At 62.0% G+C, this 223,747-nt stretch carries 212 protein-coding genes, 7 tRNA genes and 2 pseudogenes (1 of these 221 cut by a window edge); 113 read left to right on the forward strand and 108 right to left on the reverse strand.

The annotated features are described in order from the left end of the window. Window positions 1-100: 100 nt before the first annotated feature. From FNU79_RS04010 to FNU79_RS04025, 4 genes are all read right to left on the reverse strand, one after another. Complete coding sequence (locus tag FNU79_RS04010) at window positions 101-1,597, reverse strand: YifB family Mg chelatase-like AAA ATPase (protein ID WP_143719631.1); 1,497 nt, start codon at window positions 1,595-1,597, stop codon at window positions 101-103. A 597-nt stretch (window positions 1,598-2,194) separates the two neighbouring features. Next, window positions 2,195-2,821 (reverse strand): Crp/Fnr family transcriptional regulator, encoded by a 627-nt coding sequence (locus tag FNU79_RS04015; RefSeq protein ID WP_143719632.1) that lies wholly within the window; start codon window positions 2,819-2,821, stop codon window positions 2,195-2,197. A gap of 270 nt (window positions 2,822-3,091) precedes the next feature. Continuing rightward, on the reverse strand, window positions 3,092-3,982 hold the full coding sequence (locus tag FNU79_RS04020) for a histone deacetylase family protein (RefSeq protein ID WP_143719633.1): 891 nt from the start codon (window positions 3,980-3,982) through the stop codon (window positions 3,092-3,094). A gap of 230 nt (window positions 3,983-4,212) precedes the next feature. Beyond that, a complete protein-coding gene (locus FNU79_RS04025) occupies window positions 4,213-4,881 on the reverse strand; it encodes a PspA/IM30 family protein (RefSeq protein ID WP_143719634.1) in 669 nt (222 codons plus the stop codon). A 101-nt stretch (window positions 4,882-4,982) separates the two neighbouring features. On the opposite strand from FNU79_RS04025, the gene FNU79_RS04030 reads away from it, so the two are divergent. The 3 genes from FNU79_RS04030 to FNU79_RS04040 all read left to right on the forward strand — a co-directional run bounded on the left by FNU79_RS04030 (window position 4,983) and on the right by FNU79_RS04040 (window position 7,120). After that, the gene (locus tag FNU79_RS04030) at window positions 4,983-5,468 is read left to right on the forward strand and encodes an EVE domain-containing protein (RefSeq protein WP_143719635.1); all 486 of its coding nucleotides are present in this window, start codon (window positions 4,983-4,985) and stop codon (window positions 5,466-5,468) included. A 271-nt stretch (window positions 5,469-5,739) separates the two neighbouring features. Then, window positions 5,740-6,483, forward strand: coding sequence for an FAD-dependent thymidylate synthase (gene thyX, locus FNU79_RS04035; protein WP_143719636.1), 744 nt, complete (start codon window positions 5,740-5,742; stop codon window positions 6,481-6,483). 22 nt (window positions 6,484-6,505) lie between these two features. After that, window positions 6,506-7,120, forward strand: a complete 615-nt coding sequence (locus FNU79_RS04040) for an HD domain-containing protein (RefSeq protein ID WP_225429872.1) — start codon at window positions 6,506-6,508, stop codon at window positions 7,118-7,120. Here the strand turns inward: FNU79_RS04040 and FNU79_RS04045 are convergent. Further along, window positions 7,114-7,602 (reverse strand): hypothetical protein, encoded by a 489-nt coding sequence (locus FNU79_RS04045; protein ID WP_143719637.1) that lies wholly within the window; start codon window positions 7,600-7,602, stop codon window positions 7,114-7,116. The two genes, FNU79_RS04040 and FNU79_RS04045, sit on opposite strands and share 7 nt — an antisense overlap. Further along, entirely contained in the window at window positions 7,599-8,186 is a 588-nt protein-coding gene (locus FNU79_RS04050; protein ID WP_143719638.1) for a TetR/AcrR family transcriptional regulator, read from the reverse strand. The genes FNU79_RS04045 and FNU79_RS04050 overlap by 4 nt, the downstream gene beginning before the upstream one ends. 101 nt (window positions 8,187-8,287) lie before the next feature. On the opposite strand from FNU79_RS04050, the gene FNU79_RS04055 reads away from it, so the two are divergent. From FNU79_RS04055 to FNU79_RS04065, 3 genes are all read left to right on the forward strand, one after another. Further along, window positions 8,288-9,001, forward strand: coding sequence for an MBL fold metallo-hydrolase (locus tag FNU79_RS04055; protein WP_225429873.1), 714 nt, complete (start codon window positions 8,288-8,290; stop codon window positions 8,999-9,001). A 92-nt stretch (window positions 9,002-9,093) separates the two neighbouring features. Continuing rightward, the gene (locus FNU79_RS04060; protein ID WP_143719639.1) at window positions 9,094-9,363 is read left to right on the forward strand and encodes a DUF2568 domain-containing protein; all 270 of its coding nucleotides are present in this window, start codon (window positions 9,094-9,096) and stop codon (window positions 9,361-9,363) included. A gap of 82 nt (window positions 9,364-9,445) precedes the next feature. Then, the gene (locus tag FNU79_RS04065; RefSeq protein ID WP_143719640.1) at window positions 9,446-10,585 is read left to right on the forward strand and encodes an acyl-CoA dehydrogenase family protein; all 1,140 of its coding nucleotides are present in this window, start codon (window positions 9,446-9,448) and stop codon (window positions 10,583-10,585) included. Window positions 10,586-10,741: 156 nt separating this feature from the next. Here the strand turns inward: FNU79_RS04065 and FNU79_RS04070 are convergent, their stop codons facing one another. Beyond that, on the reverse strand, window positions 10,742-11,287 hold the full coding sequence (locus FNU79_RS04070; RefSeq protein ID WP_225429874.1) for a hypothetical protein: 546 nt from the start codon (window positions 11,285-11,287) through the stop codon (window positions 10,742-10,744). Window positions 11,288-11,389: 102 nt separating this feature from the next. Between FNU79_RS04070 and FNU79_RS04075 the strand changes: the two genes are divergently transcribed. From FNU79_RS04075 to FNU79_RS04085, 3 genes are all read left to right on the forward strand, one after another. Continuing rightward, complete coding sequence (locus tag FNU79_RS04075; RefSeq protein ID WP_185974599.1) at window positions 11,390-12,301, forward strand: GNAT family N-acetyltransferase; 912 nt, start codon at window positions 11,390-11,392, stop codon at window positions 12,299-12,301. Between the two features lie 115 nt (window positions 12,302-12,416). Further along, window positions 12,417-13,682 (forward strand): DUF4384 domain-containing protein, encoded by a 1,266-nt coding sequence (locus FNU79_RS04080; RefSeq protein WP_143719642.1) that lies wholly within the window; start codon window positions 12,417-12,419, stop codon window positions 13,680-13,682. Window positions 13,683-14,012: 330 nt separating this feature from the next. Continuing rightward, a complete protein-coding gene (locus FNU79_RS04085; protein ID WP_143719643.1) occupies window positions 14,013-15,119 on the forward strand; it encodes a glycosyltransferase in 1,107 nt (368 codons plus the stop codon). Window positions 15,120-15,191: 72 nt separating this feature from the next. Here FNU79_RS04085 and FNU79_RS04090 read toward each other — a convergent pair whose 3' ends face one another. Further along, window positions 15,192-15,773: a DUF2726 domain-containing protein gene (locus tag FNU79_RS04090; protein WP_143719644.1), complete on the reverse strand. Its 582-nt coding sequence runs from the start codon at window positions 15,771-15,773 to the stop codon at window positions 15,192-15,194. A 157-nt stretch (window positions 15,774-15,930) separates the two neighbouring features. Continuing rightward, window positions 15,931-16,007: transfer RNA gene (locus FNU79_RS04095), tRNA-Arg, on the reverse strand. Window positions 16,008-16,169: 162 nt separating this feature from the next. Here FNU79_RS04095 and FNU79_RS04100 point away from each other — a divergent pair. Beyond that, the gene (locus tag FNU79_RS04100) at window positions 16,170-17,303 is read left to right on the forward strand and encodes a type IV pilus twitching motility protein PilT (protein WP_143719645.1); all 1,134 of its coding nucleotides are present in this window, start codon (window positions 16,170-16,172) and stop codon (window positions 17,301-17,303) included. Between the two features lie 89 nt (window positions 17,304-17,392). Here FNU79_RS04100 and FNU79_RS04105 read toward each other — a convergent pair. After that, a tRNA-Gly gene (locus FNU79_RS04105) sits at window positions 17,393-17,466 on the reverse strand. Window positions 17,467-17,562: 96 nt separating this feature from the next. Beyond that, window positions 17,563-17,639 (reverse strand) — tRNA-Pro (locus tag FNU79_RS04110). Between the two features lie 135 nt (window positions 17,640-17,774). On the opposite strand from FNU79_RS04110, the gene FNU79_RS04115 reads away from it, so the two are divergent. From FNU79_RS04115 to FNU79_RS04125, 3 genes are read left to right on the forward strand one after another with little or no spacing between them, the layout of a single operon-like run. After that, the gene (locus FNU79_RS04115; RefSeq protein ID WP_143719646.1) at window positions 17,775-18,017 is read left to right on the forward strand and encodes a hypothetical protein; all 243 of its coding nucleotides are present in this window, start codon (window positions 17,775-17,777) and stop codon (window positions 18,015-18,017) included. Next, window positions 18,014-19,051 carry a S66 family peptidase gene (locus FNU79_RS04120; protein WP_143719647.1) on the forward strand — a complete coding sequence of 346 codons (1,038 nt, stop codon included), beginning with the start codon at window positions 18,014-18,016 and terminating at the stop codon, window positions 19,049-19,051. Before FNU79_RS04115 ends, FNU79_RS04120 begins: the two co-directional genes overlap by 4 nt. Window positions 19,052-19,100: 49 nt before the next feature. Beyond that, window positions 19,101-20,453 (forward strand): SAM-dependent methyltransferase, encoded by a 1,353-nt coding sequence (locus FNU79_RS04125; RefSeq protein ID WP_143719648.1) that lies wholly within the window; start codon window positions 19,101-19,103, stop codon window positions 20,451-20,453. 51 nt (window positions 20,454-20,504) lie between these two features. Here FNU79_RS04125 and FNU79_RS04130 read toward each other — a convergent pair whose 3' ends face one another. The 3 genes from FNU79_RS04130 to glcF form a co-directional block, all read right to left on the reverse strand. Beyond that, window positions 20,505-21,161 carry a DUF5639 domain-containing protein gene (locus tag FNU79_RS04130; RefSeq protein WP_143719649.1) on the reverse strand — a complete coding sequence of 219 codons (657 nt, stop codon included), beginning with the start codon at window positions 21,159-21,161 and terminating at the stop codon, window positions 20,505-20,507. A 71-nt stretch (window positions 21,162-21,232) separates the two neighbouring features. Next, on the reverse strand, window positions 21,233-22,666 hold the full coding sequence (locus FNU79_RS04135; protein WP_225429875.1) for an FAD-binding oxidoreductase: 1,434 nt from the start codon (window positions 22,664-22,666) through the stop codon (window positions 21,233-21,235). A gap of 10 nt (window positions 22,667-22,676) precedes the next feature. Next, the gene (gene glcF / locus FNU79_RS04140) at window positions 22,677-23,954 is read right to left on the reverse strand and encodes a glycolate oxidase subunit GlcF (RefSeq protein WP_143719650.1); all 1,278 of its coding nucleotides are present in this window, start codon (window positions 23,952-23,954) and stop codon (window positions 22,677-22,679) included. A gap of 107 nt (window positions 23,955-24,061) precedes the next feature. Between glcF and FNU79_RS04145 the strand changes: the two genes are divergently transcribed. After that, entirely contained in the window at window positions 24,062-24,535 is a 474-nt protein-coding gene (locus tag FNU79_RS04145) for a hypothetical protein (protein ID WP_143719651.1), read from the forward strand. A gap of 19 nt (window positions 24,536-24,554) precedes the next feature. On the opposite strand, the gene FNU79_RS04150 is transcribed toward FNU79_RS04145, so the two are convergent. The 3 genes from FNU79_RS04150 to FNU79_RS19030 form a co-directional block, all read right to left on the reverse strand. Then, window positions 24,555-25,049, reverse strand: coding sequence for a GNAT family N-acetyltransferase (locus FNU79_RS04150; protein WP_143719652.1), 495 nt, complete (start codon window positions 25,047-25,049; stop codon window positions 24,555-24,557). Window positions 25,050-25,079: 30 nt separating this feature from the next. Continuing rightward, window positions 25,080-26,855, reverse strand: a complete 1,776-nt coding sequence (locus FNU79_RS04155) for an ABC transporter ATP-binding protein (RefSeq protein ID WP_143719653.1) — start codon at window positions 26,853-26,855, stop codon at window positions 25,080-25,082. A gap of 265 nt (window positions 26,856-27,120) precedes the next feature. Next, window positions 27,121-27,258 carry a hypothetical protein gene (locus tag FNU79_RS19030; protein ID WP_185974600.1) on the reverse strand — a complete coding sequence of 46 codons (138 nt, stop codon included), beginning with the start codon at window positions 27,256-27,258 and terminating at the stop codon, window positions 27,121-27,123. A gap of 135 nt (window positions 27,259-27,393) precedes the next feature. Here FNU79_RS19030 and FNU79_RS04160 point away from each other — a divergent pair, with 135 nt between their 5' ends. Next, window positions 27,394-28,314, forward strand: coding sequence for an acyltransferase (locus FNU79_RS04160; RefSeq protein WP_185974601.1), 921 nt, complete (start codon window positions 27,394-27,396; stop codon window positions 28,312-28,314). Here the strand turns inward: FNU79_RS04160 and FNU79_RS04165 are convergent. From FNU79_RS04165 to FNU79_RS04195, 7 genes are all read right to left on the reverse strand, one after another. Next, window positions 28,311-29,456, reverse strand: coding sequence for an MFS transporter (locus tag FNU79_RS04165; RefSeq protein WP_143719654.1), 1,146 nt, complete (start codon window positions 29,454-29,456; stop codon window positions 28,311-28,313). The genes FNU79_RS04160 and FNU79_RS04165 overlap by 4 nt on opposite strands. Window positions 29,457-29,524: 68 nt before the next feature. Beyond that, complete coding sequence (locus FNU79_RS04170) at window positions 29,525-30,424, reverse strand: metallophosphoesterase (protein ID WP_143719655.1); 900 nt, start codon at window positions 30,422-30,424, stop codon at window positions 29,525-29,527. Between the two features lie 60 nt (window positions 30,425-30,484). Beyond that, the gene (locus tag FNU79_RS04175; protein ID WP_143719656.1) at window positions 30,485-30,781 is read right to left on the reverse strand and encodes a hypothetical protein; all 297 of its coding nucleotides are present in this window, start codon (window positions 30,779-30,781) and stop codon (window positions 30,485-30,487) included. Further along, complete coding sequence (locus FNU79_RS04180; RefSeq protein ID WP_143719657.1) at window positions 30,778-31,527, reverse strand: sulfite exporter TauE/SafE family protein; 750 nt, start codon at window positions 31,525-31,527, stop codon at window positions 30,778-30,780. The genes FNU79_RS04175 and FNU79_RS04180 overlap by 4 nt, the downstream gene beginning before the upstream one ends. A 28-nt stretch (window positions 31,528-31,555) precedes the next feature. After that, complete coding sequence (locus FNU79_RS04185; RefSeq protein WP_225429876.1) at window positions 31,556-32,812, reverse strand: S41 family peptidase; 1,257 nt, start codon at window positions 32,810-32,812, stop codon at window positions 31,556-31,558. Between the two features lie 126 nt (window positions 32,813-32,938). Continuing rightward, window positions 32,939-34,327, reverse strand: coding sequence for a class I SAM-dependent methyltransferase (locus FNU79_RS04190; protein WP_143719658.1), 1,389 nt, complete (start codon window positions 34,325-34,327; stop codon window positions 32,939-32,941). Between the two features lie 54 nt (window positions 34,328-34,381). Further along, complete coding sequence (locus FNU79_RS04195) at window positions 34,382-35,134, reverse strand: fumarylacetoacetate hydrolase family protein (RefSeq protein ID WP_143719659.1); 753 nt, start codon at window positions 35,132-35,134, stop codon at window positions 34,382-34,384. Window positions 35,135-35,236: 102 nt separating this feature from the next. Between FNU79_RS04195 and FNU79_RS04200 the strand changes: the two genes are divergently transcribed. The 3 genes from FNU79_RS04200 to prmC all read left to right on the forward strand — a co-directional run bounded on the left by FNU79_RS04200 (window position 35,237) and on the right by prmC (window position 37,371). Beyond that, the gene (locus FNU79_RS04200) at window positions 35,237-35,758 is read left to right on the forward strand and encodes a DUF427 domain-containing protein (protein WP_143719660.1); all 522 of its coding nucleotides are present in this window, start codon (window positions 35,237-35,239) and stop codon (window positions 35,756-35,758) included. Window positions 35,759-35,853: 95 nt separating this feature from the next. After that, a complete protein-coding gene (locus tag FNU79_RS04205; protein ID WP_124872046.1) occupies window positions 35,854-36,432 on the forward strand; it encodes a Jag family protein in 579 nt (192 codons plus the stop codon). A gap of 57 nt (window positions 36,433-36,489) precedes the next feature. Then, complete coding sequence (gene prmC / locus FNU79_RS04210) at window positions 36,490-37,371, forward strand: peptide chain release factor N(5)-glutamine methyltransferase (protein WP_404825765.1); 882 nt, start codon at window positions 36,490-36,492, stop codon at window positions 37,369-37,371. On the opposite strand, the gene FNU79_RS04215 is transcribed toward prmC, so the two are convergent. Then, window positions 37,368-37,721 (reverse strand): MGMT family protein, encoded by a 354-nt coding sequence (locus tag FNU79_RS04215; RefSeq protein WP_143719661.1) that lies wholly within the window; start codon window positions 37,719-37,721, stop codon window positions 37,368-37,370. The genes prmC and FNU79_RS04215 overlap by 4 nt on opposite strands. A 30-nt stretch (window positions 37,722-37,751) precedes the next feature. Between FNU79_RS04215 and FNU79_RS04220 the strand changes: the two genes are divergently transcribed. From FNU79_RS04220 to FNU79_RS04230, 3 genes are all read left to right on the forward strand, one after another. Beyond that, a complete protein-coding gene (locus tag FNU79_RS04220) occupies window positions 37,752-38,549 on the forward strand; it encodes a hypothetical protein (protein WP_143719662.1) in 798 nt (265 codons plus the stop codon). Window positions 38,550-38,606: 57 nt separating this feature from the next. Next, window positions 38,607-39,140 carry a hypothetical protein gene (locus FNU79_RS04225; protein ID WP_143719663.1) on the forward strand — a complete coding sequence of 178 codons (534 nt, stop codon included), beginning with the start codon at window positions 38,607-38,609 and terminating at the stop codon, window positions 39,138-39,140. A gap of 172 nt (window positions 39,141-39,312) precedes the next feature. Then, window positions 39,313-39,945, forward strand: coding sequence for a TetR family transcriptional regulator (locus FNU79_RS04230; protein WP_143719664.1), 633 nt, complete (start codon window positions 39,313-39,315; stop codon window positions 39,943-39,945). 133 nt (window positions 39,946-40,078) lie between these two features. Here the strand turns inward: FNU79_RS04230 and FNU79_RS04235 are convergent, their stop codons facing one another. From FNU79_RS04235 to FNU79_RS04245, 3 genes are read right to left on the reverse strand one after another with little or no spacing between them, the layout of a single operon-like run. After that, on the reverse strand, window positions 40,079-40,336 hold the full coding sequence (locus FNU79_RS04235; RefSeq protein WP_143719665.1) for a DUF2171 domain-containing protein: 258 nt from the start codon (window positions 40,334-40,336) through the stop codon (window positions 40,079-40,081). Window positions 40,337-40,382: 46 nt separating this feature from the next. Then, window positions 40,383-41,189 (reverse strand): nucleotidyltransferase domain-containing protein, encoded by an 807-nt coding sequence (locus FNU79_RS04240; RefSeq protein WP_143719666.1) that lies wholly within the window; start codon window positions 41,187-41,189, stop codon window positions 40,383-40,385. Beyond that, complete coding sequence (locus FNU79_RS04245; protein WP_143719667.1) at window positions 41,182-41,655, reverse strand: NADAR family protein; 474 nt, start codon at window positions 41,653-41,655, stop codon at window positions 41,182-41,184. Before FNU79_RS04245 ends, FNU79_RS04240 begins: the two co-directional genes overlap by 8 nt. Window positions 41,656-41,766: 111 nt before the next feature. On the opposite strand from FNU79_RS04245, the gene proS reads away from it, so the two are divergent. The 3 genes from proS to FNU79_RS04260 all read left to right on the forward strand — a co-directional run bounded on the left by proS (window position 41,767) and on the right by FNU79_RS04260 (window position 45,727). Then, on the forward strand, window positions 41,767-43,278 hold the full coding sequence (proS, locus tag FNU79_RS04250; protein ID WP_143719668.1) for a proline--tRNA ligase: 1,512 nt from the start codon (window positions 41,767-41,769) through the stop codon (window positions 43,276-43,278). 172 nt (window positions 43,279-43,450) lie between these two features. Continuing rightward, window positions 43,451-44,134, forward strand: coding sequence for a DUF1345 domain-containing protein (locus FNU79_RS04255; protein ID WP_143719669.1), 684 nt, complete (start codon window positions 43,451-43,453; stop codon window positions 44,132-44,134). A gap of 78 nt (window positions 44,135-44,212) precedes the next feature. Next, the gene (locus FNU79_RS04260) at window positions 44,213-45,727 is read left to right on the forward strand and encodes a 2-phosphoglycerate kinase (protein WP_143719670.1); all 1,515 of its coding nucleotides are present in this window, start codon (window positions 44,213-44,215) and stop codon (window positions 45,725-45,727) included. A 24-nt stretch (window positions 45,728-45,751) separates the two neighbouring features. Here FNU79_RS04260 and FNU79_RS04265 read toward each other — a convergent pair whose 3' ends face one another. The 3 genes from FNU79_RS04265 to FNU79_RS04275 all read right to left on the reverse strand — a co-directional run bounded on the left by FNU79_RS04265 (window position 45,752) and on the right by FNU79_RS04275 (window position 49,332). After that, window positions 45,752-46,411 carry a potassium channel family protein gene (locus FNU79_RS04265; RefSeq protein WP_143719671.1) on the reverse strand — a complete coding sequence of 220 codons (660 nt, stop codon included), beginning with the start codon at window positions 46,409-46,411 and terminating at the stop codon, window positions 45,752-45,754. A gap of 91 nt (window positions 46,412-46,502) precedes the next feature. After that, window positions 46,503-47,894 (reverse strand): TrkH family potassium uptake protein, encoded by a 1,392-nt coding sequence (locus tag FNU79_RS04270; protein ID WP_143719672.1) that lies wholly within the window; start codon window positions 47,892-47,894, stop codon window positions 46,503-46,505. Window positions 47,895-47,940: 46 nt separating this feature from the next. After that, window positions 47,941-49,332, reverse strand: a complete 1,392-nt coding sequence (locus FNU79_RS04275) for a TrkH family potassium uptake protein (RefSeq protein WP_143719673.1) — start codon at window positions 49,330-49,332, stop codon at window positions 47,941-47,943. 130 nt (window positions 49,333-49,462) lie between these two features. Between FNU79_RS04275 and FNU79_RS04280 the strand changes: the two genes are divergently transcribed. Further along, window positions 49,463-50,758: a methyltransferase domain-containing protein gene (locus FNU79_RS04280; RefSeq protein ID WP_225429878.1), complete on the forward strand. Its 1,296-nt coding sequence runs from the start codon at window positions 49,463-49,465 to the stop codon at window positions 50,756-50,758. Window positions 50,759-51,232: 474 nt separating this feature from the next. Here FNU79_RS04280 and FNU79_RS04285 read toward each other — a convergent pair whose 3' ends face one another. Further along, a complete protein-coding gene (locus FNU79_RS04285; RefSeq protein ID WP_143719674.1) occupies window positions 51,233-51,562 on the reverse strand; it encodes an HNH endonuclease in 330 nt (109 codons plus the stop codon). A gap of 48 nt (window positions 51,563-51,610) precedes the next feature. Between FNU79_RS04285 and xpt the strand changes: the two genes are divergently transcribed. From xpt to FNU79_RS04300, 3 genes are all read left to right on the forward strand, one after another. Beyond that, window positions 51,611-52,192, forward strand: a complete 582-nt coding sequence (xpt, locus tag FNU79_RS04290; protein WP_143719675.1) for a xanthine phosphoribosyltransferase — start codon at window positions 51,611-51,613, stop codon at window positions 52,190-52,192. Between the two features lie 63 nt (window positions 52,193-52,255). After that, entirely contained in the window at window positions 52,256-52,756 is a 501-nt protein-coding gene (locus tag FNU79_RS04295) for a general stress protein (RefSeq protein ID WP_143719676.1), read from the forward strand. A gap of 134 nt (window positions 52,757-52,890) precedes the next feature. After that, window positions 52,891-54,450 (forward strand): acyl-CoA carboxylase subunit beta, encoded by a 1,560-nt coding sequence (locus tag FNU79_RS04300; protein WP_143719677.1) that lies wholly within the window; start codon window positions 52,891-52,893, stop codon window positions 54,448-54,450. Window positions 54,451-54,521: 71 nt separating this feature from the next. Here FNU79_RS04300 and FNU79_RS04305 read toward each other — a convergent pair whose 3' ends face one another. Then, window positions 54,522-54,998 (reverse strand): NUDIX hydrolase, encoded by a 477-nt coding sequence (locus FNU79_RS04305; RefSeq protein WP_143719678.1) that lies wholly within the window; start codon window positions 54,996-54,998, stop codon window positions 54,522-54,524. An 80-nt stretch (window positions 54,999-55,078) separates the two neighbouring features. Here FNU79_RS04305 and cysK point away from each other — a divergent pair, with 80 nt between their 5' ends. Further along, window positions 55,079-56,041 (forward strand): cysteine synthase A, encoded by a 963-nt coding sequence (cysK, locus tag FNU79_RS04310; protein WP_143719679.1) that lies wholly within the window; start codon window positions 55,079-55,081, stop codon window positions 56,039-56,041. A 199-nt stretch (window positions 56,042-56,240) separates the two neighbouring features. Here the strand turns inward: cysK and cysS are convergent, their stop codons facing one another. After that, entirely contained in the window at window positions 56,241-57,734 is a 1,494-nt protein-coding gene (gene cysS / locus FNU79_RS04315) for a cysteine--tRNA ligase (protein WP_225429879.1), read from the reverse strand. A 417-nt stretch (window positions 57,735-58,151) separates the two neighbouring features. Between cysS and FNU79_RS04320 the strand changes: the two genes are divergently transcribed. Then, a complete protein-coding gene (locus FNU79_RS04320) occupies window positions 58,152-58,766 on the forward strand; it encodes an HAD family hydrolase (protein ID WP_225429880.1) in 615 nt (204 codons plus the stop codon). 90 nt (window positions 58,767-58,856) lie between these two features. Here the strand turns inward: FNU79_RS04320 and ftsA are convergent, their stop codons facing one another. From ftsA to murD, 7 genes are all read right to left on the reverse strand, one after another. After that, entirely contained in the window at window positions 58,857-60,233 is a 1,377-nt protein-coding gene (ftsA, locus tag FNU79_RS04325) for a cell division protein FtsA (RefSeq protein WP_143719680.1), read from the reverse strand. After that, on the reverse strand, window positions 60,230-61,069 hold the full coding sequence (locus FNU79_RS04330; protein ID WP_225429881.1) for a cell division protein FtsQ/DivIB: 840 nt from the start codon (window positions 61,067-61,069) through the stop codon (window positions 60,230-60,232). Before FNU79_RS04330 ends, ftsA begins: the two co-directional genes overlap by 4 nt. Further along, window positions 61,060-61,932 (reverse strand): UDP-N-acetylmuramate dehydrogenase, encoded by an 873-nt coding sequence (locus FNU79_RS04335; protein WP_143719681.1) that lies wholly within the window; start codon window positions 61,930-61,932, stop codon window positions 61,060-61,062. The genes FNU79_RS04330 and FNU79_RS04335 overlap by 10 nt, the downstream gene beginning before the upstream one ends. Continuing rightward, window positions 61,929-63,290, reverse strand: coding sequence for a UDP-N-acetylmuramate--L-alanine ligase (gene murC, locus FNU79_RS04340; RefSeq protein WP_143719904.1), 1,362 nt, complete (start codon window positions 63,288-63,290; stop codon window positions 61,929-61,931). Before murC ends, FNU79_RS04335 begins: the two co-directional genes overlap by 4 nt. Before the next feature lie 113 nt (window positions 63,291-63,403). Next, window positions 63,404-64,498: an undecaprenyldiphospho-muramoylpentapeptide beta-N-acetylglucosaminyltransferase gene (gene murG / locus FNU79_RS04345; RefSeq protein ID WP_143719682.1), complete on the reverse strand. Its 1,095-nt coding sequence runs from the start codon at window positions 64,496-64,498 to the stop codon at window positions 63,404-63,406. Window positions 64,499-64,638: 140 nt separating this feature from the next. Next, complete coding sequence (locus FNU79_RS04350; protein WP_143719683.1) at window positions 64,639-65,757, reverse strand: FtsW/RodA/SpoVE family cell cycle protein; 1,119 nt, start codon at window positions 65,755-65,757, stop codon at window positions 64,639-64,641. A gap of 2 nt (window positions 65,758-65,759) precedes the next feature. Beyond that, a complete protein-coding gene (gene murD / locus FNU79_RS04355; protein ID WP_143719684.1) occupies window positions 65,760-67,133 on the reverse strand; it encodes a UDP-N-acetylmuramoyl-L-alanine--D-glutamate ligase in 1,374 nt (457 codons plus the stop codon). 136 nt (window positions 67,134-67,269) lie between these two features. On the opposite strand from murD, the gene FNU79_RS04360 reads away from it, so the two are divergent. Next, on the forward strand, window positions 67,270-68,112 hold the full coding sequence (locus tag FNU79_RS04360) for a PhzF family phenazine biosynthesis protein (protein WP_143719685.1): 843 nt from the start codon (window positions 67,270-67,272) through the stop codon (window positions 68,110-68,112). Here the strand turns inward: FNU79_RS04360 and FNU79_RS04365 are convergent. Further along, complete coding sequence (locus FNU79_RS04365) at window positions 68,109-68,978, reverse strand: alpha/beta hydrolase (RefSeq protein WP_143719686.1); 870 nt, start codon at window positions 68,976-68,978, stop codon at window positions 68,109-68,111. The genes FNU79_RS04360 and FNU79_RS04365 overlap by 4 nt on opposite strands. 138 nt (window positions 68,979-69,116) lie before the next feature. Beyond that, complete coding sequence (locus FNU79_RS04370; protein WP_143719687.1) at window positions 69,117-70,325, reverse strand: coiled-coil domain-containing protein; 1,209 nt, start codon at window positions 70,323-70,325, stop codon at window positions 69,117-69,119. A 338-nt stretch (window positions 70,326-70,663) separates the two neighbouring features. On the opposite strand from FNU79_RS04370, the gene FNU79_RS04375 reads away from it, so the two are divergent. Continuing rightward, entirely contained in the window at window positions 70,664-71,104 is a 441-nt protein-coding gene (locus FNU79_RS04375) for an OsmC family protein (RefSeq protein ID WP_143719688.1), read from the forward strand. 181 nt (window positions 71,105-71,285) lie between these two features. Then, complete coding sequence (treS, locus tag FNU79_RS04380) at window positions 71,286-72,950, forward strand: maltose alpha-D-glucosyltransferase (protein ID WP_143719905.1); 1,665 nt, start codon at window positions 71,286-71,288, stop codon at window positions 72,948-72,950. A gap of 75 nt (window positions 72,951-73,025) precedes the next feature. On the opposite strand, the gene FNU79_RS04385 is transcribed toward treS, so the two are convergent. Next, entirely contained in the window at window positions 73,026-73,595 is a 570-nt protein-coding gene (locus tag FNU79_RS04385) for a hypothetical protein (RefSeq protein ID WP_143719689.1), read from the reverse strand. 134 nt (window positions 73,596-73,729) lie between these two features. Between FNU79_RS04385 and FNU79_RS04390 the strand changes: the two genes are divergently transcribed. From FNU79_RS04390 to ppgK, 4 genes are all read left to right on the forward strand, one after another. Next, window positions 73,730-74,353: a MazG family protein gene (locus tag FNU79_RS04390; protein ID WP_143719690.1), complete on the forward strand. Its 624-nt coding sequence runs from the start codon at window positions 73,730-73,732 to the stop codon at window positions 74,351-74,353. After that, complete coding sequence (locus FNU79_RS04395) at window positions 74,350-74,913, forward strand: NUDIX hydrolase (protein WP_225429882.1); 564 nt, start codon at window positions 74,350-74,352, stop codon at window positions 74,911-74,913. The genes FNU79_RS04390 and FNU79_RS04395 overlap by 4 nt, the downstream gene beginning before the upstream one ends. Before the next feature lie 282 nt (window positions 74,914-75,195). Continuing rightward, on the forward strand, window positions 75,196-77,433 hold the full coding sequence (locus tag FNU79_RS04400; RefSeq protein ID WP_143719692.1) for an ATP-dependent Clp protease ATP-binding subunit: 2,238 nt from the start codon (window positions 75,196-75,198) through the stop codon (window positions 77,431-77,433). A 113-nt stretch (window positions 77,434-77,546) separates the two neighbouring features. Beyond that, on the forward strand, window positions 77,547-78,296 hold the full coding sequence (ppgK, locus tag FNU79_RS04405) for a polyphosphate--glucose phosphotransferase (protein WP_143719693.1): 750 nt from the start codon (window positions 77,547-77,549) through the stop codon (window positions 78,294-78,296). 71 nt (window positions 78,297-78,367) lie between these two features. Here the strand turns inward: ppgK and FNU79_RS19760 are convergent. Further along, window positions 78,368-78,634 (reverse strand): annotated as a pseudogene (locus FNU79_RS19760) (DUF7014 domain-containing protein); the annotation flags it as partial. Window positions 78,635-78,809: 175 nt separating this feature from the next. Between FNU79_RS19760 and FNU79_RS04410 the strand changes: the two are divergent. Continuing rightward, window positions 78,810-79,574, forward strand: a complete 765-nt coding sequence (locus tag FNU79_RS04410) for an MHYT domain-containing protein (RefSeq protein WP_124872147.1) — start codon at window positions 78,810-78,812, stop codon at window positions 79,572-79,574. A 469-nt stretch (window positions 79,575-80,043) separates the two neighbouring features. Further along, on the forward strand, window positions 80,044-80,280 hold the full coding sequence (locus tag FNU79_RS04415; RefSeq protein ID WP_143719694.1) for a hypothetical protein: 237 nt from the start codon (window positions 80,044-80,046) through the stop codon (window positions 80,278-80,280). Between the two features lie 74 nt (window positions 80,281-80,354). Here FNU79_RS04415 and FNU79_RS04420 read toward each other — a convergent pair. Then, a tRNA-Lys gene (locus FNU79_RS04420) sits at window positions 80,355-80,430 on the reverse strand. 53 nt (window positions 80,431-80,483) lie between these two features. Further along, window positions 80,484-81,035, reverse strand: coding sequence for a 5-formyltetrahydrofolate cyclo-ligase (locus FNU79_RS04425; protein ID WP_143719695.1), 552 nt, complete (start codon window positions 81,033-81,035; stop codon window positions 80,484-80,486). A 54-nt stretch (window positions 81,036-81,089) separates the two neighbouring features. On the opposite strand from FNU79_RS04425, the gene FNU79_RS04430 reads away from it, so the two are divergent. Further along, on the forward strand, window positions 81,090-81,314 hold the full coding sequence (locus tag FNU79_RS04430) for a hypothetical protein (RefSeq protein WP_143719696.1): 225 nt from the start codon (window positions 81,090-81,092) through the stop codon (window positions 81,312-81,314). Then, window positions 81,311-82,042 (forward strand): YetF domain-containing protein, encoded by a 732-nt coding sequence (locus FNU79_RS04435; RefSeq protein WP_143719697.1) that lies wholly within the window; start codon window positions 81,311-81,313, stop codon window positions 82,040-82,042. Before FNU79_RS04430 ends, FNU79_RS04435 begins: the two co-directional genes overlap by 4 nt. A 15-nt stretch (window positions 82,043-82,057) precedes the next feature. On the opposite strand, the gene FNU79_RS04440 is transcribed toward FNU79_RS04435, so the two are convergent. After that, complete coding sequence (locus FNU79_RS04440) at window positions 82,058-83,278, reverse strand: S1C family serine protease (protein WP_143719698.1); 1,221 nt, start codon at window positions 83,276-83,278, stop codon at window positions 82,058-82,060. Window positions 83,279-83,406: 128 nt separating this feature from the next. On the opposite strand from FNU79_RS04440, the gene FNU79_RS04445 reads away from it, so the two are divergent. Beyond that, complete coding sequence (locus FNU79_RS04445; RefSeq protein WP_143719699.1) at window positions 83,407-83,898, forward strand: gamma-glutamylcyclotransferase family protein; 492 nt, start codon at window positions 83,407-83,409, stop codon at window positions 83,896-83,898. Between the two features lie 130 nt (window positions 83,899-84,028). On the opposite strand, the gene FNU79_RS04450 is transcribed toward FNU79_RS04445, so the two are convergent. The 9 genes from FNU79_RS04450 to FNU79_RS04490 form a co-directional block, all read right to left on the reverse strand. Then, window positions 84,029-84,223 (reverse strand): hypothetical protein, encoded by a 195-nt coding sequence (locus tag FNU79_RS04450; RefSeq protein WP_143719700.1) that lies wholly within the window; start codon window positions 84,221-84,223, stop codon window positions 84,029-84,031. A gap of 17 nt (window positions 84,224-84,240) precedes the next feature. Next, on the reverse strand, window positions 84,241-85,158 hold the full coding sequence (locus FNU79_RS04455; protein WP_143719701.1) for an SPFH domain-containing protein: 918 nt from the start codon (window positions 85,156-85,158) through the stop codon (window positions 84,241-84,243). Between the two features lie 160 nt (window positions 85,159-85,318). Continuing rightward, complete coding sequence (locus FNU79_RS04460) at window positions 85,319-85,735, reverse strand: CBS domain-containing protein (protein ID WP_143719702.1); 417 nt, start codon at window positions 85,733-85,735, stop codon at window positions 85,319-85,321. Window positions 85,736-85,819: 84 nt separating this feature from the next. Continuing rightward, window positions 85,820-87,217, reverse strand: a complete 1,398-nt coding sequence (locus FNU79_RS04465; RefSeq protein ID WP_143719703.1) for an MDR family MFS transporter — start codon at window positions 87,215-87,217, stop codon at window positions 85,820-85,822. 164 nt (window positions 87,218-87,381) lie between these two features. Then, the gene (locus FNU79_RS04470) at window positions 87,382-87,732 is read right to left on the reverse strand and encodes a ComEA family DNA-binding protein (protein ID WP_143719704.1); all 351 of its coding nucleotides are present in this window, start codon (window positions 87,730-87,732) and stop codon (window positions 87,382-87,384) included. A 69-nt stretch (window positions 87,733-87,801) separates the two neighbouring features. Further along, window positions 87,802-91,206 carry a glycosyltransferase gene (locus FNU79_RS04475; RefSeq protein ID WP_143719705.1) on the reverse strand — a complete coding sequence of 1,135 codons (3,405 nt, stop codon included), beginning with the start codon at window positions 91,204-91,206 and terminating at the stop codon, window positions 87,802-87,804. Between the two features lie 22 nt (window positions 91,207-91,228). Then, on the reverse strand, window positions 91,229-92,626 hold the full coding sequence (locus tag FNU79_RS04480; protein ID WP_143719706.1) for a sensor histidine kinase: 1,398 nt from the start codon (window positions 92,624-92,626) through the stop codon (window positions 91,229-91,231). 46 nt (window positions 92,627-92,672) lie between these two features. Next, window positions 92,673-93,341, reverse strand: coding sequence for a response regulator transcription factor (locus tag FNU79_RS04485; protein WP_143719707.1), 669 nt, complete (start codon window positions 93,339-93,341; stop codon window positions 92,673-92,675). A gap of 89 nt (window positions 93,342-93,430) precedes the next feature. Then, window positions 93,431-94,351 (reverse strand): DUF4032 domain-containing protein, encoded by a 921-nt coding sequence (locus FNU79_RS04490; protein ID WP_143719708.1) that lies wholly within the window; start codon window positions 94,349-94,351, stop codon window positions 93,431-93,433. A gap of 170 nt (window positions 94,352-94,521) precedes the next feature. Between FNU79_RS04490 and FNU79_RS04495 the strand changes: the two genes are divergently transcribed. Further along, entirely contained in the window at window positions 94,522-96,366 is a 1,845-nt protein-coding gene (locus FNU79_RS04495; protein ID WP_143719709.1) for an arginine--tRNA ligase, read from the forward strand. A gap of 26 nt (window positions 96,367-96,392) precedes the next feature. Here the strand turns inward: FNU79_RS04495 and FNU79_RS04500 are convergent, their stop codons facing one another. The 3 genes from FNU79_RS04500 to FNU79_RS04510 form a co-directional block, all read right to left on the reverse strand. Further along, on the reverse strand, window positions 96,393-97,235 hold the full coding sequence (locus tag FNU79_RS04500) for an alpha/beta hydrolase (protein WP_124872203.1): 843 nt from the start codon (window positions 97,233-97,235) through the stop codon (window positions 96,393-96,395). 70 nt (window positions 97,236-97,305) lie between these two features. After that, complete coding sequence (locus FNU79_RS04505; protein ID WP_143719710.1) at window positions 97,306-98,412, reverse strand: acyltransferase; 1,107 nt, start codon at window positions 98,410-98,412, stop codon at window positions 97,306-97,308. A 211-nt stretch (window positions 98,413-98,623) separates the two neighbouring features. Next, window positions 98,624-99,520, reverse strand: a complete 897-nt coding sequence (locus FNU79_RS04510; protein WP_143719711.1) for a transglutaminase-like domain-containing protein — start codon at window positions 99,518-99,520, stop codon at window positions 98,624-98,626. A gap of 169 nt (window positions 99,521-99,689) precedes the next feature. Here FNU79_RS04510 and FNU79_RS04515 point away from each other — a divergent pair, with 169 nt between their 5' ends. From FNU79_RS04515 to FNU79_RS04525, 3 genes are all read left to right on the forward strand, one after another. Next, complete coding sequence (locus tag FNU79_RS04515) at window positions 99,690-101,729, forward strand: thioredoxin domain-containing protein (protein ID WP_143719712.1); 2,040 nt, start codon at window positions 99,690-99,692, stop codon at window positions 101,727-101,729. A 110-nt stretch (window positions 101,730-101,839) separates the two neighbouring features. Then, a complete protein-coding gene (locus tag FNU79_RS04520) occupies window positions 101,840-102,391 on the forward strand; it encodes a hypothetical protein (RefSeq protein WP_143719713.1) in 552 nt (183 codons plus the stop codon). Window positions 102,392-102,410: 19 nt separating this feature from the next. Then, window positions 102,411-102,686, forward strand: a complete 276-nt coding sequence (locus FNU79_RS04525) for a hypothetical protein (RefSeq protein ID WP_143719714.1) — start codon at window positions 102,411-102,413, stop codon at window positions 102,684-102,686. 80 nt (window positions 102,687-102,766) lie between these two features. Here FNU79_RS04525 and FNU79_RS04530 read toward each other — a convergent pair whose 3' ends face one another. From FNU79_RS04530 to FNU79_RS04545, 4 genes are read right to left on the reverse strand one after another with little or no spacing between them, the layout of a single operon-like run. Beyond that, complete coding sequence (locus FNU79_RS04530; protein ID WP_143719715.1) at window positions 102,767-103,096, reverse strand: non-heme iron oxygenase ferredoxin subunit; 330 nt, start codon at window positions 103,094-103,096, stop codon at window positions 102,767-102,769. A gap of 9 nt (window positions 103,097-103,105) precedes the next feature. Then, complete coding sequence (locus FNU79_RS04535; RefSeq protein WP_143719716.1) at window positions 103,106-104,101, reverse strand: TIGR01777 family oxidoreductase; 996 nt, start codon at window positions 104,099-104,101, stop codon at window positions 103,106-103,108. Further along, window positions 104,098-104,943, reverse strand: a complete 846-nt coding sequence (locus tag FNU79_RS04540) for a hypothetical protein (RefSeq protein WP_143719717.1) — start codon at window positions 104,941-104,943, stop codon at window positions 104,098-104,100. The genes FNU79_RS04535 and FNU79_RS04540 overlap by 4 nt, the downstream gene beginning before the upstream one ends. Beyond that, the gene (locus FNU79_RS04545; protein WP_143719718.1) at window positions 104,940-105,959 is read right to left on the reverse strand and encodes a Gfo/Idh/MocA family protein; all 1,020 of its coding nucleotides are present in this window, start codon (window positions 105,957-105,959) and stop codon (window positions 104,940-104,942) included. Before FNU79_RS04545 ends, FNU79_RS04540 begins: the two co-directional genes overlap by 4 nt. Before the next feature lie 109 nt (window positions 105,960-106,068). Here FNU79_RS04545 and FNU79_RS04550 point away from each other — a divergent pair, with 109 nt between their 5' ends. Then, window positions 106,069-107,661 carry a GMC family oxidoreductase gene (locus FNU79_RS04550; protein WP_143719719.1) on the forward strand — a complete coding sequence of 531 codons (1,593 nt, stop codon included), beginning with the start codon at window positions 106,069-106,071 and terminating at the stop codon, window positions 107,659-107,661. A 17-nt stretch (window positions 107,662-107,678) separates the two neighbouring features. On the opposite strand, the gene FNU79_RS04555 is transcribed toward FNU79_RS04550, so the two are convergent. Both FNU79_RS04555 and FNU79_RS19725 read right to left on the reverse strand, forming a co-directional pair. After that, window positions 107,679-108,776 carry a S1C family serine protease gene (locus FNU79_RS04555; protein ID WP_143719720.1) on the reverse strand — a complete coding sequence of 366 codons (1,098 nt, stop codon included), beginning with the start codon at window positions 108,774-108,776 and terminating at the stop codon, window positions 107,679-107,681. Further along, entirely contained in the window at window positions 108,773-109,171 is a 399-nt protein-coding gene (locus FNU79_RS19725; protein ID WP_143719721.1) for an FmdB family zinc ribbon protein, read from the reverse strand. The genes FNU79_RS04555 and FNU79_RS19725 overlap by 4 nt, the downstream gene beginning before the upstream one ends. A gap of 509 nt (window positions 109,172-109,680) precedes the next feature. Here FNU79_RS19725 and glmS point away from each other — a divergent pair. The 4 genes from glmS (at window position 109,681) to rpoC (ending at window position 121,189) form a co-directional block, all read left to right on the forward strand. Further along, window positions 109,681-111,522, forward strand: coding sequence for a glutamine--fructose-6-phosphate transaminase (isomerizing) (gene glmS, locus FNU79_RS04565; RefSeq protein WP_143719722.1), 1,842 nt, complete (start codon window positions 109,681-109,683; stop codon window positions 111,520-111,522). 124 nt (window positions 111,523-111,646) lie between these two features. Continuing rightward, window positions 111,647-112,651, forward strand: coding sequence for a transaldolase (tal, locus tag FNU79_RS04570; RefSeq protein WP_143719723.1), 1,005 nt, complete (start codon window positions 111,647-111,649; stop codon window positions 112,649-112,651). A gap of 302 nt (window positions 112,652-112,953) precedes the next feature. Continuing rightward, entirely contained in the window at window positions 112,954-116,397 is a 3,444-nt protein-coding gene (gene rpoB / locus FNU79_RS04575; RefSeq protein ID WP_124872243.1) for a DNA-directed RNA polymerase subunit beta, read from the forward strand. 157 nt (window positions 116,398-116,554) lie between these two features. Continuing rightward, window positions 116,555-121,189, forward strand: coding sequence for a DNA-directed RNA polymerase subunit beta' (gene rpoC / locus FNU79_RS04580; protein ID WP_143719724.1), 4,635 nt, complete (start codon window positions 116,555-116,557; stop codon window positions 121,187-121,189). 98 nt (window positions 121,190-121,287) lie between these two features. Here the strand turns inward: rpoC and FNU79_RS04585 are convergent, their stop codons facing one another. After that, entirely contained in the window at window positions 121,288-121,818 is a 531-nt protein-coding gene (locus FNU79_RS04585) for a DUF2721 domain-containing protein (protein ID WP_143719725.1), read from the reverse strand. 27 nt (window positions 121,819-121,845) lie between these two features. Further along, entirely contained in the window at window positions 121,846-122,991 is a 1,146-nt protein-coding gene (locus tag FNU79_RS04590) for an acyl-CoA dehydrogenase family protein (RefSeq protein ID WP_143719726.1), read from the reverse strand. A 324-nt stretch (window positions 122,992-123,315) separates the two neighbouring features. On the opposite strand from FNU79_RS04590, the gene FNU79_RS04595 reads away from it, so the two are divergent. The 7 genes from FNU79_RS04595 (at window position 123,316) to FNU79_RS04625 (ending at window position 130,805) form a co-directional block, all read left to right on the forward strand. Further along, window positions 123,316-123,795: a hypothetical protein gene (locus tag FNU79_RS04595; RefSeq protein WP_143719727.1), complete on the forward strand. Its 480-nt coding sequence runs from the start codon at window positions 123,316-123,318 to the stop codon at window positions 123,793-123,795. After that, window positions 123,792-125,429, forward strand: coding sequence for a long-chain-fatty-acid--CoA ligase (locus tag FNU79_RS04600; protein WP_143719728.1), 1,638 nt, complete (start codon window positions 123,792-123,794; stop codon window positions 125,427-125,429). Before FNU79_RS04595 ends, FNU79_RS04600 begins: the two co-directional genes overlap by 4 nt. Window positions 125,430-125,513: 84 nt before the next feature. Continuing rightward, complete coding sequence (locus tag FNU79_RS04605) at window positions 125,514-126,413, forward strand: AEC family transporter (RefSeq protein WP_143719729.1); 900 nt, start codon at window positions 125,514-125,516, stop codon at window positions 126,411-126,413. A gap of 119 nt (window positions 126,414-126,532) precedes the next feature. After that, the gene (locus FNU79_RS04610) at window positions 126,533-127,813 is read left to right on the forward strand and encodes an MFS transporter (RefSeq protein ID WP_143719906.1); all 1,281 of its coding nucleotides are present in this window, start codon (window positions 126,533-126,535) and stop codon (window positions 127,811-127,813) included. Between the two features lie 272 nt (window positions 127,814-128,085). After that, on the forward strand, window positions 128,086-128,889 hold the full coding sequence (locus tag FNU79_RS04615) for a hypothetical protein (protein ID WP_143719730.1): 804 nt from the start codon (window positions 128,086-128,088) through the stop codon (window positions 128,887-128,889). Between the two features lie 66 nt (window positions 128,890-128,955). Further along, a complete protein-coding gene (locus FNU79_RS04620; RefSeq protein ID WP_143719731.1) occupies window positions 128,956-129,996 on the forward strand; it encodes an aldo/keto reductase in 1,041 nt (346 codons plus the stop codon). A gap of 62 nt (window positions 129,997-130,058) precedes the next feature. Next, entirely contained in the window at window positions 130,059-130,805 is a 747-nt protein-coding gene (locus FNU79_RS04625; protein WP_185974613.1) for a chlorite dismutase family protein, read from the forward strand. 56 nt (window positions 130,806-130,861) lie between these two features. On the opposite strand, the gene FNU79_RS04630 is transcribed toward FNU79_RS04625, so the two are convergent. After that, entirely contained in the window at window positions 130,862-132,256 is a 1,395-nt protein-coding gene (locus FNU79_RS04630) for an RNB domain-containing ribonuclease (RefSeq protein ID WP_143719733.1), read from the reverse strand. A gap of 216 nt (window positions 132,257-132,472) precedes the next feature. Here FNU79_RS04630 and FNU79_RS04635 point away from each other — a divergent pair, with 216 nt between their 5' ends. The 3 genes from FNU79_RS04635 to FNU79_RS04645 all read left to right on the forward strand — a co-directional run bounded on the left by FNU79_RS04635 (window position 132,473) and on the right by FNU79_RS04645 (window position 134,629). Continuing rightward, window positions 132,473-133,579, forward strand: a complete 1,107-nt coding sequence (locus FNU79_RS04635; RefSeq protein ID WP_143719734.1) for a hypothetical protein — start codon at window positions 132,473-132,475, stop codon at window positions 133,577-133,579. Next, a complete protein-coding gene (locus FNU79_RS04640; protein WP_143719735.1) occupies window positions 133,572-134,195 on the forward strand; it encodes a hypothetical protein in 624 nt (207 codons plus the stop codon). Before FNU79_RS04635 ends, FNU79_RS04640 begins: the two co-directional genes overlap by 8 nt. Window positions 134,196-134,269: 74 nt before the next feature. Further along, window positions 134,270-134,629: a DUF2089 domain-containing protein gene (locus tag FNU79_RS04645; RefSeq protein ID WP_124872278.1), complete on the forward strand. Its 360-nt coding sequence runs from the start codon at window positions 134,270-134,272 to the stop codon at window positions 134,627-134,629. 38 nt (window positions 134,630-134,667) lie between these two features. Here FNU79_RS04645 and FNU79_RS04650 read toward each other — a convergent pair whose 3' ends face one another. From FNU79_RS04650 to FNU79_RS04660, 3 genes are all read right to left on the reverse strand, one after another. Next, window positions 134,668-134,883: a hypothetical protein gene (locus FNU79_RS04650; protein WP_124872281.1), complete on the reverse strand. Its 216-nt coding sequence runs from the start codon at window positions 134,881-134,883 to the stop codon at window positions 134,668-134,670. A gap of 144 nt (window positions 134,884-135,027) precedes the next feature. After that, window positions 135,028-136,143 carry a Gfo/Idh/MocA family protein gene (locus FNU79_RS04655; RefSeq protein ID WP_143719736.1) on the reverse strand — a complete coding sequence of 372 codons (1,116 nt, stop codon included), beginning with the start codon at window positions 136,141-136,143 and terminating at the stop codon, window positions 135,028-135,030. Between the two features lie 80 nt (window positions 136,144-136,223). Continuing rightward, complete coding sequence (locus FNU79_RS04660) at window positions 136,224-136,445, reverse strand: hypothetical protein (RefSeq protein ID WP_124872287.1); 222 nt, start codon at window positions 136,443-136,445, stop codon at window positions 136,224-136,226. Window positions 136,446-136,580: 135 nt separating this feature from the next. On the opposite strand from FNU79_RS04660, the gene FNU79_RS04665 reads away from it, so the two are divergent. The 4 genes from FNU79_RS04665 (at window position 136,581) to FNU79_RS04680 (ending at window position 139,824) form a co-directional block, all read left to right on the forward strand. Beyond that, window positions 136,581-137,153, forward strand: coding sequence for a type 1 glutamine amidotransferase domain-containing protein (locus FNU79_RS04665; protein WP_143719737.1), 573 nt, complete (start codon window positions 136,581-136,583; stop codon window positions 137,151-137,153). Window positions 137,154-137,222: 69 nt separating this feature from the next. Continuing rightward, entirely contained in the window at window positions 137,223-137,567 is a 345-nt protein-coding gene (locus FNU79_RS04670; protein ID WP_143719738.1) for a cupin domain-containing protein, read from the forward strand. Window positions 137,568-137,621: 54 nt separating this feature from the next. Then, window positions 137,622-138,590 carry an oxidoreductase gene (locus FNU79_RS04675; RefSeq protein ID WP_143719739.1) on the forward strand — a complete coding sequence of 323 codons (969 nt, stop codon included), beginning with the start codon at window positions 137,622-137,624 and terminating at the stop codon, window positions 138,588-138,590. Window positions 138,591-138,924: 334 nt separating this feature from the next. Further along, window positions 138,925-139,824: a GNAT family N-acetyltransferase gene (locus FNU79_RS04680; RefSeq protein ID WP_143719740.1), complete on the forward strand. Its 900-nt coding sequence runs from the start codon at window positions 138,925-138,927 to the stop codon at window positions 139,822-139,824. On the opposite strand, the gene FNU79_RS04685 is transcribed toward FNU79_RS04680, so the two are convergent. The 6 genes from FNU79_RS04685 to FNU79_RS04710 form a co-directional block, all read right to left on the reverse strand. Then, entirely contained in the window at window positions 139,763-140,293 is a 531-nt protein-coding gene (locus FNU79_RS04685; protein ID WP_185974602.1) for a hypothetical protein, read from the reverse strand. The genes FNU79_RS04680 and FNU79_RS04685 overlap by 62 nt on opposite strands. A 25-nt stretch (window positions 140,294-140,318) precedes the next feature. Next, window positions 140,319-141,488, reverse strand: coding sequence for a DUF1501 domain-containing protein (locus FNU79_RS04690; protein WP_143719741.1), 1,170 nt, complete (start codon window positions 141,486-141,488; stop codon window positions 140,319-140,321). 99 nt (window positions 141,489-141,587) lie between these two features. Next, window positions 141,588-142,862 carry a DUF1800 domain-containing protein gene (locus FNU79_RS04695; RefSeq protein ID WP_143719742.1) on the reverse strand — a complete coding sequence of 425 codons (1,275 nt, stop codon included), beginning with the start codon at window positions 142,860-142,862 and terminating at the stop codon, window positions 141,588-141,590. 88 nt (window positions 142,863-142,950) lie between these two features. Continuing rightward, window positions 142,951-143,736: a transcriptional regulator gene (locus tag FNU79_RS04700; protein WP_143719743.1), complete on the reverse strand. Its 786-nt coding sequence runs from the start codon at window positions 143,734-143,736 to the stop codon at window positions 142,951-142,953. Next, window positions 143,733-144,098 carry a hypothetical protein gene (locus tag FNU79_RS04705; RefSeq protein WP_143719744.1) on the reverse strand — a complete coding sequence of 122 codons (366 nt, stop codon included), beginning with the start codon at window positions 144,096-144,098 and terminating at the stop codon, window positions 143,733-143,735. The genes FNU79_RS04700 and FNU79_RS04705 overlap by 4 nt, the downstream gene beginning before the upstream one ends. Next, entirely contained in the window at window positions 144,095-144,673 is a 579-nt protein-coding gene (locus FNU79_RS04710; protein WP_143719745.1) for an RNA polymerase sigma factor, read from the reverse strand. The genes FNU79_RS04705 and FNU79_RS04710 overlap by 4 nt, the downstream gene beginning before the upstream one ends. Before the next feature lie 91 nt (window positions 144,674-144,764). On the opposite strand from FNU79_RS04710, the gene FNU79_RS04715 reads away from it, so the two are divergent. From FNU79_RS04715 to FNU79_RS04725, 3 genes are all read left to right on the forward strand, one after another. Further along, window positions 144,765-145,571: an APH(3') family aminoglycoside O-phosphotransferase gene (locus FNU79_RS04715; protein ID WP_143719746.1), complete on the forward strand. Its 807-nt coding sequence runs from the start codon at window positions 144,765-144,767 to the stop codon at window positions 145,569-145,571. Between the two features lie 374 nt (window positions 145,572-145,945). Then, window positions 145,946-146,143: a hypothetical protein gene (locus FNU79_RS04720; protein WP_124872316.1), complete on the forward strand. Its 198-nt coding sequence runs from the start codon at window positions 145,946-145,948 to the stop codon at window positions 146,141-146,143. Window positions 146,144-146,324: 181 nt separating this feature from the next. Further along, the gene (locus tag FNU79_RS04725) at window positions 146,325-148,823 is read left to right on the forward strand and encodes a S8 family serine peptidase (protein ID WP_225429897.1); all 2,499 of its coding nucleotides are present in this window, start codon (window positions 146,325-146,327) and stop codon (window positions 148,821-148,823) included. A 75-nt stretch (window positions 148,824-148,898) separates the two neighbouring features. Here FNU79_RS04725 and FNU79_RS04730 read toward each other — a convergent pair whose 3' ends face one another. The 3 genes from FNU79_RS04730 to FNU79_RS04740 form a co-directional block, all read right to left on the reverse strand. Further along, window positions 148,899-150,509 carry a sensor histidine kinase gene (locus FNU79_RS04730; protein WP_143719748.1) on the reverse strand — a complete coding sequence of 537 codons (1,611 nt, stop codon included), beginning with the start codon at window positions 150,507-150,509 and terminating at the stop codon, window positions 148,899-148,901. Window positions 150,510-150,609: 100 nt separating this feature from the next. Next, complete coding sequence (locus FNU79_RS04735) at window positions 150,610-151,287, reverse strand: response regulator transcription factor (protein ID WP_109827840.1); 678 nt, start codon at window positions 151,285-151,287, stop codon at window positions 150,610-150,612. A 184-nt stretch (window positions 151,288-151,471) separates the two neighbouring features. Then, window positions 151,472-152,650 (reverse strand): glutamate ligase domain-containing protein, encoded by a 1,179-nt coding sequence (locus FNU79_RS04740; protein ID WP_143719749.1) that lies wholly within the window; start codon window positions 152,648-152,650, stop codon window positions 151,472-151,474. A 39-nt stretch (window positions 152,651-152,689) separates the two neighbouring features. Between FNU79_RS04740 and purE the strand changes: the two genes are divergently transcribed. Both purE and purK read left to right on the forward strand, forming a co-directional pair. Continuing rightward, window positions 152,690-153,238, forward strand: coding sequence for a 5-(carboxyamino)imidazole ribonucleotide mutase (gene purE, locus FNU79_RS04745; RefSeq protein ID WP_143719750.1), 549 nt, complete (start codon window positions 152,690-152,692; stop codon window positions 153,236-153,238). Beyond that, complete coding sequence (purK, locus tag FNU79_RS04750) at window positions 153,235-154,359, forward strand: 5-(carboxyamino)imidazole ribonucleotide synthase (RefSeq protein WP_143719751.1); 1,125 nt, start codon at window positions 153,235-153,237, stop codon at window positions 154,357-154,359. The genes purE and purK overlap by 4 nt, the downstream gene beginning before the upstream one ends. Before the next feature lie 78 nt (window positions 154,360-154,437). Here the strand turns inward: purK and tig are convergent, their stop codons facing one another. The 3 genes from tig to FNU79_RS04765 all read right to left on the reverse strand — a co-directional run bounded on the left by tig (window position 154,438) and on the right by FNU79_RS04765 (window position 156,279). Next, window positions 154,438-155,853 (reverse strand): trigger factor, encoded by a 1,416-nt coding sequence (tig, locus tag FNU79_RS04755; protein WP_143719752.1) that lies wholly within the window; start codon window positions 155,851-155,853, stop codon window positions 154,438-154,440. 136 nt (window positions 155,854-155,989) lie between these two features. Further along, window positions 155,990-156,074: transfer RNA gene (locus FNU79_RS04760), tRNA-Leu, on the reverse strand. A 128-nt stretch (window positions 156,075-156,202) separates the two neighbouring features. Beyond that, window positions 156,203-156,279 (reverse strand) — tRNA-His (locus FNU79_RS04765). Window positions 156,280-156,422: 143 nt separating this feature from the next. Here FNU79_RS04765 and FNU79_RS04770 point away from each other — a divergent pair. The 3 genes from FNU79_RS04770 to FNU79_RS04780 all read left to right on the forward strand — a co-directional run bounded on the left by FNU79_RS04770 (window position 156,423) and on the right by FNU79_RS04780 (window position 159,027). Continuing rightward, the gene (locus tag FNU79_RS04770) at window positions 156,423-156,920 is read left to right on the forward strand and encodes a hypothetical protein (RefSeq protein WP_143719753.1); all 498 of its coding nucleotides are present in this window, start codon (window positions 156,423-156,425) and stop codon (window positions 156,918-156,920) included. A 66-nt stretch (window positions 156,921-156,986) separates the two neighbouring features. Continuing rightward, window positions 156,987-158,267 (forward strand): M24 family metallopeptidase, encoded by a 1,281-nt coding sequence (locus FNU79_RS04775; protein ID WP_143719754.1) that lies wholly within the window; start codon window positions 156,987-156,989, stop codon window positions 158,265-158,267. Between the two features lie 331 nt (window positions 158,268-158,598). Further along, window positions 158,599-159,027 carry a hypothetical protein gene (locus FNU79_RS04780; RefSeq protein WP_143719755.1) on the forward strand — a complete coding sequence of 143 codons (429 nt, stop codon included), beginning with the start codon at window positions 158,599-158,601 and terminating at the stop codon, window positions 159,025-159,027. 24 nt (window positions 159,028-159,051) lie between these two features. Here the strand turns inward: FNU79_RS04780 and FNU79_RS04785 are convergent, their stop codons facing one another. From FNU79_RS04785 to dnaK, 3 genes are all read right to left on the reverse strand, one after another. Next, the gene (locus tag FNU79_RS04785; RefSeq protein ID WP_143719756.1) at window positions 159,052-159,984 is read right to left on the reverse strand and encodes a DnaJ C-terminal domain-containing protein; all 933 of its coding nucleotides are present in this window, start codon (window positions 159,982-159,984) and stop codon (window positions 159,052-159,054) included. 79 nt (window positions 159,985-160,063) lie between these two features. Beyond that, the gene (locus FNU79_RS04790; protein ID WP_143719757.1) at window positions 160,064-160,714 is read right to left on the reverse strand and encodes a nucleotide exchange factor GrpE; all 651 of its coding nucleotides are present in this window, start codon (window positions 160,712-160,714) and stop codon (window positions 160,064-160,066) included. 103 nt (window positions 160,715-160,817) lie between these two features. Further along, window positions 160,818-162,728, reverse strand: coding sequence for a molecular chaperone DnaK (gene dnaK, locus FNU79_RS04795; protein WP_143719758.1), 1,911 nt, complete (start codon window positions 162,726-162,728; stop codon window positions 160,818-160,820). A 247-nt stretch (window positions 162,729-162,975) separates the two neighbouring features. Between dnaK and ftsH the strand changes: the two genes are divergently transcribed. The 3 genes from ftsH to FNU79_RS04810 all read left to right on the forward strand — a co-directional run bounded on the left by ftsH (window position 162,976) and on the right by FNU79_RS04810 (window position 166,718). Further along, a complete protein-coding gene (ftsH, locus tag FNU79_RS04800) occupies window positions 162,976-164,838 on the forward strand; it encodes an ATP-dependent zinc metalloprotease FtsH (protein WP_143719759.1) in 1,863 nt (620 codons plus the stop codon). A 105-nt stretch (window positions 164,839-164,943) separates the two neighbouring features. After that, complete coding sequence (locus FNU79_RS04805) at window positions 164,944-165,558, forward strand: hypothetical protein (RefSeq protein WP_143719760.1); 615 nt, start codon at window positions 164,944-164,946, stop codon at window positions 165,556-165,558. Continuing rightward, window positions 165,555-166,718, forward strand: coding sequence for an MFS transporter (locus tag FNU79_RS04810; RefSeq protein ID WP_225429883.1), 1,164 nt, complete (start codon window positions 165,555-165,557; stop codon window positions 166,716-166,718). Before FNU79_RS04805 ends, FNU79_RS04810 begins: the two co-directional genes overlap by 4 nt. Window positions 166,719-166,780: 62 nt before the next feature. Here the strand turns inward: FNU79_RS04810 and lpdA are convergent, their stop codons facing one another. Further along, the gene (gene lpdA, locus FNU79_RS04815; RefSeq protein ID WP_143719761.1) at window positions 166,781-168,184 is read right to left on the reverse strand and encodes a dihydrolipoyl dehydrogenase; all 1,404 of its coding nucleotides are present in this window, start codon (window positions 168,182-168,184) and stop codon (window positions 166,781-166,783) included. 192 nt (window positions 168,185-168,376) lie between these two features. Between lpdA and FNU79_RS04820 the strand changes: the two genes are divergently transcribed. From FNU79_RS04820 to FNU79_RS04860, 9 genes are all read left to right on the forward strand, one after another. Continuing rightward, window positions 168,377-169,591 (forward strand): MFS transporter, encoded by a 1,215-nt coding sequence (locus FNU79_RS04820; RefSeq protein WP_143719762.1) that lies wholly within the window; start codon window positions 168,377-168,379, stop codon window positions 169,589-169,591. 28 nt (window positions 169,592-169,619) lie between these two features. Then, window positions 169,620-170,528, forward strand: coding sequence for a drug/metabolite exporter YedA (gene yedA / locus FNU79_RS04825; protein WP_143719763.1), 909 nt, complete (start codon window positions 169,620-169,622; stop codon window positions 170,526-170,528). A gap of 182 nt (window positions 170,529-170,710) precedes the next feature. Next, window positions 170,711-170,857, forward strand: a complete 147-nt coding sequence (rpmH, locus tag FNU79_RS04830) for a 50S ribosomal protein L34 (RefSeq protein WP_124872364.1) — start codon at window positions 170,711-170,713, stop codon at window positions 170,855-170,857. 28 nt (window positions 170,858-170,885) lie between these two features. Then, window positions 170,886-171,341 carry a ribonuclease P protein component gene (gene rnpA, locus FNU79_RS04835; RefSeq protein WP_404825768.1) on the forward strand — a complete coding sequence of 152 codons (456 nt, stop codon included), beginning with the start codon at window positions 170,886-170,888 and terminating at the stop codon, window positions 171,339-171,341. Next, the gene (gene yidD / locus FNU79_RS04840; protein WP_143719764.1) at window positions 171,338-171,673 is read left to right on the forward strand and encodes a membrane protein insertion efficiency factor YidD; all 336 of its coding nucleotides are present in this window, start codon (window positions 171,338-171,340) and stop codon (window positions 171,671-171,673) included. The genes rnpA and yidD overlap by 4 nt, the downstream gene beginning before the upstream one ends. Before the next feature lie 12 nt (window positions 171,674-171,685). Beyond that, window positions 171,686-173,497, forward strand: coding sequence for a membrane protein insertase YidC (yidC, locus tag FNU79_RS04845; protein ID WP_225429884.1), 1,812 nt, complete (start codon window positions 171,686-171,688; stop codon window positions 173,495-173,497). A 132-nt stretch (window positions 173,498-173,629) separates the two neighbouring features. Beyond that, a complete protein-coding gene (locus tag FNU79_RS04850) occupies window positions 173,630-174,331 on the forward strand; it encodes a S4 domain-containing protein (protein WP_143719765.1) in 702 nt (233 codons plus the stop codon). Then, window positions 174,328-174,753 carry a GNAT family N-acetyltransferase gene (locus FNU79_RS04855; RefSeq protein WP_143719766.1) on the forward strand — a complete coding sequence of 142 codons (426 nt, stop codon included), beginning with the start codon at window positions 174,328-174,330 and terminating at the stop codon, window positions 174,751-174,753. The genes FNU79_RS04850 and FNU79_RS04855 overlap by 4 nt, the downstream gene beginning before the upstream one ends. Before the next feature lie 26 nt (window positions 174,754-174,779). Further along, on the forward strand, window positions 174,780-175,571 hold the full coding sequence (locus tag FNU79_RS04860; protein ID WP_143719767.1) for a GNAT family N-acetyltransferase: 792 nt from the start codon (window positions 174,780-174,782) through the stop codon (window positions 175,569-175,571). Window positions 175,572-175,583: 12 nt separating this feature from the next. Here FNU79_RS04860 and FNU79_RS04865 read toward each other — a convergent pair whose 3' ends face one another. The 3 genes from FNU79_RS04865 to rbfA are packed head-to-tail and all read right to left on the reverse strand — an operon-like array spanning window position 175,584 to window position 176,889. Next, window positions 175,584-176,147 carry an endonuclease dU gene (locus tag FNU79_RS04865; RefSeq protein WP_143719768.1) on the reverse strand — a complete coding sequence of 188 codons (564 nt, stop codon included), beginning with the start codon at window positions 176,145-176,147 and terminating at the stop codon, window positions 175,584-175,586. 4 nt (window positions 176,148-176,151) lie between these two features. Then, window positions 176,152-176,550, reverse strand: a complete 399-nt coding sequence (locus tag FNU79_RS04870; protein ID WP_143719769.1) for an acyl-CoA thioesterase — start codon at window positions 176,548-176,550, stop codon at window positions 176,152-176,154. 54 nt (window positions 176,551-176,604) lie between these two features. Beyond that, window positions 176,605-176,889 carry a 30S ribosome-binding factor RbfA gene (rbfA, locus tag FNU79_RS04875; protein WP_143719770.1) on the reverse strand — a complete coding sequence of 95 codons (285 nt, stop codon included), beginning with the start codon at window positions 176,887-176,889 and terminating at the stop codon, window positions 176,605-176,607. A gap of 645 nt (window positions 176,890-177,534) precedes the next feature. On the opposite strand from rbfA, the gene FNU79_RS04880 reads away from it, so the two are divergent. The 4 genes from FNU79_RS04880 to FNU79_RS04895 all read left to right on the forward strand — a co-directional run bounded on the left by FNU79_RS04880 (window position 177,535) and on the right by FNU79_RS04895 (window position 181,544). After that, window positions 177,535-178,560: a LacI family DNA-binding transcriptional regulator gene (locus tag FNU79_RS04880; RefSeq protein WP_225429885.1), complete on the forward strand. Its 1,026-nt coding sequence runs from the start codon at window positions 177,535-177,537 to the stop codon at window positions 178,558-178,560. 65 nt (window positions 178,561-178,625) lie between these two features. Then, window positions 178,626-179,621: a sugar ABC transporter substrate-binding protein gene (locus FNU79_RS04885; protein WP_143719771.1), complete on the forward strand. Its 996-nt coding sequence runs from the start codon at window positions 178,626-178,628 to the stop codon at window positions 179,619-179,621. Between the two features lie 140 nt (window positions 179,622-179,761). Next, window positions 179,762-180,742 (forward strand): ABC transporter permease, encoded by a 981-nt coding sequence (locus FNU79_RS04890; protein ID WP_143719772.1) that lies wholly within the window; start codon window positions 179,762-179,764, stop codon window positions 180,740-180,742. Window position 180,743: 1 nt separating this feature from the next. Further along, entirely contained in the window at window positions 180,744-181,544 is an 801-nt protein-coding gene (locus FNU79_RS04895; protein WP_143719773.1) for an ATP-binding cassette domain-containing protein, read from the forward strand. A 12-nt stretch (window positions 181,545-181,556) separates the two neighbouring features. On the opposite strand, the gene FNU79_RS04900 is transcribed toward FNU79_RS04895, so the two are convergent. Both FNU79_RS04900 and FNU79_RS04905 read right to left on the reverse strand, forming a co-directional pair. Beyond that, window positions 181,557-181,940 carry a DoxX family protein gene (locus tag FNU79_RS04900; protein ID WP_143719911.1) on the reverse strand — a complete coding sequence of 128 codons (384 nt, stop codon included), beginning with the start codon at window positions 181,938-181,940 and terminating at the stop codon, window positions 181,557-181,559. A 95-nt stretch (window positions 181,941-182,035) separates the two neighbouring features. Then, window positions 182,036-183,850 (reverse strand): 30S ribosomal protein S1, encoded by a 1,815-nt coding sequence (locus FNU79_RS04905; protein ID WP_143719912.1) that lies wholly within the window; start codon window positions 183,848-183,850, stop codon window positions 182,036-182,038. Window positions 183,851-184,181: 331 nt separating this feature from the next. On the opposite strand from FNU79_RS04905, the gene FNU79_RS04910 reads away from it, so the two are divergent. The 13 genes and pseudogenes from FNU79_RS04910 (at window position 184,182) to secA (ending at window position 197,941) form a co-directional block, all read left to right on the forward strand. Further along, window positions 184,182-184,255: transfer RNA gene (locus FNU79_RS04910), tRNA-Gln, on the forward strand. Between the two features lie 220 nt (window positions 184,256-184,475). Next, on the forward strand, window positions 184,476-185,450 hold the full coding sequence (trxB, locus tag FNU79_RS04915) for a thioredoxin-disulfide reductase (protein ID WP_143719774.1): 975 nt from the start codon (window positions 184,476-184,478) through the stop codon (window positions 185,448-185,450). Window positions 185,451-185,474: 24 nt separating this feature from the next. After that, window positions 185,475-186,221, forward strand: a complete 747-nt coding sequence (locus FNU79_RS04920) for an RluA family pseudouridine synthase (RefSeq protein WP_143719775.1) — start codon at window positions 185,475-185,477, stop codon at window positions 186,219-186,221. A gap of 61 nt (window positions 186,222-186,282) precedes the next feature. Beyond that, window positions 186,283-187,449: a MalY/PatB family protein gene (locus tag FNU79_RS04925; protein WP_143719776.1), complete on the forward strand. Its 1,167-nt coding sequence runs from the start codon at window positions 186,283-186,285 to the stop codon at window positions 187,447-187,449. Beyond that, window positions 187,446-188,501 (forward strand): annotated as a pseudogene (locus tag FNU79_RS04930) (aldo/keto reductase). Before FNU79_RS04925 ends, FNU79_RS04930 begins: the two are co-directional and overlap by 4 nt. 52 nt (window positions 188,502-188,553) lie before the next feature. Then, the gene (locus tag FNU79_RS04935; RefSeq protein WP_143719777.1) at window positions 188,554-189,402 is read left to right on the forward strand and encodes a DNA-formamidopyrimidine glycosylase; all 849 of its coding nucleotides are present in this window, start codon (window positions 188,554-188,556) and stop codon (window positions 189,400-189,402) included. Between the two features lie 9 nt (window positions 189,403-189,411). Continuing rightward, on the forward strand, window positions 189,412-190,074 hold the full coding sequence (pdxH, locus tag FNU79_RS04940) for a pyridoxamine 5'-phosphate oxidase (RefSeq protein WP_143719778.1): 663 nt from the start codon (window positions 189,412-189,414) through the stop codon (window positions 190,072-190,074). Window positions 190,075-190,178: 104 nt separating this feature from the next. Then, window positions 190,179-190,727, forward strand: a complete 549-nt coding sequence (locus FNU79_RS04945; protein ID WP_143719779.1) for an NfeD family protein — start codon at window positions 190,179-190,181, stop codon at window positions 190,725-190,727. A 113-nt stretch (window positions 190,728-190,840) separates the two neighbouring features. Beyond that, a complete protein-coding gene (locus FNU79_RS04950; RefSeq protein WP_143719780.1) occupies window positions 190,841-192,133 on the forward strand; it encodes a flotillin family protein in 1,293 nt (430 codons plus the stop codon). A 102-nt stretch (window positions 192,134-192,235) separates the two neighbouring features. Continuing rightward, window positions 192,236-192,682: an organic hydroperoxide resistance protein gene (locus tag FNU79_RS04955; protein WP_225429888.1), complete on the forward strand. Its 447-nt coding sequence runs from the start codon at window positions 192,236-192,238 to the stop codon at window positions 192,680-192,682. 258 nt (window positions 192,683-192,940) lie between these two features. Continuing rightward, entirely contained in the window at window positions 192,941-194,080 is a 1,140-nt protein-coding gene (locus FNU79_RS04960; protein WP_143719781.1) for an NAD(P)/FAD-dependent oxidoreductase, read from the forward strand. 106 nt (window positions 194,081-194,186) lie between these two features. Next, a complete protein-coding gene (gene tsaD / locus FNU79_RS04965; RefSeq protein ID WP_225429889.1) occupies window positions 194,187-195,215 on the forward strand; it encodes a tRNA (adenosine(37)-N6)-threonylcarbamoyltransferase complex transferase subunit TsaD in 1,029 nt (342 codons plus the stop codon). A 122-nt stretch (window positions 195,216-195,337) separates the two neighbouring features. After that, window positions 195,338-197,941 (forward strand): preprotein translocase subunit SecA, encoded by a 2,604-nt coding sequence (gene secA, locus FNU79_RS04970; protein ID WP_143719782.1) that lies wholly within the window; start codon window positions 195,338-195,340, stop codon window positions 197,939-197,941. A 67-nt stretch (window positions 197,942-198,008) separates the two neighbouring features. Here the strand turns inward: secA and FNU79_RS04975 are convergent, their stop codons facing one another. Both FNU79_RS04975 and FNU79_RS04980 read right to left on the reverse strand, forming a co-directional pair. Continuing rightward, entirely contained in the window at window positions 198,009-198,599 is a 591-nt protein-coding gene (locus FNU79_RS04975) for a GNAT family N-acetyltransferase (protein WP_143719783.1), read from the reverse strand. Window positions 198,600-198,603: 4 nt separating this feature from the next. Continuing rightward, the gene (locus FNU79_RS04980; protein WP_143719784.1) at window positions 198,604-199,182 is read right to left on the reverse strand and encodes a P-loop NTPase family protein; all 579 of its coding nucleotides are present in this window, start codon (window positions 199,180-199,182) and stop codon (window positions 198,604-198,606) included. 95 nt (window positions 199,183-199,277) lie between these two features. On the opposite strand from FNU79_RS04980, the gene FNU79_RS04985 reads away from it, so the two are divergent. Further along, on the forward strand, window positions 199,278-200,573 hold the full coding sequence (locus tag FNU79_RS04985) for an MFS transporter (RefSeq protein WP_143719785.1): 1,296 nt from the start codon (window positions 199,278-199,280) through the stop codon (window positions 200,571-200,573). Window positions 200,574-200,680: 107 nt separating this feature from the next. Then, window positions 200,681-201,187, forward strand: a complete 507-nt coding sequence (locus FNU79_RS04990; protein WP_143719786.1) for a pyridoxamine 5'-phosphate oxidase family protein — start codon at window positions 200,681-200,683, stop codon at window positions 201,185-201,187. Window positions 201,188-201,307: 120 nt separating this feature from the next. On the opposite strand, the gene FNU79_RS04995 is transcribed toward FNU79_RS04990, so the two are convergent. Beyond that, on the reverse strand, window positions 201,308-201,568 hold the full coding sequence (locus FNU79_RS04995) for a glutaredoxin family protein (RefSeq protein ID WP_143719787.1): 261 nt from the start codon (window positions 201,566-201,568) through the stop codon (window positions 201,308-201,310). A gap of 167 nt (window positions 201,569-201,735) precedes the next feature. Then, entirely contained in the window at window positions 201,736-202,407 is a 672-nt protein-coding gene (gene infC, locus FNU79_RS05000; RefSeq protein ID WP_143719788.1) for a translation initiation factor IF-3, read from the reverse strand. 360 nt (window positions 202,408-202,767) lie between these two features. Here infC and FNU79_RS05005 point away from each other — a divergent pair, with 360 nt between their 5' ends. Beyond that, complete coding sequence (locus FNU79_RS05005; protein WP_143719789.1) at window positions 202,768-205,443, forward strand: amylo-alpha-1,6-glucosidase; 2,676 nt, start codon at window positions 202,768-202,770, stop codon at window positions 205,441-205,443. Between the two features lie 83 nt (window positions 205,444-205,526). Beyond that, the gene (locus FNU79_RS05010) at window positions 205,527-206,201 is read left to right on the forward strand and encodes an NUDIX hydrolase (protein WP_143719790.1); all 675 of its coding nucleotides are present in this window, start codon (window positions 205,527-205,529) and stop codon (window positions 206,199-206,201) included. Between the two features lie 27 nt (window positions 206,202-206,228). On the opposite strand, the gene FNU79_RS05015 is transcribed toward FNU79_RS05010, so the two are convergent. From FNU79_RS05015 to FNU79_RS05045, 7 genes are all read right to left on the reverse strand, one after another. Then, entirely contained in the window at window positions 206,229-206,657 is a 429-nt protein-coding gene (locus tag FNU79_RS05015; RefSeq protein WP_143719791.1) for a CoA-binding protein, read from the reverse strand. A 24-nt stretch (window positions 206,658-206,681) separates the two neighbouring features. Next, window positions 206,682-208,016, reverse strand: coding sequence for a glutamate-1-semialdehyde 2,1-aminomutase (gene hemL, locus FNU79_RS05020; RefSeq protein WP_143719792.1), 1,335 nt, complete (start codon window positions 208,014-208,016; stop codon window positions 206,682-206,684). Between the two features lie 120 nt (window positions 208,017-208,136). Then, window positions 208,137-210,506, reverse strand: coding sequence for a DNA polymerase III subunit gamma/tau (gene dnaX, locus FNU79_RS05025; protein WP_143719793.1), 2,370 nt, complete (start codon window positions 210,504-210,506; stop codon window positions 208,137-208,139). 58 nt (window positions 210,507-210,564) lie between these two features. After that, the gene (locus FNU79_RS05030; RefSeq protein ID WP_143719794.1) at window positions 210,565-210,975 is read right to left on the reverse strand and encodes a hypothetical protein; all 411 of its coding nucleotides are present in this window, start codon (window positions 210,973-210,975) and stop codon (window positions 210,565-210,567) included. Window positions 210,976-211,078: 103 nt separating this feature from the next. Then, window positions 211,079-212,089 carry a tRNA (guanine(46)-N(7))-methyltransferase TrmB gene (gene trmB / locus FNU79_RS05035; protein WP_143719795.1) on the reverse strand — a complete coding sequence of 337 codons (1,011 nt, stop codon included), beginning with the start codon at window positions 212,087-212,089 and terminating at the stop codon, window positions 211,079-211,081. Then, entirely contained in the window at window positions 212,086-212,826 is a 741-nt protein-coding gene (locus FNU79_RS05040) for an FAD-dependent oxidoreductase (RefSeq protein WP_143719796.1), read from the reverse strand. The genes trmB and FNU79_RS05040 overlap by 4 nt, the downstream gene beginning before the upstream one ends. Before the next feature lie 38 nt (window positions 212,827-212,864). Then, window positions 212,865-213,809, reverse strand: coding sequence for a peptidoglycan-binding domain-containing protein (locus FNU79_RS05045; RefSeq protein ID WP_143719797.1), 945 nt, complete (start codon window positions 213,807-213,809; stop codon window positions 212,865-212,867). A 121-nt stretch (window positions 213,810-213,930) separates the two neighbouring features. On the opposite strand from FNU79_RS05045, the gene FNU79_RS05050 reads away from it, so the two are divergent. Then, a complete protein-coding gene (locus FNU79_RS05050) occupies window positions 213,931-214,368 on the forward strand; it encodes an acyl-CoA thioesterase (protein ID WP_143719798.1) in 438 nt (145 codons plus the stop codon). Here FNU79_RS05050 and FNU79_RS05055 read toward each other — a convergent pair. Beyond that, window positions 214,365-215,213: a sulfurtransferase gene (locus FNU79_RS05055; protein WP_143719799.1), complete on the reverse strand. Its 849-nt coding sequence runs from the start codon at window positions 215,211-215,213 to the stop codon at window positions 214,365-214,367. The genes FNU79_RS05050 and FNU79_RS05055 overlap by 4 nt on opposite strands. Before the next feature lie 187 nt (window positions 215,214-215,400). On the opposite strand from FNU79_RS05055, the gene rpsP reads away from it, so the two are divergent. From rpsP to trmD, 4 genes are all read left to right on the forward strand, one after another. After that, entirely contained in the window at window positions 215,401-215,646 is a 246-nt protein-coding gene (rpsP, locus tag FNU79_RS05060) for a 30S ribosomal protein S16 (protein ID WP_124872470.1), read from the forward strand. Between the two features lie 116 nt (window positions 215,647-215,762). After that, the gene (locus tag FNU79_RS05065; protein ID WP_185974603.1) at window positions 215,763-216,008 is read left to right on the forward strand and encodes a KH domain-containing protein; all 246 of its coding nucleotides are present in this window, start codon (window positions 215,763-215,765) and stop codon (window positions 216,006-216,008) included. After that, window positions 216,005-216,586 (forward strand): ribosome maturation factor RimM, encoded by a 582-nt coding sequence (gene rimM, locus FNU79_RS05070; RefSeq protein ID WP_143719801.1) that lies wholly within the window; start codon window positions 216,005-216,007, stop codon window positions 216,584-216,586. Before FNU79_RS05065 ends, rimM begins: the two co-directional genes overlap by 4 nt. Beyond that, window positions 216,579-217,403: a tRNA (guanosine(37)-N1)-methyltransferase TrmD gene (gene trmD / locus FNU79_RS05075; protein WP_143719802.1), complete on the forward strand. Its 825-nt coding sequence runs from the start codon at window positions 216,579-216,581 to the stop codon at window positions 217,401-217,403. The genes rimM and trmD overlap by 8 nt, the downstream gene beginning before the upstream one ends. 4 nt (window positions 217,404-217,407) lie before the next feature. On the opposite strand, the gene FNU79_RS05080 is transcribed toward trmD, so the two are convergent. Both FNU79_RS05080 and fumC read right to left on the reverse strand, forming a co-directional pair. Further along, the gene (locus FNU79_RS05080) at window positions 217,408-217,737 is read right to left on the reverse strand and encodes a hypothetical protein (protein WP_143719803.1); all 330 of its coding nucleotides are present in this window, start codon (window positions 217,735-217,737) and stop codon (window positions 217,408-217,410) included. A 137-nt stretch (window positions 217,738-217,874) separates the two neighbouring features. Beyond that, complete coding sequence (fumC, locus tag FNU79_RS05085) at window positions 217,875-219,278, reverse strand: class II fumarate hydratase (protein ID WP_143719804.1); 1,404 nt, start codon at window positions 219,276-219,278, stop codon at window positions 217,875-217,877. Window positions 219,279-219,417: 139 nt separating this feature from the next. Here fumC and FNU79_RS05090 point away from each other — a divergent pair, with 139 nt between their 5' ends. Beyond that, entirely contained in the window at window positions 219,418-219,882 is a 465-nt protein-coding gene (locus FNU79_RS05090; protein ID WP_185974604.1) for a hypothetical protein, read from the forward strand. Window positions 219,883-220,202: 320 nt separating this feature from the next. Further along, complete coding sequence (locus tag FNU79_RS05095) at window positions 220,203-223,166, forward strand: CheR family methyltransferase (protein ID WP_143719806.1); 2,964 nt, start codon at window positions 220,203-220,205, stop codon at window positions 223,164-223,166. Between the two features lie 31 nt (window positions 223,167-223,197). Here the strand turns inward: FNU79_RS05095 and FNU79_RS05100 are convergent, their stop codons facing one another. After that, on the reverse strand, window positions 223,198-223,747 hold the 3' end of the coding sequence (locus FNU79_RS05100; protein WP_143719807.1) for a sensor histidine kinase. Its footprint extends 866 nt past the window's final position; 550 of the gene's 1,416 nt are visible here — the last part of the coding sequence; its start codon lies off the right edge, out of view — the gene reads right to left on this strand; it ends in the stop codon at window positions 223,198-223,200.

A 223,747-nucleotide genomic window follows, 5' to 3' on the forward strand; every position in this document is an offset into this window, starting at 1 on the left:
AGGACCCCCGTGAACCACTTCGGAAGGAGTGTCATGCCCAAGTTTGACAGGGGGAGCAGCTTGCTGCTCCCCCTGTCAATGGCCAAAGTCGAGCTAAGTTCTAAAGTTCTCTGGGCCGCAGGGCCACCGCTTCGGCCAGGTGGACTTCGCGGATGTCCAAGCTGCCTGCCAAGTCTGCCACCGTGCGGGCGAGGCGCAGCACACGGTCATGGCCGCGCCCGGTCAGGCCGAGTTGCCGCGCCGCTGAAGCCATAAAAGCGGCTGGCCCGGCAGCGAGCGAGGCGTGTTGCCGTAGTGCTTGGCCGATCAGCAAGCTGTTGCGCTCGCCCTGCCGGGAGAGCATCACATCGCGGGCAGCTTGAATGCGGCTGCGAACGGGAGCGCTGCTTTCCGGCGTACCGGCGCGGGTCAGTTCGTCAACCGTCAGCCTCGGCACACTGACGCGCAAATCCATGCGGTCAAGCAGCGGGCCGGAGAGCCGGGCAGCGTAGCGGTTGCGGGTCAGCGGCGTGCAGGTGCAGGCTTTTTCGGGGTCGCCAAAATGCCCGCAGGGACAAGGATTCATCGCCGCGATAAGTTGGAACTTGGCAGGATAGCGCAAGCTGGCCCGCGCCCGGCTAATCGTCACTTCACCGTCTTCGAGCGGCTGGCGCAAAGTTTCGAGCGCTCTACGCGAAAATTCCGGAAATTCGTCCAAAAACAGCACGCCCCTGTGCGCCAAGCTGACCTCGCCAGGCTTTGGAATGCTGCCGCCGCCGATCAGCCCCGCGTCCGAGACCGTGTGGTGCGGGCTGCGGTAGGGCGGAACCTGCATCAGGCCGCTGCGCTGGGTGGTCAGGCCCGCCGCCGAGTGAATGCGGGTCACTTCCAGCGCTTCGCTGCGGGTCAGCGCCGGAAGCAGCCCCGGAGCGCGGCGGGCCAGCATCGTTTTGCCGCTGCCGGGTGAGCCAACCAGCAGAAGATTGTGGCCGCCGGCCAGCGCAATCTCAAGTGCTCTGCGGGCTTGGCCCTGACCTTTGAGATCGGCCAAATCCAAAGGGGGCGGGCCGCTCTCGTCAGGTGCTTGGGGGGTAGCTGCCGCCAGCGGCACTTGGCCCGACAAGTGTTGCAAAGCTTCACGCAGCGTGCGGGCCGGAAAGACCTGCACCTCTTCAATCAGGGCTGCTTCGCCGGCATTGTGCTTACCAATCAGCACGCTGTCACCCAATTGAGCGGCCAACAGCGCCAAGTTGACAGCCCCGCCGATGCTGCGCACGCTGCCGTCAAGCGCCAGTTCCCCGGCCAGCAGCACGCCGCTGAGCGCTGCGGCAGGCAGTAACTCTTGGGCGGCCAGCAAGCCCAGCGCAATCGGCAAGTCGTACATCGGGCCTTCTTTTCGCAAATCGGCGGGCGCGAGGTTGACAGTGATGCGGGCGGCTGGAAACGGCAACTGGCTGTTGCGAATCGCTGCCCGAACCCGCTCACGCGCTTCACTGACCGCTTGATCTGGCAGGCCCACGATGGTAAAAGCAGGCAAGCCGGGCGACACGTCCACCTCTACCGTGACCAGCACAGCGTCCACACCAATCAGGGCGGCGCTGCGGACAGTGGCTAACACCGGGTCACGCCCCTGCGCCAAGCAGAGCGTAGAGATCAATCAGGCAAACAGAGCGGTGACAGGTGAACACGGTGCTGACCTTAACGCCGCTCATCTGACGAAAATCTTTACTCCTTCTTGCACTTCTTGCGGAGTGGGAGACAATACCCCGTAACCCCCCATCAGTACATTTGATTTGTGCAAAATTCTGCACCAACTCCTGTCTCGGAGGTGAAATTTTGAACAAAAATATTGGACTACATGAACTTTCCGACGAGCAGATGGCAGAGGTGGAAGGCGGTACATTCGGTTTGGATTTTTTCTTCTTTTGGTTGAACCCCCGTCCCACCCACTGCGCCCCCAAGCCGCCCACCTGCACGCCCCAACCGCCGGTTTGCCCTCCCCAGCCCCCTGTTTGCCCGCCGCCCCCGTTTGTACGCCCAAGCCTCCTTGCGGCGGCGTCATCAACTGAAGACAACTCTCAATACTTGAACTGCAAATTAAATACTCCAAAAAAAGGCCAAATTCTAAACTGGCCTTTTTTTGGAGCTTGTGTTTTATCTGAACACTCAATTTTGAGGTGAGATCGGCGACTTATTCGGGCTCAGAGGAAGTCGATTAAAAGAGGCCCGATTCTGCCCTGAGGCCAGCTTCGTTGCTCAGGGTCAGGCAGCGGTAAGCCGGCGTCAGTAAGCCGTCGTCGCGCATTTCGCCGATCAATTTGCTGACCGATTCGCGGGTGGCTCCGGTGCCCTCGGCGATCAGCTCGTGGGTGGCCCGCACATAGCGCTTGCCATCGGCGTGAGCGCCGCCCAAGCTGCTGCTCGCCAAATTGAGCAAGTAGCGGGCAATTCGCTCGCGCAACTCGCCGTCTTGGATGTGCACGCCGTCGGTCATCACCCGTTGGAGCTGATCGCTGAGGCTGCGGGTGACTTCCCACAGCTCCGGGGCCGAGAGGTGCTCAAGGTGAAGCGGGGTGAGAACCGCGTCCGTCAGGGCGATGATCTGGTGACTGCGGGGCAGACCGTGCAGCGCTTCCTCGCCGAAAATATCGCCGGGGCGGATATGGCGCACCGTCAGGTTGCGGCCCTGCGAAGTCAGGCGCACGGCCCGGAGCAGACCGTTTTCCAAGCGGTAAAGGCTGGGTGCGGCGTCTCCGGCGTAGTAAAGGGTATCGCCCCGGTGAAGTGGGCGGCCTTGTGCTGGAGTGGTCGGAAGGGTTGGCTGTGCTGTGTGAAGGTTCATAAAGCTCCTGTCTGCGTGGATAAGCGAGATGCGGCGGGAAGAGAAGGGAGCGCCGAGGGCTGTCCAAGCAGACGAGCCGCGAAAGCAAGTGAACTGAACTGAGGCTGACTGTACAAGGTTTGTATAAGGTTCAAAGGTGAGCGGCTCACACTCTGAAGAAGAGATGGAGACTGGCGAGTGTAAAGAGTTTTATGCTGGCGACCTAACTTTGGATGTGGACCGACTACGGGTGCAAATTTTAAAAGTGGGCTTGCTCTTCAATGACCAGCGTTAGAACACTTCTAAACCGTCCAGCACGACGCTAGCGTGGGCTTCGATGGTCAGGGCGTGGTCGGCGTTGTAGCCGCCCGCCAGCATGGTCACTACAGGTACGCCCGCCCGTTTGGCCCATTCTAAAATCAAGCGGTTGCGCTCCCGCACGCCGCTGAGACTCAGGGCAAAGCGCCCGAAGCGGTCATGGGCCAGCACGTCTACGCCCGCCAGGTACAGCAGTAGATCAGGCCGGTACGCTTCTAGAGCCGGAAGGACTTGCGCTCTGAGCACGCTCATATACTCGCTGTCGGTGACGCCGTCGCCCAGCCCGATGTCGAGGTCGCTGACTTCTTTGCGGAACGGGTAATTGCGCTCGCCATGCACGCTGAGGGTAAACGCGCCGGCTACGCCGCTCAGCAGCGCCGCCGTGCCGTTGCCCTGATGCACGTCCAGGTCAATAGTCATCACCCGCCGCGCCCAGCCTTGTTGCAGCGCTAGGCGAGTCAGGATGGCGGTGTCGTTGATCAGGCAAAAGCCGCCCGCACTGCTCTCGAAAGCGTGGTGGGTGCCGCCAGCAAGGTTTGCGCCCCAGCCGACTTGCAGAGCGTCGTGCAGGGCCGCCACTGAGCCGCCCGCCGCTCTGCGTGCCCGCTCCACCACGCCCACGCTCCACGGCAAACCGAACTCGCGGGTTTCTTTGGCGCTGACTTCACCGCGCCGCCAGCGCCTGAGCCACAGCGGATCATGCACCAATCCGGCGGTGGCCCACGACAAATTGGGCGTGTCCAGCACGGGCAGGAGGCCGCTGAGCCGCTCGGCCACGCCCCGGTACTTGTAATAGGGAAAGCGGTGGCCTTCCGGCAAAGGAAAGTCGTAAGCGGCGGGCGTATAAGCCCGAAAAGGCGTCATGTCGGGTAGTCTGCCGCGCTGTTGGCCGGCTGGTGGTGTGAGGGCTGACAGAGAGGCCAGTCTCACCAGGAAGGCAAGGCCTGTATAAGGTCTGATGAATGTCGGCTCAACCTGAGTTCAGCCAAAGACAATTCTTTTTGGCGAATGGGTGAAGACGCTTTAATAAAACGAAAAAGCCAGCGCTGAGAAATGCGCTGGCTTTCATCGAGCTTCTCAGCTCGGAGTCTCGTTTACTGCCCGCCCTTCACCTTGAGCTTGAGGGCTTCAAACTCGTCGTCCAAGGCCTTGCCACGCCCCATATTGGCGAGCTGGGCGTCGACGTCGCCTTCTTCGCGCAGTTGGTGCATGGCGTTGGCTTTGTCTTCCTGCGCGGCGACTTTGCGCTCCATATCCTCAAAAGCGCTCATGGCCCCGCCAGACTTGTCAAAACCTGAAGCTTTTTCCAGCGTTTCTGAAGCTTTGGCGGTTTGGTGACGCGCCAGCAGAAGCTGCTGCTTGCTTTCCATCTCGTCGATTTTGGCTTCCAGCGCCCGCAACTGGGTTTTGAGCTGATCGACGTTGTTGGTGCTGATTTTGAGCTGGTCGTCAAACCCTGCGGCCAGATCGGCGTGGTTTTGCTTGCGGCGCAGCGCTTCGCGGGCCAGGTCTTCGCTGCCGCCGCGCATGGCTTCCTCGGCTTTCATGCCGTATTCCTCAGAAAGCTTGCGGTTGGTGTTGGCCTCGCGCTCCAGCTTGGCTTGCTGGGCCATTGATCCGGCGACTTCGGTGCGGGCCTGGTTGTAGGCGTCGCGCATATCGCGCAGGGTTTGCTCGATGATTTTGCTGGGGTCTTCGGCCTTGGAAATCAGGTCGTTGACATTGGCGCGGAGCAAACGGGACAGTCGGTCAAGAATAGACATGGGTGGGGCCTCCTGATCTCACTTTACGAAGTGGGGCTGAGAAGAGTTGCACGGTTGAGCGTAGCCTCAAGGAAAACTAAAGGCGGGTTACACTGCTGGGCGTGAAGTATTGGCTGCTCAAAAGTGAACCGGACGTGTTTGGCTACCCCGACCTTCTGCGGGTCAGCGCCGAGCCGTGGAACGGCGTCCGCAACTACTTGGCCCGCAACTTTTTACGCCAGATGCAGGTGGGCGATTTGTGCTTGTTTTACCACTCGCAGGCCAAGCCCACCGGCATAGCAGGGCTGGCGAAAGTGGTTCGGGCCGCCTACCCCGACGACCTGCAATTTGAAATCGGCAGCGCTTACCATGACGCCAAGAGCACGCCGGACAATCCGCGCTGGAGCATGGTGGACGTGGCGGCATTTGCCGAACTGCCCCGCTTTCTGAGTTTGGACGATTTGCGGGCCATTCCAGAACTCCATCAAATGCGCCTGCTGCAAAAAGGCAACCGCTTATCGGTGATGCCCGTTTCCGACGATGAGTTTCGGGTGATCGTGGAAGCAGGTGGGCTGGCTTTTGAGACTTTGGAAGCAGAGTTGCGCTAAGCGGATTGCAGAGACCACCGAAGTCGGGTGAAGTCGGAGAATGCACTGACCTGAGCTTGTAACGCTTCTGTAAGCCCCCTCAGCACACACTGAACCATGTTTATTGCCTTGACCGTCGCGGCTGCCGTTTTGGGAATCAGCTTGGCCCGCCGCTCCGAAACGCCCCGCCAAGTTCGCCCCGTTGCGGTGCCTGTACCGGTGCGACGCCGCTAGGCCGGAGTTGAACTCAGCAGGGTCAAGTTCTTCCAAAATTCCAGCTAAGCTAGGGGGCGTGAATGACACCGCCCCCACTGCTGTTGCCCCAGCTCTCGCTCCGAGTACCGACCAAGCCCCACCCGTGCTGTACCCGCTGTCCGACGGGATCGGCTCGGTGGCGCTGATTCAGCACTCAGGCGACGACAAAATGATTGTGAATGCGGCCCGTGTTTCCTTCGGTGGAGACAATGCCGCGCCGTTGACAGGACGCGACGAGAAACTGATTTCTTATTTACTCAAGCATAAGCACGGCAGCCCGTTTGAACACAACTTGATCACTTTTAAGGTCATTTGCCCAATTTTTGTTGACCGTCAGCTCGTGCGTCACCGTGTAGGAGTCTCAAAAAATGAAATTTCGGGCCGTTATGTAGAGTTACAGGAGCGCGATTACACGCCCACGCAGTTTCGTAGACAAGCGCCCAGCAACCGCCAAGCCAGCGTAGAAGACGACGGCACTTTAGATCAGGCCGCCGCCCATGAAGCTTGGGCCACTGCTTCTCAGACGGCTTTCAAGGCGTATCACCAACTCCTAGAACTCGGCGTCACACGCGAGCAGGCGCGGGGCGTGCTGCCGCTCTCTCTCTATACCGAGTCGTATTACACCTTTAACGTGCGCTCCCTGCTGCATTTTTTGGAGTTGCGCGACCACGAGGGCGCACAGTCTGAAACGCGCTTGTTTGCGCGGGCGATAGGTCAACTGGCCGAGCCGCTCTTTCCGGTGACGTTCAGGGCGTGGCGGGCGCTGCACCACGAGCAATGAGGCTCACAGCAATGAGAGAACCGTGATTCAAGCTCAGGCGCTTGAGCGAATCGGTCATCAAGTGGAGTTTTTGTTGGCTTGTGACCAGCTCAAGTCGGTGGCCCGCACGACACTGCTGCACTGTGCCAGCCGCGCCGAGAACAGCGCCGAGCATTCCTGGCATCTGGCGCTGATGGCATTGACGCTGGCCGAATACGCGCCGCCGAAAACCGATATAGGGCACGCCGTGAAACTCTTGATCGTGCATGATTTGGTGGAAGTCTTTGCTGGAGACACCCACTTTGATCAGTCTGAAGCCGAGCACGAGCAACAAAGGTACAGAGAACAGGCAGCGGCCCACCAGTTGTTTGGTCTGCTGCCCGAAGATCAGCGGCAGCTTTTCCATCAACTCTGGCAAGAATTTGAAGCGCGAGTCACGCCCGCCGCCCGTTTTGCCAAAGCGCTGGACGCCTTGCAACCTGTTTTGCTGACTTGGGGAGCGGGCGCTCAAGGCTCGGCAGCACACCCTGAGCTGACGCTTGAGCGTGTGCTGCACCTCAAACGCGCCGCCCTGAGTGAATTTCCGGCACTGTTGGCTTTAGTGGAGCGTACCCTCGCGCAGGCCGTCATTGAAGGCATTTTGCCCACAGATCACTGACCCAACCTGCCCTGCCCCAAAAGTCCCCGCAAATACCGCTGCGTGGCGTCCAGCACCGGCTTACTTTTCAGGCAAGCCACCAGCGCCCGCGTGGCGGCGTGTTCGGAGCCGTGCAGTGCGCCCAGGAGTTCCTCACTTATTTTGGGATGCAGCCGCCCGCGCACAAACAGCGCCGTTTCAATCAAATCGTCCACCGGCAAATTGCGGTGAAGTTCGCCGTCAAATGTTACGGTCTGCACTACCGCCCGGCCCCGCAAGTCGCTGGTGAGGTGGGCGCTAAGCGGCTTGTCCATCCGCCAGGTGATCTGCTCGATGGTGGGCAGCATAGCCTGCACCAAATTGAGTGCCAGCGAGCGGCCATACAGCGTGATCCGGTCTTGGCGTTTCAGCGGCGCGTAAAGCTGCTGCGCCAGCCGCCGGGAGAGCAGATCGCCCTCGTCCATCAGCAGGGCGCGGTCAGTTTCGGAGAGGGGAGAGGTCATAGCGTTTCCCTTGAAACATCGCCCTGTGTGGCGGCGCGTTCCATTTCGTCGAGCAAAGCACTAAGCCCCACTTCAAAGCCGCCTTTGGGCCCGCTGAGACCAAACAAGCCGCTGCGCGACATCACCACGAAGCCGTGCAAAAAGGCCCACAGCGCCACGGTGCGGGCGGTGTCGTCTGTGTGGCCGCTCAGCGCACTTACCAAGTTCAGCACGGTATTCCACAAATCTTTGCCGGGGCCGGGTTGCCCCACGCTCGGCGGGCGCGGCGAGAGCAGCAAGCGGTAGCGGTGCGGGTACGTCTCGGCATATCGCATATAGGCTTCACAGGTCAAGAGCAGCGCCCCACGCGGCGTTGTCCCGGTGCTGGCCTGCTCAATGGCGTGGGTGAGTTCGCGGGAAGCGCAGTCCTCTAGGGCCTGCAAAAGGGCGGCGCGGTCTGGGAAGTGGCGGTACAAGCTGCTGGCCTGTACGCCCAGCGCGGCGGCCAGCGGGCGCATGTTCAGCGCGTCTTGCCCGCCTGCGTCCAGCAAGATCTGGGCCTCGCGCAGAATAAGTTCGGGAGTGAGTTTTGGTGGGTAGGGCATACTGGGCAGTATAGCGAACAGTGTAAGTCTTGACAGTGATCAGCCGAAAGCGTACGCTGTTCACCACAAAGGCGAACGGTGTTCTTTTTCGTCTGGGGATAATGATGATGTCATTAACTCAGCACGGCGCAAATCTTTTTCGGCTGGCCCGGTTCGGCCTGATCAACAGCTATCTGGTGCGCGAAGAGGACGGCCTGACTTTAATTGATGCCAATTTGCCGGGCAGCGCTCCTACCATTCTTAAGGCGGCTCGGCAAATTGGCCTGCCGATTCTCTGCATCACGCTGACCCACGCACACGGCGATCACATCGGCAGTTTGGACGCCCTCCGCGCCGCTTTGCCCAATGCTGAGGTCAGCATCAGTGCCCGCGACGCCCGTTTGCTGGCCGGAGACCTCAGCGTGGACGCGGGCGAGGGGCCGAGCAAGCTCAAAGGCGACTTACGGGGTGCCAAGACCCGCCCAGACCGTTTGCTGCGGGGCGGCGACAAGGTGGGGTCGCTCAGGGCCGTTTCGGCAGCGGGTCACACGCCCGGTCAACTGGCTTTTCTGGACGGGCGCGACGGCACGCTCATCGCTGGAGACGCTTTTCAGATGGCGGGCGGCTTGGGGGTGGCTGGACAGCTGCGCTGGCTGTTTCCCTTTCCAGCGCTGGCCACGTGGGACACCCAGCTTGCCGCCGAATCCGCCGCCCGCCTGACCGACTTGGCTCCGTCGCGGCTGGCGGTGGGGCACGGCTCAGTGCTGGAAAACCCAGTGGCCGCCATGCAAAAAGCAGTGGAGGAGGCCGGGCGCAGGGGGCCGAAAACGGCCTGATGCGTTTCGCGGTGCAGGCGCTCAGTTTTGCTTGCGAGTTGGCAGCGCTGTGGTTCTTGGCCCAGTGGTTTCTAGCACAGTGAGGCTGGCGACTGGACGCGGCGCTGTGGCTGCGCGTCTTGGCTGCTGGCTTGGCAGCCTTGCTGGCGGCGGGGGCTTGGGCCATTTGGGCCGCGCCCCGCTTGGCGCTCCGCTTGCCCGATCCGGCGAGGCTGGGGTTTGAAGTGCTGTTTTACGGGGTGAGTTGCGGGGCACTGTTGGTTCGAGGGCAGAACTTGACAGCCATGGTCTTGGCTGGTGTGGTGGCCTTGCAGTGGACGGCCTCGTTCGCGCTGCATTTGCGTGGCCGCCGAGCCCGCTGAGGCTGCAAGTTTGATAGACTTGAACTCAGTCCAAACTCAGTTTTCATAAACTTTCCCCACTGATTTCAAGGAGTACCCACCCATGATCGACTTTTCGCTGACCGACGAACAAAAGCAGCTTCAGCAACTCGCCCGCGATTTTACCCGCCGCGAAATTACTCCGATTGCCTCCGAGTACGACCAAAAAGAAGAACTGCCCTGGCAAGTCGTGGAAAAGGCTTTTGAAGTGGGCCTCTTAAACCTCAGCATTCCCGAACATGCGGGCGGCCTGGAGCTGGGCATGCTCGACGAATCGATTATCGGCGAGGAAATCGCTTACGGCTGCATGGGCATTTACACCGTGCTGATGGCTTCAGATCTGGGTATCACGCCGATTGTGGTGGGCGGCACCGAAGAGCAGCAAAAGCGCTTTTTGACGCCGCTGACCGAGAAACCCAGCCTCGCCGCCTTCGCTCTGTCGGAACCTAATAACGGCTCGGACGCGGCCGCCATGAGCACCACTGCCGTGCTGGACGGCGACGAGTGGGTCATCAACGGCACCAAGATGTGGATTTCCAACGGCGGTATCGCCGAAATTACGGTGGTGTTCGCCACCACAGACAAAGCGGGCGGCCACCGCGCCACCGTCGCGCTGGTGGTGCCCAAAGGCGCGGCCGGCTTTTCGTCCAACAAAATCAAGCACAAAATGGGCCAGCGGGCCAGCCTGACCGCTGAACTGGTGTTTGAAAACGTGCGCGTGCCCAAAGAAAACCAGCTCGGTGGCCTCGGTGACGGCTTCAAAATTGCTATGAAAACGCTCGACAAAACCCGCGTGCCAGTCGCGGCGGGCTCGGTGGGCGTGGCGCGGCGGGCGCTCGACGAAAGTATTAAGTACGCCAAAGAGCGCGAGGCTTTTGGCAAGCCGATCACCACTTATCAGGCCATTCAGTTCAAGCTGGCGGAAATGGCGATGGGCATCGAAACGGGCCGCTTGATGACCTGGAAAGCCGCTTGGCTGGTGGATCAAGGAAAACCGCACGCCACGGAAGCCGCCATTGCCAAAGCCTACTGCTCAGAAATGGCCTTCGACGCCGCCAACGAAGCGATTCAAGTTCACGGCGGTTACGGCTACGTTGGCGAGTACCCAGTCGAAAAACTGCTGCGCGACGTGAAACTCAACACGATTTACGAAGGAACCAATGAGATTCAGCGGGTCATCATCGCTCGGAATTTACTGAAGTAACAGAAAGCCAGTGAATGAGGGATTCTCTTTCATTCACTGGCTTTTTATACCGGGTTTAGTAGAGGTTTGGATTCAATCCAGCCGAAAGCCCCAATGAATAAAAAAGCTGCCTTCTGAGCGGCTCCTTTATTTTACACTGCTTCGAACGTTAAACGTTTACGGTGTGGCGATGCCCTGTGAAACCTTGATGCCGTTGACAAAAGTTCGCACCGCGATATCGTTGGCGCTGTAATCTTTCATCGAAGAATCCACATTCAAAATCAGCATTCGGCCATTGGCGCTCGTCACCAGCATTTCGCGGCGCAGATCGCCATTTTTGCCGGCTAAAGTATACACGAACTGCGCCCAGGGAATGCCCTGAATGGTCAGCAACTTGGGCGAGAGGGTCTTGAGGCCCGCCACCTGCGCCTTGATCACGGCGGGAAATTGGCTGACCAAGCCGCTGACTTCGTTGGGGTTAAGGCTGGTTTGCCGCCACTCAAAGCCCATCGTCACTTTTTTGTCGTTGGTCAAAAAGACGGCTTCGGGGCGGCTCTGGGCCGGGTAAATTTTTTGAATGGCGGCGGGAGTCAGCGTCAGCAGGGTATCGCTGGTTTCCACGCTGAGCGGCAAATTGGGGAGCTTGGCGGTGGCGGCTTGGGCCAAACTGGTGGCCAGTAAACCGAAGAACACGGTTGCCGCTCCTTGATAAAGACGCTTCATGACTTTCAGAGTAACGGCTGGCCCACTTCTGACGATGTGTCAAGCATGAGGAATGCTGAACCTTTAATCAGAAACCAAACAGTTTGCAGTAAGTTACGGAAGATGAAGCCTGATCCGCGCCGTGTCACTCTTCAAGATTTGCCCGCTTTGATGCCGTTATACGCCGCGCTGCTGAGCCGCCCGCTCACTTTGGAGCGTTTAGAACTGCGCTTCCAGCGGCTTGAGGCCTGCCCTGAGGTCTCCGCGCAGTGGTTGGTGGAGGAGGAGGGAGCAACGCTGGCTCTCTGCGACTGGGAAGCCAACGACTATGGCACGCCGGATTCGCTGCGGCTGAATGTGTGGGTTGAACCTAAAGCACAAGGGCGCGGCTTCGGCACAGCGCTCCTCAAGCTCGCTGAGCAAACGGGCAAACTCCTGAGCGCCAATATTGCCGACGATGATTCGCCGAGTCTGGCCTGGGCCGAGAAGCGCGGCTTTGTGTTTCACGCCCACCGCTTTGAGAGTAAGCTCGACCCCCAAGAGTTTGACCCCGCTCAGTACGCCCAGCCGCTGCCGGAAGGCGTCACGCTGGGTGACATGTCAGGTGCCAGCGCCGCCGAATGGGATGAGCTGACGGTCCTCTTGATTGAAACTTTTGCCCAAACGCCGGACGCCCAGAGCTTGCCGAAATGGAGCGTGGAAACGGCCCGCAAAGCTGTGCAGCTCAGTCCCCAGATGCGCCCCGAGTGGCTGATCTGCGCCTGGCGGGATGGGCAGCTTGTCGGCTTCACGGCGGCGCTGGACATGCCGGGCATGGTCTACAACCAGATGACCAGCGTGGCCGACACCGCCAAAGGGTTGAGCCTAGCCTACTTGATGAAAGCCGAACTGCTGCGGCGACTGAAAGCGGCGGGCGTCAGTGATGTCCGCACCCACAACCACGCTGCCAACCTTGCCATGCTGCGGGTCAATGAAAAGCTGGGCTATGTTCGCCAGCATGGGCGCTGGGAAGTAAGACGGTCGGGTTCAAGCTGACGCGCTCTTAACCTCTTCCTGGTTTTCCTGCCCGCTTCAGTTTTAAGTCAGGCAGCGGGCCAACAGTAAGCAGCATCTGAGTTGGTTTGAATCTGAAGCTGCTCTGGAGGTTTCCATGTTTACTAAAAAAGCCGTTCTACTGGCCCTGACTGCCGCCCTGCTCGCTTCGCCCGCCCTGGCCAGCGGCGCTACGCTCAGCCCGCAGAGCATCATCGTCAACCCGGCCCAGCCTGCGCTCGATGTGCGGGTGTGGGTCAACAAAGACCCGCAGGGGCAGGGGATTGCCAACTACCGCATCGGCGAGCAGATCAGGGTCGGCGTGCAAGTCACCCAAGACGCTTACGTGTACCTGTTTGATGTCAACAGTGTCGGCGAGATCAGTTTATTTGTGCCCAACGGCTACGACGGCACTCAGGGCAACTTCGTGCGGGCCGGACAGCGGATGGTTTTTCCCGGCAGCGGAGCGCAGTACACCTTGACGGTGGGCGGCCCACGCGGCCAAGACCGGGTGCTGGCGTTGGCCAGCCGAGTGCCGCTCGATCTGAGCGACATCGCCACCTTTGCCGGATCGCAGGGCTTTGCGGCGGTAACGGTGCAGGGCGAAGCCAAGCTCGGTGAAGTGCTGTCGGGCGTGGTCAGCAACCTGGACGCCCAAGACTGGGTCACGGCGGTGACGTGGTACGGTGCCGGGCTGCCCGGCCAAGGCAATCCGCAGGTCACCGGCCCGATTGTGGTGATCGTGCCGCCTACCCAGCCCGCTCCTGTTCAGCCGCTTCCTGTTCAGCCTGCTCCGGTGAGTCCGACACCCGTTGCCGCCATACAACCCGGCGAGCGGCCCGACCACAGCTTCGATTCGGCCATCCGTGAGGCCTTTGACCGCACCACCGGAGCGCAGGCCCTCGGCAGCGCCGAAACCTACGTGACGCGCTGGGGCACCGGCGTTTGGCAAAAGTTCACGGGTGCGGCGGCTTACGGCAAAGCGGTGATCTTGCACGCTGACGGCAGCAACCGCGCTTTCGCCGTTCACGGGCGCATTTTGGAGCGCTATCTGGCCCTCAGCCAAGCTGAAAACGGCGGCACCAAGCCCCCGACTCGCCTCGGCTGGGCGGCGGGCGACGAAAAGATCATTCCGCGCAACCTCTACAGCACCACCGGCCTCTACGGATTCTTCCAAACCGGAGCCCTCTACTCCTCCGAGAAGTACGGCACTTACTGGCTGGTCGGCGATTTGCTCAAAAAGTATCAGGGCCTGGGTGGTTCGGGCAGCTTCCTCGGCTTTCCCACCCGCGACCAGTTTTTGATGAATGGCGGCTGGGCGGGCGACTTTGAGGGTGGCAGCATTCGCTATCAGAATGGGGTGTATAAGGTCTACCGCAAATAGAGAGCCGCGCCGCTGAGGAGTGAAGGGTGTCTTCGCGGCGCTTCTGCCGACTCCTTCCACATTCTCTACGGCTGGGCCTCCGTTTACGTTTAGGTGTCGCCGCGTCGAGTATTTGCCCGACTGGTGGAGCGGGAAGGGGAAGGTTGCACCGAAGCTTTCACGGAGGTGCTGGGGGCGTGGCAGGCTCAAGCAGGTCAGGCTCGGAGTGAGTCACGGCCAACACATCATAGGTATATTAAGTGTGATGTGTAGAACAATTCTAGCTTGGATGATGCCATTTGTCTTTCTTCTTGACCTTGCCCTTGACCCATCACTCTAGACTGCTCGGCGATGGCCCGCCTGTCCGCTCACCTGTTTAAACGCCTGTATCTGGGCGCGGCTTTTGGATTCTTCGCCGTCAAAGGTGCGGTGCTGCTGACCAACGCCCTGACTTTTCCAAGGCTGAGCGCGAGGCCGACCCCCACCCGGCGGCCCCGCGTTTCGCTGCTGATTCCGGCCCGCAACGAGGCCTATAACTTGCCGCGCAGCTTGCCGGGAATGCTGGCGCAGGGCGCAGACGAAGTGATCGTACTCGACGACGCCAGCAGTGACGGCACCGCGCAGGTGGCCCGCAAACTGGGCGCGAAGGTGATTTGCGGCCAACCTCTGCCGCCGGATTGGTACGGCAAACCGTGGGCCTGTCAGCAGCTTGGCGAAGCGGCCAGCGGAGATATTCTGATTTTTACCGACGCCGACGTGGCTTGGAAGGCGGGCGCACTCGGCGCAGTGCTGCACGAGCTGGAGAGCAAGCAGGCCGACCTGCTGAGCGTGCTGCCCCGCCCCGAGCGCCTGACGCTGGGCGCTCGTGTTTTGACGCCGCTGGTGGACGCGGTGATGCTGTGCTACCTGCCCTACCCGATGACCCAGTGGCCGCAGCCGAGCCTTAGCAGCGGCAACGGCCAACTGATGGCCTTTCGCCGCGCCACCTATGAGCGCATTGGCGGCTACAGCGGCGTCCGCACCCAGATTCTGGAAGACACCCAACTGGCCCGCCGCCTCAAAGCGCAGGGCGGGCGGCTGGGCTTGGCCCTCGGTGCGGAGTGCATCGGCGTGACCATGTACGGCAGTTATCCGGCCTCGGTGGAGGGGTTCGGTAAAAATACCCTGGCGATCCATTTGCACTCGCGCCCGCTGCTGATCTTGTCGGGCCTGTGGCATTTGGCGGTCTACGCTCTACCCTGGGTATTGCCCGCTTCGGTGTTGCCTGCGGTGCGCTGGCTGCGGCTGCTGGGCCTCCTCGAGCGCAGCTTGGTCAACGGAGTGACGGGCCGCACCCGCCCGCTGGATTTGGCGGAGGGGTTGCTCGCACCGGTTACGCCGCTGCTGGCGCTTCCGGCTTACCGCCGCGCCCTCGGCAAGCGGGTGACTTGGAAGGGCAGGACGTACGTGCAGAAGTAAGCGGAGCAGGCCCGCCTCGACTTGCTGAATCTTGGCGTCGACGAATAAAATTGACTGACGAGGCAACGGCATTCATGTAAGCGCAGACTTAAGCAGCTTGCTCAACTCGGCGGGGCGGTAGAGTCGGCGGGCGTCGAGCCGCAAAAGCGGCAACCGCGCACTGGCGAACAAGGTGTCCTTGACGGCGTCGCGGTACTGCTGCTGGTCGTTTTCGTGCGACGCGCCGTCGAGCTCGATGCCCAGCACCGGCCTGTACTGAGCGCGGGCCACGATCAAAAAGTCAACGTGCTTGTCTCGCAGGCGGCCCAGCACGGCTTGGCGCTCGCCGCCGCTGGCTTTGATCATCATCAGGTCGTTGAGGCGCACATTGGGAAAAGCGATGTAGGGGCCGCCTTGCAAGGCTTCCAGCAAGGTTTCGTAAAACTGGCCTTCGCTGCGGCTGAAAAAATACTGCTTGGCCTGAACGGGGAAGCTGGCTGGGATTTGACTCCCCTCGGCTGTGGTTCCTCCGGCTGTGGTTCTCACTGCGGCAACTTTGCCGGAGGGCGCTGACCGGAGACGTTTGCGCGGCTGAGGCTTGCGGGCCGCTTTGCGCCGGAACCAGGCAACAAACCAGATCACGGCTGCCAACAGCAGCAAGGCAAGAAATTCCATGCTGGCTAGGCTATGTGGGGATGAGTCACACAATCAAGTACGGCAAGTACAGCTCGGTCAGCACGCCGGCCCCAGTTGAGCAACTTGACTGCTCCAAGCGTCAGCCGAAAACGCAAAAGCCCACTTTTTACGGTGGGCTTTTGCATTGCCGTGCTGGTGGTGCACCCTGCTGGATTCGAACCAGCGACCGACCGCTTAGAAGGCGGTTGCTCTATCCATCTGAGCTAAGGGTGCATATTTGGGGTGCTGAAAACTCGAAAGTTCCCACGTTCCCGACCGAAGAACTGTAGCACCTCTGCGCCACGTTTTGAAGTCTGGATGCTTTGCGCCCTCGTCCGCTCCTCAAGCTCGCCCGCCGTCAGAGTTGCGTGAGGCGTGTTTCTTTACGCTCTCAGGATGGAAGCGCTTTCTCAAGACGTGTTGCACGAACTTCTCACCCTCATCGTCAAAGCCGGAGCCAGCGATGTTCACTTTCGGGCGGGCAGCCCAGCCAGCGGGCGCGTCTGCGGAGAGCTGCGCCGCTTCGGGGCCGAGCGCCTGAGCGCCGAACAAATGGAGCAGTTTACCCGCCTGATGCTGCCCCGCGCCGATCAATGGAGCGAATTCACTGTGCGGCGCGACGCTGACTTTGCTTACAGCGTGCCGGGCCTGGCCCGCTTTAGGGTCAACGCTTATTATCAGCGCGGCTCCATCGGCATGATTATGCGGGTTATCGAAGACAAACCGATTCCTACCTTCGAGCAGCTCGGCCTGCCGCAAACCACCTTCGAGTCGCTGGTGGCCCACGAGCGCGGCCTGATTTTGGTGACTGGCCCCACCGGAAGCGGCAAAACCACCACCCTGGCCTCGATGATCGATCACATCAACGCCCACGAGCCAGTCAACATCTTGACGCTCGAAGATCCGATTGAGATCTTGCACCCGGATAAGCGGGCCAGCGTTTCTCAGCGCGAACTCGGCAGCGACACCCTCTCGTTCGCGGCGGGCCTGCGGGCCTCGATGCGCCAAGACCCCGACGTGATCTTGATCGGTGAAATGCGCGACAAGGAGACGGTCGAAGCGGCCCTCTCGGCAGCGCAAACCGGCCATCTGGTGTTCAGCACCCTGCACACCATGGACGCCATGCGGACGGTGACGCGCATCATCGATTTTTTTGCGCCGCACGAGCGCCACCAGATTCGGCAGGGCCTGTCCGAGAGCTTGGTGGGCGTGGTCAGCCAGCGCTTGCTGACCAAAGTCGGCGGCGGGCGGGTGCTGGGATTAGAAGTGATGCTCGGCACGTCCACCATCCGTGAGTGCCTCAAGCAGGAAGACAAATTCGAGGAAATTAAGCAGGCCGTCGAGGAAGGCTCGCTGCACGGGATGCAGACCTTCGATCAGCATCTGGTGGAACTGGTGCGCTTGGGCCAGCTCAGCCGCGAGGACGCCTTGCAAGCCGCCACCCGCCCCCACGAAGTCAAGATCAAATTGATGCAGATCAGTTATGCTTCGGCGCAGGCTACGCGGCCCATCGAAGTGGCGGCGAGTTAAGACCGCCTCCGAGTCAGTACAGCGCCAGCACTTGATCAGCAAAAAGCCCCCAAAGCGGGGGCCATTTTTTTGCTGCGAAGCTTTGTTCGTGGAGCGAGATCACGGATTCGAACCGAGGCCAGAAGCTTGGAAGGCTGCTGTGCTACCACTACACCAATCTCGCTTAAACCCTGCCATCTAAGCACCAGCTATTTAAGCACTCAGGGCCAAGTCCCTAACCCAGCAGAATTGACCCTGTAAGCGCCCATGCGCGTGACATTGGTCGAGGCGACAGGATTCGAACCTGCGACCCCTTGGTCCCAAACCAAGTGCGCTACCAGCCTGCGCTACGCCTCGTCACCACGCGCAGAAAGGAGTATAGCAGAGTTCGCGCCAATCACAAGCCTGCTCGTTGGTGCCCGTCTATTCGGCTTAGTGGGTGTTAGGCCGCTTGGCTCTCGCTGCACGTCGGCGCGGCGCGTAAGCTCAGGCATGTTGCTCATTCCTGTTTTTTTGCCTCCGGCCCCGCTGCATCCCCTGACCCGCGCCGTGCTGGACGATCTCGGCTCAGCGCATCTCGGAACCGTTGCCGCCGCCGTCCAAGCCTTGCAGGATGCGGGCAGGCCGCAGCAACTCCTGAGGGCGGGGCTGCTGCACCCTTCCGAGCGGGTGCGGGCGCGGTGCCAAGCGCTGCTCCAAAATGCGGGTTGGCAAGACGCGGGTTGGAGTCAATGACACCCCAGTTTATTCGCCCCGCCGCACTCAAATCTGGCGACAAAGTGGCAGCTCTCAGCTTATCCAGTGGCTTTGTAACCGAGGTGATGCACCGCTATGAAGCCGGCAAGCGCCAAATAGAAAGCGCGTTTGGCTGGCAAATCGTGCCCGCACCCAACGCTCTTCGCGGCGAAGAATATCTATACCGCAATCCGCAGGCCCGCGCCGACGATCTGCACTGGGCGCTGGAAAACCCTGAAATTGCTGGACTGCTGAGCGTCATTGGCGGTGACGACAGTGTGCGGCTGCTGCCGTATCTGAATTTGGAGCTGATTTGCGCTCATCCCAAAGTGTTTATGGGCTTTTCGGATGCCAGCATCATCCTGATGCAGTTTCTGCGGGCCGGTGTTCACGCTTTTTACGGCCCCGCCCTGCTCACTGACTTGGCCGAAAATGGCGGTATCCACCCCGACGTGGCGCGGGGTGTGAGCCAAGCGGCGATAGCAGCTGTGCCGTTTACCGTCCAGCCCAACTCGACTTGGACGGAGCAGCGCCAAGCGTGGCTGCCGGAGTTGCAAGAAACCCCGCGCCAATTTGCGTCCTCTGAGGGCTGGACGTGGTTGCAAGGCGAGCGGCCCGCCGAGGGCCACTTGATCGGCGGCTGTTTGGAAGTGCTGGATATGCTGAACGGCACGTCTGGTTGGCCGGAGCCGGAGCTGTGGTACGGAGCAATTCTGGCTTTTGAAACCAGCGAAGACGTGCCGCCGCCTGCTCAGGTCGGCTACTGGCTGCGGAATTTTGCCGTGCAGGGCATCTTGCAAAATGCCGCTGGCTTGGTGTGGGCGCGGCCTAGAGGCTACACGCCCCAGATGGTGCAAGACCTTTACGGCTGGATCAAAAAGGTGCTGTGGGAAGCGGGGCGAGAAGACTTGCCGGTGTTGGCGAACGTGGAGTTCGGCCACACCAGCCCGCAACTTACTTTGCCACTGGGAGCGCGGGCAAAGCTCGACCCGGTGGCGGGAACGTTCAGCGTGTTGGAGAGCGCAGTGAGTTAGGCCGGTGGTCAAACCTCCGTTCCCCACCCCCAGCCGTTATCATGCCCGCATGTCTAAACGTCGTACCGCAGCCCTCACCGCCGCAGCGCTCACCGCTGCTGCCGTAGTTGCCGCCCGCCGCCGCCCCGCCGCCACCGCTGGGCAAGTCCGCGACGCCGCGCTGAATTTGCTTGGGGCCGGTCTGCCCACGCGCCGCCGCTTTTCCATCACGCTGTGGGACGGCACCACTTTGCCCGCCACCGCAGGAGAAGACGCCAAACTCATCCTCAACAGCCCCAAGACGCTGGGCCGAATGCTGCGGCTGCCCCTCGATGTGGCGCTGGGCGAAGCCTACATTCGGGGCGACTTTGACATCGAGGGCGATTTCTCGGCGGTGGTGGAACTGGCCGACACCTTCGACGCCGCGCCGGGCTGGGCCGCCGTGCCCGCCATGCTGCGCGACTACGAAACGCTGCGCCGGGGAGCCGGAGCGCCGCCGCCCGCGCCCAAAGCCAGCCTGGAAGGCGAAACTCACAGCCGTGAGCGCGACAAGGCCGCCATTGCCCACCACTACGACGTGTCCAACGACTTTTACAAACTGTGGCTGGACTCGCGGATGGTCTATTCGTGCGGCTATTTTCCCAATGGTGACGAAACGCTGGACGAAGGCCAGGCTGCCAAACTGGAACTGATCTGCCGCAAGCTGAGGCTCAAACCTGGCGAAAAGCTGCTGGACATCGGCTGCGGTTGGGGCGGATTAGCCATCTACGCCGCGCAACACTACGGCGTCTCGGTCACGGGCGTCACGCTGTCCGAGGCGCAGTTGCAGGAAGGCCAGGCGCGGGTCACGGCTGCCGGGCTGGATCACCTGGTGAGCCTGGAGCTGCGCGATTACCGCGACGTGCAGGGGCCGTTCGATAAGATCAGCAGCATCGGCATGGCCGAGCACGTGGGCCGCAAAAATATGGCTGAATATTTTGCCACCGCCATGCGTGTGCTGCGCCCCGGTGGGCTGATGCTCAACCATGCCATCTCGTCGGGGCTGGGGCAGGCCAAGGTGTCGAACTTGCTGCAATCCGGCAATTTTGCCCGCCGCTACGTGTTCCCAGACGGTGAACTGCTGCCGATCTGGGAAACCCAGAAGTTTGCCGAGGAAGCGCTGTTTGAAGTGCGCGACGTGGAAAACCTGCGCGACCACTACGCTCAGACCACCCGGCATTGGGCCAAAAATCTGGAGGCCCACGAAGCCGAAGCGCTGGCCCATCTGGGTGAGGAGCGCTACCGCCTGTGGCGCATTTACCTGAACGCCTGCGTGTATTACTTCAGCGCCGGACACCTCTCCATTTTCCAAACCCTGCTGGCCAAGCCGGACGCCGGACGGCGGGTGGAACTGCCGAGAAGCCGGGCGGATTTGTACCAGTAAAGTGACGTGCAAAGAGAGCGACCTTTTCAGCTGCCTTTCCACACGCCGTTTTTACAGCGCTGCCGCCACCTTCTGAAAGAGGGGCGGCACGTCCGGCTGCGCTAGGCCGCTCAGCCAGCCGAAACGCAAGTCGCGCACCGGGCCGCCATCGCCCGGACTCATCCCAGCAGCAAACAGGGAGCGCAGATCGAGCGGGGCGCTGACCTCTTCGCCGCCGAACTCGGCCAGTACGGCGGCCACCTCCCGGGCGTGGCCGAAGTGCATCAGGTGGGTGCGGCCTTCCACTTCCCAGATAAAGCGGGCGCGGCCAGGGGAGAGGTTGGCCATCGCCCCTGGCCGGCTGACATGGCGTGCGGCCAAACCGGGCCGAAGCCGCAAGGTGACTTCTTGAGCAACGCCCAGCAGCCCGAACGAGCCGACAAACAACCGCGTGAGGTCGTAGCCTTGCACGTTCTTGACGACTTGTCCGCCCGCTTTGATGGTGCGTCCGCTGGGAGCCTGAAAAGTGACACCCAAAATTTCGCCCGCAAAAAAAAAGTTCTGAGCGAACCCGCCACGAATGAGCAGGCCGTTTAAGCCGCCGGGCAGTTCCACTGGCGGAAAGGGCGGATACAGGCCAGCCGGAAGCGATTCATAAATCTCCAGCAGATCGGTGTCTCCACTGGCAACTAAAGTTTGGTCGGCGGCGCTGAGTTTGAGAATGGGCATAGGGTGGGCCTCCGTATGGGTGGCTATGGGGAACAGAGGAGATGTTGAGTGTCAGGAGACTTGCTGCACACTCAGGGCAGTATCTTCCCCGGATTCAGCATTCCCTCAGGGTCGAGCGCCCGCTTCACGTCCCACAAGGCTTCCAGCGTCACCGCGTCCACCGCGTCGCGCATAAAATCGCGTTTCATGGCGCCGATGCCGTGTTCGCCGCTCAGCACGCCGCCGTGCCGGATGGCGACCTGCGCCACCTGATAGGCCAGCTCATGCACTTTCTCGCTGCTCTCGGTGCGCGGATCGAACAAGATGTTGGGGTGCAGATTGCCGTCGCCGATGTGCCCGAACTGCACCAGACGAAAGCCCGACGCTTCGCCCAATGCCCGGATTTCGCGCACCACCTCGGCCAGCACGCTTCGCGGCACCACGATGTCCTCGTTCATGCGCTGTGGACGGATGCGGCCCAATGCTGGGCTGATGCTGCGTCTGGCCCGCCAGAGTGCGGCGCTCTCGGTGTCGTCGGCGGCGCGGCGCACGGTTCCGCCATGATCCTGGCAGGCGGCTTCTACCAGCGCCAGTTCCTCTTCCACCGTTGCCAGGTCGTCGCCGTCGGTGTCGACCAGCAGCACCGCCTCGGCTTCACGGGGCAAGCCGATTTGCAGGTAGTCTTCCACGGCGTTGGTGCAAGCCCGGTCCATAAATTCCAGCTTGGCCGGAACTGCGCCCGCTGCAATCGCCTGCGACACCGCTTCGGCAGCCTGCCCGACCTCGGCAAAGTGGCTCATCAGGGTGCGGGTGAATCTGGGCGGCGGGGTCAGACGCAGAGTGGCCTCGGTGATCAGGCCCAGCGTGCCCTCCGAGCCGATCAGCAGGCCCGCCAGATCAAAAGCGTCGCGCCTGAGTTCGTGCACGCCGCCGTCCACGTCCACAAATTCCAGCGCCCTCACATAATCGCCGCTGACGCCGTACTTGAAGCACATCGGCCCGCCCGCGTTTTCGCCGAGGTTACCGCCGATGGTGCTGGTGCGGAAACTGGCCGGATCTGGCGGATAAATCAGGCCGTGGGGTCTGGCCTGCTCGCTGACCGCCAGAGTAATCACGCCCGCCTGCGCCCTGGCCTCACGCTGCTGGGGGTAAATGGTGAGTTTGGTCATGCGGGTAAATGAAATGACCAGCGACTCTTGCAGCGGCGCGGCTCCGCCGGAGAGGCCGCTGGCCGCGCCACGCCCGACGATCGGCACGCCAGCGGCTTTGGCGGCCCGTACCGCTGCCACCACGTCGGCGGTGGTTTCTGGCAGCACCACGCATAGGGGCGTCTCGCCGACCAAAATGGCGTCGTAGCGGTAGTTGAGGCGCTCAGCGTAAGCGCTCAGCACTTTTTGTGGCCCCAGCAAGCGGGTCAGCTCTAAGGCCAGCGGACTGCTCGGCGCTTCGGTGGAACGCGGTTTGCTGACGGGCGAGTTGGCCGTCAGAGCTAATTTTTCCGGTTTCCGTCTGTTAAACAGACTCACACTGTCCCCTTCACAGCAGCCCCTGATAGGCCATGTCCAAAATCTCGATGGTGTGGTGAATCGGCACCCCGCTGCCTTGCCGTCTGAGGTGACTTTGAATCTGGGTGTGGCAGCCGATATTGCCGCTGGCGACCATGTCCGGCTGCGTTGACAGCACATTTCTGGCCTTGCGCTCACCGAGCTGGGTGGCGAGTTCGGGCTGCTCTAAGTTGTAGGTGCCCGCTGAGCCGCAACACAGATCACCCTCCGGCACTTCCAACAAGCTCACGTTGGGGATCAGTTTCAGCAAGGCGCGGGGTTCGGCGCGGATACCCTGCGCGTGGGCGAGGTGGCAAGCGTCGTGGTAAGCGATCTTGATCGGCTTGGAAGCGGGTATGAACGGCTCCAGCCCGCCGTCCTCGCTTAACCTTGCCAGAAAAGTGCTGATGTCCATGACCTTGGCTGCCAGCTTTTTGGCCGCCGCCTCGTCGGGGAGGCCGTGCAGCACCTCGGGGTATTCGCGCAGGCCCGCCCCGCAGCCCGCCGCGTTGCTGAGAATGGCGTCGTACTCATCGGGGTTGAAGGCCGCGATGTTGTTGCGGGCGAGTTTCAAAGCCTCGTTCCTTGCGCCGGTATGCAGCGCCGCCGCTCCGCAGCAGCCCTGACCTTCCGGAATGATCACTTCCGCGCCGTTGCGGGCCAGCACTCGCAGCGTGGCGGCGTTGAAGTTGGGCGCGAGGGCCTGCTGAGCGCAGCCGACGAGAAAGGCGACTCTGGCCCGTTTCGTTCCCTGCGCTGGCGTGAACTTCGGCAAATCCAGCATGGCCGGAACATGTTCGGGCAACAGATCGAGCGGCGATTTGAGTGCATCGGGCAGCAGCAGCGCGAACGGCTTGGCGTACTGGCCGATTCTGGCGGCCACGCTGAACAACTTTGGAGCCGGAAGCGCCTTCAAAATGGCCACGCGCTTGGCTTTGTCAAAAGCGCTTCTGTAGCGCTGTGGTTCGCTCCAGCCGCGAAAACTGGTGATCAGTTCGCCGTAGGGCACTCCACTGGGGCAAGCCGTGACGCAGCCCATACAGCCGAGGCAGCGGTCGAGGTGCGGTGCAGCGTCAAACAGCGGCAGCCCGCCTTCCAGCACTTCTTTCATCAAAAAGATGCGCCCGCGTGGACTGTCCATCTCGTCGCCCAGCAGCGCGTAGGTGGGGCAAGCGGGCAGGCAAAAGCCGCAGTGGACGCAGGCCTCGATGGCGTGGGCCATGATTTCGCCCTGCGGCCCGATCTGGCTGACGGGAATGTCATGGTTCATGGCGTGGCCCTCATGCCTCTGAGGATGGCACACGGCGGGCGGGCAAACAGTGCGGCGGGCAAGACAAGTTGGCGGGGTGGGGGTTGGATTTTGAGTAATTTGGTTTTATGAAGAAACTTCTCTTGATAGGTGCTTTTCTCCTGACACCTCTCATTGTTTCCGGTTGCCCAAACTGTATTGATTCCGGGATGTGCCCCTTCGTCATAAATGGCCCTACTCAACCCAGTGGGCCTTATAAAGCCGTGACTCTGGCGCGTGGGTCAACAACTCAGATAGACCTTGCGCTGGATACTACGGGTGTTCCCACTTCAGCAACTTTTGAGTTATTCGCAAAACAGGCGGAGGCAAAAGCCCAGAGTGACGCCAATATCCTTTTTGTGGCAGACAGTGGAAATGTCGTAATCCGGCGCACTACATCTACATTTACGGGATCAACAGCGAGCGTCAGTGTTATTGTTGGCGCAAATGCTTCGCTCACAACGAATCAGCTTATAAGTGGATCATTTGGTATTAGAAGAATAGGGTCTGCTGGTATCGGCGGCAATGTGTTGCTTTCAATCAAAGTAGTTCCAAGTCTTTAAGTCAATTCTGATTTGTAATCTATTTCTTCCCCTTCAACACCTTCACCAGTCCCAGCGTGGCCTCGCTATATCCCGCCCGTTCATACAACTTGCGGGCGCGGGCGTTGGTGGCAAACACGTGCAGTTGGATGTGTTTCAAGCCCTGCGCTCTGGCCCAGTTCTCGGCCTCGCTCAGCAAAATCTGGCCTAGGCCCAGCCCCTCGGCCCACTCCGCGAGCGCCAAGTCAGCCAAGTAAGCAAACGGTTTGCCGAACAGCGGGCGCTCGGTGTCTAAGCGCAAAAATCCAGCGCGGCGGGGGGACTTGTTTTCTTCCTCCACCCAGGCGATCAGCAGAGCGCTGTCGGTTTGCGGCGCAGCCAGGGCGGACAGCAGATTCTGAGTCGCGCCTGCCAGCACCGCGCCTTCGTCTTGGCCTAAGGGCAGGCCGAACGATATGAAACGCGGCAAGAGGGACTGCAAAAACCCCACATCCTCACGGGTGGCGGGCCGCAAAATTAGGGCGCTGTCGGTCATGCGGGCATGATAGCGGGTCTTCTGGAAGGTCTAGAGCCGCAGTCCTGTTGCCTGCAAGCGGGCGTAGACGCCGCCTTGAGCCATCAATTCGGCGTGGGTACCCTGTTCGGTCAGGCCGTCCTCGGTCAGCACGAGGATTCGTCCGGCATTCCGTACAGTGGACAGGCGGTGCGCGATGACCAGTGTGGTGCGCCGCTGAGCCAGACGCTCCAGCGATTCCTGCACCAGCGCTTCGGATTCGTTGTCTAAGGCGCTGGTGGCCTCGTCGAAGATCAGCACGGGCGGGTCTTTGAGGAACACCCGCGCGATGCTCAGGCGCTGCTTTTGCCCACCGGACAGTTTCACGCCGCGCTGACCGATGTCGGTGTGGTAGCCATTTGGCAGCGCCGCAATGAAATCGTGCGCCCCGGCTTGCCGCGCGGCTTCCCGGATCTCGGCTTCGCAGGCATTGGGGCGTCCATAGCGGATATTGTCCAGCACGTTTCCGGCGAACAGGTACACGTCCTGCTGGACCACACCGATCTGCCGCCGCAGGAACTCCAATTTCAGATCAGTGATCGGTGTGCCGTCCAGCAAAATCTGCCCTTCGCTGACCTCGTAAAAGCGCGGAATCAGGGCGCAGAGGGTACTCTTGCCCACCCCGGACGCGCCTACCAGCGCCACGAACTCACCCGCCTGAATACTCAGGTTGATGCCCTGTAGCGCGGGCGGCTGGTCAGGGCCGTAGCGAAAGGTGACGTGCTGGAAGGTGATCTCGCCGCGCACGTCCCTGATTTCTAGTGCTTGCGGCGCGTCCCGAATGCTGGGGCTAACCGCCATCAATTCCAGAAAACGCTCAAAGCCCGTGACCCCTTCCTGAAGCAGCCGGGCGATGTTGACCAGCCGCGAGACGGGCTCCAGCAGCAGGCCCACGCACAGCAGATACGTCACCAGTTCATCCAGCCGCAGCGCCCCGCGCACGCTGGCGAGGCCGCCGAAAGACAGCACGGCAATCAGCATCAGTTGCGAGAAGGCGGTCATGCCCTGATAGAAATACGCTTCGGCGCGGTATTCGGCTCGGCGGCTGTCCACGAAGCGGGCGTTCTCGGCGTCAAAACGGCGCTGTTCGGTGGCCTCTCCGGTAAAGGACTGCACCACGCGGATGCCTGCCAAGGTGTCTTCGGCCTGCGCATTCACGTCGGCAATCCGCGCCCGGCTCCGCATCATGGCGGCGTTCATGCGAATGTTGAAGAAGACCGCGTAGGCCGCCATGAGTGGCAAGAAGGCGAACAGCAGCAGCGTCAGGTTGAGATTGATGCTCGCGAGAATGACGAATACGCCCACAAATTTCAGCAGCGCAATTAGCAGGTCTTCTGGAAAGTGGTGTGCCAGTTCGCCGATGTTGTACAAGTCGTTGGTGAGGCGGCTCATCAGTTGCCCGGTACGCTGCGAGTCGTAAAAACCGAAGGGCAGCGACTGTAGATGCTGGAACAAATCACGCCGCATGTCGCCTTCCATGCGCGTGCCCATGACGTGCCCCTGGTAATCCACGAAAGTATTACAGATCAGATGGAGCGCCACCAGCCCCAGCATAAAGACGCCCACGCGGGTCAGGTCGGCCAGCGCCTGCGGGCCAGTTTCACCCAGCCCAGCCTCTCCCAGTACGGTGCGGGTCACGTACCCAGCGCACAGCGGAAAGATCAGGGCGATACCCGCCACCACGAAGGCACACAGCAAATCCAGAATCAGGATGCGGCGGTAAGGGCGGTAATACGAGGCAAAGGTTTTCAGCCGGGCCAGTAGCGGTAGCGTGACGGGCGGAATCATCGGCACGCCCAGCGAGAGAAGGAGACGGTGAATAGACCAGGAAATACGGCTACAACATGGGTGAACTTCCACCCGTGTAGCAGTGAGAATTGAGGGATAGGCATGAAGTGTAACGTCCTCCGAGGAAAGTGGCGATTTGGTTCGGGGCGGGCGTTACGTGGCTTCTCATGGTGAGTCTCCTAAAGCTTGGTCTTACGCTCAGCATAGCCATGAGGCGGGGTGCGGGCATGGGCCAATAGGCTTAGAGTATGGTTTGAAAGGCAAGTTATGGAGTGACAAAACTGCTCCACGCTCGGGCCGGGGCAGCGGCCTGCGAGCGTTCGGTTTCATCATCTGAAACGTTGGACAAGGTGCAGCGCAGTTGCTCAAAACGCTGGAGATGTTCAACGTTGCTGATCGTCACACTGTCAAGGCTGTGAGTAGTTACGCGCGTCCATAAATGATGTTTCGCCTTCACTCCATCCTCTCCCCAACCAGTTGACCAAAATTGTAAACAAACCAGATTCCTCCTCGGTTCGGCGCTGCTAGACTCGCCGGTATGACCTGGCTCAAACCGCTCCTCACCCCCGCAGGCGCTGAGAGCGCTTACACGGCTTTCTTCGCTGACTTGGAAGCCAAACTCAGTGACCCGGCCACCTCGCGCCCGGAATTGGTGCGCGAACTGCTGGCCGAGCTGATGTATGGCCGCTCCTACGCCGCCCTAGAAGCCGACGCGCCGATGGCCGCTCTCAATCTCGATTCGCGCAACGTCACTTTTGAATCTGAGTACTACATGGCCACCGACGACGCCAAATTTCAGCGGGTCAAGCCGCTGCTGTGGCTGTGGAAAAGCGTTGACCTGACGCCGTTGGGCCACAATCCTCTGTTCGGCATTCCGCTGCGGCGCATTCTGGCAGGCTACATTTTCAAATCCGTCGGGCGCGACTTCAAGTGCTGGCAGAATGTGGAATTCTCGGTGGGCTACAACATGGAAGTCGGTGACGATGTGGTCATTCACCGCAACGTGCTGCTCGACGACATCGGCGGCATCGAGCTGCATGACGGCGCGTCGGTCAGCGATTACGTCAACATCTACAGCCACACCCACTCGGTGCTCGACGGCCCCGACGTGACCCTGCGCAAAACGGTGATCGGGCGCGGCGCACGGCTGACCTACCACTCCACCATTTTGGCCGGAAGCGTGGTCAGCGACGACGCCATACTGGCGACCCACGCCCTGCTGCGCGGCGACATCGAGCCGCACGGCATTGCGATGGGGCTGCCCGCCAAAACCACCCGCCTCAAAATTCGGGAAGCGGGGCCAGTGGAGGGCATCGATTCGCGCACCTTCGCGCCTGAGCCCGCCCGCAAAGCCAACCCTCAGTTTCCAGAGCCGACGCCCAACCAAACCAAGCGGGTAGAAGAAGCAGAGGAAGTGCTGTTGTCGCCAAGAATGGGTTTTGTGGCGGGCAAACGCTAAGCGCTCAAGCGGCGGCTGAGGCCCACCACTAGGGACAGCGCCGCCAAAGTGATGCCCAGCAAGGTCAGCGGAATGGCGACGGGGCCAAAAGCGTCGCGCAGCGTGCCGATTAGCGGTGAGAACAGCACCGGGCCGAGGAACGATCCGGCAAACACGAAGGTCGGCGCGGCTCCGCCCGGCATCACGCGGGTGAGCCACACCAAGCCCGTCGTGAAGACCGGAGCCAGAAACAGGCCGGTGAGGGTGTAAGCCAGCGCCGCGAACGCCGGAACGCTGGCCAGCGCCAAGCTGAGCGCGGCCAGACTCAGCGCGGCGATCATCAGCGGCGCGGGGGCCAGCCGCAGGGCCAGCGGCGCGGAAATCAGCCGCCCCAGCGTGAAGCTGACCCAGAAGAGAGCCGAAAGCTGAGCGGCCTGCGCGGTGCTGAGCGGCAAGGTGGCTTTCAGGTGGGTGACTTCCCAGGCCCCCACTCCGCTTTCCACCGCCACGTACAGCAAGAACAGCACCACGAAGCCGCCCAGCAGCCAGCGGGACTGTTGAGTCGCGGGCGCAGCCGTGAGCGCGGCGGGCGTTATCAGGGTGCGGGAAGGTGTCAGCAGGAGCGGCACCAGCAAGGCGGCGGCAAACGCGGCGCAGCACAGCAGCGGCACGCGGAAATTGCCCCCCGCTAGGCCCACTGCCAGCGGAGCCAGCACCGCGCCTACGCCGAAGCTGGCGCTCAGCAAGTTCAGTACGGCCGCGCTGCGCCCCCCGTAACTGGTGGAAATCCAGACGTTCATGGTCAAATCCAGCATCCCGAAGCCAAACCCCAGCGCCAAAACCGCTGCCAGCGCCAGCACGAAGCTCGGCGCGAAAGCCAGCGCCACGCTGCTGAACGCCAGAACCAGCACGGCGATCAGTGAGCGGCGCTGAGGCGAGAGCCGCCCTGAAATCACTCCCGTGAGCACCACCCCTAAAAATGCGCCCGCCGAGTTGAAGCTGAGCAGCAGGGCCGCGCCGGTTGCCCGCAACTCGAACTGCTCGCTGAGTCGCGGCAGCGCTGGGCCGAGCACCGGGTAAATCAGGCCCAGCAGCAAAAAGGCGCTGAGGCCGAGCAGGGCCAGACTTTTTGGAGGAGTGGAGGCGAGGGCAGCCGATGACATGCAATCAGTTTAGGGGGTTGTCCGGACAGAGTTCACTTCACCAGTTGCGGCCCAACCAAACCTGCGGCTTAGGGCAGCAACAAGCGGTAGGCAAAGACGGCAGGGTCTTCAGGATCAACCGTGACTTTGATGGCCGCCACTCGCTGATCGCCCGGCACTTCCAATCGCCAGAAATTTGGAGCGCTGCTGTCGTCGTAGGTGTTGAACGGCTGATCCAAGCGGGTCACGTGCGAGTCGCCGTGTACGAACAATACCGGCTTGCCAAACGCTTTGGCTTGCTCACGCAGGGCGTTGACGGTGTCGATGAGGCCGCTGGTCGGTGAGAGCGGGGCCGGGTCCCACAAATCCGCTTGGGCAAATACCACGACGGCCTTGGCGTCGCTGCTCTTGGCCTGCGCGAACGCCTGAAGCAGCCAGGCCAGATTGGCGGCGTTGCGCGGAAAATATTCGGCGGCCATTTCCGGCGTGCGCTCCAAGCCGTTGTTGCTGCCAATCACATGAAGCGTAGTGAACACCACGCCGCCCTTAGTCCAGCGCGAATTTTCAGGGTAATTCGGCTGCGTCGTGAGCGGCATGGGCGTTTTGCCAAGACTTTGTTTGCCATCAAAAAAGTTGCTGCGAAGAAAAGCAAGGCGCTCGAGTGGGTTAAATTTACCCGCTTTCTCGCGGTGACAATCCGTCCACTCATTGTCGCCGGGAGTGTAAATCAGCGGCTGCTCAAAGGTGTTGAATTGCGTGCGGACCTTGAGCAATTCGGCATCGGCACAAGACGTGCTGCCGCTTTTGATATCGCCGACATGTACGGTAAAACTGGGAGCCGTGCGGTTGACCGTGGCAATCAAGCGGTCAAAAGCGGCGTAGTTTTCAGGCTTACCGCCGTAAGGCATATCGCCGAGCGCCACGAAGCTAAATGGAGCGGCAAAAGCGGAGGATAAGCCGAGGGCTAAAGTGGTCAGCAGGGTTTTCATACGCGCTCATCTGAACGCTTCTTTGTCAGCTGGGCATCAATTCGGGATGGGCAGCCACCATCAAATCCACTTGCGTGCCACCAGAACCAAGCCCACGCCCAACAGGGCCAGCAGCGCTGCCACACTCAGGCGGCGGTCTGTTCGCCAGTTGCTGACTGCCACGAACAGCGCCGCGATCACCGGCACCAGCATCAGCCAGTAGACCGCCCAGCGAGCGAAAGCGGGCCAGATCACGCCCACGATCAGCAGCGCCAGGCCCACGCCGAAGCCCAGCGGAAACAGCCAAACCGGCAGGCCCGCCGTTTCGAGTTTTTGAGGGTCGGCCTTCGATTTTTCGCTGATTGTCTTATCGCTCATAACCAATACTTCCATAGCATTTGCAGGGCGGTGAAAATCAGCAGTGCGCTGAACAGCACCTTGAGGTTTTGGGCGCTGATGCGGGTCGCCAAGTTGGTTCCGGCCCGCGCTCCTATCAAGATGCCTGCCGCCACTGCCGCCGCCAAGTGAAAGTCGAGCAGGCCGCCCGCGCTGTAAATCAGGGCGTTGGCCACAGCGGTCAGGCCCATGATGAAGGTGCTGGTGGCAATCGCCTCGCGGATGGGAATGCCCGCCAGCAAGTTCATCACCGGAACCTGCACCGTGCCGCCGCCGATGCCGAGCAGGCCGCTCATGATACCCGCAAAGCCCATCGCGGGCGGCACCAACTTGCTCGGCTCGCGCTCCTGCTCGATCCGCTTGAGGCCGCGCAAGAGGTTGTAGGCGCTGTAGAGCAGCAAGAAGGCGAAGACGGTGGCGACCGCTTTGGCCGGGAGAACCAGGCCCAGGTAACTGCCCAACGTGCCGCCGATGATGGTGTAAGGCGAAAGGAGGTAGCCGGTGCGGGCGCGAATCATGCCCTTTTGGAGGTAGCCTGCCGTGCCCGCCACGCCTACCGCCAGCACCCCGATTTGGCTGATCGCCACCGCCTGCGTGATGCTGATGGCGTGCCCGAACAGCGGCAAAACAAATTGCAGCGCCGGAACCACCACCACCCCGCCGCCCAGCCCCAGGATCGCGCCCAGCACGCCTGCCAAGAGGCCGATGGCAACAACGGCCAGAATCAAGCGCGGCTCCTAGCTACAGGTGTGCGGCTCATTTGGTGTCCGCTGCGGCTGCGGCCGCCGTTTCGTCGCTCAGCACCCTCAGGGCGGCGTCTAAGGTGGTGTCGTCGCCACTTTCGGTCAGCGCTCTTAAGTCGGTGGGGGCGCTGATGTCCGGCGTGATGTGATCCGGCAGCGGCTGGCCGTCTTCGTCGTAGGCCCGCAGCATGGTCAAGCTGAAAATGCCTTGATCCGGCAGCGGATAGAAATTCACGCCGCTGTTGCCCACCCCCTTGGTGGAGCTGCCGACGGCCTTGACGCCGCTCTTCTGAGCAAAAAAGGTAAAGACCTCAGCGCACGAGGCGGTGTTCTCGCCGATCAAAATGGCGGCTGGCCCGTTCCAAACGTGGCTCTGGTGATCGATCCGGGCGCTCAGGGCTGGAGCCTGCTCACCACCTAAGCCGCCGTAACTCCAGCCGCCGCCACGGAAACGGGCTTGGTAGACCACCGGCTTAAAAATACTGGCCGCAGCCACGCACTGATCGAGCCGCCCCCCACCGTTGTAGCGCAGGTCAATAACCAGTTCTCTGGCTCCAGCCTGCTGCGCTTCCTTGATTTTGGCCAAAAAGAGTGGAGCGCTGTCACCCGACAAGAAGGTAGGAAAATTGATGAGCGCCACGCCCGCTTTCGGAAAGCTCAGGCTCGGCTCGTCGCGGGCCTTCATCATTTTCGGTGTCACGCTGAGCAGCTTGAGAACCGACTTGGGGCGCTGCACGCTCAGCGTCATGGGGGTGCTGGCCCGCTCCAAGCGCACGAAAGCCAGCGAGTCCACCGGCTTGTCTTTGCCCGCCGCCGCGCCGTTGACCGACTGAATCAGGTCATAGAGGTTGACGCCGGCTTCTTCTGCCGGACTGCCCGGCTGCACGCCCACCACCAGCAAGCCTTCCGGCTGCTTGATGACCCGCAGGCCGGTGCGCGGCACGCTCATATCGTTTTGGACTTCGAGGAGGCGCTGAGCGCTTTCGGCGTCGCGGACGCTGGTGTGGTCGTCGTGAAACGTATCGAACATGTCTTTGAGCACGGCCCGGCCCGTGTCGAAGCTGCACGCCTCACCCTCAGGAGCGCAGCGCGTTTGCAGCTCGGCGGCGTATTTGTCGGTCAGGGCGCTGCGGTCAGTCTCTGACCAGCCGTAATACTCTTTTTGAAACAGCTCGCTGACCCGCCCAAACAAATCGCTGGCGGGGCTGGCCTGAGCGCTGGAAAGCAGGGCGAGGCCCAGCGTCAAGAAGGTGTTCTTCAATTTAGACACGGCCTAGCCTAGCGCGGCCCTGCGCCGCCGAAGTGTGAATGGAGGGGTATTGACAAAGGCGGCGCTCAGGCCGTTATGAAATAACCGCATGAAGCCTTTACGCCAACCTCTACGCCAACCGGAAAATTACTCCACCCGCAAATAAATAGCTTTGAGGTACTCGGCCTCAGTGAATGTGGCGTGGTGGTCGGGTGCGTGGCGGGTGGTGCGGAGTTCTTTCCAGTTGCGGCCACTACGCCGCGCCGAGGTGCGAACCGCTTCAAAAAATTCCTCGGCGCTGACGTGCGACGAACACGACGCGGCCATCAGCACGCCGCCGGGCCGCAGCCGCTCAAGGGCTTGGCGGCTCAGACGGCCGTAGGCGTGAACGGCTCCCTCTCGCTCGGTTTCGCGGCGGGCCAGCGAGGGCGGGTCGAGCACGATCAAATCGAACGGTTCACGGGTAAACGGCTCGCTGGTCTCGGCATCGGCCGGCAGAGTTTTGCCCAGCCAAGCGAACACGTCGGCCTGCACGGTGCGGTGAAAGCAGCGGGACACTCCCGGCATGCTGTAATTGAGAGCAAAGTTGCGCCGACTGCTCTCCAAGGCGTGCTTGCTGATGTCCACGCAGACCGCTTCGGCAGCGCCTGCCCGCGCCGAGGCCAGCGAAAAGCCGCCGGAAAACGAAAAGGCGTTGAGTACCCGCCGCCCGTCGCCCTGCTGCACCAGTTTTTCCACCATGCTGCCCACGATCCGGCGGTTCTCGCGCTGATCCAAGAAAAAGCCGGTCTTCTGGCCGCGCAGCACGTCGGCTTCGAAGTTCAGGCCGTATTCTTGAAAGATGATTGGCCCGCTGAGATCCTCGCCCAGCAGCACTTGGCCGTCCGAGAAGCCCTGCTCGGCAGCCAGCTTCTGGGTATTGCGGCTCAGGCGCAGCACCACCCGTAAGCTTGAGGACTCGGCCCCGGCCTGCGGCGGCACGTCTGCATTGGGTGCCGAATCGGGAGCCGAGTTGGAAAAGCCGTTGCCGAAGCGCCCCGAGAGCAGTTCCAGCAGCAGGCCGAGGTGCGGCAGCCAAGATGAGGTGTAGAGCTTGAGCACCAGCGTGCTGGCGTAGCGGTCGAGCACCAAGCCCGGCCAGCCGTCGCTCTCACCGTTGATCAGGCGGTAGCCGTCGGTATCGGGGCCGAACAGGGCGGCGCGGCGCTGCACCGACAGCTCCAGATGGCGCTTCCACCAAGCGGTGTCGAGGTTCAGCGGCGAACCGGCGTGCAGCACCCGCAGCCGCAGCGGAGAGTGAGGGTCGTACAGCCCCACCGCCAGAAAGCGGTCTTGCCTGTCGTAAATCACTGCCAACTCGCCGCTCTCGCCCTCGCGGTTTTGCTCGCGCACGCTGCTTTCGTACACCCACGGATGCCCGCGCCGGATGTGGCCCTCGGCGGCGGGCGTCAGGCGCAGGCGCAGGCGGGAGCGCTTGGGGCTGGCTGCCCCGCTGCCTGCGGCGTTGGGTTGGGTGGGCTGCTCTTCGTTCCTCATCTTTTCCTCTGCCATCTCGACTTCAAACCCTTCGACATTCAACCCATCCCAACTTCAAACAATTTGGGTACTCAGCATGTCCAGACCGTCGATCTCCACTTCCACCCGGTCGCCGCGCTCCAGCGGCCCCACGCCGGAAGGGGTGCCGGTCAGCACCACGTCGCCGCGCTCCAAGGTCACGTAGCGGGTCACGTAAGTCAGAATCTGCACCACATCAAAAATCATGAAACTGGTGCGGCTGTCCTGCTTGGTTTCTCCATTGATGCGCGTGCAAATCCGCACGTCCGTCGGGTCGAATTGGGTTTCCAAGCTCGGCCCCAGCGGGCAAAAACGGTCGGCGGCCTTGGCCCGGAACCACTGGAGATCGGTTTTTTGTTTGTCGCGGGCTGTCAGGTCAATGGCGCAGGTGTAACCCAAGATGGCGGCGGGCACTTCGACGGGCGTCAGGTTTTTGGCGGTCTGGCTGATGACCAGCGCCAGTTCGCCTTCAAAGTGAAAGTTTTCCGACCACTCCGGATAGGCCACGCTGCCGCCGTCTTCGGCTAGCGTGTTGGCAGCTTTGAGAAACAGACCCGGTTCACGCGGCAACTCGCCCGTGTCGTTGCCGAGTTCCTTGATGTGGTCAATGTAGTTGCGCCCCACGCAGACGATCTTGCTGGGTTCAGCGGGAGCCAGGAGGGTGACACTCCGGCGGCTGACACTCTCGCCCGTTTCCTCGCCGCCCATGCTGCGCGTTACCCGGATGTTTTCACCGTCTAGGCGGCCCCAGCGCACGCCCTGATTGTCTCTAAACCGAATCAGCTTCATGTGAGGAGTCTAGCGCGGGGCCGGACGGGGGAGAGCGGGCAGCCGTTTGCCGCGTGAACTTTGTTACCAAAGCCCAGCCGCCCAGCAGGCCACAATGCCTTTATGAAACGCCCTGCCCCCGATCCCGTCCACTCCGGCCAAGAATCGGTGTGGGCTTACCCGCGCCCGCCAAGACTGGAACGCACCTCCAAGCACCTGCAAATCTGGCTGGGCGGCGAGTTGATCGCCGATACCGCCCAGAGTACGCATCCGGCTTTTCGGGTGCTGGAAACTTCGCACCCGCCCGGTTACTACCTGCCGCCCGACGCCTTCAAAGCGGGCGTGCTGAGCTTGGCCCGGGGCCGTAGCGCCTGCGAGTGGAAGGGCGAGGCGACGTACTGGACCCTGCGTGGCGGGCAGGGCGCTCAGCAAAAAGTCGCCGAGCAAGCCGCCTGGAGCTACGAGCAGCCGACGCTGGCCTTCCGCGAGATGGCCGGGTATCTGGCCGTTTATCCGGGCAAAATGGATCAGTGCCGGGTGGAGGGTGAAGTGGTCACGCCGCAGCCGGGTCAGTTTTACGGCGGCTGGATTACGGCGGATATCAAGGGGCCGTTTAAGGGCGAGGCCGGAACGATGGGCTGGTAAGCGGTTGACCAGCAGTTCGGGGCTGTCACGGCGTCAATGGGCTTTGGCATCCTTTTGACAGAGCCTTGTCAGCTTCTCAGGGTAAACTTAAGGGTATGGACAACACAAACCTCGACGATTACCTTGCCAATTTGGGCATCAGTGAGGGCGACGAAGCCCCCAACGTGGTCGAGGCCGCTTTGGGAAGCGCTGCGCCGCCGATGGAAAGCCAAGACGCCTTCAGCGTGTTCGAGCAGTTTATGCACGGCGTGATCGAACACCTCGGCCAAGACTTGACCCTGACGGTGCGCGACACTGGCGAAGCGCTGGAAGCCGACATCGGCGGCGAGCGGGCCGGCAAGCTGGCGGGCCGTGACGGGCGCACGCTGGGCGCAATCGAAGTGCTGGCTTACGCGGTGCTGGCTAAGCACGCCGGACGCAGCGACGTGCGGGTGCGGGTCGACGCGGGCGGTTTCAAGCGCCGTCAGGCCGACAACCTCGGCAAGCTGGCTGAGCGGCTGGCGGTGCAGGTGGCCAAGAGCGGCGAAGTCCACGCCTTGCAGCCGATGTCGCCCGCCGAGCGCCGGGTCATTCACGTGGCGCTCAAAGACCACTCGCTGGTCACGACCGAATCGGTGGGCGAAGGTGCGGGCCGCCACCTGGTGATCAAGCCGCGCACCGAAATGACCGAGTGAGCTTCATTTCGCCTTTGCCCTGCCCGTCGCTTCCCGGCTGTGAGCTGAGTGGCTGAGGTGAGCACAGACGCCTCGCCGCCAGACCCCGCCGAGCCTCAGGCGGATACGCTGGGAACGGCGCTGCGCGGCACCGTCCGGCGGCTGCGGCAAGCGGGCGTGCCCTCACCCGAAGCCGACGCCCGCGAGCTGGTGCAGCGGGCCACTGGGCTGAGCCGCCTCGAACTGCTGATGGGCAGCGAACAGCCGCTCAAGGCGCGGGAGCTTTGGCAGCTCGAACACCTGACCCAGCGCCGCGAGGCCCGTGAGCCGCTGCAACACCTGCTCGGTGAAGTGGAGTGGGGCGACTTGCGCCTGCGCGTCTCAACCGCCGCCCTGATTCCCCGCCCCGAAACTGAAGTGCTGCTGGTGTTGGCCCTCGCGCAAATCAGCGCTAAGCCCTCGCCGCGTGTGCTGGACGTGGGTACCGGCACCGGAGCGCTGGCCCTCGGCATCAAGCGGGCGCGGGTTGACGCCGAGGTGACGGCCAGCGATATCAGCGGTGAGGCGCTGGAACTGGCCCGCCAAAACGCCGACCTCAACGGTCTGACCGTGACGTTTGTGCAGGCCGACTTGCTCGCTGGCCTCAGCGGCCCGTATGACTTGCTGCTCAGCAACCCGCCGTATCTGCCCGACGCCGACCAAGCGTTAGCCCAGCCCGAAGTCCAGCACGACCCCGTTTTGGCTCTCTACAGCGGCCCCGACGGCCTAACTCTGGCCCGGCGCTTGGTTGCCGCTGCGCCGCGTGTCCTGGCTTCCGGTGGGGTAATGCTGCTGGAACTCGATCCACGCAATGTGGAAGTGTTGGCCGCAGAGCTGAGTGCTGCGGGCTGGTCTGTGCAAGTTCACCCCGATTGGGTGGGGCGGCAGCGCTTTTTGCTGGCCTGGCTGCTGCCGCGTTAAAACAGCCGCTCTTGCGTCGGCGCGTCGCTTTCGGGCCACCATTGGTACTTGCCCAGATCGCATTTGCCCGCCGTACTGAACTCAATTCCCTCAGCTTTCAGCAGGCCGCGCTGAATATCTCCAAAGCCCAGTTTGTCGGTGCTGACTGCGCCCTGCGCGTTGATGACGCGTTGCCAAGGCAAATCGTGTTTTTCGAGCAGCCCGTTCATCAGGTAGCCGACTTGCCGCGCCGCGCCCACCTGCCCCGCCAGCAGGGCGAGTTGGCCGTAGGTCATCACTCGGCCCGCTGGAATCTGCGCCACCAGAGCCAGGACGCGGGTTTTGAAGGCAGCGGAAGCAGGCGCGGTCATAGAAGCCCAGTCTAGCGGGTAAGCTGGCTTATGACCTGCGGCCCCCAAACGCTTGACCAACTGGACACGAAAATCAGGGCGGCGCTGCGGGCCGATTCCCGAATCTCGCACGCGCTGGCGTACGGCAGCCGGACTCAGCGGGTCAGTGGAGCGCGGCTGGATGATGGCTGCAGCGACCTCGAGTATTACGCTTACTTGTACAAGGGTCAGTTGTTTGACGCCCGAGCTTTTCTGGAACAGGTGACGCCGCTGCTTCTCTACGTGATCAATGACTTCGCTGCGCCCAATGCCGTGACGCCCGAACTGCACCGAATTGAGTTTCACTTGGCGCAGACGTCGCAGCTCAGCGACATCCAGGACTGGCCCCGCCTTGAGCCGGATCTTGAAGCCATGTCGGTGAAAGACTCGGACGGCCAGCTCGCCCAAATTCTGCGCGGGTGGGCGTCCGGCCCGGCGTGGACGCCCGACGCGCCGCAGCAGGTCTATGACCAGACGCTTAACTGGCTGGTGTTCGCCTCGGCGGTGTGGGTCAGGGGCGAGGCGCTGCGGGCTGCCGAGTTGCTGACCTGGGTACGCGCTGGGCTGCTGCGCTTGGCGCGGTTCGTGGAGGGAGCGCCCCACTTTCCCGCCGCCACCCGCTTCGCCGAAAAAACCCTGGGCGAGTGGTCGCCGTACATCTGGAAGGTGCAGGGTGAAGTGGGTCAGGCGCTGAACTTGGCCGCAACACTGTGCCGCCGGCTGGCCGCCGAACTCGGTCTGGACGCCCGCGAACCGCTGCTGGACGCTTTGGTGCGGCGCGTGGCCGCCGTGAAGCAGACCCACGTCTGAATTTCCCCTCAAGCTCCGGCTTATCCGGCAGCGCACGCCGCCAAGTAGGGTAAGAAAATGGATACCACTGCCCAGCACCGCCTCCGCGCCCACCTCGTTTCCGGCAGCATCGAGCGCACCGAAGCCCAGCCGGTGCCCTACAGCGTGGACGTGGCTGCCGCGCCCAATCCCGACATCAGCACGCCCGAACTCGGGCCGGTCATGCAGCTGCGGGTGGTGCAGTGGCCCGAAGACCCCGAGCGCGAACGCGAAGTGATGAAGAGTTTCGTGCCCAACGCTTCTGCCCTGCGGCAAGCCGTGATTGGGGCACAGGGCGGTCAGGTTTACGACTTTTTGTATCCAGAGGAAGCGCCCAACTGGGGCATCCGGATTGAAGGAGCGGACGGAGCTGTGATGCTGCGCCGCCTCGACCCCAGCAGCCGGATCGCTGCCGACGACGCCTTCGCGCTGGAAGCCGCTGACGTGCCGGCACTGCTCATTCATCTGCAAACGGCCCGGCGCGAGCTGCGCGAGGCCCGCAGCGAGTTTTTCAGTGACGGCGACTCCGAGACCAGCGACGGGCAGCCCACCGGCGAGAGCAACTTGAGGTAGTGGTCTGGGGCCTCAAATGGGTGCCGGATAAAGGAACGCTCACCGCTCTGGAGCGCCGGATCACTTTTGGATGAAGCGAGTTTTAATCAATAGGTTTACCGCTGCGGCGCTCTCCCATTCGGCGTGAAACCTTTCACAGAACTGCTCTACGACTTGACATAAGGTCAGTTCGATGGTCAGTCAATCCTCCCGCCCAGCCCGCGCCCGCAGCCCCGAAGAAAAACTCGTTCGCAGAGGCGATATTCTCCGCGCCGCCGAACGCCTCTGGACCACGACGCCTTACGCCGATCTGAGCATGAACGAAGTGGCCCGCGAAGTGCGGCTCGCCAAAGGAACGCTCTACCTTTATTTTTCCACCAAAGAAGACTTGTTCTTGGCGCTGCTCGCCGAGCATTACCAAGCCTGGTTTAGCGATCTCAATGCCCTGCTCGACGAGCGCCAGCCCAAGCAGCCGGATGAAGTCGCCGACGTGATCGCCCAGAGCTTGAGCAGCCACGAAGCGCTGCGCCGCCTTCAGCTTTTGCTCGGCAGCGTGCTCGAGCGCAGCGAACAGGCGATTGCCTTCCACCAAAAAGTGGTGGCATTAATGCAGGAGACCGCCCCAAGGCTGCCTTATCCCCACGACCTGGCGATGCGCGTTTTGGTTCACACCGAAGCGCTGTCGGTCGGCTGGCAACATCTGGTCGAAGAAATTCCGGCGCGGCGCAACTTGATGCTCAACCCCGATCTCAAGCCTCTGATGGTCAATTTCGAAGAGGAACTGAAGGTGTCGCTCAGGGCGCTGCTGAATTATTTGCAACCTTAACCGCTGGCCGCGTCAGGCATGAAAATAGTTTCAGCAAGTGATCTTAACGGCGGATTGGTTTTACAACACGAAAGGGGCTGCTGATTAAGTTCAGCGGCCCCTTTCGTGTTGTCTAGCTTTTGTTTTACTCGGTCTACATTTTCAAGTCGGCTTTGGCTTTTTCCAAGTACACGGCCACTTGATCGGCGCTCTTGACGTCGCTGAGGTTGATGTAGTGGTGCTGGCCGTCACTGCTGTCGGTGCGGGTCAACTTGATGCGGTCGCCGTCGAGGTGATCCACCGTGCCGACGTGCTCACCGTTGGCGTCCTTGACTTGCAAGTGCTCGGTGATGGAGTCGCGCAGTTCTTGGTCTAGGGCGTTGTCCACTTGGCTCATGTCGTTGTTGGTCATAGCAGCAGGCTACGCCCACAGCCCCTGCTTTTTCATGTGGGTAATGTCAAGGCCACCTTGAGACAGGACAATTCGTTTCCTGGATGAGCTGCTGGAGGGCGCTTGGGTCGAGCGGCGAGAGGGCCGCGCCGATTCGCTCGGCAAAGTGGAGCGGCGCACCTGCTACGCCCGCTGCCAAGGTCACCGCGCCCTTCTCGTTGGTGATCCACGTCTCGCTCCGCGCACAAAGCGTCTGGGCCAGTGCCATCACCGCTTGATAAGCGCAGCCCTGAGCGTAGTGGGTGTCGCCGCGCCCCAGCCCTTTAACCGCGCCGTAAAGCCAGAAATCCGGTTGCCAGTCGTAATGGGCGATCAGGGCGGCCTTGAGCGCCGGAGGATAACCGCCCAGTTCGTCTTTGAGGGCGGCAAGGCGGCTGGCCGGATCAAACAGAAGCTGGCCCACCGCCAATTCCGCCGCGTAATGGTGGCTGTGGATGCCGTGTGGGTGGCCGGGCTGGGCGTGCAGCTTGATGTAGTCTGCCAGCGCGTCTGCCACACTTCGCCTCAGTCGGCCCAGTTCGCGGTAAATGAAATCTACCCGCACGCCGCCCACCGTCAGCCACGCGCCGCCGTCTACCCAAGGCCCCCAGCCGCCAATCGGAGTGGCCTCGGCGGTTCCGGCGTCGTCGAGTTCGCGGCACAGGGCATTGAGCGCTGCCAAGTCAAAGGGCTGTTCCTTGCGGTAATACAGCCCCAAATCCCAGTCCGAATCCGGTGGAGTGTTGCCGCGTGCCCGTGAGCCGCCGAGCGTCACGGCCTCCACGCCGGAAAGCTGACCGAGGCGGGCAGCGAGGGTGTGGGCCAGGTCAAGCATTGGTTTGAAATTCCTTTCGCACGGCCATCAAAGCCTTGCCGAGCAGATTCTGGCCCCACTCGGCGCGGTGAAACTCAGCCTCGGCTTCGGCAAAACCGATGCCCCAAATCCGGTCAGTGGGTGAGGCTTCCACCAATTCGGCGTCACCTGTTGCCATCAGTTCCGCCAAAAGTTTTTGATTCTGTCCAAACTTGAGCCGCAGCATCTCCAAGGCAATCGCAGAGCGCTCCCTCTCCCAAGCGGCGTTGTCGTAAGGCGTCACTTGCCTGCCCAGCGCTTTGCATTCGGCGGGTGTGTGGGCGGCCAGAATGAGTGCGGGGCGTGTTTGGTCGCCAAACAGAGCCGCTTTGCGGGCCATCAGGTATTGCTCGGCCCAGCGGTACACCACGCCGCCACTCTCAAACCTACTCGGATGGAAGTTGGAAAAGGCGTGGGCGGTTTTGTAGAAATAAACAGTCGGCGGCATCCGTTAAGTCTGGTGCTTGGGCAGATGAAGTACGTCTGCCACTTGGCTTAGAGCGCTCCCTGAGTGCTTTGGCGCGTTCGCTGGCGGCCCGAGCTTGCTACCATGCAGCTTATGACGCAGGAGAAGACCCAAACCCAGCCCAAACAAGCTCAGTCCAACTCCGACAAAAAAGCCCAGCAATACGGTGTGACGCCCCAGAGCGTGGATTTCAACGATTGGTACAACGAAGTCGTCAAAAAAGCGGACCTGGCTGACAACAGCCCGGTGGCGGGCGCGATGGTGATGAAGCCGTATGGCAGCGCCCTGTGGGAGCGGATCGTCAGGTGGCTGGACGACGAATTCAAAGCCCGCGACCACGAATCTTTGGTGTTCCCCACGCTGATTCCGATGAGCTTCATCATGAAGGAAGCCGATCACGTGGAGGGATTTGCGCCAGAGCTGTTCACCGTCAACAAAATCGGCACTGAAGTGCTGGCCGAGCCTTATGTGCTGCGTCCCACGTCCGAAACCATCATCGGGCACATGTGGAGCGGCTGGCTCAACTCTTACCGCGACCTCCCGTTTCTGCATTACCAGTGGGGCAGCGTCTTCCGCGCCGAGCTGCGCACCAAAGCCTTCCTGCGAACCAGCGAGTTTTACTGGCACGAAGGCCACACCGCCCACGCCAGCGCCGAGGAAGCCCAAGCTGAAGTGCGGATGATTCTGGACTTGTACCACCAATTTTGCCGCGACATTCTGGCCTTGCCGGTGGTGCGCGGCGAGAAAACCGCTTCCGAGCGCTTCGCGGGAGCCACCTCCACGTACAGCATCGAGGGCATGATGCGCGACGGCAAAGCCCTGCAAGCCGGAACCAGCCACTACCTCGGCCAGAAGTTCAGCAAGGCCTTCGGCGTCAAATTCCAGACCCGCGACCAAAAAGAAGAATTTGCCTACACGACCTCGTGGGCGATTTCCAGCCGGATTATCGGGGCGCTGATCATGACCCACGGCGACGATAAAGGGCTGATGATGCCGCCCAACATCGCGCCGACCCAGGTGATCATTATTCCGGTGGGCCGCAAAGACAACTTTGATGAAATGGTGGCCGAGGGCGAGAAACTGGCTGCCGAGCTTCGCGCTCAGGGCGTGCGCGTCAAGGTGGACAAGCGCGACGGCGTGACCAACGGCTTTAAGTACAACGAATGGGAACTCAAGGGCATTCCGGTGCGCATCGAACTCGGTCCCCGCGACCTTGAGCAGGGCGTGGTGGTCGTCAAAGACCGCACCAGCGACGAAAAAGAAACGCTAAGCCGCGCTGAGGCGGTCAGCGGCATCACGTCCCGTCTGGACGCTATTCAAGCTTTCTTGCTCAAGCGGGCCACCGATTTCATGCTGGACAACACCGTGACGGTGGACAGTTACGACGAGTTCAAAGCCGCCATCGAAGCAGGAAAATGGGTGCGGGCCTTCCACTCTGGCGACCCTGAGAGCGAGCGTCAGATTAAGGAAGACACCAAAGCCACCGCCCGCAACATCCCTTTAGACGACGCCGAGTTCTTCGCGGAAAGGGAAGAGGGCGTCTGCGTGCATACTGGCAAGCCCGCCGCTTACGGCAAGCGAGTGATCTTCGGGCGGCAGTACTAGGAGACAAGAATAAACAGAAGGGAGTGGGCGGCGTTGCTGGCGTCCAGCTCCCTTTCTTGATATTCAGACGGCCATCATCCGGGATTCTTTAGCCTCACTTTGGAAAACCCCGCTCAAGGTTTTGAAAACGAAGCCTTCACTTGCCTTCTACCTGAGCCCCTAAGCTGGGAGAATGTCTGCCGCCTCTATGCCTCCCGTCCGCGTCAATGCTCCTATGCGGCTTCTCTTGTCGTTTGGCCTCGGGGTGGCGGCTTGGGCGCTGTGCGCTTTCATGCCGTATCCGGCCACCTGGAAAAATATTCCCTGGGAGCTGCGGGCCTTGGTGGGCTGGCTGGTGTCTGCTGGCACTTACCTGATCTCCTCTTGGCGGCTGATTTACTCGGTCAACGGCGACTGGATTCGGCAGGTGGCCCAGCAAGAAGACAACGGCAGGCGGGCCTCCGGACTCATCGCGGTGGCCACTTCCATCATCAGTTTGGCAGGCGTGATGTTCGCGCTGTCCAAAGCGGGCAGCCTCAAAAACCAGCCACTGCAAGCCGAGCTGCTGATCGGTGCGGGGTTGCTGAGCGTGGCGCTGTCGTGGCTGGTCATTCAAACGGTGTATCTGTTCCGCTACGCTCACCTCTATTACGAAACGCCCGAAGGCGGCGTGCAGTTTCCCGGCACGCCTGAACCCGATTACCTCGATTTTGCTTACCTGTCGTTTACCATCGGCATGACGTATCAGGTGTCCGACACCGACCTCGATCAGCGCCCGATGCGGCGGCTGCTGACCGGCCACTCGCTGATTTCTTACGTCTACGGCGTGGTGATTATCGCTCTGGCCATCAGCGCGGTCAGCAGCGTGCTGTCTTAATGCTTTGCTCCTTTATTGTCAGGGGAATGTCAGCTCCGGGCCAGCTTTTTCAAGTATTTACGTTCATAAGCCGCTAGAATGCCTTCAGTGACAAGGGAACTTCAGATTGGCAGCCCGGGGCGGCAGTGGCCGTTTAGTCGCGGTTTGGTGGCCGAATCGCTGCTGAACGCGGGCGCGACGCCGGACGAAGCCGCAGCGGTGGCGCGGCGGGTCGAAGCCGAGCTGCGGGCCAGTCGGCGCGGCGCTGTTTCGGCAGCCCAGCTCAAAGCCTTGATGGTGGAAGTGACCCGCGACGTGGGCGGCAGAGTGATGGCGGCGGCGGTTGAGCAGCAGACCGCCGCTTACGAAGACCTGATGGTCATTGCCAAAAAAGGTGAGTTGCCTTTTTCGCGTGGGGTGCTGGCCCGCAGCTTAGAAGACACTGGCCTACTGGGCAGCGAAGCCTACGCGGTGGCCAGCCGCATCGACATCCAGTTGCGCCAGAAGGGCGTCAAAGCGCTGAGCGTGGCCGAGATCGATGACCTGACCGAGCGCACTTTGCAGGACATGTACGGCGAGCAGCTCAAACTGACCTACCGTTTCTTGCGCCAAAACCGGGGCAAATTGGGCGTGATGGGCAGCAGCGGCGACGCGCCTGAGCCGTTCTCGAAGGGGATTCTCAGTCAGTCGCTGCTGGCCGCTGGCGTGCCGCCCGACTCGGCCCGCAAGGTCGCCCGCGTCACCCAGCGCCAACTGCGCGGCGCGGAAGACCGCCTGGTCGAGCGGCGGATCATTCGGGAGCGGGTCGAGCAACTCCTGGAAGCCGAGGTGGGGCCGGATGTGGCGGCCCGTTACCGCTTGCTGCAAGTCATTCGCCACCCGCCGCGCCCGCTGGTGATTTTGCTCGGCGGCGTCAGCGGCACCGGCAAGAGTTATCTGGCCGCCGAAATCGCTTACCGGCTGGGCATCGCCCGCGTCATCAGCACCGACAGCATCCGCGAGGTGATGCGCTCGATGGTTTCGCCCGCGCTGCTGCCGACCCTGCACGCTTCTACCTTCACGGCTTGGCAAGCGCTGAGCGATCCCAACGAGGTCACGCCGGAGCATCCCAGCACCGAAGTGCTGCTGCTGGGCTTCCGCGAGCAAGTTCAGCAGGTCAGCGTGGGGCTCGACGCAGTGGTGCGCCGCAGCATCGAGGAAGGCATGAGCGTGGTGATGGAAGGCGTGCATCTGGTGCCGGGGTACTTGAGTGCGCGTCACGGAGCCATCGTCATCCCGATGCTGATTACCCTGCCCGACCAAAGCGAACACCGCCGCCACTTCGAGTCGCGTGACAAGCAGACCACCCAGAGCCGCCCGCTGCACCGCTACATGCGTTACTTTGAAGAAATCCGGGCCATGCAGGACGACCTCGAGCAGTTGGCGCGGCGGCTGGACGTGCCGATTCTGGACAGCTTGTCACTCGACGAATCTGCTGATCAAGCTGTGGACGTGGTGATGCGCCGGATCCTGACCGAGCTGACGCCCGAAGAGCGGGTCAGGCTCTTGGGCAACGAGGAGTTGAGCTTGGAGCAAACCGACTTGACCAAAGTGGGCGAGGAAATGCAGCGGTAGAGGGCTTTTCCTCACTTCCCAATCTCAGCTTCCTAAAAACCGCCGCAGCTCGTCAATCGAATGGCTGGTGCCGATCAGCACCACCTTGTCGTGCGGGCGCAGCTCCTCCTCGGCGCGGGGGGTAATTTCGATGCGCCCGCTGCGGTTGATGGCAATCACCTGCACTCCGAACCTGTTGCTGAGATTGAGGTCTTTGAGGGTGCCGCGCAGCCGCTCGTTGGCCTCGATGTCCACGATGGCGTAGTCGCCGCCCAGATCGAGGGTATCCACGATGTTGGGCGTGGCGATCTGGCGGGCCAGCCGCACGCCCATGTCGTGTTCGGGCCGAATGACGAGGTCAGCGCCGACCCGCTCCAGCACCCGCCGCGCCATTTCGTCGATGGCTTTGCAGACCACGTACTTGGCCCCGAGGCTCTTGGCGTTCATGGTGGCCAAGATATTGGCCTGCACGTCGGTGCCGATGCCCACGATGACCACATCAAAATCCGCCACGCCAATTGAGCGCAGCGCCCGTTCCTCGGTGGCGTCCAAAATGGCGGCGTGCGTCACCAAATTCAGCACCCGCTCGACGTTTTCTTCCTTCTGGTCCACAGCGACGACTTCGTGGCCCATCTCGTAGAGGGTGGTGGCCACCGCCGTGCCGAAGCGGCCCAGACCGATGACGAGGCATTGTTTGGCTTTCATAGCGCGGCGAGGTGGGCGGGAAGGGGTGAGTGGCGGAACGTGGAAGGCGTGAACATTGTGCTCAGTTTAAGCCACCCGGCGTGAACAAAGCTCAGCCGATCAGAATGTCGCGCTCCGGCGGATACTTGACCGGCTCGCTCTTGACGCGGTTGCCGAAAGCCACGGCAAAGGTCAGCGGCCCGATGCGGCCCAGATACATCAGCGCCGACACGATCATTTCCTGATTGGAGTTGAGCAGGGTGGTGGTGTTCATGCTCAGGCCCGCTGTGCCGAAAGCACTGACAGTTTCAAAAAACAGGCGCTCGAACGACAAGTTGTTGTCGTTGTTGGCAATCAGCAGCAGCAAGAATCCGGTATTGACCAGGCCCAAACTCAGCAGCCCCACCGTCATGGCCCGCACGATGGTGGCGCGGTCGACCCGCCGCCCGAACACTGCCAGGTCGCTGCGCCCGCGCACCAAACTGATGGCGGCCATCATCATCACGAAAAAGGTGCTGGTCTTGATGCCGCCGCCAGTTGACCCCGGATTGGCTCCAATAAACATCAAGATGATGGTGATAAACAGACTCGGCTGGCTGATGCCGCTGTAATCCACCGTGTTGAAACCGGCAGTGCGCGGCGTGACACCCTGAAAAAAGCTGACCAGCAGTTTCTCGCCCAGCGGCAGCGGCCCCAGCGTGCGCGGATTGTTCCAGTCGAACAACAAAAAGCTCAGCATCCCGACGGCCAGCAGCGCCGCCATCACGCTCAGCACGATTTTGCTGTGCACCAAAATGCGCTCGCGGCGGGGGCTACGCCAGTGGCCGAGAATATTGATCTGCACGATAAAGCCCATCCCGCCCAGAATAATCAGCCCGCCGATCACGAAATTGATGAGCGGATCGCCGGCAAAGCCCATCAGGTTGTCGGGATAGAGGCTGAATCCGGCGTTGTTGTAAGCGCTGACCGCGTGAAACAGCGAGTAGTACAGCCCCTTGCCCCAGCCTTCTTTGGGCACGAAGCGCAGGGCCAGCAGCAGCGTCCCGAGCGCTTCGGCGCTGAGGGTAAAGATAAAAATCTGGCGAATGAGGCGCACCACTCCGCCTGTGTCGAAGGCCGAGACCTGCTGGGCCAGCCGGACGCGCTCGGAGAAATTGATGCGCCGCCCCAGCAAAAAAGCGAACAGGGTACCGAAGGTGATGATGCCCAGCCCGCCGATTTGGATCAGTGCCAGCATCACCAACTGGCCGAACAAGTTGAAGGTGCTGCCCACATCGACCACTGCCAAACCGGTGACGCACAGCGCACTGGTGGCCATAAAAAACGACTGCACCAAGCTCAGGCTGTGGCCGCTCTGGTGGGTCAGCGGCGAATACAGCAGCAGCGCTCCCACCACGATGGTCACGGCAAAGGTGAGCGCGATCAGTTGCGGCGGGGTGAATTTGCTGAAGCTGAAGAAGTTGAGGCGCAGTCGGCTGGATGGGCTAAACGGTGAGCGTCGCATGGCTAGGAGAGCGATTCTACACCCCGGGCCACCCCGGTTGGCCGGGTCAGCCGATTGGAATATCGCGCTCGGCGGGGTACTTGATGGCGGTGTTGCCGCGCAGATTGAAGGCCACCGCAAAGGTCAGCGGCCCGATGCGGCCCAGGTACATCAGCGCCGTGAGCAGCAGCAGCCCGGCGGTGTTGATCTGATGGGTCACGTCAAGGCTCAGGCCGACGGTGGCCGCCGCCGAGATCGCCTCGAACAGCAGCAGCTCAAAACTCAGGTGCCCGTTGGTGGCCATCAGCACGAACAGGGCGCTGAGCAGCAGTCCCGCATAGAGGGTGGTAACGGTTCCGGCCCGCACCACAATGTCGGGTTCGATGCGCCGCCCGAAGACCACCAGCTCACCGCGCCCGCGCACCATGTTCCAGGCCGAGCCGACCAGCACCGCCAGCGTGGTGGTTTTGATGCCGCCGCCAGTCGAGCCGGGACTCGCCCCGATCAGCATCAAGATCATGACGACCAGAATGCTGGCCGGCTGCATTGAGGCGATATGCAGCGTCGAAAAACCGGCGGAGCGCGGGGTAGCGCTCTGAAATAAGCTGGCCAACAGTTTGCCGCTCAGGGGCAGTGGCCCTAGGGTTTTGGGATTGTGCCACTCGGTCAGCGCGATCAGCAGCGTGCCCAGCACCAGCAGCAGGCCGGTGATGGTCAGGGTCAGCTTGGTGTAGGTCAGCAGGCGGTTCTGGCGGGGCCGGTGTATGTTCGACAACACGTTGAGCTGCACCAGAAAGCCCAGCCCGCCCAGCACGATCAGCGCCGTGACCGTCAGGCTGATGAGCGGATCGGCGACGTAGCGGCTAAAATCGCCCAGCACGAATCCGGCGCTGTTGTAAGCGCTGACCGCGTGAAAGAAAGCCGAATACAGCCCCGGCCAGGTGCCCTGCTCCGGCCCGAAGCGGGTCCACAGCAGCAGCGTGCCGATCAGCTCGGCCACCAGGGTGTAGGTAAAGATCGCCCGGATCAGCGGCAGCACTCCGCCGACGTCCAGCGCCTGCACCTGCTGGGCCAGCTGCATCCGTTCGGAGAAATTGATGCGCCGCCCGCGCAGAAAAGCGAACAGCGTGCCGAAAGTGATGATCCCCACGCCGCCCACCTGAATCAGCAGCAGCAAAATGATTTGCCCGAAGATGCTGAAGGTCTCTGCGGTATCGGCCACCACCAATCCGGTGACGCAGATGGCGCTGGTGGCGGTAAACAGCCGCTGAATGAGGCTCAGGCTCTGCCCGACCTGGTAAACCCCCGGCAAGCTCAGCAGCAAGGTGCCCAGTAAAATGCCCCCCGCGTAGGTCAGGGCGATCAGCTGCGCTGGGCTCAACTGGCCGCGCCGCCGGTTGGGCTGCTGAGAGCGGGCACGCAGCCAGTTGGGCCGCGTCAATGTGGTCTTCCAAGACATTAATGGGGAGTCTAATACGGACCCGGCTCAAAAGCTCTCCGTACGCTCCTGACCGTTCTGATGGTGCCGGGGTGAGCGGCAGCCCACCTGATGCCCGCACGGCTCCTCCGAGCCGCTATACTGCTGAGTCATGCCGCGCCCAGCTTCCAGCCACTCCAAAACCCGCTCTGATTCCCGTTCGAGAGACGCCCGCCCGCCGAGGAAAAAGGCCCGCCGCCCAACTGGCCCCACCGGCCCCGCCGCCGAGTACGAAATCGAAGCGCTGGACGGCCTGGAGGCGGTGGCCAGGGAAGAGCTGGGAGCGGTGCCGGGAGCGCGGGATATCAGAGAAGGCCGCTTTTGGTTTCCCGGCGACCCGACCCGCCTGACCCGCCTCAAGGCCAGCGTGGCGGTCTACCGCGTCAAAACTTTTGATGTGCCGCGCCCCAAAGCGCTCCTCGGCCACCAGCAACTCGGTGATCTGGCGGCGTTTTTGCGCCCGGTGATCGAGTACGGGAAGCACCAGAGCTTTCGCCTGAGTGCGGCGGGCCGCGAGTCGAGCACCATGCGCCGCTTGGCCGAGGAACTCGAGATTTCGCTGGGCATTCCGCACCACCCCGAAGAGGGCGAGCTGCTGATTCGCCTGCGCCCCACTGAGAATCCCAATAAAATCCCCGAAGAAAAGCCGCCGGAACCCCGCTTTGCCGAGCCTGAACCTCAGCAGGACAGTCGGGGCCGGGCCGGGCGGGGGCGTGATAACCGGCCTTCCAACCGCTTCCAGCGGGCCGAGGTTTGGCGCGAAGAAGAGGAAGTTGACGAGAATATGGAGCCGGAAGCCCCGCCGGAACCCCGCTTCGAAGAAGGCTGGGACGTGCTGGCCCGCCTGACCCCGCGTCCGCTGTCGGCCCGTGCCTGGCGGGTGTGCAACATGGCCGGCGGGCTGAACGCCACCATCGCCTACGCGGTGTTTAAGCTGGCGGGCGTGCGCGAACAAGACCGGGTGTTCAACCCAATGAGCGGCAGCGGCACTCTGCTGATCGAGCGTGACCTGATGGGGCCGAGTACGGCGCTCGTGGGCGTGGACATCAACCCCGACGCCGTACGCTGTGCCCAGCAAAATATTGAGGCGGCGGGCCGAACCATTGAGGTCGCACGGGTGGACGCGCTTGAGACGGGCCTGCCACCGCGCAGTTTCGATCTGATCGTGGCCGATCTGCCGTGGGGCGACGCCATCACCGTGCGGGGCGGCAACGAAGCGCTGTATCTGGCCTTCCTTAAGGAAATGCACCGCCTCTGTTCGCGCCAGGGCCGGATGGTGGTGCTGACCCACGAACTCAAGCTGTTTGAGCGCCTCATGGCTGAGCAAGATCGCTGGCACGTCCACGAGCTGTTTCAGGTTTACAGCGGCGGGCATCATCCGAAAGCGTATTTGCTGAGCCGGAAGTAAGGTGTAGGTGACGATATTAGACAATCTTTTTGAAGATTTGAGTATAGATCAAAGATACCGCTGCCCTCCCGCTTCTTCTGCGGAAGTTGAGTCTCTACACATGACGTATAGTCTTGTACCTGAAGAATACCTTGATATTTTAGGTTTTTCTAATGGAATATTGTTGCATAGCAAGAAAAACAATCTGGTCTTCGAGTTTTTTGGTATAGAATACATCTTTCATTTTAGTAAGAATTACAGTCCATATATCACAAAGGAATTTTAAGAAGTGATGTTCTTGGGTGACGAATGTGGGGGCCATTTTCTATGCTATATGGAGCGCGATAAAAGGCGCGGAATTTATTCAGTGTCTCATAGCAACACATTTTATAATGATGCAGTTTATCTCTGTGGAAGCCTGACAGACCTTCTATGTCGAGGTGAGGGATGGGATTATTTGAGGGGGCTGTCTGAATCGTAACCAATTCGCGCCCCTTACTTCACCTTCACTGACTTGCTCATCGGCTGCTTTTTGACCCAGGCCACGAATTTCTGTACGCCTTCGTGTTCCTGGAGGGTTTCCAGCGTGCCGTAAAACCCGGCCAATTCCGAGTTAGAAAAAGTGGTGTGGACATAGTTGTGGCAAGCGGCGCAAAAGCCGACGCTGGGCAAGTCCTGAATCTTGATGCCTTTGCGCCGTCCCTGCGAGATGGGCATCAGGTGGTGCTGGGTCAGCACGGGCGTTTCGCGTCCGCAAAGAGCGCAGGTCAGCGCTTCGGCGGGGGCTTGTTCTTCGGGCCAGGTGGAAGGAGTGCGGCGAGCCATACCGATTAGCCTAGCGCCTCAGAAGGCTTTGCCCCTAAACTGCTCTTTGTGCAAACCCTCGTCTCGGCCATTCAACAGCACGGCGTCATCCTTCCCGGCGGCATTCTCAAAGTAGACAGCTTGGTCAACCACCAACTCTTGCCGGAACTCACCCGCGAAATGGGCGTGCGCTTTGCCGATTACTTCCGGCACTTGAAGCCCAACAAAGTGCTTACTATCGAAGTCAGCGGCATTGCTCCGGCGCTGATCACGGCCATTGAACTCGGCGTGCCGATGGTCTACGCCCGCAAGAAAAAGCCGATCACCATGAAAGAGCCGTCGTTTACCGCGCAGTCGGTCAGCCGCACCAAGGGCGGGGTGGTGAATTTGTTCGTGTCCAGCGAGTTTTTGGGGCCAGATGACCGCGTGATCGTGATCGACGACTTTTTGGCCTCGGGCGGGACGCTACGGGCGCTGGCCAGCATGATTGACTCCAGCGGCGCGGAGCTCCTCGGCCTCGGCTGTGTCATCGAAAAGGACTTTGAGCATGGCCGCGAACACTTGGCGGATTTGGGCGTGCCGATTCATACGCTGGCCAATATCTTGGAACTCAGCGAGGCGGGGGGCGTGGTGGTCGTTGAAGGCCGCTGACCTTTGATTTGCCGTTTCTTGGGAGAGCTGCGCCGCGCTGGTCGGCTGCGGTAAGCTCAAGCCATGACCATGCGCCCAAATCCGCTGCTCGGCGATCCAACCAAGAGCCGAGTCGTGATTGCCACCTATCCCGATTACTTGCAGGCGCAGCGGGCGGTGGATTACTTGTCGGACCAAAAGTTTGCCGTGGAGCGCACCGCCATTGTGGGTGAAGGGCTCAAGCTCGTGGAGCAGGTCACGGGCCGCCTCGATTGGACGCGGGCGCTGAGCCTCGGGATGGGGCAGGGCGCGACGACGGGCATTTTTATCGGCTTGGTCTTTGCCTTCTTGGGCTTCGGTGGCGAACGGAGCTTCCTGACGCTGCTGATTGACGGCCTGCTGATTGGCGTGATGATCGGCGCGGTGTGGGGGCTGCTCAGCTACGCCCTCAGCGGCGGGCGGCGCGACTTTACCAGCGTCGGTGGAATGCGGGCCGATCACTACAGCGTCATGGCCGACGGCGAAGTGGCTGAGCAGGCGCGTGAGCTGTTGTCGGGGATGCCGCACGAATCGCGTGGGTCTTGAAGGTCGTCTGGCTCGGAGAAAAAGAAGAGGAGAAGAGAGAGGCTTTGGCATTGACCCGTTTTAGGCGCTCAGCTTAAGCAAAAGCTAGGCTGCCCACGCTCCACAAACCGCAAGTGGCCCTCTAAACTAGCTGCATGTCCCACAGCCTAGAACTTCAAGAACTGATCGCCGAAATGGAGCAGCGCCGCGCCGTGGTAGAAGCAGGCGGCGGCGCAGCCAAGCAGCAAAAACAGCGCGACGCCGGTAAGCTGACGGCCCGTGAGCGGATAGATACTCTCCTAGACGCAGGGAGTTTTTTGGAGCTGTCCACCTTTACCGAACACGGCGGCGGCGCTCTGATGCGCGGCGTGGAAGCCCCCGGTGAAGGCGTGATTACCGGCAGCGGCAGCATCGGCGGGCGGCAGGTGTTTGTGTTTTCGCAGGACTTCACGGTGTTGGGCGGCTCTCTGGGCAAGCGCAATGCCCAAAAAGTCGCCAAGATCATGGACTTGGCCGCCAAAACGGGTTGCCCCATCATCGGCCTCAACGACTCGGCGGGTGCGCGGATTCAGGAAGGCGTGGACAGCCTCAGCGGCTACGGCGAAATCTTTTACCGCAACGCCACCTACTCCGGCGTGGTGCCGCAGATCAGCGCCATCTTGGGGCCGTGTGCGGGCGGGGCCGTCTACTCGCCTGCCCTCACTGACTTCATTTTGATGAGCCGGGGCAGCAGCTTTATGTTCATCACCGGCCCCGAAGTCATCAAAAGCGTAACCCGCGAGGAAGTCACCTTCGATCAACTCGGCGGCGCTGACGTTCACAACCGCAAATCCGGCGTGGCCCACCTCGAATTTGACGGCGACGAAGCGGTGCTAGACGGCATTCGCAACCTTCTCCAATACTTGCCGCAAAATGCCCGCCAGAAGCCGCCGAGCCGCCCCACCAGCGATGCGTCTACCCGCCAGACCACTGAGCTGCTCGACATCGTGACGCCCGACCAGCGCCGCCCCTACGCCATGCATGAGGTGATTCACAGCCTCGTGGACGGAGGCGAGTTCTTTGAAATTCAGCCGCTGTGGGCCAAGAACATCCTCTGCGGCTTCGCGCATCTCGGCGGCGAGGTGGTGGGCATTGTCGCCAACAATCCCAAGGTGATGGCCGGAACGCTCAACATCGACGCTTCCGACAAAGCCGCCCGATTCATTCGCACCTGCGACTGCTACAACATTCCAATTTTGACTTTGGTGGACGTGACCGGCTTCCTCCCCGGCGTGGCGCAGGAGCACGCCGGAATCATCCGGCACGGCGCGAAGATGCTCTACGCCTACGCCGAAGCCAGCGTCCCCAAAATCACCCTGATCACCCGCAAGAGTTACGGTGGGGCGTACCTGGCCATGAACAGCCGCGACATGGGCGCGGACGTGGTCTACGCCTGGCCCACCGCCGCCGTCGCCGTGATGGGCGCGGAGGGAGCAGCCAATATCGTCTACCGCCGCGAAATTCAAAATGCCGAGAACCCTGAAGCGGTGCGGGCCGAAAAAATCGCCGAATACAAAGAAGCCTTCGACAACCCTTACGTGGCCGCCGCCAAAGGCTACATCGACGAGATCATTCCGATGGAAGACACCCGCCGCAGACTCATAGCCACCTTCAAGATGCTGGAAGGCAAGGAGGAGCAGCGGCCTTACCGGAAGCATGGGAACGAGCCTTTGTAAGCCGCCTACACCGTAACGGCAAGCGTGTTCAACTTACGCGGCCACTTGCTGAGACTGCCTAAGCCCCTGCTCTATATCGGGTAATACGTCCGCGACTCGCCCTTCAAAAAGTCGCGGGTGGGAATCCAGATCAGCGGGTTGCGCTCCTCGACTTCCGGCGGCGGGCCAAACTTGACGAGACTCAGCACCTGATCGAACGGAACCCACTGCGTACCGACCACTTCGGGGTCAGTCGGAGCGAGTTCGCCGGTAAAGTTTGCCGTGAAGCGGCCGAAGGTGGCGTAACACTCGTTGCGGGTGCCGTTCAGCATCTCACCTTCCAGCAAGCTGACAAACTGCAAATCGGTGACGCTCAGGCCGGTTTCAAAGCGGACTTGGCGCACGGCGGCGGCGGCCAGACTTTCGCCGAGGTGGGCTTTGCCGCCCGGCAAGCCGTAAAAGATGCTGCCGTCGTCCATGCGCTCGGCGACCAAGAGCAGGTGGTGGTCGTTGACCAGATAAACGTGGGCCGCACGCTTGATCGGCAGCGTGCGTGACAGATGACTCATAGCGCTTAGTTTAGCGGCTTGAGGAGGCGAGAGGGCCGCATGACCCTGTCTGCTTGCTCCGCGCCGAGTAAACTGGCGGCATGGTGGACGCACTGATTGGAAACACGCCCCTCGTCAAGCTGCAAAGCGTAACCGAAAGTGGAATGGCCGAGATTTTTGTCAAACTCGAAGGTCAGAATCCCGGCGGCAGCATCAAAGACCGCACCGCGCTGGGCATGGTGGAAGACGCTGAGCGACGCGGCCTGCTCAAACCCGGCGGGCTGATCGTGGAGCCGACCAGCGGCAACACCGGCATCGGGCTGGCACAGGTGGCGGCGGCGCGGGGCTACAAACTGCTGCTGTGTATGCCCGCCTCCATGAGCGAGGAGCGCAAGCGCACGCTGGCCGCCTACGGAGCCGAGTTGGTGCTGACTGATCCTAAGCGGCGAATGCTGGCCGCCATCGAGGAAGCCGAGAAGATCGTGGCCGAGCGGGGCGGCTGGATGCCCAATCAGTTCGCCAACCCCGCCAATCCGGCTACCCACGAAGCCACCACTGGCCCCGAACTGTGGCAGCAGATGGACGGCCGCATCGACGCTTTTATCTACGGCTCCGGCACTGGCGGTACCATTACCGGAGTGGGGCGCTACCTCAAGAAGATGAATCCCGATGTCAAAATTTACGCGGTCGAACCGGCCCGCAGCAACGTCTTGTCAGGCGGTGAGCGCGGCGATCACGGCTTTCAGGGTATGGGGCCGGGCTTTATTCCTGAAAACTTAGACCGAACGCTGATCGACGAAGTGATTCAGGTTTGGGAGGAAGACGCCTACCCACTGGCCCGCCGCTTGGCCCGCGATGAGGGCCTGTTCGTAGGGATGTCCAGCGGCGGCATCGTCTGGGCGGCGCTGGAGTTGGCCCGCCGCTTGGGGGCTGGCAAGCGCATCGGCACCATTGCCTGCGACTCGGGGGCGCGTTACCTCACCACCCCCCTGTTTGACGGTGAGCGCGACACGCCGAGCAATTATTTGCCGTATTCGAGGGAAAGGATGGAGAAGCCCGCTTAACCAGAGGATAAAATTTCTCTCAAAAAGCCAGCCAGACACACTAGGGGGTAGCGTGTCTGGCTTCTTCGGAGGGAAGATGAGCGCTTAAGCTGTCGGGGGGGACAACGCTCAAGGGTTATGCTACTCGGCCGATCTGTCCGACTTCTGACAAGCGCTTGAGAAAGCTCTCAGTTCTATTTGGGTTCGGTACAGACGGCGCTCAGCGTTTCCAGCGCTGGCCGTCCTTGGTGTCTTCTACCGTCACGCCGACGTCGGCCAGCTTGCCGCGCAGCGCGTCGCTTTGCTCATACTGCTTGCTGAGGCGGTAATGCTGGCGGGCGTCGAGCACCACGTCCATCAGCGTGCTGACCAGTGCCGTGTCGTCTTGGCCTGCCGAGTTGGCCACGCCCGAGTCGAACAATCCTAGCACCTGCCCGCCGAGTTCGTCGTAAGCAGCTTTGGCCTGCTCCAAGGCTTCCCGGCCGACTTCGCCTGCTAGCGCCGCGTTCACGTCGCTGGTCAGGTTAAACAGGGCCGCCACCGCTCTGGGCGTGTTGAAATCGTCGCTCATGGCTTCTTCAAAGGCCTGAACGTGCTGGGTCACTTTGGCAGACAGGGCGTCGGGGCGCTCCGTCGCACTCACCAGGCGGCGCTCGACTTCGGCGCGGGCGTCGTGGAGTCGGCGGTAGCCGTTCTGGGCGCTGACAAAAGCGTCCTCGCTCATCTCCGTGACGCTGCGGTAATGGCTGCCCACCAGCAGGAAGCGCACCACCGGCGGATCAATCCGCTCAAACAGCTCTTTGAGGGTGGTGAAGTTGCCTTTACTCTTGCTCATCTTCTCGCCGCCGATGGTCAGCATGTTGTTGTGCATCCAGTAGCGGGCAAAACCGTGACCTGCCGCCTCGGCTTGGGCAATTTCGGCTTCGTGGTGCGGAAACTCCAGATCGAGGCCGCCGCCGTGAATATCGAAATTCTCGCCCAGATACTTGAGGCTCATGGCCGAGCATTCGATGTGCCAACCGGGAAATCCTGCGCCCCACGGCGAATTCCAGCGCATGATGTGGCCATGCTCGGCTTTTTTCCAGAGGGCAAAATCGCGGGCGTCGCGCTTCTCGCCGCGCACCGTTTCGCGGGTTCCTTCTTCTTGGTCGTCGAGTTTGCGGCCCGAGAGCTTGCCGTAACTCGGCCAACTGCGAACGTCAAAGTAAACACTGCCGCCCGCTTCGTAAGCGTGGCCTCTGGCGATCAGTTCCTGAATCAGCTCGATCTGCTCGGTGATGTGGCCGGTGGCGCGGGGCTGAATACTGGGCCGCTGCACGCTGAGGCGGGCCATATCGTCCATGAAGCTCCAGTAATACTTCTCGGCCACTTCCATCGGCTCAAGTTTTTCCAGCGCGGCGCGGCGGGCAATTTTGTCTTCGCCCTCGTCGGCGTCATTCAGCAGGTGACCCACGTCGGTGATGTTGCTGACATAGCGCACGGCGTTGCCCCGGTGAGTGAGGTAGCGCCGGATCACGTCGAAGGCCACTTCTTTTTTGGCGTGGCCGAGGTGGGCGTCGCTGTAGACGGTCGGGCCGCACAGATACATCCCGATTTTGCCGGGCGTGCCCGCAACGAACTTGACTTTCTGGCGCTGCATCGAGTCGTGCAGCACGATATCGGGCCAGTGGAGATCCGGGAAGAGGGAACCAAAATTGGGAGCGGAGTCGGTCATACAGTCTCCAAGACAAACGGGTGAGAAGAAGTCAAGGCACAAAAAAAGCCGCGTTCCAGAGCAAGGATCGGCGGCAGCGCGGCGTAATCGGCGGCTACCGTGGACACCCACAACACGAATTGAGTAGAAAAGCGGCGCTGAGCATAAAAAAACTATAGCACCTCTCCAGTTCACCCCATTGAGCACGGGTCACGGGGCTTAGCAGTGGCGGGCCGGAGTTCTCTGCTCAAATTCTGTTGTGGCCCGCTCGGCTTTGCTGCTGTTTTTGCCGCTGGTGGCGGGAGAGCTGAGCCGAGGTAACGCTGATAAAGTTGGTGTCTGGCTGTACAGTAGTTTGGTTATAGGCCTCACGGCGTCGTGGCTGACGCTGCTGATTTGCAGAAGCGCTGAGGGTAAGCAAGCACGCTGGAGGAATATATGGACAAAATGCAGGGACCTCAAGTTTTGTTTTGGGATATCGGCGGCGTGCTGCTGACCAACGGCTGGGACAGAGATCAGCGGGCGGGCGTGGTGGCCCGTTTTGGCTTGGACGCGGCCGAGTTTGGAGAGCGCCACAAGTTGGTGGTTTCCGAACTCGAACTCGGAAGGTTGAGCCTCGACGAATACCTCGACCAAACGGTGTTTTATCAGCCGCGTGATTTTAGCAAAGAAAGTTTCCGCGCCGCCATGTACGGGCAAAGTCAGCCTAACTTGCCTACACTGGCGCTGGCCCGCCGCTTGGGTCAGGGGCGGCGGATGTACTCGCTCAACAACGAAGGAGATAACCTCAACGCCCACCGGATTGACACGTTCGGGCTGCGCGAATTTTTATTGGGTTTTTTTACTTCCTGCTACCTCGGCGTGATGAAACCCAACCCCGCCATTTACCGCCTCGGCATGCAGCTCGCCCATATTTCCGCTGATCAGGCCGTCATGATCGACGACCGCATTCAGAATGTGGAAGCCGCCCGCCGCACCGGAATGCGGGCGATTCAGTACGTTTCGGCGGCCCAGCTTGAAGAAGAGTTGGCGGCAATGGGGATAGAAAGCTAAAAAAAGGAACGTTAGACATGCTTTATCACGGTCTAACGCTCCTTTTTATTTTTGGGCTAGTTCCCCAGCTCCTGCTTTGATGCTCAGCCCTTACATCCAGTCTTTGAAGAAATTCTTCATGCGGTCGCCAATGCTCGGGCCGGTTTTGACTTTCGGCTCTTTGGGTTCTTTTTTGACTTCAGCCTTTTCGGCCTTGGCGTCGGCTTTGGGTTCCGGCTTGGTGACGATCACGCTCGGCTCAGGCCCAGTGATGGTCGGCGGCTTGGCGCTCGGCGCGGGCTTGGCTTCGGTCTTTTCGAGCTGGTCGAGCGAGAGTTCGGCGTGCTCGTGGGTCACGCCGTAAAGCACCAAGCCCACGGCCGTGGCGTGCAGCGGGCCGCTGACGATATCGGTCAGGCCGCTGACGCCCCGGGGCTTGCCGATGCGTACCGGCAGCCGGAAGCGTTCGCGGGCCAACTCGGAGACGCCGCGCATCAAAGCGCCGCCGCCGGTGAGCACCACGCTGCCCGCCACCAACTCAACCGGACCCATGCCCTTGTCTATTTCGTCGCGGATGAGGTCATAAATTTCGCTGACACGCGGCTTGATAATGCGGGCCAGATCAAAAGCGCTGATGGCGTGGGTCACGCCCGCCGCCGTGGTGATTTCCAGCGTCAGCTCTTGGTCGGCCAGTTCGGGAAGGGCCGCGCCGTACTTGCGCTTGACATTCTCGGCTTCTTCCACTGGGATCTTGAGAATTTGCATCAAATCGGCGGTGACGTGATCGCCCCCAATCGGGATGCTGGCGCTGTGGGCGAGATTGCCGCGCCTAAATACCCCCACGTCGGTGGTGCCGCCGCCCATGTCGATGACCAGCACGGTCTGGTCGCGCTCGCCCGAGTCGAGAACCGCCAGCCCGGAGGCCAGCGACTGCAACACGAAGCCCTCGGTGATCAGGCCCGCTTCCTGCACGCAGCGGCGAACGTTGGCCAGCGGCCCCGCCGAACCCGAGACCAGATGCACATCGACTTCGAGGCGCACGCCGTGCATTCCCACCGCGCTCTTAATGCCTTCTTGCCCGTCCACGACGTATTCCTGCGGAATGGCGTGGATGACTTCCAAATTGGGATCGAGCGGCACGGCGCGGGCGTTTTCGATGGCGCGTTCCACGTCGGCGGCGGTGATTTCTTGGTTGCGGCGAATGGCGGCCAGACCGTGACTGGTGGTGGCCTTGATGTGGTGGCCCGACACGCTGACATACGCGTGGCTGACCCGCACACCGCTGACCCGCTCGGCGGCGGCGATGGACTGCTTGATGGCGTGGGTGGTGCGCTCCAAATTCACGACTGCGCCGCGCTTGATGCCCTCGCTGGGCACGGTGCCCTCGCCGATAATGTCGACGGTGCCGTGCGGGCCGAGCTCGCCGATGACTGTTGTGATTTTGGTGGTGCCGATGTCCAGCCCCACGATAAACGGGTTATTTTTCATCTCTGGACGCTCACTCCCCACGGATAAAGATTGATGCGGCCCACAGGGGCCTGCGTTTCGATGGCCTGACCATACTTGAGCAGCAGCTTGATGTCGCCGCTCCAGATGGTGCCTTTGCCGGTTTGCACCGTGATGCCAGTAGGTGTATACGTCACTGACTCAACATTGTAACGCGAGAATGCTCGCACTGCGAACAGGGCGTCTTGGGTGCGGTCTGGCCCCCACCCCGAGATGACCGGGCCAGTGGCCACGGCTCCGGGCAAGGGCGTACCGTCGGCGGCGATCACGCTGACCTGCCCGCTGCGGTCACGGACTTGCGCCACGGGCGTGCGCTCGGCAACACTGATTTCGACCCGGTCTGGAAAGATGCGGGTAAGCTGCGCCGAAGCCACCCAGGGCTCGTCTCTCAGGCCAGTGGCCCGCCACAAGCCGTAGTACAGCCAGCCGAACGGCTTCTCGCCGCTGAGTCCGGCAAGCTGCTTGACCTGCGCCGCTGACAAATGACTGTTGCCGGTGATCTGCACCGCTTTGATCGGTAGCCCGTACCACAAGCCCACCGCCGCCCCGCCGATCAGCACAGCGGCCAGCACAGCGCTGATGAGCCGTCCAAAGCGCTGCCAGAAGCTGCGCCGGGGCAGTGGCGTGGGGCTTTGCTCCTCGGAGGTGATGGCCTCAGAGGGCAGCGGTTCAGCAGAGGCGAGCGGGGCAGACGCCTTGCGGGCGGCGTCGAACGGCGGGATATCAACGGCGCTGCTGCGCAGAGCAGGCCGCGCCGCTGAGGAGTTGCCGCTGCGCTCGCTGGCCCCGACCCGGATCGTCACCGTTTTTAGGGCCACAACTCGTACTCCAGTTCAAGCGGCACGCCGACCCGCTGTCGAATGAGCTCGAGCAGGGCGTGGACATCTGAGGCCGCCGCGCCGCCCAGATTGACGATGAAGTTGGCGTGGTCGGGCGAGATCATGGCCCCGCCGATTTGGGTACCTTTGAGTCCGGCGTCGTCGATCAGTTTGCCCGCGCCCACGCCGCCGGGGTTCTTGAAAGCGCAGCCGGGGGTTTTCATTTTGGGCTGACCTTTGCGGGAGGTATCGGCATTCTGCATTTTCGCGCTCACCGCTTCGGGGGTGCTGCGCGTGAGTTGCAGGCGCACCCGGGTGACGATGTGGTTGCGGGGAATGGCGCTGTCGCGGTAGCCCCAAGGCAGTTCATCCGGCGAGAGTTGGCTTACCCCTTCTGGGGTGGCGATTTCTAAGGCGAACAAGCCGTCGAACATCTCGCCGAAGCGGGTTCCGGCGTTCATCCAGACCGCGCCGCCGACTTGAGCGGGCACGCCCACCGTGCCTTCCAAGCCCGACAAGCCTAGCGTCCGCAATTTGCGGAGCAGGCCCGGTAAGGGCACCCCGCCGCCCACCCAGCCGCTGATGAAGTGCTCAGCGGTACTCTCCGGCGCGGCTTGCAGATCGGTGGCGGCAAACTCGCCGCCCAGCCGAATGACCCGTTCCTTGAGGCCCTCATCGGCAATCACCAAGTTGCTGCCGCCGCCCAAAATCCGGTAGGGAGCGCTCATCGCCTCGCTCAGTTGGGCGTGGTTCTCCACTGTCCAGACCTCGGCCTGGCCGCCGACGCCCAGCGTGGTGAACCGCGAGAGGGCCAAGCGCTCCACCTTTGCGCCGCTGGCGCTTAGGGACACGGCGGCGCTCACAGCGGCACTCCGGCAAGTTGGCGGGCCACTTTCCAAACGTCGCCTGCGCCCATCGTCACGATGATGTCGCGGGGCTGGGCCGAGGCGCGTAAATACTCCACGGCGTCTTCTCGCTGGGGGTAATACTCGGCAGCGGGGTGGCCGCCCTGCTGCATTCGCTCGCTGATCAGAGTGGCGTGAATCCCCTCGATTGGCGGCTCGGAAGCGGCGGCGATGTCCAAGATCAGCACTTCGTCTGCTTTCATCAGCGCGTCGGCGAGGCGCGGCCAACTCTGCTGGGTTCGCAGGTAACGGTGCGGCTGAAACACCACGCGTACCCGCCTTCCGGTCTGCTGGGCAGCTTGCACAGCGGCGGTGACTTTGGTGGCATTGTGGGCATAATCGTCGACGATTAGCGCTCCGTTTAAGCTGCCGATGTGCTGCCAGCGTCGGCCCGGCCCCCTGAAAGCGGCCAGCGCGGCGGCAGCCAACTCAAACTCGCCGCCGTAAAGATCGGTGACGGCCAGCGCCGCCAGCGCGTTGAGGACGTTGTGGGTGCCGGGCAAATTGATCCGTGCTTGACCCAGCAACTCCCCTTTCTTTTCAAGGTCAAAAGTCGTGCCAGTCTCGTCGGGCTGTAACCGGGTGGCCCGGTAGGTGCTGCCTTCCCGTGTGCCGTAACTCAGGGCGTTCTGGTGCTGGGCCACGAAGGTGTCCAGGCCCGGCCAGTCGGCGCAGTACAGCACCCGCTCGGCCTGCGAGACGAAGCGGGCAAACGCCGCGTGCTGCTCTTCCACGCTGCTCCAATACGTCGCCAGTTCGCTGCCCTCGGCTCCGCCCACGTGGTCGTCCTCGGCGTTGGTGAACACAGCGGTCTGACACACGGCGTACTGAAAATTGCGGTCGGATTCGTCCACTTCGGCCACGAACGGCCCCTGCCCGATGCGGGCGTTGCTGCCGCCATGCTGCAAATCGAATTCCGGCACGATGCCGCCGACCAGCGCCGCCGGATCGAGGCCCGCGCCGAGTAGGGCCACCGCGATCATGGAGGTGGTGGTGGTCTTGCCGTGGGTGCCGACCACCCCAATCGAAGGCGAAGCCGAGAGCAGTTCTGCCAGCAGCGCCATACGCGGGCGGACTTCGATGTGGGCTTGCCGTGCGGCGCTCAGTTCGGGGTGGCTTTTGCTCACCGCTTCGGAGGCGATCAGCACGTCTACGCCGTGAACGTGGGCGGGGTCGTGGCAGTGCGCCACCGTGATGCCCTCGCGCTCGAGTTGGGCGGTGAGTTCGGAAGGGTATTCATCGCAGCCGCTGACAATGTAGCCGCGTGCTTTGAGCAGCCGGGCAAAGGCCGATAAGCCGATGCCGCCGATGCCCATCAGGTGAAAGTGAGGCGGGGTGGCTGGGGTCTGGCCGGAATGATAATCAGCGCCCGCTTCCCGCACGGCTGAAGCGGAGGGCGCAAAAGTTTGATCGAGGATGTCGCTGTTGGTCATGTGGCCTCTGGCCGGGCGTGGGCCAGCACCAGGTCAGTCAGCCGCTGACTGGCTCCAGCAGGACTGCGGGAGAGGGCGGCGCTCTGCATGGCGCGGCGGCGCTGCGGCACCAAACACTCTAACACCGCTCCCCCCATCTGCGCCGAGACGCTGGGCTGCTCGACGACTTGCCCCGCGCCGGCTTCTTCCACTGCGCGGGCATTGAAGAGCTGGTGATTTTCCGAGGACTCCGGCAGCGGCACCATCAAAGTCGGAACCCCGTGAAAGGCCGCTTCGGCCAGCGTGCCGGTGCCCGCCCGGGTGATCGCCAAGTCCGCCGCCGACCACGCCGCCACCGCGTCCACGTAGCCTTCGACCCTGTACCATTCCAAATCGGCCACGCGGGGCGCGACACTCGTGACCCAGCGCGGGCCGGTGGCGTGCAGCACCTGAACGGGGCCAAACTCGGACTGTCCATCCGGGAAGGTGGAGCGCAGCACTTCCGGCAAGACATTGTTGAGCGCGAGACTCCCCTGCGAGCCGCCCATAATGAAGATGGTCAGGCGGCCCGGATCGAGGCCCAGCGCCGCCAGCGCTTCTGTGCGGCTGAGGCGTTCCTCGCGCACCGGCATGCCCACCAGCGTCGCTTTGCTCGCGCTGAGTCCGGCAACCACCGGATAAGCCGTGCCGACTGCTTTGGCGCGGCGCACCGCCAAGCGCTGGGTCAGGCCCAGACGGGCGTTTTGCTCGTGCAGCACAGTGGGAAGGCCCAGCGTCTGGGCGGCCAGCACTCCCGGCAAGCTGGCAAAGCCGCCGTAACCGACCACCACGGCGGGGCGAGTTCGGCTCAGAAAGCGCCGCGCTTCCAAAAGGCCGCTGCCTGCCCGCAGCAACTCGCGGGGGTCGGCCTTGCCCTGCCCGCTGCGGGCGAGTTTGCCAGCCTGTACCCCAAAAAAGGGCAAGCCTTGTTCGGCGGCGATTCTTTCTTCCATGCCGCCGCGCTGGCCCAGCAAGGTCACGTGATGGCCGCGTAAAAGCAGCTCGCGGGCGGTGGCCACCGCTGGATAAATGTGCCCACCCGTCCCGCCTGTGGACAAAACGACTTCACTCATTGAGAGAAGTTTAGCAAGCGCAAAAGCTGCTTTGTTAAATGACCAATTAAAAGCAAATCAACAAAAGCAAGCCAGTCAAAGCAAACCGGTCAAAGCAAAAAGGCCGCCTGATTCAGCGGCCCTGCTTGCTCCTCTTCTTCTCAGTCGGCGGCGATCAGCTCCGGTGTCCGTTCTTCCTGCGGCAGGGCGCTCCTGACTTCCCGCAGAGCCGAGTGAATAATGGCCAGCGCGATGGACATGCTGAGCATGCTGGAAAAGCCGTAACTCACCAGCGGCAGCGGCACGCCGGTCACCGGGAAAATGCCCGCCGCCACCGCCAGATTGACAAAGGCCTGCCCCACGATCATGTACATCGCGCCGGTGGCCATGATGCTGGCTCCGTGCAAATTGGGCGTCATCGGGCGCACGCGGGCGGCGAGTTGGGCGACTTGCAGAGCGGTGGAGACCACCAGCCAGTACGCAAACAGCACCATCGTGACGCCCAGCAGGCCGGTGGAAAAGCCCACCGAAGCAATCGCCAGGTCGGTATGATCGGCAAAATACGGATAGCGCGGCGCTTCCGGCCCTTGGCCCCAAATGCCGCCGAAACTCAAATCACGGTGGGCCATCCCGATCTGGTCGAGTCCTTTGACCGCCACGTTTTCGCTGGCTTTGTCCCGCGAAATGAACGTTAAAAAGCGTTCCAAAATATAAGGATTGCGTTCTAAATAAATACTCAAAACAGGTAAGGCTAGCAGCGCCAACGCAAACAGCAGCGCCGTGATGTTGGTAAAGCGCACTCCGGCGGCGTACATCAGCACAATGCCCAGCGAGAACATCAGTACAGTGGTGCCCAAGTCCGGTTCGATCAGCACCAATAAAGTGGTCAGAGCGATCATCAACGTGGCCGAAATCAGTTTGCGGTAAACGCCCCGCCGAGCAAAAAAGCTGGCCAGCATCAAAATGAGGCTGAGTTTGGCAAATTCAGACGGTTGAAATTGAAAAATGCCGCTGAACAACCACCGCTTGGTGCCGGATGAAGTGGCGGTGCCATGACCGATAAAGAACACCAAGACCAGCAGCACCAAACTCACCAACCAAGCCGGTGTGGCCAACTTGAGAAACACTTTGGGCCGCAGTTGAGAGAGGCCGACCGTGATCAGGATGGCCAGCACCGCTTTGAAAGCTTGATCCGGTAAGTTTTCAGGATCGGCGGTGCCGACGGCCAGCGTACCCAGCACCAGCAGCAGTACCTGGGCCAGCAGCAAATTGGCGCTCATGTTCACTTTTCGACCTCGCTTGTTTGGCGTGCGTCCCTTAACTCTATCCAAGTCTGCGCCGCTTTTGTAAAAGCTGCGCCGCGCTCGGCGTAATCGCGGTAGAGATCGAAACTGGTGCCGATGGGAGCCAGCAGCACCGTGCCGCCCCCGTCCAAAGTCTCGGCAGCCAACCGCACGGCTTCTTGCATGGTCAACTCCGCACCTTGTCCGGTAAAGGGCACCACCACGAACGGCAAGCCCAACGCCTCGGCCAATTTGGGGCCGTCTTCACCAAAAGCGATCACGCGGCGGACTTTACCGGCAGCGGCGCGGCGCAGCGGCTCAAGGTCTGCGCCTTTGTCGCGTCCGCCGACCAGCCAAGCAACCGGGGCCTTGGCCTGCTCCAGCGCCGACTGCACCGCCACCGTGCGGGTGGCAATCGAGTCGTTGACGAAGCGCAGATCATTCCAGTGGGCCACCGTTTCAAAGCGGCCCTTGACCGGCTGGGCCGTTTTCAAAGCCTGTTTGAACACCTCGGGTAAGACGGGACGGCCCAACTGCTTCAGCAAGCTCTCCGCCGCCAGAATCGCTGCCGCCGCGTTGGCCGGATGCACGCCTTCGGGCAGGTCGCTGACATCCAGCACCGCCGAGCCGTCTGAGAAGTGCAAGTGGGCGGCGTCAAAATGCAGAATCTGGGCCTGCGTTGTTACGCTTAAGCCAACCGGAACGATCAAGCAGTTGCCGGAGCGCTGAGCGCGGGTGATGTTGAGTTTGGCGGCGTGATAAGCCTCGACAGTCTTGTGTCGGTCAAGGTGGTCGCTGGCCAGATTGGTGATGACGGCCACACGCGGCGCAAAGCTGCTGACCCGTTCGAGCTGAAAACTCGACAGCTCCACCACCGCCGCGTCCACGCCGTCCATGATGTCGAGCAGCGGCGGGTCGATGTTGCCGCCTTCGCGGGCGTTGAGGCCGCTGACACGCAGCAGTTGGGCAATCAAAACGGTGGTGCTGCCTTTGCCCGCCGTGCCGGTGACGCCGACCATCGGCACCTGCGGATAAGCGCGGGCGGCCAGTTCCGCTTCGCCGATAATTTCTGCGCCCCGCTGCCGGAGCGTCTCCAAATCGGGGTGGTCGATCGGCACACCCGGCGCGGCCACCACCGTGGTGTAAGGGTGGGTGAGGTCGGCTGGAGTGAGGTCAGCTCGGGCAAAGCCGAATTGCGCGGCCAGATCAAAGTCTTCGGCGCTGGGACGGGCATCGAACCAATCGGCGCTTTGTTGGGTACGGGCCAGAAATCTAAGCACGCCGCGCCCGCTGCGGCCCAACCCATACACCAAGGTCTGGGGCCGTGCGTGCGGCGAAAAATGTGGAGGAGCAGGGTCAGGAGAAGGTGTCACGCCACTCAGCCTAGCGCAGTGTGGGCAATAAAGTGCGCCGCAACTGCAAGGCCAGAGGCCAAAGCCGGTTGAGAAAGCCGCCAAGTTAGTCCAAAGTGGCCGCGTCTCCTTGAACGGCGGGGTATTCTTCTCAATTATGAGTGCACTTCTTCAACCGAATTTGACCCAAACACAACTCACCCAGCCGCTTGCCGTGGTGGACGCCTTCACCTCCCGCGCTTACAGCGGTAACCCGGCGGGCGTGTGCTTGCTGGACGAACCTGCGCCGCCCGACTGGATGCAGCGGGTGGCGTGCGAACTCAATCACGCCGAAACCGCCTTCGTCTGGCCGCTGCCCTCACATCAGTACAGGCTGCGTTGGTTTACCCCGGCGGTCGAGGTGGATTTGTGCGGGCACGCGACATTGGCTGCCGCCCATTGGCTGTGGCAAAGCGGAGCGCTCGCGGGCGACGCGGCGGCGCATTTTGAAACCCTCAGTGGCCCGCTCAGCGCGGTGAAACGGGGCGAATGGATCGAGCTGGACTTTCCCGCCGAAGTCGCCACCGAAGTTCAGTCGCCAGTAGATATGGCCGCGCTGTTGGGAGCGCAGCCGCTGTGGATAGGTGCCAACCGCCTCGACTATCTGGTGGAGCTGCCCAGCGCGGCGCAGGTGCGGAGCCTGACACCGGATCTGGCGCATTTTGGGCCGCTGGGTAAACGCGGCGTGATCGTCACGGCAGCGGGCGATGAGGGCTACGACATCGTGTCACGCGGCTTTTTCCCAAATCTGGGCATCCCCGAAGACCCCGTGACCGGCTCTGCCCACTGCGCCCTCGCGCCGTATTGGGCGGCCAAGTTGCGAAAGAGCGAACTCAGCGCTTATCAAGCCTCAGCGCGTGGTGGAGAGCTGCGGCTGCGCCTAGAAGGCGGGCGGGTCAAGTTACTCGGCCAAGCTGTGATCACTTTGGAAGGCCGCATAGCGGGGCCGCCAAGGGTCTAGCTTTCTTGGCTTGCTAATAGGTGCTCCACCCATGCCAGCATTTTGGCCGTCACTTCTGTTTGCACGGTGTCGTTAAACAGTTCGTGATAGCCGCCCTCCACTTCGAGGTAATCAATGGCCGGTCTGGGGGTGCGGGCCGTTCCCGCCGCCTGTGCAAAGCGCTGCGAGCCGCGCACATCGGCGAGGCGGTCGGCGGTGCCGTGCAGCACCAAGGTGGGTAAGCGCCACTGCGGATACTCGGCGCTGATTTGGCGGCTGAGGCGCAGCATGCTGGCGGCGGTCAAGGCCGGGACTTTGCCCCGGTAGACCTGCGGGTCGTTGTCGTAAGCGCTGACTTCTTCGGGGAGGCGTGACAAGCCGCCCGATTCCAACACGGTAACCGGCAAACTGGGAAAAAACCGTCCCAGCACGCCGCTGAGGGCTTTGAGAATCGCGCTTTCATCTTCGCCAACCAGCAGCAGCGGGCTGGACAAAATCACGCCTGCAAGGCCGCGTGGGTCGCGCAGTACCGAAGCCGCCGTGATGAGGCCGCCCATGCTGTGACCAAAGGCGATCAGCGGCACCTGGAGTCCTTGCAGCGCTTCCCGCACCCGCAAATGGTCGCCCACCAATACGTCCATATCCACCACTGCCCGTGCGCCGGGCGACTGGCCGTGTCCGCGCTGATCGTAGGTATACACGCTCACGCCCATTTGGTTCAGTGCGGCGATGACGCGGCTGTAGCGGCCAAGGTGCTCGGCGTAGCCGTGGGTGAGCAGCACGGCGGCCCGCTCATTGGGCGCGGCGAACACCGCACCGTGTAGAGAGGGGCCGCCCGAAGCAAACGGCCAAGGCTGAGCAGACGCGGGCAGCGCAGGTTGTGACATGGCCGCAGTCTGACATGGAGGCAGTCCAAAGCCAAACCACACCGCCGCCAAACTACACCGCCGCGCAGCCCTGCACACAAATCTGCAGACCAAAAAAGCCCGACCACAGCGGGCCGGACTTCTGGGTGGAAAAATGGTTTAGAAGCGGAACTTCAGGCCAGCGGCAATCGAGCTGATGTTGTCGTTGGTGCCGTCGAAGTAGTAGTGCTGACGGGCTTCGCCGAACAGAGCGATGCGGTCGATGATGCGGTAGTCGACGCCGACCATCAATTCGCCGAAGGTGGAGCCTTTGTTGGTGCTGTTAGTGGTCGCGGGACGGTCGAAGTTATAGCCGCCGCCCACGCCGAGGATGCCGTCAAAGCGTCCGGTGGTGCCCCGGTACGTGACCAAGCCCGAAGCGCTGTTGCCGGGGGTGCTGCCGCTGACTTTGATGTCGCCGGTCAAGCGGACGCCGAAGTTGCCGAACAGCGAGTCATTGCCGACCATCACGCGGGCCATCGTGCCGACGCTGTTTTGCAGCACGCCGTAGTACGAAGCGCCGATGTAATTGCCGTAGCGGAACGGCTCGGCGGGCGGTACGAAATCGCGGCCGGCAGCGCCTTGTGGGCCGACTTCGCCCTGAATGCCTTGTAGGCCGGCAGCGCCTGCTGGGCCAGCCGCGCCTTGTGCACCGGCAGCGCCATCAGCACCATCTGCGCCGTCGGCTCCATCAGCACCGGCAGCGCCGTCCGCGCCTGCTGGGCCAGCCACGCCTTGTGCGCCGTCGGCTCCGTTAGCGCCTGCTGGGCCAACTGCGCCTGCTGGGCCGGCTTCACCTTGTGGGCCTACCGCGCCTGCTTCACCGCTACCAGCAGCGGGCATGTTGTCCATGGCCGCTTGCAGCGCCGCAATCTGGCTTTGCAAATCGGCGATGGTCTGGTCTTGGGCGTCAACCCGCGCGGTCAGTTCTTTGAGACCGTCGAGGGCTTGCTGCACGCCCTGACGCAAAACGTCGAGCTGAGCAGGATCGAAAGTGGTCTGGTTCGCGGGCAACTGAGATAGCAAACGGGCCAGCACCTGCGCCACTTCTTGGCGGGTAATGGCACTACACCAATCGAAGCTGCCGTCGGGATAGCCGATGAACAGGCCCTTGGACGTGACCAGATCGATGGCTTGCTTGGCCCAGCCGCCTTCGGTGCAGGCAGGCATCGCCATGGCCGGTTTGGGCATGGGGGGCGCAGGCTTGACGGCGGGCATGACGGGCGCGGGCTTGACAGGAGTCACGATGGGTGCGGGGCCAGCGCCACCGGCCAAAGCTGAGCTGCCGATCATCAATGTGAGAGTGGTGCTCATCAATTTGTGCTTCATAGTTCCTCCAAGGTGAGAGTGGATCGGACAAGCCGGATGAACCGGCTACGCTGTTAGGGGTGCCACCTTACTCACATCTAGCGCCAATTGTGTCACATAATCCCGGCTGGGCATGACACTTGCCTAACTGAGTCTTTATGTATAGCACCCCAGAGCATTTGCCGCTGGGGGGGGTGGCAGCGGCCCGCCGGGAAGTCCGGCAGGGTTTTGCTCTTGCTCGCAGCGGCCTTAAGGTACTCTAAAGGCCAACTCGGCAAGATTTGGTTATCGACTCTTCCTGAAGATCTCCAGAGCGTGTTTTCACCTTGCTAGCTTCTTTAAGGTGTCTCATGAAATCTATGGCCACTATCGAACGCAAAGCAAACGCCCGCTGGACAGGCGACCTCCGAAACGGCAAAGGCACGCTCAGCAGCGGTAGCGGCGTCCTCCAAGAAACGCCCTACAGCTTTCACACCCGTTTTGAAGACGCTCCTGGCACCAACCCCGAAGAGCTCTTGGCGGCGGCCCACAGCGGCTGCTTTACCATGCAGCTCTCGGCCCTGCTCGCGGCTGATGGCCACCCGGCCCGCTTGCTGGCCACCGACGCCACCTGCGTGATGCAGCCCGACGGCGCAGGCTTTAAGATCACCAAAATGAAGCTGATGGTGCGCGGCTCGGTGGACGGCCTCGACCAAGCCGGCTTTGAAGCGCAGGTTGCCAAAGCCGCCGAGACGTGCCCGCTGAGCCAGATCATGAAAGGCAACGTGGAAATTGAGCACGAAGCGGTGCTGGAAAACTAGCTCCCCGCCCGTTTGGAAATTTGCCCTGGCCGAGTGCTGGGGCTTTTTTGTTGCGCCCGTGTCTGAGCCGGGTACAGGCCTTGATACCCTCAAGTCTTAACAAAGGGTGGACGCTTCCAACTTAAGGTTCTCTAGAATAAGCCGCATGACTCAGCCCCCTTCTACCAGTCCCCCACCTAGCATGACCGCCTCGGTGCAGCAGCCCGGCGAGTGGTACAAAAGCGCCGTCTTTTATGAACTCTCGGTTCGTACCTACGCTGACGGCGACGGCAACGGCAAAGGCGACTTTCCAGGCCTGACTGGCAAGCTCGATTACCTGCGCACGCTGGGCGTGGACTGCTTGTGGCTCCAGCCGTTTTATCCCAGCCCGCTGCGCGACGACGGCTACGACGTGGCCCACTACACCGACGTTCACCCGGATCTGGGCACTTTAGAGGACTTCAAGGTGTTTTTGCGCGAAGCCCACGCACGCGGCCTCAAAGTCGTGACGGATTTTGTCACCAACCACACCTCCGACCAGCATGCCTGGTTTCAGGCCGCCCGTAAAGGCCCGACCCTGCCCGACGGCTCGGAGAACCCGTATTACTCTTACTACGTCTGGAGCGACACCGGCACTGAGTACGCCGACGCCCGCATTATTTTCACCGACACCGAAACGAGCAACTGGACGTACGACGAGCAGGTCGGCAAGTTTTTCTGGCACCGTTTCTTCTCGCACCAGCCTGACCTCAACTTCGACAACCCTGAAGTCACCAATGAACTGCTGACCGCCGCCCGCTTCTGGCTGGAACTCGGCGTGGACGGCTTCCGGGTGGACGCCGTGCCGTATCTGGTGGAGCGGGAAGGCACCAACTGCGAGAACTTGCCTGAGACCCACGAGATTCTTAAGCGTCTGCGGCGGATGGTGGACAACGAGTATCCCGGCAGGCTGCTGCTGGCCGAGGCCAACCAGTGGCCCGAGGACGTGGTGGAATATTTCGGCACCGACGCCGATCCCGAGTTCCACATGTGCTTCAATTTCCCGGTGATGCCGAGGTTGTACATGAGCCTCAAGCGCGAGGACACCTCCAGCATCCGCGAGATCATGGACCGCCTGCCAGCCATTCCGGCGTTCGGGCAGTGGGCCACCTTCCTCAGAAACCACGACGAACTCACTCTGGAAATGGTCACCGACGACGAGCGGGCCTTCATGTACGCCGCTTACGCGCCCGATACCCGCATGAAGATCAACGTGGGTATTCGCCGCCGGTTGTCTTCGCTGCTCGACAATGACCGGCGCAAAATCGAGTTACTGACCACCGTGCTGCTGGCGTTGCCGGGCAGTCCCTTTCTGTATTACGGTGACGAGATCGGCATGGGCGACGACCTGTCGCAGGCCGACCGCAACGGCGTACGGACTCCAATGCAGTGGAATGCCGGAACCAGCGGCGGCTTTTCTACGGCTGCGCCCGCCGACTGCTTTTTCCCGCCGATTCAGGATTCGGTGTACGGCTTCCAGCGGGTCAACGTCGCCAGTCAGGAGCAAGACCCCAGCAGCCTCCTGAAGTGGCACTCGCGTCAGCTCGAACTGCGCCGCCGCCACCCGACGTTTGCGCACGGCGACTTGACCTTTGTCGACACCAACAACCCGGCGATCTTGGCGTTTGTCCGCCGCACCGAGGAAGAAACCCTGCTGATCGTCAGCAACTTCGCCGCCAACGCGCAGGCCGTCACGCTCGACCTGAGTGCTTACCGCAACCGTACGCCCGTAACGTTGGCCGGAGCCAGCCCTTTTCCCATAATCGGCGAGGAGCCGTACCCGATGACGCTGGGCAAATATGATTACTACTGGATGCGGCTGAATTAGGTTTGGGAAGTGGTAAGAGGGGCGAAAAGGATTGGCTTTTCCTTTTCGCCTCTCTTTTTTATTCCCTACAACTGTTTAAGGCAGCCGCTGGGCCAATTGGTCGAACACGAAGTTGGCGGCGTCGGCGCGGTGCGTGTACACCGACCACAAGCTGAAGTCTTGCTGCAACACCAAGTCCGGTGCGCCCTGTGCCTGAAGCACCCAGCGGGCACCGATGTTGGCCCAGGGCACCAGAGCGCCGGGGGCCTGCATCTGCGGTGAGATCCGGATTACGTTTGGGGCATTGACATCAGTGGTGAAACTGGCACCGGGGTAGTGCCGCTTGAGAGCGCCCTGCGAGTCGCGTGACATGGCTCCCAAAACTTCTTTGAGGTCGCTGCCGCCGATCAGTGAAGCGTTGCCCTGAATCACTGGCGGCAAAATGACGTAGGTGGCGTTTTGCAGCTTCTCGCGATTAAGCGGCCCCGCTGCCATGACTGGAGCAGGAATAGGGGCGGGCGGCGTCGGTGCCGGAACTGTCGTAGCGGCAGGGGCTGGTGGAGCAGCGGTGTCGGGAGCGGTTTGGGCGAGCGCTGCACCCATTAAGGCACAGCTCAGGGCGGCGGCACTGGTCAAACGCAGTGGGTTCAGGGGGAGGCGAGTCATGGCCTCACTGTGAGCCAAACAAGCTGATGAAAGGTGACCTGTCAGTGAGTTGAGGCGGCCCGGCACGTCAGCTCGCCTTCAGTTTGGCAAGCAAGTTCGCCGTTGGCCCTCATCTGGGCGGGTAGCATAGCGGAGTGAATGAGCTGCTCAGTACCATGCGCCGCCTACGTGCGCCCGGCGGTTGCCCCTGGGATCAGGAACAGACCCACCAGACCCTGCGCCCCTACCTGCTCGAAGAAGCTGCCGAAGCCGCCGACGCGATCTCGGCGGGCGATATGACCGAGTTACCGGCCGAACTCGGCGACGTGCTGCTGCAAGTGGCGTTTCACAGCGTGATTGCTGAGGAAGCGGGCACGTTTAGCTACCGAGACGTTGAACAGAGCATCGTAGACAAGCTGGTTCGGCGTCATCCGCACGTGTTCGGTGACGTTCAGGTGGCGGGAAGCGACGAGGTGATCCGCAACTGGCAGAGCATCAAAACGCAGGAGCGTGGCGGCCAGCCCCGCAGAGCCGCCGACCAGATTCCACGTGCGCTGGGAGCACTGGCACGGGAGCAGCAGGCCCAGAAGCTAAGTCAGGCGAACGCCAGTTCAACTTCTGCCATTGACGAAGCGCTCCAACAAGTCGCCTGCGACGAACAAAGCGCCGGGCAAGTGCTCGCTGCTGTGGTGGCGTGGGCGCGGGCGGGCGGGATTGACCCCGAAATTGCCCTGCGTGCCCGCACCGACGCTGCCCTGCGCGAATTGGACGCCGAGTGATAGGGGAGAAGTCTGAGCTTGACCCGTGGGCCGATTGGCAGCGTGAGCGTACCCGCCGCGCTCTGCATTTGCCGCACTACCGCGCCGCCGCCGTGCTGGTAGGCCTGACCCGCGAGGCCGATCCGAGGGTGCTGCTCACCGTCCGCAGCAGCGATCTTCCCACCCACCAGGGCCAGATCAGCTTTCCCGGCGGCAGCTTGGAAGCGGGCGAAACGGCCATGCAGGCGGCTTTGCGGGAAGCCTGGGAAGAAGTCGGCCTAGAACCTGAAACTGTGAGCGTGCTGGGCGAACTCGACGACGTGTTCACGCCAGCGGGTTTTCACGTCACGCCGGTGCTGGCCCGCTTGGAAGCCCTGCCGCGCCTCGCACCGAGCAGCGAAGTGGCGGCTATTTTGCTGCCGCCGCTGAGCGAGCTGCGTGCTTTGGAGCAGCCCGCCGAAGAACGAACCGGGCCAGACGGCCGCCGTTTTTTGCTGTACCGCTATCCCTGGCAGGGCCACGACATCTGGGGCATGACGGCGCGGGTGGTGCATGAACTGCTGGAAAGTGGCGTCCACTAAGGCCCCGCGCCGCTCTGTTCAGCGGGGCGTCAGCGCAAGATGGTGAGATTAGGCGGTCTGCTCCTCACCGCGCCGCTCTAAAATAACGCCAGTGCCCAGCTTTTTTGAACGTTTTTCCTGCACGCTGCCGCGCCTGACCGGCGTTGCCAGCTTCATTTGTGACCTGCCGTTCAGAGCGCTTCCCCTATACTTCCCGAGCGTTCATTTCACCCCAAGCCGCGCCGCCGCCCCCTTCATTCAAGTTCGTTCTTTGGTCTGTACGGCCAGTTTTCGAGGGATGCCATGAACCGATACGATGACCGAGCCAGACTGGTTTTTCACTACGCCCGCGAGGAAGGCAACCGCCTCGGCCACGCCATGGTTGGCCCCGAACATCTGCTGTTGGGCCTGATGCGCGAAGGCGGCACGGCGGCGCTGATCCTCGGCGAATTTGACGCCACCTTAGACGGTCTGCGCCGCAGGGTCGAAGAAATCATCGGGCGCGGCGAGGGCAACCGCCTTAACGACGCGCCCAGCATCACGCCGCGTGCCCGCCGGGTGATGGAACTCGCCAGCGCCGAGGCCCGCAGCCTGGGAGCGCAGGTCACGTCCACCGAGCATATTTTGCTGGGCATCATCCGCGAGGGTGACGGCGTGGCCTTCCGCATTTTGCAGGAACTCACCAAAGACGTGGACACCATCCGCTGGCGCATTCTGGCGCAGGGCGACGCGGCGGGCGGCAAGGCAGCCAAGCCGGTGGCTACGCCCTTCCTCGACGAATATGGCCGTGATTTGACCAAGCAGGCGCGTGAGGGCAAACTCGACCCGGTGATTGGCCGCGCTGATGAAATTCGCCGCGTGACCCAGATCCTGTCGCGCCGCACCAAGAACAATCCAGTTTTGATCGGTGATCCGGGCGTGGGCAAAACCGCCATCGTCGAAGGCTTGGCGCTGGCCATTCACGAAAAGCGCACCCCGCCCAACCTGCACGGCGTCCGGCTGGTCAGCTTAGACCTGTCGGGCGTGGTGGCCGGAACCAAATACCGGGGCGAATTCGAGGAGCGGCTGCGCCAGATCATTGAGGAACTCCGCAACGCCAAAGTCATGGCTTTCATTGACGAGCTGCACACCCTGGTCGGCGCGGGCGGCGCGGAAGGCACGCTAGACGCGGCCAACATCCTCAAGCCTGCCCTCTCACGCGGCGAGATTCAGGTGATCGGCGCGACCACCACGGGTGAGTATCACCGTTACATCGAAAAGGACGCAGCCCTGGAGCGCCGTTTCCAACCCGTCATCGTGCTGGAACCCAGCCCCGCTGAGACAGTTCAGATTTTGCGCGGTCTGCGTGCCCGCTACGAGGAGCATCACGGCGTCCAGATTCCTGACGCGGCCATTGATCTGGCCGTGCGTATCGGTGAACGCAGCTTGCCGGGCCGCAACTTTCCCGACAAGGCCATTGACCTGATCGACGAAGCCGCCAGCCGGGTGCGCCTGAACATGAGCCTCGGCATTCAAGTCGCCGAGAACGAGATGGGTGAGCCGATGGTGGCCCGTGAGGACATCGAGAGCGTCATCAACTCGATGGGCGGCATCTACTCCGAGGAGACGGCGGCCCAACTCGCCGACCTCGACGATCAGCTCGACTCGCAGGTGTACGGCCAGCCTGAGGCCATTAAAGCGCTCAGCAACGCCCTGCGCCGCGCCCGTGTGGGTCTGGGGGGCCGCACCCGCGTGGCGGCCAGCTTCCTGTTCGTGGGGCCGAGCGGCGTGGGCAAAACCCACCTCGCCAAAGCGCTGGCCCGTACCTTGTTCGGCTCTGAGCGGTCGCTGATCCGGGTGGACATGTCGGAATTTCAGGAAGCCCACAGCGTCAGCAAGCTGATCGGTTCGCCTCCCGGCTATGTGGGCTACGAGCAGGGTGGACGCCTGACCGAAGCGGTGCGCCGTCAGCCTTTTTCCGTCATTTTGCTCGACGAAATCGAAAAGGCCCACCCCGACATCTACAACACCTTTCTTCAGGTTCTCGACGATGGCCGCCTGACCGATGGACTGGGCCGCACGGTGGACTTCCGGCGCACCATCCTGATCATGACCAGCAACACCGGCTTCAACGTCAGCCCCACTGCCGGATTCAGTCCGGTCACGCCTGACAACAACACCCCGCTGCGCCATATGTTCACCCCCGAATTCTTAGACCGCCTCGACGAAGTGATTCGGTTCCGGCCTCTGGGCGAGGACGAACTGGTGCGGGTGTCGCAGCAACTGCTCGACGAGATGCGCGAGGAGTTGGCCAGCCGCGAACTCAGCGTGGAATTTGAAGCGGGTGTGGCGGCTTGGCTGGTCAGCAAACTTAAGGCCCGCAGTCCCAAGCACGCGGTGGGCAGCTCGCGGCAGCTCCGCACCCTGGTGCGCGAGGAGATCGAAGACCCGCTGGCGCTGGAACTGCTCTCGCACGGCGATGAGGAAGTGCGGGTCAAGATCGGCACCGAACACCTGACCTTCGAGCGCGGCAAGCAGGAGCAAACCCAGATTCTGGCCTGAGTGTTTTGAAAGTACAGGGAGTGGACCTTGAGGGGTCTGCTCCCTTTTTTTGGTGGGGGGGAGGGTCTAGAAATAAACGCATCCCCCCATTCAAACTTGATACGCTAAAAGATATGAGCCTCATTCTCGGCATTGACATCGGCGGCAGCGGGATCAAGGGCGCTCCTGTAGACACGGACACCGGCAAGCTCACGGCAGAGCGCCTGCGAATTGATACACCGGCCGGGGCCAAAGCACACGACGTCGCCGAGGTGGTGGCCGAATTGGTCAAGCATTTCGATCACACCGGGCCAGTTGGGGTGACGTTTCCCGGCGTGGTGCAGCACGGCCACACCATGAGCGCGGCCAATGTGGACAAAGGCTGGATTGGCCTCGACGCCGATGACCTGTTTACCAAAGCCACCGGCCAGCAAGTCACCCTCCTCAACGACGCTGACGCCGCCGGACTCGCTGAGACCCGCTTCGGCGCGGGCAAGGGCGAGGTCGGTTCGGTGATCTTGTTGACCTTCGGCACCGGTATTGGCAGCGCACTGATGTACGGCGGCGTGCTGGTGCCCAATACTGAACTCGGTCATTTGTGGCTCAACGTCGACAAGGCCGCCACCGAAGCCGAAGCCTGGGCCTCAGACCGCGCCCGCGAACAAGAAGATTTAGGCTGGAAAAGCTGGTCGAAGCGGGCCAACAAATACTTGCAGCATGTCGAGATGCTGTTTTCGCCGGATCTGTTTATTATCGGCGGCGGCATCAGCAAAAAGGCCGACAAATGGCAATCGAACATTGAGTGCAAAACCAAAGTGGTCACGGCCAGCTTGCAAAACGACGCGGGTATCGTGGGCGCGGCGCTGTACGCTTTGGAGCGGTAGAGGTTGGATGGCAAACATTTTTACGAGGCTGGATTGAAGCTGTTAATGCACTTTGTTTTTTGAATTTTTATCTAAGGTAAAGCCTTATCAGCCTCAGCCAGGAGAATAATGGCGCTGGCTATCGTATTGAGTGCATACCTTACATAATACTCAGGCACTTCTACGACTGATGAACCTTGGCCATGCCCGTCCATTTTGTTACGCGGCGTACCGACGGTTTCTAGAGTTAAGCGAACGCCGGTCAAGCTTCCGGTTTGCCAAGATGGGAGTAAGTGGTTATCCAATGCCACTTTCACGAGTTTGTTCGCCGTATCTTGAGGATCGTAGAGCCAGCCGCGTTTAGAGTAGACAGTAACCCAATGCGGTCAAGGCAACATAACCTCTGAAGCTGAAGGCTCCGATCAACGCTGGGGGTATTTGGTATCCACGCTTACAGGAGTAAGAAGCGTGTGAGAACGCAGTGCTTAGGTTTGAATGAACCGAGTTGGCAATCAACTCAGAGGAGCCTGACACATGCACGACACCATGCTGCACACCTATTGGAACACCCCGTATATCCTGTTCTCCGTGATCATCGCCGTGATCACCTCCGGCCTCGCTCTAGAACTCGCCCGCCGTTACGCCCGCGTCGGTGGAACTGTCGCTCCGGTCGTCCTCGGCGCGGTTCTCGGGTACGGCATCTGGGCCATGCACTTCGTGGGAATGCTCGCCATGCAACTCCCTGTCAACGTCGGGTACGGCCTGCCGCTCACGCTCATCTCTGGTGTCAGTGCCATCGGCTTCCTCGTCGCCGCGAGCGTCCTGCTGTTCAAAGGAACACCGACCATCCCGCGCATCCTTACCAGCGGGGCCATCGCCGGAAGCGGCATCGTCCTGATGCATTACATCGGCATGGCTGCGCTGCAACTCAACGCCACCCCACAGTACAACCCCCTTCTGGTCGGCCTGAGCGTACTGATTGCCGTGGGAGCGGCGATCGTCGCGTTCTACCTGTTCTCCCGCGTGATCGTCGCTGACCTCACCCGTACCGCCCGAATCAGTGTTCAGCTCGGTGCGTCTCTGGTCATGGGCGTTGCGATCGCCGGAATGCACTACACCGGCATGGCCGCTATCTCATACCTCCCGCAGCCGCTGAACACTACGCCCGTGAGCGGCGTCGACTTTGAGACCCTGTTCTACTTGGTACTCAGCCTGACCATGGTGGTGTTCGTGGCGATAGCGGCGTTTCTCTTCGTAGAAGCTGGCACCACCAAGACTTCCACTCCCACATCCCTCTAGGAAAGGGGGTAGGGTGTCGGGTTAGAAAAGTCCTGTAAGTGTTGACGCCGTTTCGGAGTGAGGTTGGAAGGGTGTACCCACCCCCTCCCCAAACTTTTTTTCACCCCCCATCCCCCTACGAAAGCGCCCCGCGTCTTCCCTTTACCGGGTGACGCGGGGCGCTCTGCTTTGCTCAGTTCAGTCTCAGCGGCACAAGCGAAGTGTAGGACGTGAGCAGCGTATCTAGCATGTCCTCCGCTTCGCCGTCTTCATACGGCTGGGTGACACCGGCAATGAGTGAGGACACAGCCCACCCCCGGCGTGCTGGCCCTACTTCGAGAGCGGCTATGTATCATGCCGACCCGCCAATGATCGGGAAGGCGCGGCGCATCGTCTGAACGTCCAAAGGATGAAAGGGAGCCGCCGCAAGTTGTAGGTGATGGGTGGCCCACAAGTTAGCGCGGGCGAAGGTGGCCCACGGACCGGCATCATGAGGCTCCAGAAAGCAGGCCAGCCCAGCAGCGGCGAAGGCCAGCACGTTCACCGTTTGCCGCTGGCCCTCATCAGTGACCGGCTGGGCCATGCAGACGTGGCCTTCATCTTGCGCGTGTACGCCCACCTTTATGACGACCAAAGAGAAGAGGCCGCATTTGATCTGAGTGACCTCTTTCCAGTGGCGGCGGGTGGGCCAAACCAAGTCTTTTTTGAGCTGGCAGTGACACAGTAGTGACAACCGCCGCGTTGGGAAGCATGACAGCAGAATAGAGAAACGGAAAAACACCGCCCTAAACGGTGTCTATCTGGTGGATCGTGTTGGAATCGAACCAACAACCCGCTGATTAAGAGTCAGCTGCTCTGCCAATTGAGCTAACGATCCGCGAAAGGCTGGAGGCCAAGCGAAGGGGAGTATAGGCACTCACGAGGGCGGTGTCAAGCGCGGCGCACCCCCGATTCGCAGGCCAGCCACTGCGCGGGCAAGTCGTGGGCCTCACGCGGCAGCGCAGGCAGCAGCAAGGCTCCCTGCACCACACCCACCGTTCGCACCGCCCAGCCGCAGAGCAGCCGATCATAAAAGCCGCCGCCGTAGCCGAGGCGCACGCCGGATGTATCAAAGGCCAGCCCCGGCAGCAGCACGGTATTGATGCTGGCCCGGTTCACTTCCGGCGTGCCCAGCGGCGGCTCGAGCGCCCCAAAACGGCTCAGTTCTATGGCAGTCTCCCAAGCGTGTAAGGTCAGGCGCGGCACGGGCCGGAAGTGGGCACGCGGCGCGAGCAAGGTAAACTGACCACTCAGCGCCGACACGTCTACCTCGCCCGGCAAAGCCCGGTAAGCCAGCACCACCGACGCGCCCTCGGCCTCCAAGAAAGTTCGCAACTGCTCCACAATTTGCGCCGACACGTCCGGCAAGGTTGCCCGCCGCGCCCGCGCCCACGTGCGCCACTCGGCTTTGGAGTCGCTGGGAAGCGGCGGGTTGAGGTTCATTCGGCAGAGCTTAGCACTTGGCTATGGGCCTCCGGTTCTGGCTAGACTCAGCAGATGCCGCCCACCGACACCCGCGCCTTTTTAGAGCGCCGCAACGCTTTGTGGCTTACCTTGCGTCAGCACAGCCCAGACGGGTTCAACACAGATGAGGTGAACGCCGATACCCAAGTCTTCGAGCAAGCCCTCACCGAACTCTCCGAGCTGATCGGTTGGAACCGCCCCCGCATTCTGGCGGGTTTGGGAATAAGTTCAGCCGAGGACGCCGCCGAGCAGCCATGAGCGAAGTCGAGCCGTTCGATTGGGCGCGGCTCTTTTTGGGCGACGCGCCGCCGCTGTTTTACGTCGAAATTGTCGTCCGCACCCTGATTATTTTCATCTGGCTGATTGTGCTGCTGCGCTCCTCCGGGCGGCGCAGCCTCGCGCAGCTCAGCGCCATCGAATTCGCCATCGTTATCGCGCTCGGCTCGGCGGTGGGCGACCCGATGTTTTACCCCGAAGTGCCGCTGCTTCACGCCATGCTGGTGATGGCCCTGGTGGTGGGACTCCAGCAAGGCCTGGCGTGGCTGATTCGCCGCCGCGAAACCATCGAAACGCTCATAGAAGGTCGGCCCAGCGAATTGGTGCGCGGCGGCGTCCTGCAACTCGCTGAGCTCGAACACGCCAAACTCAGCCGCGAAGACGTGTGCGAAACCCTGCGCAACCAGAGCGTGCGCCAGCTCGGCGAAGTCCAGCGGGCCTACTTCGAACAAAACGGCCAGTTCAGCTTGTTCGTCCATCCATCAGGCCAAGCGCCGCCGGGATTGCCGATTGTGCCGCCCTGGGATTTGCAAAAGCCGGCAGAGGTGCTGGGCGGAGAAGCGCACGCTGGCCCGGTGGCTTGTCTGAGTTGTGGGAGCGTCAGCCGGGGCGGCGTGGTGCCGGGTCACTGCCCAGTGTGCGGTAAAGCGCAGGGCTTCACACCTGCGGTGATTGACCCGCTGGCCGCCGAGGAAACAGGGGCGGTTTAGTCCCTTTCGGTGTGCTTACGGCTGCTCGTCCGCCGTGATGGTGCGCGGCCCCAGCTTGAGGCTTAAGTCAGGAATCGCTTTGCCGTCGCGCACCACGCTGAGCTTGATGGTGTCGCCGACTTTGCGTGCCCGCACGGCGCTGAGCAGCTCATCAAAGTTGCGAATCCGCACCCCGTTGATGGCGGTGATCACGTCGCCGCTGAGCTTAGTCGGCGTGCCGTATTCGTCGCTGGTCAGCGGCTTGATCGGCTTGAGACCGATTTGCTCGGCGGGGCTGCCCTTGGTCACCGACGTGAATATCGCTCCCGGCAATTTGCCCAGTCCCAGCGGCTCAAAATACTCGTCGGCAATATCGCCAAATGAAAGGAGACCAATCACCGGCGCGTCCACTTTGACGCCGCTCCGCAGTTCGCTCAGCAGCGGGCTGGCTTTGGTCACCGGCACCGCGTAAGACGACTGGGTGACAATCCCAAACGGCGTGGCGCGGGCGCTGATGTAACTGACGATGCCCATCACTTCGCCCTGAGCGTTCAAAATCGGCCCGCCGCTGTCACCCGGCACCAGTGGGGCGGTCAGTTCAAGCGTGCCGGAAGGAAAACTGGCGCGGCTGGCGGCCACGTCAAGCGCGGTGAGCCGACCCGTTTTGGACACCAGAAACTCGCCGCCCCCGTTGCCAATTGCCAGCGCACTCTGGCCAACTTTGGGCATGTCGGCGGCGATCGGCAACACCGCGAGCGTGCGGCCCGCCGGAACGTTGATTTTGAGCAGGGCCACGTCGTGTGCGTCGTCGTAAGCAAGTACCGTCGCCGGGTAACGGGTTTTGTCGGCAGTCACCGCCACCAGATTCTTGGCTCCGAACACTACGTGGTAAGCCGTCAGCGCCAGCGTGCCGTTTTTGCCCGACTCGATCACAAAGCCGCTGCCCAGCCCGTCGGGTTCGCCGTCGGGGGCCACGCAACTGCCTTTGACCGGGCACTGCTCTAAGCGCAGGCTGCCGGGGCGCGACTTGGTGAAGATGCTCCTCAGGCTCTTGGCCTCGCCAGCACTTAGCGGCTTGGGCGCGAGCGGTGAATTTTGCAAGAGGCCACTGCTCCCACCAGAGATGCCCGCCGGAGGGTTTGGCAAGGTGGGCATGGCGCTTTGGGCGGCGGCAATGCCGACTGCTCCCAAACTGAGGCCGAGAAGCAAGGCGGCGAGGTGGCGGGCCGGGCGCGGGCGAGATTTTGAGGGCAACATGCTCTACTCTGCACCGTCTGGCGGTGAGAAATCGGCGCAAGTCTGACATTGCGGCCGGGACGCCTCTCAACTTGGGGTGCTGGCTGACTCTTTCCGGCGCAGCGCTGTTTTGGCCTACTCTAGAGGCCATGAATGAACCTTCTGCGCCCGCTTTGCCTCAGACCGCCACCGACCTGACCAGCGTATTTGTCTACGGCACCCTGATGCCCGGCGAGCGCTGGGAAGAAGTGGCCCGGCGCGGCGGCAGTTACCACGCCGAACCCGCTCAGCTCAGCGGCGTGGTGTTGGCTGACCTGCGGCCCGAAGGCTATCCGGCGCTGTTTGCGGACGAAGGAGCCAGCGTTCCGGTATCGGGCTGGCTGTATACCTACGACGCCCAGAGCTGGGTGAGTGTCCTGCCTTTTCTGGATGATCTAGAAGGGCTGCACCTCACGCCGCCGCTCTATCACCGCGTTCAAGTCACCGCTCAGACCCAGCAGGGGCCGCACCAAACTTGGGTGTATTTGTATGCCCGCCCTGCCCGCAGGGACGCCGCCGGCTTTTTCCCCGTCGCCTCGGGCCGCTGGTCGGATGTACCGGAGCGCCACTCCGAAGGGCCGCGCCAGACTTGGGAGGAGTAGGGGAAAGTGGTCTGCTGAAACGAAGAGCTGCGCCGAGCGGCTCACAAAACCGAGTCTTGCTGGCGCGTTGACTCAAAAAAAGGGAAAGAGCGTGTAGGCCGCGCTCTTCCCCTTTTAATTTCTGAGATTCTCAGTTCTCAGTTCCGCTTTGCCTTTCCTCACCTTCGGGCGACTCCTTTTCCTTGCTCCGGCCCGCTTTCTTGACACTCTGTACCAGCAGGTATTCAATTTGGGCGTTGACACTCCGCAGGTCGTCGGTGGCCCAGCGCTCCAGCGCGGCGTAAAGATCGGGGCTGATTCTCAGGGCAAAATGCTTGCGGGTCATGCTCGGCGGGCCACTGCTTAGTAGAGGCTTCCGGCGTTGACCACCGGCTGCGTGCCGCGCTCACTGGTCAGCACCACCAGCAAGTTGCTGACCATCTGGGCCTTGCGCTCCTCGTCGAGCTGCACGATGTTTTGCTCGGAGAGCTGCTTGAGGGCCATCTCGACCATGCCCACCGCGCCGGCCACGATTTGAGAGCGGGCGGCGATGATGGCGCTGGCCTGCTGGCGCTGCAACATCGCTCCGGCAATTTCCGGCGAGTAAGCCAGGTGCGACAGGCGGGCTTCCAAGACTTCCACTCCGGCGTGGCGCAAGCGGGTGGTCAGCTCGCGGCCCAGCGCCTCGGCCACCTCGTCGGCGTTGCCGCGCAGGCTCATGCCAGTTTCTTCGTAGTTGTCGTAGGGATACTGCGAGGCGAGGTGACGCAGGGCGGTTTCGGCCTGAATCTCCACGAAGCCCACGTAATCTTCCACGTCAAACAGCGCCCGCGCCGTGTCCACCACCCGCCAGACGATCACGGCGGCGATTTCAATCGGATTGCCCATCAAGTCGTTGACCTTGAGGCGCTCGGAATTGAAATTGCGAATCCGCAGCGATACCCGCTTGCGAACCGTGAAGGGATTGGTCCAGTAAAAGCCGTTGCGCCGCTCGGTACCGACGTAGCGGCCGAACAGGGTCAGCACGCTGGCCTGATTGGGCTGCACGATAAAAAAGCCGATCAAGCCGAAAAAGGCCAGCGCCGCCAGCACGAAGCCCAGCAGCGAAAGCGCCCCGCCGCCAAATAGCAGTGTGCCCAGCGCTGCCGCGACCACCACCAGCCACAGCAGCACGGCGGGCACTCCCGGCAAGCCGAAGGCGCGGCGCTCCACGCTGGCCACGCCACTGTCCGGCGACACGCCCCGGCCTGAAGTCTGCGGTACTTTGTCCATTTCGCTCATCTCATCAGCTCCTTTTGACGGCCCACTCTGGTTGGTTTATCCATAAGCGTCCTATCAAATCTACATTGAAATGATATCACATGTGTCGGAATTACGATAGAGCAGAGACAGCGAAAAGGGAAGAGAGCATCTCGGCTCCCTCCCCATACGCTAAATTCGTTTACAGCGTCGGCGTGCTGATACCTTCCAGCGCATTCTGGTCGGCGTTTCCAGTGGTGCGGTTGCTCAGGTCGCTGAGGCTGACGATGCCCACGATATGGCCGTTCTCAGTGACGGGCAGGCGGCGAATTTGGCGCTCGCCCATTTGTGCGGCGGCGTCGGCGATCTCGGTTTCGACGTCGAGGCTAAAGGGGTCGGCGGTGGCGTGGTCAACTGCTAGGCTGCCTGCGTCGCGGCCAAACGCCACCGCCCGCACCACGATGTCGCGGTCGGTCAAGATGCCGACCAGCTTGTCGCCGTCCATAAACAGCACGTTGCCGATGTCGTTGTCGGCCATCAGCGCAGCGACTTCTTTGAGGCTGGCGTCTTTGCTGGCGGTCACCAAATCACGGGTCATGATGGTTCTTAAAGGGGCCATGACCCCAATGTAAGGGCAGAGCAGATGGGTGAGATTGGACACAGATGAAGAAGGGTACGGGGAGAAGGCTGCTCGTCTGCATGGTCAATCGGTACTCTGCGCCGAATTCTGCGCCGCCGCCTCGCCCGCCGCCGGCACCTTCCTGAGCGTCTGCGCCAAGACCCAGGCCACTATCACCAGCACCAGCGCCAGCACGAAGGCCCGCTGAAGCCCGCTGGCCAGCGCCCCGCCGCCCGATGAGATGGCCGCCTCGCCGATGAGTGTGCCCATCAGGGCCGTGCCCACTGCGCCGCCCATTTGCCGTGAAAATAAGATGGCGCTGGTGACTGCGCCCAGATCGGCCTTGGCGGTGGCCTGCTGCACGGCGATCAGCAGCGTGAACATGGAAAAGCCCATTCCGCTGCCCGCCACAAAGCCGACCGCGCTGATCGCCCACAGCGGCGCGTGGGCCAGAACCGCAAACAGCACGAAGGCCACCACCAGAATGTTAAAGCCCCACAAGGTCAACCGGGTGGTGCCCAGCCGGCCGATGAGGCGGGCCGCCAGAATACTGGTGCCGGTCCAGCCCAGCAGCATCGGCGTCAAAATCACTCCGGCGGCGGTGGCTCCCTGCCCGCTGACTCCCTGAGCGAACAGCGGCAGATAAGCGATGGTGCCGAAATAAGCCGCTCCTGCCAGCAAATTGCCCAGCACCCCGACACGTGGCAAGACGGCCTTCAGGTTTTTCATCGGCAGAAGGGGAGAGGGGTGGCGCGATTCGACCCACAGCGCTCCGGCCAGCACGCCTACGCTGAGCAGCGCCAGCCACCACAGCTTAAATTCCAGTCCCCAGATCAGCAGGCCGCTGCCGAGCGTAAACAGCAGCGCCCCCAGCCAATCAATCTGGGTGCGGCCTTCGCGGACGGGGCGGGTACTCGGCAAGTAGCGCAGCGCCAGCAGCACCGCCGGAATGCCGAACGGCAAGTTGAGGTAAAACACCCAGCGCCAAGAAGCGTGATCCACAATCAGACCGCCGATCAGCGGCCCGACGAGTCCGGCGATGCCCCACACCCCACTGAAAAAGCCCTGCACGCGGGCCCGCTGCTCAAGCGTGAACATCTCGCCCACCAAGGTAAAGGTCAGGGTCTGCACCGATCCCGCGCCGATGCCTTGCAGCGCTCTGGCGGCGATGAGCGCGGTCATGCTGCCGGCCACGCCGCAGAGCATACTGCCCAGCAGGAAAATCAGGATGCCCGCCAAGTACAGCCGCTTGCGCCCCAGCAGGTCGCTGGCGCGGCCCCACAGCGGGCTGGTGATGGTGCTGGTCAGCAGGTACACCGCAAACGGCAGGGCGTAGAGGTGCTGGCCGCCGAGTTCGCGGATCACGGTGGGCATGGCGGTGGCGATTACGCTGCTCTCCAGCGCGGCCAAAGTGATACCCAAGAGGAGGCCCGCAACGGCGAGCGTGCGGGCGCGGTCTGGTGCGGGGGCGGAAGCGGTCATGTGCGCAAAGCATAGGCCGCGCTGAGAAGCCAGAATGAAAGCTGGCGCGGGGAGCAGGCTGCGGGTGCTTGCCTTTCTCTTAAGCGTTGACCGAGTGACCGGCACCAAAAAAGCGCTGGCCCCCTTTGAGTGGGAAGCCGGCGCTCAGCTGAGAGTAAAGCGGGTTAGAAGCTCAGCATCGCTTCCATTTTCTTGACATTCTTCGGGCCGATGCCCTTGACCTTTTTGACCAGTTCGGCCACGTTCTTGTAAGGGCGGTTCTTGATGATCTCGGCGGCGATCTTGGCGCTCACACCAGGAATCTTTACCAGGTCGGCGCTGGTGGCGGTGTTGACGTTGACCATCATGCCTTTCATGGTGCCGGGCATGGCGGTCTTGGTGGTGGCCGCAGGCATGGTGGTAGCAGGCATAGTGGTGGCGGACTTAGCAGCGGGGGTGGTCGTCGTTTGGGCAAAAGCAGATGCGGGGGCCAGCAGCAAAGCGGCGGCCAGCACGGTCAAAATAGGTTTACGCATGGGTGGTTCCTCCGAAAAGCAGCATGGAGCGGGCGGCTCAGTGGCAGATGAAATGAATAGAGCGTCAGTTCAGTCTCCTGCGGCGACTACGCTGGCTTTGCGCTCCAGCTTGCCCCAGCCGCGCTGCTGTCCGGCGGCGGCGCTCAGCACGGCGCGGATGGCCACATACGACATCAGTTGGCGGTAAATGATGCGCTGCGGAATCAGCAGCGGCAGCAAGCGCCAATTTTCTTCCGGTTCCAGCGCGAAGGCCAGCGCGGCGGCCAGCACGTCGATCAGTACGAACAGCAGGTAAAAGGCCAGCGCCGGGCCGGTCAGTGAAAAGCCGCCGTCGGGGTGGTAATGCAGTTGCAGCAGCGCCCAGATCAGCGAGGCCGCGAAGCTCACGTCCAGCAGCGCTCCCACCAGCGGAAAGAACACCTGAAACAGCATCACGTTGGGCAAGGTAAACAGCCCTAGACCGCGTGACGGGCTGCGTGAGTGCGCCGCGCCGCTTTTCCATACTCCGCGCTGCTTCCAGGTGGCCTGCAAGGTGCCGAACATCCAGCGGTCGCGTTGGCGCAAGAAGCCTTGCAGCGTGTCGGGGGCTTCGGTGCGGGCCACTGCGCCCAGCTCGTAAGTGACTTTGTAACCGGCCCTGAGCGCCCGCATGGTCAGGTCGGCGTCTTCGGCGAGGGTGTCGTGGTCGAAGCTGCCCAGCGAGAGCAGCACCTCGCGCCGCCACGCCCCGATGGCCCCCGGCACCACGCTGATGGCGTTGAGTTGGGCCAGGGCGCGGCGCTCCAGATTTTGCGCGGTGATGTATTCCAGCGCTTGCCAGCGGGTCAGCAGATTGACGCGGTTACCGACCTTGGCGTTTCCGGCCACCGCCGCCACAGCTGGGTCGGCGAAGTGGCGGGCCAGCAGCCGGGCGGCTTCTTTGTTGATCTGGGTGTCGGCGTCGAGCAGCAGCACCACCTCGGTATCCACCCGCGCAATGGCGTAGTTGAGCGCCCGAGCCTTGCCGCCGTTGGTAATGCGCCTGAGGGTCACGCGGGGATGCTGGCCGTAGACCGCTTGGGCCGCTTCAAAGGTGCCGTCGGTGGAGCCGTCGTCCACCATGTAAATCTGTAAATTCGGCAAGTCGGAGGCCAGTAGCGAGGCAATGCTGGCGTTGATGACTTTGGCTTCGTTGTAAGCCGGAACGATGACGGTCACGCTGGGAAGGGGAGCGTCTGAGTCAGGAGTAGCCGTTCGTTTGCTCCAAGCTTCGCGCAGGGCTAGGCCCGCGATCAGCAGCAAGCGGGCCACGCTGAGGGTAATTCCGATTTTGAACAGCCAACTGAGCATCAGGCCTGCCCAGCCCAGCGCTTCAAAGTTCAGGCCCATTAAGCGGGCGGTCAGGCGCTCGGCGGAGCTGATCGGCGGATTGACCTGAGCCGTGGTCAGCCCCGCCAGCGCCGAGACGGTGGTAAAGCTGTAGCCGCGTGCCCGCAGCCCGGCGATGATTCGCGGCAGCGCCTGTACGGTCTGCTCACGGTTGCCGCCCGCGTCGTGCAGCAGCACCACGTTGCCGTTTTGGGCCTGTGCCAGCACATTTTTGACGATGTTGGCCACGCCGGGTTTTTCCCAGTCGCCCGGATCGATTTGCATTCCCACGGTGTAGTACCCGAGCTGGCTGGCCCGCGCCACCAATGCGGCTTCGTCGGGGGTTTCAGGTTCCACGTCCTCGGCAAACGGCGGCCTGAACAGCAGCGTCCGGATGCCCACCTCGCCTTCGATGAGGCGCTGGGTGGCGTTGAGTTCGAGGTCAAACTGGCGGCGCGACACCAGCGCCAGATTCGGGTGGGTAAAGGTGTGGCTGCCGATCTCGTCGCCCTCGGCCACCATTCGGCGCAGCAAGTCCGGCTGGGTCTGGGCATTCAGGCCGATCACAAAAAAAGTGCCGGGGACGTGCTGGCGCTTGAGGATGTCGAGAAGTTGCGGGGTATACACCGCATCGGGGCCGTCGTCGAAAGTCAGGGCGATCTTCTTGGGATCAGCCGCTCCCCAGCGCTGAATCACGTAAGGCGAAGCAAAGTCGCTGACGCTTTCGCGGGTAATCAGTTGGCTCACCGGATCGAGGTGCAGCAGGCGCTGGCCCGCCGAGGGCGCGGCACTGACCTTCAGCAGTTCGCCCTGGCCCTCGTAGTCGATGTCGTAGCCGCTTTGCAAGGTGCTGAGCGCTGACACTGCCGCCGCGCCGCCGAGCCGGAGGGCGGGCCAGACGCTGGGGTCTTCGCTGCCCAGCCGCCACATCGCCAGCGAAGAAATGCCCAGTCCTCTGACCGCCTGCGCTTGGTCGTAAGCGCTGACTCCGTTGAGATACCAGACGTGGTGAGGGCGGCCCGTATCGTCGGCGTAGGTGTAGGTCGGATTGAGTGATCCCGCGTCGAGGTGGGGTTTGACGCCCGCGTCCTTGGCCTGGCTGAGGGCTTCTTGGAAAGTCAGTTCGCTGGCGGCTTGGTGACGGCCCGCCGCGTCTACGGCCCAGTCGTAGCCGTAACTGCCCAGCGCCACCGTCAGTTTGCTGGCCGGAATGTCTTTTAAGCGGGAGGCCACGTTGCTCCTGAGCCAGCCCTGCGAGGCGATTGGGCCAGCCTCCGACTGCTCCTCGTGTTCGTCGTAAGCCATCAAAATCACGTGGTCGGCCAGCTTGCCCAGCGCTACGTACTCGAAGGCCGGATCGTCCAGCGGAGCGTCGAGGGTGAGCTGGGCGTGAACGGCGTGAAGCTGACTGGCCAGCTCAGCGATAAAGCCGGCGTAGTTGTGCTGCGCGCTGTCCGGCAGGTTCTCGAAGTCGATGTTGAGGCCGCCGAAGTGGTTTTGGGCCACCCCTGCCATCAACTCTTGAATGAGTTGTGAGCGCTGCGCTGGGCTGGCCAGCACCTGTCCCAGCCGCGCCGAGGCCCAGTCCTGCTTGACGGGGTCGTAGTTGTTGATCAGGGCCATCACCTTGAAGTCGGAGCGCAAACGGCGCGGTTTGGAGCGCAAATAGTCCAGCATCGCCGCGTTTTTGCTGGGCGACTCGCTCAGCAGGTGTCCGCCCGCGCCGAGGTGCCACCATTCCGGCACCAGCACGTCCAGCGCGGGCAAATTGCGCTTCAAGGACGAAAAGCTGTTGTCGTCCCAAGCCACGTAAAACCCGGTCACGTTGGTTGGCGTGGCCTGCGCGGTTGCTGTGGCCGCTGGCAAAGCGGCGAGTTGGTCAAAGGTCGGCTGGTTTGTGGCTGCTTTGCCGCTGCCCACGCCCATCCAAGGCCGAGTGCTGGAGAGGTGATTGGCCAGTTTGAGGCCGGGCAGTTCGGTGGGCTGCCACAGCGCCGTGACCATTCCGGCGCTGGCCAGCAGCAGCAATCCGCCGAGCGCGGCGGCGGTCCAGTGGAGCCGGCGGCGGCGCACCCCTTTTGGATCGTAGAAAACGGGCAATTGCGTTTCGGGCAGCGGCGGTGTCATGTCCAGAATTTATGAAAGAACACTAAAGGTCAAGTGAAAGTTCGGTCTCCGCTTTTTCGGCGCTGGGCCGTGCGGGAGCGGCGGGCAAGACCACCCTTACCCTGGCTCCGCCGCCCGCCCGCTCACCGAGTTCCAGACTGCCGCCGTGCGCTTCCACCACTTGGCGCACCACCGCCAAGCCGAGGCCAAAGCCTTCCGGCGCTTGGCCTGCTTTGTGGGCCGAGACGCCGCGCACGAAGGCTTCGGTCAGCGGGCCAGTCGGAAAGCCCGGGCCGCTGTCCTCGACGATCAACTCCGCGCCGCCCCTGAGCGGCAAAACCCGCACGCTGACTTGCCCGCCTTCCGGCGAAAACTTGAGGGCGTTGCCAATCAAATTTTCCAGCACGCCCGAAAGCAGCGACGCGTCTACGAGTGCGGGGGTGGGTGCCCCTTCCAGCCAAAGGTCTATCTCGCGTTTGAGGGCCAGCGGTTGCAGCAAGTCGATGGCTTCTCCGGCCAGGTCGAGCAGGTCGGCGGTTTGGCGCTCGCCGAGGTGCTGCGCTCTGGTCAGGCTCATCAAGTTGCCGGTGAGTTGGCGCAGCCTGCCAGCGGTGCGCTCGGTGCGGTGCAGGGCGGCCAAGACTTCTTCCGGCGAGCGCTCGCGGGCCAAGGTGTGCTGCAAGTCGGCCAGCATGGCAGTCACGGGCGTGCGGAGTTCGTGTGAAGCGCTGGCCAAAAACAAACTTTCTCGCCGCCGCTCGGCCCTCAGCTCGGCCAAGCTGGTGTCGAGGGCGCGGGCGAGCGCTCCGACCTCGCTGCGCTCCTGCGTGCCCGGCACCGGATCGGAAGTCGATAGATGCTGCACCCGCCGCACCAAGCGGTCAAGCGGCGTTAGCGCCCGGCGCACCGCCAGCGCCGCCGAGACGCCTCCCAGCGCCGAGAGCAGCAGCAAGCTCAGCGCCGCGATCAAGACGTAGCGGGTCAGTAGCTGCTCTAAGGGCCGCAAGCTGCGCCCGACCTGCACCACGCCGCGCTCTGGGCCGTCGCCGGCGTTGCCGTCCGAAGACGCCGAAAAGCGCCGACTGGCCACCAGATAGTCTTGGCTGCGGCTGATGCGCTCCGGTATCTGGGCACTCAAAAAAGCCGAATCCAGCGTACCGGAGGCCACCGCCCCGCCGGCCCAGATCAGTACCCCGTCTTCGTAAACCCGCCCCACCGCCGTGATGCTGTCGCGCTCGAGGAGGTCGGCGGCGGTGTCGGGCAAAGCGCCGGGTGAGCGGCTGGCCACCGCCATCAGCGCGTCGGCCTGCGCGGTGATCTGACGGGTGATGCTGCTGAGTTCGATGCGCCACAGCAGCACGCCGGCCAGCCCCCCGAACGCCGCCAGCGACAAAAAAATCACGCCTGCGGTGAGTAAAGTCAGGCGCAGGCGCAGGGTCACGCCTGAGTCTAGAGGGCGGCGACCCCAAAGAGAGTGCCGCGCAGCTTCAGTCACCTTCAGGAAAGTTGTAGCCCAGACCGCGCATGGTCTTGACCACGTCGTCGCCCAGCTTGCGCCTGAGGTTGCGGACATAGGTTTCCACCACGTTGGACTCGGCGTCAAATCTTCCGTCCCAGACCCGGTCAATCAGTTCTTCACGGGTGTAGACCCGCCCGGGGTGCGAGGACAGCACTTCGATCAGCGAAAACTCTTTGGCCGTCAGCGCCATCCGCTCGCCCTTGCGGTAGACGGCGCGGGCCGTCCAATCGAACTTGAGGTCGCGCCAGACAAGGCTGCTTTGCACCTCGGCGCGGCTGCGGCGGGCCAGCGCCCGCAGCCGCGCCTGCACCTCGCCCAAGTGAAACGGCTTGACCAAATAATCGTCGCCGCCCGCGTCCAGCCCCTCGATCCGGTCTTCCACCGCGTCGCGGGCGGTCAGGTACAGCACCGGCGCAATGATCCCGCCCGCCCGCAGCCGCCGCACCAGATCAAAGCCGCTGACCGGCCCTTCCGGCAGGCCCACGTCCACCATCAGGGCGTCGTAAGGAAAGCTGCGGGCCAGCGCTTCGGCTTCCTCGGCGCTGCCGGCTTCGTCGACCGCGTAGCCCGCCTCGCGCAGACTCGCCGATAAGGGGCGGCGGATATCGGGTTCATCTTCAATAACCAGAAAGCGCATAGGGCATGGTAAGCGCTCAAGGTGAGGAGGGAGATGAAAGGCGGGCGGAGCGGTCAGTTGCTGATGGGTTTGGCTGGAGAAGTGCGCCTCTACAGTCTGGGTTCCGACTTGCCGCGCCACGCCAGCTTCATCCGCTGGCCGATGCGTTTGTGCAGCTTGGGAGCAAAGTTCTTGCTGAAGTCGAGGGTGGCCATTTCGCTGCCGACGTCGTGGCCGTACTTCTCGCTCAGGAAATAGCGGTGATCCATTACCCACAGGTAAAGGTCGGCTTCGGTGCGGCCCGGAAAACGGCGCATCACCCCGTGCGCTTCTATATTTTCCACGATGCGGCTGTACAGTCGGCGGTACCAGCTCTCCACCGCTTCTTCCCAGGTCACGGGCCGTTCACGTCCGGGCTTGAGGTCGAGGTAATAGCGCCTGGCTTCGATGTGTTCGAGCAGCTTGGCGTAGCGCCCCGGCTTGGTAAAGAAGATGTCTTTGTGGTTGGGCGAGACTTCATCCAGTTTGGTGGCACGCAGAAAATGAGCGTACTCGCCTTTGATGATCATGTCTTTGAGCGTGTCGCCTTCACTGGGCGGAACGGTGACATGCAGCTCAATCACGTCGGCGTCGATAAAGACTTGCCCCTGGCGGCGGGCCACGCTGACGCGGTGGTTGCCGTCTTTGACGAAGTAGAGTTCGCCAACTTTATACACCTGAATCGGCGGCAATTCCTTGCCTTCGAGTTGGGCGCGGCGGATACCCACCCAGCGCTCGTCGAGGTGCTTTTCTTTGGGCAGATAATAGCGGTCAAATTCGCGGTAGCGGTCAACCGAGCCGATGATGTGATCCACCAAAATGGCCTGCAAGCCGCGCTGGTACTCGGCGTCGGGGGCGAGGTGGCGCACCCAGTCAAAGGGAGTCAGCTCGTTGTGCATCCCGCGCAGAACGCTGAGAAAGTCGCGGACATCGGCCAGCAGGCGGGCACGTTCGACGTCGGTTTTGGCTTGGTTGGTGCTGAAGGCGCTCATGAAACTCCTATGGCGACCAATGACGAGGGCGAGTGAGAAGGCCGCCGCTGTTGGAGGTTATTATACCGCGCCGACTCTGATAAGAGACTGACAGCGCATGGTCACGGTGAGGTCAACGCGGTGAGCGCCCTGCCCAAGCTGCCAACCGACCAACCTGATAGCATCCCCGGATGAACCTCAAAGCCCAACTCAAAGCTGCTGTAGAGCAGGCCGCCCAAGTCCTGACCGACGCACAGGGTCTTGCTCCCCTGGAAGTGGCGATTCAAGAAACCCCGCCGGGCAAAGCGGGCGACTACGGCACGCCCGCCGCCTTCCAGCTCGCCAAGTTGCTGAAGGCCAACCCGGCGCAGGTGGCGCAGCAGCTTGCCCAGAGTGTGAATTTGCCCGCCGGCATCGCCCGCGCCGAAACGGCTGGCCCTTTCCTGAACTTTTTTGTGGACGCCGGAGCCTTCGTGCAGTCGGTGGTCACCGATCCGGCTACCCCCCAGCAGGGCAGCGGCAAAGTGGTGATCGAACACACTTCGGTCAACCCCAACAAAGAATTGCACGTTGGACACGTGCGTAACGTGGTGCTGGGCGACAGCATGGGGCGCATCTTCCGCGCCGCCGGACACGAAGTCGAGATTCAGAATTACATCGACGACACCGGACGCCAGGCCGCCGAGAGCCTGTATGCCCAGGCGCATTACCGCCGCAAGTGGGACGGCAAGCAGAAGTACGATCACTTCATGGGTGAAGGCTACGTGCGCCTCAACGCCGACGCCGACAAGCCCGACTTGGAAGAAGGCATTCGGGCGATTATTCACCGCCTCGAAACTGGCGAACTGCGCGGCGAGATCGAGCAAATCGTGGCCGCCCACTTGGAAACCTGCTTCCGGCTGGGCGCACGCTACGATCTGCTCAACTGGGAATCGGACGTGGTGGGCAGCGGCTTTTTGAGTCAGGCCATGAACATTTTGCAGGACAGTCCTTACAGCTCGCGCCCCGCTGAAGGCAAATTTGCCGGAGCCTTCGTGATGGACGTCTCGCACTTCATGCCGGGCCTGGAAGAGTCCAAAGTGGTGCTGATGCGCTCGGACGGCAGCGCCATGTACGCCGCCAAAGACATCGGCTATCAGTTCTGGAAGTTCGGGCTCTTTGAAGGCATGAAATTCAAGCCGTTCATGCTCGATCCCGAAGGCCACACCATCTGGACGTCTGCCCCCGATGGCCAGCCCGATACCCAGCACCGCTTCGGCCACGCCGCTGAGGTCATCAACGTGATCGACTCGCGGCAGGAGCATCCCCAGAAAGTGGTGAAGGCCAGCCTAGGCGTGGCGCAGCATCCCGAACAGGAAGAGCGCAGCATCCATCTGTCGTACGCCTTCGTGACCTACGAGGGCCAGACCATTTCGGGCCGTAAGGGCATAGGCGTGAGCGCCGACTCGGTGTTGGACGAAGCTGAGCAACTCGTCACCGAGCTGATGCAGAGTCTCAAGCCGGACGTGATCGGCACCCCCGAGGGCGCGGAAATCGTGCGCCGCATCGCGGTGGGGGCCATCCGTTTTGCCATGCTCAAGGCCGAGCCGACCCGCCAGATCGATTTCCGCTGGGATCAGGCGCTGGCCCTGCAAGGCGACACCGCCCCTTACGTGCAGTACGCGGCGGTGCGGGCCGGAAACATTCTCAAGAAAGCGGCGGCGGAAGGCTACGCCGTGGACGGCAGCGGGGCCGATTGGTCGATGGTGACGGAACTGGACTTGAATCTCGCCAAGATCGTGGCCAAGTATCCCGAAGTCATCGCCAACTCGGTGCGCGTTCACAGCCCACATGTGGTGGCGCAGTACGCCCTCGATCTGGCAGCGGCCTTCAATGGCTGGTACAACGCCAAAAATAAAGAGGGCCGCCCCGCCACCAATGTGCTGGCGAGCGAGCCGGGACTGCGTGAAGCACGGCTGGCCTTGGTGGGCAGGCTGCAACGCGCCTTCGTGCAGACGCTGGGCCTGATCGGGATTGAGGTGCCGAGCGCGATGTGAGCTTTGAGAGACTCTCAGAGTCTGTATTACTTCCGCGCCTGCAACTCCTGAACGAAGGCCACCACCTGATCGGCCACCTGTGGGCTGAGGTGCGAGCCGCCGAGGTGCGGGCCAGCCGTGCGGATCAGTGAACTGCCGCTGCCCGCCGCTTTTGCATACAGCGCCGCGCCGTTGCGGGCAAAGTTGACGGTTTCGTCTTGCGGGCTGCCGAACACCAGCAGCGGCAGCCGGAAACTTTTGGGCAGCGAGCCGAGCGGGTCTTCGTGCGCGGCGGGCGGGCGACCTCCCAGTCCGTAAGCGGCGCTGAGTTCCGGCTTGCGCGACTTGCCGCTGAGCCAGGCGTCTTTGAGGTTGACCCGCCCGTCAATCAGGATTAGCCCCTGAACTTCAAATACCGCGTCCACGGCTGCCCGCAGCGCCGACATCCCGCCCATCGAAACGCCCAGCGCGTAGGTGCGGCCCGAGAACTTGAAAACCGAGCGCGACAGCGTATGGTCGCGGGTGAGTTGCCACAGCGCTTCCGGCCCGCCCCAGCCGTCAGGGCCGCCCTCGGCGGAGAGCAGCACCGGCAACTTGGCGGCGAGCAACCGGCGCACGAACGGCTGAAAGCTGGGGCTGTTCAGCAGTTCCAGCGGGGTGCGCCCGCGTGTGTGCGACAAGGTCAGCAGCGGGCAGGCCTGCGTGCGGCACCCCGGCGGCACCAGCAGCACGCCGTCTTCCGGTAGGAGGTAAACGCTCTGCCCGGCAAAGGCGCTGAGGGTCGTGGGGGTCAGTGCCGGAGCAGACAGCGCCGAAGACGGCAGTCCGTTCATGGCCGCCGCGCCGCTGAGCGTAAGGCCCAAGAGAAGAGTAAAAAGCCGTGAACGCATCGGCCCTATCTTAGCGGGCAAAACCTGAGCGGTTGGGGACTTACCAGTTGAAAACCCAGTGGTGAGAAAATCAGCGGCCGAAGAACAGTCCACTCAGCCTTAAGCGGGCCAGCAGCTTGGCAATCCCGAACGGCAGCGCCAGCGACATCAGCACCATCAGCGCGAACATCGGCAGCGCGGGTGCAGCGCCCAGTCCGGCGACGCCTTCGGTGGGCAAGAGACTCTCCAGACCTTCCAGAATCGCCGGGTGAATCAGGTAAATCTGGAGCGAAAAGCCGCCCAGCACCCCCACCCATTTCAAGCGCCCACGCCGCCACAAGCTGTAGCCTGCGCCAAGCACCACCAGCGCCATTGGGGTGGTGTAAGCCCAACCCGAGGCGCTGTAGAGCCAGGGGTTGATCCGTGCTCCGTCCAAAAAGGCCAGCGCCAGCGGCAAGTGCAGGGCCAGCGCGGCGGCGGTAAAGAGCAACACGCGGCTGCGGCGCAGTGTCCACCAGTCCTGAAATTCATTCCAGCGTGCGCCCACCGCCGTCCCCAAAATCACCGGAGCCAAGTACCACAGCGCCGTGGACGCCGGATACAGCAGATGCAGGGCGTATTTGTTGAGCCAGTAGATGCCGACTTGCACCGCCAATCCCAGCCCCAGCGCTGCCGAGATTCGCAGGCGGCCTCGGGCCAGCGGCAGCAAAAAGGGCAGCACCACATAGGATTCGAGCGCCACCAGCAAAAAGTACAAATGGTAATTGCCTTTGCCGTAGCCCAGCCAGAGTTGCCACTTCCCCGGCTTCAGTAAATCGTCCCAGGGTCGGTCGCCGAGCCAAGCGCTCCACAGCAAGTACAGCACCGTCCACAGCAAATACGGCCAAGCGCCGCGCACGATCCGCCGCCAGAAGTAGCGCCCGAAGTTGGGCGACTTGAGCAGGCTGCGGGTCAGCACCGCCGCCGATAAAAAGAGGAATCCGGGAACGGCGAAATGCAGCACCCGGTTGAGCACAGTCAAAAACAGCAGCGCCGCCGAGCCGTCTGCCGCGTAATCGCGGGCCGCGCCGGAAGAATGGTGCAAGACCACTTCCAAAATCGCCAGGCCCCGAAAATAATCCACCGGGGTCAGGGCAGTTCGGGCTTGCTCCAGTGGCTGCTCGGTACTGGGGAGGGGAGTGAGGTCGGGCGCAGACATGGTTAGCGCAGCATTGTGTCACGAATGAGCGGGCGCGGGCGAGGCTTGGGCCACCTTCTGGTGAGAACCGGCGCAGCCAATGCCTCGGGGGAAGCGGGCCACTTGCCGCTGTGCTCGGAGCGGATTTGTTCTCTGTACCCGCTTCTTTTAGGTGATCGTGCCCATACAAAAAGTGAGCTTTTATCCAGTAGGCCCACTTCACCCCGGCGGGTTATTCCCAGTAGTCGTGGGGTCGCCCGTCTTCAGGCAGCTCGGCGTCCAGCGGCACTTGATCGGCCCACACCGTCATCTGGGTCAGCCTTGCCGCGCCGAAGGTGGTGGTAAAGGCCACGTCCGCCGCGTCGCGCCCGGTGGCGATCAGGATGCGGCCAATCCGGGGCTTGTTGTGACGGGCATCAAAGGTGCGCCACTGGCCGCCCAAGTACGCTTCAAACCAAGCGTGAAAGTCCATTGGTACGCCGTCGGGCGGGATGCCGATGTCGCCGAGGTAGCCGCAGGCGTAGCGGGCGGGAATATTGAGCGCCCGGCAAAAAGCCACGCCCATGTGCGCGAAGTCGCGGCACACCGCTTTGCCCGAAGCGTAAGCCTGCTGGGCCGTGGTGGTGGAGTTGCTGCCCACGCCGTACATGCAGCTTCCGTAGAGGTGATCGGAAATGGCCTGCACCTGCGCCCAGCCGCCCTGAATATGCCCAAACCGCTCCCAGGCTTCGGCGGCCAGCAGATCGGAATCTGCATACCGGCTCGGCAGCAAAAAGCGCAAGGTGTCGTCGGGCAAGTCTTCCACCAGCGTTTTGGGCAAATCAGGAAACTGAGGATCGGGCCGACCTGAGACTTCGGCCATCACGTCGTGGCTGATGGTCAAGGTGCCGGGCTGGGCCAGCATGCGCCAGATCACGTTGCCGTGCGCGTCAAAATAGCGGTGCAGATGGGTCACGCCCGCTCCCGGCTCAATCAAGCGGCGCGACTCCAACAGCCGCTGGCCGGGGCGCTCCTGCGGTTCGACCACAAACAGCATCGGAGTGGGAAACGGCACGTCGAACGTGAGTGAAAAGCCCACGCGAACGCGGATAATCTCGGTCAGGGGTAGAGCTGGCGCGGGCGCAGACATGCTCTATCTTCTCACACGATTGCCGAAAAAAGATGGGGTGAGGTCTGCCGAATTCTTGAGAAAGCTAGGCAGGTTCAGGTGGGGCGGCTCAGATGCTATTGGCCCAATTCCAAAGCTCCCTTGCTGTCCTTCCCATACCCCGCAGCCCCCTTGCGATTACCCTAAATCCATGAACCGCCCACCCAACCGTCTGGCCCAAGAATCCAGCCCTTATCTGCGCCAGCACCAAGACAATCCGGTGGACTGGTATCCGTGGGGCGAGGAAGCCTTCGCCGCCGCCCGTGAGCGCGACGTGCCGCTGCTGCTGAGCGTGGGTTACTCGACTTGCCACTGGTGCCACGTGATGGCGCACGAGAGCTTTGAAAACGAGCAGATCGCCGAGTTTATGAACGCGCATTTCGTGAATATCAAAATAGACCGCGAGGAGCGCCCCGACGTGGACGGGATTTACATGAGCGCGGTGCAGGCGCTGACCGGCTCCGGCGGCTGGCCGATGACGGTGTTCGCCCTGCCCAGCGGCGAGCCATTTTATGCCGGAACGTATTTTCCGCCGCAAGACCGCCAGGGCCTGCCCAGCTTTGCCCGCTTGCTGAGCAGCATGGCGACGACTTGGCAAGAGCAGCGGGAGAAAATTCTGGGCAACGCTGAGGCCGTTACCGCCCACTTGAGAGAGCAGACGCCGCCGCAAACCGAGTCGCCGCTGCCGGAAGACTTTCTGGCGCAGGGTGTGGAGAACCTCGGCCGGGTCTACGACGCCCGCTACGGCGGATTTGGCCGCGCTCCCAAGTTTCCCGCGCCGACTACGCTCAGCTTCTTGCTGACCCAGCCGGAGGGGCGGGACATGGCGCTGGCGACCCTGACCATGATGGGACGCGGCGGTATCTACGACCAGCTCGGCGGCGGCTGGCACCGCTACAGCGTGGATCAGTACTGGTTGGTGCCGCACTTCGAGAAGATGCTCTACGACAACGCCCAACTGACGCGCACACTGCTCAGCGCTTATCAGGTCAGCCAAAACCCTGATTTCTTGCGCCTCGCCCGCGAAACCCTGAACTACTTGGAGCGCGAAATGCTGGGGCCGGAGGGGGGGTTTTACAGCGCCCAAGACGCTGACCAAAACGGCATCGAAGGCCAGTTCTTTGTCTGGACGCCGCAGGAACTCAAGCTTCTGGGCGAGGACGCCGAGTGGGTTCAGGCTTACTTCGGCGTGACGCCGGAAGGCAACTTCCAAGACCCGCACCGTCCCGAATTTGGGCGGCGCAGCGTGCTGAGCATGCCGAAAGACCTCGGCGTGCTGGCCGCCGAACTGGGCCGAGACGAAACGGAGCTGAGTGGGAAGCTGGCCCATGCCAAACTACTCCTCTTTGGAGAGCGCCAAAAGCGCACGCCCCCCGGCACCGACGACAAAATTCTGACCTCATGGAACGGACTGGCGCTGGGGGCTTTTGCCGAAGCGGCCCGCATCACCACTGAGCCTCACTTTCTGGAGATTGCCAACCACAACGCCGAGTTTGTCTGGAACCACTTGCGCGACTCAGACGGCGGCCTGCTGCACACTTACAAATCCGGAGTGGCCAAAGTGCGCGGCCTCTTGGAAGATCAAGCGCTTTACGGGCTGGGTCTGGTTTCTCTTTATCAAGCGGGCGGCGACCTTAAACATCTGCACTGGGCGCGGGAACTCTGGCAGTGTTGCGCCGCCCACTTCTGGGATGAGGACGCGGGCTTGTTTTATTCCACGGGCGGCCCCGCCGAGAAGTTGCTGACCCGGCAGGCGCAGGCCTTCGACTCGGCGGTGATGAGCGACAACGCCGCCGCCGCGCTGCTGGGGATGTGGATGTCGCGCTACTTCGCGGGGGAAACTGAGGGCGAACGGCTGGCCCGGCGAACCGTGCAGACCTTTGGCGATCAGATGCTCAGCGCGGCGGGGGGCTTCGGGGGCTTGTGGCAAGTCGCGGCCTTTTTGGATTCGCCGCACACCGAAGTGGCCCTACTCGGCACACCGGAGCAGCGCCGCCCGCTGGAAGTTGAATTGGCCCGCCACTTTTTGCCGTTCAGCGTGCTCGCTCCGGCGGCCATCGGCGGCGGCTTAGAGGTGCTGGAACACCGCAGCGGCGCGGGGGTGGCGTATGTCTGCGTTAACCGCGCCTGCGATTTGCCGACCTCGCAAGTGGACGTGCTGGCCCAGCAACTGGGTAAGATCAGCGGGTAGCGGGCAGGTGCGCCGCGCTCCTGCCTCAAGGAAGCTGAAAGCGCTCCTCAGCCGCTGAACACGCCGGAGGTTCAAACTGCTTGCATCTCAAGTTCAGCAGGAGGGTTTTAATGAGCGATCCACATGACGCCGCCAATCCGCGTAACGACCTCAGCACCCGGGGCGATCCCAAAGACGATCACGAGTCTCACTACACCACCGCGCCCTTAGATGACCGCGTGGGAACACAGGACAAAGGCGTCGGCGGCTTGCAAAATCAAGACGACCACGAGTCTGGTCAGGGGGCGCAGACGTTCAAGGGTGTCAACGCTCTAGTGACCCGCGACCCCGACGCCTTTGAACACTCGCCGCAAGAGGCGGCCTATGCGGGCGCGGACGCGCCAGTGAGTACGCTCGGCGGTATGCCGCCCGCCGCTGCGATTCCCGGCGATCTCAGCGCTGGCCTCTCGGTGATGCCGGGCGGCGGCATCGGCGGGGTCATGCAGTCCGACCCCTTTCTGGCCCGCGACATCGACCCCAATCCGGCTTACACCCCGCCCAGCGAGGAAGTCACGCCCCATCCCAACGAGGGAGCCGCCGGCGTGCCAGCCGGCGCACCCGGCGAGGGCTACCTCGAAGCCAACCTCAACGACACCGTAAGCAACGATAAAGACCGGCGCTGAGCTTAAAAAAGGACAAATCATGACCGATCCCAATGACATGAACGGCAGTGATTTTCCGCAAATGGACAACCCGGCGGGCGTGCCGAATTACAGCGGTAGCGAGTTGCCCACCAACGAAGAGATGGGCGGCCTCAGCAGCGGCGTGGGTGGCATGAGTAGAGCGCCCAGAGTGGATGATTCCATCATCGACGAGATCGGCGGCACGGGTGGAGCGGGTCTGAGCCGCAACCCGGACGACGCGGCGGGTTCTCCGGTGCATCAGGTGTCGGGTAAGAAAACGGACGAAGTGCCGTAGAGCTTTCGTAGAAGATAAGCAAGCAAAACCGCCGCCCAGACCGAGTGTTCTCGTCAAGGGCGGCGGTTTTGCTTACAGACTTACAACGGCAAAACGTACACCACGCCGTCTTCCACTTCAGTTTTGTAAATCTGCACCGGCTTGAGGGCGGGCAAGGTTTTGGCTTTGCCAGTCGCCAATTCGAATTTCCCGCCGTGCTTCTCGCAGGTGATCCGGCCATTGTCGACGTCGCCGCCGAGCAGCGGGTAATTTTGGTGGCTGCAATTGTTGCGCAGCGCGTAGTACTGGTTCTCGAAGTTGATGACCACCACGGAGTGGCTGCCCAGCGTCACTTCGGTCTGGCTGCCTTCGGGTAGGGCGTCCACCGCGCCGACTTCGATGCGGCTGGTTTGCGTTTGTGTCTCACTCATGAAGGGAGTTTAGCGGGCGGCGTGTCCCTGCGCCCTGGCAAGCGCCACTAAGTCGCTGATGGCAGCAGGCCAGCTCGGAAAATCGAAAGTGAATCCAGCGTTCAGGAGTCTCTCCGGCACAGTCCAGCGGCTCTTGAGCAGCAACTCAGCTTCAGAATTCATCACCCGTGCGCCGAGTTTGATCAGCGCCGCCGTGGACGGGATGCCCAGCGGCACGCCCCAAGCTTGGCGGTAGGCGGCCAAGAACTCACGGTTGGTCAGCGGCTGCGGCGCAGTGATGTTGAACGGCCCGGCTAACTCAGCCGCCGCAGGCGAGTCGCGCTCAATCAGAAACTCGACTGCCCGACAGAAATCCAGTTCGTGAATCCACGAAACGTACTGACCGCCGCCAGCCATCGCGCCCGCGCCGCCCAGCCGCACCACCAAGTCGGTCGTCTGCATCACGCCGCCCTCGCCCACGCCGTACACCATCGCCGTTCGAAGGGCCACCCGCCGAGTAGTTGGCAAGTCTTCTTCTTGCAGTGCCGCTTCCCAGCGCTTTCCCACGTCCACGCTGAAGCCCTCGCCAATCTCGCCGCTCGCCTCGGTCTGCGGTGTGTCGCGGGCGTCCCGGTAAAGGGTGCCGGTGCTGGAATTGAGCCATACTGGCGGCGGAGCGTCGGCCCGCTTGACCGCCCGGCCCAGTGCCCGCGTGCTGTCCATTCGGGAAGCATAAATATCGAGCATGTTCTGGGCAGTGTAGCGGCAATTCACCGTGCGCCCGGCCAGATTGACCAGGGCCGCCGCGCCGCTGATTTCGGCAGTCCATTCGCCCTGCCGCACGCCGTCCCAGCGCACCCAGCGGGCCGGTAAGTTGGCCGACGGCTTGGAGCGCGACAAAATGACCACCTCCCACCCCTGCGCCGCGAAGAAGCGGGTCAGCGCCCGGCCCAGAAAGCCTGACCCACCGGCGATGACCAGCCTCGGCGCTGAAGGATCTGACCGAATTCTGTCGGGCTGGCTCATACGCCGCACCCCGTCTCCAGCACTTTCCGGAGGCCCTGCGCGGGCGTCCACGTCCAAGCCGAGAGGGTAAAGCCCTCATAGTAAGACTCGGAAGTGATGATCTCCATTGTGCCGTCGCCGTTGAGGTCGGCCACGCCTTCCAGGCTGTAACGGAGATTCAGGCGCGGCGCGTCAATATCGCTGGACGCCTTCAGCACGGCGTCCTCGCGCAGCACGGTGGTTTTCACCTTGCCACTTACCACGCTTCTGAGCAGCAGCAACGAGTAATCCCCCGCCGCCGCGTTGGGGGAAGGCACGGGGCGAGCCGCGTTGGAACCTTTGAAAAAGCTGGCTCCGAGAATGACTTCGTCCTTGCCGTCCCCGTCCAGATCGGCGCGGATCACCTGTTGCAGCTTGAGTTGCGGAGTGTTCAGTCCGCGCTTTTGCAACTCGGCTTTGATGACGCTCAGATACGCGCTGCCGCTCGTGGGCAGCACCGTGACGGAGCGCGGGCGTGCTTCGAGGTCGGCGCGGGTGGCGATCAGAGTCTGCTTGGCAATCCTTTTGGGCGCGAGGTTCACGGTAAAAAAGTCAGAGCACGGCCCGTCATACGAAACGGGGGAGCCGCCCACCGCGTCCACGCTCGGCCCTGCCAGCCCCTGCACCCGGTAACCCGTGTCGGCCTTGACTTTGGGCACGGCCTGCAGCGGGGAGAGCCAGCGCTGAGTGTCCCAGACGCCCAGCAGCGAAGCCGCGTCATCACCCGCAAAGGTCACCAGCACCGGGGCGGTGCCTTTGGCGGCCGCGTGGGCCACCGGCAGCAAGCTGAGCGCGGCCAGCCACACCACGCAGCGGACGGTCACAGCTCGGCGTCCAGCGTCACCCGCTGGCCTCTCCGCGCCGAGGCGAAGAGAGCGTCCAGCACGCGGGCCTGCTTCACGGCGTCTTCGGGCGGATAGAGCAGGGCTTCCTCGCCCCGCGCGGCCCGCTGAAAATGACTCACCATCAAGGTGTAGCCGTTGCTGGGCGCAAAGGTTTCTTCCCGCGTTTGTTCTCCCACCGTCACGCGCAGAATCAGCGGTTGGCGGTTGCTGGATTCAAACGGCTGCTCCATCTCCAAGCTGCCTGCCGTGCCGTAGAGCGCCAAACGCGGCGTGCCCTGCCAATCAAAAGCGCAATTGATACTTGCCAGCGCCCCACCTCCATTCAAATCTGGGTAGTCCATGACGCCCGAAATGCCCAGATCCACGCCCTGATCCGTCCAGCGGGCCTGCGCCGCCACGCTGCCCGGCTCGCCCAGCAGCAGGCGCATAAAATTGACCGGATAGCAGCCCACGTCGTAGAGCGCTCCGCCGCCCATATCGGGCAGCCAGCGGAAGTCGCTGGGGTTGGTCATAAAAAAGCCGTAACTGCCCTGAAGCGATCTGAGTTCACCGAGTTCGCCGCTCCTGACGATCTCGCGGATGCGCGTTACGTGCGGCTGAAAGCGGTAAGCGAAGGCTTCCAGCGAGACGCGCCCTGTTTCCAGGGCAACTTGCGCGAGCTGCTGGGCTTCTTTGGCGTTCAGGCTCAGCGGCTTTTCAGTCAGGACGTGCTTGCCTGCCCGCATGGCGGCGGCGCTCCAGGGCCAGTGCAGATCGTTGGGCAGCGGATTATAAACCGCGTCCAGCTCGGCTTCCACCACCTCCTGATACGTCCCGATGCGGGGAATGTTCCACTCGGCAGCAAAGTCGCGGGCGTGCTCGGAAGCAGGGTCGCGCACGCCGACGATTTCCACCGTGCCGCCGCTTTCACGAATAGCCGGAATCAGGGCGCGGGCGATGCGGGCCGCTCCGAACAGGCCCCAGCGTAGGCCGGGGGCTTGGGTGAAGTGGGTCATGTCTGAGTGTAAGCATTCTGCCCGGCTTGCCGCCCGCTGGTAAAGGCTTGGAGAAGGCGCTCACGTCTGCGGCACTGAACTTGGGTTTCCTGCGCTAAACTCAGCCCAAATGCAACCTGATTTCGTGATCGTGGGCGCGGGTTCCGGCGGCTGTGTGCTGGCACGGCGACTCCTAGACGCTGGCGCAAGCGTGCTGCTCTTAGAAGCGGGCGGCCACGACAACCACCCCTTTATCCGCGCTCCCGCCGCCTTCCCGCGCTTATTCAAGACCCGGTTTGATTGGAACTTTCACACCGCTCCGCAAACTCATCTGCAAAACCGCCGCTTGTACTGGCCACGCGGCAAAGTGCTGGGCGGCAGCAGCGCCATCAACGCCACTATTTATATTCGCGGCTCGCAGCAAGATTTTGACGGCTGGAGCGGCCCCGCTGGACACCACACGCCCGGCTGGGGCGATGGCTGGCGCTGGGCCGACGTGCTGCCGTTCTACAAATCGCTGGAGAAGTTTCGGGGCGAGGAAAGCGAGACGCGCAGTCAGGGCGGCGTCCTCCACGTGGGCGAGCGGGCCGCCTCACACGCTCTCTCGCACGCGTTCGTCCGCTCGGCGGCGCGGGTGCTGGACATTCCGGTGAGCCAGAGTTTCAACGACGGCCAGCACCTCGGCGCGGGCCTCTACGAGTCCAACCACCTGAGGGGCGTGCGGCAGTCGGCGTATCAAGCCTTCCTCGCTTCTCAGCGGGCCAATCCTCGCCTGACCGTACTGACCGGGGCGAGGATGCTCTCGCTGCTGTGGGAGGGGAGGCGGGTCGTCGGCGTCCGGTTCGGGTATGAGAGCCAAGTCAAAGACGTGCGCGGCGGCGGCGTCATCTTGGCGGCGGGTACGGTGCAAACCCCGCAACTGCTGATGCTGTCGGGCATCGGGCCGGGAGCTGAATTAAAGAAGCACGGCATTGAAGTGAGGGTCGAGTCGCCGGGAGTGGGCCAGAACTTACAAGACCACCTCGCCGTGCCGGTCATCTTCAGGTCAAACGCGCCGAGCTTGGACGCTGCCAAAGACTTGCCTGCGCTGGCCGAGTGGGCGCTGAAGCGCAGCGGCCCGCTGAGCAGCAACGTGGCTGAGGCAGGCGCGTTCGCCCACGCCCGCGCCGGGTTGCCGCGCAGCAGCCCACCCGACTTGCAGTACCACTTCGGCCCGGCTTACTTCCGCGAGCACGGCTTTCAGAAAGTGGAGGGCAATCACTTCTCGGTTGGCCCGGTGCTGGTGGACGTTCACAGCCGGGGCCACGTCACCCTGCACAGCGCCGATCCTGCCGCTGCGCCGATCATTGATCCCTGTTACCTCAGCGACGAACGCGATGCTCAGAGCTTGCTGGCGGGCGTGCGGCTGGCCCGCCAGATCGCTGCCGAGTCGCCGCTGGCCGATTTCAATGTGGGCGAAAGTCTGCCCGGCGCACAGGCCCAGACCGACGCCGAGCTGCTCGCTCACATTCAGCGCGAAGCCGAAACCCTCTATCACCCGGTCGGCACGGCGGCGATGGGCGACGGCGAGGACGCGGTGGTTGACCGCTGCTTGGCCGTACGCGGTGTACAGGGGCTGTGGGTGGCCGACGCCAGCGTCATGCCGCGCATCACCCACGCCAACACCAACGCCACCGCCATGATGATTGGAGCGCGGGCGGCGGCGTTTTTGGTGGAGAGCTAAGTGCTATTGGGTCAAATTTACTGTGCCAACGTCCGCTTGAGCAGAGTCACGGGCACCTGCACTTCTTTTTTGTTGCGCCAGACGGTCAGGGTCACGATCTGGCCGGGGCGCTTGGTGGCCACCCGCCGCACCACGTCGTAAGAATTTTTGATTCGCACGCCGTCCACCGCCACGACCACGTCGCCCAGCGGCGCGAGCAGTTGGCCTTCGTTGTTCTTGAGGCTGCCGCGCAGACCCGACCTCGCGCCCGCCGAACCCGCCGGAACTTCGTTGACCAGTGCGCCGTTGCTGCTGCTCAGGCCCGCCAGTTGCCGCAGGGCCGGGTCGAGGTCGCCGAGGTTTTGTAAACTCACGCCCAGAGTGCCGCGCTGCGACACGCCCACCGTCTCTAAGTCGGTCAGCGACTGCTTGACGATATTGGCCGGAATCACCACGCCGATGATGCCCGGCACCAACTGACTGGGCGCGGCGTTGGCGTCGGCCACGCCCACCACTGCGCCGCGCGAATCCAGCACAGGGCCGCCGGAATTGCCGCCCTGAATCATGGCGGTGGTCAGCATGTATTCCCCGACCTCGCCGCCGAGCTGATCGTCACGCGGCACATCCGAGCTGGACTTCGAATACGCTCCGGTTGAAATGAAGTTTTGGTACTTGAGCGGCGAGCCGATGGCGATGAACTTTTGCCCCAAAACGAGGCGGCTGCTGTCTCCGAAGCTCAGGAGTTTGGGCGCACTGACCCCCGATACCCGCAGCACGGCGATGTCGATTCCCGGATCGCTGCCCACCACTTTGGCTGGAACGCTGCGCCCATCGCTCAAGGTCACGCTCAAGCTTTCCTGATCTTTGATGACGTGGTAATTGGTGACGATCAAGTTGGCTTTATAAAAAAACCCGCTGCCGGTTTCGTTGGGGTTGTCGCCCTGCTGGAGGGCGTCGGCGCGAATCCGCACATTGACCTGCACGGTGGCCGGCAGGGCGCTGCGCGTCACTTCTACGGTGTTGATCTCGTCGGACGTCACCAGCGGGCGCTGCGCCGTGACGCTGCCGGTGACATAAGCGCAGGCCAGCGCCGCGCCCAGCAAGACGCCGATGCCCAGCCCCCGCTGCCAGTTCACTGGCCCGAGCCGCCCGAACTGCTTGAAGCCGTTGCCGCGCTTTTGGCTGAGCTGGCCGCGCTGCTCTTGTCGGCGGCTTTGGGCGCTTCGGTTTTGGGCGAGCTTGCCGCTGCGCTCTCAGACGAACTGGCCGAGTCTGCGCTCTTGCTGCCCTCGGTGTTGCTGCTCTCCGCTTTGCCGCTGTCCGGGGCGCTGCTCGCCGTGCTGGTTTTGCCTGATGAGCGCGAATCGTTGGCATAAAAGCCACTGCCCTTGAAGGCAATCGCTGGGGCCGACACCAGCCGCTTGACCGGCTCGCCGGTTTCGGGGTGCAGCGTGAGCGCGTCGTCTTTCATGCTCTGTTTGACTTCAAAGGTCTGGTTGGTGATCAGATTGCGGTAAACATACGTTGGCATAACTTTTTCGCGCCTCCAGCGCCACATCTTAGCAATACTCAGCCTAGCGCAGTCGTGAGCCTAGCAGAGCGCGGCAAAGCAAAAGGAGCAAGTGGCCTGCTCAGCCGTCGACCGTTTGAGATGAGCCACTGAACCGAGGTGAGTAAGTTACTCATAACACTCCTCATCGGGGTGCTAAACTGATCCTGCTACCAAGTGGTTTGGCAGTTCTTTATCTCTTTACGTCTTTAGGGAAGCGCAAGATCCCGCTCAGCATGGCCACGAACACGGGCAGCGGCGGGGGAACGAGGCGGGAGTCATCGAAAAGGCCCGAGATCAAAATGATCGAGGCCCGATTCTGCGGATGCTCTCAGGGTTGATCGCCGAACCCTCCCGGCCCTGCTCACGCGGGGTAAACGTCCACTGAAAAGCCCGCCGAGAAGCGGAGACAAGGTGGCGTATGGCAGATCAAATCAATGCCCGCTGACACGGTGACTTGATCACGGTGTTCAGGACGGGCCGGAGTCTTTATGTGCGGAATCGTCGGGTACATTGGAGCAAGGCAAGCGCAAGACGTGTTGGTTTCGGGCCTCGCCAAATTGGAATACCGGGGTTACGACTCGGCGGGCGTGGCCATTCAGCAAAGCGAGCAAAACGGCGGCGGAATGCAGGTCATGAAGAAGGCGGGCAAGCTGGCGAACCTCGCGGGCGAATTGAAGACGGCTCCGCTTTCGGGCACGCTCGGCATAGGCCACACCCGCTGGGCCACCCACGGCCTGCCCAACGACACCAACGCCCACCCGCACGCCACCGAAGACGGTCAGATCGTGATTATCCACAACGGCATCATCGAGAATTACCTGAGTCTCAAAGCCGCTTTGATGCAGCGCGGCCACGTCTTCAAGTCCGAAACCGACAGCGAGGTGCTGGCCCACCTGATCGAAGAGAAGTACGGACAGGTCGGCGGCAATCTCTACGAAGCGGTGAGGCAAGCGCTGGGCGAGGTGCGCGGCGCTTACGGCATCGTGGTGACGCACGCCAATCACCGCGAGATCGTGGCGGCCCGCACCGTCAGCCCGCTGGTGATGGGCGTCGGTGAAGGCGAGATGTTTCTGGCCTCGGACGTGCCCGCTTTGCTGGCCTACACCCGCCAAATGGTCTTCCTCCACGACGGCGACATGGTGGTGCTGAGCGATGACGGCTTCCGCGTAACCGATCTGGCTGGAAACGAGGTTCAGCGCCAGATCGAGCACATCGACTGGGACGCCGAGGCCGCCGAGAAGGGCGGGTACGACACCTACATGCTCAAAGAAATCTACGAGCAGCCCACCGCTCTGACCAACACCCTGATTGGCCGCCTCCACGACGACAGCGGCGAGGTCAATCTGGACATCAACCTCGATCCCAGCAGCTTCAAGCGCATCTCCATTATTGCCTGCGGTACCGCTTACTACGCTGGCCTCGTTGGCGAATACCTGATCGAGCAGCTCGCCCGCATTCCGGTGGAAGTGGACGTGGCCTCGGAGTACCGTTACCGCAACCCCATCGTGAGCGAGGACACTTTGGCCATCGTGATTTCGCAGTCGGGTGAGACGATCGATACGCTCGAAGCGCTGCGTGAAGCCAAAAAATACGGCGCGAAAACGCTGGGCGTCATCAATGCCAAGGGCAGCAGCATGACCCGCGAACTCGACGACACCCTCTACATTCACGCCGGGCCGGAAATCGGCGTGGCCAGTACCAAAGCTTACACGGCGATGGTCAGCGCCATGCTGCTGCTGGCTCTCTGGCTGGCCCGCGCCCGTGGCACCTTGGACGATGCCAAGGCCAAAGAACTGCTCCACGCTGCCCGCGAGTTGCCCAGATTGGTCGAAGAAGCCCTCTCGCCCGAGCGGGTGGAGAACATCAAACGGGTGGCCGAAAAATATGCCCACTCGCGTGATTACCTGTTCCTCGGGCGCGGCGTCAACGCGCCCACCGCCCTTGAAGGTGCCCTGAAGCTCAAGGAAATCAGTTATATCCACGCCGAGGGCTACGCGGCGGGCGAGATGAAGCACGGCCCGATTGCCCTGATCGACAGTGACTTGCCGGTGGTGGTGGTGGCCACCGAAAGCCGCCTGCTCGAAAAGACCATCAGCAACGTGCAGGAAGTTCGCGCCCGTGCGGGCAAAGTCATCGCCCTGCTCAGCGACGGCGACATCGAAAATGCCCAGCACGCCGACGACGTGATCTATGTGCCGCGCAGCCACGAGATGGTCAGCCCGGTGGTCAACGTAGTGGCGCTGCAATTGCTGAGCTATTTCACCGCCACGGCGCTGGGCAAGGACGTGGACAAACCGCGCAATCTGGCAAAAAGTGTCACGGTGGAGTGATTAAAGGGCGTGTGAAGTCAGGGGGGCTCTTTTTTTGAAGTGCCGCCAAGGTCTCGGCGCTATGGTAAAGGCGTCTAGCTCGGTGCCCCTTTCCTTCTTCCCACGCCAGCGACTCAGGAGCAATATGACGCAAAACCAGACCACACAAAATCAGCCCAGCAAGCTTGAGCAACTCAAAGCCATGACCGTCATCGTTGCCGACACCGGCGATATCGAGGCCATCAAAAAGTACCAGCCGCAAGATTGTACCACCAACCCCTCGCTGATTCTCAAAGCCTCGCAGCTTGAGGGTTATCAAGGGCTGATGCAGGAAGCTAAGGGCTGGGTCAAGTCCGGCGAAAGTGCCGATGATGTCATCGACAAACTGACCGTGAGCATCGGCACCGAGCTGACCAAGATCGTGCCCGGCTACGTCTCCACCGAAGTGGACGCCCGATTGTCGTTCGACAAGGACGCCGCTCTGGCCCGCGCCCGCCATCTGATCAGGCTCTACGAGGACAACGGCGTAGGCCGCGAGCGCATCCTGATCAAGCTGGCTTCGACTTGGGAAGGCATTCAGGCTGCCGAGATCCTCAAGAAAGAAGATATCCGCTGCAACATGACGCTGATCTTCGGCTTAGAGCAGGCCATCGCCTGCGCCCAAGCCGGAGCTTACCTGATCTCGCCGTTCGTGGGGCGCATCACCGACTGGTACAAGAAGTCGACTGGAACCAAGGATTACCCGATTGATCAGGATCCCGGCATCCAGTCGGTCAAGGCCATCTACAAGCATTTCAAAGAGCACGGTTACGAGACCATCATCATGGGCGCGTCGTTCAGAAGTGCTGCTCAAGTCGAAGCGCTGGCCGGCTGTGACCGCCTGACCGTCAGCCCACAGCTCCTCGGCGAACTGGCCGAAGACCACTGCAAGCTCGAGCGCCAGCTCACGCCCAGCGGCGGTAAAAGCAGCGACACCCCCGTCACCGAAGCCGATTACCGATGGAGCCTCGCCGAAGACGCGATGGCGGGCGAGAAGCTCAACGAGGGCATCCGGATGTTCCATCTCGACACCCAGAAACTTAAAGACCTGCTGACCGGCGGCCAAGCTGAGTCGGCAGGCAAGCAGCCGGTGGCCAAGACCGGAGCGTAAGTTCCCACTTGCTCAGCCAGCCGCGTACTTGACCGATGAGTACGCGGCTGGCCCCTTGACAGGTTGCCCGCCCGCCTGTTAGAATGACTGGCTGCTAGTCATGATGGGCTGGTTTAGGGGAGCTGTTTTGAGTGAGGCACTCCACAATTAAGGGTTTAGTTTACTGGAGAGAAGGCACGCGCCTTGTCTCCCCGCGCCGTGTTTAGGGCCGCCTGAAGGCCCACACAGCGCCGATGTGATCCCTTTTCCTTTCCGCTTCTCCTTGCCCTGCTGTTACCCAGAGGGCCACCCGTGAGGTTGGCATGAAGCCACGCATCGAGCGATTCGGCGAGATTCAAGAAGTCATTAAACTGCCCACCCTGACCGAAATTCAGGTCAATTCATTCAGTACCTTTTTGCAAGAAGGCCGTCCAATCAATGACCGCTTGAATGCGGGCTTGCAGGGCGCGTTCCGCGAAGTGTTTCCGATTGACGAAACCGAGAAAGGGCGCTCCACTGGCCTTGTTTTAGATTACTTAGAGTACCGCCTCGGCGATCCGGTGTATACCCCCGAAGAGTGCCGTGAAAAAGATTTGACGTACCAAGCGCCTCTTTACGCCAAGCTGCAACTCATCCACAAAGACAGCGGCTTGATCAAAGAAGATCAGGTGTTCCTCGGTGACCTCCCACTGATGACCGGCGACGGTTCGTTCGTCATCAACGGTGCAGACCGCGTGGTCATTTCGCAGATTCACCGCAGCCCCGGCGTGTATTTCACCACCAATTACAAGGGCCTCAAGAAGTACTACACGGCGGCCATCATCCCGATGCCCAAGCGCGGTCCCTGGATCGAGCTGGAATACGCGGGCGGCATCTTAGAGATGAAGGTCAACAAGCGTAAATTCCCGGTGGCGATGTTGCTGCGCGTTCTCGGCTACGACGATGCCAGCCTCAAAGCGCTGTTCAGCGAGTTTGAGCCGGATATCGAACTTCCCGAAGACAAAACGGCAGGCATGGGCGCAGACGAAGCCCTGCTCCGCCTGTTCACGGTGCTGCGCCCCGGCGACCCACCCAAGCGCGATAAGGCCACCCAGTACCTCTACGGCCTTTTGGCCGATCCCAAGCGCTACGACCTCGGCGCTCCGGGCCGCTTCAAGATGAACACCAAGCTGGGCATCAAGCGCGACGACAGCACCCTGCTCAACTTCGTGGACGGCAAGTTCACCGACGCGGGCCTGATCGACACCATCCGCTACCTGATGGCGCTGACCAACGGCCAAACCGAGTCCACCGTGGGCGCGGACGCTGACGGCGTGGCGATCACCGTGCCGGTTCGCCCCGACGACATCGACCACCTCGGCAACCGCCGCGTGCGTACCGTGGGTGAACTGCTAGCCGATCAGCTCCGCGTGGGTCTTGGCCGGATGGCGCGTGGTGTGCGTGAGCGCATGCTGCTCGGCAACCCCGACGCCGCTACCCCCACCAAGCTGGTCAACAACCGCCCCATCGTGGCGGCCATGCGCGAGTTCTTCGGACGCTCGCAGCTCAGCCAGTTCAAAGATCAAACCAACCCGCTCTCCGACTTGCGCCACAAGCGCCGCATCTCGGCGCTGGGGCCGGGCGGACTGACCCGCGAACGTGCCGGATTCGATGTGCGCGACGTTCACCGTACCCACTACGGGCGCATCTGCCCGATTGAAACGCCGGAAGGCGCGAACATCGGTTTGATCAGCTCGCTGGCCAGCTACGCCAAGGTCAATCCGCTGGGCTTTATCGAAGCGCCTTACCGCCGCGTGGAAAATGGCCGTGTTACCGACGACGTGCAGTACATGACCGCCGACATTGAAGACCGCTACGCCGTAGCGCAGGCCAACACCCGCCTGAATGCCGACGGCACCTTTGCTGAAGAGCGCGTCCTTTGCCGCAAAAGCGGCGATCCCAGCTTCTACGAGCACGCCGACGTGCAGTACATGGACGTGTCGCCCAAGCAGATCGTTTCGATCAACACCTCGCTGATCCCCTTCCTTGAGCACGATGACGCCAACCGCGCCCTGATGGGTTCGAACATGCAGTCGCAGGCCGTGCCGTTGATCCGCGCCCAGAGCCCCGCTGTGGGCACCGGCGTCGAGGAGCGCGTCATCACCGACTCGGGAACGAGCGTGGTGAGCGACGTGACCGGCACCGTCACTTACGTGGACGCCCGCAACATTCAGGTCACGCTGAGCGAAGACGCGCCCAACATCGATTACGTCAAGGGCAATGTCCGCACCTTTGAGCTGGTGCGCTTTACCCGCTCCAACCAGGGCACCAACCTCGATCAGCACCCCACCGTCTCGTTCGGGGACGAAGTCACGGCGGGTCAGGTCATCGCCGACGGCCCCGCTTCCGACATGGGCCGCCTGGCACTGGGCCAGAACATCACCATCGCCATCATGCCGTTTGACGGTTTTAACTTCGAAGACGCCATCTGCATCTCCGAAGGGCTGACCCGCAAGGACTTCTACACCTCGGTTCACATCGAGAAAGACGAAGTGGAAGCCCGCGACACCAAGCTCGGGCCGGAGAAAATCACCCGCGACATCCCCGGACTCTCGGAAGCCGCCCTGCGCGACCTCGACGAGGACGGCATCGTGCGCGTCGGAGCCGACGTCAAACCCGGCGATATTCTGGTCGGCAAGACCAGCTTTAAGGGCGAGTCCGAGCCCACCCCCGAAGAGCGTTTGCTGCGCTCGATCTTCGGCGAGAAGGCGAGAGAAGTCAAAGACACCTCGCTGCGGGTGCAGTCGGGTCAGGGCGGCGTGGTCGTCAAGACCGTGCGCTTCCGCCGTGCCGACGAGGGCGTAGACCTCAAGCCCGGCGTCAGAGAAGTGGTTCGCGTTTACGTGGCCCAGAAGCGTCAGATGCAGGTGGGCGATAAGGTCGCCAACCGCCACGGCAACAAGGGCGTCGTCTCCAAGATTCTGGCTCCCGAAGATATGCCGTACCTCGAAGACGGCACGCCCGTCGATCTGGTGTTCAACCCGCTGGGCGTGCCTTCGCGCATGAACTTGGGTCAGATTTTGGAGACCCACCTCGGCGAAGTGGCTCGTCTGACCGGTCAGAAATTCGTGACTCCGGTGTTCGACTCGGCCACCGAAATCGCCATCAAGGAAATGCTGGAAGTCGCTGCCGCCGAGCGCCTTCAGGCCCGCAAAGACGAGGGTTTCGACCTCGACAAGCGTGAGCAGGAAGTGCTCGACCGCGCCGGGAAGCTCGGCGTGATCGACCAGCCTGCGGGCGAGTACGAAAAAGCCCAGCGCCAGCTCTCGCGCACCGGCAAGAGCATCTTGTATGACGGACGCAGCGGCGAGCCGATCAGCGGCCCCGTGGTGGTCGGCACCATGTACGTGATGAAGCTGTATCACATGGTGGAAGACAAGTTGCACGCCCGCAGCACTGGTCCCTACAGCCTGATTACCCAGCAGCCGCTGGGCGGCAAGGCGCAGTTCGGCGGCCAACGCTTCGGCGAAATGGAAGTCTGGGCGCTTGAAGCCTACGGCGCGGCCCACACCCTCCAGGAAATGCTGACCATCAAGTCCGATGACATCGACGGACGCGACGCGGCTTACCAGAGCATCGTTAAGGGTGAAGAAGTCTCGGGCAGCACCATCCCCGAATCGTTCAAAGTGCTGGTCAAAGAACTTCACTCGCTGGGTCTGGACGTGGAAGTGCTCGACCGTCACGACAAGAACGTGGACATCTTCGAAGGGATGTTGCCCAAGCGGTAAACCCCCTCCGCTGCGCGGCTCTACGAGTCCCGCCCCTCTCCACAAGTACCAGTAAGGGGGCGAAAGCGCGGCGGAACAGCCCACTTGGGTCAAGTTTCCCTTTTAAGGGCAGAGGAGTTTCCTTTGCCCCCACCCCTTCTCTCAAGGAGCAACCATCTTGAAAGATTTCAGTAAAGTCAAAATTGCCATTGCCAGCCCCGCCAAAATGCGCGAGTGGAGCTTCGGCGAAGTCGAAAAACCCGAAACCATCAATTACCGCACCCTCAAGCCCGAGCGCGAAGGTCTCTTTGACGAGCGCATCTTTGGGCCCATCAAGGACTATGAGTGCGCCTGCGGCAAGTACAAGCGCCAGCGCTACGAAGGCAAAGTCTGCGAGCGCTGCGGCGTGGAAGTCACCAGCAGCAAAGTCCGGCGCTACCGGATGGGCCACATCGACTTGGCGACCCCCGCCGCGCACATCTGGTATGTCAAAGACAGCCCCAGCAAAATCGGCACGCTGCTTGACCTCTCGGCAGCCCAGCTTGAAAAAGTGCTGTACTTTTCCAGCTACCTGGTGACCAATGCCCGTAACGCCCAGAAAGATGGCCGCCCCCTCAAGCGCGGTGAACTGCTGAGCGACGACGAGTACCGCGAACTCCGCAATGGCCGTCAAGAAACCTACACCTTACAGGGCGGCATCGACGCGCTTATCCGCGACGGCGAGTATGTCACCAAGGGCCAGAGCCTCGGCGGCAACGTCGTAGCCAAGATGGACGGCCTGGCTCAGTACCGCTTCCCGCGCCGCGCCGAGATCGCTTACAACGAAGTCGCTGAAGCGTCTTTGCCGCTGCCGGCCGACGTGCTTGTCGATCAAGAGGCCTTCCGCGCCGGTGAGATTCTGGCTGAGCTTGAAAGCGACGTTCAGATTGTCGCGCCTATCGCTGCCACCGCTTTCCTACACGACCTCGGCGAAGACTCGGTGATGGTGGAACTGCGCGAAGGCGTGGAAGCTCCTCCTGCCGTAGACGAAGAAGAAGAAGGTGCGGAGAAAACGCAGGTCGCTCCCGAACTCGGCGCGATCCTGGCCCGCGTGTACATTCCGCACGGCATGGACGTGCAAGTGGCACAGGGCGAAATCGTCGAAGCCGGAGCGGTGCTGGCCACTGCCGTCTCGGGCGCTCGCCTGCGTGTCAGCCGCGATAGCAAGCTCAGCGACGTCAAGCTCGGCAAAAAAGCCGACAGCAACGTGACTGTTCACTGGATGCGTACCGGCGAATATCCGATCAACCCGACCATGCACGTTCTGGTGGCCGACGGCAGCACCGTCAAGAAAAACCAAAAAGTCATCGGCGCGATTGACAAGGCCGAAGAAATCATCGCCGAAGCGGGCGGCGTCATCACCCTTCACGCCCCGGCCAGCATCATCGTCAGCAAGGCCAAAGTGTACAGCTACACCGATGAGCCGCTGGTGGTCAACGGCGACCGCGTCGAACCCGGCGACGAGTTGGCCGATTCCGGCAACCTCAAGAGCGAGATTTCTGGTCGCATCGAAATCGACCTCGTCCGCAAGCAGGTTCGCGTGATCGAGTCCTACGATTTCGATGCCAAAATGGGCGCGGAAGCGGTCAAGGAACTGCTCGACGATCTCGACTTGCCCACCCTGGAAGCCGAACTCGGCGAGGTGATGAAGGACAACAGCCGCCACAAGCGTGCCAAGGCCCGTAAGCGCCTCGAAGTCACCCGCAGCTTCATCTCCAGCGGCAACCACCCCTCGTGGATGATTCTGGCCACCGTGCCGGTCATGCCGCCTGATCTGCGCCCGATGGTGCAGGTGGACGGCGGGCGCTTCGCCACCTCTGATTTAAATGATTTGTACCGCCGCTTAATCAACCGCAACAACCGCCTCAAGAAACTGATGGGTCAAGGCGCTCCCGACATGATCATCCGCAACGAAAAGCGGATGCTTCAGGAAGCCGTGGACGCTTTGATCGACAACGGACGGCGCGGCAGCCCCGTGACCAACCCCGGTTCTGACCGTGCTCTGCGCTCGCTGACCGATCTTCTCGGCGGCAAGCAGGGCCGTTTCCGCCAGAACCTGCTCGGCAAGCGCGTGGACTACTCGGGCCGCTCGGTGATCGTGGTCGGCCCGCAGCTCAAGTTGCACCAGTGCGGTGTGCCCAAGCGCATGGCTCTTGAACTCTTCAAACCTTTCTTGTTCAAGGTGCTGGAAGAAAAGGGCGAGGTCACCAACATCAAGCAGGCCCGCAAGATGCTGGAGCGCTACCGCGACACCCGCGACAGCGTCTGGGACGCTCTCGAAGAAGTGATCGAAGACAAGGTGGTGCTGCTCAACCGCGCCCCGACGCTTCACCGCCTCGGCATTCAGGCGTTTGAGCCGATTTTGGTGGAAGGTCAGTCCATTCAGCTTCACCCGCTGGTCTGTGAGGCCTTCAACGCCGATTTCGACGGCGATCAGATGGCGATTCACGTCCCGCTCTCGGCGCAGGCGCAGGCCGAAGCCCGCATTCAGATGCTTTCGTCTCATAACCTGCTCTCGCCCGCCAACGGCGAGCCGAACGTCAAGCCCAGCCGCGACATCATCTTGGGTATTTTTACCCTGACGCAGCTCCGCAAAGACAACCTCGGCAAGGGCAGCGCCTTTGACAACGAGCAAGCCGTGCTGGACGCCCTCGAAGGTGGTAAAGTGGCCCTCAATAGCCACGTGACCCTGCGCGGCGCGGACATCACGCCCGGCCTGATCAAGTACCACTTCTCCAGCCCTGACGAAGCAATTCTGGCGGTTGAGGGCGGCGGCATCGATTACCAAGATCACGTGCGGATTCGCTTAAACGGCGAAATCTACGACACCTCGGCGGGACGTGTGATGTTCCGGCGCATCGTGCAGGAAGCGCTGGGCACGCAGGGCCACTTGATCGACGAGCTGGTCAATCTTCATACCGCTTACGAAAAAGACTCGCTGCGCGACATGATCATGACCTGCTTCAAGCAGCTCGGCGTGGAAGCCACCGCCAAATTGCTCGACGCCCTCAAGGACAGCGGTTTTAAGCTGTCGACCACCTCGGGCATCACCATCGGCATCGACGACATCGTGATTCCGCCGACCAAAGACGCCATCTTGGCCGACGCCGATATCAAGCTCAGGGAAATCGAGCAGAACTACGAGTTCGGCTTCATGACCGAAGAAGAGCGCTACAAGCAGGTCGTGACGCTTTGGAACGACACCACCGACGACGTGAAAAACGAAGTCTTCAAGAACTTCGAGGCCAACTACCCGTTCAATCCGCTGTGGATCATGTCGCAGTCGGGCGCTCGTGGTAACCCGCAGCAGATCCGTCAGCTCGCCGGGATGCGCGGCCTGATGGCCCGACCCGACGGCAGCACCATCGAAGTGCCGATCAAGGCGTCTTTCCGCGAGGGCCTGACCGTGCTGGAATACTTCATCAGCACCCACGGCGCTCGTAAGGGCGGCGCAGACACCGCGCTCCGCACTGCCGATTCCGGCTACCTGACCCGCAAACTGGTCGACGTGGCCCACGAAGTCGTCGTCCGCGACGTGGACTGCGGAAGCACCGACTACACCATGATTCCGCTCGGTCACGTGGACGAGCGCAGCGGCGAGTGGCGTGCCCGCAAAGCCAGTGAGATCGAAACCAGCATCTACGGCCGCACCCTGACCGCCGATGTAGAAATTGACGGCCAAGTCATTCCCGAAGGCCACATGCTCAGCCTTGAAGACGTCAAGCTGATCACCACCAATGCTAAAGCGCTGGGCGAAGTGTATACCCGTACCCCGCTCAACTGTAAGGTCAAGGCGGGCGTCTGCCAGAAGTGCTACGGCTACGACCTCTCGCAGGCCAAGCCGGTCAGTATGGGCGAAGCGGTGGGCGTGGTCGCGGCGGAAAGTATCGGCGAACCCGGTACCCAGCTCACCATGCGTACCTTCCACACTGGCGGCGTGGCAGGCGGCGGCGACATTACGATGGGTCTGCCCCGCGTGATCGAGCTGTTCGAGGGCCGCAAGCCCAAATCTCAAGCTGTGGTCGCTGACCGCGACGGCGTCATCCGCATTGAGGAAGAGGACGAGCGCTACCTGATCCGCATTGACGCCGACGACGAGCAGTACAGCTCCAAAACCGCCACCAAGATCGGTAAGGCCCTGCGCATGATCGTCAAAGACGGCGACCGCGTGGAAGCCGGACAGCCGATCACGCGCGGAGCCATCAACCCGCACGACTTGCTGCTCTACAAAGACACCGACGCCGCTCAGCGTTACTTGGTGGAAGAAGTGCAGCGCGTCTACCGCTCGCAGGGCGTGAAGGTTCACGACAAGCACATCGAAGTGATCGTGCGCCAGATGCTGCGCTACGTCGAGATCGTCGACGGCGGCGACACCACCCTCCTCGAAGGCCAGACCGTCGAGCGCTGGGAAGTCGAGCAGGCCAACGCCGCGCTCGCGGAAGACAAAACCCAGAGCTCTTGGAAGCCGGTGCTTTTGGGCATCACCAAGAGCAGCCTGACCACTAAGTCGTGGCTGTCTGCGGCCAGCTTCCAGCACACCACCCACGTCCTGACCGAAGCCAGCATGCGCGGCCAGGTCGACGAGTTGATCGGCCTCAAGGAAAACGTCATTCTCGGCAAGCTGATTCCGGCAGGCACGGGTCTGGACATCGTGCGGAATATGCAGGTCGCCGATGACCGCACTCTGGAGAAGTACGGCGAGAACGTGGAGCCGGTCAGTGCTCCGCGCCCCGAGTCGTTCAACTACCCGGTGCAGCCCGGCGCGAACGACTGAGTTTTTAAACCGTAAGCCTCACGCTAGAGCCCCCGCCCTGAACATGGGTGGGGGCTTTTTTGGGTTGGGTGGGTGAAGTGGGAGGCTGAGCAATCCTCTCATGAATCCGCCGGCGTTTCGTCCACCAGCAGCCCCGCGTAGTAAACCCCCAGCGCTTCCAAAAACCGCATTTCCTCGCGGGTGGTTAGGGCCGACAAGCTCGACTCAATGCTCAGCAGCACCGCGCCGTAAGCCAGAGCCGCCGCGCCCGCGACAGCCAGCAGCACCGGCCCCAGCGCTGACACTTGGCTCAGCAGTTCTTGCCGGAGCAGCCCCGATGCGCCGATCCAGATGCTGGCCATCACCAGAAGCGAAACGGCCAGATACAAACTCCGCATGGCCCGCTGCAAGAATCGGGTGCGGCGGCTCAGGCGCGGGAGTTGCCCCAAAATCATCCGTTTCTCGTTTTTGGCCAGCGGTTCTTGCTGCCCTTCCGGCGTCACCAGCACTTTGAAACGGGCTGTCAGTGCCCGCACGCGGTCGGTGGCGCGGCCCAGCCGGGAACTGGTGCTCATCAGCAGCGTGCCCGCACCGGAGATCAGCACGGCGGGCGTAATCATGGCGCTCAAAACAGTGGTGGCGGCGTCCATGCTGGGCAGTCTAGCGGCCCCCGCCTCCTATTTCTCGCGCAGCAAGTCCCCCGCGATAATCAATTTCTGAATCTCGGAGGTGCCCTCGTAAATTCTGAGCAATCTCTGATCGCGGTAAAAGCGCTCAAACGGCGCGTCTTTCATGTAGCCGACGCCGCCCGCCACCTGCACGGCTTTGTCGGCCACCCGTGAGAGCGCTTCGGTGGCGTGATACTTGGCCACACTCGCCATCCGGCGCACGTCTTGGCCCGCGTCCACCATCCAGGCGACTTTTTGCCACAGCAGGCGCGAGGTCTGAATGTCCACTTCCATTTCGGCCAGCATAAACTGAACCGCTTGAAAAGTGCTGATCGGTGCGCCGAACTGCTCGCGGCCTTTGGCATGGGCCACACTCAAATCGAGCAGGCGCTGCATGGCTCCAGTGCTGCGGGCGGCGATTCCGACGCGGCCATTGGTCAAAATCCCCAGCGCCTCGCGGTAGCCCAAGTCCAGTGGCCCCAGCAGGTTCTCCGCCGGAATTTCGGCATTGTCGAACACGACTTCCGCCGACAGCGCTCCTTTCTGGCCCATCTTCTCGTCAATTTTGCCGACGCTGACGCCCGGCATCGACGGCTCAACCAGAAAAGCGCTCATGCCCTTGCTGCCTTTGGCCGGGTCGGTGATGGCGATGACCGTCAGGATCCCGGCAATCGGCGCGTTGGAGATGTAGTGCTTGGTGCCGTTGAGGATGTAGGTGTCGCCCTTTTTCTCGGCTCGGGTGCGGATATTGGCCGCGTCGGAACCGCTGCTCGGCTCGGTGATGGCAAAGCCCGCGATGCACTCGCCCGCCGCCATACGCGGCAAATATTTGGCTTTTTGCTCAGGCGTGCCCAGCTTGACCAGCCCCGAAGTGCCGATGCTGGCGTGGGCCGAAACCATCCCGCCAAAGCCCATGTGCCCTTGCCCCAGCGCTTCGTAGACGGCGCAGCGGCCCAGCATCCCCAGCCCGACGCCGCCGTATTCTTCGGGAATAGACAGCCCGAACAACCCCAGCTCGGCGGCCTGCCGGATGAGTTCCGGCGGCACCTGATTGGTGGCTTCGATCTCGTGGGCGCGGGCTTCAACAACGTTGAGGGCAAAAGCGCGAATGTGCGTCTGCATTTCTCGCAAATCGGCGGGCAGGGTGAAATCCATGGGTAAACCTCCGGGGAGTTTGTTTCGGCAAAGTTGGTTTGACTTGGAGCGGGGCGTGAACTGCGTTGTATCACTTTCGCGCCCCTCCTTTAATGAATTGCACAATAAGCTCCCATTTACGCCGGTCTCGGCCTTGCAGCACGGCTTTGAGCGCTCACGGTTTGACCTTGGGGAGCGCGGCGATTAGACTCAGTTCAAATCCACTTTTACCGCTCTTGACCTGCCTCTCACGCTCACGCTTTGCTGATAAGGAGTTGTCTCCTGCCCATTTCGTTTTCTGACACCGCTCCACCTGTTTTGCATCATCCGGCGCTCATCCCGGCGGTGCTCCGCCGTCCACAAGCTGCGCCGGAGCAGTTCGAGGCGCTGACCGGCCTCACGCCAGCTGCGTTTGAAGCGCTGGTGCGAAAGGCCGCGCCGCTCTACCGCCAGAGCGAGGCGCTGCGGCTGGGCGGGCGACTGCGGCAGCGCTCGCTGGGCGCGGGGCGCAAGTTCGAGCATCCCCTCGCCGAGCGTCTGGCGGTGCAGCTCGTCTTGCGGCACGCCCGCCCCACCCAAAAACTGCTCTCGCGCATCACCGGCTTTACCGAAAGCACCCTCAGCCGCGACGCTCGGCGCTTGGCCGCCGTTTTGCCGCCCGTGTCGCCGCCCACCCAGCTACAGTCCACACAGCCACCATCTACCCAGTCACCGTCTACCCAGCCGTCTGCGCTCAGTTTGCCCGCTTGCCCGGCTCCTTTGCGCCGCTCGGCCCGCGAACTGCTGAGCTTGCTGAGCCGCCCCACTCCTCCGGAGGTTGTATGACCCACTACTGGCCCGCCCACATGACCAAGCGTCTCCACGTACCGCGCACCTCGCTCGCTCAAAATTTGCAGTTCAGCGCCCTGAAGTACCCCGACAAACCCGCGCTGTATTTTTACGGCCAGACCACCAGCTACGACCAGCTTTTCGAGCGCTCGCGCCGCCTCGCGTCGCACCTCAAAGCTCAGGGCATTCAAAAAGGCGACCGGGTGCTGATCTGGATGCAGAACTCACCGCAGTGGGCGGTGGCCGCGCACGCCGTTTGGGTGCTGGGTGGCGTGGTGGTGCCGCTCTCGCCGATGCTGCAAGCCCGCGAGTTGGCGTTCTTTTTACAAGACGCCGGTATCAAAGTCGGCGTGCTGGGCGCGGAGCTGTACGCCAAGGCGCAGGAAGCGGGCCTGAGTCATGCCGTCGTCGCCAATCTGGGCAGTGAGATGGAAGGCAGCGCGGTGCCTCTGCCCGCTGGACTCGACGTTGCGGTGACGCTGCGGGCAGGCGACGTGCTCTACGAAGACGCCCTGAAGGCCGAACTGGCCGACCTGACCCCGCTCGACTCCGACGACTTGTGCGTGATGCCCTACACCAGCGGCACCACCGGCCTGCCCAAAGGCTGTATGCACACGCATTCCACCGTGCAGGCCAACGTGGTCGGCTCGGTGGTGTGGGCCAGCACCAATGTAGAAGACGTGGTGTTGGCGGCCCTGCCTTTTTTTCACGTCACCGGCTTTATCAACAGCCTCCTCTCGGTGCTGTCGGGCGGCGGTAAAGTGGCGATCATGGCCCGCTGGGATCGCCAACTGGCTCAGGAACTGATTCGCGATCAGGGCGTCACCGTTTGGACGAACACCGCTACCATGGTCATCGATTTGATGGCCAACCCGGCGTTCGATCCGGCCAACCTGAGAACCATCCGCACCATGACCGGCGGCGGGGCGTCGCTGCCCGCAGCGGTGGGTCAGCGTCTGCTCGACCAGACCGGCATCACCTTCACCGAGGGCTACGGCCTGACTGAAACGATGGCCCAGAGCCACTCCAACCCGGTCAGCCGCCCCAAATTCCAGTGCCTCGGCATTCCGCTTTTCAATGTGGACGCCCGCATCGTGGACTTGGACAGCGGCGAACTGATGAACACCGGCGAAATCGGTGAAATCGTCATCAGCGGGCCGCAGGTGATGCAGGGTTACTGGAACCGCCCCGACGAAAATGCCAAGGCCTTTAGTGAGATTGACGGCGTGCGCTTTTTTCACAGTGGCGACTTAGGCTATAGGGACGAAGAGGGCTACTTTTTCTTCACCGACCGGCTCAAGCGCATGGTCAATGTCTCGGGCATGAAAGTCTGGCCCGCCGAGGTGGAAAACGTGCTGCACGGCCACCCCGCCATCCAGGAAGCCTGCGTGATCGCCTTGCCCGACGAGCGCAGCGGCGAACGCGCCCGCGCTCTGGTGGTTTTGCGGGCTGGGCAAATGGCCGATCCCAAAGACATCGAGAGCTGGGCCAGAACGCAGATGGCCGCTTACAAAGTGCCGCACGACTACCAATTTGTAGAAGCGCTGCCGCGTGGCCCCACCGGAAAAGTCGCTTGGAGGCCCCTTCAGGAAGCGGCGCGGGCCGAGCTGGCCGCAGCAGCGGGGAAATAGAACAGGAGGGGAGAGCCGCTGAGCGCCCGCTGCCTTCCTGGTCAGCGGGCGTCAGCCGCTGTTCAGGCCGCTATGCTCTAAGCCATGCTGACTGCCCTGCTCACCGTGGTGCTGCCAGTGCTGCTGATTTTGGGCTTTGGCGCTTTGGTCGGCAACCGGCTGGCGCTCGACAACCTCACCATCAACCGCCTCAACTTGTACTTGCTGACGCCCGCGCTGGCGCTCAACTCGCTGCTGCACCTCGAAGTCAAGGCGGGCAGCCTGACACTGCTGGTGCTGGCCTATTTTGTGCTGTCGGCTGTGGGGGTGCTGCTGGGGTATCTGGCCGCCTTCCGGCAACCCAGCGCCACCCGGCGGGCGGTGATGGCCAGCGTGGCGATTGGCAACAACGGCAATTACGGTTTGCCGGTGGCCCTTTTCGCGCTGGGGCAAGCCGGATTTGACCAAGCCCTGGTCATCTACCTTTCCAGCGTGCTGCTGACCTTTACGGCGGGGCCGCTGATTTTCGGCGGGGGCGGCGGGATCGGGCCGACTTTGCGGGGCGTCTTCAAATTGCCGGTGGTGTGGTGCATCGCGCTGGCGCTGACGATGCGCGGCCTGCATCTTCAATTGCCCACCGGCCTAGACAGGGGGCTGGGCCTGCTTTCCGGCGCGACCTTGCCGATGGTGCTGCTGTCGCTGGGGGTGCAGCTCGGCACCGGGGGCCGCCCCAAACTGAGCTTTCCAGTCTGGCTGGCCAGCGGGCTGCGGGTGCTGGTGATGCCGGTCTTGGGACTGCTGATCGGCTACTTCATCGGCCTGCGCGGGCTGCACCTTCAGGGCTTGGTGCTGTCTTCGGCCATGCCGACTGCCGTCAACGCCTTCGTGCTGTCCAAGGAATACCGCGCCGACAGCGGCACGGTGGCCTCGGTGGTGGTCGTCACCACGGTGCTGAGCATCCTTGGCGTGGCGCTGGTGGTGCCGCTGCTGGGACGGCTGCCTTGAGGCGCGGCTCCTGCGCTTCTCAGTAGCTCAGTGCAGCCGAGCGAGGCGCTGGCGGCGGTGGCAGGTGCATAATCTAAAGTGTGTCTGAGCCGACTGTCTCCAGTTTGCCCAAAACTGACTTGCCCGAAATAGACCCAGCAGAAGCCCAAAATTACCGCTGGGGCATCGTCAACGGCTTTTTGGCTTCTACCGGCGACGGCTTTTTTAATGCCTCGGTGGTGCTGGCGGGCTTTGCTGCGCGGCTGGGAGCGTCCAATGCCGTCATCGGCCTCCTGCCCGCCATCGCGCAGGGCGGCTGGATGCTGCCGCAGATTTTGGTGGCGGCCAAGGTGCGGGCGCTGCCTTACAAGCTGCCGGTCTACCGCTCCTCGGCCAGTGTCCGCATCGGCTCTTACCTGGCGATGGTGCTCATCACGGCTTTTTTGTGGGAGTCTCCGGCGCTGTGCCTGAGCCTTTTTATTGCCACCATGAGCGTCAATGCGCTGGCGTCGGGCGTGTCGGGTTTGCCGTTTTTGGAAGTGGTCAGCAAAACCGTACCGCCGCAGCGCCGGGCGGCTTACTTTGGCCTGCGGAACTTGGGCGGCGGGCTGCTGGCCTTCGCGGCGGGCCTGATCGTGCGCTGGATTTTGGGGTCGGGTCTGGCCTTTCCCTACACCTACGTGCTGATTTTCTCGCTGGCCACCGTGGCCTACACCATCGCTTACACCGCCTTTGGCAAAGTGCAGGAGCCGCCCGACGAAGTGCAGCCCGTCTCCGACATTCGCCAAGAACTCCGCGCCATTCCGCAACTCCTGCGCCTCGACGCTCACTTCCGGGCTTTTCTTAGCGTCCGGCTGATTTTGGCGTTTGCCAGCATGGCCGACCCGTTTTACACCGTGTATGCCCTGCGTGAATTGCAGGTGCCCAGCAGTATGCTCGGCGTGTTTTTGATGACCATCACGGGGGTCGCGCCGCTGTCGAACTTGCTGTGGCGCTCCGTGGCCGAGCGCAAAGGCTCACGCCGGATCATCCGGTATTCGGCGGCGGCGGCGTTTCTGGCTCCGCTGATCGCTCTGGGGCTGGGCTGGTGGTTTGGGCCGTCGCACGCGGGCAGCGAAATCAGCAGCGCGGCGCGGGAGAGTCAAGTTGGTTGGCTGTATCTGGCGGTGTTCGTGATGTCCAGCGTGGCGGCTCAGGGCTTTAATTTGGGCCACACCAACCACCTGCTCAACATTTCGCCGCCGCACAGCCGCAGCCGCTACATTGGCACGCTCAACACCTTGGTGGGGTTGGCGCTGTTCGCTCCGGTGTTGGGGGGCGTGATTGCGGATCAGACGAGCTACTCAGTGGTGTTTTGGTTGTCGGCGGCCTTGTTTGCGGCGGCTTGGTGGCAGTGCGGGAAGTTGCGGCGGGATGCTTAGATTGGGTTGGAAGGTGTTTTGAGGCTTGAAATTTGGGCTTTTGCTTTTGCTTCTTGCTTTTGCCCACCCCCCAGCCCCCTCCCGGTAGGGAGGGGGAGCAGCTCGCTCCGCTCAGGATGGAGCTTCCGGCTTTTTTGGTGGCTACTTGCGCCAATTTTCCAGGCTGTGGGGCGTTGCCGGAGTGGGCGCTGTGCGAAAGGCCTGCTCATAATGGGCAAGCTGGAAGGCGGTGATTGACTCTGCTTCGGCCTTTTGTGGCCGTATGATGAGTCATGAGCCGACCTGACGTGGAGAAATTGACTGATCAACTCCTCCAATTCCTCGATGAAGAAAAGATCGTCGCCAATCCCAATTTCACGGAGGAATTATACAAAAGTGGAGTTTACTCGGTCATAGATTGCGTATTTAGCTCCATGGCAGTCCATAAGACTGTTGTAGTTCCGGCTATAAACAGATTTAGAAAGAATCAGAGTCTTCAGGATATACCGGAGCTGAAATTCACTAGTTACCTAGAATATGCTAGAGCTGATTTAGAAAGGCCTACAAAAGAGCGTTTTGATGAGATAGCCTCTAAAGACTTCGATTATCGGGGAGTTATAGCGGGCCGACGGAAAGTTGAGGTGGTCTACGATGTCTGCCAGAGATTCGTACATAAAGGCCTGGAGACTATTCACGACGTTCAAGCTTTACCCAAGGGTGAGCCATTCACCTGCGAGAGTCCTGGCACACAGGGCGAACTGGAAAAGTTTGTCATGGGTGGAATCGCTGGAGTTGCTGGATATGACTCGCCAAATGTGAAAGTGAGAGGAATTGGATTGGCGTTAGGAGCTTATCTGGTCCTTCTTCTGGGTGACGAAACTTTCGTCAAACCGGACACGCAATTATTCAAGGTGATGGGCCGAATTGGTAGATGGTCGCCTAGAGCAAGTAACGTGGAAGATTTTCAGTTGGTTCGTCAAGCGATTTCCTGCGCGGCGGCCCAGCGGGATGTAACGCCCGCCAGTCTTGACAATGCACTGTGGGCTTACCAATCAGGACTTCAAAAAACGGCCAGCACAAAAGTGGCTCTCATATAACCCTTCTCCCGTCCTGACCGCTCGTTCGGGGTTCATTGTCCTGAGCGCGGAGCCTAGACTGCCCACATGGAATACCGCAACATACACGGCACGGATCTCAACGTCAGCGCCCTCGGCTTCGGCGTTTGGACAGTCGGCACGACTTGGTGGGGCGTCAAAGACGAGCAGATGGGCGAGCAACTTCTGCGCCGCGCTTACGATTTGGGCGTCACCTTTTTTGACAACGGTGATACCTACGCTTCCGGCAAGGCCGAGGAACTCCAGCGCCGAGCGTTAGGCGATGTGCGCGAGAAAATCGTGATCGCCAGCAAATTCGGCTACGACATCTACTCTAACCCCGAACGCCCCGGCCAGCAGGAGCGTCCCCACGACTGGACGCCCGCGTACCTCCGCAAGGCGCTGGAAGGCAGCCTCAAGCGCCTCGGCACTGATTACCTGGACTATTATCAGCTTCACAACCCGCGCATGAACGCCATCGAACAGGGCTCAGCGCTGGCCGACGATTTGTGGGCCGAACTGGCCAAGCTCAAGGATGAAGGGCTGATTCGTGCTTACGGCACCGCGCTGGGGCCAGCCCTCAACGAGCGGCAAATTGAAGAGAGCATTGCCACCATCGAGCAGCGGCGTGCTCCCACCCAAATTATCTATAACTTGTTAGAGCAGATCATCGGTGAGCCGCTGCTGAAGGTGGCCGAGGCCGAGCAAGTCAGCGTGATCGCCCGCGTACCGCACGCTTCGGGCCTGTTGGAAGGCTACATGACGCTGGAAACCGAGTTCGAGCCGGGCGACCACCGCAACTGGCGCATGACCACCAATGCCAAGAAAAAAGCCTGGATGGAAGACGGCCTTCAGAAAGCCGAGCAGATCGACGCGCAGTTTGTGGCGGGCAAGGGCCGCACCATCGGTCAGCTCGCCCTGCAATTCGCGCTGCACTCGCCCATGATGGCCAGCGTTTTGCCCAACATCTACAACCAGAAGGGGCTGGACGAGTACGTGGCCGCCTTCGACGCTGCCCCGCTGACAGCCAGCGAGTACGGCGGTATTCAGGCCCTCTACGCCGATAATTTCGGCCTTCAGACCAACCTGATCGGCGAGGTCGTGAAATGAGCGAGGAGCGCCCCAACCAAGCCGCCGAAACGCCGCCCGCCAAGCCCGCAGGTCGCCCCAAAATGATGGTTGACCTCGATCCCAGCGGCCAGGTCACCCAGCGCGAACCTGACCGGGCCAACCGCCAGTTTCTCAATTACGCCTTCTACAAACTTGATCCGGCTTTTCGCCGGTTGCCCCGTGACGAGCAAGCCGAAATCAAGGCCGAATTTTTGGCGGCGGCTGGCGGCTGGGTCACCGACGCGCCGCAGGAGAAGGGCATTATCCAGCGCACCTACTCGCTGATGGGCGTGCGGGCCGACGTGGACTTGATGCTGTGGCGCATCGCCTTTGACGTGCGCGAGTTTGGCGAGGCGCAGGCAAGGCTCAACCGCACCCGCTTGATGGGTTACCTGACGCAGCCGTACAACTATGTTTCGATGCAAAAGCGCAGCCAGTATGTCAACAGGGTAGAAGGCAGCGGCCACGGCTTGGAAGTGCTGCCGGGTCAGGGCCAGTTTTTGTTTATTTATCCGTTTATCAAAACCCGCCCCTGGTACAAGCTCACCCCGCATTCCCGTCAGGGCATGATGGACGAGCACATCTACGCCTCTGCACCGTTCAAGGGCGTGCGGATCAACACCAGCTATTCCTACGGCATCGATGATCAGGAATTTGTGGTCAGTTTCGATTCCGACACTCCGCAGGAATTCGTGGACCTTGTTCACCGGTTGCGCTATACCGAGGCCAGCAGTTATACCCTGCGCGACGTGCCAATGTTTACCTGCATCAAGAAAGACTTGGCGGAGATTTTGGGGGAACTGAGTTAGGGGAGAGCAGTGAGGGGAGAGGACACAGATCCCAGTTTGTTCTCCCCTCACTGCTCCTACCTGATCTCCCGCAGCCGCACGCCCAGATTCGGCAAATCCACTTCCGCCACTTGCACTCTGAGCATGGCTCCGGTGGGGGCCGCCGTACTCATCAGCGTGTCGAGGGCCAGCTCAGGAATCAGGACGGTGGCCTGCGGGCCGCGCCGCTCTACGACCTGCGCGTCCCAGATGCGCTCAGGCTGGCGTGTCAGCATGGCCAGCGTGTAGTGGCGGCGGGTGAGTCGCTCGGCGGTGCGGGTGCCTCCGGCGTTCATTTCAGCCTGGGCCACCCGCCCGGCAATTTCTCCGCCGGTCAGCCCGGTCTGCTCCTTCATGGCTGCCCGAAGCTGCTGATGCACCACCAAGTCGAGGTAGCGCCGCATCGGTGAGGTGGCCTGCGCGTAGGCGTCCAGGCCCATACCGTGATGCGCTCCCGGTGAGGGCCGGAAGCGGGTGCGGGCCAGTGTCTTGCGGCGTGCCCAGTGCGCTGGAAGGTCGTCGCCGCGCACCTCGCGGGTGGGGGCTTCTTGGGTGGCGTAAGGCAGGGCAATGTCCAGATCATCAGCGTAAATGGCGGCGGCCCAGCCTCCCAGCGTCATGCACTCCTGCACGATCAAGCGGGTTTCGGGGCGCGGCAAAGACTTGATCTCGATCTCGTCGCCGTGCAATTTAACCCGCACTTCCGGCAGATCAATGGTGAGAGCGCCCTCGGCCTCGCGCTGCTTTTTGCTGGCGAAATAGAGCTTTTGAAGCGTCACGAACGGTTCATTGCCCGCGTCCAGCCGCTCCTGCGCGGCGCTGTAACTCAGCCGCTCGGCTTTGATGGTGGTCAGTTGCACGTCCACCGTGTCGGCGTTCCACTCGGCGTCAAAGTCGATGCTGATGCTCAGCGCGGGCGAGGTGGGATGCAGGCCGAGGCCGAGCAGTTCGACCACAGCGTTGGGCACCATGCTGTAAATCCGGTCAGGCAAATACAGCGTTGCGCCGCGTGCGCGGGCGGCCATGTCCAGTGGGCTGTTCGGCTCGATCAGCGCGGCCACGTCTGCCACATGCACCCACAGCCGCCAGCCACCTTCAATCTTCTCCAAGCTGATGGCGTCGTCGGGGTCCTGGCTGCCTTCATCGTCGATGGCGTAGGCGCTGAGGTGCGTCAAATCCAGCCGTTTTTCATCGGGGAGTTCGGGAATCGGCAGATCAAGGTCGGTCAAATCTATATCTGCTCGCTCGGCATACGGCACCCGCAGCATGTCCCAAATACCGCGCCGCAGCAAAAACTCGTGGGCCACTTCGGGCGTCTCATTGAGCTTGGCTTCGCGGATCACTTTGGAGCGCTCAGCTTTGCCGCGTGCCAGCAGTTCTACTTCGGTGCGTTGGGCGGCGGTGAGTTCAGCGGGGTTTTGTGGGGCGGTCATCCGCTTAGCATAGCGGGAGCAAAGCGGGGTAGACAGGATTTGTGTATTTGTAAAGCCAGGTTTGACAATTGCTTGGCTGAGGCGTCCTCTGCGTCTCATATCTAAGCAACCTAGATGCTAAATAGAAAGTTAAACTTGACATTCTGCTAGATATGGGTTTATAAAGAGTTCAGAGGAAGGGCCACTCGGCTCATCCCATAGGTCAAAGGAGCGTATATGAACGACCAAAATCAAGGGGGGCAGAATGCGGCGAGCGCGGGCAACTCAGACGCCTTTAGGCTGCAAGTGCAGGCGCTGGTGGTGCAAGGCAAACTCACCCCCGAAGAAGCGGCCGATTTGCTGGGCGAAGGAGTAGAGACTTTTCTCAGCGCCCCGCAGCCGGAAGCGTCAACCCCTGTGGGGCTGAACAAGCCCGCTGCCGAACCGCAACCGGCCAGCGAACCGACACCAGCCACCGAATCAACACAGAGGAGCGGCTTTGGCGGCAGCATCCCCAACATTCCGGGCCTGTCCGCCGCTGCGCCGATGATCGGCAAATTGGTGAGCAAGCTGGTCAAGGAAGTCGCGCCGCACGCCGAGGGCGACACGCCCGACGATTTGCGCTTAGAGATCGCCGGTTATTCGCTGATCGTGTCCCGGGACGAAACGCTGAGCGCTCCAACGCTCAGCGGCGACACGGACGGCCTGACGCTGAGCAGCTCGCACAAAGGCTGGAAACTCAATCAGCAACACGGCCTGCGTTTCGGCAACAGGCGCGTGACGCTGAGCGTGCCGTTTGCGCCGCGCCACGTGCGGGCCGAACTGGCAGGCGGGCAACTGGTGCTGCCGGACGTGCTGGGCGAACTGCAAGTCGAAGTAGCGGGCGGCAATGTGCGGGTCGGGAACGTGGGCCACCTCAAAGCTGAGGTCAACGGCGGCAACCTGACGGCGGGCGAAGTCGGCGGCAATTTGCATCTGGAGATCAACGGCGGCAACGGCAAAATCGGGCGCAGCCAGACTTTGATTGCCGAAGTCAACGGCGGCATGCTCAACTGGTCGGGCCTGCTTAAAGAGGGCCAGCACCGCTTAGAAGTCAACGGCGGCGGAGCCAATCTCAACTTGGAGGTGGGCAGCAGCGTGCAGCTCAGCGCCGAGGTGACGGTGGGGCAACTGGTGAGCACTTTTTCTGATCAAGTCTTTCCCATCCAAAAGCGCGGCGGGATGCTGAACGCCACCTACACGGGCACGCTCGGCAGCGGCGCGGCGGGCCTGTCTTGCCAGGTTTCGGCGGGCCAAGTGCAGTTGAACGTCCAAGAAATCGAAGGAGGTGTGACCCATGCGTGAGCAAATTCGCCGGATTCTGGGCCTTGTTCATGCGGGCCGCCTCAGCAGCGAGGACGCTGCGCCGCTTCTGGCAGCCCTCCACCCCAAGCTGAATCTCACTGAAGACGCCCTCGCGCCGCTGTTCGCGCTGCTGGTCGCAGACGGTTTTGGCCCCGATAAAGTCAGCGACATTTTGTATAACCGCACTGATCCGCCCAAAGCGGCCACCAGTGCTCCGCGCCCGCCTCAAGCGCCGCCCAGCGCTCCGCAAGCGCCCAAACCCAGCTGGCTCGGCGGATTTGACGGCCTGGCCGAGCGCATCACCGACACGGTGGAACGCGCTTTTGACGCTGCGCCGATGGTGGGTAAGCAGGCCGCGCCCAATGCGCCGCGCACCGGAACCATTCTGCGCATTGAAGTGGAAGACGAAAACGGCGGCACGTACAGCGCCAACTTGCCGATGAGCCTCGCGCCGCACGTGGGCAAGCTGATTCCGCCGCAGGCGCTCAAGTCGCTCGAAAACATGGGCCTGAGCGTGGAAGCCTTGCAGCTTCTGCTGGAGAGCAACCCGCCGATTGGCCCGCTGCTGGAATCCGAGGACGAAAACGGCAATGAGGTGCGGCTGACGGTCAAGTAGGCAGGAAGGCGGGTTTGCTCTCCCAGCGAACTTGCTTCCGCTTATCGCCCCTGAGGAGCGCTACATTGAACGCTATGTCCCGCCGCCCGCTCCCTCTGCCCTTTCCTGACGTGACCGAAGCTCCGCTGGTCACTGAACTGCACTTTCCCGAAGCGGGCGTGACCGTCAAAGGCGAGTTTGAACTCAACGAGTTCGCCACCCTCGCGCCCGATACGCTGGATTTTTTGCGGCTCTACATCAAGGTGCGCGGTAATCTCAAGGAAGTGGAACGCATCTTGGGCCTGAGTTATCCCACCGTGCGTTCCCGCTTTGACAACTTGCTGCGCTCTATCGGTTACGAACCCGAAGCCGCCGACCCGCGTGACGAAGTGCTGAGCCAGTTGGAGCGTGGCGACATCACGCCGGAAGAAGCCGCCAAAAAACTGCGGCGCTAGGAGGTTTAATCCTAGCGCCGCTAATTTTGTGCGGTGTGTTACTCGCCGTCTTTGGCGGCCAGTTCGTTGTACTTATTGGCCAGCACAAAAAAGGTGGGTGCCCACAGGCCCACGAAGATGCCGAAGCGCTCGCCGTGTGCGCGTTCTTCGGGGTTGCCTTCCTTGCCGCCATTGGTAAACCAGATGATGATGGAAGCCACGATAGAAACGAATCCAGCCACGGTCAGTACGTTGGAAGTGGTGCGGTTGTCCATCTTAAATGCCTCCCTGAGTGCGGTGCTAAACGGAACGGCCAACACACTATCGGCCTGCTTAGCGCAGTCTGGCCGACGGTTTAACAATACTATGCAACTTTTCTGACCAAGTGATCAGACTGAGTTTTTTCTTAATGAAGCTGCTTAGGGCTGCGCTTTGATGTGCTTGGGCACGTTGTCGGTGTTCCTGAACACGTCTTGCCCGCTGAATTTCTCCAGTTCTACCCGTTTGCCGCTGCGGGCGCTTTGGTAAATCGCGTCCATAATTCGGTGGTCTTGCAACCCTTCTTCGCCGGGGGTGTAAGGCGTTTTGCCCGATTGGATGCATTCGGCAAAGTGATCCACTTCCAGCGTGAACTGGTTATAGGCGGCAAATTGCGGCGTGGTTTTGGCGGCCTTGTTGCTTAGTTCCAGGTCTAGACCGACATACAAGAAAGCCGGATCGAGGGTAACGCTGCCTGCTTCGCCCAGCACCCGCAAGGTATCGGTTTTGACGGCTCCGTAACTGGTCAGCATGTTGGCGATCAGGCCGCCGGGAAAGCCCAGCATCACGCTCATGGATTCTTCCATTTCCTTAAATCTGGCGTCGCCCTTGGGCTGGTGTACGGCGGCGTAGATCCACTCCGGTTCCAGACCGGTCACGAAGCGCATGGTATTGAGGCAATAAATTCCCACGTCCACCAGTGGCCCGCCGCCGGCCTGCTTGAAGCTGAGCCGCCAAGCACTGGCGTCGTCTTCGACTTGGGTATGAATACTGTCGAGCAGCTTAATGGAACCGAGTTTGCCGCCCGCGACAGCCTTTTTGGCGGCCCAGTGGTGCGGGGTGTACTGGATGCGGTAGGCCGCCATCAGCAGCACGCCCGCGTCTTTGCAGGCTTTGACGATCGCCTCGGCGTCTTTGGTGGTGTCGGCCAGCGGTTTTTCGCACAGCACATGCTTGCCGAGTTTGGCGGCCCGCTCGGCGTAGTCGCGGTGGAGGTTGTTGGGCAACACGATATACACCGCCTGCACGTCGTCCCGTTTACCGAGTTCTTCAAACTGCTCGTAGGTGTAGGCGTCGGCGTCGCTCAGGCCCGCCGCTTTGGCAAAGGCCCGGCCCTTATCGGGCTCGCCGGTCACGACGGCGGCCAAGTAAGCGTGCTGGCTGGTTCTGAGGGCGGGGATGAGTTCTTCGGCGCTGAGTTCACCGAGGCCGACGACGGCAAACCCGACGCGGCGGCTTTGGGCTTCAGGTTTGGGAATTTTCGGTTGATTGGGCATGGTTTACCTTTCCACACCGCTTGCCCGCGCCGGATGGGATCTGGATCAGCAGGCCTTTAGCTGTATAGGGTGCCGCGACCCTAAATAATCCCGCCGCCGAGCAGCAACCGCACCGCCGCCAGCACCAGCACCACCGCGCACAAGATCAGGCCCCCGCGCTCCTTGCTGATGGCCCCCACTACCAAGCCGACGATGCCCAGCGGCAAGGTTACGAACCAATTGGTCCAACCGAGAAGCGGCAAAAAGCCGAGGCCGAGGCCCAAAACAGCCAAAATGCCGAAGAGGATAGAAATGGTATTCATACCTGTAGATACTGTTTGGGCAGCCAAAAAGTTGCCGGGCGCAAAACCGCAAGGTAAAGGCGAACCCACCGCGCCGTGAACGCGCCTTCCGAGAAAGTTCACGGCCCTGTGAGGCGGGGGCGGCAAGCTGGGGCCATGACAAATTCAGCGTCTTTAAAAGGTAAGAAAATTGCCATCTTGGCCGCCGACGGCGTGGAGCAGATTGAGCTGGTCAGTCCACGTGAGGCGCTGGAGAGGGCAGGGGCCACCACCGAACTGATCAGTCTCCAGCCGGGCCAGATTCAGAGCATGAAGGGTGACATCGAGCCGCAGGACAAGTACCCGGTGGACAAGACCGTCAGCGAGGTCAGCGCCAGCGATTACGATGGCCTGCTGCTGCCCGGCGGCACCGTCAACCCCGACAAACTGCGCCTGAGCGAAGAAGCCATGGACTTGGTGCGCTCCTTTTACAGCAGCGGCAAGCCGATAGCGGCGATCTGCCACGGCCCCTGGAGTCTGAGTCAGGTGGGCGTCGTGAAAGGGCTGAAGCTGACCAGTTGGCCCAGTCTCCGGCACGAACTCGAACTCGGCGGCGCAGAGTGGGTCGATCAGGAAGTGGTGAGCGATAAGGGGATCGTGACCAGCCGCAATCCGGATGATCTGCCCGCCTTCAACCGCCAGATCATCGAGCTGTTTGCCGAGGGCGACCAGAGCAGCAAGCGGCCCTGAGAGCCGTTTCTAAGTTTGCCTAGGCCTGCTCCTCACCCACACTTGAGGTTTGAGCGGCAGTCTGAGGGCATGACACACGACCAAAAGCAAAATCAGCAGAGCCAGTACAAACTCAGCCGCAGCGAAACCCAGCACGGCAAAGACGGCCAGCATCACCTCATCAAAGGCGAAAAGGGCAGCGTGCGGCTGTGGCACAATGAAGAGCCTTCGGCCAATAGTGACACTACCCTGCATAGCCACGCCTATGAAACGCTCGGCTACGTCGTTTCGGGGCGGATGGAACTGGTGCTGAGCGGCCAAACCATTGCTCTAGAAGCTGGAGACAGCTACTGCGTCCCGAGCGGAGCCGAGCACCGATTCCATATTCTGGAAACACTGACTGCCGTAGAAACGACCACGCCCAGCGCCTTCTAATTTCGTTCACTCATTGCTTGACTCGGCGTACTCCATAAGGTCTAGAGTACGAGCATGACTGACGCGCAACCCGTCCGCATCACTTCTTCCTTTAACGCCAAAAGCACCGCCCTAGAAGTGATTGCCGGCCATGATCTAAGCGGCAAAGCCGCCGTCGTAACCGGAGCCGCTTCCGGTATCGGCACCGAAACCGCCCGCGCCCTGCTGACTGCTGGAGCGCGGGTTTTGCTTGCCGTGCGCGATACCGCCAAAGGCGAACAGGTGGCTGCTGAGCTGCGCCAAAGCACGGGCAATGCTAGGGCCGAAGTCATCGCGCTTGATCTCTGTTCGCTGGAATCGGTGCGTCAGGCAGCGGCCCATATTCTCAATCTTGCCCCCAAAATTGACATCCTGATCAACAACGCGGGCGTGATGGCCACGCCTCAAAGCCAGACTGCCGACGGCTTTGAAATGCAATTTGGTACCAACCATCTCGGCCACTTTTTGCTGACCGAACTCCTGATGCCGGCTCTTTTGGCGGCTCCCTCGCGTGTGGTGGCGCTCAGCAGCATCGGCCACCGCCGCAGTGACATTTTGCTGGACGATCTCAACTTGGAGCGCCGCCCTTACGACAAGTGGGAGGCGTATGGTAACGCCAAAACCGCCAACGCCCTGTTTGCTTTGGGGCTGAATGACCGCTACGCCTATCGGGGTGTCACCGCCAACGCCGTGCATCCCGGCGGGATCATGACCGGCCTGCAAAAGCACATGCCGATTGAGGAACAGCGGGCGATGGGTTGGATGGACGAAGAAGGCAACCTCAATCCGGTATTCAAGAGCACTGAGCAAGGCGCGGCCACCAGCGTTTGGGCCGCCGTCGGCAAGGAGCTGGAAGGGGTGGGCGGTTTGTACCTGGAAGACGTGCAAGAAGCTGTGCCGTTTGACCCAGCCGCGCCGTATAGCGGGTATCAGCCGTATCTGCGCGACCATGCAAGCGCCGACAAGCTGTGGGAAGCCAGCGAAAAGATGGTGGGTCTGAAGTAATTTTTAGCTCGGCACAAGCAAAACCGCCCCGAAGTTGCTGGGGCGGTTTTGCTGATTGGACAAATTGGGGGCGAACGGGGCCACTCACGGCCCATCTCCGAAAATTGAGAATAAGCACACCGTCGGCGCTTCTATTTCGGTGTGGACATAATACGCCCCACACGTACTAAATAAATGTAATTAAAGTCTGAATAGCTGCATAAGGCTTGGGTTTGCTGTCTGGCGGCATCTGGGAGGCGAGTCTAAAATTTTGGAGAGCAGAAAGCCGCTGGCTAGGCCATTGCACTTACTGCCAATTTTTGCCCGTTGAGCCGCCTTCTCTTAAGCTCAGGCCATGAATGAACACCGCCCAATTCTCCGAGAGTTTCAACCCGCAGACGCCGCGCAAGTGGCCCAGCTCGTCACCGAGAGCGTGCGCGGGCACTGGATATACACGCCCGAACAGTTCAAGCCTTCCAGCGTGCCGCAGCGCTTCCGGTTGGTGGCGGCAGATTCGGAAGTGCGGGCGACTTTGGTGGTCTCGCCGTTCGGTGACGCCGCGCCCAGCGCCTTCCGGCTGGACTTTGCTGGAGACGCCCAATCCTTTAACGCGCTCTACACGCTCGCCCTGACCCGCTTGCCCCAGCACGCGCCGCTGATTGGCGTGGCCCGCGAGGATTTCAGCGAGCAGATGCAATTTTTTGCGGCGGCAGGCTTCCGTAATGCTTGGCAGTCGTGGGGCGCTCACCTCGATCTGATGCGCTTTGACTTCGCGCCGTATCAGGCACTGGAAGAACGCTTGTTCGTGGACGGCTACGAAGTGGAGCAACTCGCCAACGATGCTCCCGAAGCCGACTGGAACGCCCTGTATGCGCTGAGTCTGGAAGCGGTGGAAGACGCTCCACGCAATCCCACCACTACGCCGGACAGCCTCAGCTTGGAAGAATTGCGGGCGATGATCGTGCGCGAAGAAACGGTGTTCGTGGCGCGTTTTCGGGGCCAGCTCATTGGGTTTACTCGCTCAACGGTGCGCGGCGAGCACTTGGACACCGAACATACTGCCGTGAGTCGCCCCCACCGCAATAAAGGTCTAGCGACCCTGCTCAAAGCGCAGGCGCTGGACTCAGCACAGGAACAAGGCTGCATCCAAGCAAGTACGGGCGGCACGGTCATGAACCTGCCGATGCTGAAAGTCAACCATTGTTTGGGCTATTTGCCGGAGCCGATGTGGGTGACGTGGTGGCTGGAGCGTTGAGTGCCGGGCTGGACTTCTGGCCCTTCTTGCTCGGCTTTTCTTGACTTGCTTTCGGGGCGTACTGACCCACGCCGCCCGCCGCCGCAAACTCGGTTTCCAGTTCGGCCAGCGGCTTCTCGGGCTTGCTGTTGGCATCGCCGGGTAAGGTGTGGGCAAACACTTCTATAACATCGGGATAGCCGTCCCCGTCCGCATCGCCGTTGGCGGCCAGCACGCTGTACAGCACGTCAGCAAATTTGGCTTTGGGATTCGTCTGAAAGCCCTTCTGGAGCGCTTGCCCGAACACGTTCCAGGGTGCGCCGCCTTTGGCATTGACGTGACAAAAGGTGCAGGCCATGACTTTGCCGCTGTACTGCCACAGCGGATCGTCCTTATCGTAGTGAAACTGCTGAATGGCGGTGAGGCGAAAGGCGGGCATGGCGAGCGTTGGGGTCAGCAACAGGAGCGCCAAAGCGCCCCAGCGCTTCAACCCAGCCCCCTCAACTCAACTGGCATCAACTCAACCACTTCGGCCCGTCGAATTTGCCGCCCAGAATTTCCTTGGAATCCAGGTTCAGCCAAGTATCTAATGCGTGGGCGTAAACGCCTCTGAAATCCTGCTTGTAGCGAATGTCGCCGTCGGCCAGGTTCTCCAGGTCGGGGCTGTCGCCGTGAATGCCGCCCTTGACGCTCTTGCCCAGTACAAACATCACGCTGCCCTGTCCGTGATCGGTTCCGGCACTGGCATTCTCAGCCACCCGCCGCCCAAACTCGGAGAAGCCCATCACGACCACTTTATCGGCCAGGCCCTGCACGTCGAGGTCAGCTTGAAAAGCGGCCAGTCCCTCGGCCAGTTCGCGCAGCAAATCGTCCTGCTCGGCCCGCTGGCCCGCGTGCGTGTCGAAGCTGCCCAGGCTGGTGTACAGCACCCGCTGACCGTTGCCGCCCGCGATCAGGCGGGCAATATCTTGGAGGCTGGCGGCGAATTTGCTGTCCGGGTAGACAGCGCCGGAGCGGTATTTGCTGAGATTTTTCTGAACTTTGGCGGTGTTGAGCAGCATCTGTTTGGTGGCGGCTTGCAGGTACTCGGCCTCGCCCTGCCTCGGCGCGTTCAGCAGGGTGGTAAAAGGGTCGTGGAGTCCGGCGGGCAATTTGAGCTGGTAGCTGTCCACACTGCTGATGCTCGGCAGCGAGAACTGCTTGGCTTGCAGGGCCAGCGGCGTGGCGTTGCCGATGTTGCTGGCGCAAAACGGGTCGCCAATCGTCTCGGCGATTCTTCCTATCCAGCCGTCGCTGGCGGCCTGGGTGGGGTCGGCGGTGTGCCAGATCGCCATGCTGGCAAAGTGGCTGCGGTTGGGGTTGGGGTAGCCGATATTCTCCAGCCAGCCGAGTTGCCCGGCGTCCCAGAACTTGCTGAGCGCCCGCAAGCTGGGGTGCATCCCGAGGTCGGCAGTCAGATTCAGCACGTCTTTTTTGCCGATGGCGATGTTGGGCCGCGCCGCGTAGTAAGCTCCGTTGCTGTAGGGAATCAGGGTGTTGAGGCCGTCATTGCCGCCGGTGAGCTGAATGACCACCAAAGTTTTGTCGCCGCCCGCCGTTGCGGCGGCCCGTGCCAGAAAGCCGGGCATTCCGCTGGTGACGCTGACCGCCAGCGCCGAGAGTTTGAGAAAATCGCGTCTGTTCATGGGTGGCTCCTTTTGGGAGAGGGAAGATGGGGGCTTGGCTCTCTTTTTCTTCAAGGAAGGGGAGAGTGAGCGCAGCGGTTGCCTTTCACCTCTTCTCCCTCAAATCAACTGATATTCAGGACTGACCAACATCAAATAGGTGCGCTGGGCACTGCCTAGTTTCGCCAGCGCACTCGGCATCTTTTCGCTGCCCAGCAGGGCCAGGGCGCTCGGCTCAGGCACAGGGTCAGCCAGCTTGGTCTGGGCTTTGCCTTTCTGGTTGCCCAGCGTCATGGCGGCGGCGACCTGCATCCTGAGCAGCAAGGTGGAGTCGTTGATCCATTCGCGGCCACCGTCCCAGCCCTTGACGGTAGGCGGGTGCAGCAAATCTTGGCCGAGGCGGGCCAGCGTGCCCGACAAATTGAGGTAGGTTTTTTTGTCTATATCGGTGCGCCCGGCTGATCTCAGCGCTCCCACCACAAATTCGGTGGGGCTGCGGATGATGCTGCTTCTGGAGGCGTAAAATTCCTGACTGCTCAGCAGGGCCTGCAAAGTTTGCCGCAGGTCGCCGCCGGATTGCCGGTAGGTTTCGGTGAGCTTGGCCTGTCCGGCGGCGTCTGGCGCGTCGCTGACAAACGAGCGCCACAGCTTGAAGGCCACCCGCTCGGCGGTGGAAGGGTGCCCCGCCGCCAGCCGCACGATGTCGTCGCCGCCGAAATTTCCGGTTTTGCCCAGATAGGTCTTGGAGCCGCCGTCGTGCTGCTTGGCATTGAAGGTGAAGGTTTGCGGGTCGGCAAAGTCCTTGGGGCCGCGCTTGCCCTCAAACGTCCAGCCAGTCAGTGCCCTCGCGCCTTCTTTGACGTCGGATTCGCTGTAATTGCCTATGCCAGCGGTATACAGTTCCAGCAGTTCGCGGCCCAGATTCTCGTTGGGTTTGCCTTTTTTGTTTTGGTCGTTGTCGAGGTAGCGCATCACGGCGGGCGTTTTGACGGCGGCCAGCGCGAGGTCGGTGAAGTTGCTCAGGGCGTGGCCGCGCAGCACGCTCAAATAGTTGTCTAAGGCGCTGAGGTTCTTGACTTTGTCGGTGCCGATGACGAAATGGTTGCTCCACATTAGCGCCAGCCGTTCGCGCAGCGGATAAGGTGTCAGTACCATCTCGCGCAGCCAAGCGGCCTGAAAGAGTTTGATGGCGGCGTAAGGAGCGACCGCTTCCGCAGGTTTGAAAGGCGTGTCCAGCGTGGTGGTGGGAAAAACCAGCAGCGCGGCGGCGGCAGCTTGCGGGGTTTGGCCCACCAGCGCTCTGATCTGCGCCTCAGTGGCTCCAAAACTGGTGCGCCGCAGCAAATGGGCCGCGTCGGTGGCGGTCAGGGGGGTGGTGCGGGGAGTGAGTGGCACGGCGTCTCCTTTGAGAGGGCAGGACTGTAAACAACAATCGGTTCAGAGGTTCTGGTACAGAGCTCAAAGCCGACTGATTTTTGTACTTCTAGGGATTGGAGTCGCTCGGCGGCAAAAAAGTTCCCAGCGGGCCAGGGTCACTGCGCTTGACGCTGCTCAGCGAAGTCTTGAGAACGCCCGTGTCGAGGTTGCCGACCAGCCACACGAAGCTGTCCCCAACCTTGCGCGAGGCCACGCCCGCCGCCGCCTTGACGCCTTTGGGGGCCATCACCAAAGCCACCACATTGATGCCGTCGCTGAGGTTGAGCTGCGTGCCCGTTTTACGCTGGCCCACGCCCGCCGCCACAAAGCCCGCTGGTAAGTTCAACCCGGGCAGGGCCAGGCTCAGCGCCTGCGGCAAACCGGCCAGCAGTTCTGCTTTGATGGGGGCGGCGCGTTTTTGCAACTTGACGGCGCTCAGCAGCTCGGCGCGGCGGGCCAAGCTGCCGTCCGCGCTGCGCTCCTCGTAGGCCAGCGGCACATTCCAGCTCACGTCCACCCAGACGCGCCAGCTTGCCGCCGCGCCGAGTTTGGGCGTGAGGCTAAAGACCTGGGTCGAGCGGCCCGCTACCGTTTCAGCGGCTTCCCGCTTCACCATGAAGTTTTGCCGCAGCAGCTTGGGATACACCTTGATCGGCGGCAGACTCTGGGCCTGACGAACCGGCGGATCACGCGGCGGAAAAATGACCGTGATGCTGGTCTCGCCCCGCACCGCAAACCTGAGACTTTTGTTGAGGGCGCTCAGCAGGGTGTCCATATCGCTGGGCGGGGTCGCGGTTTGAGCGGCGGCCAACCCGCTCAAGAGTACAGTCAGCGAAGCGAGGCTGGGCTTCACCACTCACCACCCAGTGCCGAGCTGTAGGCGTCGTAAGCCGCGCTGCTGGCTAAAGGTTGTGAGGCCACCAAATCCGTGCTGGACGAATCCATACTGGGTGAGTTCAGGTGAGGCGCGGGCCGCAGCACCAGCAGCCCGCCAAAGAGGGCGGCGGCGGCCAGCAAAGTCGGCCACCAAGTGGCCCGGCGTCTGGTCAAAGTAAGGAGAGGCGGAGCCTGGGGCAACAAAGCTTGGCGACTCAAAAATCGCTCTGCTGCGCCTGCGTCGGCTGAGCTGGGCTGCCGCACTTCAGCGAACAGCGCGTCTAGCGTGAAGTCATCTGAATCGTCAAAGTCTTTGGGCAGGGAAGAGGGCGGTTTCATGGCTTGACTCCTTGTTTCGGCGTGGGGTGTTTGGCGCTTTGCGGCACGTCCCAGCGCCCCTTGATAAGTTCGCGCAGTGTTGCCCGTCCCCGACTGATTCTGGATTTGACGGTGCCGAGTTCAACGCCCAGCACCTCGGCAATCTCCGAGTAGTCCAGCCCGGCCAGCTCGCGCAAAGTCACCGCCTCCCGCACGCCTTCTGGAAGTTGCTGCATGGCCCACGCCAGCAACTCGCGCAGTTGGGCCTGTTCGGTGCTGCGGGCGGGGTCGTGGTGGGCGGCGGGTTCGGGCCAGTCGTCCAGGGCGTCCGGCTGCTTTTTTCTGAGCGCCGCCGAGCAGGCATTCAGGGTGATGCGGTGCAGCCAGGTGCTGAATTTGGCGTCTCCCCGGAAGCTGCCCAGGTTTTTATGTACGCTGACAAACACCTCCTGCACCACGTCGTCGGCGCTGCTGCTGCCCACCACGCTGGCGGCCAAGCGGTGAACGGCGGCAGCGTGGCGGCGCAGCAACGTCTCAAAGGCAGCCGTGTCGGAATGGGCCAAGCGAATGAGTTGTTCATCGGTGTAGTCGTCCATCGGGCTTGTTATCCATGCGGCGGCCTACGGTGAGCGCCTTATGTTTTAGAGTCGGGCCAGCTGCCAAAAGTTCCCTGCTACTCTAAACCCCGTGCTGAACTCCCCGCCTGAACTGAGCTTGCCCACCGAACTGAAAAGGGTGCTGCCCGCCGCCCGCTGGCAAGACGTGTCGGGCGATTCGGGAGCGTGGGTGTGGCAAAGTCAAAAGTACGTGGTCAAGGTGCAGCCGCTTGGACGGCTCGAAAGCCTGCGAACCGAGCAGACCAAACTGCGCTGGCTCTCGGGCCGCTTGCCGGTGCCGCAGATTGTCGGGTACGCCACCGACGAGCAAAGTGAGTACCTCGCCACCGCCCGGTTGCCCGGTTTGCCGATGCACCACCCCGACGCCCTGCTGCACGCGCTCCGCAACGCTGACTTGCTGGCCCGCGCTCTCCGGGAGCTTCATAGCTTACCCATCCGCGAATGCCCCTTTAACCAAAGTCTGGCGCTCAAGCTGCGCCAAGCCCGCGAACGGGCGGAGCTGGGCTTGGTGGACGAAACAGACTTTGATGCTGAGCGGCTGGGTCAGTTGGGACTGGGTCAATTGAGGGTGGGCCAATCGGCAGAACAAGTCCTCAAGTATTTGGTCAAATCGCGGCCCGCCACCGAAGATGTGGTCGTCACACACGGCGACGCTTGCTTGCCCAATTTTTTGGTGTCGGGCGAAGTGGTCGAAGGCCTGATTGACGTGGGCCGCCTCGGCATCGCGGATCGCCACCAGGATTTGGCACTGGCCCAGCGCAGCCTGATCCGCAACGCGGGCGATGAGGCCGCCGAACACTTTTTGGACGTTTACGGGCGGCAGTGGGTGGACGCAAGCAAGCTGGCGTATTACCAAATTTTAGACGAATTGTTTTGATGTGAAGCGGTGTTCTAAAGATTTCTCCCTTGAAACGCGACGGCAAAATAAAAACAGTTCACGGCTGCACAATAATTGAGAAGCTATTTTTTATTGCCCGGAAGATTCCGGTAAGTATGGGTCTTAATTTTAATTTAGCTCACCTTTAGAAGTGGCTAAGGGTGGCAAATGTCCTTATTGAACAGCCGCCCAGTCAGGTAAACTAAAGAAACCAAAAGTAGTCGGTCACATCAGTTACGCGTTTATTCGCTCGTGTGAGAAAACCGCAGGCTTGCTCAAGGCAAGTCGCAGGGGCAGTGTTCTACCTAGGCGTCGGGCTTCAATCAGAAGTCCAGTACAGCATTCAATTCTAAAGTTAAATGAGGAGATTCACAATGTCTCAAATCACTTGCACATGGGTTCCGGGAACCACAGACACCGTTCGTCTCAGCACCATTCAAAAAACCCTTAAATTGCCGCTGCGCCAAATAAAAACCTTGTGGGGCGAACAGGCCATCAAAGACTTGTATTTGCGGGGACGCTTTTCAAAAAGCATTACCCAAGCTGAACTCGATCAGTTGATGAAGGCTTAAAACTAAAACTTGCTCCAGCCCTCAAAACGAAGTGGGAGCCAAGCAATGCGGCTTCCACTTTTTTGTTGCCCCGCTTCGCTGTCCAGTCTGTGGGGCCTGACGATTCTCTGATGCCCTCTTAAGCATTCCTCACGCTCGGCTAAGGGGAGATCATCTCCTGAGCGGCATACTGCTCTTCATGATGAATCTTAAACGCGGAATGCTTCTTCTCGGTGCGGCGCTCTCGGTGGCGAGCGTGACCGACGCCTCGGCGGGCCGGCTCTCAGCCTCGCTCCTTGCCAAAGCCCGTGCGGGCGACAATACCCCCACCGGTGTGATCGTGCGCTTCAGCGTGTCCAACAACGCTCAGGGCCGCCAAGTCTTCAAGAACTTGCGTGTTCAGCTTCAAAGCAGCCTCGCCAAGCTGGGGCCAGCAGCGGGCTTTGTCACCGACGCCCTGAAGAAAAACGGCGCGGAGTTGTGGCTCGATCAGTCGATTTACCTCAAGCTCTCGCCGGTGCAGGCTCGTGTGCTCTCCAGCTTGCCGATCGTGGACGAGATTTTCGAGAATTTCAAAGTGCAGATTCCCAAAGCGCAGGCGCTCAGTGCGGCCAGTGCGCCGACAGGTGTGCCGTACCACCTTCAGGCCATCGGCGCAAAAGAAGCTCAGGCGGCTGGCTTCAAGGGGCAGGGCGTGCGCATCGGGCACCTTGACACCGGCATCGATCCCAACTCGCCCGAATACAAAGGCAAGATTCTCAATTACGCCGAGTTCAATGAAGACGGCGACAGGGTTCAGAGCAGTCAGCCGCACGACAGCGCCCAGCACGGCACCCACACGGCGGGCCTGCTGGTGGGCAACACGGTGGGTGTGGCTCCCGACGCCAAGCTGATCAGCGCTCTGGTGTTGCCGGACGGCTCCGGCACTTTTGCACAGGTCATTGCCGGAATGCAGTGGGTGCTCGACCCCGACAACAACGCCGACACCAACGACGGCGCGAACGTGGTCAGCATGAGCCTCGGTCTGCCCGGCACTTATCAGGAATTCGTCTTGCCAGTTCAGAACATGCTCAAGGCCGGCGTGGTTCCGGTGTTTGCTATCGGTAACTTCGGCCCCACTGCCAGCAGCACCGGCAGCCCCGGCAACATTCCCGACGTGATCGGCGTGGGCGCGGTGGACAAAGACGGCAACGTGGCTTCGTTCAGCAGCCGTGGCCCGGTGGCCTGGACAGGCGCGTACAGCGGCGTGTTTACCAAGCCCGACATCGCCGCGCCGGGTGTGGCGATTACCAGCAGCTTTCCCGGCGGCGGCTACGGCTCGCTCTCCGGCTCCTCGCAGGCCGCTCCCATCGCGGCGGGCGCGGTGGCTGTGATGCTGGGGGCCAAGCCCGGCACCAGCGTGGACGCCATCAAGCAGGCGCTGTATTCGAGCGCTTCCAACAACGGCCAGAAAAACAACAACACCGGCTACGGCGAAATCAGCTTGCCCAAAGCGCTGGGCAAGCTGGGCGTGAATGTCTCGGCCCCGGCTCCTGCGCCGGCTCCAACTCCCGCGCCTACGCCCGCCCCCACGCCGACTCCAGCACCCACGCCCACTCCTGCTCCGGCCCCAGCGCCAACACCCACACCGACGCCCGCTCCAACGCCGACGCCTGCACCCACTCCAACCCCCACGCCGCCTCCGGCCAACACCAACAACGTGGTGCCGCCGGTCGGCTACACCTTCTGCGCTCCTGAGGGCGGAGCCTGCAACTTCAGCGGCGAGCGCCTGGCCGCTTTCGGCGCAAATGGACGCTACCTCTCCGGCACCGCCACTGACGGCTTCAAATGCACGGTGGCCGAGTGGGGATCTGATCCGGTGCCCGGCGCGGCCAAAGCCTGCTTCCTGAAACCCGCTGCCAACACCGCTCCTGCTCCGGCCCCAGCACCCGCACCGACGCCCGCGCCCAAGCCGCCGACCTCCGGCAAAAAGCCCAGCGTGCTGCTGGTCGATGATGATCTCGGCCAAGGCCCCGACGTGACGGCGGCCCTGCGCGACGCGGTGAAAGCCAACGCCTCAGGCGCGTTTCGCTGGGACGTGCAGACCCAGGGCGCAGTGCCGCTGAGCGAAATGAAAAAGTACGACGTGGTGCTGTGGCTCAGCGGTGAGCAGTACAGCAACACCGTCACGGCCGCTGATCAGCAGAACTTGCAGCAGTATCTGACGGGCGGCGGCAGATTGATCCTTAGCGGCCAAGACATCGGCTACGACATCGGCGCGACCAGCTTTTACCGTGACGTGCTCAAGACCCAGTTCATCTCCGACTCGTCCGGCACGCCCAAATTTGTCACCAGCGGTGTGTTGGGCAACGTGGCCTACACCCTCAACGCCGACGGCAGCGCCAAAAACCAGGTTTACCCCGACGTGATCTCCGACATCGGCAGCGGCGTGGTGGCCGGCTCTTACGGCAGCGCTGGAGCCACCGCTGGCACACTTCAGGCCCAAAGCATTCAGGGTGACAGCAACCGCAGCCGCGTTCAGGCCAAGAGCAGCAAACCCTCACCGGTGCGTGCCCAATCGGCGGGCCAAGATGCCGGGGCCATCGTGCTCAACGACGCAGGGCGCTACCGCACCGCCACCATGGGATTTGGATTGGAAGGCCTCTCGCCCGCTGCCCGTTCCAGCCTCCTCAAAGCGACTTTCGAGTGGTTGATGCGCTGAGTGAAGTTGTTTTAAGCAAGGCCCGCTTTCCAATTGGAAGGCGGGCCTTTTCTTTTGGGGTGTAGACGCCTGTGCTCACGCCACGTCGTCGTCCACCAGCGCCATGCGGCCTTTGGACAGCCAGACGTTGACGGTGGTGCCGCGCCCGACCTCACTTTCAAACCAGATTCGCCCGCCGTGTGCGTCCACGATGCTGCGCGCAATCGCTAAGCCCAGCCCCGCGCCGCCCTGATCGCGGCTGCGCGATTCTTCCACCCGGTAAAAGCGGTCAAACAACCGCTCCAAATGCTCTGGGGCAATGCCGGGGCCGTCGTCGCTGACACTCATCTGCACGCCGCTCTCGCCGCTTTCACCGGTAGCCAAGCGGCTGCTCAGCTCCACTCGGCTGGCTCCGGCTTTCAGCGCGTTGCTGACCAAGTTGATAATCACCTGCTTGAGCCGGTCAGGATCGCCCTCGAGCGCGTCGTCGCTGCCGCTAACCTTGAGTTCGGCATGCTGGGCCTGAGCCAGCGGCTGGAGTTCGCGGGCAATGTCGCCCAGCAGCAACTTGGGCAGCACCGGCTGACGGCGCAGGGTCATCACTCCGCCGTCCGAGCGGGCCAGTTCGAGCAGGCTGCTGATCAAGTTGGTGAGGCGCTCGGCCTCGCTGCGAATGATGGTCAAGCTCTCGCGCTGGCCCTCGCTGGGGTTGGTGCGCCTCAGCAGGTAACTGGCGTGGCCGCTGATGGCCGTGACCGGCGTGCGCAGTTCGTGGCTGGCGTCGGAGGTAAAGCGGCGCTGAGCTTCAAATGAGCCTTCCAATCGGCCCAGCATCCGGTTGAGCGCCAGCGCTAGGGCCTGCACCTCGTCGCGGGTCTTGGGCTCCGGCACGCGGGCGCTGAGGTTTTGGCCGCCGATCTGCTCGGCTGCCCTCTGCACCTGAATCAGCGGCCTGAGCGCTTGCCCCGAGAGCAGATACGCGCCCACGCTGCTGACGATCAGCCCGCCCACGAACAACACCAGCATCAGCGAGCGCAGGCGGTCGAGCGTGTCGTAGGTCGGCTGAAGGTTGCGCCCCACATAAATCAGCGCCGCCTGGGTCAGCGGAGAATTGTCGCCGGTCGCGTAGCCGGTTTGCACCTCGGCCAGCCGCACATAAACTTGGGTGGGCACCGGTTCGTCAAAGGCGGCTCGGGTCGGCGCGGTGATTTCAAGGCCGCGCGAAGGATCATCGAGGAGCTGGGCAAACTCGGCGTCACTGAGCTGAACCGGAGCGTTGGGATCAATGCCGACGGTCAACCGACTTTGCGCGGCGGTGGCCTGCATAAACCCCAGTTCGGCGGCGCGTTCGGCGGGGCTGCCCTGCATCATGCTCTGGATGTCGTCGATGCTGGTGGTAAGCCCCTCGATTTGAATGCGGTAATTGGGAAAATTCTGGCGCAGCGCTGAGAGCGTGGGGCCGTTGGTGTCGCCGGAATCGCTGCCGAACCCCGAGCTGCCCAGTCGTCCGAGCGGATTGGCCGGACTAAACGGCGTGGTGGGTAAAACAAGACGGTTGATCTGGCCGAAGACATTTTTCTCCAAGTCGTCTTTGATGCTGCCGATGAGGCGGGTTTGCATAAAGCTGAGCACCAACACCGCCAGCAAAAACAGCAGCGCCGTGAGCAGCACCGTATAAAAAAGCGTCAGCCGCCCGCGCAGGGTCATGCGGGCGGCCTAACGAAGTGAAAGTGAACCGGGAAGCGGACAAGCATATCCGCCAGTATAGAAGGTTGGATGAGTGTTTCTCAGGAGCGGCTGGAGCGCTTTATTCCTCGCGCAGCACGTAGCCGACGCCGCGCACCGTGTGAATCAGGCGGCGCTCGCTGCCCTCTTCGAGTTTGCGGCGCAGGTAGCCGATGTACACGTCCACCACGTTGCTGCCCCCAGTGTATTCGGGCCAGACTTTTTCTTCAATTTCAAAGCGGCTAAACACCTTGCCGGGGTTGCGGGCCAGAAGTTCGAGCAATTCAAATTCCTTGGCCGACAACTCCACGCGCCGCCCGCCCCTGAAGATCTCGCGCCCGTCGAGGTTCATCACCAAATCGGCCACCCGCACTTCGCCGGTCACGGCAGGGTTGACGCGGCGCAGGTGAGCGCGGACACGGGCCAGCAACTCCTCAATCGAAAACGGCTTGATCAAGTAGTCGTCCGCGCCGGAGTCCAGTCCTTCCACCTTGTCCTGAATGCCGTCTTTGGCCGTCAAAATGATGATCGGGGTGTTGCTGGTCTTGCGGACGCGGCGGGCCACTTCGAGGCCGTCAAGGACGGGCAGCATCAAATCGAGGATCACCAGATCGGGGTTGACTTCGCGGAATTTGGACAGGCCGGTGACGCCGTCAAAGGCCACCTCGGTGGCGTAGCCTTCGGCGGCCAACTCCAGCTCAATAAAGCGGGCGATATCTTTTTCGTCTTCAATGACGAGTACCAAGGGCTTGCGTTCCATGGCTCCACAGTACGGCGCATTCTCATGAGAAGGCCTGAGCGGGGCTTAACCACTTTTCATCTGAGCTGACCACTGCAATTTTCAGTGGGAGCGGACGCTATGTGTATCTCGACCTCATTTTACTGGTTCGTTGCACCGCGCAGAGACGAAGAGACGTCTTGGTAAGCTGCCGAGACGAACAGGCTCAGGTTTCCGCTGCCTGCCGCACTGCTGCGGCCAAATACAAACTGCCCGCCACCAACAAGGTGCCGCCGCTGGGGGTGAGTTCCAGCGCCCGCTCGAAAGCGGTGAGCGGATTGGGCCACGCTTCGCCGCCGTATTGCCGCGCCAGCGCCGCCGGATCGCTGGCCAGGTCGCCGGGGGCGGTAAAGATGTACCGCTCGGCTTTACTCAGCAGCGGCGCGAGGGTGGCGGCGGTGTCGCGGCGGGCCAAGTTGCCGAACAGCAGCACGTCGGCCCCCGGCACGGCGGCTGCTAGGGCGGCGGCGGCGTGCGGGTTGTGAGCGCCGTCGATCAGCACGGTTTTGCCGCCTACCACAAAGCGCTCCAAGCGGGCCGGATGCTTGGCTTCCAGCGCGGCGCTCACTCCCCCGCCGTACCCGAGCAGGCGCAAGGTCGCGGCGGCGAGGCTGGCATTTTCAAGTTGATGCGGCCCTGCTAAGTGCGGCGGGCGCGGCAAAGCAAACAGTTCGGGGTGGCTGTGCGGCGTAAACAGGGGAGCGCCCCGCTCGGCCGCCACTTGCTCGGTGACGGCCAGCGCCTCGCCGCTTGCCGTGGTCAGCAGCGGCACGCCGCTCAGGGCCGCTCCGGCTTTGTCGCGGGCGATGCTGGCGATGTCCGGCCCCAGCGCTCCCGTGTGGTCGAGCGCCACATTTGTCAGCACCACCGCCGCTACCCTGCTCAGCGCCTGCGTGCCGTCCGAAACGCCGCCCACGCCCGCTTCCATCACTGCCCAGTCCACTTTGGCACGGGCAAAAGCGAGGCAGGCGAGGCCCAGAGTCAAATCAAAAAAAGCCGCGTCGGGAGCGTGCTGCTTTGCCCATATGATAAACTCGGCGGTCTGTTGCGCGTCCAGCTCTTGTCCACCTCTGCGGATGCGTTCTTCAAAGCGTATCAGGTGCGGGCTGGTAAAGCGGCCCACGCTCACGCCGCTGCCCAGCAGCCCGGCTTCCAGCATGGCGCAGGTGCTGCCCTTGCCGTTGGTGCCGATCACGCGAATGCTGCGAAAAGTCTGGTCGGGGTGGCCGAGTTGCGTAAGGAGGGCGCGGGAGCGCTCCGGCCCGCGTGCTTGGCCGCTGCGGGTGCGCGAGAAGAGCCAGTCGTAATCGGGCTGGGGTGTGGGAAAATCAGGGAGGGCAGACATAGCTGGTTTATTGTGCCGTCTCCCGTATGCTGAACGTCAATGAGTGATTTTTCTTTTGGAGATTCTGGTTGTGTGGACTCTGGCCCGAATGTCGGCGTGGTGATGGGAAGCCGCAGCGATTTTGAGACGATGAGCGGAGCGCTGACGCTGCTTGAGCAACTCGGGATTGCGTACGAAGTGCGGGTCCTCTCGGCCCACCGCACGCCGCAGTTGCTGGAGAGCTACGCGGCGCGGGCCGAGCGCCTGAACTTCTCGGCCATCATTGCCGGAGCGGGCGGCGCGGCCCACTTGCCGGGGATGCTGGCGGCCTTTACCCGCGTGCCGGTGCTGGGTGTGCCGGTGCAGAGTAAAGCGCTCAGCGGCCAAGATTCCCTGCTGAGCATCGTGCAGATGCCTGCCGGAATTCCGGTAGCGACCTTTGCCATCGGCCTGGCTGGAGCCAAGAACGCCGCTCTGTTCGCCGCCGCGCTGATCGCCACCACCGACCTCGCCGTGCGTGAGCGCCTGAACGCCTATCGCGTTGCTCAAACCCAGGCGGTCCTCGACGAGCCGTTTTTTGAAGGCCACCCCCAAGCTGGTGAAGGGTGAACCCGCCACCATCAGCCACACTGGGCATCCTCGGCGGCGGGCAGTTGGCACAGATGTTGGCGCTCGCCGCCGTGCCGCTGGGCGTGCGGGTGGTGGTGCTGGAACCCGACCCACTCGCGCCCGCTCAGGTCTGCGCCGAACACCTGCTGGCTCCTTACAACGATCCGGCAGGACTGGCCCGCCTCGCCGAGTGCGACGCCGTGACGCTGGAATTTGAAAACGTGTCGGTAGAAGCGCTGAGTTGGCTGGCTGGCCGGGTGCCGCTGCGTCCGGCGGGTGAACTGCTGCACCTGAGCAAGCACCGCACCCGCGAAAAAGAAGCGCTGCGCCGCGCCGGAGCTGCAACTGCGCCGTTTGTCAGCATCGAATCGGAGAGTGATCTGGAAGGTGCGCTGGAAAAAGTCGGCGGGCGCGGCGTTCTCAAGACCTCCGAACTCGGTTATGACGGCAAAGGGCAAGTTCGGGTGTCAACGGCCGCCGAGCTACTTCCGGCGTGGAATGCGCTGGGCCGCCGCGCCTGCGTGCTGGAAGGCTGGGTGGAGTTCGCCCGCGAGGTCAGTCTGGGGGTGGCCCGCAACGCGCAGGGCCAGCTCGCTTACGGCGGCCTGATTGAAAATATCCACGTAAGTGGTGTTCTGCGCCGCAGCTTGTATTTGCCTGGCGACACTGCCAGGGCCGCTCCCGAGCCGCAAGCCCGCCGCTTGGCCCGCTCGGTGGCTGAGAATTGGGAACTCGAAGGCCTGCTGACCCTCGAATTCTTTGAACTGCCCAGCGGAAAACTGATCGTCAACGAGGTCGCGCCCCGTGTTCACAACAGCGGTCACCTGACCCAAGACGGCGGCGGCCTCAGCCAGTTTGAAGCGCAGGTGCGGGCGGCCCTCAACTGGCCGCTGCAAGACTTTGCCCCTAAGCTGCCCTGCGTAATGGTCAACATTCTGGGCTGGCCTGAAGGTCAGGAACCCGATTGGCAGGCGATTCTGAAACTGGAAGGCACGAGGCTGCATCTCTACGGCAAAGCCCACCAACCCGGACGCAAGCTCGGCCACGTCAATCTGGTGGCGCGGGAGCCGGCAGAGTTGCTGGAGAAGCTAGCGGTGTTGGAGACGCTGATTCCGCAGTAGGGTCGGTCGGGAGTGAGGCAACCAAAAAAGGGGAGAAGCCGCGCTTGGCTCCTCCCACTTTTTGAGTTCAGCGATCAATTACTCGCTCTTGGTGTCCTCGCCCTGCTCGCCTTCTGTGGCGGCTTCGGCTTGTGGCGCTTCGGTTTGGGCTTCTTCTGACGGCGCGGCGTCGCTCTCTGCTTCAACAGGCGCAATTTCAGCAGGAGCAGCAGCCTCCACTTCCGGTGCGGCGTCCGCTTCTAGCGCCTTGGCTTCCGGCTTGGGGGCCAATTGCGCCAGCGCCAGCGTCAGCGCTTTTTCGCGCAAGATGTTGGCGTAGTAGCTGTTGAGGCCGTCCGGCCCCAGTTGGGTGCGGAGTTGCTGGGCAGTCAGGTTGTTGGCCTGAGCCAGCGACAACATGGTCTGGTTAAATTCCTGATCGCTGACGCTGACCTTCGTGTCCTCGGCGAGCTGCTCGAGGGCGAGGTCGCGGCGCACGCGGCTCTCGGCGTTCTTGTCGAGATCGGCCATGAAATCGTCCAGTTTGCCCTGCTCGGTCATGAAGCTCTCGTATTCGGCCCACTTGACACCCTGACGCGACAGATCGCTCTGAATTTCTTCCATCATGGCGTCGCGGCGGCGGGTCAGCAGCGCTCCCGGGATGTTGGTTTCCATGCCCGAGACCAAATGCTCGATGAACTCCTCGCGGCGGGCGGCTTCGCCTTCTTGCTGAGCGCGGCGGGTCAGTTCTTCTTTGAGGTCGCTTCGCAGGCGCTCTAAGCTCTCGAAGTTCAAGCTCTTGGCAAATTCGTCGCCCAGTTCCTGGCGCTGCTTGTTACGCACGTCCATGATCTTGACCTGAACGGTGTGCTCGGGGTGCTCGTGGTCGCCGTGCTGATGGGCTGGAACGTTGATGCTCACGTCGTCGCCCTTGCTCTTGCCGGTCAGGGCTTCCTGAACATGCGGCTCGGCCACGTCGAGATAAATCGGGTAGCTACCGCCTTCCTCGCCGGTTTCCTCGATCATCACCATGTCGTTGCCGCCAGCGGGGCGCTCGACGCTTTCAAAGGTGGCGTTGCGGTCTTGCAAATCGGTGAGGGTGCGCTCCAGCACGTCGCTGGTGATTTCCGGCGCGGCGGCGCTGAGCTGGGCCTGCTTCCAGTCGCCCAGTTTGACCTCGGGGTAGGTTTCGCCCTTGACGCTGAAATCAAACGCCTGACCGTCTTTGAGGTCGGACGGGTTGATCTCGGCGTCCACTAGGCTCAGCTTGAGTTCGCGGGCGGCCTGCGGGTAGTGAACTTGCAGCAAGCGCTCACGCACTTCATTTTCGACGTAGCCGGCTCCGACGCGCTGCTCAAGCACCTTCTTGGGCGCTTTGCCCGGACGAAAGCCCGGTACCCGCACGTCACGGGACAGCCCCGCCCAGACTTGCTGATAAGCACGGCTCACTTCGGCTGCGGGCACCGACGCCTTAAATTCTACTTTGTTGCCTTCTTTGCTCATCAGTTCTGCCATAAGTCTCCCGTTGTCCTGCGTCCTTTAAGTGGACGGCCTTGCTGATTTGGTGTTTGAAACTTCTCCGTGTAAAGCGAGAGTGCGTGTAATCAAAACTTCAAAAAAAAGTCGGCCCCATCACAGGGCCGCCTTTCTCTGGTGCGAGGAAAGGGACTTGAACCCTCACATCTTTCGATACCAGATCCTAAATCTGGCGCGTCTACCAGTTTCGCCATCCCCGCGCTTCGTCCGCAGCCCCAACTGAGAAAGCCTGAGCCGAGTGGCGGCACTTGGAGCTTGCCGAGCTGCTAGACACCTGTCGTTCAAGTCCGTAGCCCTGACAGATTGAAAACCTGGGGGCTTGAAACTTTGGGGTGGATTAGGGGACTTGAACCCCCGGCCTCCGCTTCCACAGAGCGGCGCTCTAACCGACTGAGCTAAACCCACCATACCCAATTGCCTGTAAATCAGCTGCTTTGCTTTTGGCCTGCGCCGTGAGCCTAACCATGCTAAAGAATCGCTTCTCCAGTGTCAAGCGCCCGAGGCAAAGTCGACTTTATGTTCCAACAATTTTGTGTAAAAGTAAGGTCATGAACGCTGCGGCCCGTTTGCTCCTTGCCTTTTCACTTCTCAGCTCCTGTGCGGCGGCTCAAAGCGCTGCGCCCGAAATGCCCACTGCGCCGACGCTGCCGCCTGCCGAACGCTACGGCGTGCAGTTGGGCGGTATTCCACCGTTTTTCTTGTCGGCTGGCGGATACAAAGTCCTGACGGGTCTGGGCGCGGGGCAGCTCGAAGGGCGGGCGCTGATCAGTACGTTGGGCATTCCGACTTTTATTACCGCTCTCGGTGCTGAGGCCGATCTGCTGGCCAGTTATCCGCTCTCGGCCCACTGGAAAGTCTACGGAGGCGTGGCCGCCGCCTTCACCAGCACTTCTGTCAACAACGCAACCAATTATTTTGGTCTGGGCGGCTTGGTGGGTGTACGAAGTGGGCCGGGGCTGGGATTTTTCATCGAGGCGGGAGCGGGCACCTTTTTCGGCGGATTTACTGGCCCGTTTGGGCGCACCGGCGTGACCTACAGCTTCTAGGCATGACACTTTCTAGGTGGCTCTAGTCAGATGGCGCTGGGCGGTGCGGGCGGGTATGCTCAGTTCATGGCTACTGCCCAGCACGACACCTTGCCCGTCAATGATCCGCTGCGCCGCATTCAACAAGCCCTCCAAGACGCGCCTAACCCGGTGGGCGGCAGTGCAGTCGACGGCTGGCTGATCTACGATTTTCGCGGCCTCAACCCCCACGCGGGAGCGTTGCTCAACCTGGGCGGTTCATTTCTGACGCGGCGGTATTTCGTGTGGGTGCCGACTCAGGGCCGACCTGCTTTGCTTCACCACCGCATCGAGGGCGGCACTTGGAAGCGGCTATTGGCCGGGGCCGAAGTGGACTTCATTCCTTACAGCGCCCACACCGAGTTAGATGAGCATCTGCGCCGGTTGGTGGGCGGCAAAACGGTGGCGGCCGAGTACAGTCCGCAGGCCGCCGTGCCTTACGTCAGTTACGTGGACGCCGGCACTCTGGAGCGGATACGCGGTGCAGGCGCAGAGGTGGTGAGCAGCGCCGACTTGCTGCAAGGCTTCTTGGCGTGGAGCGCAGAAGACTTGGCCGCGCACCAGCGGGCAGTGGCTGTGTTGATGCGGGCCAAAGATATGGCGTTTGAACTGATCCACCAGCGCCTGCAAGCGGGCCAGCCGGTTACTGAGCTGGACGTTCAAGCGGTCATTGCTGGCCAGATCGAGGAAGCGGGCATGCTCAGCGGTCATCCGGTAAATGTCAGCTTCGCGGCCAACGCCGCCGACTCGCACTACGAGCCCGGCGGCGACCTCAACGCCACTTTGCAGATGGGCCAGTGCGTGCTGATCGATTTGTGGGCGCAGGAAGCGGGCCGCCCGTTTGGCGACGTGACGTGGGTGGGCTACGCGGGCGAGCCGAGCGCCGAATACAGTCAGGCCTGGCAAGCGGTGGCCGCCGCCCGCGACAAAGCGCTGGACGTGTTGCAGGAGCGCTCGGCGTCCGGCACCCTCGAAGGCTGGGAAGTCGACCGCGCTGCCCGCGACGTGATTGAGGCGGCGGGTTTGGGCGAGTTTTTCAGCCACCGGCTCGGCCACAGCCTCGGGGTGCAGATTCACGGCTCGGGAGCCAACTTGGACGACCTAGAGACGCACGACACCCGCAAGCTGCTGCCGGGCCTGTCGGTCACGGTGGAGCCGGGCGTCTACCCCGCCGAGCGCGGCTACGGCATCCGCAGCGAAGTGGACGTCCTGCTGACCGATTCGGGGCCGCTGGTGACCACGCCGGTGCAGGCTGCTCCCTTCGTGCTGGGTAGGGCGGGGGAGACGTGGGCGCAGGTGCGGGCGCGGGGTCTGGGCGAGGAAAGCTAACTCAGGTTTGTTGACTACTCGCACGTTCAAACGGGCAGCACCCTCAGAGAAAATCAAGACCTCGCGCACGGTTTCAAAGCCCTCTGCGCCGAGGTCGTTTTTCTATGTTTGGCGCAGGGCTTTGCCGTTTTTGGTTGCGGCGGCCTTGGGGATAAATAGTGTTGCTCGGCGGGTCAGGCTTGGCGCGGGTTTCGAGAACGACCCGATGAGCTGAGTTAAGGGTGCAAACAGAAGCTGAAAAAACAGCGGTCGTGTGGGCATTTACCCTCACCCAAATCTCGGTTTCAAGGTGGTAAGAGCGGCGTGACAGTTGCAGAGTAAGCTGATTTTTATGGTGTATCTCTCCATCGTCGTTGTGGTGCTGATCGTTGTGGCGCTGCTGCGCTACCCTACCTTCAAACGCAGGCAGCTCGACCGCCGCGCCGTTGTCCGCTCTGCGCGTCCGCCCGGTACGGCTGACCTTGACGATGTAGATGCCATTCGTCCCGACATTGACGCTTCATCGATGGCCTCGGCCCGCAAATCGGTCAGCCGAGATGTGCCCGACGGCGTGCTGGCCGACGCCCTGCTGGACGCCACGCCCGAGCAGATTCAGCACCTCTTCGCTGCCGTTCCCCAAGAAATTATTGCCGCCGCCGTTGGCAAGAGTAAAGACAACGTGCAGCAGGCTCCCCTTAAGGCCGAAGACCTCGCTCAACTGCGCGGTGTGGGCGACTCGGTGGACGACCTCGAAATCTGGAGCTTTGGCGAGAAGAGCTGAAGACGTAGAGGAGCGGCCCGCCGCTCAGCTTTGTGTGGTATGGCCGCTCCGCAGCGCCTTCAACTGCTCATAAAGCTGTTTTTCGGCGTCGCTCAGCTTGGCGGGCAAAACCAAATTGAGCTTGACATACAAGTCGCCCGCGCCGGTTTTGCCGGGCCAGCCTTGACCCTTGAGCCGCATCCGCCGCCCGCCGCTGGTGCCCGCCGGAATGTTCAGGCTCACGTCGCCTTTCATGGTCGGCACCCGCACGCTGCCGCCGAGCGCCGCCGTGTCTACCGGCACGTCCACGCTGGTGCTCAAGTCGCTGCCTTCCAAATCAAATTTGATGTCTTCCAACACGCGGATGGTCAGTAGCACGTCGCCGCCCCCCGGCCCCTGACCCGCCAGCCTGAGCCGAGCGCCGTCGCGGGTGCCGGCCGGAATCCGGACGGTGAGGCGTTTGCCCTCCACCTGAATGGTTTCATCTGAGCCGCTGTAGGCTTCTTGCAAAGTGACTTGCAGTTCTCCCTCCACGTTCTGGACGAACCTGCGCCCGCCGCCCATGCCCGACATCAAGTCATCGAGGTTGACCTGCGCTCCGCCGCCGCGAAAGCCGCCGCGTCCTGGTTGTCCTTGTTGACCGAACAGGCCCTGAAAAAAGTCGCTGAACTGCGAAGCGTCTACCCCGCCGTAATCGGCGCTGGAAAATCCGCTGCCGCCGCCCGCGCCCGCTCCGCCCCAAGCTCCTGGCGGCACCTGTCCGGAATGGCCGTACTGGTCATACAGTTTGCGTTTTTCGGCGTCGGAGAGCACCGCGTAGGCCTCACCAATTTCCTTGAAGCGCTCGGAGGCCTTGTGGTCGCCCGCGTTTTTGTCGGGGTGGTACTGCTTGGCCAGCTTGCGATAAGCGCTTTTGATCTCGCCCTCAGAGGAGCTGCGCTGTACGCCGAGAACATCGTAATAGTCTTTGTAGGCCATGGTGCCTCCTTCGGAAAAGCCAAAAGCGGCGGGCCATGAGCCAGCTTGATCTGTTCGCTCATCGCCCGCCGCTTACGGTTTACTGCTTCTTAGAAACGACAACCCGCGCGGGCCGCACCAATTTGTCGCCCATCTTAAAGCCGAGTTCGTAGACTTGGATAATGGTGTCGTCCTCAGCGCCGGGCACCACTTGCAGCGCTTCGTGCCACTGCGGGTCAAAGTGCTCACCGACGCTGCCGGTGGCTTCCAGGCCCAGGCCTGAAAAGACGCGCAGCACGCTGGTCTGAACTGCTTGCATGCCGGGAATCAGTTTGGCGGGGTCTTCTGTGCCCATGCTCAGGGCACGCTCTAGGGCGTCGTAAATTGGCATCATGGCCTCGGCGGCTTTGGCTTTGCCCTGATCTTGTGCGCCGCTGACATCGTCTTGGGTGCGGCGGCGGTGGCTTTCAAAGTCGGCAGCGAGGCGGCCCAAACGGCCCCTCAGATCGGCATTCTCTTTTTCCAGCTCGTCTACCTTTTCCATCTTCGCCATCATTTCCTGCACCTGGGCGAACATATTTTCGTCGAGGTCAGGCATTCCGTCCATGCCTTCTAAGCCTTCCATATCGGCGTCTTCGTCCAGCAGTTCGGTGTCGACGGGTTGAGCGCCGACGGCTTCCAAAGTCTGCTCGCCGGTTTTGGCTTCGGGTTCAAATTTCAAATTTTCGGTGTGGTCTGGTTTGTTGGTCATGGCTTGTCCTCCTAAGGGTGTCGGGTTTGTGAACGTAGCAAAAGCGGGATGAGCGCTGAGGGGCGTCTAACCCCGCTTCACCCATCCCGCCTGAGCTGGAACTTTACTCGGCGGGCTTGAAGTCCGCGTCGATCACGTCGTCGTCTTTGTTCATATTGACGCCGCCCTGCGCTCCTGCTCCACCCTGCGGCCCGTCTTGGCCGTCATTCTTGGGCTGATTCTGGTTGGCGGTCATGAAGGTGCGCAGTTCTTCTTCCAGCACCTTCTGGGCGTCGGCGATCTTGCTGTCGTCATCGAGGCGCACGGCTTCCTCGGCAGCGTCGGCAGCGGCCTTGAGCTTGTCCTTGGCTCCCTGATCGGCGCTCTCGTTTTCTTCGATCTGCTGGAGGGCCTGCACCCGCAGCGAATCGAGGCTGTTGCGCTTCTCGACTTTCTCGCGGCGCTGCTTGTCGGTGCTGGCGTTTTGCTCGGCCTCGCGCACCATGCGGTCCACGTCACCCTTATCGAGCGTGGTGGTGTTCTCGATGCGGATGCTCGATTCCTTGCCGCTGGTCTTTTCCTTGGCGGTCACGTTCAAAATGCCGTTGGCGTCGATGTCAAAGGTGACTTCTACCTGCGGCTGTCCGGCCCGCATCGGCGGAATGCCTTCGAGTTTGAAGCGGCCCAGAGATTTGTTGTCGTTAGCCATCGGGCGCTCGCCCTGAAGCACGTTGATTTCTACGCCGGGCTGGTTGTTGTCGGCGGTGGTGTAGATCTCGGTACGCTTAGCCGGAACCGGGGTGTTGCGGGTGATCATCGGCGCGATCATGCCGCCCTTGACTTCCACGCCCATCGTCAGCGGGGTCACGTCGACCAGCACGATGTCGCCCAAGCTGGAATCGCCCAAAATAATACCGGCCTGCACGGCAGCGCCGAGCGCGACGGCTTCATCGGGGTTGACCGATTCGTTGGGTTCTTTGCCAGTCAGTTCTTTGACGATGCGCTTCACGGCGGGAATGCGGGTCGAGCCACCGACCAAAATGATCTCGTCGATCTTGGAAGCGTCGAGCTTGGCGTCGCTCATCGCTTGTTCGACGGGCTTGCGGACGCGCTTGAGCAGATCGCCGGTCAGTTCTTCGAACTTGGCGCGGCTGAGGGTGCGCTCGAGGTGCAGCGGGGTGCGGGTCTCGGGATCAAAGGTGATGAACGGCAAGCTGATGCTGGTTTCCGAAGCGTTGCTGAGTTCGATCTTGGCTTTTTCGGCGGTTTCGATGAGGCGCTGGAGGGCCTGTGGGTCTTTGCGGAGGTCGAAGTTGTGCTCTTTTTTGAATTCGTCGGCCAGCCAATTCACAATGCGCTGATCGAAATCCGCGCCGCCGAGGTGGGTGTCGCCGGAAGTCGATTTGACTTCAAAGACGCCGTCGCCGAGTTCGAGGATCGTTACGTCGAAGGTGCCGCCGCCGAGGTCGAAGACCAAGACCGTTTCGTTGCCCTTACGCTCCAAGCCGTAAGCCAGTGCGGCGGCAGTCGGCTCGTTGATGACGCGCAGCACGTTGAGGCCCGCGATTTCACCGGCCTGACGGGTGGCTTCGCGCTGCGAGTTGTCGAAGTAAGCGGGCACGGTGATGACCACGTCTTTGATCTTCTCGCCGAGCTTGGCCGAGGCGTCGTTGACCAGTTTGCGCAGCACTTCGGCGCTGACCTGCTCGGGCGCGAGGTCTTGGGTGCCGACTTCGACGCGCACGCTGCCGCCGGGGCCTTCTTTGACGGTAAAGGGGCTGCGCTCGGCTTCCGCGCCGATCTCGTCCCAGCGGCGTCCGATGAAGCGCTTGACTTCAAAGATGGTGGCTTTGGGATTGAGCGCGGCTTGGCGGCGGGCAATCTGGCCGACCAAACGCTCGTCGCCTTTGTACGCAACCACGGAGGGTGTGGTGCGTCCGCCCTCGGCGTTGACGATCACTTCGGGGCGTCCGCCTTCCATCACGGCGATGACGCTGTTGGTGGTTCCTAAATCGATTCCGACTGCTTTTGGCATGAATGACCTCTTTGTGGGGGAATTTCTGTTCATTGGTGTGCGAACAGTTCTAAACGCTTCCTATCATAAGCCCACAGTTGAAAGCAGTCAAGAGACTTGAGCGCACCGCACTCACATTTTTGCTGAGCCTCAAGGAAGGCTAAAGGAAGCCCATTGTGGCCGCCGGCCAGTGGGGGTAGGAACGCAGGCGTAAAGTGGCCGTTTTCTCTTACAGTCCTGCAAATTGAGCGGCGTAGACTTTGGGCATATGAAACGTGTGGTGTGGCCCCTCTGGCTGCTTGGCGCAGCGCTCCTCTTGTTGGCAATCATCAGCCTGACCATGCCGCGCGATCTCCAGTCGCCTTTGAGTCTCGATCAATTTCAAGAAGCCCTGAGTCAAGGCAAAGTGCAGTCGCTGAATATTCAGTATCAGGGCAACACCGCCGCGCTGGAGGGCGTCCTCAAAGACGGCCGGAAGTTTGAAAGCCGCTCGCTCAGCGACGATCCGCTGCTGAGTTTGGATACGCTGCAAAAGGGCGGCGTCAACGTCACCATCGCCCCAGTCGGTGGCTTCAACTGGATCGGCACGCTCAGCACCCTGCTGACCGTCGCTTTGATCGGCGTGCTGCTGTTTACCCTCCTCAGGAGCCGCAATCAGCAGGGCAGCGACCCGGCCAACCAGTTCGGCAAGTCCAAAGCCCACGTGATTCAAGAAGGCCAGATCAAAGTCGGTTTCGGCGACGTGGCGGGCTGCGACGAAGCCAAAGCCGACCTCACCGAAGTGGTGGATTTCCTCAAGCACCCCGAGAAGTACCATGCTCTGGGCGCACGCATTCCACACGGCATTTTGCTGGTCGGTCCTCCCGGCAGCGGCAAGACACTTTTAGCAAGGGCGGTGGCTGGAGAAGCCAAAGTTCCTTACTTCTCGATTAGCGGTTCAGATTTTGTGGAAATGTTTGTCGGTGTTGGCGCGGCTCGCGTGCGCGACCTCTTCGAGCAGGCCCGCAAAGCCGCGCCATGTATCGTCTTCATTGACGAGATCGACGCGGTGGGCCGCAAGCGCGGCTCCGGAATGCAGGGTGGCAACGATGAGCGCGAACAGACCCTCAACCAACTGCTGGTCGAGATGGACGGCTTCGGCAGCACCCACGAGATCATCATTCTGGCGGCGACCAACCGGCCCGACGTGCTGGACGCTGCCCTGCTCAGGCCCGGACGTTTTGACCGACAAGTCGTGGTGGACGCGCCCGACGTGAGAGGCCGCGAAACCATCCTCAAGATTCACGCCCGCAAAAAGCCGCTGGAACCCAACGTGGATCTCGGCGCGGTGGCCCGCCGCACCCCCGGCATGGTCGGAGCCGACCTCGAGAACCTGCTCAACGAAGCGGCGCTGGGCGCGGCCAGAGGACAGCGCGGCCGCATCACCAACAAAGACATTGACGAAGCGCGTGACCGGGTGCTGATGGGGCCGGAGCGGCGCAGCATGGTCATTGGCGAAAAAGACCGCCGCGTCACGGCCTACCACGAAGTCGGGCACGCGCTGGCTTCGCAACTGCTGCCGCACGCCGACCGCGTTCACAAACTGACCGTCGTGCCGCGTGGACGGGCGCTGGGCGCGGCCATGTACACTCCCGAAGACCGGATGCACCACACCGAGGCCTCACTCCTCGACCGGATCGCGGTGGCGCTGGCCGGACACGCCGCCGAGGACGTGGCGCTGGGAGCCGTGACCACTGGAGCGCAGAGCGATTTTCAGCAGGCCACCAACATCGCCCGCAAGATGATTACCGAGTGGGGCATGAGCAAGCTGGGCAATATCGCGCTCCAGCAAGACGGCGGCTACTTGGGGCTGCCCAGCGAACGCGGCCTTTACAGCGAAGAAACCGCCGAGCGCATCGATGAGGAACTGCGCCGCATCACCGGCGAGCAATTTACCCGTGTTCACGCCCTGCTCAGTGAGCATGTTCACCAGATGCACCGCTTAGTCGACGCCCTGATCGTGCATGAAACGCTCAGCGGCGAGCAGTTCGACACGGTGCTGGCCGGCGGCACCCTCGAAGACCCCGAGGTGGGCGCGGTTACGGCAACCGAATTGCCAGCGGTGGGCACGCTGAAGCCGGGCGGCGTTTAACAGCAGTAGATCCAGAGATGAGGCACCAAACCTTAAGAATTTAGCCCCGCGCTTTGTCTGGCGGGGCTTTTTTTTGCGCCTCTTTTTTGGGTACTCTGCGGCTTGATGTTCACCTTTGCCGAAGCCGCCACCCTGAGCGCCGCGCGAGTCGGCCAAGAAACCCATTTACTGGCCCGCTTCGCCGCCCGCCTGCCCGCCGCTTTTGTGCTGGAGGCCGAGTTCGAGGAGGCCTTTTACCGCCGCGCCAACTTACCCGAACAGCTCGGTAAGCTGTTTGCGCCGATCAACCCGAGGCGCATTGATGAAGACCTGCTGGAGAACTTGTGTGCGCGGGCCACGCCACTGGTTCGCACCTCGGCGCTGATGGACGACAGCGTGCAGTTGCTGCTGCGGGCCGTCAAGAACGCGGGCCTTGCCAGTGGCGAGTTTCATCTGCGCCGCCCCACTGAGCGCCGCAGCGAAAGCGGCGAAGCGCGGCCCCCCAGCAATGAAGTTTTGTTTGCCCTCAAGCGCCTGTGGGCCACCGATTGGACGTTTGAGGCGGTGCTGGCCCGGCTGGACAGGGTAGATAGTGTGGACGGCGCAGGCAGCATCGCCTTAGAAGCGCGTCCGGTGCTGATCTTCGCTGGCCCTGCCGGACGCCCCGACCCCGCGCTGGCCGAGGAACTCGGCATGTTTGAAGCGTGGCGCAGCGCGGCGGGCTTGGTCGGACTGGCTTGAGGGCGGCTCAGCGCCTGCACGCTTTGCCGTTCGGCGTTATCGGAGCGCTGCTGTTTCTGAATGTTTATGCGCCGCAGAGCTTGCTGCCGGTGCTGGCACGTGAATTCGGGGTCAGCTCGGCGCAGGTCGGTACCGTCATCGGCAGCACGACGCTGGCAATGGCGCTGTTCGCACCGTTCGCGGGTCTGATCGCTGACGCGCTGGGACGGCGGCGGGTGACGCTGGGAGCCTTCGCGCTGCTGCTGCTGCCGAGTCTGCTGGCGACTCAGGCCCACACACTTGCGTCGCTCAATCTGGCCCGCTTCGCGCAGGGGTTGCTGATTCCACTGGTGATGGTGGCCGTCAGCGCTTACCTGGCCGAGGAAGCTCCGCCTGCCCGCTTTGCTCGGCTCCTGACCGCGTACGTGACCGGCACCATCGTGGGCGGCTTCGCGGGGCGGCTGCTCAGCGGCGTGGCCGAACACGCGGGCAACTGGCACTTGGCGTTCTGGCTGCTGCTGCTGACCAATCTGCTGGGCGTGGGCGTGGCGCTCTTGGGAATGCCCAAAGAGAAGCACTTCACCCCGCAGCGCCGCCCACGAGAAGCTGGGCGCATTCTGGTCAACCACCTGCGAAATCCGGCGCTCCTGCTGACCTGCGCGGTGGGATTCCTGATTTTGTTCGTTCTGGTGTCGGTGTTCAACACCGTGACTTTGCGGTTGGCCGCGCCGCCGTATGTGCTAGGCAGCGGCCCGATTGGGCTGATTTTCGCGGTGTACCTGCTGGGCGCAGTGGTGACGCCCGTGACCGCTCCGGCGCTCTCTCGGCGGGGGCCGCTGTGGGCGCTGCGGGCCGCCGTGCTGACCAGCTTGGCGGGCTTGTGCCTGACCCTGCTCACGCCGCTGCCGCTGCTGATCGCCGGCTTGGCGGTGGCGGCCTGCGGAGTCTTTCTGGCGCAGGCGGCGGCGCTCAGCGCGGTGCAGAGCAGCATTCGGGGCGGGCGCAGTCTGGCCAACGGCCTCTACAACTTCACTTACTACGGCGGCGCGTCTGTGGCCAGCGTGTTGGCGGGCGCGGCCTATGACTGGCGCGGCTGGAATGCGGTGGCGGCTCTGTGCATGGTCGCCATGCTGGGAGCCGGATGGGTGGGGCAGTGGGGCTGGCGCAACAGTGCGGCGTGAAAGCTAACAGTGTTGCCAAACGAAAAGTGCCCCCGCAGGAGCGCCTTTTGTTCGATTGATGCTCAGCGGTTGACGATGTGAATGGCCTGCTTATGCACCGCTTCCGCCGCTTCCAGCACACTTTCACCCAAGGTCGGGTGGGCGTGAATGGTCAGGGCGATATCGCTGGCGGTGGCGGCCATTTCGAGGCCGAGGCTGGCTTCACCCAGCATGTCCGAAGCGTGCGGCCCCACGATATGCACGCCCAGCACCAAGTCGGTGCCTTCTTCGGTGATCATCTTGACGAAGCCGTCGGTGCTTTGCAGCGTCATGGCGCGGCCCGAGGCGGCAAACGGAAACTGGCCGGTCTTGATTTTGTAGCCCTTGGCGAGGGCTTCTTCTTCGGTCAGACCCACCCAGGCGAGTTCCGGTGAGGTGTAGACCACGCCCGGAATCGCCACCGGGTCCATCTCGGCAGGCTCGCCCGCGATGACCTCGGCGGCCACCAGCCCTTCCTTCATGGCTTTGTGGGCCAGCATGGGGTTTCCGGCCACGTCGCCGATGGCGTAGATATGCGGCACGTTGGTCTGCATCTTGCTGTTGACGGTAATAAACCCGCGCTCAACGGCGATGCCCAACCCTTCCAAGTTCAGCCCCGCGCTGCGTGGACGGCGGCCCACCGACACCAATACCCGGTCATAAATCTCGCTGCGCTTCTCGCCGGTCTTGACATCTTCGAGTTCCACTTTCAGCGTGCCGTCGGGCTGCTTCTCAGCTTTGTTGGCTTTGGTCTGGGTCTGCACTTCGATGCCCTGCTTTTCCATGGCCTTGCGAAACGCCGCCACCGCGCCCCGGTCGGCCCCCGGAATCACGTCCGGCAAAAACTCGATGATTTTGACTTTGCTGCCCATGTTGTTGTAGATGTGGGAGAACTCAAAGCCGATGACGCCGCCGCCGACGCACAGCATCCGCGCCGGAACCGGGTCAGGAATGACGAGCGCCCCGGTGGAGTCCACGATACTGACCTGATCGACGTCCAGCCCCGGCAACTTGGCCGGTTCCGAGCCGGTGGCGACGATGAAGTTGCTGGCGGTGTAGGTTTTGTCGCCCACCTTGATGCTGTGGGCGTCCACGAACACCGCTTCGCCGACAAGGTGCGTGACTTTGTTGGCCTTGAACAGCCCGCCCACCCCGCTGGTCAGCTTGGTGACGATGCCGTCTTTCCATTTATTGAGCTTGCCGATGTCCAACTGGGTGCTGGAAAAGGTCAGCCCGAACTCGGCGGCGTGCTTGCTGGCGGCTAGCCCGTCGCCCGCGTGCAGCAGCGCTTTGGTGGGAATGCAGCCGACGTTGAGGCACACCCCGCCCAAGTATTCTTTTTCGACGCAGGCCACTTTGAGGCCGAGCTGCGCTCCCCGAATTGCCGCGTGATACCCGCCGGGGCCAGCGCCGATGATGAGGACATCAAAATCCATTGCTTTGGTCATGGCTCAGTTTAACGCGGCGGGGCGCTTCAGAGAGTGACGCATTTGAGAAGTCAGTACGCAGAGATTGACAAGTTGGGGGTGTGAATAGCCGATCTGTGCGGTAAAGCCGAACAAGCGGCTGTGAGTCGCCTGAGCGTATTGAAAAAGCTCCGCATAAGCCTCTGGATTGGGCCAGACTTGCTACAGTCAAGCATGACCCAACCCGTCCCCGCACGCGATCCGGGCTCAGCCCCGCCTGTTTCAAAGCTGAACCTGGCGGCGCTGTTTCTCTCTCAGTCGCTGGCGACGGGAGCCACCACCGCCAGCACTGTGCTGGCCTCGCTGGTCATCAGCACGCTGGGCCGCGAGGCCTGGGCGGGCGTGCCCAGCACCTTGGTCACGCTCGGCTCGGCAGCCTCGGCGGGCATCTTCGGCTGGTTGATGCTGCGCGACCGGCGCAGGGGCCTGGTCACGGCGTACTTGCTGGGTGTCTTCGGCGCGTTAGTGGGCTTCTGGGGCGCGTGGCAGCAGCACATCTGGGTGTTCTTGCTGGGCGCGGCGGTGGTCGGCATGTCGCAGGGCGGCTTCCAGCAGGCCCGCTACGCCGCCGCCGAGAGTGTCGGTCCTTCAAAGCGCGGCCTAGTGATCGGCGCGATGATGTTCGCCTCGGTGCTGGGGTCGGCCTTTTCCACGTTGCTCAGCACGCCGCTGGCTGAGTTCGCCTCGGGTCTCAAAACCTCGGCGGAGGTGGTTGGCTGGCTGCTGGCGGCGCTGTTCTTGCTGCTGGGCGCGGTACTGACCTCACTCTGGCGGCCCCCCGCTCAGGTGGCGGTGCAGGAAGCCAGTCCGCAGGCCGCCAGCAAAGCCGCCCATGTCCCGATCAGTCACCCGCAAGTTTGGCCCGCCGCGCTGGCAGTGGCAGTGTCGCAGGGCCTGATGGTTACCTTGATGAGCCTGACGCCCCTACGGGCGCACAACATGGGCATGGAGCATCCAGCCATCGCCGGACTCGTCACCATTCACATTGCCGGAATGTACGGCCTCGGCTGGTTGACTGGCCCGCTGATTGACCGCTTCGGGGTGCGCTTCGGCTACCTCGCTGGCGCGGCCCTCTTGCTGCTGGCCGCGCTGAGCGCTCCGGCGGGTCGACTGTGGCTGGCTCCCAGCATGTTCCTCTTGGGGCTGGGCTGGAATCTGGGCTTTTTGGCGGGCAGCAAAGCGCTGACCAATTTCCGGGGAGCGCAGGGCAAAGTGGACGCGCTGGCTTATCTGACCGCCGGAGTCGGCACCCTCAGCGGCGGGCTGATTCTCAACCGCTTCGGCTTCGAGCCGCTGGCCTGGGGGTGCGCCGCGCTCAGTTCGCTGCTGCTGATCAGCGCTTGGTACGGGGGCCTGAGCCGTCCGGCAGCGGCAGTGGCCGCAGATTGAGTGCGGCTTATCCCGTAGCATGGCAGACATGACCGCCGCACCCGTTTCCACTCCCACCACGCCTACGCCGACACTGTTGTGGATCTCGCTGCTGACCGTGTATCTGGTGTGGGGCAGCACCTACTTCTTCATTAAAGTGGCGATTGGCTCGCTGCCGCCGCTGGGGATGCTGGGCCTGCGCTTCTTGGTGGCGGGCGCAGTGCTCTATCCGGTTTTGCGTTCGCGCGGTCTGCCCGCTCCCACCCGGCAAGGTTGGCTGTGGAGCGCTGTCATCGGCACACTGCTGCTTTTTGGCGGCACGGGCTTGGTGACGCTGGCGGAGAGAAGCGCCAGCAGCTCGGTGGCGGCCATGATGATTGCCGTCAGTCCGCTGTTCGCCGCTCTTTTCGGGCGCATCTGGGGAGAGAAGACCGGCGGGCGCGAGTGGGCCGGTATCGGAGTGGGACTTCTGGGCATCGGACTGCTCAACCTCTCGGAACTCCACGCCACGCCGCTGGCCGCCTTCTTGCTGCTGCTCGCTCCGATCTGCTGGACTTTTGGCAGCCAGTGGTCGCGTCACTTGCCGCTGCCCAGCGGCCTGATGAACAGCGCCGCCCAAATGCTGATCGGTGGGCTGGTGCTCTTGCTGCTCAGCGGCGTGTCGGGCGAACGCTGGCATACCCCGACGGCGGCGAGCGCTTGGGCTTTGGTGTACTTGATCGTTTTTGGCAGCTTGCTGGCCTACAGCGCTTACACCTATCTGGTGATCCACACCCGCCCGGCGCTGGCAACCAGCTACGCTTATGTCAACCCGCTGGTGGCGGTGCTGATCGGGGTCGGATTTGGCGGCGAGAGCCTGCGCCCGCTGGGGTGGGTGGCGCTGGCCGTCATCGTGGGCGGTGTGGGCCTGATGGCCTGGCCGCGCAAAGGAGTCAAGGTGGCCGAAGCGCCCGCGTGAAGCTGGCCCGCTTCTCTTCTCGCCCACCCATTCCCGCTCGTTCCCAGTCACCCTGCGCCACCTCTGATTCACTCCGCGCCGCTGCTGTGCTACAATCCTTGAGTTTGCCCATTTAAGGGCGAGTTGCCATGTCTGGCTGGCCGCGCCTTGGCGTCGGCCCCGCCGTGAGAAGGAGAAGTTTAATGAAGCGTACCTACCAACCCAACACCCGCAAACGCGCCAAAACCCACGGCTTTCGCGCCCGCATGAAGACCACCGCAGGCCGCGCCGTGCTGGCCCGCCGCCGCGCCAAGGGCCGCCAACAGCTCACCGTTGCCGACGAGAAGTAAGCCGCACGGCTGCGCTTCCCTGTAACTTATGTCCCCTTCCAGCGTCACTGACCCGGCCCCGCGCCCAGCAGTGGCGCTGACTTCATTGCGCGGCGAAAAGGAATTCCGCAAAGTTCGCCAGCACGGGCAAGTCGTCCGTCACGCGCTGTTTACCCTGCGCGTGACCGATTATCGCCCGCGCTACGGTGAAAAGTGGTTGCCACGCGCCATGATTGGCATTGTGGTGCCCAAGAAGACCCTCAAGCTGGCGGTCAAGCGCAACCGCGTGCGCCGACGCGTGCGCGAGGCGCTGCGAACCTTGCCGAGTTTGCCGCCTTGCCGCGCCACCATCTACCCCAATGAAGCGGCGCTCAAAGCCCCTTTTGCCGAGTTGCAAACGGCGCTGAACAAGGCTTTGTCGGGTGACTTCAAGGCCAAAAAGAAGAAGCCAGTGCCAAAAGCGCCCGCTTCAACCCAGCCAACCCGAACGGAAGCCAAACCGTGAGCGGGGCCTCTAAGCTGATGCTCGGGGCGGTGCGCGGCTATCAGCGCCACCTCTCGCCGCTCAAAGGTGCGCCGACTTGCCGCTTTACCCCGACGTGCAGTCAGTACGCCGCGCAGGCCATTGAAAAGCACGGCGCACTGCGGGGCGCTTGGCTGGCGACTTGGCGCATTGCCCGCTGTCAACCCTTCAACGCGGGCGGCTTTGACCCCGTGCCGGAGGTGTTTCCAAAGCCCCGTTCTCCGGCTGACCACCCCGCCCACTCAGATGCCGCAACTGCCCACCCCGTACCGCTGACCTCAGTCAAATCAGACCCGCCCGCTTCTAGCAAATGAGAGAGTGACACTATGACGAAACTTCCGCGCTCCGGCGCTCGCAAATGGCTTTACGGGACAATGGCAGCCGCGCTGGCCTTGGTGCTGACCGGCTGCGGTGTCGGTCAGCCGGGATCGTTCGGCCATGTGCTCCAGTCGGGCTGGATTCAGGCAGACATTGACGGCAACGGCACCAAAGACCTGATCGCCCAGACCAACCTTGCCGACGTGGTGTTTAACCCTGAAGGCGAGATCATCGGCTGGTACATCAAGGTCAACCCCGGCTCGCAGCTGATTAAAGCCAACAACGACGGCACCTACAACTTTGATCAGCTCAAGGGTGGCCTCTCGATCAACTTGGTGGGCGGGCGCAACGGAGCCGACAACAAAGCGCTGCTGATCAGTGGGCGCAAAGCGCTGCAAGTCGCGCTGCCCGGCAACACCGCCGCGCCCACTGCCCAAGCGCCGGTGACCACCAGCGACCTCAAGCAAAACCGCCTCGACGCCACCTTCGTCTATACGCAAGGCGGCGTGACCGTCACCAAAAAAGTGACGCTACATCCGCGCCAGTTCAGCATTCAGGCTGATGTGAACGTGGGCGGCGCGGGGGCCTATACCCTCAACTTTCCGGGCCTGGCCACCACCACCGACCCTGAAGTCAAGGCGCTGGCCACCGGCACGGCCCTGCCCACCACCACGGCGGGCACGGTGGCGAGTGCTGCTTACGCCGCGCTGCAAACGCCCATCAGCGGGCTGTTTCACAACTCACAGACCGCCGCCGCGCTGATCGTTCGCCCGCAGCAGGGTGGACAGGGCGGCACGCCAGTGGCGGGGCCGCTGAACGTGACCACCACCGGCGGTACGGATGCCAATATCAAGGTCAATGCTGCCGGCCCGCTGTCGCTGGACGTATACGGCGGCAAGAACGAGCTGGTTCACCTGTATCAGGGCGGCTATACCGAGTTGCCGGGTGTATTCAGCCCCAACGTATTCGGGTATATCAGCCTCTACATTGCCAAGTTCATGCTGTGGCTCTACAGCTTCTTCGGCAACTGGGGCCTGACCATCTTGGTGCTGACCGTGTCGCTGAGACTGCTGATCTGGCCCCTGATGCAGTCGCAGGGCCGCACCACCGCCAAGATGCAGATGGTTCAGCCGCTAATGAAGGAAGTGCAGGAAAAGTACAAGGATGACCCCGCCAAGGTGCAGGCCGAAACCATGCGCCTCTACCGCGAATACGACGTCAATCCGGTGGGCTGCCTGAGCATGTTCATTCCACTGCCGATTTTGTTCGTTTTGTACGGCACCATTCGCAACTTTGAGTTCGATCAGGGCCTGTGGTGGCTGCCCGACTTGTCTATCCCCGATCCGTTTTGGATTCTGGGTATCTTGTATGTTTGCGCCAACTTGCTGCAACTTTACGTCTCCACCCGCAAGTCGCCGCAGATGTTCAAGCAGCAATCGGTGATGTACTTGTTCTTCGCCTACTTCGCTTTGACCTTTCCGGCGGGCGTGACCCTCTACTGGATCATCGGTACTTTGATTGGCACCGGCCAGCAGTTCCTGATCAACAAGCAAGTTGAGTCGCATATGTCCGGCGGCCTGCAAAAAGTAGAGAAGAAAACCGCTCCGATTGGTTCTGGCATAACCACAGTCAATCTCGGCAAGAATGCCAAAGTCACTACCGCTAAGGTGACCACCGCCAAAACCGTCACGGTTGAGCCGAGCGGCAAGCCTTCGGGCAGCAGCGCTCCGACCAAGCCCAGCGGCTTCCGTGCCGTGTTGGAGCAGGCTGCTAAGCAGGCTGCCGATCAGCAGCGCCAGCAGCAGAAGAAAAAGAGCTGAGGATTTTGCAATTGAAATGGCTCCGTCTAGAAGTTTGGGCGGGGCTTTTTTGTTTGGGGAGATTCATCTTAGGTTCGCATCACCCTCTGCCATTCACCATTTACCACCCTCCACTTCCCGTATCCTTTTTGCATGACTGCTAAACCCTTCAAACTTCAAACCCTGATCGCCCAAGCGGCGGGCGGGCGGGTGGTTCGCACTGCGTTTATCGAAGCTGACGAGATTGACCGCCGCCTCCTGCACAACGACGAAATCAAGTCGGTGATGGCCGGCGGCTTCCCCGACGCTCGGCGGATCGTGCTGACCTTGCATCCGGCGCACATTCCTTCAGTAGATAGCGGCGTCACCGTTTACCGCGTCACCCCCCAAACTCCCGGCTGGGACGCGCAGGATTTCAGCGTGGCTCTGCGGCGCGAAGGCCTGTCCGAAGAAGCGGTGGGTGACGTGCGCGAGGAACGCGGCGGCTTTTTGGTGGCCACCACTGGCAAAGCCGCTAAAGCGCTGGCTGAGCTGAGCGCTTTGGGCGGGCGGGAAGTGGATATAGAGGAAGTGGGGGAGAGCGCGGGGCGCGGCGCAAAAGTGCGCGAAGTGGTGGTACCGTCCATGCGAATTGACGTGGTGGGAGCCAAAGGCTTTGGGGTCAGCCGCGCTTACTTTCAGCAGGGCGTGGAAACCGGAAAAGTGCGCCTCAACGGGCAAGTCGCCCGCGCCAGTGCCGAGATTCGGGAGGGCGATAGCCTCGCCGCCGAGGGACTTGGCCGCATCGACTTCAGGCGGGTGGTCAACGAAACGCGGCGCGGAAATTACAAAGTGGAATTGAATGTAGAGAAATGAGCGAGAGAGATGAAACGGTGATTTCTTATAGCACTGATCCTCAAACACTCACTCCCGAACAATTGATGGGCTTTTTTGTGGGCTGGCCCAACCCGCCTTCGGCGGCTACGTTGCTCCGGCTCCTGCAATCGAGTTACCGCGTGAGTCTGGCCCGCGACGGTGAACGGGTGGTGGGTTTCGCCAATGCCATCAGCGACGGCGTGCTGAGCGCTTACATTCCGCTGCTTGAAGTCCTACCTGACTATCAGGGGCGCGGTGTTGGCAGCGAGCTGATGCGGCGGCTTCTGGCTGAGCTGGATAAGCTGTACATGGTGGACGTGATGTGTGACGACGAGGTGGCTCCGTTTTATGAGCGCCTGGGCTTGCGGCGGGCTGGGGGAGTCATTCAGCGCAATTATGCGCGGCAGTCCGGGCAAGAATAAGGCGGCGCAGGAATGAACAAGTAGAGATGGTGGTCCGTGATGTCAGTCAAGGCCAGATCCTTCGCTATGAGGTCTGGCAGGGCGAACAGCGGTTGGCTCTTTTAGAGGGCCAGCGGCTTGAGCCAGCGCTATGGCGTTTTGATCGTTGGGATGTTTCAGACGGGTCGAAGCGAGAAGCTGTGCGAACTGATATCGTCACTTTTTTGGGTCGGCAAGGCCGACAGCACAGTCCTGAACTGCTCTCCGGAGACCGCGAAACGCAAGCGGAGATTAATGCCCTGATTGAACAGGCCGGTTGGCAGATTGATCGACGCAAAGTTTTCGTCCGGCGTGAATTGGTCGAGCGGCCAGGGACCAAGCCAGTGTTGACCTTGCTGAGTCTCGCAGAGGTGGGGCGCGAGCATTTTGTGGCTGCTCTGCTGGCTGCCTCGCAGGGCGATCCATTTGAAACCAGCACCGCCGAGAGCGCTGAAGCTGATTTCGACGCTCTGATCGAGGGAGCCGGAGAGCAGTTTGATCCGGCGGGGTGGTTTGTGGCTCGGCACTCGGGTGAGGAAGTCGGCGTGCTGTTGCCGCAACTCTTCCCAGATGAACCCAGTGTTGGCACCCTATTTTATGTGGGTGTGTCGCCACAGTTTCGGGCTAGAGGTCTCGGCACTGCCCTGCACGCTGAAGGACTCAGGCAGCTTCAACTAAAAGGAGCTGGACAATACAAAGGCTCCACTGATGTCCGGAACGGGGCTATGCGCCGGGTATTTGCCGCCAACGGGTGTAGGGAAATTTACCAGCAATGGTTCTACAGATTTGTAAATAGCTGAGGAGCTGAGTTCTCACGCCCGCCCCCGACTGTGCCCGCTGCCCACCCCACCCGCGATCAGGTGCGCGGCCCGCAGTGGCTCGGGGATATTGCCGGTCAGTGTCAGGTGGTGCAGCGCCACGCCTGCATCCTTAATGCTGAGGCCCACGCGCTGCACATACACGCCGCGCAGTTCTTCCATTGGCCCTAACTTTTCAATGAGTCGCCATTTGCGTTTTCCGCCCGGCACTTTGTCCAGCAGCGCGGCGCGAATACGTTCCATATCCGGCTCACGGCGGGCCACCACCATCACCGGCAGGCCCGTATCTCGGCTGAGCTTGTGGGCGTCCACCACGTTGAATCCGGCCAGTGCCACGCCCTGAAGCAAGATCAGGTGCAGGTGAGGTCGAAACAAACAGGTGTTGACCAAGTGGGTCAGTTCGGCGGCACTGTTGCGCCCGTCGCGCCGCACCTTACCTGATACGACGCCGTGCAGCGTGGTCTGGGCATAGATGGTGCCGACAATCCGCACATCACCGCGCCACTCGCGCTCAAAAGGCAGATCGTCGAAGCCGATGGCGTGGGTGAAAGCGGGCAAGGTGTCAGTTCCCGCGCAGGTGCGGCAAGATGTCTTCGGGGATGCGGGCAATCTTGTAGTTTTTATCGGTGGTGATGTGGTGGGTTTTGCCGGTGGCGACCAGCGTTTCCCCGCACTTCAGGGTGTAAGCAAAGGTCACGGCCCGCGACTGCACCGTCTCCACGTTGGTGGTCAGCGTCAGCAAGTCGTCGTAGCGGGCGGCGGCGCGGTAGTGCACTTCCAAGCTGGAGAGCATAAAAAACAGCCCCCGCGCTTCTATTTCGCTGTAAGGCACGCCCAATGTCCGCATCAGTTCGCTGCGGCCCACTTCAAACCAGATCGGGTAATTGGCATGGTGGGCCACCGCCATCGCGTCGGTTTCGGCGTAGCGCACCCGAATTTCGCTGAGTTGCTGAATGGTCATCGTTTACTTCCTCCGCCTATGGAGCCGTGTTTTTACCTTTACCTGCAATTCTGCTCACCACTTCCGGTCGTCCGCCGCGAAGAATTCCAGCAGGGGCGTGCGGCGCATCTTCACGGCCTGGGCGACTTGGCGCTGCAAATGGCCGCGTGCGTTGTGGAGGGCGTCGAGTAGACCTTCCATATCGCCCATAGACGAAATGTAGACGCGGGCCTGAACGAAATCCGGCGTGAGGCTGACCGCTTCAACCGTGACAATCATCGGGATGCGCGGGTCGCTGAGTTCGCCAATGGCGTCGCTCAGCACCCGGAGGAGCTGGGATTCGAGTTGTTCGGGTCTCATAGGCTCGCCTCACCGGTGGGCGGATTGAGCCGTGGCGACGTTCTGGAAAAGCTGTATCCACGTGAGTTAAGAGCAGTCAAGGCCAACAGATTTGGTTTGTTTATCGAGGTGTTCATCAAAAAGTATCCTTTGTCGGTGGCGCTTAGGCCGAGTGCCAAGCTGAAGTTGAGCTACACCCTAAAGCAAAAAGCCGTCTTCAATGTTGAGTCACCGAACGCTTTTGCACTTCACGCCTCACAGCGCGGCCTGATCACGGCACGCAAAACTGCTGACGGCCCCCTAATTATTTGGGCACAGCTCCGATAAAAGCCTATTGTTCTACCTTCGTTCATCATAAAAAATGACCTGTTTGCCTGACCACCCTGTGTCTCGGCTGATCGCCGGGCTGGCCCCTGATGCGGAGACGGTGAGCGAACACGGCCCACTTCTCCAACAAGTAAGCGCGACCAAATTGGAGTTGCGTTGACTTGCCGAAACTCAAACTGTCCACGAAAAGGCCGAGCTTAACAGGTACTGAGTGCTATCTCGGTTGCTGCTCCTCTTGACAAACTGTGCTGCTGCTATCAAACTGGCACCATCTCAATGTAATCGTTTGCAAGCGGCTGGCTTCCGGCTGTTCAAGTCTTTATCACTCCCAGAGGGAAGGTGAATACGTCTGCTGTGTCGAGCATTCAAGAGGTCGCCGCTTTAGCTCAAGTTTCTACGGCCACCGCGTCGCGGGCGCTGAGCAGGCCTGAGATGGTGGCCTTGTCGACGCGACAGCGGGTGATGCAGGCGGCTCAGGAGTTGGCGTATCAGCCCAACGCGCTGGCCCGCAGCTTGCGCCAGCGCGAAACCCGCACCATCGGCCTAATCGTCAGTGACATCCTCAACCCGTTTCATGCGCTGCTGGCCAAAGGCGTGCAGGACACGGCGGAGCAGCACAACTACGTCACCTTCCTCTTTAACAGTGACGAGCAACCGGAAAAAGAAGCCCGCGCTATCCGCACGCTGCTCGGTCACTTGCCCAAGGGCCTAATCGTGGTGCCGACCAGCGGAACGCGCCAGCATTTAGCATCGCTGCCTGAGCTGCCGGTGGTGGAGCTTGACCGCGTGACGGGCAATCCGGAGGCCACCACCATCACGGTAGATAACATAGGCGGCGCACACGCAGCCACCACTCACCTGCTCGGGCTCGGCCACCAGCGCATCGGCATGATCGTGGGAAGGCAAGACATCAGCACCGCCGTGGAGCGGCAGCGAGGCTACCAGCAGGCGCTGAGCGAAGCGGGTCTGGACGCTGATCCGGCGCTGATCCGGTCTGGCAACCACCGCGAGGCGGCAGGCTACCAAGCCGCGCACGAGTTGCTGGCCTTGCCGCCGCACCAGCGCCCAACGGCTCTGTTTGTGGGCAACAACGAAATGACCATTGGTGCGGTGCTGGCCGCCCGCGAACTGGGCTTAGAAATTCCCCGCGACCTTTCTCTCGTTGGCTTTGACGACTCGCGCTGGGCACAGACCATGTCGCCGCCGCTGACGGTTATCGCTCAGCCCGCTTACGCGCTGGGGCAGCACGCCTGCGAACACTTGCTCGGTCTACTCGGCGGCAAACGGGCCAGCACTCCGGCGCAGATGCAACTCCCCACCGAACTCATCATCCGGCATTCCACTGGGCCGCCGCCTCTCTCTTAACGCCCACTTTCCGCGCTGCCGCGTTCGCCCGCCCTCTTCACTTTCGATCTGACAAGGAGACTTCCATGCGTCACACCAAACTGATGTTCGCCGCCCTCGCCGCCGTCACCGTCACCGCCGCCCTTGCCCAAAGCAGCCAGCCGGTGATCGGCCTGATTACCAAAACCGACACCAATCCCTTTTTCGTCAAGATGAAAGAGGGCGCACAAAAAGAAGCCACCCGCTTGGGGGCCAAATTGCTGACGGCGGCGGGCAAAACCGACGGTGACAACGCGGGCCAAGTGGCCGCCATCGAAAACATGGTCGCGGCTGGAGCCAAGACCATCATGATCACCGCCAGCGATTCCAAGGCCATCGTGCCGGCCATTGCCAAAGCCCGCGCCGCCGGCGTGATGGTGATTGCCCTCGATACCCCCACCGAACCGGCCAGCGCGGTGGACGCCCTGTTTGCCACCGACAACTACAACGCCGGACTGCTGATCGGGCAGTGGGCCAAAAAAGCCATGGGCAACAAGAAGGCCGTGATCGCCGCGATGGACTACAACCCCGGCCAACCCGTCGGCGTGCTGCGGCACAACGGCTTCCTCGCGGGCTTCGGCGTCAAGGGCATCACCCCCACCATGCTGACTCAAGTGGACACCAGCGTGGTCTGCTCGCAAAACTCCTTCGGTGATCAGGCCAAGGGCCAGACCGCGATGGAAAACTGCCTCCAGAAAAACCCCGACATCAATCTGGTCTACACCATCAACGAACCCGCCGCCGCTGGCGCTTATCAGGCCCTCAAAGCCGCTGGCAAAGAAAAAGACGTGTTGATCGTCAGCGTGGACGGCGGCTGCGCTGGTGTGCGCAATGTGGAAGCGGGCGTGATCGGCGCGACCAGCCAGCAGTACCCGCTTAAGATGGCGGCGATGGGCGTCACGGCGGGTGTCAACTACGCCAAGACCGGCAAAAAGGTCAGTGGCTACACCGACACCGGCGTCAATCTGATTACCAACAAGCCGGTCAGCGGCGTCAAGAGTCAGGACGGCAAGTACGGCCTCGCCAACTGCTGGGGCCAGTAACTCAGCGCAGGTCATCATGATCTGAACTGAACTTCATTGGGCGGGGCGAAATGGCTGGTTAAGCTGTTCGTCCCGCTTTGCCACTCCGGACCGGCCAAACACCACCTAGCTTCATCCAGCGTCACAGGAGTTACCCACGCATGACTTCCCCACCGATTTCTGAAAAAGGCCGTATGGGATTCCGCGCCCCCAGCCTCACCACTCTGGGGCCGCTGATTGCCCTGCTGCTGGCCTGTATCTTCTTCGCCACCCAATCCGACCGATTCCTGACATCTCAAACGCTCTCGCTGGTTCTGAGTCAGATTTCATTCGTGGCCGTGATCGCCATCGGGCAAACTTTAGTGATCCTGACTGCCGGAATTGATCTGTCGTGCGGCTTCATCATGGCGCTGGGCAGCATCGTGATGACCAAATTCGCCGTGGATTACGGGGTGCCGCCGTTCTTGGCGATTTTGTGCGGTCTGGCTGTGACCACCGCCATTGGAGCGCTGAACGGCCTGCTGATTACCCGGCTCAGGCTGCCGCCGTTTATCGCCACGCTGGGCATGTTGGGCATCGTACAGGCCATCACCCTGATCTACTCCAATTCGCAAACCGTCAGCGGCTTACCCAACACGCTCAACTTTCTGGGCAGCACCTTCAAAATTCTGGGTACGCCTTTTACCTACGGCGCGGTGCTGATGCTGCTGCTTTTCGGCGTCGCTTGGTTTTTCCTGACCCGCACCGCGCCGGGCCGCCACGTCTACGCGGTGGGCAACAACCCCGAAGCCGCCCGCCTCAGCGGGATTCCCACCACCAAGTTGCTGATCAGCGTCTACGCCATCGCCGGGCTGCTCTACGGCATTGCGGCTCTGATTCTGGTGGGCCGGGTCGGCGCGGGCGATCCCAATGCCGGACAGACCGAGAACTTGGAGAGCATTACGGCCGTCGTGCTGGGTGGTACCAGTTTGTTTGGCGGGCGCGGCAACGTGCTGGGCACGCTACTTGGCGCAGTCATCGTGGGCGTCTTCCGGGTCGGCCTGACTCTGGCGGGCGTCAACAGCATTTATCAAGTCTTGGTGACGGGCATTTTGATTATTCTGGCCGTTGCCACCGATCAATTTTCCAGAAGGAAGGCCTGAGATGACCGCTCAAATTCCGAGTGCGCCGCTGGTGATGGAAGCGCGGGGACTCGTCAAGCGCTACGGGCAAGTCACCGCCATGGACGGAGCCGACTTCGAGCTGCGGCCCGGCGAGATTCTGGCAGTTATTGGCGACAACGGCGCGGGCAAATCCAGCCTCATCAAAGCGCTCTCCGGCGCGGTGGTACCCGATGAAGGCCAGATTTTTCTAGACGGCAAACTCGTTCATTTCCGCAGCCCGATTGACGCCCGTAAGGAAGGCATCGAAACAGTTTATCAGGACTTGGCAGTGGCTCCGGCCATGACCATTGCTGAAAACCTGTTTCTGGGCCGTGAAATTTTGCGCCCTGATCCTTTCTCGCGTTTTTTTAGGGTGCTGGACAAAAAGAAAATGCACGACGAAGCGGTGCGGCACATGCAGGGGTTGCAATTTGCCATCAAGAGCATGTCTCAGCCGGTTGAAACCCTCTCCGGTGGACAGCGGCAGGGCGTCGCAGTGGCCCGTAGCGCGGCGTTTGCACGGCACGTGGTCATCATGGACGAACCCACTGCCGCCCTCGGCGTGCGCGAAGGCAACATGGTGCTTGACCTGATCCGCAAGGTGCGTGACAGCGGCCTGCCGGTCATCTTGATTAGCCACAATATGCCGCACGTCTTCGAGATCGCTGACCGCATCCACGTTCACCGGCAGGGCAAACGTGCCGCCGTGCTGAATCCCAAGAACATCAGCATGGCCGACACGGTGGCGGTGATGACGGGGGCGCTCAGCCCTGAGGCCTTGAGCGCCGACATGCTGGCGTAGCGCGGGCCCTGCTTACCGCCGCCCCGCCATCCACACCCAGTACGCCAGCAGCGGCTGAAGCGGCAGGCGTGCCCACAGCGCCCAAGCGGGTAGCGGCTTAAACTCCTCGGCATTCTGAGCCATGTAGGCGTTGGCCGGAAAAACCGCCAGCAGCAGCGCCATCAGCCCCCAGCGGGCGGCGGGGCGGGTGGTGGGGTGGAGGAGTCCCAAGCCGCCCGCCAGTTCTGCTGCGCCGCTGATGAGCGTGGCGGTGCGCGGCGGCATCGGTACGAACGGCGGCACGATGGAATCGAAGATGCGGGGGCGTAAAAAGTGCAGCGTACCTGCCGAGATAAAGACAGCCGCCAGTAGCAGCGTGCTGGCAGTGTTGCCAAAGTGGGTGTTGCCGGAATTCATTCTGGACATCTTCAAAGTATGCCCGTCAAAGCCCACAAAAAAACCGGAAAGGTATTTAACCCTTCCGGTTTTTTGATTGGTCTTTAAGCTAGAGCTTACTCGCTGGGCTTGTCGCTCTCAGTGCTGGTCGCGGGCACGTCGTCTTTCTTGTCGGTGCCGAGGCCGAACTGCGCGAACAAGTCGGCGTAAACGTCACCGAGCTTGGTGCTGATCTTGCCGCCGCCCTGTTGGGCGTCTTTGGCGTTAAAGCTGTACTCGAAGTCGCCGCCCCGGCGTCCACCACGTCCGCCGCCGCCACCACGAGCGCCGCCGCCCTGCTGAGGGCTACCGAAGCTGGGAGTCCGGCTGCCGCCGCCCTGCGAGACAAAGTCGCCGCCGCGTGCCGGTGCGCCGCCGAGGGCACGCCGACGCGACAAGCTGGCCCGCTGCTCGACGGGGTCGATGTTCAAGATGACGGCTTCGATGTCGTCGCCCTTCTTGAACAGATCAGCGGGGTTGTTGACGCGCTGCAAATCGAGTTCGCTGATGTGAATCAGACCCTCGATGCCTTCTTCGATTTCCATGAACACACCGAAATCGGTGAGGCCAGTGACTTTACCCTTGACCGGCGTGCCGGGGGGGAAGCGGTCAGGCAAGCTGCTCCATGGATCGTCGGTGGCCTGACGAAGACCGAGGCTGATGCGGCGGTCTTTGGGATCGATGCGGAGGATGATGGCTTCCACTTCGTCGCCCTCTTTGAGGACTTCGTTGGGATGACGCACCCGCTTGGTCCAAGACAGCTCGCTGACGTGAACGAGGCCTTCCAAGCCCGGCTCGATCTCGACAAACGCGCCGAAGTTGGTGAGGTTGGTGACTTTACCCACCACTTTCTGGCCGATGGTGTACTTGTCGATGGCACTTTCCCAGGGGTCGGTGGTCAGCGCTTTCATCGAGAGGTTGATGCGGTCACGGCCCGGATCAACGTCAATGACCTGCACCTGCACCTTGTCGCCGACTTTGACCACGTCACGGGGGTGATTGAAGCGCCCGTAGGTCAGCTCGGAGCGGTGAACCAGGCCGTCGATGCCGCCGAGGTTGACGAACACGCCGAAATCGGTGATCTCGACCACGTCGCCTTCAAACTGTGCGCCGGATTCGAGTTGACCCATGGTGCTCTCGCGGGCCTGGGCCTTCTGAGCTTCCATGATGGCGCGGTGCGAGATGATCACGCGGTTGCGCTTGCGGTTAAGCTCGATCAGCTTGACTTCAAGCGGCTTACCGACGTAGGGGTCGAGGTCGTTGACTCTACGGGTATCCACTTGGCTGGCCGGGAGGAAGGCCCGAATGCCGTCAATCATGGCCACCAAGCCGCCGCGCACCTTCTCGACGATGTCCACTTGGAACGATTCGTCGCGCTCCTGCACGCCCGCCAGCACGCGCCAGCCCTTGTCCTGCTCGGCCCGCTTCTTGCTCAGCACGATCTGGCCGTTGGCGAGGTCGCTTCTGACCACGTAGGCTTCGATGCTGTCGCCGGGCTTGTACATCTGCTGGGCTTCTTCCAACGTCACCGGCTCGTCACCGAGCTGGTTGAACGGAATGACGCCCTCGATCTTCGCGCCCACGTCTACGGCGATGCCTTCGCTGCCGATAAAGACCACGGTGCCGGTGACCACGTCGCCCCGTGAGGGTGCGGACGAATCTTGGTTCTCGGTATCGAGGGTCGCCAGCACGTCTTCCATGGTCATGGCCGGATAGTCGTCGTCGCTGCGCTCTTGGCGAGCGGTCGCGGCGGGCTTGGCCTGAGTAGGAGCGGCTTGAGCAGGCTGAGCGGGCGCGGCCTGCGGAGCTTGCGTTTCCGGTGCCTTCGCTACTTCTGGCGCTGCTTCAACCTGCGGCGCGGCCCCTTGAGGCTGAGCTTCGGTGCTGTCCATGTTGGCGTGGCCGGTATCTGCGGTGCTCGTATCGGCGGCGCTCATGTCGGTGGCGGCGGGCGTGGTGGCGCTGCCCTGCGCCGTATCGGTGGTGGGCTGAGTGTCCCCGGCCTGATCCGGGGTGCGGCTAACTTGGTCTTCCACTTTGATGCTCCTCCTGGCAGCTCACACCTGAGTGCGGCTAACGCCCTAGTTTATCATTTTAGCGGCCTGCAAGCAAGCAATTTTGCCGCAAAAATCCGCTTCATGCTTGACAGGGTAGCCGCCTACTCTTATACTCTCTAGCGCTACTGTTTGAGCTAACCCTTTACCGGTTTTCTCGAAGTTTCGCTGGGGCATCGTCTAATGGCAGGACAACAGTCTCTGACACTGTCGATCAAGGTTCGAGTCCTTGTGCCCCAACCAAAGCACAATTGCAGCAGCAGATCAGCCCGCCACGTGCGGGCTTTTTCGTGGCCTTCGGTGCGCGGCACTGGTATCAGGCGAGGGCGCTCATGTTCCCTTAGAGGGCGGACTTGAGCGGCCCAGTCTTCAGAAGGTGGGCATCATCAGAACTTCATCAAGGCCAGTTTAAAAAATAAACTGGGACACCGTTTGATCAGGGCCGCTCTGATAAGCTGAGGGCATGACGAACGCTCAACCTTCACAGCCCCAGCCTTCAGAGCACGATGTGGTGATTATCGGCGGCGGCCCCGCCGGACTGACGGCGGCGATTTACACGGGCCGCGCCAGCCTGAACACCATCATTTTGGAAAAAGGCCTTCCGGGCGGCCAAATCGCCCAGACCGAAGAAGTCGAGAATTATCCCGGTTTTCCAGAGCCGATCAGCGGCCCCGAGCTTGCCCAGCGGATGACCGAGCAAGCCGAGCGGTTTGGCGCAAAAATTGAAATGGAAGAAGTGCAGGGCGTGGAGCACCACCCGCATGGCGGCTTTTTGGTCAGAGGCTACAGCGGCACCTACCACGCCAAAGCGGTGATTTTGGCGACCGGCGCAAATCCCAAGCGCCTCTATGTGCCGGGCGAGGAGCAGTTCTGGGGCAAGGGCGTCAGCACCTGCGCCACCTGCGACGGCTTTTTTTACCGGGGCAAAAAAGTGGTCGTCGTCGGTGGGGGAGACGCCGCCGTGGAAGAGGGCCTGTTCCTGACCAAGTTCGCCGATGAAGTCACCTTGATTCACCGCCGCGATTCTCTAAGGGCCAACAAAGTGGCTCAGGCCCGCGCCCTGGCGAATCCCAAAATGAAGTTCGTCTGGGACACCGCCGTCGAAGCCATTATCGGCGAAGACAGCGTCAGCGCCGTGCAGCTCAAGAACCTCAAAACCGGCGAGGAAAGCCGCTTTGACACCGATGGCGTGTTTATTTTTATCGGCCATGTGCCTAACACCGAGTTTCTGAAAGGCGTCGTGAAGCTGCGCGAAGACGGCTACGTGGATGTGCGCGACGACATCTTTACCAGCGTGCCGGGCATGTTCGCGGCGGGCGACATCAGCGATTATGTCTACCGTCAACTTGCCACCAGTGTGGGCGCGGGCACGCGGGCGGCCATGAGCGTGGAACGGATGCTGGCCGCGCTGGAGCTGGAAGAAAGCGCGGCGGACTGAAGCCCTCTGAGTTCGCCGCAGCCCTTGAGTCAACAGCCGTTCAGTAAACCCAGCGTTGCCTTTGAGCATCCCGATTTTTACGTCATCAGCAAGCCTGCGCTGTGGCTGACCCATCCGGTACGCGCCCGCATGGACGTGCTGGATGTCTTGACTTTTTTGCAGCGCGAAACTGGCGAAACGCAGGTGGCCCCGCCGCACCGCTTAGACCGCGAGACCAGCGGAGCACAGGTATTTTCCCGCGACACCGATAGCGCCAGGCGCTTTTTCACCCTTTTCAAAGAGCATCTGGTCGGCAAGAGCTACCTCGCTATCGTTCACGGCTCGCCCAATTGGGACGAGTACACGCTGGACGCGCCGCTGGGCTTTGTCGGTCTGACCGGCAGCAACCAAATTCAGATTCGGCAAGGCGTGGTGCCGGACGGCAAACCGGCCACTACTGAATTCAAGGTGCTGGGTCGCCGAAACGGTTTTGCACTGGTCCACGCTTTTCCCCGCTCTGGGCGACTGCACCAAATTCGGGCGCACTTGTCGCATCTGGGGTTGCCGATGGTCGGCGACAAGATTTATGGCCGCGACCCCGAAGTGTTTTTGGACTTTATCCAGACCGGGCAAACGGACGACCTCACGCGGCGTTTGCTGCTGCCCCGCCAAGCTCTGCACGCCCACAGCATCTCGTTCGGCTGGGACGCAGCGCAGGTGCGGGTGGAAGTGCCTTTGGCGGCGGACTTACAGGCGTTTTGGGACGGACTCGGAGAGGGCCAAGAAGCTTAAGAGCTGTTCGCTCCCGTTTCGCGTTGCCACTTACCGCCCACCACTCCCTGTAGACTCCCTTATGACCAACACTGCTCATCCCTACGACACCGTTTTGCCAGATTCTCTGCGCCACGCCGATAATTACAAATGGACGAAGTTCGGCGGTGAAGTGTTGCCGATGTGGGTGGCCGATATGGATTTTCCGGTGGCCCCAGCTATTCTCAGCGCCCTGCAAGGCCGGCTGAGCCGCTCGGTGGGTTACCCCCAAATGCCCGGAGACCCCACGCTGAAGGCCCAACTGATCGCCAAACTCGCCAAGGACGGCCTGAGTGATTTGACATCCGAAGGCGTGGCTTTTTTGCCCGGCGTGGTGCCCGGCCTCTACGCCGCCGTGCAGGCCCTGACCGAGGTCGGCGACGAGGTGCTGACGGTCACGCCGACTTACCCGCCGTTTCTGAGCGCCACCACCGATCAGGGGCGGGTGCTGAACGCCGTGAAACTGATCGAGGGCAAAACAGGTTGGACGATGGATTTTGCGGCGCTGGAAGCCGCCATCACGCCCAAAACCAAGTTGCTGATGTTGTGTCACCCGCACAATCCAACCGGACGGGTCTGGACGCGCTCCGAGTTGCAGCAGTTGGCTGAGTTTGTTCTCAAGCACAAGTTGTACGTCGTCACCGACGAGTTGCACGCCGATTTGCGTTTTTCGGACGCGCCGGACTACGTTCCGTTCGCGGCCATCAGTCCCGAAGTCGCTCAGCGCACCATCACGCTGACGGGGCCGTGCAAGGCCTACAACACGGCGGGCCTCAGCATCGGCGCGATGATCAGCCACAACCCCGACTTGGTTGCCAAGCTGGAAAAAACCACCCACGGCACCATGGGCCACCCCAGCGCCCTGAGCGTCACCATGTGGCAAGCCGCGCTGAGCGGCGGAGCCGAGTGGCTGGCCGATACGCTGAAGTATCTCCAGGCCAACCGCGACTTCCTGAGTGAATTTATGGCCCGCGAGTTGCCGCAGGTGCCGTACACGCCGCCGGAAGCGACTTACCTCGCGTGGCTGGACTTGCGCTCGCATCCCCGCGCCGCCGATATCCAACCCTACTTGCTTGAAGAAGCCAAGCTGGCGCTGAACGACGGCCTGACTTTCGGCGAGGGGTATCAAGGGTTTGTGCGCCTGAACTTTGCCACCAGCCGTGAGCTGCTGCAAGACGGCCTGGAGCGGCTGGCAAAAGCCGTGAAGTGAGCAGCCTCACCGACTACCGCACGCTGGGCCGCTCTGGCCTGATCCTCAGCCCGCTGGCGCTGGGCACCATGACCTACGGCGCTCAGCGCTGGGGCTCGCCCGATGACGTATCTGAGGCCATTTTCAACGCTTACGTGGACGCGGGCGGCAACTTTTTTGACAGCGCCGACACTTATGCCAAAGGCCGCAGCGAGGAACTCTTGGGCCAGTACATCAACAAGCGCGGCCTGCGCGACCAGGTGGTGCTGGCCACCAAGTTCACCTAGAACGCCGTGCCGGGCGTGCTGGTGATGAGCGGCAACAGCCGCAAGAACATTTACCGGGCGCTGGACGGCTCCCTCAAGCGCCTTGGCACCGACTACCTCAATCTGTACTGGCTGTACCACTGGGACTTGGTGACGCCGGTGGAGGAAGTGCTGCAAACACTGGGCGATCTGGTGCGGGCGGGCCGGATTCGCTACTTCGGGTTTTCGAACGTGCCGGCCTGGTACGCGGCGCAGGCGGCCACGCCGTCGCAGGTTCACGGCGTGCCCGGCCCGATTGCCCTGCAACTGGAATACTCGCTGACCGAGCGCGGCTTGGAGCGTGAACATGTCGGGGCGGCCCGGCAGTTTGGCCTGGGCATCACGCCCTGGAGTCCACTGGCGGCGGGCTTTTTGGCGGGCAAGTACCTGCGCGAAACTCAGGGAGCCAGTGGCGAGGGCAGACTCAGCGGCCCCAACCCATTCGGCGACTCCAAGTTCACCGAATCCAATTGGGCGGTGCTGGACGTGCTCGAAGCCGTGGCCGACGAGATGCAGCGCCCAGCCGCGCAGGTGGCTTTGGCTTGGGCTTCAGCGCAACCGGCCATCACTTCGCTAATTATTGGGGCCAGCAAAGTCGCGCAACTTGAAGACAATCTGGCCTCGCTGGAGATTGTTTTGACGCCCCAGCAGCTTGAGCGCCTAGACAAGGCCAGCGCTCTGACGCCCTCCACGCCGTCTTCTCTCCTCGCGCCCGGCATCAAAAAAATGATTTTTGGCGGTGCAAGTGTGCGGGGCTGGCAGGAATAAGCCTGGCAGAAATAAGCACGGTTGAGTTAACCGCTCGGCGCTAGCCTAAGGCATGCCCGAACTGCCGGAAGTCGAAACCACCCGCCGTAAAATTGAGCCGCTCTTGGTGGGCCACATCCTCACGCGCATCGAGCACGACGCGCCGCACAAATACACTGACACCCACAAAGCTGAGGGCCGCACCGTGACCGGCATCGGGCGGCGCGGCAAGTATTTGCTGCTGCAACTCGCCGCCGCAGACGCTGCCAGTACAGACGCCGCTGCTGAAGATGAATGGGGCGATTTGGAACTGCTCGTTCACCTCGGCATGACCGGCGGCTTTCGGCTGGAAGCTGGGCCGCACACCCGCGTAACGCTGCACACCGATCAGGGCGCGGTGTATTTCAACGACGCCCGCCGGTTTGGTAAAGTGGCGGTGGTGAGCCGGGGCGACTACGCCGCTTTTCCTACCCTGCATCAGATGGGGCCGGAACCGCTCACGGACGATTTCAAAGAAGCCGAGTTCGTCGAGCTGGCCGCCAGCGCCGGAGCGGTCAAGCCTTGGCTGCTCTCGCAAAAGCCAGTCTCGGGCGTGGGCAACATCTACGCCGACGAGAGCTTGTGGCTCAGCCGCATTCATCCGGCCCAGACCAAACTCAACCCGAGTGAGGCGGGGCGACTGTACGCGGCCATCCGCGAAGTGATGAAGGCGGCGGTGGAGGCGGGCGGCAGCAGTTTGGGCAGCGGTGGGGGTAACTATAGGCAGCACGACGGCGTTTCAGGCCTCTTTCAGCACGAGCACCACGTCTACGGCAAGGCGGGCCAGCCGTGCTCCCGGTGCGGTAGCGGTATCGTCAGGGTCGTGCTGGCCCAGCGCGGGACGCATTATTGCCCGCAGTGTCAAACGCGCAAAGAGCGCTAACGTGGGGGCATGAGCGATTCCAAGCCGTCTTCAGATTTGACTCAGCTGCGCGTTTCGTACACCAAGGGCGAACTGCGCCGCGCAGACCTCGCCGCCTCGCCTTTGGAGCAGTTTCAAGTCTGGTTTGCCGAGGCCCAGCAGAGCCGAGTCATTGAGCCTTACGCCCTGAGCCTCGCCACCGCCAATGCAGCGGGGCGGCCCAGCGTCCGCACGGTGCTGCTGCGCGGCGCAGAAGAGCGCGGGCTGAGCTTTTACACCAATTACGGTTCACACAAGGGACATGACCTCGACGAGAATCCGCAGGCCGAGCTGCTGTTTTTCTGGCCGGATTTGGAGCGGCAGGTGCGGGTATTCGGCTTCGTTCAGCGGGTCAGTGAGGAGGAATCGGCCACCTACTTTCACAAGCGCCCCCGCGAATCTCAACTGGCCGCCCATGCCAGCGACCCGCAGAGCGCTCCAATTGCTGACCGCGACGCCCTAGAAGCCAAACTCAGTGCCTTGGAAGTTCGGTATCCCGAAGGCCAAACCGTGCCCAAGCCCGACTTCTGGGGCGGCTACCGTCTTACGCCCAGCGAGTGGGAGTTCTGGCAGGGCCGAGCGAACCGGATGCATGACCGCTTCGTGTATCTGCGGGCAGGGGAGAGCTGGAGCGTGGAGCGGTTGATGCCGTGAAGGGCGGTGAGTAGAAACAGCGGCCTTGCTCTTTTCGCACTCACCACTGACCGCTCACCGCAACTTCTCCCGCCCCAACCCCGTAACACCTGGTAGGAGGCTTCATGCTGTACCTGTTTTGTTTAATTGTGGGCGGCGGGCTGCTGGCTTTTTCGGTAATCGGCGGCCATGATCACGACTTCAGCGGTGGCGGGGGTGCGGACGCGGATGCGGGCGCTGAACACGGCCTCGGCGAAGTCGCCAGCTATTTTTCGCTGCGGGCCATCATCAGCTTCGTGGCGTTTTTCGGACTGGGCGGATTGGCGGCGCGGGGCCTGGGCCTCGGCGGGCTGACCCAACTCGGCTTCGCGCTGATTTGCGGCTTGCTGGTCGGCGCGTTCGCGGCGGTGGCGTTGCGGCTGGCCCGTACCCGCGGCGAAACCGACACTCACGCCTCCAAACTGGAAGGCCGCGTCGGCAAAGTGCTGGTGGCTCCGGCTTTAGGCCGGCTCGGCAAAGTCGAAGTCACGGTGGCCGGTCAAACCGAGCAGATGCTGGCCCGCAGTGACGACCCGCTGCTGCCCGGCGCGTCGGTGATTGTCATCGGCATAGCCGGCGGCGTGCTGGATGTCCGGGCTTGGGAGCTGCACAGCTCCGTGAGTGAAGGCGGGTGACGCCCGGCGTTCCGAATGCTGCTTCCTTTGCCGCTGCAAACCCCGCTTGATTTCAAGGTGCTGATTCTCAACGCGCCGACGCTTCTCACCAACCCTCAAAGAAGGAATGACTTATGACTGGAACCATCGTTCTCGCGGCCATCGTCCTTTTCGGCATCTTCTTGGTGCTGCTGATGATTCGCACCCTGCTGATCATCGTGCCGCCCAACAAAGTGGTGGTCATCTCTGGGCGCTCGCGTATCACTGCTGAGGGCGACTCGGTGGGCTACCGCGTCATTCGCGGCGGGCGAGCCTTCCGCATACCGCTCCTCGAAAAAGTGGCTTGGATGGATCTCACGACCATTCCGCTGGATCTGCGCGTCGAGAATGCCTACTCCAAAGGCGGCATTCCGCTGACAGTTCACGCGGTGGCCAACGTCAAGATCAACGCCCACGAGCCGCAGCTTTCCAACGCCATCGAGCGGTTTCTCGACACCGACCGCAAACAGCTCACCAACATCGTGCGCGACACCTTGGAAGGCAACTTGCGCGGCGTGGTGGCGACCCTGACGCCCGAAGAAATCAACGAAGACCGCCTGCGCTTTGCCGAGGGGCTGATCGGTGAGGCCGAACACGACTTGGGCAACTTGGGCATCAAGCTCGACACCCTCAAGATTCAAAATGTTTCGGACGCTTCGGGATACCTCGACAGCATTGGCCGCCGCCAGACCGCCGACGTGCTCAAAGAAGCCCGCGTGGCCGAGGCCGAGCGCAACGCCGAGGCCACCGAATCCGAGGCCAAAGCCCGGCAGCGTGCAGAAGTGGCGCAGGCCATCAGCTCTCAGGCCGTGCTGGAACAGCAAAACATGCTCCGTATCCGCACCGCCGAGCTGGGCGCAGTGGCCGCTTCCAAGGAAAACGAAGCCAAAGTCACCGCCGAACGCGCCCGCGTGGTGGCCGAGCAGCAACTCGAGCAGGAGCGCGTGATTCTGAACGCCAAGCGCTACGAAGCCGACGTGGTGGCCCCTGCCCGCGCCCAGCGCGAAGCCAAAATGTTGGAGGCCCAAGCCGCCGCCGCGCCGATCATTGAAGAGGGCCGCGCCAAAGCCGAAGCGGTTCGCCTGATGACCGAAGCCTTTCGGCAAGCCGGTAGCGAGGGCGAGCGGGCCTACATCCTCAACATGCTTCCCGGCATCGTTTCCGAGTTTGCCGGTGCGGTGCGCGGAATGCAGATCGACAAGATCACCGTGCTCGATTCGGGTTCGGGTCAGGCCACCCGCAACGCCATCGGCACTCTGCCCGGCAATATCGTCTCGCTGATCGAGCAAGTCGAGAACGCCACAGGCGTGAATCTGCTGACTGCCCTGCAACTCCGCAGCACGCCCAGCGCCGCGCCGAACGTGCCGGTCAGCTCCGCCAACGACTGAACCACCGTGAGTGAAAAGCCGGAACGCCTGCTGAGGGCGTTCCGGCTTTTCACTTCGCCTCGTTTCCCTTTTGACCCGCCTTTTTCGGGCATGATAAGCAGCATGACCGCTTCAGATCAAAATACGGATATGCCCAAAAACATCTACACCGCTCAGGCCACCGCCAAAGGGGGCCGCGCCGGACACATCATCAGCAGCGATGACCGCCTTGACCTCCCACTCAGTGTGCCCGCTGAAATGGGCGGCGACGGCGGCAGCGGCACCAACCCCGAACAGCTTTTCGCCGCTGGCTACGCTGCCTGCTTTCAGGGCGCGATGGGCGTGGTGGGCCGCCGCATGAAAGTGGACACCGAAGCAAGCGAAGTCACCGCCCAAGTCGGCCTGCAAAAAGCGGGTCTGGCCTTCAAGCTCGACGTGGAACTCCGCGTCAAAATCCCCGGCCTAGACCGCGCCACCGCCGAAGAAGTCGTCAAGGCTGCCCACACGGTTTGCCCTTACAGCGTGGCGACGCAGGGCAATGTGGACGTTCGTTTGGTGGTCTTAGACTAAGGGAGTGTTTGGCGGTGCAAGGGGAGACGAGTGGCTCTTCCCTTCGCCGTTCTCCGGCGCGAATGTAAAGCAGAAATGAACGTCTGAAGGCTCTTTGCGGGGTCGGAATTTCCGGCGTTGATACAGTCCATGAGCCGACTTGGTGTACAATGAACACTGTTGCCTGTACTCCACCAAAGGGAGGCAGGACATAAAGAAGAAGCGGGGCTGAGTGCTCGTCCAGCCAAGCTCGTGAATTCAGTCACAGGAGAAAAGAACATGAAAACCATCATTCTCGGCGCTGGTTACGCGGGCCTCGCGGTGGCGACCAAACTCAAGCCCCACCCCGATCTTGACGTGACCTTGGTGGAGCAAAACCCTTACCACACCTTCGAGACCCGCCTTCACGAAGCGGCGGCCCACAACACCAAAGTGACGGTGCCGCTGGCTCCGCTGCTGCGCGGAACAGGCGTCAAGCTGGATTTGGCGATTATTGCCGAAGTCAACCTCGATACCAAAGAAGTCAAGACCAAAGACGGCCCCACTTACAAGTACGACAATTTGATTGTGGGTTTGGGCTCTGTCACCAACTTCTACCGGATTCCGGGCCTCGCTGAAAACGCCGCCGAACTCAAAGAACTCAAAGACGCCGATCAGATCTTTGGGTATGTCAACCGCACCTTCGACGCGGGCTTCGTCGGCAACCGCGACATCGTGGTGGGCGGCGCGGGCCTGACCGGCGTGGAACTCGTCACCGAGTTGGCCCAGCGCAACGAATCGCTGAGCAAAGCGCGGGGCATTGCGCCGTTCAAAATTTACCTGGTGGAAGCTGGCCCAGCCATTTTGCCGGTGATCGACACGGCGCTCAGGGCCAAAGCGGCCAAGGTGCTCAGCGATTACGGCATTGAAATCCTGACCGGCCACCGCCTGATGCAGGCCACCCCCGACAGCGTCACGGTGCAGACCGCCGACGGCAATCAGCGCGTCATTCCCGCCGGCAAAATCATCTGGACCGGCGGTATTCAGGCCCGCGACATCGTCAAGGCCCAGAACCTCAAAAAAGGCCCCGGCGGGCGCATCGTGGTGGACAAGGAACTGCGTATTCCCGAATACCCCGAAGTGTTCGTGGTGGGCGACATGGGTCTGGCACTCAACGAGCAGGACAAGCCGGTGCCGACCACCGCTCAGCACGCCGGGCAGCAAGGCCGCTTGACCGGCGACAACATCATGCGCCTCGTGCGCGGCGAAGCGCTGCACCCCTACGTGCCCAATACGCTGGGCGAGTTCATCAGCCTCGGCGGCTTGATGGCCGTCGGCTGGATGAAGCTGCCTTGGAACCAAAAGCTGGCCATCACCGGCGGCCTCGCCCACGTGATGAAGCGGGCTTCGGAATGGCGCTGGCGGGCCAGCATCGAGTAAGTAAACTTAAAAAGAAAAAGAGAGTGGGCCGAGTTGCCCGCTCTTTTTTGGTTGATGGCAGGTATGGAATCGGCCCTGCGCCCATCCCTTTGCTAGACTGCTCCGCGTGAACGCCCCGCAGTCCAGCATCCAGCTTATTCTCGGCATCGACACCTCGTGCGACGATACCGGCGTGGGCGTGGTGGCGCTGCACCCCGACGGACGCGCCGAGGTGCGGGCCAACCGCATCTGGAGCCAGACGGTGCATGCCCGCTACGGCGGCGTAATGCCCGAACTTGCCAGCCGCGAGCATGTGGAGCGCATCGACGCCGTGATGGAAGACGCCCTCAGTGAAGCGGGCATCGGCGTGGCCGACCTCGGCGCAGTGGCCGCGACTTCCGGCCCCGGTCTGGTGGGAGCGCTGCTGGTCGGTCTGATGTACGGCAAAGGGCTGTCGCAAGGACTGGGCGTGCCGTTTTACGCCGCTCACCATTTGGAGGGCCACATTTTCGCGGCGGCCAGCGAGGCTCAGACGGCTGAGTTTCAGTTGACGCCGCCCTATTTGGCGCTGGTGGTGTCAGGCGGGCATACCCATTTGTTTGACGTGGTGGCGGAGGGAACGTACCAACTCATCGGCGCGACCCGCGACGACGCGGCGGGTGAGGCCTTCGACAAGATCGCCCGGCTGGCGGGCTTGGGCTATCCGGGCGGCCCTGCCATTGCCGAGGCGGCCAAGTTGGGCAATCCCAAAGGCGTAGCCTTTAGAGAGCCGATGTTGGGCCAGAGCGGCTACGATTTCTCGTTTAGCGGCCTCAAGACGGCGGCGCTGCTGGCTCACCGAGCGGGCGCGAGCGGTTCCGATCTGGCGGCCAGTTTTCAAGCGGTGGCGGTCAAGCACCTGCTCAAAGTCACCTTGCGGGCGGCGGCGAATTTGGGCCGCGAAACGGTGGTGGTGTCGGGCGGCGTGGCGGCCAACTCGGCCCTGCGGGGAGCCTTCGGCGCGTCCGAATTGCGGGCGGTGTTTCCTGGCAAAGGGCTGAACACCGACAACGGCGCGATGATCGCTTTGGCGGCGGCGGCAGCGATCCGTTCAGGCCGAGCGCCGAGCGGCCTAGATGACGGAGCCATGGCTTATGCACCCCTGGCGAACGTTTAGCTGTTACTTATCTCTCTTTTTGCCGCGCAGCACACTTGAGTCTGCCATGCTCAACTCTCTTTGACACTCGGCACTAATATCCGCTTCATTTGCGGCTGCCGGTCAAGCTATACTCTCCTTATATGTTTCGTGTCCTCAACAAGATGTTTGACAACAATCAGCGCGACGTGCAGCGCCTCATCAAGACGGTGGTGCAGCCGGTCAACGCCCTCGAAGAAGAAACCAAGCAGATCGAAGATCTGGCAGCGGCTTTCTCGGCGCTCAGAACCCGGGTCATAGAGGGCGGCGAGAGCTTAGACGACGTGTTGGTGCCTGCCTTTGCCCTGATCCGTGAAGCCAGCCGCCGCTCGATTGGCAAGCGCCACTACGACGTGCAGCTCATCGGCGGCGCGGCGCTGCACGCGGGCCGAATCGCTGAAATGCGAACCGGAGAAGGCAAAACGCTGGTGGCGACTTTGGCGCTGGCCTTCAATGCCCTCAGCGGCAAGGGTGCCCACCTCGTGACCGTCAACGATTACCTGGTGCGGGTAGGCGCGGAAGAAATGGCTCTGCTGTACCGCGCTTTGGGCCTGACGGTGGGCGTGATTCAGCGCGATATGACCCCCACGCAGCGCCAGGCGGCCTACGCCTGCGACATTACCTACATCACCAACTCCGAACTGGGCTTTGACTACCTGCGCGACAACATGTCGCAGAGCCGCGAACAACTGGTGCTGCGGGCCGAAACGCCGCTGCACTACGCCATCGTGGACGAAGTGGATAGCATCTTGGTCGACGAAGCCCGCACCCCGCTGATTATTTCGGGGGCCGCCGAAAAAGCCACCGACCAGTATTATGTGATGGCCAAATTGGTCAAGCGCCTCGTCAAAGGAGAACCCGCCGAGCCCGGCAAGCGCCCCGAGCCGACCGGCGATTACACCGTGGATGAAAAGAGCAAGGGCGTCCACCTGACTGAAGGTGGCATCACCAAGCTGGAGCGGCTGCTCTCGATTGATGATCTCTACAGCCCCGAGCAGATGGAAAAAGCCCACATGATTACCCAAGCGCTGCGGGCCAAAGACATGTATCAAAAAGACACCGATTACATCGTCAATGCCGAGGGCGAAGTGGTGATCATCGACGAGTTCACGGGGCGCAGCATGGCGGGCCGCCGTTACGGCGAGGGGCTGCACCAAGCCATCGAGGCCAAAGAAAACGTCAAAATCGAAAACGAAAACCAAACGCTGGCGACCATCACCTATCAGAACTTTTTCCGCTTGTACGGCAAGTTCGCGGGCATGACCGGTACCGCCAAGACTGAGGAAAAAGAGTTCCTAGACATCTACGGCTCCGACGTGTTGGTGGTGCCGACCAACAGGCCAGTGATCCGCACTGACGGCGAAGACTTGGTGTACCGCACCCGCAACGGCAAGTACACCAACGTGGTCAACGAAGTCGTCGAGATGCACAAAACAGGACGCCCGATTTTGATCGGCACCGTCAGCATCGATACTTCCGAACTGCTCTCGCGGATGCTCAAGGAAGCGGGTGTGCCGCACAATGTGCTGAACGCCAAATATGAGGCGCAGGAAGCCAGCATCGTGGCGCAGGCGGGGCGCAGCAACCAAGTTACGATTGCCACCAACATGGCCGGACGCGGCACCGACATCAAGCTGGGCGGCAACGCCGAATTCCTGCTGGGCGAGGCGCTGGAGCAAAACTTCGGAATCAGCCGCTTTGCTCCCGAAGCCGAGAACTTCCTGGCGGCAGTTGTCCGCAAAGACCCGCAGGCGCTGGCACTCGGCAAAGAAATTCCGGGTGTCACCGACGCCTTCGTGCAGCAGGCCCAGCAACTCAACGACGATATGGAAGCCGACCACACCAAAGTCCAGCAAGTCGGCGGCCTGCATATCATCGGCACTGAGCGCCACGAATCGCGCCGGATCGACAACCAGTTGCGCGGACGCGCCGGACGGCAAGGCGATCCGGGTTCGAGCCGCTTCTTCGTGTCGTTTGAAGACGAACTGATGCGCCTATTCGCCAATGACCGCGTCGTGGGTATGATGGACAGGCTCGGCATGGACGATACCCAGCCGATCGAAGCCAAAATGGTCACCGGGGCCATTGAGAAGGCGCAGGCCCGCGTGGAAGACCGCAACTTCTCGACCCGCAAGCAACTCCTCGAATTCGACAACGTGATGAGCAAGCAGCGCGAGACGGTCTACTCGCAGCGCCGCGAAGTGCTGCTGGGGCCCGACGAGGACGTGGAAGAAAGCGTGGAAGGCATGATCGCCGACTTCGTGGAAATGAAGCTGGCCGAGTTCGCGCCCATCGAATCCGACCACGATGACTGGGACGTGGAAGGCTTGCAAGCCGCTATGCTCGACGCCATTCCGCAGCTCGAGGGCTTTGATTTTGCCAGCCTCAAGACCCGCCCGCCCGAGGAAGCCCACCGCGCCCTCTTGGAAGCCACCGCCGACGCCTTCGACGCCCGCAAGGTCGAAATGGGCGCGGGCACGCTCAACCAGCTCTCGCGCTACGTGCTGCTGCAAGTGGTCGATCAGCACTGGAAAGAGCACCTGCACGGCATGGACGTGTTGCGTCAGGGCATCGGCCTGCGCGGTTACGGCCAGCGCGACCCGTTTACCGAATACAAGTTCGAGGCCACCAACATGTTCAACGAAATGGTGGACACCCTCAAGGCCGAGGTCAGCAAGTTTATTTTCAGAATGCAGGTCGGCGGCTAAAAAGCCCGACGGTTCAACACGCGCCCCAGCCGAATGAAGGTCTGGGGCGCGTGTTTTGGTTGGTCGTTTACTGCATTTGCTGAAGCTGCGCCCTGAGTTCGCTGGTGTCCAGCTCGTCCGTCAGCAGTTCCATATACACCTCGTCAAAGCGCTCTCTGCCCAGCCGCACCGCGCCCGTGCGCCGCCCGATTTCGCGGAAGCCGACTTTCTGATAAGTCCGAATGGCCCGCTCGTTGAAGGCGAACACCTTGAGCATGATGTTGTAAAGGCCCAAGTGAAAGGCTCCGTACTGGCAAATCAGCCGCGTGGCCGCCGAGCCGTAGCCCGCGCCCCAGTCGCGCGGCTGGTAAATGGCGACGCCCAGTTCCGCCGTGCCGCTGCGGTCATCAATGTCGCGTAGGGCCGCGCTGCCGATCAGGGTTTCGGAGGCGTCGTAAATACCGAACATGGTTTGATTCGGTGAGTTCTTGAGGGCCGATTCTAACCACTCGGCTTGCTCGGCCTCGCTGGCCGTGAAGCCGTAACCGCGCAGGTAGGTGGTCAGCTCCAGATTTTGAAACGGCTCAATGATCTGCGGCAAGTCTTCGCGGCGCAGGCGGGCCAAGCTGAAGGCGGCTCCATTGGCTGTGGTTCCGGTCAAGGCGGGGTAAAGGGGCATGGTTTCAGGATAGGGGAGAAGCTGGCGCTTGGCTGACTGATTCATCTTTCAGCGCCCGCAGCCATCTCTCGCACTCGCTTGGACTGCTCAGCCGAACGACTTGCAAATGTGGATACGTGGCGATTTTTGGGGGCATCCGGCGGCGGTTGCGCCAGTGCGTTCTAAAAAACCAAGCCAAAATCCCGTCTTTTTTGAGCAGGGTGCGCCAGTCTTCGCGGTTGCCGTTCCAAAGTTCCTCGCCGCTAGCCATTCGCCGCAGGGTACGCCGCAAGAGTTGCCAGAACACCACCCAGCCCGAGTAATCCAGCCAAACCACACTGTCGGCCCGCGCCCAGCCGATGTCTTGGGCTTTGCTGTAATTGCCGTCCATCACCCAGGCTTCCTGCGCCGTGAAGCGCTCCACCTGCGCCCGAAATTCAGCTAGTGGCGCTTCTTGCCAGTTGGGCAGGTGGTTCCAAGCGTCCTGCTCGGCGTGCGGCACGTTCAAGTGGGCTGCCAACTGCCGGGCCAATGTGGTTTTACCGCTGCCGGTCGTGCCGATGACGAGAACGCAGTGAAGGGGTAAGGGGAGAGGTGCAGGCATCCGGTCAGCTTGCCGCTTACACTTCAGAGCGGCATCCGCCAAATGACTTACCCCAGACTGACCTCATGCGGACTTCAGCGCGGCATACTACCTTTATGACCCTTTCATCTGGCCCCGAGGCGGGAGCGGGCTTTTCCTCTCCCAAGCTGCCCAGCCCGTGGACACTCTCGGCCTTTTGGTTCGGCACCGCTTTTCTGTGGTTGGTGCTGCTGCTGATCCTTATGCCCGCCGAGGTGGTGCGCTTCGTGGGCGACGCCGACAAAGGCAAGTATCTGGGTTTGTTGGGCGGCATCGGGGCAGTGGTGGCGCTCATTTTGCCGCCGATCATTGGCAACTATTCTGACCGCATCGGCAAGCGGCTGCCGCTGATTCGGCTGGGGTTGATCGTCAATCTGGCGGGGCTGGCGGTTATGGGCTACGCCGCCGCCGCCACTGAAGGCTTGACTGGCTTTTGGATTTATGTCTTCGGCTTTTTGCTGGTGCAGTTCGGCAACAACTACGCCACCGCGCCCTACAGCGCCCTGGTGCCGGAACTGGTGCCGGTGGCGCAGCGTGGGCGCTATAGCGGCGTGATGGGCATGTTGCAAGCCGGTGGGCAACTGCTCGGCGGGGTGGCGGCGCTCGTCATCGGGCTGCTGAAATTGCCGGACGTGCTGAGCTACGGCATTATCGGCGTCGTGCTGCTGATCAGCGCCATGATTACTCTGCGCGGGGTACCGGAAACCCAGATCAAGCCCAATCCTGAGGCCCACCGCCAGCGCATGAGCATCGCTCAGCTGTTCGCTTATCAGCCGTTCTTGTGGGTCTTTATTACCCGCGCTCTGTTTGCGCTGGGACAGTACAGCGTCCAGCCGTTTTTACAGTTTTACGCCGGAGACGTTCTGCACCAAAAAAATCCCGGCACCGCCACCAGTCTTTTGCTGATGTCGATTATAACCGCCTCCATCGTCACCGCGCTGATCGGCGGGCGTGTCTCTGACCGGATCGGGCGCAAACCGGTGATTTATGTCGCGGGCAGCGTCATGGCAGTGATGGCGATTGCGCTGCTGTTCGCGCCGAATTTTTATGTGGCGGTGGCCATCGCTATGGTCTTCGGCTTGGGCTTCGGGGCTTTTAGCAGCGTGGACTGGGCGCTGGGCAGCGACGCCATGCCCAGCAGCAGAAGCTACGCCCGCGACATGGGCATCTGGCATGTGGCCTTCGTGGGGCCGCAACTCATCGAAACGCCGCAGGGCGCACTCCTCGACTGGGGCAACGCGCAGGGCGGTAATCTGGGTTACACCATTGTGTTCGGCATCGCCGCCGCCTGTTTCGTGCTGGGCGTGCTGCTGGTGCGTAACGTACCGGAAACGGTGAAGACCCATTCTGCCGAGGCAACCACGAAAGCCTGAACAGAGATGTAAACCACCCCGCTTTAAGCTTAAAAAATCTGAAGCTGGCCTTTACCCGGTGAGGCAGCTTGCAAAGTTTACTTTGAGCTTGGGGTGACAATTAAAACATGACCAATTCTGATCAAGCCCAACCGACCCGCGAAGAAGGCGTCCAGACGATTGCCAAACTCGTCAAGGGCATCAAGTTTGCCATGATGGCCTTTACCACCGAGGCGGGACACATGCACTCGCAGCCGATGACCACCCAAGAGCAGGAATTTGACGGCGACGTGTGGTTTATCGGCAGCAAGAAATCCGACTTGGTACGCAGCGTAGCCGCAAAGCCGCAGGTCAATCTCTCGTACTCTGAGTCTGGCAAGGGCTACGTCAGCCTCTACGGCGACGCCGAGCTGATCGAGGATGCAGCCAAGCTCGACGAGTTGTGGAGCGACATGTACAAAGCCTACTTTCCGGAAGGCAAAACCGATCCGGATATTCAGCTCGTCAAAGTGGAAGCCAAGGGCGCACACTACTGGGAGAGCGACGGCAAGTTGCAGGGCCTCTTTCAAATGGCCAAAGCCGCTGTGACCGGCAGCCGGCCCAATCACGGCGACAGCGCCAGCGTAGAGCTGTAAACCTCAGCAAAAGCTCTGGCCCCTGCCGACTGGGTGGGGGCTTTTGCTTTGGAGCCGTTTCGGTGGAGCCAATAAAAAAGGCCCCCCCCACACTGGAGACGGGCCTTCTGAGCGGGTTGTTTAAGCCAGTCCAGCTTCGCTCAGAAAGGCGTTCATCTTGACAATGCTAAAGCCGCTGAGGCTGGCGGCGGTGTCGCCGTGAACCAAAGTGGGCACGCTGCGTTTGCCACCGTTGACGCTCATCACGATCTGGGCGGCGTCCTCGACTTCCTCGATATTGATTTCGGTGTAAGCCAGACCTTTGTTGTCCAAAGCGCGTTTGGCGGCCTTGCAATCGGGGCACCAAGTGGTTGTGTACATTTTGATGGGTTCGGTAAGCATGACCTCACTGTAAAGGCTCGTGCCACAACCTGTAAGGTAAGGGCTTACAAATCTGGTTTTGTGGCTCGCCCCGCCGCTTGTTAGGCGGAGCATGAACGGCCGCCGCCACAAAAAAGCCCACCCCGCAGGATGGACTTCAATCTTCAACGCAGGACAGCTTGAGCTGTTTAGACGTTGACGGCTTCCGTGCTGACTGGCTCAGGAGCGGCGGCCTGCGGCGCAGTCTGGACAGCCGCGTCGGCGGGCTGAGCAGCGGCCTCGGCAGCGCCGGCATCAGGGCTGATGTCCGTCTGCGGAGCCAAGTCGCCGTGTTCGCCGCCGGGTTTGCGCCCGACTTTGGGAATCATGATCATGTTCATGTCCATGCCCATCATGTTGGGCGGACTCTCCGGCTGACCGACCTCCGCGAGGGTATCGGCGACGCGGTGCAAAATGCGCTCGCCCAACTCGGGGTGGGTGCGTTCGCGGCCACGGAACATAATCGTGACTTTGACTTTGTGGCCTTCCTCGAGAAAGCGCTTGACGTGGTTGGTCTTGGTCTTAAAGTCGTTGGCGTCGATTTTGACGCGGAACTTGATGGCCTTGACTTCCTGCGAGCGTGCCCGCTTGCGGGTGTCTTTCTCGTTTTGCTGCTGCTCGAAGCGGAAACGACCATAGTCGAGTAACTTGCAGACGGGCGGCACAGCCTGAGGACTGACCATCACGAGGTCTAAATTCTGCTCGCGGGCCATCGTTGCAGCTTCTCTGGTGTCAATGATACCGATCTGCTCACCCTCGGCACCAATCAGGCGAATCTGGCGAACCCGAATCTGGTCGTTGACTTTATGATCTTTCGCTATAACGCATCACCTCCGCCGCGCCCTGCTGCGTTCTACGCTGTCTGCGTGGAGAGCGGGGCGGCTTGTCTTGGAGCTGAATCTTGGCGGAACGGCCCAACGAATTCGGGCCAGTGAGATTCAGCGGACTCGTCATTTTAGCACGGCGGGGCGTAGCCGCTAAGAGGGAGACGCTGCTTTTCGCTGGCGTTTTGACCGCCGAGTTTGGGTCAGCGTCCATATACCTGGCCTGTATGGCTGCCGACTGCCTCCGAGCGCACCGCAACTCGCCCCAGCTTCCCCCAGTGTATGTGAAACGGATGTGAGAATATTCACGCCTCTGAACCTTCCCGGCTTGTGATCCGCGCTAATCTGACCTTCATCATGTCCGCTTCTGCTGCTCAATCTGCTGTGCCCGCCGCGAGGCATCTCTACCGCCTCGGCCCCCAAGCCGCCCGCGATCTCAGCCGTGAAGTGCTGCTGCCCGATGGTCTCGGCGGCTTTGCTCTCAGCAGCCCCGCTGGCGTGCCGACCCGCTGCTATTCGGGCCTGAGTGTGGCCCACCGCCCGCCGGGTGATCGCCGGGCGATGTTCGTGACTGCTTTGGAAGAACTGCGCGTCGGTGAGCAGCGCTGCGCGTTACATGCTTTCGAGGTGGCCCCCGATACGCTGGAAGGGCAGGGCCTCAGTGTATTGAGCGGCGTGACTTTGCGCGACCTGCTGCCGGAGCGCGAACAACTGGCGCTGGGCGTCCGGATTCGGCGGCGCAGCGTGGTGCCCCGGCAATCCGGCACGCTGATTTTGCTCTACGACATTGAGGCCCCGCACCTCAGAGCAGGCGAGGAAGCCAGCCTCACGCTCGGCGGCGTGCTGGTTGACCGGGACATGCACCATGTTCACCGAGACACCCCGCAGCTCGGCTTCGAATGCTTGGCAAGTGAGGTGCGCGTTCACGGCGAGGCCCACCAGACCCGCATCCGTCTGCATTCCGGCGGCGCGGAAGTGAGCGCATTGGCCGTCCAGCCCACGCCGCAGCGCCTGCATTACCGCTTGGAAGCGGCACGCGGCGCACCCGCCACCGACCGGGCGGTGCGGGCCGACTTCTGGGAGATCAAGCTGCGGCCCGGCCTCAACCGTTTGGCGCTGGTGATTGAAGGATCGCCGGTTCACATTGATGACCCCTGGGCCGCTTACGACACCGAAGCCCAGCGGCGAGCTTTGTTGGTGGACAGCGCTTGGCAAGCCAGCGGCGTACCGGACGATGTGGTGGCAACTTTGGCGGTGGCCGCCGACGCCTTTTTCGTGCAGCGGGGCAGCACCCAGAATCTCAGCGTGATCGCGGGCTACCCCTGGTTTGCCGATTGGGGCCGCGACAGCTTGATCGCTTTGCCGGGCCTGAGCCTGAGCACTGGGCGCATTGAGGAGGGATTGGGCGTCCTCGACACCTTCTCGTCGTCGCTGCGCGGCGGCCTGACCCCCAACAACTTCTTTGACGACGGGCAGGGTGCGGGCTACAACACGGTGGACGGCTCGCTGTGGCTGGCCACCTCGCTGGAAAAAGTGGTTCACCACACCCAGAATCCCAACTTGGCCCGCATCGCCCTAAGTACCATTCGCGGCATTTTGCGCGAGTACGCGGGCGGCACCGCTTACGGCATCGGCATGGACGCCGCCGACGGCCTGCTGAACGCCGGCGAAACCGGAGCGCAACTGACCTGGATGGACGTCAAAATTCACGACTGGGTGGTCACGCCGCGTCATGGCAAGCCGGTGGAAATTCAGGCGCTGTGGATTTCGGCGCTCAGTGCCGAGACGCGCCTGAGCCGGATACTGGGAGAGCTGCCCCACTTCGGCGAGGTGCTGGGGGCAGCTCAGTCCTCGTTCTCGGTGTTCTGGAATCCCAAGACCGGCTGCCTCTACGACTTCTTGGGCCGCGCTGGAGCCAACGCCCAGCTTCGCCCCAATGCCCTGATCGCGCTGGCTTTGCCGGATACACCGGCCACCCCGTCGCAGATTCGCACGGTGCTGGACGCTGCCAGCCGCGAGCTGCTCACCCCGCTGGGCCTGCGGACGCTCAGCCCACTCGACCCCGAATACGTCAGTCACTACGGCGGCGACCGCTTGGTGCGCGACGCCGCTTACCATCAGGGCACCGTCTGGCCCTGGCTGATGGGCGCGTACACCGACCTCCTGCTGCGCCAGGGCCAGGTCGCCGAGGCCCGCGCCGCGCTCTCAGGCTTGCTCGGCCACCTGTGGGAAGCCGGGCTGGGTTCGGTCAGCGAGGTGATCAGCCCTGACGATCTGGCTCCGGCGGGCTGCCCTTTCCAAGCCTGGAGCGTGGCCGAGGTGCTGCGTGCCCACATCGCTGTGAGCTTGGCCGAGCAGGCCCTGAGCCTTCCAAGGGGGCTGAGCATCCAGACGCCCGAAGATGCCGTGCCGAGTCCTGAGCAGGCTGAGCTCCCCGGAACACCCCAACCGACGCCCCGCGTGGCCCGTCCCGTGCGCGGCGGTGCCAAAAGCCAACCGGCTGCGCCGCCGCCGAGCGATTTGATTGGCGGTTCCACTTTCGGATCGGTGAGCCTCAGCGGCGGCCTGATCAACATGGCGTCGGTGGCGGGGCCGTTGCCGGAACTTCGGGCATCTGACGTCCCCGGCCCCCTCTCTCTTGCCGGAGAAGATTTCCCTATGCCGAGCCTGGACAGTCCAGCACAGGCGGCTCAAGGTGAAGTTGCTCCGAGTAAACGCAAACGCGGCAGCACCGAAGCTGCTGGGGAGAAGCAGCCCAGCAAAGTCCAAACCAGCAAAGTTCAACCCAGTAAAGTCCAGCCGGGTAAAAAGCAAGCCAAACAAGACGCCGTCAGCTCCGTCACCTCGCCGACGTTGGACGAAGCGCAACTGAGCGAGCTCAAAAGCCTCACTGACTTCTTGGAGATGCCCGACTTGACCAGCTTTCATCTGCCGCCAGTCGAGCCGCCAAAAGAGCGCTCTACAGGCAAGCCCATCCAGCCCAACCCTGCGATGAGCGTGGAAGACCCCGACGTGATCGAGCCAATGACTTGAGCGTTTGTGCCCTGCCCGTTTGACGCGCCGCACTGAGCCGTCTAAAGTGAAGGTGTCATGGCTACACTTATTCCGGTTGCACGGTGACGCTGAGTTTGCCGCCGCAGGCCACCCAAGTGGGTCTAGCGGTGGACGTCGCTGCGTTCGCTATTCACGAGGGCAAGCTTCACGCTCTGCTGATCGAGCGGGCCACGCTGCCGCACCTGCAAACTTGGGCGCTGCCCGGCGGCTTCGTGCATGTCGGTGAAGAACTGCACGAAGCCGCCCTCAGAGAACTGCGCGACGAAACCAGCATCGAACTGGAGCCGCGCCATCTCGAGCAGTTTTATACGTTCGGCGCGATTGGCCGCGATCCACGCGGGCGCATCGTCAGCGTGGCGCACTTGGCGGTGTTGCCGTACGGCACGGTGCATGTGATGGGCGGAGCCACCACCCTTCACGCCGATTGGTTTCCCGCCCACGCGCCGCCGCCGCTGGCTTTTGACCACGCGGTGATCTTGGGGCGGGCCATCAAGCGCCTGCAATTGCGGCTGGAGTACGCCAATTTGGCGCTGGAATTTTTGGCCGAAACCTTTACCCTGCCCGAATTGCAAGGCGTCTACGAAGCGATTTTGAACCGGGCACTCGACAAGCGCAACTTCCGCAAGCGCTTGCTGGCGCAGGGCATTTTGACGCCCAGCGGTGAGCGCCGCAGCGGCGTGGGGCGGCCCGCTCAACTGTATAAGCGGGCCAAGGGAACGCGCACCGGGCTGCTGTAGGGAGAGTCGGCCCCCCTACAAATGTCTTTACAAATACTGCCGGTGATCCGAGAGCATGCAGCGGTCTTGAATGACCTCGATGCCGTTGGCGCTCAGTTCGGCGGCCACCGCGTCGTCTTTGATGCCGAGTTGCAGCCAAACCACCTTGGGCAGCGGATTCATGGCCAGAATTTCTGGCAGGTGGTCGCGCACCTTGTCGCTGCGGCGAAAGATTTCCACCACGTCGACGGGCACGCTCAGCTCCGTCAAGCGGCTGACCACCGGATGCCCGAAGGCTTTGGCCTGGCGCGAGGCCAGCGCCGGATTGACGCCGTAGACTTTGTAGCCTTGGCGCTCCAAGTATTCCGGCACGTAGTGGGCAGGCTTGGCGCTGTCGGCGTGGTAGCCGATGACGGCCACCGATTTGCTGTCTTCTAGCACGCGCACAATGGCTTTGGGATCAGTCAGGATGGTCATCTTGGCTCCTTAGTGCTGGGAGAATTAGAGCTGTGCAAAGGCGTGCTGCGCGGCGCTGAGCGTGAAGTCTAAATCGGTAGGGGTGTGGGCCGCCGAAACGAAGATGCTTTCAAACTGCGAGGGTGCCCAGTAGACGCCGCCTGAGAGCAGCGCCTGAAACCATTTGCCGAAGGCGGCGGTGTCGGCCCGCGCCGCTTGGCCGTAATCTCGCACTTTGCCTTCCAAAAAGAAAGCCGTGAGCATGCTCCCGATCTGGTTGACGGTCAGCGGCAGGCCGGCTTGCCCGGCGAGGTCGCGCAGCCCTGAGCCCAGCGCGGCGGTGTAGCGCTCAAGCCGCTGATAGATTTCGGGGTCGCGCTCAAGTTCGCCGAGTGTCGCCAGCCCCGCCGCCATGGCCAGCGGGTTGCCGCTGAGCGTTCCGGCTTGGTAAACCGGCCCCACCGGAGACACGAAATCCATGATATCGGTTCGCCCACCGTAAGCGCCCACCGGCAGGCCGCCGCCGATGATTTTTCCCCAGCAGTACAAATCGGGTTTCAGGCCCAGCAGCCCAGAAGCACCTTTTAATGACAGCCGAAAGCCGGTCATCACTTCGTCGGCCACCAGCAGCGCTCCAGATTCGCGGACGCGGTTGAGCGCGGCCACAAATTCGGCGCTGGGAATCAGCACGCCCGCGTTGCCCACCACCGGCTCAAAGATAACGGCGGCGATTTCATGGCCGCGCTCACGCATGATGGTGTCCAAGCCCGCTGGGTCGTTGTAATCGGCCACCAAGGTCAGCGAGGCGTATTCCGGCGGCACTCCGGCGCTGCTGGGCGCGGCCTGACCGAGCTGATCGGCGTTGGTCATCAGCCCGCTGCCCGCTTCCACGAGGAGGGCGTCGGCGTGGCCGTGATAGTTGCCCCTGAATTTAAGGGTGTACTTCCTGGCGGGGTCGTTGCTGCCGGTAAAACCGCGTGCCAGCCGCAGGGCGCTCATGGTCGCCTCAGTGCCGCTGCTGACGAATCTCACCTTGTCCACCCCGGTGATGCGGGTGACGAGTTCGGCCAGGAGCACCTCGCGCTCGTTGGGCGCACCGAAACTGGTGCCGTCTTGGAGCGCTGCGGCCACCGCTTCCCGCACGGCAGGATGGTTGTGGCCCAAAATCATCGGCCCCCACGAGCCGATGTAATCCAAATACTGCTTTCCGTCGGCGTCGGTCAGGCGGGGGCCGTCGGCGCGGGCGATAAAGCGCGGGGTACCGCCCACCGATTTGAAGGCCCGCACCGGCGAATTGACGCCGCCGGGAATGACTTTTTGGGCACGCTCAAAGAGAGCTTCAGAGACGGGAACGCTGGGCAGAGTGGGCGCGGCGGTCAAAGGGCGCTCCGGCGGGTGAGAAGCAAATTCATGACTTCACGTTACGCCGCCGAGCGAGCGGTGAAGAGCGAGAAGCCCACAGACTCGGCGCAGATGAGCTTAGATGAAGGGAGCCGCAATTTAAGCCTGCGCCGCGCCGTCCACATCTTCTGCCACTTCTTCTTCGGGCGCACCGTCTTCCGCTTCGGCCACAGCCCGCTTTTTGACTTTGCCGATTTCCTTGACCCGTCCCGAGAACAGCCGCGTGACTTCCAAGTAGTTGGGATGCGCCCTCACGTCTCCGGCGGGGCCATTGGCGGCTTTGGCAGGCACGGAGCGGTTCGGGGGAGCTGGTGCTTGAACGGCTTGCGTTTGGGCGGCGGGCGGGGGCGTGGCCCTTTGCTGAAGTGCTCCCGGCGGTGCGGCGCTCAGTTCCACCGGCCCGCCGAGGTCGTCCCAGTCGGGTTCTTGACTGACCTCGAGCGGAATATACAACTCGCGCTCATGGTTGGCTGGCGGCGGTATTGGGCGCTGACCAGGAGCGGCCACCGGGTCGGCGGCGTGGCGTTGGGCCTGTGGGCGGCGCTCCGGCAGTGGGGCGGGCGCGGCGTCGTCGGGCGAGGCGGGCAGGGGCGTGATTGGTAAAGGAGCAGGCCGAACCGGGTCAGGCCTCGCGGACGCAGGTTGATTTGGTGTCGGACGGGTTTGACGGGCGCTCGGCTCAAAGTCAGGCAAGTCGGGCAGTTCCGGCGCGTCTGGTTCACTGGCTGGCTGATCAACAACTTGCTCAAGCGGCGCAAGCGTGGCCGCGCTGCTGGCGCTGCGGGCATTTGCAGATCCGGGACGGCGTCCAGTCGGCGCGAAGTCGGGGATGTCGTCTAAGGCGGGTGCGGGCGCAGCTTGGCGCGGAGGCGGAGAGGTGGGTTCAGGGGCTTGCGGTGCTGGCGCGAACGGGGCAGCGCCGCTATCCGGCCCGCCGAGTTTGAATTTGCGGTTGTGTTCGGGTGAAATCAGTTCAAAGGTGACCGGGCCGAAGACGCGCAGCACCAACTGGCCGACTTCATCAAACTTTTGATACACCTGTTTGGCGTGAAAATTACCGCGTGCATCGTAGCTCAGACTCACATAGCCCGCTTCGGCCTGCATCCGGGCAGGCTTGAGGAAGGCCCGCATCTGCATATTGGCCGCTCCGATCACGTCAGCCCAGTTGCCGCTCGGGGTGCTGGGCGGCGTGATTGGCGCGACGCGTGACGCTACCGCTCGGCTGGCAGGCGCGGCGTTGCGGCTGCCCAGATCAGCGTCCAGCGTTTCGGCGGGCATGGCTGCGGTAAAGTGAGCCGTACTTGGGCCGGCCGCCCGCAGCGCCTTGACTTCCTGCTCCAGCTTGGACAGGCGGGCGGCGTCGGCGGCACTCAGGCCAGCCGCAGAACTTCCCACTCCATTTTGGGTTTGCCGAGGCGCTGAAGTGTTGCTCCCGCTTCCCTCTCCAGCGATCAGCGCGTGGGTCAGCGCCAACTCTAAGCTGAGTTGATCGGCTCCGCGACTGAAACGGGCTTCCTGAGCGTCCAGCGCGGCTTGCAGTCTCAGCAGGCGCGGCACCTCGGCCCCCTCTAGTTTCTCGCCCTCCAAGCCCAGCTCGGCGTGAAGCGCTTCGCTCAGCGCCGACACCAGGCCCTCCACCACCGTGCGGGCAGCGTAGCCGTCGCGGTAGAGCTGCGCCGCCCCCTCCAGCAGCGGCCCAGCGTCCAAGTTGACCAGCGCGGCGGCCATCTGGCGCACCCGCTCGGACGGCGGCAGACCCAGCGCGGCTTCCACGCCGCTGCGGGTGATCATCTGACCGGCCGCCAGCATCCGCTCCAGCAGGCTCTCGCCGTCGCGCATGGCTCCGTCGGCGAGGCGGCCCATTAAGTTCAGCGCTTCCGGTTCGGCCTGCGCTCCTTCCTCGGTGACGAGTCCGGCCAGCTTCCCGGCGATCTCAGCCGCCGTCAGCCGCCGAAAGCGGTAATGCTGGCAGCGCGACAAGATGGTGGGGATGATCTTTTCCGGCTCAGTGGTCGCCAGAATGAAAATCACGTGCTCGGGCGGCTCCTCCAACGTTTTGAGCAGGGCATTGAAGGCCGCCCGCGACATCATGTGCGCTTCATCGAGGATGTAGATTTTTTTGCCGCCGCGCATGGCGGAAAGCCCCACTTTCTCGCGCAGGTCGCGCACGTCGTCCACGCTGTTGTTGCTGGCGGCGTCGATTTCCAGCACGTCCGGATGGCTGCCCGCCCGCACGCTCAGGCAGCTTTCGCACTCGCCGCAGGGCTTTTTGCCGGGGGCTTGGCAATTGGCGGTCATGGCAATCAAGCGGGCGGTGGTGGTTTTGCCCACGCCGCGCGGCCCCGAGAATAGGTAGGCGTGACCGACGCGGCCCGCTTCCAGCGCCGAGCGCAGCACGTCTTTGACATGTTCTTGGCCCACCACCTGTTCCCAGTTGATGGGCCTTGCCCGCTGATAAATGGCGCTCACGGCTTCAGTTTACGGCTCAGCCCAGCAGCGGCGCAGTGAGGGAGGGCAGGGTGTGGTCTCACAGGCGCGGTTGGCCCGCCGTTTGGGGCGTTGTCATTTGAGGCGGCGGCGTCTGACCGGCAGTGGGCAGCTTGGCCGCCTCGCCGCGCCACTGGTAAACGCCGACTGCGCCCACAATCAGCAGGGCCAGCAAAATGAAGCTGAGCCAGTCATTGAGGTGAGGTCCAGCGGCGCGGAACTTGGTGGGCCGAGCGGCGGCGCGGGGAGCGCTCCTTTTAGAAGCGGGCGATTTGGAAGCGCCTTGGAGCGGACTGGGCTTGGCGGCAGCGGGGGAGGCTGCTGAGGCGGTGTTGGTGGCGGTCAAGCCGCCCGTGGTCGGCGTCACCACGGTCACCGACACGGCCTTTTTCTGGCGCGGTTTGCTGGCCCGCTTGGGCTTGGCCGCGCCGCCCGCTTCCAAGTCAGTCATGCGGCCCCGCCGGAGCGGCAGGCAAAAGGGGAAAAACCAGTTCTAAGCTCATCACAGAATCAGCATAACCGAATCTGCCTTCAACTGAAAGGCGCGTGGCGGTTCAGTATCCCAAGTGCTGCACCTTCGCGCCCTGCGACACCAGCCAGTCGGTCAGGGTGTCCACCGCCGCTTTGACCGCTGGCGTGATGATCGGGCCGCCGAATTTGCCGAGCCGCACCAAGACCGTTCCGCCCTCACGCTGGGTCACGTTGACCAAAACTTCCTGGGTCAGTTCGCCTTCCACCACATGCGCCAGCACGGTGAATTCGTTGCGTCGCAGACTGCGGTAAGCGTCTAGCAGCACCACCGTGTACGGCTCAGTTCCAGTCCCGCGCTGCGTTTGGCGCTGAAATTGGGCAAACAGGTCATCGAAGGTCAGTGTTGCGGGCAAGCGCTCTAAAATGGCGTGTGGCACGCGGGTGTCCTCCAAATGGTCGGCTATATCTTGCGGGAAGGGTTGAATGTCGGTGTGGGGATAATTTGGCTGCGCGGTGGCCACGAAGCGGGCGTGCTGGGCGCTGAGGCCGAGCCCCTGCCACTTGAGGGCGTATTTGGTGTGCGCGGCGGCGGCGGGAGCCTCGGCCCGCTCAACGCGCATCACGCCGCTTTTCTCGGCTTCGCGGCAAGCAAAGTCAAAATACTCGTCATGGTCGGTGGTCAGCAGCACTGCGCCGCCGACTTGCAAGCGGCTGGCGGCCAGCCTGAAAAAGTCGGCCCGCAGCAAGCGGTGATCCTCGTGTTCGGCTTTGGGCCAGGGATCGGGAAAGTTGACGATGATCTGACTCAGCGCTCCGGCTGACACCACCTCGCGCAGCAGCGGAGTGGCGGGCAGCTTGGTCAGGTGGGCATTGCTCAGCCCCGCCTGAGTCAGCCGCCGCGCCGCTTTGAGCAAACTCACGCCGCTGAGCTCTACGCCGAGGTAATTGGGAGCCGCACCGAAAGTTTGAGCGTACTGCGGCCAGAACCGTCCGTCACCGAAGCCGATTTCCAGTGCCCAGGGCCGCTCGGCAGTGTCGGGATACAGGCGGGCAGCAGCGTCGGGAAAATGGAACTCGCCGAGGCGGTAAATCACGCTGACCCCAACTGACGGGCCAAAGCTGCCGCGTCTTCCAACACTGAGGCGTAGGTGTGTTGACCCGGCGTGCAGCGGCCCAGCGCATAGACATTGTCCAGCCGGCTCACCTTGAAGCCGTCCAGTTCGCCGGGGGCCAGCACTTGAAAGCGGACTTCATATTCCACTGCGCCGGCTTGCGGCAGCACTTCGCCCGAACCGTAAGTCAAATACAAACCGTGCGCCGCCAGGTCTTCAGACAAAAAGTCGTAAGCCACTTCGCTCAGCCGCCCCGCGTCTTCCATCGTGTCACCGATCAGCAAGCGGCCTTTCAGGAACGCGCCCACCGCCAGCACCACCGTTTTGGCGCGGAGTGGCGGGCCTTCCCACGTTGAAAGATTGATTTCGGCGTCCTCTTCGCTCAGCGCTGTGACGCATGACTGCAACAGGTGGATGCCAGCCGTGCTTTCCATTTCGGCTTTGAGGTGGCGGTGGAAGATCCAGCCGTCGGTCTGGGGGGCAATAGCGCTTTTGACTTGGGCGAATACGCTGTCAGCGGGAAATTCAGCGCCTGACACGTCCGGTTGATACAAGTTGCCCAGATGATCGAGCGCCTGCGAAACGAGCAGCACGTCCTGACCGGCGCGGGCGAGTCGCCAGGCCAGCTCGCAGCCGGCCAGCCCCGCGCCGATGACGGCCACGTCGTAGAGGTGCCCCGGCTGCGGCTGACTGCGGGGAGGAGAGGAAGACTTGAACATCAAATAGGGAGTTTAGCGCATCGCTGAGCGCTTTGGCCCTATTTCCCCGCTGCCTTAAACTTTTTGGCGTCCGGCGAAAAGAGCGCGTCCCAGGTGGCTTTATCGAGGACGCCGCTGGCTTTGAGAGCATTGGCCGTTTGAAAGTCGCTGACGGCTTTGCTGGTGTTGGGGCCGTACCAACCGTCGCCCACGCCGCCTTTGCCGCCCAAAGTCAGGGCGATGAGGCGGTTTTGGGCCGCCAGCACATCGGAGCCGGAAAGGCGCGGCGTTTTGAGTTGGAGGCTGCGGCTGAACGGCACTGGCACGGGGCTCTTGGACGCAGTTTGGGGCGGTGTTTTCTTCGCTGTCGTACCAGCGGCGTTGGGCGAGGCGGCCTGAAAAGTGCCAGTTTTGGGCGCTGGCGTTGCGGTGGCCGGTGAAGTGACAGGCGTTGACGCTGGCGTAGCAGCAGGCGCAGGCTTGGTGATGGTGGTGGCGGGCTTGGCCGCAGGTGTCGGCGTGGTCACGGCGGAAGCCGGCACAGTAGGAGCGTCCAGATAAATGAGGCTGCGGTCTTTGTTGCTCTCGTCGCTGGCCACCCGCAAATACACGGTGCCGCCGGGCATCTTGACCCAGTTGAACACCGTGCGCTGATCGTCGCGGCTGCGCCACACCCCGTAGAGGTCGCTGCCCAGCGCCGAGCTGAGGGAAGAGCGCACCGTTTCCACGTCGCCCTGCACGCCCACACAGCGCTTGTCGGGCGTACCGATGGTTCCGTAAGCCGCCGGGCAATTTCGCAGTACGCCGTCAAAAGCCTGAGCCACCCGCAGCGCCGCCGCGTTGATGTCGGCGGGCGTCGGCACTGTGACCACTGCAAGAGGATCGGAAGCTGTAGGCGCGGACGTGGTGGCCGTGGGGGTGACGTTGCTGGCCAAAGCCGCCGACCCAGCCCCGGCCAGCAGCAAGCTGAGAACAAGCGTCACAGGGGCGGCAAAGTGTTTCATAGCTCAATCCTTATCACGCGCCGGTATGTCCACAGTGCAAAGGAAAGCGCTCGGCGTCTCGGCAGTTTTCTCACGTGGCTGTCAGGCGTCTTGGTACTTAGCGGCGCTCTACACTTGAGTCATGCCTCCCCGCCCGCCGCCGACCCGTGCCGAATACCCAGTCTCTTTACCGCTGCAAACCCGCTGGGCCGACAACGACCTTTACGGTCACGTCAACAACGCCGCTTATTACACCTACTTCGATACGGCGGTCAACAGCTACCTCATCCAAGCAGGCGTGCTGGATATCCACGCCGGAGACGTGATCGGCTTGATCGTGGAAACCGGCTGCGTTTACTTTGCGCCGCTGGCTTTTCCTGATTCTCTCAGTGTGGGCCTGCGCGTCGCCAAGCTGGGCCGCAGCAGCGTGCGTTACGAGCTGGCCGTATTCAGAGAAGGTGAGGACACAGCGGCGGCGGCAGCGCATTTTGTTCACGTCTACGTAGACCGCCAAACCCGCCGCCCGCTTGAAGTTTCGGGAGAGCTGCGGCGGGTGCTGGAGGGGTTATTGGTCGTTTAGCTTTCTTCGCCCGTCGCCACCGCCCGCGTGTCGTCGCTGACCCAGTCGCTCCACGATCCGGCGTAGAGCCGCACGCCCGGCCCCGGTTCGCGTCCTGCTACGGCCAGCGCCAGCAAGTTGCCCGCTGCCGACACCCCGCTGCCGCAGTACAGCACCACGTCGCCCGCCGGAAAGCGTGTGGCCTGCTCGTCCGGCGCTTTGAAAGTGCCCCCAGCGCTCAGGCCGCTGGCCCAATCCCGGTTGACGGCCCCCGGAATGTGCCCGGCTTTTTTGTCCATCGGCTCAGTGTCGCCCCGGTAACGGGGAGCAGCGCGGGAATCGATCAGGGTCACGGATTGCGGTAGCGCAGCCACCTCGTCGGCGCTGGCCAGCCAGCCTTGCTGCACGTCGGGCGTGAAGGTGGCGATAGCGTGGGCGGGTTCGTCGGTAATGATCTCTCCGCCCGCCGCCAGATAAGCGGGCCAGCCCCCGTCCAGCACCTGCACCTGGGTGTGGCCCAGCCAGCGCAGCAGCCACCAAGCATGGGCGGCGTAAAAGCCCTGTCCGGTGCTGGGATCATCGTAGATGACCACCTGATGCTCGCCGCCGATGCCCTGCTCGCCCAGCCAATCGGCCAGCGTTTGGGGGTCGGGCAGTGGGTGACGGCCCCCCGCGCCGCTCGGCTGCACTTCGCCGCTGAGATCAGTCTCCAGGTCAGCAAACACGGCGTTGGGAACGTGGCCCTCCCCGTAAGCCAGCCGCCCAGACAGCGGATCGGCCAGCGCGTAGCGGGTGTCCAGAACGCGCAACATGGGGTGATCAAGCTGCTTGACGAAATCGGCGGCGCTGATGAGGGGTGAGGGCATAAGTTTAAGTTTAAGTCACCCCACCGGAAAGGCCCGCTTTATTTGCTCATTGGCCTCCTTCTCTGATACACTTCTGCGGTGCGCTCCGGCTGGCTGCTGACGGGCGTAAACGACGTCACGAGCGTGGCCCGCCAGAAGAGCGGAAGTTGAACCCTCAACGCTTCCCCACCCAAGGAATACAAATAACATGGTCAAGATTCGCCTTTCCCGCTTTGGTTCGGCCCATAACCCTCACTACCGCATCGTGGTCACCGATGCCCGCCGCCCCCGTGACGGCGGTTACATCGAAAACCTCGGTCACTATGACCCCCGCAAGACCAGCGAAAACTACGTCAAGGTCAATGTGGAGCGTACCCAGGTCTGGTTGGCCAACGGCGCACAGGCCACCGACACCGCCCGCCGCATCCTCAAGACGCAGGGCGTGAAGTTCTAAACTTTAAGCTGATGAGAAAGCCGTCTCCTTCGGGGGGCGGTTTTTTTATTGTCTTGTGGCCCTACTGACCACTCCCTGCCCCTCCGTCATTTCCCCGCAAGACCCGCCGCGCTAGAATGCCGCGCATGAGTGATCCCGTGAAGATGGCGCTGTTTTTGGCGCAAAGTGTCGTTGACCAACCTGCCGCCGTGCGTGCCACTGTGCGCGGCCCCACCATTATGCTGCGGGTCGCGGTCGGCGAGGAAGGCCGAATCATCGGGCGGCAGGGCCGAGTCATCAGTGCTATACGCACGCTGGTACGGGCTGCCGACGCGCAGGGCAAGCTGGGCGTTGACCTTGACGCGCCGCGCCGCGAGCGGTGAGCGCCCCGAATAAACCGGCCCCCGATCAGACCACTTTGGTCGGCACTTTGCTGGGGCCGCACGGCGTGGCGGGGGCCATCAAGTTGCAGGTGATCGGCTCGCCGCAGCAGCTCAGCAAGCTCAAGCGCCTGTATATCGGGGAGCTGGGCTGGACGCGTGTGCTGAAATTTGAGCTGCACGGGGCTGGCCCGGCCATCACGCTGGGCGGCATTTCAGACCGCACCGCCGCCGCAGAGCTGCGTGGCCGGCCCGTCTATGCCCACGACGACGAGTTGCCCGCGCTGCCCGAAGGCGAATATTACTACCACCAGTTGCGCGGCCTTGAGGTCAAAGACGCCGCCGGAACGGTGCTGGGCGAAGTGACGGACGTGCTGGACGCCGGACATCAAGATCTGCTGGTGGTCAAGTCTCAGCGGGGCGGCGGCCTGATTCCGCTGCAAGCGCCGTATGTGAAGATCAACCCCGGCGTGGGCATCCTGCTGACTGAGGACGCTCCGCTGGGCTTGCTGGGCGAAGAAGCCAGTGACGAAGTGGGCGGGCCAGAAGCGGGCGAGCCGCTCGATGGAGCCGATGAATAACGCGCCGCAGCTCACCTTCAGCGTTCTGACACTTTTTCCCGAATTGCTGCGGCCATTCACCGAAGAAGCGCTGCTGGGCAAAGCGCGGGATAAAGGCTTGCTGGCCTACCGCCTGATTGATCTGCGGAGCTACGCGGGCAACAAACACAACAAAGTAGACGACTCTCCTTACGGCGGCGGCGCGGGCATGGTCATTCGGGTGGACGTGGTGGCGCGGGCGTTGCAAGCCCTGAGCGCCGAAGGAAGCGGTACAGATGCGCCGGACGAGGTGATTTTGCTGACTCCAGCGGGGCCGCGCTTCGATCAGCGCACCGCCGAAGAACTGGCCCGCAAGCGTCATATTGCTCTGTTGTGTGGCCGCTACGAGGGCTTCGACGCCCGCACCGAGTCGCTGGTCACCCGTGAACTGAGCCTCGGTGACTTCGTAATGATGGGCGGGGAAGCCGCCGCCGCCTGCGTAATGGAAGCGGTGGGCCGCTTGGTGCCGGGTGTGATTGGCGACGAGGCCAGCCACCTGCAAGACAGCTTTAGCAGCGGCCTGCTGGACTACCCGGAGTACACCCGCCCGGTCAGTTGGCAAGGCGAGGAAGTACCGCCCGAACTCCTGAGCGGCAACCACGCGGCCATTGAGCGCTGGCGGCGGGATCAAGCGCTCGGGCGCACGCTAGAACGCCGCCCCGATTTGTTGCCGGACGCCAACTTGACCCCGCTCGACAGCGCCGCGCTGCTGACACTGGGCGTCAGCGCTGAGCAGTTGGAAGTTTGGGGAGCGCCGCCGCCCCCGAAGGTGAAGCGGAAGCGCAAAAGGGGAGAGTGACGCCTCAGCGCGTGGGCCGCGTCTGGTGCAAGATGACTTCAGTCCAGTTGGCCGCAATATAGAGCGGCACGAACGAGAGAGCTAGGCTGAGTAGACCGAGTAGCGCCAAGGCCAAGCCGCCGCCGAAGCCCTCACCGCTCAGCAGTGGCGTGAGCAAACCGCTAGAAAAGAGCAGCGTACTTCCCACGGTGGTCAGGGCCAGTGCGCCGAGTGTGCCCCACATGCCGCGTGTTCCCAGATCGCGCCGCCCGCGCCAGATCCCCAGGACGAGCACCAGGGCCGCCGCCAGAACGCCGAAGCTGAGGCCTGCTCCGCTCAGGTTAATGGTATTCATGACCTGGAGTTTAGCAAGCTGCTCTACTTGGGCGTCGTTTCGCGGTTGCCGTTTGGCAAGAGCGTGGAAGAGTCAGGCGCTGGGTCTTGCCAATGCTAACCACGGCACTGTATATCTGTCCAAAGTCGAGCGTTGTCTCAGTTCCGCGTCATCTCCAGCGGCACGACCCACTTCCCAAATTCTTCCTCGGTCACGTAGCCCAGCGACAGCGCCGCGTCCTTAAGGCTGCTGCCTTCCTTGTGCGCTTTCTTGGCAATGGCGGCGGCTTTGTCGTAGCCGATGTGCTTGTTGAGCGCCGTCACCTGCATCAGGTTGATGTCGAGGTTGTGCTGAATCTTCTCGCGGTTGGGTTCGATGCCCGCCGCGCAGTTGTCGTTGAAGGCCAGCGAAGCGTCGCTGATTAGGCGAATGCTTTCCAACACGGCGTGAACCATCACCGGCTTGAAGACATTGAGTTGGAAGTTGCCCTGCGATCCGGCAAAAGCGACGGTGGCGTCGTTGCCGAACACGCGGGTGGCAACCATCGTCAGCGCCTCACTCTGGGTGGGATTGACCTTGCCCGGCATGATGCTTGATCCCGGCTCGTTTTCGGGAATGATAATTTCGCCGATGCCGTTGCGCGGCCCCGAAGCCAGCCAGCGCACATCGTTGGCCATTTTCATCAGTGCGCCCGACAGGGTGCGGATCGCTGCCGAGACTTGCACCAGCGCGTCGTGAGCGCTGAGAGCCGCGAATTTATTTTCAGCCGACTTGAAGGGAAAGCCAGTTTCCTCTGCGTATTTCTGGGCGGCGAGGTCGCCGAATTTGGGGTGAGCGTTCAGCCCTGTGCCCACCGCTGTACCGCCAATCGCCAGATCATACAGCCCGGTTTCGGCGTGCTTGACTTCACCCAGCGCGTAGTCGAGCTGCGCCACCCAGCCGCCGATTTCCTGACCCAGCGTGATGGGCGTGGCGTCTTGCAGGTGGGTGCGGCCTACCTTGACGATGCCCGAAAATTCTTCCGATTTGGCGTGCAGGGTGTCGCGCAACTTGCCGACGCTGCTATACAGCCGCTCGTTGAGTTCCAGCACCACGGCGATGTGCATGGCAGTGGGGAAGGTGTCGTTGCTGCTCTGGCCCCGGTTGACGTGATCGTTCGGATGCACCGGCTTTTTGCTGCCCATCTCGCCGCCCGCCAGTTCGATGGCCCGGTTGCTGATGACTTCGTTGGCGTTCATGTTGCTCTGCGTGCCGCTTCCGGTTTGAAAGACCACCAGCGGAAAGTGGCTGTCGAGTTTGCCCGAAATCACTTCGGCGGCGGCTCTGACAATCAAGTCGGCCACGTCCTGTGGCAACTCGCCCAGGTCAGCGTTGGCCTGTGCCGCGCCTTTCTTCAAAATGCCCAATGCCCGCACAATCGGGCGGCCCATCACAAACGTGTCGCGGCCAATCGGGAAATTGTGAATGCTGCGCTCGGTTTGCGCTCCCCAGTAGCGGTCGGCCTGCACTTCTTGGGTGCCCATTGTGTCGGATTCGGTGCGGGTTTTGGGATTGGAAGTCATTTCCACAGTTTAAGGGGTTGTTGGGAGGTGAGAGCGGTTTGATGCGTAAAAACACCCCCTTTGTCTTGAACAAATGCGACATCTCCGCCCTGTCCCGGTGGCGGATGCGCCAGCGCCCGCCTTCTGCCAGAGTGGAAGCGTGGCTTACCTAGAGTTTTTGCCTGATGCCCGCCTGAGCCATTTGGTGCGGAATTATTTTCAGGGATCTGGGAACTTTCACAGTGGCCCAGAAGAACACCGCTTTATGCCCGAACGTTTGGTGCGTCTGAGCTTTTCGGTGGGTCAGACCTGGCAGGGTTCCTTGCGGGGCGGGGCGTTGGAGCTGAGGCCCAGCGCCCTGCTGTCGGGCCTGACCCTCATCCCCTTGCGGGCCGTGTCGCAGGGCGCTTTGATTTCTATTGCCACCCCCGTCGAAGCGCAGGGACAGGTGCAGGGCGGCGCAGAAACGTTCAGTTCGCTGGCGCAAATCGCTGGGCCGCTCGGTGGCGGGCAGCTCTACTCGCGCCTCGGCCCCGGCGCGACCTACGGCGCGGCGGCGGCGCTGGGTGTGGCGGGCGGCACTGGGCTTGCTGCTGCGGCAAAAGCCACTGGTGAGCGGCGCTGAAGCCGACGGGCCATTCTCCAATCCGGCCTGAGTGCTGGCCGCGTCGGTGGTGGCGGGGAAGTCAGGTTTGGCTTCCTTTGCCTTGTCGGATTGGAACGCACCCGCCCGATTCAGCCAGCAGCGCCCATAAGCAAGTGCCCTGAACAACGGTGCTCAAACCGTATACTGCCTCCACACCGACTTTGGTCTGCCGCCAAGGTGTTTGGCACGCTGGTCTTTTTCTGCTTTGGTGCTCAAGTTTGGGTTGATTTCAATGTGCCGACCTGAAAAGCGCAGGAACCGCCGCCGCGCCGCTCAAGACCTCACCTTGGAGAGTACCCATGTCAGAACAGCCCCCCGAACAAACAACCAACGGTTCGACCGCCGACGCCGATTCCACTTCCATGCGGCCAACGCCTCTGGCGCTGGTGGTGGGTATTGGCGGCTCGGCAGGAGCCCTTGACGCCTACGAGCGCTTTTTTGTCGGTTTGCCGCTGGGCAGTCAAATGGCCTTCGTGGTGATCTCGCACCTCGACCCGCACCAAGAAAGCCTGATGCCCGAAATCTTGCAGCGCTGCACCGTGCTGCACGTGGAAGCGGTTCGTGACGGCACCGTGATAAAGGCCGACTCGGTCTACGTGGCTCCGCCGGGGTTCAGTGTGGCGGTGCGGGGCGGGACATTGCAGCTTCAAGCGCTGTCTCAGGCCAAAGGCCACACCATCGACGCTTTTTTTGTCAGCCTGGCTGCCGATCAGGGTGAGCGGGCGGCGTGCGTCGTGTTGTCGGGCATGGGCAAAGACGGCACGGCGGGAGCGCAGGCCATCAAGGAGGCGGGCGGGCGGGTGCTGGTGCAAGACCCCAGCACGGCGGAGTTCGGCTCGATGCCTCTCAGCGCCGTCACTGCCGGGGTGGCCGACGCGGTGCTTCCCGCCGAAGAACTGGCCACCCGCTTATACACCTGGGTCAATGCCAAGTCGCTGACGCCCTTAACCAGCCGCGATCTGGAAGCAGAACCCACCGAACTCCACAACATGCTGCTGCTGGTGCGCTCCCGCACCGGGCACGACTTCAGCGGCTACAAGCCGTCTACCCTGGTGCGCCGAATCGACCGCCGCATGAAAAGCCAGCGCATTCAAACCTTCGCGGAGTATTCGCGGATGCTCGAAGGCAGCCCCAGCGAAACCGAAGCGCTCTTTCAAGATTTGACCATCAACGTGACCCGCTTTTTCCGCGACCCCGACGCCTTTGGGCAACTCAAAGAACATTTGCGGAGCATGTTGCTGCTGCGCGACCCGCCGCAGAGCAGCCTGCGGGTGTGGGTACCCGGCTGCGCCAGCGGTGAGGAAGCCTACTCGGTGGCGATCATTTTGCACGAATTGGTAGAAGAGTTGGGCAGACCGCTCAATATCCAGATTTTTGCCACCGACATTGATCAGCAGGCCATCGACGCGGCCCGTTTGAGCGTGTATCCGCTCAGCATTGCCCACGTGGTGTCGGCCCAGCGCCTGCAAAAGTATTTCCGGCGCAGCGAAGAAGGCTACCAGATTCAGGGTTTTATCCGCGAGTCGGTGGTGTTTGCTCTTCACAACACCTTCAGCGACCCGCCGTTTACCCGGCTCGATTTGCTGTGCTGCCGCAACATGCTGATCTACTTCAGGGCCGAGTTGCAGCAGCGGGTCTTGGGGGTGTTTCACTACGCCCTCAACCCCGGCGGCCTGCTGTTTTTGGGCACCAGCGAAACGCTCGGCGCTCAGCGTGACCATTTCGCGGCGCTGGACTCGCACTGGCGGATTTACCGGCGCGGGCCGGAAGCGGCCAGACCCTTGCCCTCAGGTCAAATGACCCCGAGGGGCGCAGGCGGCCTGAGCCGGGGAGCCGCGCCGTTTCAGGGCGTCTTGGCCTTGCCGCACCGCACCTTGTCGCAGCAGGCCCAGCGGGTCTTGCTCTCGCAGTACGCGCCTCCGGCGGTGGTCATCAACGCTTCGGGCGACATTTTGTTTGTCAACGGCCAAACCGGGCGCTACCTGCAACTCCCCAGCGGCACCGGCAGCACCAACAACGTCCTCGAAATGGTCAAAGACGGCCTGCGCTACGACTTGGCCGGCGGCATCCGCGAAGTGCAGCGCGATCAGCGCGAGGTGGTGGTGCATCACCAATTTTTCACCGAGGGCGGCTCAGAAGGGAGCGGCGCAGTGGGCAGCAGGGCAGTGGGGCTCGACATTACGCTGCGCCCACTGCACGGCCCCGAGCAGGGGTTGGTCATTATCATTTTCCGCGAACAGTCCGGCCCCGCCCAGCTGCTTAGCCTGGAAACAGGCCAGCTTGACCAAGTTCAGAGCCTGACCCGCGAACTCCAACACACCCGCGAAACCTTGCAGGCCAATATCGAAGAAATGCTGATTTCGGTGGAAGAACTCAAAAGCACCAACGAGGAATACCAAACCACCATCGAAGAACTTAAAAGCACCAACGAAGAGCTGATGACGTCCAAAGAAGAATTGCAGTCGCTCAATGAAGAACTGATCACCTCCAACAGCGAGCATCAGGCGGTGATTACCGAGCTGGGCCAAACCAATGACGACATGAACAACTTGCTGGAAAGCGCTGGAATCGCCACCCTCTTTTTGGGCAACGATCTACGCATCAAGCGCTTTACGCCCAAGTTCGCCAGTGTCATCCGGCTGCTGCCCAGCGACATCGGGCGGCCCATCAGCGACTTTCACCTCAAGCTGAATTACCCTCACGTGCTGCGCGATATTGGGCAAGTCCTGGAAACCCTGCTGCCGTTTGAAACCCAAGTCCAGACCCAAGACACCCACTGGCATCTGCTCAGAATTACGCCTTACCGCACCGCCAACAACTTCATCGACGGCGTGGTAGTGGCCCTGACCGACCTCGACGTGGTCAAAAACCTTGAAGCTCAAGTGCGGATCTCGGCCCGCTACGCTCAGGCGCTGCTCGAAGGTCTGCCCGATCCGGTGATCGTTTTTGACCAGCACAGCCGCCTCGTGACCGCCAACCCGGCGCTGATCCGCTTGCTGCCCGACGCCGAGCCGCAAACGCTGCTGGCCGATTTGAACGGCGTATTTGGCAGCCAGGACGTTCAGGCGCTGCTGGACAGTGTGATCGCTGGCCGTAAACCCGAAGCGCTGGAGCTGGCGCTGTCGGGCGAGTCGCAGGCCCAGCGCTTTAAGCTCAGCGCTTGGCCGGTCAGCGCCGAGGTGGCGCAGCCTCCGCTTTATTTGCTGCTGCTCGAAGCGCTGCCGCCAGAGTTTTCGGCCAAGCAACAACCGCCACAAACCTGAGCGCAAAAAGAGCGGACAGTTGCTCCGGCGCTTATCTCCTGACGCCCGCTTCTTTAGGCAGGGCCACCCAAAAGCTGGCTCCTTCGCCTTCTTTGCCCTCGCCCCAAACTCGCCCGCCGTGCCGCAGCACCACCCGCCTGACAACCGCCAGCCCCAGTCCTAGCCCCCCGAACTGACGCGGGGTGTGAAGCTGCTGAAACAGCGCGAACAAGCGCGACTTTTGCCGCATGTTAAAGCCGACGCCGTTGTCTTGAACCGAAATGATGTATTCGGTGTTGTTTTCGGAAACGCCAATGCGGATGTGGGCTTCGGAGCGGGTTCCGCTGAATTTGAGGGCATTGTCGAGCAAGTGAAAAAACAGGAGCTGCAAGGTGCGGCTGTCGCCCGTGACGGTGGGCAAGCGGTGCTGCTCCCAGACGATTTGGCGTCCTTCCAACTCGCCCGCGAGCGACTTCTTGACTTCGGCCAGCACTTTTTCCAAGCTCACCGGAATAAACCGCGCCCGCTGCCGCCCCAGCCGGAAGTATTCGGTCAGGGCTGCGGCCAGCACCTGCACGTGCTCGGCAGCCGAAACCATTTTC

Origin of the sequence: Deinococcus detaillensis, from assembly GCF_007280555.1 — a bacterium.
GTDB lineage: Bacteria > Deinococcota > Deinococci > Deinococcales > Deinococcaceae > Deinococcus > Deinococcus detaillensis.

Coding starts and splice junctions, on each gene's coding strand:
- FNU79_RS04015 (WP_143719632.1), bottom strand. CDS start 2,821: ATGAACCTTCACACAGCACAGCCAACCCTTCCGACCACTCCAGCACAA.
- FNU79_RS04020 (WP_143719633.1), bottom strand. CDS start 3,982: ATGACGCCTTTTCGGGCTTATACGCCCGCCGCTTACGACTTTCCTTTG.
- FNU79_RS04025 (WP_143719634.1), bottom strand. CDS start 4,881: ATGTCTATTCTTGACCGACTGTCCCGTTTGCTCCGCGCCAATGTCAAC.
- FNU79_RS04045 (WP_143719637.1), bottom strand. CDS start 7,602: ATGACCTCTCCCCTCTCCGAAACTGACCGCGCCCTGCTGATGGACGAG.
- FNU79_RS04050 (WP_143719638.1), bottom strand. CDS start 8,186: ATGCCCTACCCACCAAAACTCACTCCCGAACTTATTCTGCGCGAGGCC.
- FNU79_RS04055 (WP_225429873.1), top strand. CDS start 8,288: ATGATGATGTCATTAACTCAGCACGGCGCAAATCTTTTTCGGCTGGCC.
- FNU79_RS04065 (WP_143719640.1), top strand. CDS start 9,446: ATGATCGACTTTTCGCTGACCGACGAACAAAAGCAGCTTCAGCAACTC.
- FNU79_RS04070 (WP_225429874.1), bottom strand. CDS start 11,287: ATGAAGCGTCTTTATCAAGGAGCGGCAACCGTGTTCTTCGGTTTACTG.
- FNU79_RS04075 (WP_185974599.1), top strand. CDS start 11,390: ATGAAGCCTGATCCGCGCCGTGTCACTCTTCAAGATTTGCCCGCTTTG.
- FNU79_RS04080 (WP_143719642.1), top strand. CDS start 12,417: ATGTTTACTAAAAAAGCCGTTCTACTGGCCCTGACTGCCGCCCTGCTC.
- FNU79_RS04085 (WP_143719643.1), top strand. CDS start 14,013: ATGGCCCGCCTGTCCGCTCACCTGTTTAAACGCCTGTATCTGGGCGCG.
- FNU79_RS04090 (WP_143719644.1), bottom strand. CDS start 15,773: ATGGAATTTCTTGCCTTGCTGCTGTTGGCAGCCGTGATCTGGTTTGTT.
- FNU79_RS04100 (WP_143719645.1), top strand. CDS start 16,170: ATGGAAGCGCTTTCTCAAGACGTGTTGCACGAACTTCTCACCCTCATC.
- FNU79_RS04115 (WP_143719646.1), top strand. CDS start 17,775: ATGTTGCTCATTCCTGTTTTTTTGCCTCCGGCCCCGCTGCATCCCCTG.
- FNU79_RS04120 (WP_143719647.1), top strand. CDS start 18,014: ATGACACCCCAGTTTATTCGCCCCGCCGCACTCAAATCTGGCGACAAA.
- FNU79_RS04125 (WP_143719648.1), top strand. CDS start 19,101: ATGTCTAAACGTCGTACCGCAGCCCTCACCGCCGCAGCGCTCACCGCT.
- FNU79_RS04130 (WP_143719649.1), bottom strand. CDS start 21,161: ATGCCCATTCTCAAACTCAGCGCCGCCGACCAAACTTTAGTTGCCAGT.
- glcF (WP_143719650.1), bottom strand. CDS start 23,954: ATGAACCATGACATTCCCGTCAGCCAGATCGGGCCGCAGGGCGAAATC.
- FNU79_RS04145 (WP_143719651.1), top strand. CDS start 24,062: ATGAAGAAACTTCTCTTGATAGGTGCTTTTCTCCTGACACCTCTCATT.
- FNU79_RS04150 (WP_143719652.1), bottom strand. CDS start 25,049: ATGACCGACAGCGCCCTAATTTTGCGGCCCGCCACCCGTGAGGATGTG.
- FNU79_RS04155 (WP_143719653.1), bottom strand. CDS start 26,855: ATGATTCCGCCCGTCACGCTACCGCTACTGGCCCGGCTGAAAACCTTT.
- FNU79_RS04160 (WP_185974601.1), top strand. CDS start 27,394: ATGACCTGGCTCAAACCGCTCCTCACCCCCGCAGGCGCTGAGAGCGCT.
- FNU79_RS04165 (WP_143719654.1), bottom strand. CDS start 29,456: ATGTCATCGGCTGCCCTCGCCTCCACTCCTCCAAAAAGTCTGGCCCTG.
- FNU79_RS04170 (WP_143719655.1), bottom strand. CDS start 30,424: ATGAAAACCCTGCTGACCACTTTAGCCCTCGGCTTATCCTCCGCTTTT.
- FNU79_RS04175 (WP_143719656.1), bottom strand. CDS start 30,781: ATGAGCGATAAGACAATCAGCGAAAAATCGAAGGCCGACCCTCAAAAA.
- FNU79_RS04190 (WP_143719658.1), bottom strand. CDS start 34,327: ATGAGGAACGAAGAGCAGCCCACCCAACCCAACGCCGCAGGCAGCGGG.
- FNU79_RS04195 (WP_143719659.1), bottom strand. CDS start 35,134: ATGAAGCTGATTCGGTTTAGAGACAATCAGGGCGTGCGCTGGGGCCGC.
- FNU79_RS04200 (WP_143719660.1), top strand. CDS start 35,237: ATGAAACGCCCTGCCCCCGATCCCGTCCACTCCGGCCAAGAATCGGTG.
- FNU79_RS04205 (WP_124872046.1), top strand. CDS start 35,854: ATGGACAACACAAACCTCGACGATTACCTTGCCAATTTGGGCATCAGT.
- FNU79_RS04215 (WP_143719661.1), bottom strand. CDS start 37,721: ATGACCGCGCCTGCTTCCGCTGCCTTCAAAACCCGCGTCCTGGCTCTG.
- FNU79_RS04220 (WP_143719662.1), top strand. CDS start 37,752: ATGACCTGCGGCCCCCAAACGCTTGACCAACTGGACACGAAAATCAGG.
- FNU79_RS04225 (WP_143719663.1), top strand. CDS start 38,607: ATGGATACCACTGCCCAGCACCGCCTCCGCGCCCACCTCGTTTCCGGC.
- FNU79_RS04230 (WP_143719664.1), top strand. CDS start 39,313: ATGGTCAGTCAATCCTCCCGCCCAGCCCGCGCCCGCAGCCCCGAAGAA.
- FNU79_RS04235 (WP_143719665.1), bottom strand. CDS start 40,336: ATGACCAACAACGACATGAGCCAAGTGGACAACGCCCTAGACCAAGAA.
- FNU79_RS04240 (WP_143719666.1), bottom strand. CDS start 41,189: ATGCTTGACCTGGCCCACACCCTCGCTGCCCGCCTCGGTCAGCTTTCC.
- FNU79_RS04245 (WP_143719667.1), bottom strand. CDS start 41,655: ATGCCGCCGACTGTTTATTTCTACAAAACCGCCCACGCCTTTTCCAAC.
- proS (WP_143719668.1), top strand. CDS start 41,767: ATGACGCAGGAGAAGACCCAAACCCAGCCCAAACAAGCTCAGTCCAAC.
- FNU79_RS04255 (WP_143719669.1), top strand. CDS start 43,451: ATGTCTGCCGCCTCTATGCCTCCCGTCCGCGTCAATGCTCCTATGCGG.
- FNU79_RS04260 (WP_143719670.1), top strand. CDS start 44,213: ATGCCTTCAGTGACAAGGGAACTTCAGATTGGCAGCCCGGGGCGGCAG.
- FNU79_RS04265 (WP_143719671.1), bottom strand. CDS start 46,411: ATGAAAGCCAAACAATGCCTCGTCATCGGTCTGGGCCGCTTCGGCACG.
- FNU79_RS04270 (WP_143719672.1), bottom strand. CDS start 47,894: ATGCGACGCTCACCGTTTAGCCCATCCAGCCGACTGCGCCTCAACTTC.
- FNU79_RS04275 (WP_143719673.1), bottom strand. CDS start 49,332: ATGTCTTGGAAGACCACATTGACGCGGCCCAACTGGCTGCGTGCCCGC.
- FNU79_RS04280 (WP_225429878.1), top strand. CDS start 49,463: ATGCCGCGCCCAGCTTCCAGCCACTCCAAAACCCGCTCTGATTCCCGT.
- FNU79_RS04285 (WP_143719674.1), bottom strand. CDS start 51,562: ATGGCTCGCCGCACTCCTTCCACCTGGCCCGAAGAACAAGCCCCCGCC.
- FNU79_RS04295 (WP_143719676.1), top strand. CDS start 52,256: ATGACCATGCGCCCAAATCCGCTGCTCGGCGATCCAACCAAGAGCCGA.
- FNU79_RS04300 (WP_143719677.1), top strand. CDS start 52,891: ATGTCCCACAGCCTAGAACTTCAAGAACTGATCGCCGAAATGGAGCAG.
- FNU79_RS04305 (WP_143719678.1), bottom strand. CDS start 54,998: ATGAGTCATCTGTCACGCACGCTGCCGATCAAGCGTGCGGCCCACGTT.
- cysK (WP_143719679.1), top strand. CDS start 55,079: ATGGTGGACGCACTGATTGGAAACACGCCCCTCGTCAAGCTGCAAAGC.
- cysS (WP_225429879.1), bottom strand. CDS start 57,734: ATGACCGACTCCGCTCCCAATTTTGGTTCCCTCTTCCCGGATCTCCAC.
- FNU79_RS04320 (WP_225429880.1), top strand. CDS start 58,152: ATGGACAAAATGCAGGGACCTCAAGTTTTGTTTTGGGATATCGGCGGC.
- ftsA (WP_143719680.1), bottom strand. CDS start 60,233: ATGAAAAATAACCCGTTTATCGTGGGGCTGGACATCGGCACCACCAAA.
- murC (WP_143719904.1), bottom strand. CDS start 63,290: ATGGGCATCGGCGGCATCGGCTTATCGGCCTTTGCCCGGCTGCTCAAA.
- murG (WP_143719682.1), bottom strand. CDS start 64,498: ATGAGTGAAGTCGTTTTGTCCACAGGCGGGACGGGTGGGCACATTTAT.
- FNU79_RS04350 (WP_143719683.1), bottom strand. CDS start 65,757: ATGAGCGCCAATTTGCTGCTGGCCCAGGTACTGCTGCTGGTGCTGGGT.
- FNU79_RS04360 (WP_143719685.1), top strand. CDS start 67,270: ATGAGTGCACTTCTTCAACCGAATTTGACCCAAACACAACTCACCCAG.
- FNU79_RS04365 (WP_143719686.1), bottom strand. CDS start 68,978: ATGTCACAACCTGCGCTGCCCGCGTCTGCTCAGCCTTGGCCGTTTGCT.
- FNU79_RS04370 (WP_143719687.1), bottom strand. CDS start 70,325: ATGAAGCACAAATTGATGAGCACCACTCTCACATTGATGATCGGCAGC.
- FNU79_RS04375 (WP_143719688.1), top strand. CDS start 70,664: ATGGCCACTATCGAACGCAAAGCAAACGCCCGCTGGACAGGCGACCTC.
- treS (WP_143719905.1), top strand. CDS start 71,286: ATGACCGCCTCGGTGCAGCAGCCCGGCGAGTGGTACAAAAGCGCCGTC.
- FNU79_RS04385 (WP_143719689.1), bottom strand. CDS start 73,595: ATGACTCGCCTCCCCCTGAACCCACTGCGTTTGACCAGTGCCGCCGCC.
- FNU79_RS04400 (WP_143719692.1), top strand. CDS start 75,196: ATGAACCGATACGATGACCGAGCCAGACTGGTTTTTCACTACGCCCGC.
- ppgK (WP_143719693.1), top strand. CDS start 77,547: ATGAGCCTCATTCTCGGCATTGACATCGGCGGCAGCGGGATCAAGGGC.
- FNU79_RS04410 (WP_124872147.1), top strand. CDS start 78,810: ATGCACGACACCATGCTGCACACCTATTGGAACACCCCGTATATCCTG.
- FNU79_RS04415 (WP_143719694.1), top strand. CDS start 80,044: ATGAGGCTCCAGAAAGCAGGCCAGCCCAGCAGCGGCGAAGGCCAGCAC.
- FNU79_RS04425 (WP_143719695.1), bottom strand. CDS start 81,035: ATGAACCTCAACCCGCCGCTTCCCAGCGACTCCAAAGCCGAGTGGCGC.
- FNU79_RS04430 (WP_143719696.1), top strand. CDS start 81,090: ATGCCGCCCACCGACACCCGCGCCTTTTTAGAGCGCCGCAACGCTTTG.
- FNU79_RS04435 (WP_143719697.1), top strand. CDS start 81,311: ATGAGCGAAGTCGAGCCGTTCGATTGGGCGCGGCTCTTTTTGGGCGAC.
- FNU79_RS04440 (WP_143719698.1), bottom strand. CDS start 83,278: ATGTTGCCCTCAAAATCTCGCCCGCGCCCGGCCCGCCACCTCGCCGCC.
- FNU79_RS04445 (WP_143719699.1), top strand. CDS start 83,407: ATGAATGAACCTTCTGCGCCCGCTTTGCCTCAGACCGCCACCGACCTG.
- FNU79_RS04450 (WP_143719700.1), bottom strand. CDS start 84,223: ATGACCCGCAAGCATTTTGCCCTGAGAATCAGCCCCGATCTTTACGCC.
- FNU79_RS04455 (WP_143719701.1), bottom strand. CDS start 85,158: ATGAGCGAAATGGACAAAGTACCGCAGACTTCAGGCCGGGGCGTGTCG.
- FNU79_RS04460 (WP_143719702.1), bottom strand. CDS start 85,735: ATGGCCCCTTTAAGAACCATCATGACCCGTGATTTGGTGACCGCCAGC.
- FNU79_RS04465 (WP_143719703.1), bottom strand. CDS start 87,217: ATGACCGCTTCCGCCCCCGCACCAGACCGCGCCCGCACGCTCGCCGTT.
- FNU79_RS04470 (WP_143719704.1), bottom strand. CDS start 87,732: ATGCGTAAACCTATTTTGACCGTGCTGGCCGCCGCTTTGCTGCTGGCC.
- FNU79_RS04475 (WP_143719705.1), bottom strand. CDS start 91,206: ATGACACCGCCGCTGCCCGAAACGCAATTGCCCGTTTTCTACGATCCA.
- FNU79_RS04485 (WP_143719707.1), bottom strand. CDS start 93,341: ATGCGCTTTCTGGTTATTGAAGATGAACCCGATATCCGCCGCCCCTTA.
- FNU79_RS04490 (WP_143719708.1), bottom strand. CDS start 94,351: ATGAGCGCCTTCAGCACCAACCAAGCCAAAACCGACGTCGAACGTGCC.
- FNU79_RS04495 (WP_143719709.1), top strand. CDS start 94,522: ATGAACCTCAAAGCCCAACTCAAAGCTGCTGTAGAGCAGGCCGCCCAA.
- FNU79_RS04500 (WP_124872203.1), bottom strand. CDS start 97,235: ATGCGTTCACGGCTTTTTACTCTTCTCTTGGGCCTTACGCTCAGCGGC.
- FNU79_RS04505 (WP_143719710.1), bottom strand. CDS start 98,412: ATGTCTGCGCCCGACCTCACTCCCCTCCCCAGTACCGAGCAGCCACTG.
- FNU79_RS04510 (WP_143719711.1), bottom strand. CDS start 99,520: ATGTCTGCGCCCGCGCCAGCTCTACCCCTGACCGAGATTATCCGCGTT.
- FNU79_RS04515 (WP_143719712.1), top strand. CDS start 99,690: ATGAACCGCCCACCCAACCGTCTGGCCCAAGAATCCAGCCCTTATCTG.
- FNU79_RS04520 (WP_143719713.1), top strand. CDS start 101,840: ATGAGCGATCCACATGACGCCGCCAATCCGCGTAACGACCTCAGCACC.
- FNU79_RS04525 (WP_143719714.1), top strand. CDS start 102,411: ATGACCGATCCCAATGACATGAACGGCAGTGATTTTCCGCAAATGGAC.
- FNU79_RS04530 (WP_143719715.1), bottom strand. CDS start 103,096: ATGAGTGAGACACAAACGCAAACCAGCCGCATCGAAGTCGGCGCGGTG.
- FNU79_RS04535 (WP_143719716.1), bottom strand. CDS start 104,101: ATGAGCCAGCCCGACAGAATTCGGTCAGATCCTTCAGCGCCGAGGCTG.
- FNU79_RS04545 (WP_143719718.1), bottom strand. CDS start 105,959: ATGACCCACTTCACCCAAGCCCCCGGCCTACGCTGGGGCCTGTTCGGA.
- FNU79_RS04550 (WP_143719719.1), top strand. CDS start 106,069: ATGCAACCTGATTTCGTGATCGTGGGCGCGGGTTCCGGCGGCTGTGTG.
- FNU79_RS19725 (WP_143719721.1), bottom strand. CDS start 109,171: ATGCCAACGTATGTTTACCGCAATCTGATCACCAACCAGACCTTTGAA.
- glmS (WP_143719722.1), top strand. CDS start 109,681: ATGTGCGGAATCGTCGGGTACATTGGAGCAAGGCAAGCGCAAGACGTG.
- tal (WP_143719723.1), top strand. CDS start 111,647: ATGACGCAAAACCAGACCACACAAAATCAGCCCAGCAAGCTTGAGCAA.
- rpoB (WP_124872243.1), top strand. CDS start 112,954: ATGAAGCCACGCATCGAGCGATTCGGCGAGATTCAAGAAGTCATTAAA.
- FNU79_RS04585 (WP_143719725.1), bottom strand. CDS start 121,818: ATGGACGCCGCCACCACTGTTTTGAGCGCCATGATTACGCCCGCCGTG.
- FNU79_RS04590 (WP_143719726.1), bottom strand. CDS start 122,991: ATGGATTTCACCCTGCCCGCCGATTTGCGAGAAATGCAGACGCACATT.
- FNU79_RS04600 (WP_143719728.1), top strand. CDS start 123,792: ATGACCCACTACTGGCCCGCCCACATGACCAAGCGTCTCCACGTACCG.
- FNU79_RS04605 (WP_143719729.1), top strand. CDS start 125,514: ATGCTGACTGCCCTGCTCACCGTGGTGCTGCCAGTGCTGCTGATTTTG.
- FNU79_RS04615 (WP_143719730.1), top strand. CDS start 128,086: ATGAGCCGACCTGACGTGGAGAAATTGACTGATCAACTCCTCCAATTC.
- FNU79_RS04620 (WP_143719731.1), top strand. CDS start 128,956: ATGGAATACCGCAACATACACGGCACGGATCTCAACGTCAGCGCCCTC.
- FNU79_RS04625 (WP_185974613.1), top strand. CDS start 130,059: ATGATGGTTGACCTCGATCCCAGCGGCCAGGTCACCCAGCGCGAACCT.
- FNU79_RS04630 (WP_143719733.1), bottom strand. CDS start 132,256: ATGACCGCCCCACAAAACCCCGCTGAACTCACCGCCGCCCAACGCACC.
- FNU79_RS04635 (WP_143719734.1), top strand. CDS start 132,473: ATGAACGACCAAAATCAAGGGGGGCAGAATGCGGCGAGCGCGGGCAAC.
- FNU79_RS04640 (WP_143719735.1), top strand. CDS start 133,572: ATGCGTGAGCAAATTCGCCGGATTCTGGGCCTTGTTCATGCGGGCCGC.
- FNU79_RS04645 (WP_124872278.1), top strand. CDS start 134,270: ATGTCCCGCCGCCCGCTCCCTCTGCCCTTTCCTGACGTGACCGAAGCT.
- FNU79_RS04650 (WP_124872281.1), bottom strand. CDS start 134,883: ATGGACAACCGCACCACTTCCAACGTACTGACCGTGGCTGGATTCGTT.
- FNU79_RS04655 (WP_143719736.1), bottom strand. CDS start 136,143: ATGCCCAATCAACCGAAAATTCCCAAACCTGAAGCCCAAAGCCGCCGC.
- FNU79_RS04660 (WP_124872287.1), bottom strand. CDS start 136,445: ATGAATACCATTTCTATCCTCTTCGGCATTTTGGCTGTTTTGGGCCTC.
- FNU79_RS04665 (WP_143719737.1), top strand. CDS start 136,581: ATGACAAATTCAGCGTCTTTAAAAGGTAAGAAAATTGCCATCTTGGCC.
- FNU79_RS04670 (WP_143719738.1), top strand. CDS start 137,223: ATGACACACGACCAAAAGCAAAATCAGCAGAGCCAGTACAAACTCAGC.
- FNU79_RS04675 (WP_143719739.1), top strand. CDS start 137,622: ATGACTGACGCGCAACCCGTCCGCATCACTTCTTCCTTTAACGCCAAA.
- FNU79_RS04680 (WP_143719740.1), top strand. CDS start 138,925: ATGAATGAACACCGCCCAATTCTCCGAGAGTTTCAACCCGCAGACGCC.
- FNU79_RS04690 (WP_143719741.1), bottom strand. CDS start 141,488: ATGAACAGACGCGATTTTCTCAAACTCTCGGCGCTGGCGGTCAGCGTC.
- FNU79_RS04705 (WP_143719744.1), bottom strand. CDS start 144,098: ATGAAACCGCCCTCTTCCCTGCCCAAAGACTTTGACGATTCAGATGAC.
- FNU79_RS04710 (WP_143719745.1), bottom strand. CDS start 144,673: ATGGACGACTACACCGATGAACAACTCATTCGCTTGGCCCATTCCGAC.
- FNU79_RS04720 (WP_124872316.1), top strand. CDS start 145,946: ATGTCTCAAATCACTTGCACATGGGTTCCGGGAACCACAGACACCGTT.
- FNU79_RS04725 (WP_225429897.1), top strand. CDS start 146,325: ATGAATCTTAAACGCGGAATGCTTCTTCTCGGTGCGGCGCTCTCGGTG.
- FNU79_RS04730 (WP_143719748.1), bottom strand. CDS start 150,509: ATGACCCTGCGCGGGCGGCTGACGCTTTTTTATACGGTGCTGCTCACG.
- FNU79_RS04735 (WP_109827840.1), bottom strand. CDS start 151,287: ATGGAACGCAAGCCCTTGGTACTCGTCATTGAAGACGAAAAAGATATC.
- FNU79_RS04740 (WP_143719749.1), bottom strand. CDS start 152,650: ATGTCTGCCCTCCCTGATTTTCCCACACCCCAGCCCGATTACGACTGG.
- purE (WP_143719750.1), top strand. CDS start 152,690: ATGAGTGATTTTTCTTTTGGAGATTCTGGTTGTGTGGACTCTGGCCCG.
- tig (WP_143719752.1), bottom strand. CDS start 155,853: ATGGCAGAACTGATGAGCAAAGAAGGCAACAAAGTAGAATTTAAGGCG.
- FNU79_RS04770 (WP_143719753.1), top strand. CDS start 156,423: ATGAACGCTGCGGCCCGTTTGCTCCTTGCCTTTTCACTTCTCAGCTCC.
- FNU79_RS04775 (WP_143719754.1), top strand. CDS start 156,987: ATGGCTACTGCCCAGCACGACACCTTGCCCGTCAATGATCCGCTGCGC.
- FNU79_RS04780 (WP_143719755.1), top strand. CDS start 158,599: ATGGTGTATCTCTCCATCGTCGTTGTGGTGCTGATCGTTGTGGCGCTG.
- FNU79_RS04785 (WP_143719756.1), bottom strand. CDS start 159,984: ATGGCCTACAAAGACTATTACGATGTTCTCGGCGTACAGCGCAGCTCC.
- FNU79_RS04790 (WP_143719757.1), bottom strand. CDS start 160,714: ATGACCAACAAACCAGACCACACCGAAAATTTGAAATTTGAACCCGAA.
- dnaK (WP_143719758.1), bottom strand. CDS start 162,728: ATGCCAAAAGCAGTCGGAATCGATTTAGGAACCACCAACAGCGTCATC.
- ftsH (WP_143719759.1), top strand. CDS start 162,976: ATGAAACGTGTGGTGTGGCCCCTCTGGCTGCTTGGCGCAGCGCTCCTC.
- FNU79_RS04805 (WP_143719760.1), top strand. CDS start 164,944: ATGTTCACCTTTGCCGAAGCCGCCACCCTGAGCGCCGCGCGAGTCGGC.
- lpdA (WP_143719761.1), bottom strand. CDS start 168,184: ATGACCAAAGCAATGGATTTTGATGTCCTCATCATCGGCGCTGGCCCC.
- FNU79_RS04820 (WP_143719762.1), top strand. CDS start 168,377: ATGACCCAACCCGTCCCCGCACGCGATCCGGGCTCAGCCCCGCCTGTT.
- yedA (WP_143719763.1), top strand. CDS start 169,620: ATGACCGCCGCACCCGTTTCCACTCCCACCACGCCTACGCCGACACTG.
- rpmH (WP_124872364.1), top strand. CDS start 170,711: ATGAAGCGTACCTACCAACCCAACACCCGCAAACGCGCCAAAACCCAC.
- rnpA (WP_404825768.1), top strand. CDS start 170,886: ATGTCCCCTTCCAGCGTCACTGACCCGGCCCCGCGCCCAGCAGTGGCG.
- yidC (WP_225429884.1), top strand. CDS start 171,686: ATGACGAAACTTCCGCGCTCCGGCGCTCGCAAATGGCTTTACGGGACA.
- FNU79_RS04850 (WP_143719765.1), top strand. CDS start 173,630: ATGACTGCTAAACCCTTCAAACTTCAAACCCTGATCGCCCAAGCGGCG.
- FNU79_RS04855 (WP_143719766.1), top strand. CDS start 174,328: ATGAGCGAGAGAGATGAAACGGTGATTTCTTATAGCACTGATCCTCAA.
- FNU79_RS04860 (WP_143719767.1), top strand. CDS start 174,780: ATGGTGGTCCGTGATGTCAGTCAAGGCCAGATCCTTCGCTATGAGGTC.
- FNU79_RS04870 (WP_143719769.1), bottom strand. CDS start 176,550: ATGACCATTCAGCAACTCAGCGAAATTCGGGTGCGCTACGCCGAAACC.
- rbfA (WP_143719770.1), bottom strand. CDS start 176,889: ATGAGACCCGAACAACTCGAATCCCAGCTCCTCCGGGTGCTGAGCGAC.
- FNU79_RS04885 (WP_143719771.1), top strand. CDS start 178,626: ATGCGTCACACCAAACTGATGTTCGCCGCCCTCGCCGCCGTCACCGTC.
- FNU79_RS04890 (WP_143719772.1), top strand. CDS start 179,762: ATGACTTCCCCACCGATTTCTGAAAAAGGCCGTATGGGATTCCGCGCC.
- FNU79_RS04895 (WP_143719773.1), top strand. CDS start 180,744: ATGACCGCTCAAATTCCGAGTGCGCCGCTGGTGATGGAAGCGCGGGGA.
- FNU79_RS04900 (WP_143719911.1), bottom strand. CDS start 181,940: ATGAATTCCGGCAACACCCACTTTGGCAACACTGCCAGCACGCTGCTA.
- FNU79_RS04905 (WP_143719912.1), bottom strand. CDS start 183,850: ATGGACAGCACCGAAGCTCAGCCTCAAGGGGCCGCGCCGCAGGTTGAA.
- trxB (WP_143719774.1), top strand. CDS start 184,476: ATGACGAACGCTCAACCTTCACAGCCCCAGCCTTCAGAGCACGATGTG.
- FNU79_RS04925 (WP_143719776.1), top strand. CDS start 186,283: ATGACCAACACTGCTCATCCCTACGACACCGTTTTGCCAGATTCTCTG.
- FNU79_RS04935 (WP_143719777.1), top strand. CDS start 188,554: ATGCCCGAACTGCCGGAAGTCGAAACCACCCGCCGTAAAATTGAGCCG.
- pdxH (WP_143719778.1), top strand. CDS start 189,412: ATGAGCGATTCCAAGCCGTCTTCAGATTTGACTCAGCTGCGCGTTTCG.
- FNU79_RS04945 (WP_143719779.1), top strand. CDS start 190,179: ATGCTGTACCTGTTTTGTTTAATTGTGGGCGGCGGGCTGCTGGCTTTT.
- FNU79_RS04950 (WP_143719780.1), top strand. CDS start 190,841: ATGACTGGAACCATCGTTCTCGCGGCCATCGTCCTTTTCGGCATCTTC.
- FNU79_RS04955 (WP_225429888.1), top strand. CDS start 192,236: ATGACCGCTTCAGATCAAAATACGGATATGCCCAAAAACATCTACACC.
- FNU79_RS04960 (WP_143719781.1), top strand. CDS start 192,941: ATGAAAACCATCATTCTCGGCGCTGGTTACGCGGGCCTCGCGGTGGCG.
- secA (WP_143719782.1), top strand. CDS start 195,338: ATGTTTCGTGTCCTCAACAAGATGTTTGACAACAATCAGCGCGACGTG.
- FNU79_RS04975 (WP_143719783.1), bottom strand. CDS start 198,599: ATGCCCCTTTACCCCGCCTTGACCGGAACCACAGCCAATGGAGCCGCC.
- FNU79_RS04980 (WP_143719784.1), bottom strand. CDS start 199,182: ATGCCTGCACCTCTCCCCTTACCCCTTCACTGCGTTCTCGTCATCGGC.
- FNU79_RS04985 (WP_143719785.1), top strand. CDS start 199,278: ATGACCCTTTCATCTGGCCCCGAGGCGGGAGCGGGCTTTTCCTCTCCC.
- FNU79_RS04990 (WP_143719786.1), top strand. CDS start 200,681: ATGACCAATTCTGATCAAGCCCAACCGACCCGCGAAGAAGGCGTCCAG.
- FNU79_RS04995 (WP_143719787.1), bottom strand. CDS start 201,568: ATGCTTACCGAACCCATCAAAATGTACACAACCACTTGGTGCCCCGAT.
- FNU79_RS05005 (WP_143719789.1), top strand. CDS start 202,768: ATGTCCGCTTCTGCTGCTCAATCTGCTGTGCCCGCCGCGAGGCATCTC.
- FNU79_RS05015 (WP_143719791.1), bottom strand. CDS start 206,657: ATGACCATCCTGACTGATCCCAAAGCCATTGTGCGCGTGCTAGAAGAC.
- FNU79_RS05030 (WP_143719794.1), bottom strand. CDS start 210,975: ATGACTGACTTGGAAGCGGGCGGCGCGGCCAAGCCCAAGCGGGCCAGC.
- FNU79_RS05040 (WP_143719796.1), bottom strand. CDS start 212,826: ATGTTCAAGTCTTCCTCTCCTCCCCGCAGTCAGCCGCAGCCGGGGCAC.
- FNU79_RS05045 (WP_143719797.1), bottom strand. CDS start 213,809: ATGAAACACTTTGCCGCCCCTGTGACGCTTGTTCTCAGCTTGCTGCTG.
- FNU79_RS05050 (WP_143719798.1), top strand. CDS start 213,931: ATGCCTCCCCGCCCGCCGCCGACCCGTGCCGAATACCCAGTCTCTTTA.
- FNU79_RS05055 (WP_143719799.1), bottom strand. CDS start 215,213: ATGCCCTCACCCCTCATCAGCGCCGCCGATTTCGTCAAGCAGCTTGAT.
- rpsP (WP_124872470.1), top strand. CDS start 215,401: ATGGTCAAGATTCGCCTTTCCCGCTTTGGTTCGGCCCATAACCCTCAC.
- FNU79_RS05065 (WP_185974603.1), top strand. CDS start 215,763: ATGCCGCGCATGAGTGATCCCGTGAAGATGGCGCTGTTTTTGGCGCAA.
- trmD (WP_143719802.1), top strand. CDS start 216,579: ATGAATAACGCGCCGCAGCTCACCTTCAGCGTTCTGACACTTTTTCCC.
- FNU79_RS05080 (WP_143719803.1), bottom strand. CDS start 217,737: ATGAATACCATTAACCTGAGCGGAGCAGGCCTCAGCTTCGGCGTTCTG.
- fumC (WP_143719804.1), bottom strand. CDS start 219,278: ATGACTTCCAATCCCAAAACCCGCACCGAATCCGACACAATGGGCACC.
- FNU79_RS05095 (WP_143719806.1), top strand. CDS start 220,203: ATGTCAGAACAGCCCCCCGAACAAACAACCAACGGTTCGACCGCCGAC.